Source organism: Leuconostoc carnosum (assembly GCF_007954525.1).
Taxonomy (GTDB): Bacteria; Bacillota; Bacilli; order Lactobacillales; family Lactobacillaceae; genus Leuconostoc; species Leuconostoc carnosum.
This window is the reverse complement of the sequence record NZ_CP042374.1, coordinates 1210593-1441278: the sequence shown is the minus strand read 5'-3', so window position 1 is coordinate 1441278 and position 230686 is coordinate 1210593. Positions and strand designations below refer to the sequence as shown.

The window sequence follows — 230686 nt, the reverse complement described above, 5'->3', positions numbered from 1 at the left end:
AATGTGTCATAATCACCCGAAGCATCAATCCGTTTAATCTGTTTGATAATTGTCGGCGCAGCTTTTTCACCTTGAACGACAGCTGGAAATAACACCACTTGCGCACTAGGAAATCGGCGTTGTGCTGTACGGGCAATATCTTCTATCACCGCACCGGTAGGTGAAGTTACCACAGCAATTTTTTTAGGAAATAATGGTAAGCGTTTTTTTGGTAAATCAAATAATCCTTCAGCTTGTAACTTACGTTTTAATTGTTCATAGGCCAGAAATAATTCACCAATACCATCTGGCGTCATCTGTTCTAAAATAATGGCATACGAGCCATTAGGCTCATAAATTTGTATACGTCCAATTGCATTAATTTTCATCCCCTCTTCAGGCTGAAATTTAATACGATTGGCATACGAAAACATAGTAGCCGAAATAACTGCATTGCCATTTGGATCCTTAATTGAAAAATATAAATGCCGTCCTCGACGACGACCAATGTTAGAAACTTCACCGGTAATGTAAACTTTCTCTAGATAAGGATCAGCATCAAACTTACGCTTTAAATAAGCAGTTAATGCACTAATTGTGAGGTATTTTTGTGATTCAGACATAGTTAAATTATACCATTTTTATGCATATATACAAAAAAGCATAGCGAACTATGCTTAATCAAGAATCGTTGTAGTAAATGTTTTATCATTAACATTACGTATCAAAATTGCCTGCGTTTCGTTAGCTGTTTGAACAACAATACGAATTGGCACATTATTTGGCAAATACTTTAACGCAGCTTGCCCTACATACGTAGTAAAACTATCAATTTCTGTTTGACTATAAAATTGAGTGGTCACAGTAACATTCATACCGGATAGCGTACCATTCTTGAAATTGGCCACAGCTGTTGATCCAGCAATATTAGGGAAGAAATTAGCAATATCATTTTTAAAATTAGAAAAACCACTATTCTCATCACTACCAAGCTTTGAAGTATCAGTTGACTCTTTTGGCAGAACGATTGATTTATTATCAATGTCTGACCATGTTTCTAAGTTACTACCCTCGTTACTAGTAGCTTCTGCATAAAAGCTACCAGGTGCTAATGAATCAGAAGAAGCATTAGCGTACATCGCAATCACAATAGGCGTTTTTTCTGAGACACCAGATTGCTTACGAACTTGCTGAATAATACGAGGCGCGATTTTTTTACCATAGGCTATGCGATCGGCCTCGGAAATATCTTGCGTGTATGTAGCCCCGTACTTTTCTTTTTGATATTCATCCTGCGTATTCATCGCAACACCAATAACCATACCTGCTAATTTTAAACCATTGCCATCTTTGGTCATAAAATCTTGCTCAGTCAGTGTTTGAACATAAATTGGGTTACGTGAATCACCAGTTTTACCATTATTTTCTGGATTTAAGCCATCAGCATTACTTGAGCTTTTCCGATCCAATAAATTCGTTACTTTATCTGAGGATAAATATTGCCCTTCTTGGAAAATATACTGGCTTGTTTTAAAATGTGTTTTTGCTAAACCAAGTAAGTTTGATTCAAAGTGCTTAACATCTAGATTATTTGGCTCAGCTGTAGCAGTAATACCCCTTGCTGCACTCACCAAATAACGGCCATTTTTAATCACTGTTTGGTATTGTCCAGATGCACTCTGGGTGATTTGTACACCACTTGTTTTTTTCGTAGCCGTCGGTGCCACACGATTAATATTAAAAAAATACAATATACCAACAGCGATGATTGCAATAATCACCGCAATTATCATGTATCCTCGAAAACCTATACGTCTCATCTGTTACTATCCTCTTTTGATTGTGTATCAACAAACTCTTGCTCTGTCCATACCATTACACCAAGTTCGTTAGCCTTTGTCAACTTACTACCTGCGGCTTCTCCAGCAATCAATAGGTCTGTTTTGGCAGATACTGAACCTGTCACACTTGCGCCATGATCCTGTAACCATTTAGTTGCGACTGGACGACTATTTTGCTCTAGTTTACCAGTCAAAACAACTCTTTTACCATAAAAGAACGAATTTTCATCAATCGATACATCTGATAAGTAGGTTTGATTCACACCTGCTTCATTTAATTCAGCTATTAATTGTTGAGATTGTGGTGTTTCAAAATATTGCACCAACGAACCCGCAATTGCTGATCCAATACCGTCAATAGCAGAAATATCTTCGACTGTTGCTTCTGAAATAGCTGATAAATGCTGAAATTTTTCTGCTATTAACCGCGCAGCTTTAGCACCAACCATTCGAATACCAAGACCAAACAACAAACGTTCCAAAGAATTTTCTTTAGATTGCTCAATAGCGGCCAATAGATTTGTAGCTGATTTTTCTTTAAATTTTTCTAGTGACAATAATTGGTCTTTATTTAATTGATAAATAGAGGCTACATCCTTAATATAACTGGCTGTTAATAACTGTCCAATAACACGGGGTCCCATACCATCAATATTCATTGCATTTCGTGAAGCAAAATGTGTCAAGCTTTCTTGTATTTGGGCAGCACATGCTGGATTAATACAGCGCAATGCCACTTCACCTTCCAAGTGAACTAATTCTGATCCACAGGCAGGGCATATAGTTGGTATATCATACATTTTACTATCATTGGGCCGTTGATCTAAAATAACTTGTCCAATTTCTGGAATAATATCACCTGCTTTATGCAAAGTAACAGTATCCCCAATACGGATACCTTTTGCATTAAGATAATCAGGATTGTGTAAACTAGCCCGTTGCACTGTTGTGCCAGCTAATTGGACAGGATTCATAACAGCAGTTGGCGTCACTGCACCTGTTCGCCCAACAGTCCATTCGATATCATGCACAACTGTTAATGCCTCTTCTGGAGGGAATTTGTAGGCAATCGCCCAGCGTGGAATTTTAACAGTATTTCCTAAATCCAACTGATTATCTAACTGATTAACTTTAACGACTACACCATCAATACCATAAGATAAATCATCACGTTGGGTTGTATACTGATCAATATAATTTTCTGCATCAAGCATACTTGTAACCACCTGATTATGTGTATCAGTGGGTAATCCTAGTTCTGCAAAACGTTTTAGAGCCCCACTTTGTGTTGTTACACCCAAAACTTCTGGTTCTGCTGTGTAATAAACAAAAGCTGATAGATCACGCTTTTTAGTAATTCTAGCATCAAGTTGACGTAATGATCCGGCCGCAGCATTACGCGGATTAGCAAATGGTTCCAATCCATCAACTTCACGTTGTAAATTTAGTGCCGCAAAACTGGCCTTTGACATATAAATTTCACCACGCACTTCAATCGTTAGCGGCTCCTGGAGTACTTGTGGAATAGTTTGAATGGTTTTAACATTTGTCGTCACATCTTCGCCAATCATACCATTGCCTCTTGTCGATGCTTGAATTAATCGGCCCTTAACATACGTTAAAGCAACTGCTAACCCATCAATCTTTAATTCTAAATTATAAGCAGACTGAAAACCTAAAGACTTAGTTGTTCGTTCATCCCATTCATCTAACTCCGCCAAACTAAATACATCCCCTAAAGATAACATTGGTGCTGGATGTATGACTTTTGGTAAATTTGATTTATTAGCACCACCAACATTTTGTGTTGGTGAATCTGGTGTTACAAATTGTGGAAATTTTGATTCTAAGTCAACTAATCGTGCATAAATAGCGTCATAAATATAATCCTCCACAAGTGGTGCATCTTTTTCGTAATATGCCACGCCATATTGTGTCAATTCATCTTGCCATTTAGCTATTTCTTGTTGTGCCTCTTGTGTTGTTAATTGTCCAATTGGGTTAAATTCTGGTAACATTATTCTCCCTACCCTTGTCACTGCCATTCATCCTAACGATAACCATTTTAATAGCACTTAAAATTCCAGACAAACAGCATCTTGATTAATCCACTCTGCTGATTGGTGCGAAGGCTGCCAACAATTGTTTAACCCCTTCGGAAGGAAATGCAACTTTCAATTCTTGATCATCAGCATCTCCTGTAACCGATACAACAGTACCGATACCCCATTTTTTATGTGAAACTTTATCACCAGATGACCATGTTGTTTTATTGCCATCCGTCGTACCATTAGTAACTTTTGTAACTGGCGTTGCCTTATATACTGTACTTGTTGCCATTTGTGTTTTACGATCAAAAGGTAATACACGTGAACCAGTAGCGCTAGCATATTGTGTGTCCAGTAGTTCTGGCGAAATTTCCTCAATAAATCGTGAGGCCTCATTGGCTTGTGTACGACCGTAAAGCAGCCGCGAGAAAGCATTTGTTAAGAATAGTTTTCTTTTAGCACGCGTGATACCAACATAGGCCAATCGACGCTCTTCTTCCAATAAGTCATCATCCATTAAAGCACGTGACAAAGGAAAAATTCCTTCTTCCAATCCCACTAAAAATACTACTGGAAATTCAAGACCTTTGGCAGCGTGGAGTGTCATTAAAGTCACAGCCCCGTCACCTTCTTCAAAGTTATCCAAATCACTCATTAAGGCCGTTGAACCCAAGAAATCTGTCATAGGGTCAACAGATTCGGGATCATCCGGGTTGTATTTATCATCAAACTCTTTTGTCACTGACAAAAATTCTTCCAAGTTTTCTAAACGCGCTTGACTATCTGGATCGCTTTTCTCAGCTAACATTTGACGGTAACCCGACCGCGTCATTGCCATTTCAGCAAGCTCTGTCACATTTAAAAATTCAGATTGCTGGCATAAATCATGCATCATGTCAGCAAATGCCAAAAATTTAGAAGTAGCTTTTGTTGAAATATCCGGTGCCAATTCGATACTATCAATCGCCGTCATATAAGAGACATTCAGACGTGTAGCTAACTGACGCAAACGTGTTAGCGATGTAGCACCTAACCCACGTTTGGGCTCATTGACAACACGCTCAAAGGCAGCGTTATCATTAGGATTGGTAATTAAGTTCATATAAGACATGATATCTAAAATTTCTTTTCGCTCATAGAACTTGTGCCCACCAACCATCGTATATGGCATGTTAGCTTTTACTAAAGCTTCCTCAATGTTACGAGATTGTGCATTAGTACGGTATAGAACAGCAAAATCACTATACCCCATTTTTTCATTATCACGTAATTTTTGAATATTTGACAAAATGAAGTTAGCCTCATCACGCTCGGTCTGCGCACGGTAATAGGTAATCTTGTCACCTTTACCATTTTGGGTCCACAAATTTTTTGGCACGCGTTCATTATTATTATTAATCACAGCATTAGCTGCGTCTAAAATATTTTGTGTTGATCGATAATTTTGTTCCAACATCACGCTATGTGCTTCAGGATAATCTTTTTCGAAATTTAATATATTATCCATATTAGCGCCACGCCAACCATAAATTGATTGGTCAGCATCTCCAACGACCGCCAAATTTTGTGAGCGCTTTGCCAACATATTAACAATCGTATATTGCGCATCATTAGTATCCTGATACTCATCAACGTGTAAATATTCAAATTGCTTTTGATAGCGTTCCAAAACTTCAGGCGCTGTTTGAAATAAGTCAATCGTTAACATAATTAAATCATCAAAATCAACACTTTGAGAACGCTTCAGTTCATTTTGATAAGCAATGTAAACTTCAGCTACGGTTTCTTGATAACCATTGTCCGCTTGCTTTGCATAATCTCTTGGTCGTAACATGTCATTTTTAGCATTGGAAATCATACCTAGAATTGCACGTGGATCATATTGATTAGTGTCCAAATTCAAATCATTAATAACGCGCTTCATTAATGTTCGTTGGGCACTCGTATCGATAATTGTAAAATTGCGAGATAACCCAATACTTTCTCCATCACGTCGCAAAATGCGTACCGCTAAAGCGTGAAAAGTTGATACCCAAATATCACGAGCAACATCTTCAGATAACAAGTTACCAATACGTTCTCGCATTTCTTTTGCTGCTTTGTTTGTAAATGTAATCGCTAAAATACGCCATGGAAACACATTTAAATCTTGTACTAAATGTGCAATACGATGTGTTAAAACGCGTGTCTTTCCTGATCCTGCCCCTGCCATAATTAACAAAGGCCCTTCGGTTGTTTGTACGGCTTCAGCCTGTTTATCATTCATTCCATTGATAAGTTGTTCTACTGACATAGTTACTCCTAAAGTGTAAATTCGCTTCTCTCATTATACCAGATTTCTATACGGAACATTAGTTCGTATATATCACAATAAAAAAGACATGACACCTAGTTATTTTTGTGGCACGTCAAATCTGGATAGATGCCATTCTTGAATAACATCAATTAGCTTTTTAGCATATGTTGGATCAGTCGCATAACCATCTTGCGTTAAAGCAACAGCAGCAGCTTTATAATCTTTAGCCGCTAAAACATGTTGATATTGTGCTGAATTCCAACTCGTGCCATGATACAGTAATTTCGCATGCGCTTTCATACTATCTTGCCACGAATCATAAGCAGCAAATCGTCCTTGAATAGTTACCCATTGCCCATTTTCAAATTCTTGTGTCGGTAAAACGACACTTTTTTGTCCAGCATCTGCTTTGATACCGTATAAATTATTGTATTTAGATGCTAAAGTTGACGTATTCCAATCAGACTCTAAAATTGCTTGTGCAATACTAATTGAAGCAATTACACCATATTTCTCTTGCAGTTGCCTTGCGTAAGGCGCTAATTGGTTAATCCATGCAATTTTATTTTCGCGTGTCATATCACCCTTTTTGACTGTTTGTTGCCTTTCGTAAATCACAGTTTGTGACACAAAAGTAGCTAAGATTGCTAATATAATAATGCTACTGACTAATATCCAGAAATTTAATTTTTTCAACTTTTTCAACTGCTTTTTTGAACGTTTGCGTCTTTTTTTTGCCATCATTAAAAAGTATCCTTTCTATATATTTTTACATCATGAGTTATATTAGATATTAAATAGTTGTAGTTGATTTTTATTAACTCATTCATATTATCACATAATCAGTTAAATATGTTCTAGTACAATTACTAATAACATATTGATTTTATCAGTTAAAAAAGCCTTATCTCATCGAAGATAAGGCTTTTTATTAAAAACTCATGTTAATAGAGAACGCAATGTGACATATCTTCTTAAACCAATTAGGTACTAATAATCATCCATTGCTAATAATTGTTGGAAGCGTGGTGATGTTTTTTTGAGATTCTCTGGTGTGTCCGCTAATGTAAAGTGTCCAGACTCTAGAAAATACACATGATCAACATGATCAATGCCCGTTAAATGATGTGTCACCCATATAATCGTTCTATCATGTAACACCGTGAAAATTTGTGTTAAAATATCAGATTCCGTTTTAGGATCTAAGCTGACAGTTGGTTCATCTAAAATAACGATTGGTGCATCTTGTAATAAGATACGTGCTAATGCAAAACGCTGCTGTTCTCCACCAGAAAAACGTGCGCCAGCTTCTTGCATTTGTGTTTCATATTGGTCTGGCAAACTCTCAATCAATGCTTGTAAGCCAGCTTGTTTAATCGCTGCCTTAACTTGTTCATCAGTCGCATCAACATTACCCATCCGCACATTATTTAAAATGGTGGTATTAAATAAGTAACCCTGTTGATCTAACACAGCAACAATATGTGATAATTGTTGCTGCAAATTAATAGTTGGTTGGTCATCAATGGTCACCGTCCCATTATTTGGTTCAATATCACCAGAAAGCAACTTCAATAATGTTGTCTTACCTGCACCAGAACGACCTAATAAGGCAATTTTTTCACCTGAATGAATGGTTAAATTCAGTTGATCAATTATCAATTGTTCATCATACTTAAATGTAACATTTTTAAAATTGATGGTAGCATTGTGAATATGGGGAACACTGTCTGACATGACCGTTGGTAATGGTAAATCATTCAAACGCTCAATACTATCTTCATAAAATGATGCTTCACTAACACCTTGATTAACCCCAATAAAACTATCTACAAGTGGAAAAATAGCTAGTGTAAAGGCTGCAATATAGTTAACCATCACGTGGTTGTCAGAAAATTGATTACCAGCCCAAAGTAAGGTAGTAATGACTAATATCAACACCAATGCTTGAATGGTAAAATCTCGCCACCAGCCAAAGCGCATTTCTTTGTTTTTAGTATCTGCCAACTCTGACATCACTTGACCCTGATAGGCTACCAAATCATTCTGCCGACCAGATAAAACCCAGTCTTGTAATCCTAAAACTGCATCCGTTGCATCTGTGTACAATTTATTTTGCAACTTTTTCTGCTGATGTACTCTCGGCCGATTAATTACAAAACTGATAGCAGGTATTACAATTAAAATGATTGCTAATACCAAAAACCACCAAATCATAAACAACCAATTAACAATACCAAAAGCCAAACTCACAAATATATATAACAATATTCCTGCGCCTAACGGAAACAAAGTTCGCAAATACAAATTTTGTAGTCGATCTAAATCGTCAGCCAGTAAACTGAGCACTTCACCTGTTTGCATGCGACCGCGAATACTGCTCGCTTGGCTAGCTATGCTACTATATAGCCGTTTGCGTGCTTGTGAAACCACACGTAATACCCAGTTATGTGATACTAAACGTTGCGTATAACGGAATACCGGCCGTGCAATCCCAAAACCACGCGTCAGAACAATTGGTACATAAATTAACAAGATATTATCTGGTCGTTGCGCTGCTCGAGAAATTAAATATCCAGAAACAAACATCAATGCACCGGCAGCCAAAGTTGTTAGCAGACTCAAAAAAATCGACCAAAACAAACCTGCTTTTTGAAATTTTAAAAATGGCACAATCCAATGATCATCAGATAGTAATTGTTTGAGCTTATTCATTGTCTACCTCCTAACTCATGACGTAATATATTCAGTTGGCTATCTGGCTTATCTAATAAATGCTGTGGCAATCCCTGTTCCACAATTTCTCCATTACGCAATACAATCACATAATCCATTTGATCAAGCCAATGCAACCGATGTGTTGCAAAAAAGACCAAATGTGAATCTAGTATAGGTGCCATTGTTTGTTTTAAATCATATTCTGTTTCAATATCTAGGTGAGCCGTTGGTTCATCAAATAGTAATACTTGACGCTGATCATCAAGCAACATACGTGCAAGTGACACACGCTGTGCTTGCCCACCTGATAGTTGCCGGCCACCTTCACCAATAATTGTATCTAACCCATTCGGTAGCTCAGAAACTAATTGTGTCAGACCTGCCTGTACGACTGCTAATTGTATATCTTTATCCGTTGCATGTTGCGCATAAAATTTAATATTGCCACGTAATGTGTCATGAAAGATATATGGTTGTTGTGGCATGTAGAAAAACTGCTTTTGCCAATCTGATTGCATTAAATGTGGTAAATCTTGCCCGTTAAGTTTAATTTCTCCAGTATTGGGTTGTAAAAAGCCACCTAAAATATTTAATAACGTTGACTTACCAGAACCGCTTTCACCTACGATAGCAATTTTTTGATACCCTTTGATGTGTATATCAATATTTTTGAGGACTAACTTATCCTCATATCCATAATTAACCTGAGCTAATTCGAGCTCACTATCAGCTCGCCATTGGTCTAGCAACAATTTATGCCGATTCTTTACACTTGGTTTACCAAGAATATCCATTACATCAGTCAAAGCATTTTTACCATTCAAAGTCGCGTGGTAATCATCAGAAAAATTACGTAATGGCAAAAAATACTCTGGTGCTAGAATCAAAATTGATAATGCTGGTAATAGTGCCATTTTCCCATCTAATAAATCAAATCCTAAAAAGACAGCCACGACTGCTATGGAAAGTGTTGTAAAGAAATCTAGCGCAAAAGTTGATGTAATTGCAACGCGTAATGTGCGCATGGTTGTTTTACGATAATCTTCAGAAATATTGTAAATCTCGTCACTATAAGAATCTGCCAAGCCTAACTGCTTAAGTGTTGGTAACCCACGGAGTGCATCAACAAATCGATTGTTCAGATTTTTAAAATTAGCAAATTCAGCATCTGCCTTACTTTGTGCTGCTAAACCTAGAATAATAAAAAAGATAATGACAACTGGGAAAATGAGTAATAAGAATAAACCTTGCTCCCACTTCAGGTAAAAAATATAAATTAAAATTAACCAAGGAATAATGCTAAGATCAAATACTTTTATTAATAAAAGTTGAAAGTAGTTTTTAACATTGTCTAAGCCAGCACCAAGCGTGGTTACTGCCGTTCCTGTTCCTGTCTTGGCAATAACACTTGGACCAATCTCAATATATTTTGATAACAATTGGACACGATACGTTTCAACAGCACGATCAGCAAAGTGTGACATATATTGATTTTTTAATACAATTAATAATTGACGCATTAAAAATGCCACAGCAAAAGAAACCATGTCTATTCCGATACCACTTAAGGCTTGTCCTTCCCAAAATCCAACAATGGCACGTGCTAAAAAAATACCTTGTGCTAGAATGGACAACCCTTGTAATCCCGTCATCAATACTAGCCCAATGAGCGTTTTAATGATCCCATTTAATTGAAATAACCTTTTATCGATCACTTATCTTTATTCCTAAACAAATTTATTTTTGATAACTTATTGATCATACTATAAAATCAAAAAACGTTTACATGTTAATTGTAAACGTTCCGCTCAGTATTATTCAACTACTTTATGTGAGATTATTCGCTTGCGAAATACCCAGAAACTCCATATTTGATAAACTAAAGTAATTGGCAAAGCTGTTAATACAACGATTGTCATTAGCTTTAATGTATACGCTGATGAAGCAGTAGATACAATCGTTAGATTGTGTATTGGATTATTTGCCACGATAACACGCGGGAACAACCCAACAAATAATAGCGTAACAACACTAGCTAATGATAAACCGGATAATATAAATGGTATTATCTCATGTTGTTTCTTCAATGCAATGTACCAACCTGAAACAGTAATTAAGACAATAAACGCCAAAATGATGATTGTCCACATCGCTTTTGTTTGATAAAAATCGGTGTAGAAAAACAATAATACTGCAAATATCACTTCACCAGCTAACAAAACTGGATATAGGTATCGTAATTGTGTCAAAGCACGTTGCTGAATTTTCCCTTCGATGCGCAGGCGTGTGTAATTCAAGCCATGCACATAACTCATCAAAGCAACGGCAACCCCACCGACAAGTGTCATTGGTGTCACATAATCAAAGAATCTAGCAGATAGATCACCATGTGCATCAATCGGCATACCTGAAACAGTTGCTGTTAAAATCATACCTAGGAAAAATGGTACCAAAAATGATGTTAAGGCAATTAAGCGTTCCCATAAGTGTGTTGCTTGAATCGTTGGCATGTGCTCACGAAACTCAAATGAAACGCCACGGTAGATCAATGATAACAGCACAATAAACAACATTAAGTAAAATCCTGAAAACAACGAGGCATACCATCCTGGAAAGGCAGCAAAAGTTGCCCCACCAGCAGTTATCAACCAAACTTCATTAGCATCCCAATTAGGTCCTATAGCTTGATATAAAGCTTCACGATCCTTGTCATCACGCGCATTAAAAGCGAACTGCATCCCAATGCCAAAATCAAATCCTTCTAAGAAAAGGAAACCTGCCCACAAGACACCAATCAAAATAAACCATACTAACTCTAATGTAGTCATTAAGCTTCGCTCCCTTCTATCAAATGCTCATAAGGATCTCTTGATTCTACCGCATCATCCTCTTCTTGCTCAGCAGATGGTCCACTATGCAACACACGACGTGATAACCAAATCATAATGCCACCAATTGCCGCAAATGTCAAAAAGTAAATGATATTAGAAATCAATAATGACGCAACCGAGACATTAGGTGAAACCGCATCACTAATAGGCATCAACCCATAGACAACCCAAGGATAACGACCTAATTCAGTGACTAACCAACCAGCTGTATTAATCACAAATGGTATAAACGTAGTAATACCTAAAATCCATAAGAACCAACGCTGAGTGAGAATTAACTTTGATTTTTTACGATTCATCCACAGGGCAACAACGCCTAGCATCATCAAGCCACCACCACCAACAGCCATCACGCGGAAGGCATAAAATAATGTGTTTTCTGGTACATAGTAATTTTTAATATCACTATGCGTCTTACCATATTTCTTTTGGAACTCTTTTTCCAGTTCATTGGTTCCAGTTGTATTCCCACCTGTTAATGAGTGATTACCTAAAATAGATAATACGTATGGAATTTCAATTTTAGCAATGACTTTGTGAGTATCTGGATTAGTAACCGAAATTAACGACCAAGGTTGTGCCTTATCTTTACGTTCAGATGATGTGATGGTTTCATCAACACCTTCCATAGCAGCATATTTCATTGGCTGCATTGACTGCAGATCAAACGCATGCCGATCTCCAGTAATCAAGGCACCAACGACACCAATTAAACCAATTACCAGCGCAATATTGATTGATTTTCTGAAAAATGGTATTTGTAGATCATTTTTCTTTAATTTCAATAATTTGAAAGCTGACATACCCGCAACAAGAAATCCAGCTGTAACAAATGTACCGACAATCACATGCGGAAACTGTACCCACAACTGTTTATTGGTAATTAAAGCGCCAAAACTTGTTAATTCTGCACGCCCTTGATGATTGTCAATCGCATAGCCAATTGGATTTTGCATGAATGAATTAGCTGCCAAAATCCATAATGACGAAAGACCAGATGCAATGGTAACAATCCAAATCAACAAGACGTGAAGACCTGGCTTGAAGCGGTCCCATGTAAACGACCATAAACCAATGAATGTTGATTCCGCAAAAAAGGCAACTAACGCCTCAATAGCTAGTAATGAACCGAATATATCCCCAACATATCGTGAATATCTCGACCAATTCATACCGAATTGAAATTCTTGAATCAATCCTGTGGCAACACCAACAGCAAAACTCAATAAGAAAATTTTTCCCCAGAATTGCGCCATGTCTTTATATATCTTATCTTTTTTGAAAACATACATTGTCTCCATAACAGATACAACGAGACCTAGTCCGATAGACATTGGCACAAAAAAGAAGTGAAAAATTGTTGTCATTGCGAACTGAAAACGTGCCAGCTCAACAATGCCTACTAAAGTAACCATCTTTTCCTCCAGAATATACTGAATGATTGCACTATCTCAGTATATATTTCATATTCAAGAGACTCACATACATGTGAATATCTCCTCTGTATATAGTTTATCACTTGATAAGAAATAAAGTTGTTAAAAAAATGTAACAAAAAAACGCTTCTCGCGTTTTTTCTGTTTATGAAAAGTTAGTATCATCATCCAAGAAAGTATTCAACACTTCTTCAACCATGTCCCATTCCTTGTCATCTTCAATTTGGACAAGGTCTTCTTCTGTCGCATCGCCATTTTCATCAGGATTGAAAATGTAGGCTTGAATATCAACTTCTTCGTCGTCCTCAACACCTTCCGGAACTAGCAAAATATAGTCTTTACTATACTCTTCTGAATGGAAAGTAAACAATATTTCGTATAGTGTTTCATCACCATTTTCATCAACTAAAGTTATTTTTTGTATTTCTTCTGGATTTGCCATTATTTTAAAAGTAATTGTCATTATTGCAAAATAACAATTACATTCCCTTCAAGTTTAATAAGTTCATTATAACGTAAAAACAACGTTTCGTATAGAAACGTTGTCAGCGATTATTTTGTCAACTTACCATTTGCATCTAAATAATTTTGTAAAATAAATTCAGCTGCTATTTTATCAATCACTTGCTTACGCTTTTTACGCGATACATCCGCTTCCTCAATAAGCATACGCTCAGCTTGAACAGTTGTTAATCGTTCATCTTGAAAATCTGTTGGTAAATTGAATTTCTCTGTTACCATTTTTGCGTAATCACGCGCAGCTTTAGCACGTGGGCCTTCGCTGTTATTCATATTTTTAGGTAAGCCTAAAACAACCCCATTAGCTTGTTTTTCTTTGATAATCTCACCTAATCGATCAAGACCGAATTGCTCTTCATCTTCGTTAATTCGAATAATTTCAACGCCTTGAGCTGTCCATCCCATAGGATCACTTACCGCTACGCCAACTGTTCGACTACCTACATCTAATCCAAGTATCCGCATTATTTTTTCAAATAGGCGTGCACAAGTTCCTCAATAATTTCATCACGTTCATGGCGCTTAATTAAATTACGCGCATCATTGAGACGTGGAATATAAGCTGGATCTCCTGACATCAAGTAACCTACAATTTGGTTAATTGGGTTATAGCCTTTCTCTTCTAAGGCATTATAAACAATCTCTAATGTATCATGAATATCTTTTGGCATTTGGTTACCAAAATCAAATATTGTTGTTTCATCGTTTACTGACATAGTACACGCTCCTTTCTATAAGCTATTGGTGCTATTATCTTTTCTTGCCAATCATATCATCTATTTTACAAGAAAATTATGACAATCATATGACAAAAACCGTGGTTCAGCATAAATTACTGTGATGATGTCTATAAATTAGCTAAGAAATCTCCTACTGCTGTAAAGACATCATTAATACCAGCAGCATTTTTACCACCTGCTTGTGCCATATCAGGACGGCCACCGCCACCACCACCGACAAGTGGTGCAATTTGCTTTATTAATTGTCCTGCTTTGATACCCTTTTGGTTGGCATTAGGTGAAGCAGCAACAATCAGACTAACCTTTTCTTCAATTACTGCCGCTAATACCAATACATCAGATGGATAACTTTCTTTCCAATTATCAGCAACTTGACGTAAGCCATCCATACCAGAAACTTGCAATTGAGCCGTGATGTAGGTGTGCCCATTAATTGTCTTCACATCACGGAACAAGTCACCAGCAGCTGCATTTGCCAGTTTAGATTCCAGTGACTCAACCAGTCGTTGTGCTGCTTTCAAATCATTTTGTAAATCTGCAACTTTTTCTGGTGTATCTGTTAACTTTTGTGCTTTAAGCTGCAAAGCAATCGCTTTTAGGGCTTGTTCTTCTGATTTATATATAGCTAATGCTGGCAAACCTGTGACTGCTTCAATACGTCTGACACCAGCACCAATACCAGATTCAGATACTATTTTAAATAAACCAAGTTCTGCTGTTGAGTTGGCGTGTGTCCCACCATCAAATTCCTTATTGAAATCACCAATTGACACAACACGAACCTGTTTACCGTATTTTTCACCAAAAACGGCAACTGCTCCCATCTTCTTAGCTGTTGCAATATCTGTTTCAACCCATGTTATAGGTGAATTTTTAGCAATTTCATCGTTAACAAGTGATTCAATTTGATCTAATGTGCTTGGATTGAGCGGTCCTTCATGCGTGAAATCAAAACGTAGATACTCTGGTTCCACAAGTGAGCCAGCCTGATGTACATCGCCACCAATAACTTGCCGTAATGCTTGATCGAGTAAATGCGTTGCCGTATGGTTTTGAGATACTGCTATGTGACGAGCCAAATCAACACGTAAGTTAACATGATCCCCTGAATTTATATCACTTAAAACATCGACAGTATGAATATGTTGCCCATTTGGTGCGCGTTGTACATTAACGACATGACCGATCACATCATTTTTATCATTTAAAATGTCTCCGAAATCTGCTACTTGACCACCCATTTCTGCATAAAATGGTGTACTATCAAAGACAAATTGTAACTGGTTATTAGCTTGAGCTGAATCTAATAAGGCATCAATCCCTTGCTCATCTTGACCAATAATAGCAACTACTTGTGCATGTTCTACACACGTAGTCGTCCAACCAACATATTTTGAAGCTACTTTCAAATCTGTTAATACCGCATTTTGAACGCCCATTGAACTGCTGTTATTATTTCTAGCAGCCCGAGCACGGATACGTTGTGCTTGTAATGCTTCATTAAATCCATTAACATCAACTGTTAAACCAGCATCCAGCGCTTGCTCTTGCGTTAATTCTAAAGGAAACCCATAGGTATCAGATAGTTTAAATGCATCTACCCCTGAAATCTGTTTTTCTCCAGCTTGCTTAGCCGTATCAATAACATTATTGAGTAATACCAGACCACCTGTCAAGGTTGCATTGAATCGTTTTTCTTCGGCAGCAATTGTCTTTTGGATTTTAGTCATATTATCTGTGATTTCTGGATAATAACTGAACATAATTTGACCGACAATAGGCACAAGACTAGTTAAAAACTCACCTTTTATACCCAATTTACGACCATGTAAAACCGCGCGGCGTAACAGTCGTCGAATCACATAACCACGACCTTCGTTTGTAGGTAAGGCACCATCACCGATTGCAAAAGTTATAGCACGCACATGGTCTGCGATAACTTTAAAACTAGTATTGGTTTCTGAATCTTTAGTCCCATCATAAGCAATTTTGTCAGACAATTTTTCTGTTGCTTGAATAATTGGTAAAAATAAATCAGTATCAAAGTTCGTTCGACCATTTTGGAAAACAGTCACGACACGTTCCAAGCCCATTCCCGTATCAATATTTTTATGCGGCAACTCTGGATACTTTGCATTATCTGTTAATCCAGGTAGATGATTGAATTGTGAAAAGACGATATTCCAAATTTCTAAATAGCGTTCATTTTCACCACCTGGATACATTTCTGGATCATTGTCTGGTAGATCTTGAAATGCAGGGCCACGATCAAAGAAAATTTCTGAATCAGGGCCTGAAGGGCCTTCACCAATATCCCAAAAATTATCTTCTACTTCATAAATATGTCCATCTGGCAAATCAGTTTTTTCTTGCCAAATTCGCTTAGCTTCTTGATCTTTTGGATAAACTGTCACATAGAGTAAGTTCTTATCTAAACCATACCATTCAGGACTGGTTAATAATTCCCAAGCCCAAGGAATCACTTCTTCTTTAAAATAATCGCCAATAGAAAAATTACCCATCATTTCAAAAAGTGTATGGTGACGTGCTGTTTTTCCAACATTTTCAATGTCGTTTGTACGAATAGCTTTTTGAGCATTAGCAATACGTGGATTTTCAGGAATTACACTACCATCAAAATACTTTTTAAGTGTCGCAACACCAGAATTAATCCATAGTAATGTTGGATCATCTTGTGGTATCAAGTTTTTTGACGGCACAATGTCATGCCCTTTTGTCGCAAAGAAATCCAAAAACATTTGCCGAATTTCAGATGACGTGAGTTCTTTCATTATTTTTCTCCTTAAAAATAAAAAAACATTACAAAATGCGGACGAGCTACCGTGGTACCACCGCAATTTGTAATGACCTTTGATCTTTACCTTAATTAGCTCATAACGCTGAGGCGCGATGACTTTTCAGTCATGATTTATCCTGGGAGCACAACCTTTATTGCGTGTATTTTTCATTAACCAACACATTTCTGAGTATCGCTTATAAATGTTGCATATCCAGTTCATAGTTATTGTACCATATTTTAATTTAAGCGTGTATCATTTCAAATCATTCGATTACCAACCAATATGATTATCTGTTTCTGGTAATTTTAACAAGCCATTATCTAACTCATCAAAGGCACATTGCATAATCTCAAAAGCCTGGGACAGCTCCTCTTCTGTTATGACAAGTGGTGGTTGAAAACGCAACGTATTGCCCCGTAAGCTAATCATAATCGCTCCAAGTTCGAAGATACGATAAATTAACTTAGTTGTTGCCTCATCATCTGGTTGTCCTTGTGCATCAACAATGTCAATACCACCATTCAAACCATATAGTCGCACATCACCTATAAATGCGTGCTTTTGCGATTCTTGTTCAAAAAAATATCGTGCGACTTCACCTAGACGATGAGAGCGTACCACTAATTGCTCTGATTCAATGACATCTAAAGTAGCCAAAGCCGCTGCTGATGTTACCGGATTTCCTGCAGTTGTGTAAACGTTAGCCGGAGCTGATAAGCTTGACATGATATCTTTGCGACCAACAACAGCACTCAATGGTAAGCCACTGGCAATTGATTTTCCTATACTCATCAAGTCCGGCGCAATACCAAAGTGATCAATCGACCACATTTTTCCAGTACGACCAAGCCCTTGATTCACTTCATCAACCGCAAAAACAATCCCATGTTGCCGTGTAAATTCATATACTAACTCCATGTAATGCTGCGGTGCTTTAATAATGCCACCATCACCTTGAATTGGTTCAATGATAACTAATGCCACTTCATCTGCAGGCAAATATGTTTCAAAAGGGAGTTTAAATGCTTTAAATAAGCGTTCAGAAAAGGTTATTTCATCTTCTCCTGCTAATCTTTGGCTTCTATCGGGGTATGGTACCTTTACAATGCCTGGCAATAATGGTCCAATATGGCGCGTCATATTCAAACTAACACCAGAAATTGAAAGCGCACCATAGGTCGATCCATGATAGGCACCCGTATAACTCACAACATATTGACGTTTTGTATAAGCACGCGCAAATTTAATAATTGCATCATTAGCATCTGATCCAGAATTCCCGAATACTACTTGTTTATCAAAATCTCCGGGCGCCAATTCTACCAATTTTTTTGCTAATTCAGCCGTTGTTGTGTTGGCAAAATAAGCCGGCGTATATTGAATTAGTTTTTTAGCTTGCGCAGTGATCGCTTCAACCACTTTAGGATGAGAATGGCCGACATTAATTGCACTTGCACTGGCTAGTAAATCAAGATATTCACGACCATCTGCATCTGTAATTTTAGCACCTTGACCATGATCGATTACAATATCAAAATATTTAACTCGTGTGGCATCTGCTACATGCTTTTTCTCTTCATCTAAAATATCTTTGTTTTTCGACATATTTACCAACTCTTTCCTACTTGTTTTTAAATTTATATACAAAAAAAGCCCTGTAGAATCAGGACTTTTTTGTCAATTTACTTTTGAGATAATTTACTATGTTTAGCACCATATACGGCATAAATAATTAGGCCAAGGACAAACCATCCAAAAGCGTATAGTTTTGCTTGATTATCTAATTCATAGAAAATATATCCAGATCCCAACGCTGCCAATGCTGGCATAACTGGGTAAAATGGCATTTTAAATCCTGGTTCTTGAATGTCTTTACCTTCACGGGGGCGCAATGCGTAAATACCAAGTGATACAATCATAAATGCAATTAATGTACCAGCAGAAATCAAACCAGCTAATTCGGTAAAGCTGAATACTGAGCCAATCAAAATTGCAATAACTGACAATACCAATAAAGCATTGTTAGGCAAGCCTTTATCATTGACTTTTCCTAAGAAACTTGGCAATAAACCATCACGACCAAAAGCGTAAAGCAAACGTGATCCGGCAAGCATCATACCAATAATCGCTGTAAACATACCAACCAATGCCACAATTGACAACAAGTTAGATGTAAATTCATGACCCGAGTGCAACAATGCCCACGCAGCGGGCGCAGCGTTATTTGCATAGTCAGAATAATGGAACATACCAACCAAGACAAGTGAAACTGTTACGAACAATATTGTCGCAATGATCAATGACCCAATAATTCCGCGTGGCATTGTCCTTTTTGGATCCTTCGCTTCTGCTGAACTAGCAGCAATTGAATCAAAACCAATATATGCCAAGAAAATTTGAGATGCACCCATTGAAATACCTGTCCATCCACCAAATCCGGTACCAGGCTTATGTTCAGGAATGAATGGTACGTAATTACTTGGATGAATAGCAGTTAATCCAACACCAATGAAAATCAAAATAACTAATACTTTACCAACAACAAGTACATTTTCCACACGAGCCGTTGTATTCGTACCACGCCATAGCAACACTGCCACAATCAAAACGGCAAATAATGCAGCAAGATCAATGACCCCACCATTGCCAGCAGCAAATGATCCTGCCAGTGCAGGTGGTAACGCTAAATCATGTGAGCTAAGAAATAATTTAAAGTTCGCTGACCAACCTGAAGCAACAAAGGCCACGGCAATAAAGTATTCTGCTAGAAGTGCCCATCCAGCAATCCAACCAAACACTTCACCAAAGACAACGTTGGCCCAAGAATAGGCCGACCCTGCAAATGGTAAGGCTGACGCGAATTCAGCATAAGCAAATGCAGCTAACCCTGAAACAATCGCTGCAATCACAAACGAAATGGCGACTGCTGGACCAGCGTGATTAGCCGCAACAATACCTGGTAAGGTAAAGATAGCTGTTGATACGATTGTACCAATACCTAAAGCCAGCATTTCTTTGACACCTAAAGTTTTACGTAAATGTTTATCACTGCTAGCAAAACTAGCAGGCGTTGCTTTATGCAACCATCCTGTTTTTATTTTTGATTCTGACATATGTTTAAATCCCCTTCAACTTTATAAAAGTTACTTGATTATATTAACATTTTCTAATTTTATTGTCAATGTTTCCCATATATTTAAAGGGTCTAACAATGTGTCCTTTGTTTTCGTTGGAATTTGATAATAAAAAGCATTTTCAATTGTAAAATACTTAAGTCAGATGGTCACCTCAAAAATTTGTTTTTTCTCAAGTGTTTATTTGATTTTGGTTACTCAGGACAAGATATTTAATATATTGCAATAAAAAAGCTATTCCCAGAGGAATAGCTTTTTTATTTAGGCAAATATTGTAGTCAAAATCAAAATAACTATCAAACCAGTCACAGAAATAATTGTTTCAAGCACTGTCCAAATTTGGAAAGTTTGTTTGACAGACAAATCAAAGAACTCTTTGAAAATCCAAAATCCAGCATCGTTAACATGTGATGCAATTAATGATCCAGCACCAATCGCCAACGCAACGAAGACTGGTAACAAGGTATTTCCTGGGTTTGCGGCTAAGATACCAGTAACGATACCAGCAGCTGTCATACCAGCAACCGTAGCTGACCCAACTGATACACGTAAAATCGCTGCAACACCCCAAGCAAACAATACAACAGCTATGGGGCTCATAGCACCACCGGCTTGGAACGTGGAAGCAATTTTATCTGACAAACCTGATGTCACTAAGACACCACGTAATGCACCACCACCACCGACAATAAGTAAAATACCAGCAACAGCACTCATACCTGAGTTTAAAGACTTGCCAACTTCAGACATAGACTTGTGTTGCCAAGTACCCATTGAAAAGATTGCAAAAACCAAAGCAACTGTCATCGCAACAGCTGGATTTGCTGCAAATTCAACAATTTGATCAGCCATTGTTGGATTCTTCGGTGTGATCCCACCTGTGTAAATCAACTTATAAATTGTAGCAATAATCATGAATATAAGCGGAAATACAGAAGTTAAGACCGACAAACCAAAATTAGGTGTTGTTTTTAAATCATATTCCTTCACAGGACCAACAGCTTCAATTTCTGTTTTGAACTGAAAAGCATCGGGTGCATATTTTTGTGCTAATTTTGTAAATGCAGGTCCAGCCACAACTGCTGTAATGACAGAAACTATCAAACCAAAAATCAACATCATACCAATGTTAGCACCTAAAGCAGAGGCAACAGCCGTTGGCGCTGGCTGTGGTGGCAAGAAACCTTGTGCTGATGACAAAGCGGCTGTCATAGAAATACCAAGATACAGCAAAGGTACACCCGCCTCAATGGCAACAGCAAACACAATCGGAATCAACAAGACCATACCAACACCAAATATCATTGAAATACCAATAATAAATGACGCAATCAAAACAGCCCATTGCAAACGCTTAACACCAAACCAGTCAATCAATGTCTTTGCAATACGATATGATCCACCGGCATCAGCGACTAATCGACCAATCATCCCACCAAAAATGAAGATGACTGAGTTTGGTCCTAGAATATTTCCTACACCTTCTGCACCTAAGACTGCATCTGGAATCTTCATAGGTTCCATACCCAATAATAGCGCTAAAATAAAGGCAGTAATAATAAGTGCAACGAATGTGTTCAACTTTAATTTTGCAATCAAGAGGAGCAGAATTAAAATTGAAACAATCAACATGACAAATTCCATGTTATTTACATATAACGTATCTCCGTAACAATACGTTTTCTCCTAATTTATTTTTTATTTATGATAAACGGATATATAACAAGTAATGTTCCCTAAAAATTGTTTTTACTTTGCATGTTTACGTTGATAATTAGCAATATTTTCATATTCTGTTTGTAATTGGCGTGATAACCGGATAAATATTGGTGCTAATTCACGATATGCTTCAAAATTTTCTGGCTTAGGTTGGTAAGTATTTGATGACCCTATATATTGTTCGATATCATAGAGATCATCAATCTTACCTAAGGCTTTTTGGGCAACAATGACCGCTGCTAAAGCGCCCGACTCAAAAGCTTCTGGAACAGTTACTGGTTGTTCAAAAATATCAGCAAACATTTGACGCCATAATGGTGAACGCGCAAAACCGCCTGTCGCTTGAATAGATGTCAATCCACCAACAACCTCTTCCAATGCCAAACTTACCATATAAACGTTAAATGTGATACCTTCCAAAACTGAACGTAACATATGTGCGCGTGTATGACTATGGTTCAACCCAAAGAATGAACCACGTGCATTAGCATCCCAGATAGGCGCCCGTTCGCCACCCAAGTACGGATGGAAAATTAACCCTTCCGAACCAGCTGGCACGCGCGAAGCAATTTGTGTCATCAAATCATATGCATCAGTGCCTAACAAAGCAGCTGTCGATTTCTCAGCATCAAACATATTATCACGTGCCCAACGGAATACATCCCCACCATTATTAACTGGACCACCAACGACCCAATGATCTTTATCCAACGCATAGGTGAATGTACGACCCTTTGGATCAATCACTGGTTTATCAGACACAACTCGTATTGCGCCAGACGTACCAATCGTAATGGCAGCAACACCTGGTTTTACAGCATTAACACCTAAATTAGATAATGGGCCATCACCAGCACCATATACAAATGGTGTATCAGCAGGAATACCAATTACTGTGGCATATTCATGCACCATACTCGTTTCATATTCATAAGGTTCAACAGGTTGTGGTAACTGTTCTTTTTGCAAACCTGTAACTGCTAATGCTTGTTCATCCCAATCCAAATCAAAAATATTAAATAAACCTGTACCAGATGCGATAGAAATATCCATTTTATTAACATTAAATAAACGATGGAATAAATATTCTTTAATACCTAAATAATGCGCTGCATTGTTATAAATATCAGGATGCTCTGCTTTCAACCACAGTAACTTAGACAATGGTGCCATCGGATGAATCGGTGTACCTGTTTTGGCGTAAATTTCTTGGCCTAAACCTGATTTTTTTAACTCTTCTGTATATTTGACAGCACGCGTATCTGCCCACGTAATAACACGCGTTAATGGTTGCCAGTCTTTGTCAAATGCTATTAATGAATGCATAGCTGATGAAAATGAAACAGCGTTAATTTTATCATCAGCTTTTAAATTGGCTGAACGAACAACATCTCCCAATGCATCAATAAATGCTTCAAAAATTTCATTTAAATCTTCTTCAGCCATATCAGAACTATCACGATAAAGTTGATACCCTTTATTGACAGTGGCAATGACTTGATTCTTATCATCAAATAACACAGCCTTTGTCGATGTTGTCCCAAGATCAACACCAATCATATAATCCATAATTCACCTCGTTTAATTGATAACCGTTCTTCAAATGCTCTTCAAGACAGAAAAAGCTCCCTTAGCGGGAGCATTGTTCCTGAATAGAACTGTTTTTATATTACTTAGCTGAATCCATTGCATGACCACCGAAGCCGTTACGCAAAGCTGAAACAACCTTACCAGTAAATGTATCATCTTGCAATGAACGGTAACGCATTGCCAATGATAGGTAAATAACTGGTGCTGGTACATCAAGATCTAGTGATTCTTGAACTGTCCACTTACCTTCTCCAGATGAATGCATACGACCAGCAATGGCATCCAAGTGAGGATCCTTGGCAAATTGTTCTTCGGCCAATTCCATCAACCATGAGCGGATAACTGATCCGTGGTTCCACAACTTTGAAACAGCTTCATAGTCGTAGTCGAATTGTGAAGCTTCAAGTACTTCGAAACCTTCAGCAATAGCTTGCATCATACCGTATTCGATACCATTGTGGACCATCTTCAAATAATGACCTGATCCCAAGCGACCTGTATACAAGTAACCATCTTCTTCAGCAATTGCCTTGAACAATGGTTCGATAACTTGCCATGCTTCGGCATCATCGCCACCAATCATGAAGTTACCACCGTTACGAGCACCACTCATACCACCAGAAGTACCGGCATCGAAGAACTTAATACCTGCAGCACTTGTGCGCTTGTTTTGTTCCAAGTTGTCCTTGTAGTTAGAGTTACCACCATCAATAATGATGTCACCCTTGTCCATCTTTTCAATCAAAGTATCAATCGTTGAGTTTGTTGGTACACCAGCTGGTACCATTACCCAAACAGCTTTGGGTGAAGGCAACTTTGACAACATATCGTCGATGTCTGATGCACCATCGATTTTGTCAGAATAATCCGTTGCTTCCTTTACGAAGTCAGCGTTTAAATCAAACGCAACAACTTCATGACCGTTATCAACGGCGTTCTTAACCAAGTTCAAGCCCATCTTACCAAGGCCGATCATCGCAAACTTCATTGTTTACATACCTCTTTATTTTCTGTGTTTTTATTACTACTTAATTATATGAAAATTTTTTACACTTTGCAACCCCAATATTGAAAATTCTTTTCGTATCTTGTATTATTAAACTATTGGAGTAGAACATTATGTCAAATAATATTATTGCCCAATTACGGGCACAACGTAAACAATATAATATAACTGAACAAAAGTTAATCAATTTTATTATCAATCATACTTTGGCAGCTAAAGAAGCCAATATCCAAGAAATGTCTGATGGTTCTGGCGTCTCAACAGCGACCATTTCTCGCTTTGTTAAAAAAATTGGGTTTGACTCTTTTCGCGATTTTTCATTTACACTGGCAAATGCGATGATAGAAGACACGCCAACCGATTTTTTTGGTGAAATTTCTGATAACGATAATACTGTTGCCATTGCCAAAAAAGTATTTCGTGGTGCAGAAAATGCCTTATCTGCTACAATTGATAGTCTCACAGCAGCGCAACTCGACCAGGCAACCCATGAACTTATTACGGCTCACCGTGTTGGCTTTTTTGGTATCGGTGGCTCCTCATTAGTAGCATTTAATGCCTACCATAAATTCCTTCGTACACCAATTGATGTGATTGCTCATCCGGATTACGATGTACAGCTTATGCAAGCAGTTAGATTAGATAAACACGATGTAGCCGTTATTATTTCGCATTCTGGTCGTAACAAAGATACACTTTTGATTGCACAAAAATTGCATGAAAATCATGTTAAAATTATTGCCATAACATCATTTCCAGAATCACCACTTGCTAAAATAGCCGATCTTGTTTTGTTATCTTTGGCAGAAGAAGTCAATTTCCGGAGTGAATCTATGAGTTCATTAATTGCTCAGATTACTATTATTGATACATTGTTTACCCTTGTCGGCTCACAACTATCGCGCGAAACACAAGAAGTTGTTGACACGATGCGCGATGTCATTGAAGAAACTCGCGAACACTAAAAAGCATTGTTGCCATATCTTCAAAAAGATGTGGCAACAATGCTTTTTTAGTCAAACTTTTTCAACATAGCTAAAATTTGATTAGCAATCATATCAATAGCTACCTTATTTTTGCCACCTTCAGGGACAATAATATTAGCGTAACGCTTTGTTGGCTCAACAAATTGATGATACATTGGTTTCACCGTTTGTAAATATTGTTCGATCACACCATGAACTGTACGCCCACGCTCTTCAATATCTCTTTCCAAACGACGCAAGAAACGAATATCATCGTCTGTATCAACATAGACTTTCAAATCTAATAAATCACGTACGCGACTGTCATTAAACAACAATACACCATCAACAATAATCACATCAGATGGTGCTACAGTAATCACTTCGCTCGAACGTGTGTGCTGTTCATAATCATACACTGGTTTATTAATCGACTGATGACGCAATAACCGTTGTAAATCAGCCACGAAAAGATCTGTTTCAAATGAATCAGGATGATCATAGTTGGTTTTAATCCGCTCTGCAAAAGGCTTATCAGATTGATCACGATAATAAGCATCTTGCTGTAGAAAAACTGGAAGGTAATCAGCAATACGCGCCACCAACTCACGACTTACAGTTGTTTTACCGGAACCTGAGCCGCCAGTCACACCAATTACTAATGGTTTTTGTCCCATTATCGTTTACCACCTTCGCTCGCTTCAATACCTTCATGCAAACCAGACATATCTTGATTAATTGATCGGAAGGCTGAATTTTCAACAGGTAGATGTTGAATAAAATCATCAAATATTTGTAACGTACCAATGATTGAAACAGCTGAAAAATCTAATACATGACCTGCAAATGTATGATCATCTGATAGAAAATGCAAATGCCAACCTGGTGCTGAAACACCGCCAAACACAGCTGGTGAATAATAACCCAACAATGTGCCAGCAACATTCTCTCGCTCAAACTCTGGTTGCATCTGTGCCACTTCTAATAGGCTAGGATATGGTCTTGATTGTTTGGGTGCAATACGAACATGCACACGCGAAAATTGGCCATGTACTTTTAATGCAGAAAAAACGTTGGTAATTTGTTGATTACTTAATATATCTGAAAGATTTTCAAATGCTACTTTGTTTAAATTCAATTCTGAACTTGTTGCTAGTTCATCAAAATGGACTGTTGCAAATGGCAGTGTCGTTAACTCATCTGTAATATGGTTAACAGTACCGGTACTATCTGCTTGATATGTCTCACCTGCCAGAAAAATAACCTCACCATCTAATCCGTCCAGAGTGCCAATACCGGTATCACCGTGCTTTTTCAACTCCTGAATCGTGATGGTACCTGCCATTTCTTTGGCCATAAGTTGCGCTAACGTACCATGTTGATATAATGTTGTCATAATCTGCCTCGTTTCTACTCTCTATTTTAAGTTAATAAAAAAAGACTGTAAAGTCTTTTTTTAGAGAAGTATACACGAATAATCATATTTTACTTGTGCTCACGAATATATTTAGTCATCAACAAGCCAATTATTGGTACCAATATAAACCAACCACTTGTCAAAGAAAGTGATTGACCAATAGTCATTGATTGATTAAATGTCGTGACCAAAATTGAAGCAACTACGACACTTCCTGCACCAATAACTTGACGCATCGTTGTCACAATGGCCGTACCATGACTCACTAAATGTTTTGGCAGTGCATTATTAGCCGCTGTTACAGCAGGCATCATAATAAACGCATTACCACCTTCTAACAACATGGCTGCCACTAAACCAAAAACCCAAGATTGAGTGCCAAAAACACCTAGTAAACTGTAACCAATGATCATCATCGTCATGCCCAAATAGACAAGTTTTTTCAAACCAATTTGATTTAATAAACGTCCAGCACGTGGATTCAGTTGACTCAGGAATACAGCTGCGGGCACCATGAGTAGCCCCGACCAAAGCGGTGTCAAATTAAAAACGCGCTGATAAAAAAGTGGCATCAAGACTGTTGCAATGATTAACCCCGAATAAGATAATCCAGTTAGCAACATTGCAGGTATAAATCCTTGATATTTAAAAACCATTAAATCTAAAAACGGTTGCTTTAATTTAAGTTGACGAGTAACAAATAACGCCAATAAAACTAAACTCCCAACCATCACTAGCCACCAAAAGACAGTTAGCCCACTCGTTGGTAAACTAGCAATTGCATATAATACACCACCAAATCCGATAAGTGTTATTGCAGACAACCAATCAAATTTCGACTGTTTAATACGATGTGTATTTTGAATCACGCGCTGTAAACTGATAATTAATATCGCTAGAACAATGAAAAATAGCGCAAATAATGCACGCCATGAGATCCATTGCAAAACAATACCTGAAATAATTGGACCAACTGCTAATGCGGAACCCATAACTAGGCCAACTACCCCCATCGTCACACCACGTTTTTCTTTATCAGTATTTTCCATGATAACACTTTGAAATGTGGGAAATAGCGCACCTACTGCGATACCTTCTAACAGGCGACCTATAATAATCCCTGCAAAACTGGGTGTTACCATAGCAATTCCTGTACCAACTAAAAAAACTGCAACAATAATGTTTAGCAATGTTTTTAATGTGATATTATCCAATAGCCAAGGACTAAGTGGCATCACTAAAGTCATCGCCACCATAAACCCAGTTGTTAACCACTGTACCGTGCTCGCATCCACATGAAAACTCGCCATCAAAATTGGATAAGCTGTTGTCATTGTTGATTGACTGATTGACATGATAAAAGCTATCGACAATAGTCCCAAGGAAAATGGTGTTAATTGCCGTATGTTTTTAAACATAGATCCCCCTAAAATCTTTATTTATAACCATTCTAAATTAAATACATCTATTTTACAAGTTATTTTCTGTCTCAATGGCTCTAAAATAAAAAAACATCCGAAGATGTTTTATTTAATATGATTAACTTCGGCAGTTTTCTCAATCAATAACCGAACATAATTAAAATCCCCAATCTGCCCTTGGTGAACGCCGTCATCAGCTAACCAATTTGTATTTTTCTTGGCTAAGCTATACCAATCAATCACATGTAGATTTTTATAATCTTTTTGCGCCGCTTCTAACATTTGATTATTACTATTTTGCCATGGTTTACTTTGAACAAAATTATTCATCCAATAAACTTGTCTTTTCTTCCCAATACTTTTCATCATCAAATCTAAATCATGACGTTTGATATCGCCATTCGTCCCTAACCCCATTAAAACATTAGCGGCTAACTTATCATTCTGAGCCATATCTGCAACAATATCTGTTGCTTGGTAGGCTTGCCGACCAACTTCTGCATCAACATGAATTTTGGGATTACTATCTTGTAAATAAGGTCCAGCATCTAACATGACCGAATCCCCAATTGCAGTAAATGACATGGCCTTAAAAGCTAGATATTGTGTTGGCTTAACGTGATAATCAGAGACAATCTTTTGGTCTTCTTTTGATAATTTTTGAGAAACACCCATCTTTTTCTCATGCTTAGACGCTTTTTCTTCCTGATCAGCTAATTTATTGCGCTTATCAACTTCAGTGATATTCTTCGTTAATTTTTGTTGTAACTGAGTTGGTGGTTGTGGTAGCCCAGCGCGTTTATCAGTTAAACCAAAAGCAATAAACAAAAGGAACACAGTGATTGGCGTAGTTACTATGAAAAAGCGATTACGTGATCGCAGCAACCAGTCATTCACTTGGTGCCACTGTACGCCGTAACGAAAAACATTTTCAATGTAACGATAACTCAGCTCACTGACCAGAAAAACAAGAACTACTTCTATGACCATATGAAATAGTGTTGGTTGATAGTGTGGTATGAACTTTTCATAAAAAATAAAGATTGGTAATTGATATAAATAAATACTATATGATCGTGTGCCTAAATAATTCAACACCTTTTGATCTAGTAGTTTAGAATACCACGACGCTGGATGAGCTGTAACAGCGACAAGCACCGCCACATCCAAAGTAAATAAATACATCAATCCCTTGTAGGTTGCAGCTGCCTGCCCGTTCAAAAAAATCATCCCAACAACCATCATGATAAATGCACCAGTACCAATAGCATTCAAATAACGACGTATTTCTTTTTTAGGATATTGAGCCAATCGCATTGAAGGCCAAACAAAAGCTAGTGCCGCACCTATTACAATCGCAAATATTCGTGTATCTGTACCATAATACACACGATTAATTGCTGAAGAATGGTATAAAATCCCCATCAAAAGTGCACTAATAATTGAAATAATAAGCAAAGTAAGTGAAATATGGTACTTTTTCAAGTTCTTTTTGAGTAAAAACCACACAATAAAGGGCCAAATAAAATAGAATTGACCTTCAATGGCTAACGACCACAGATGTGTAAACGGTGACTCCCCAGCAAACTGTTGAAAATAAGATTGCCCATTATTAATAGCCCAAAAATTATAAGTATAAGTGACATTAGTCAAAATAATATAACGTAAATTATACATTAACTCTTTATCAAATAATAATATAACCGCTGTTGTAATCAACAGCATAACAATTAAAGCAGGATATAAACGCTTTAATCGCCGTTTATAAAATTGCAAGGGTGCAATTCCACCTGTACGATCATATTCCTGAATTAACAAGTCTGTGATTAAGTATCCCGAAATCACAAAAAAAAGTGGTACACCCAACCAACCACCGAAAATTTTTGTTGGCATTAAATGAAATAAGAGAATACCAATAACTGCTAACGCGCGAAGCCCGTCAAACCCAGTAATGTAACGTTTTGTTTTATTTTTCATGATTTAGTATCCATAAATCCCCAATAGTTAATATTTACTTTACCATCAAAATAAAAAAGTAAACTACACATTATAGTCTACTTTCATTAACAAATTATGTCAATCATTTCAATAACATTTCAATTAGTTTACTGTATGACGTGGTTCGGATTAATTGTGGTACCTCGTCGTTCTAAGGAATGTGGTAATTGTACTTGTGTTTCTTCAATTACCTCATTATTCATGAGTTTCGTTAACATACGCATGGCAACTGCTCCAATATCATACTTAGGTTGCCCAATTGATGTCAATTGTGGACGCGTAATAATCGTAAACTTCGTGTCGTTAGCTGTAATAATTTCGAAATCCTCGGGTATCCGTTTGCCGTGTTCTCGCATGTAATTCATAATACCAAGCGCAATTTCATCATCATATGTCACAGCTGCTGAAGCCTCAGCCAAAAACAGTTTCTCAGCTATTTGTAACCCTGAAGCATAATCTTGATGTGCCGAAAATAATAGGCTCTCATCAAATTCCAGTCCTGCTTCTTCTAAGGCTGCCTTGTACCCCACTAATCGGTGTAAACGGTTAATCGCATGTGTCATGGGTCCAGTAACCAGTGCCACACGAGTATGACCATTTTTGATAATTGCTTCAGTTGCTTCCTTCACAGCGTCAATATAATTAATATTGACACTTGGTAATTTACCTGCTTCATCGACTGAACCAGCCAATACTACAGGCGCATCAACACCAATAATGGTATTAATTATTTCATTATCCAACTCATTACCCATAAAAATAATGCCATCGACTTGTTTACTGGCCAAATTATTCACAGCCATGGTTTCACGTACTGGATCTTCATCCGTATTTGTAAGTAAAACATCATAGTGATACATATTGGCAACATCGTCAATACCACGAGCTAATTCCGAGTAGTACATATCTGTCACATCTGGCATGACGACACCAATTGTCGTCGTTTTCTTTGATGCCAAGCCACGGGCTACAGCGTTAGGATGATAACCTAACTCTTCAATAGCATCTAACACCTTACGTTTCGTTGATTCACGAACATTGCTATTCCCATTAACGACACGTGATACTGTTGCTAACGAAACACCGACACGATTAGCGACATCATAAATTGTTGCTGAGCTTTTTTTTTGCATGATTTGACCTTCTTTTATTGATTTTATCGTTAAAAAACAATTCTAATATTAATATACCTCCATTCATTATAGCAAATAAAACAAGAATTGCAAACGCTTACAACGCTATTTTTACAAGTTTTCATCGTATTTTCTTTTTGTTACAAGAAAAGACACATCCTAGTCAAAGTGATAGAATATGATTAACAAACAGAACGGAGTAATTTTATGAATACAGAAAAAATTGCAGCTCTTACAACTTGGCTCGAAACATCCTCACTTAGTGGCGCTATTTTGACAAATTTCCACGATATTGCCTATTTATCTGGATTTGAATCTGATCCCATCGAGCGTGTGCTGGCTTTGGTCATTGTAACAGATAACGTCCCATTTATATTTGGTCCAGCGTTGGAAGTTAATAGCATAAAAGAAAGTGGTTGGCATTACCCTGCTTTTGGTTATGAAGATCAAGAAAACCCTTGGGAAATACTCACACAACATATTAAAGCGCATACTAATGGCAAACATTTCGCCATTGAGGGCGATAATTTAACGGTTACACGGTTACGCGAGCTAAAAAAGGCTTTTCCTGAAGCAACCTTTGATGCAGATGTGACGGATCAAATCAATCACTTACGTTTGATAAAGACGCCTGCTGAAATCAAACATATGCTGGCAGCCGGTCGGGACGCTGATCGTGCATTTAATTTTGGTTTCGAAGCGTTAGCTGAAAATGTTTCTGAACTCGAAATTGTAGTAGAGTTGGAATATCAATTAAAAAAGACTGGTGTACCAGCCATGAGTTTTGATACTTTACTTCAGTTTGGTGATCACGCGGCTGATCCACATGGTTCAACATCAACACGTCGCCTCAAGTCTGGTGAGCTAGCCTTATTTGATCTAGGGACTATCACCGAAGGTTATGCTTCTGATGCCACTCGAACTGTAGCATTTGGGAATGTTAGCGATAAAGCAAAAGAAATACATGCGGTCACACTAGAAGCACAGCACACAGCACAGGACAAAGCTAAAATTGGTATGACAGCTAGTGATTTAGATGCAGTAGCTCGTGATGTCATTACTAAAGCCGGTTACGGCGAATACTTCTCACATCGTCTAGGACATGGTTTAGGTACTTCAGTTCACGAATTCCCTTCAATTATGGCTGGCAATAATCTTGAATTACAGGAAGGCATGGTCTTTTCCATTGAACCAGGTATTTACATACCCGGCGTTGCTGGTGTTCGCATTGAAGATTCGGGTTATATGAGCAAGAATGGGTTCGTATCTTTCACGGAAACGCCAAAAGATTTATTACAATTTTAGTAAAAAACCAAGCCCTATCAGCTTGGTTTTTTATATCCTTGATAAAGCTAAAAACAATAGCGGTATCATAGATATCAAATTATTTAAAAAATGAATCATTATGTTACTTTGGATATCTCCAGTTTTCTTATAAACATAAGCTAACACCATGCCCATGCTCATATAAATCATAAAAGCTAATAAATCAGCAATATTTGTTGATAGATTCATTGTATGTGGTACGGCAAATAAAAAACCTGACAAAATAATACTTGCCCACCACCATGATTGGCGAAAAAAATAATTAATAACTAATCCACGAAAAATTAGTTCTTCAACAACGGGTGCTAAAAGCACCCCATAAATCATTGTACCAATCATAGCAACATTGATGTGCTTAGTTAATGCCTCAATAGCCGCCTGATTTTCAGTCGTTGATGTACCTGTTATTGCGACACGCAAATTATTAATTACCCCTTGAACAACCATCATCAAAATAAACATGCCAATAATGTACCAAATGTGTCGCCAATTTCGAATATCGATTCTGTGAAAAATAGGTTGATTGGCTGTTTTTTTAAGCAGACGATAGGCGTAATAGCCAACAGCGCTATATGCAATAATCATTACAATAATGCTCAGTACCTGTTGCCAGATCACATTAACAGCAGACGCCACAGCGATAAATATCGGTGCCAGCATTAATAGCAAGACAATAATTATAAAATTTAATATCCGATTTCCTAATTTTTTTGGGGTTGGCTCTCCTATTAAATCAAGCAAATTCATTCATCCTCTTCATTAGTCAAATTCTGTTTACGCTGTTGCCAAAATAACCAAACATAACTTATATTGACAGCTATTAATAAAATAACAACCACGGTAACTGTGATGCCTAAGTGCCAGTTTTGATAATAAGCAAGTAAAAATATACCCACAAAAACTATAAAAATTATCATGCTAACAATGACACGAGCTAAAATATATTTCATCACAAATTGTTTACTTTCCGACATAGTTTTCAATGAAATCAGCAACCGCTGCTTCATTGTTTGTTGTATTCAGTATGACATCAGCTATTGCTTTAATTTCTGGTTTAGCATTTGCCACTGCTACACCGACACCAGCAGCTTTTATTTGTGCCGCATCATTGAGACTATCACCAAGAGCTGCCGTTTCGTCACGAGAAATACCCAAGATACGCGCTAATTCTAAGCCAGTACTCCCTTTATCAACACCCTTCGGATTGAATTCAACATAACGATCAGAACTAAATGTAAGCAACACATCATCACCAACATTATCAGTCACAACTTCCCCAATTCTTTCACGAACAGATGGTTCATGATGTTCAAATATAACTTTCATAATTGGTGCTTCGTCTTTCAAAAACGACAAATCATCACTATCTAATTCAGTATAAGGTACATGGCGATCTTGCATGTATTGTTTATCAGCTGGTGAAATATTGTAAATGAATAGCTTATCCAGCGTATAAATATGTGTATCAACGTCTGACTGGACTTGACCTAGCGTAAATATTTTTTCAGCCAACTCTAAAGTCATACCATGTTGTGCAATGATTTTTTCGCCACCGTCTGGTTCAATGGCTGCAATAGCACCACCATTATAAGAAACAACATATTGTGTTGCCTTATTCAAACCAAGTTCATTCAAAGTACCAAAAACAGATTTATATGAACGCCCAGTATTTGGGACGAAATATCCCCCATTATTAACAAAAGCTTGTACTGCAGTAATATTTTTCTTGTTAATTGAACCATTATCATTTAATAATGTTTCATCGAGGTCGGATAGGATCAATTGAATCATGAGCTTCTCACTTTCATTTTACCTATCATTATACCTGAAGAGACTACACTTGACTAGCTTCCCCCAATAAATGTACCCGTGTTTGACATCGCGCACAACGATAGTTATCAACGTTGAAACGTCGATGACGAATGATTTGATGCCCATTATCACAAGCATATAGCCAGGTATGCTTAGTTTTTGAACCTGATGCAGCTAAGCGCGGTGCAAAACGGATTCCGTTAACTTGCCTGAGTGCTTTTTTAAAATCTGCATCTTTATGCTGATATCCCATATGTCTTAAATGTAAATGATAATGTACCAACTCATGTTTTATAATGCCCTCAAACTCAGGCAAGTCAGTCATTTTAGGATTGAATTCAAGATTGTGGGTTTCAAGCAAATATCGACCACCTGTTGTACGTAAGCGTTTGTTAAAACTTGCTATATGTTGAAAATCTTGCCCAAAATAATCAATAGAGACTCGTGACACTATGCTTTGTAGTTGTTCCTGATTCATTATCAACCACATCCTATATCTAATAAAAAACGAACTGTTTCAGTTCGCTGGATAAAACATCAATTCTGATGTTCAAAAATATAATCAACATTTTGCTGTAATGTTACTAAGTTCTCTGCATCTTCATCAGAGATTTCAACATTAAACATGTCTTCAACTTCTAAAACTAATTCAACAAAGTCAATTGAATCAGCATCAATATCCGACAAAAGATTTAAATCAGGTGTAATCGCTTCACGTTTTACATTAAAACGGGTCGCAATCTCATCAGCCATCATATGATAGATCGCTTCTTTTTCCATAGCCATTGCTAATATCTCCATCTATTTAAAAAATATCTGTGCTTAGTATAACACAAATCAATCATTTGTTTGTTCACTCAATGCATCATTCCCTGCACGTAGCTCTTCGGTGTGCGCATTAATATATTGTTGAATGTCTGGTATTAATTGTGTATCTACCATGATTTTTATTTGTCCCATTGTGTTAGCCACAGCCGTCGCTTTAGCAGAACCATGTGTCTTAACAACAGGCGCTTTAGTGCCCAAAATAACGGCACCACCAGCTTCATTATAATCTAGTTTCTTTTGCACTTCCTTAAAAGCAGGCTTGAGCAAGGCCCCACCTATTTTGCCACGTAAACCAGCTGCCAAAATAGATTGCTTGATTTGCTTGAGCATCATTAATGCCGTACCTTCAGTTGCTTTCAATGCAGCATTACCTGAAAAACCATCAGCGACAACGACATCGGCTGTGCCATCAAGTAAATCACGTGCTTCAATATTACCAAGGAAGTTAAAAGAAGGTGAATTCTTCATCAGTTGGTGAGCTGTTTTATGAACTTCATCCCCTTTGTCTTCTTCTGCACCATTGTTCAATAAACGCACACTTGGTTCATCTATCTTTAAGACATGCGATGCATAAAAACTACCAAGAATACCATATTGATAAAGGTGTACAGGCTTGCTATCTGCATTAGCCCCTAGATCCATGAAAACAAAGTGATCATATTTACCACCAAAACTTGGTAAAGCCGTAGCCAAAGCAGGCCGGTCAACACCTTTAATACGACCAACTAGGAAGATAGCGCTCGATAAGAGTGCACCGGTATTGCCAGCACTAAATAGTGCATCAGCCCGGCCTGCTTTAACTGCCATTGCTGCACGTACCATTGATGAATCTTTTTTCCGGCGCATAGCTTTAACTGGTTCATCACCCATAGCAATGACTTCAGTTGTTGGTATAAGCTCAATACGTTCCCAATTCTGAATTAAAGGTTTGACTTCACCTTCGGTACCATATAGTTGGAATTCAATATCTTTATAACGATCACGGGCAATTTCAACACCTTTAATTATTTCAAATGGCGCAAAATCCCCTCCCATTGCATCTATTGCTATTTTCATGATTTTATCATCCAGATATGCATGTGCGCTTTATACAAACGTTTTACTATGGCTCTGAATACCTTTCTTTTCAAATTATCTTTGTTTATTTTATCATTTCTTTAATGATTCTGCTAAAATATGGTATTTAATTAGTAGATCGGCTTCTATGTGTCATGAAAAAAATAATAGACATCACAACTAAAAATATGAATCCAATAAGTAATGGCACACGTGTATCTGTGTTAATCACCATGTAGACTAACGTAACTAATAGCATGAGTATAGCAAAGTAGTTAGTAAACGGGGCAAATGGCATCTTAAACGGATGCTCAGCCATATGCGCTTTATTTTCGCGTCGAAATTTAATTTGGCTCCACAAGATGACAAACCATGGCACCATACCAGGCAAAGTACTAGCAGAATAGACAAGCACAAAAATATTGGCGCTACCATGCCAAAATAATGGTAACAAGGCATTTAAAATAATTCCTAAGAATATGCCACCTGAAATAGCTAACACTGGTAAGGTAGGCACACGATGCTTTGATAACTTTAGAAACTTGGGTGAAATTTCCTTACTTAAAGCTAACGTATAAAGCATTCGACTCGAACTAAACATCCCTGAATTCAAAGCAGAAATTGCAGCTGTCATCATCACAAAGTTAATAATACCGGCTGCTGCAGTTATCCCCACACGTGAAAATGTTTCCACAAAAGGTGACCCAACTTGATCTAACTGATTCCATGGATAAATCGTGATAATAACAAAGATAGCACCAATATAGAAAATTAATATACGTGCAACAATCGACTTGATTGCTGCGACAATCGCATGCTTGGGGTTTGCTGTTTCTCCGGCTGTTATCCCAATAATTTCAATACCTTGGTACGATGTGATCACAATAGATAAAGCAAACATGAAGCCTTTAAATCCACCAGCAAAGAATGCGCCATGCGTCCACAAATTTGAGAAACCAACAGGCTGCCAACCGTTGCCAAAGCCAAGCAAAATCACCATAAATCCTAAAATGATCATCAACACAATCGTAACCACTTTAATCATTGAGAACCAGGTCTCAAGATTCCCATAGGCCTTAACCGTACTCAAATTGGCTAATGTTAGCGTTGCTAACACCACAATGCCAGTTACCCAACCAGGAATGTTAGGGAACCAGTAATCAAGGTACATGCCCACGGCTATCGTCTCAGAGACCCCAACTGTTAACCACTGAAACACATTCGCCCATACCGTCAGGTAACCGGCTAAAGGATGAATATATTTTGTCGCATAATTGGCAAAAGAGCCAACAGCTGGATCAACATACAACATTTCTCCCAACGCACGCATGACTAAATACAAAATTATACCAGCAAGTGCATAGGCTAAAATGACAGATACGCCAGTCCATCTAATAGTTGAAGAAGCCCCCATAAATAATCCAACACCAATGGTCCCACCTAAGGCGATCATTTGCATTTGATTAGATGACAAATCACGATTTAATTCTCTATTATTGTGTTTCTCCGTCATAGTAGTAAATCCTCCACGTTTATAACCAAAAATAAAAAGCTGTAAAAAAAGCACTCCTAGAAACTATTCTCTAGGGGCGCTTTTGCGCGGTACCAACCCAATTTTAAGTATGACTCAGCATACCGCTTAACAATAATTAGGTTAACGACCAATTACACCGACAATAATTTCAGCTTCCGCCTACTCATATTATGCTTTAACGGTAGTTTTCATAAAAATGTATCATCACTCTCACCAACCATGATGTCTCTTAAATACATAAATTTACTACTTGTCCGCCTCAACGCTAGTACCAATGATACTATGATTTTGTTCTTTTTGCAAATATCGCTTATTAGCCAGCAACCGTTTATGAACAATACTGAAACTATCTTAACGACAATAAAAAAACAGGTATTACCAAGTTGAACTTGATAATACCTGTTTAATGGAATATCCCAAAGGTCTCCTGATTGTTAAATCAGTGCTCCCTCTCGGACTCGAACCGAGGACCTTGGGATTAAAAATCCCCTACTCTAACCAACTGAGTTAAAGGAGCAAACATGCCGTAGCACATTTATATATATTACAGACATTTGTTAAAAAATGCAACCCTTTTTGAAAGTTTTTTTAATTACGTTTTTAATAACACTGACAAATGTTGATATAATAAGCTTTTTTACAAAAAAGAAAACGCTGTATCAGCAGCGTTTTCTAAATCATTACTTTTCAATATCACCGTCACTCAAATCATCAAGATCATTTGTGCCAGACAATTCTGTCAAATTATCATCAATTGATTCATCATCGCCAACTTTAACGTCATTTTCATCTTCATCATCGTCAACTTCAACTTCAGAATCAGTCGTATCATGATCAACTGATTCTTCTTCAACTTCTCCGAAGTCTTCATCTTCAGGATCATCATCATTATAGTCAATAACATCATCATCAGCTGCTGAATCAGCAAAGACATTAACCTTTTTAACAGACTTCTTACGCTTTGGTATCACATCTTCATCATCAATTTCATGAATCGATTCATCGATGGCATCAACTGGATACCATGCACGTAATCCCCATTCATTATTTCCTAAAGAAATAAATGAACCATCTGTGTTCAAATCAGTATAAAATTGTGAGAGGCGTTCTTTAAACGTCTCTGAATCAATGCCTAAAAATTCTTGAATTTCTTGAACTAATGAGCTAAATGGCATAACAGCTTTATTTTCTTCCAAGATTGCAGATGCAATTTCAACCAACGCTAATTCTTCTTTTGGGTGATTGCCAAATTGTGTAAGTGCCATAGTTGCACGTCCTTTCGAGTTTCTAACTAATTAAGTTTACTAGATATTTGATTAAATTGCAACCGAATCCTATATTCTCCAGCAATAATATCATTTGCATAAAGTTCATAATCAATATCAACTGTGCCCGAGTACGCTGTGGGGGCCATATTAACTCGCATGGCTGTTGTATGCGTCTCTAAGTTCATTTGACCAATAGTTGTTTCATAATGTGCCGGTAGGCGTTTCTCATGTGCAAAAGCTAACTTAGTTAAACTATCGCCACTACGATTTAATCGAACATGTTCTTTTTCAATTTTAAATAACACATTGGTAGGATTTTGCCCATCAATTAATTCAGTATAACGCAAGAATATAGTCTGATTTTTAACAATTAATTCTCCGACTGTATCAAATGTGAAAGTTTCTGACTCATTGTCTTGCGTAATCGTTGTTTTTAATTTAATGTCAACATCATTTTTTGTGGTTAACGTCATAGTTTTTCCCTTAAATCACGTATCCTTTAATTGTCAATGAGACAATAGTCATAATATATAGTGAAAAATATCATAATAATTATCTAAAATCGAAGCCAATATTATTGTAATTCTACAAATTAAATGGCTTTTTATTATTATTTCCTTTAATAATATATTATAACTTATTTTTCTTTTTTCAGTGCCTTTATATGCGTTAGAATACTTTTGATACACAATGCGAACCCAGTACAATATATTGCGCTTTATTGTGAATATATTCCTTAAATTCTGAGTCAATTTATCATCTACTTTCATAATGTTCGTCGGTAATATTATATGATGAAATGCTTATTGAAATAGAAGCGTCTGCTAAATTTTTTGGAAAATAAAAAAGCCAAACCAGATAACCTAGTTTGACTTTTGTTTGTATTATCATAAATATGTAACTCTATCAGCATATATTTATAATAAAATAAAAAGCCTAACAGGCTTCTTGATAAAAACTTCTATACATTACAAAACTAAATTTATTGATTAACTAAACTAACTTAATATTTTTGAGGTTGAAGATCTCTCTGTATCATTCAACATATATCAAATATGATATTAAAACCAGTAACTAATAATTTGACAAGTATTCTGCTAGACTGTTGAGTACACTCTCTGTTGTGCTCAATAAATTAATTATAGCACATATCTTAAATAATTGCTTGTTTTTCGCAAAATATTTAATAACCTGTCCAGTTTACCATTTATAGATACTACTTTTCAAAGTGGCTCAATGTCATACTTTGAAGCCACTAATCTTCTGTGTTCATACTTTACCTCCCGCGGTTATTACGTCAGTCCGTTCTGCCATGAGTTAGGTATAAAAAATGAACAGTTTAGCGACATATTCAGGTCGTGTTATGTAAGTCATCCCACATCATTGGTTAGTGAGAATGATTTTTGTGCAAACAAATCAACTATTAAGACGCTATCTATCGTAAACTATTAGCTGACTATCTCTCCATCAACAGTTAGAACATACCAAGTTCCTGATTTATATTTCACAAAATTCCTGCACTCATCTAAGTATGTCGAGTAAGAATTACTTTCACCCCAGACGTCATACCCCATTGAATAAATTTCATCTCAATCATTTGAAACAGCTTTAACTAACTTTTCCATAGTAGAAAACATTGGGTTCTGTCTTTTATTTGTCAAAATTGGATATAATACCCCAAATGAAACATCTGATTTTTTGATAACCAGTAGGCTGTTTTTTTGCTTTTATTCAACTTTTTATTTATTTTTTCTCCCAATAACAAGGCCATTTTACATCCTCCTTTCATTAATCATTTGGGTTATAATATAAGAAAGACAAAAAGGCAGCTTATGTTTACAGAAAAATTAGCAAAAGAAAAAGTTTTACGTGATCCTATTCACAACTTTATTCATGTACAGGATCACATCATACTCGATTTAATTAACACCACCGAGTTTCAACGATTACGTCGCGTTCAGCAACTTGGTATTACTGGCGCCGTTTTTCATGGTGCTGAACACTCACGTTTTGGTCACTCAGTTGGTGCTTACGAAATTGCCAGACGTATTACAGAATATTTTGAACAATATTATCGCTCAAAATCACCAAATGACGGCCTTTGGCAACCTGAAGAACGCCTACTAACGCTAGTCGCTGCTTTATTACACGATATTGGTCATGGGGCATTTTCACATACTTTTGAGCATTTATTTGGTACTGATCATGAGGCCATTACACGCGAGATTATTGTTGGTGATACAGAAATTAATCAAGTGCTTTCCCAAGTATCACTAGATTTTCCAAATAAAGTAGCTAGCGTCATTGCAAAAACTTACGAAAATCCGCAAGTTGTTCAACTGATTTCTAGTCAGTTAGATGTAGATCGTATGGATTACCTCTTGCGAGACGCCTATTTCACAGGAACAAAATACGGAGAATTTGATATTGATCGTATTTTACGTACAATGCGCCCAACAGCTAACGGTATCGCTTTTGACATTGGTGGCATGCATGCCGTTGAAGATTATGTTGTCAGTCGCTACCAGATGTATTTACAAGTCTATTTCCACCCGGTATCACGTGGTATGGAGGTTTTGTTAGAGCATCTATTACACAGAGCACATGAGCTATTTACAGCAAGCGATACACATGAAAAAGATTTTGTGGGACCACTACTAACCCCCTTATTTAACGATCAACCATTAACTGTTCACGATTACTTACAAATTGATGATCACGTGTTCATGACATATATTTCGATGTGGCGAAGCCATCCTGATCCCATACTATCAGACCTTTCTCGAAGATTTTTAGACCGCTGGCCATTGAAATCAATCGTTATTAACGATGAGACAGCACCACTGCTAGAAGATCTTGAACAATTAGTTGATATTGCAGGCTACAATCCAAAGTACTATACAGCGCGTAATGATGCTTTTGATTTACCTTATGACGACTACAAACCAAATGTCGCTAAACCACGTACGCAAATTGACTTCGTATTAGGTGATGGTACCCATCGTGAATTATCAGAATTATCACCACTAGTTGCGGCAATTAAGGGTCAAGTATCTTTTGATAACCGATTCTATTTTCCAAAAGAAATGCTCAATATTGAGCCTGATGAATTATTTGCCGATACATTTAAGACATTCCGTAGTTACATTCATAATAATGCATTAACAACACCTAATCCAGAGAGTTAAAAAAGCTAATGACTAGTCATTAGCTTTTTTAATCATAAATTATATCCCACTCAGTAGTCACAGTGACACCTATTTTATCGGTAACATGAGACTACTATGTGCAAGATCAATCGTATAAGTAATCGCCTGATTTCCTCGGATTGTCATTTCAAAGTCAGTAGCATATATAATAACGCCTAGCTGATGACTGGCACGAAGTCGGTACATCGTAGGCTGTAATGTTAATTTAACTGACACGTATTCATCAGCCAACAAGTCATCATTTTGCCAAGCACTATGCCGATTCTGCAAATTAATATGACCAATACTAATCATCTTGTACTGTCCTTTTTGACTTTCAAATTCTTGCAAAGGTGTCTTAGCAAAATTCATACCACGATCAATAGCTACATTCTGGCGAGTCAAATTAGGTTTCAAGTAATTATCCAGACCATAATCAACTAGCATGACACTAATAAGACCTACATTTTGTGACGATTTCACACGCAAATTAAGTATGGTCTCTCCATCAATAAACTGTGACTGAGATAAAGTCTCACATTTAAAATGAAGCTGTGTATTTGCTAATGCCGGTGCTTGCTTTAAAGTTTGCTCACGCCACTGATTAAAATTCTTTGTATATTGCTTAAAAAGCCCTTCCGGTAAGCCATCGGTAAACGATAAGATACCTTTTGTTGGTTCAGAAACTAGTTGATTGGCTGTGAAATGATAAGTCTTTTCATGGGAGTTGTCCCCCCAATCTGTTAATTTATGCCAAGTTTGGACTTGTGTATTATCTTGCCATGTGACTGTTGGTAGGATATTTGTCGCGCCAACATCAACACCTAAAAGTTTCTCTGTGAACCATAAATTCATTTGATCAGCAAAATCTAATGATGCATTATCATTAATATTAATATGCTGTCCTTGGTGCAAAATCAGTTTGTTATGATGACCATTATCACGTAAAGCTTGCCATAAACGATACACTTGTCGCGGCTTGACATTCCAATCATTTAAACCATGAACTGAAACAATATCGATGTTAATTTGATTCGTGTGATTTAAATAATTGCGCGAATCCCAGTAGGCATTATAATTACCTGTTTGACGATCTTGAAGTTGTGTAGTATTTTCTTGAAATAACTGCCACTGCTTTTTGTTCCGAAGCCAATCAGCAGGGTCTTTCATACGACTAAAAACTAATTCCGCTAAAACATCCATATCTTCTCCAGGAAAACCTCCTGGTGCAATAACTAACCCGTTATCACGATAGTACTGATACCAATCTGAAATAGCAGCTTCAGAAATAATCGTTTGTAATCCTTTAACCCCAGTTGTGGCAACTGCTGTAGCCAAGGTGCCTAAATAAGATCTTCCCGTCATCGCTATTTTATGATTTGACCAATTTGCTTTAATTGCAATTTGGCTCGTTCGATCTGTGAAAGCAACACGATCACCGGCTAGCCATTCTACGACATTTTTCATCGATTCAACCTGCATTGGCGAGCCAGTATCTTGCATACCATCAGAATGACGCGTGCCCACACCAGAAGCATAGGCCACAGCATATCCACGAGATAGGAAATAATTATTTAAGTCCCAGGCTTTTCCAGCTAAATCAACAAAAGTTTTCGTGGCTTTTGTTGATTGCCCGCTGACAACTCGAGGTTTTATGTCGCTCGTCAGTTCTTCATTATTGTTAGCCACATCCCCTGTGACATGGCTAACCGCTTTATGAGTTAACGGTTGATTAACCGAATGTATTTTAGCGTCGTTTTCTTGCACCATCATCCCTTGATAATAAGGCGAAGCAGTAAATAAAACTGGTAATTTTTCCGTTGCGTTCGGTCTTTGGATATCAACTTGGATTAAGTCTAGTCGCCCATCTCCATCTGAATCAACAGTTGTTTCAACCCAAACTGTTTCTTGAATTAAATATTTGGTATCATATGTCACCATGGATTTGCCATTGAATAACAAACGTTGATTATTAGCTTCAAAGTAACCATGACTAGATAAATCATCAATCCACAAAAGGCCATTTTTAGTATGGGTATTTAATAATACATACCAAGCATGATAAATATCAGAAACGGCCACCGTTTCTAAACCAATTTTTTCAAACAATTTTTTTCCGTCATAATTATTGACAGCTAATTCTGCTTCAAAACCAAGTAACTGAGCCGCAATCGTATAAAAAATATGTCTATCCAGTATGCCTTCTTGTTCAAAAAAAGTTAATACATCAGTTTCTGATGTTGCAAGATGTTCACGTAACCACTCGTTTTCAGCGGCCACACCATGATATGTCACCAAAGCCCGTCTTATTAGTTTTTCGAATATATTCTGATCAGACCAATTATCATGATAGAACCCAATTGTTTTTAATTCTGATATTTCTGTTGCTTTATCCACATTTAGTTGAGCGTATTGTTGTATTTTTGTCATTTTTTACACCTTTTTTAATTAATGACATTATACAATAAAAATACATCCCCATAATATATCTCATTTTTTGATAGCAATGATTCTAGAGTTGGCTAAGTTTATAGGCATATAAAAAACCAATTAGTTTATCTGACAAATAGATATACTAATTGGTTTCATGACGTTTAATTAATATTTCAATGTTGGTAGCTACTTGTTCCTAATTTTTTAAAATCAGGAATAGTTAACATGAATAGCAAGCTAACCACATACATTGCTGCCAAACTCATCATAACTGCACCAACACTATAGTTATCCATAATCCAACCAATAACTACTGAAGAAAAAGCACCAATCGCTCTTCCCGAGCCCATAAGGGTATTAGCTGCCGTAGCTCTAATTTCTGAGGGGTATAAACGGCTAATAACTGCTCCAAAACCACCGTACATACCATTAGAGAAGAAACCGACAACTGCACCTAATATAGTTAACGTCCACATATTATAGGCGAAAGTGAAAGCATATATCATTAATGCAGAAGCAACTAAGAAAATTGCAAATGCCTGGCGCGGTCCAATTTTGTCTAAAATTGTTCCAAATGTCAGCATACCAATAGCCATTCCCATGATAATTGGTATCATGCCCAAGTTGACATATCCAGCTGTTACAGTTGAAGTAATCCCCAATTGTTTACGCATAATTGTTGGCAACCAATTCATCAAACCATAATAACCAGATGTTTGGATGGTTAGCATAATAATCAAAACAAGTGACGTATAAGCACGCTTGGGCGTATTAGCAATGAATTTAAAGCTGAATTTCTTCTTCCCAGACTTATAATCTGCCTGCAACTGCTCAAAAGCTGGTGTTTCTTTCAAATGACGACGCACAATGTAAACGACAATCAAAGGTAAGAAGCCAATCATGAATAGTCCACGCCAACCAAAAGATGGCATAATGAGTGTTGCTAAAATGGCTGCCAGAATAGCACCTACTTGTCCACCAATGGCCGTAATAGAGCTCACCCTGCCGACTCGGTTGGCCTTAAAACTCTCAGCAATCAGCGCCATACTAACACCATACTCACCACCAGTTCCCATACCAAGTAAGAAACGTGACCCATAAATCGTGTATGCATTATCTAAAAATGCCAAGATTACAGTGGCAAACGTAACTAACATAATGGTATACGACAAAACGCGTACACGACCAATGCGGTCTGCCAAAATACCAAATAGTACACTCCCTAATAGTGCACCCCAGTTAGACATTGCAGCAATGATACCACCTTGTGCGCCACTGATGTGTAACTCAGCAATCATTGGTGCTAAAGCAAATGATAAGAAAGTCGCATCCATATGATCTAAGGTAAACCCTAGTGTCGTCGAACCCAAAACAACTTTTTGTTCCTGGGTTAACTTTTTGGATACGGCATCCTCTGCTGTATTACTGACCTGACTTATTGCCATTATATTCTCCTTCAAAATGATCGCTCACCGGCAATCTTTATTTTGTCTGTTAAATATTAAACCATACATAATCAAAAAACACAATTAAACGTTTAACATTATAATTAAAAATTGATAATAGGAATCTCGCTTAACTCAATTAAAATATCTAAACACTTCATACGCCTATCATTATTACACTCAAAACATTTTTTCAAATACAATTTTTTATTCTCTTTCATAAAAAGAGCACCCGATCATCATCAGGTGTTCTTTTGGCTCAGTTATTTTCAATGATAGCCGCATTAACTGCTGCCTTTTCAGCTGCAATTAGCGCCACACGAGTACTAATTACGCGTGTATCCATCGTAATTTCACGTGTCAGTCCTGGCTGATTAATCTTAGGTTCAAAGAATGTTTTGAACTCCTCCAATCGTGTTGCTGTCTTCAAAATACCAGCAACCACAGTAATATAAGTTGTGAATTCCATGTCTCCGCCAACCTTAGATTCAAGCCATCCCCACTCCTGACGCAACCAATCCCAAGCGATTTGCTCACCCTGTGCATTTCTCAAGACGCTACCAAACCAACCACGTAGGTCTTGCGGTTTAATCACATCAGCATCTTCAAATTTTGCTACTAACTCTGTCATGAATTTTAAATTCTTGGTGCTGGTAATGGCACCACGTAAATCTTGTTTATAGCTAGCATCTGAACTAGTAATATACTCAGATAAAAGGTGGCTAAGTAGATCATCACGACCAAAATTTTGTACTTCATTACGTAAAACAAAAGGTCTCGTGTCTGCCGGCAAGGTGAGTAAGTTCTGTGCATGCGCTTTAAAAATAGCATGTCCTTGAGCAATTGCAGTAGTATTTTCAGCATATAATGCAGCAGAAATAATATAAGGACGTGTCAGTTGATCATCAGCAGTTTCATTTTCTTTAGCCTGCCAACCCAAACGTTCAAACTGTTGGTCACTCAGTTTGCCATAAAATTGCTTCAGTGCTTGCTCATCCTCACTATCAGGCAATACAAACTGGCGTAGATTTCCCGCGACACGATAAAGTGCGTCATTTACGATTGTGGCCGAACTATGAGCAAATCGCAATAATAACGGTACGATATCCGCATAAGAAATTTGACTACCATCAGCCAACAAACGTAAATCTTGCAAAATCTGTAACTGTGAAATAGCCTCTAATTGATCGACCTCAGTTAAAATGTCACGTAATAAGGTGTCATCATAATGCAAAATAACATGTGAATCGTTACCGACATTGACACGAAATGGTTCCCCTGCAGTTGCACGCAAAACATCATAATCACCCAATGACAAAGTTTTTTCTGTCAAAATAGTAGGTGCGTTATCATAATTACTATTCAATGGTACCTGCCACTGACGGTCAACGTCCTGACCTTCTCCAATAAAGAACTGTTGCTGTGATAGTGTTAATTGACCATCAACAACTGCAACATGAATGACGGGGTAGCCCGGTTGTTCCAACCATGAATGCATAATAGCTGACACATCTTTACCAGATGATTCGCCCAATGCTTGCCACAAATCCGATCCAGTCGCATTATGATATTGATGTGCCACAAAATAGTTTTTTAACCCTTCACGAAGGGCTTCATCCCCGATTAAAGCACGCACCATCACTAACATACGAGCGCCTTTAGCATAGACAATAGCAGAATCAAATAACGAGTCAATTTCAGCCGGATGGTTGACTTCAACATGAACTGATTGTACGCCGTCCGTTGCATCGCGACGCAATGCAGCAGGAACATCATTCGTTTGGAATGTTTCCCAAATATGCCAATCTGGTTGAAGCGCGTCAATCGCAACATATTCCATCATGTTAGCAAAACTTTCATTTAGCCACAAATCATCCCACCATTTCATTGTAACCAAATCTCCGAACCATTGGTGTGCTAACTCATGAGCAATCACAGTGGCAACAACTTGTTTCATTTGTAATGATGTATTATCCGGATCGAGTAACAAGTAAGCTTCACGATACGTTACCAATCCCCAATTTTCCATAGCGCCAGCTGAAAAATCAGGTAATGCTAACTGGTTAGATTGTGACAATGGATACGGCGTTTGGTAGAAATCTTCGAAAAATTCAATCGAACGTTTCGCAATATCTAAAGCAAAATCTAGCGTTTTATCTTCATGGGCTTTGGTTGCATAAACACCAATATTAACACCGCTTGTTGTTTTTGTTTGCTTGCTTTGTAGATCCCCAAACGCAAAAGCAACTAAGTAGGTTGACATACGTAAAGTGGTGTCAAAATAATGGATGCCATTTTCAACATGATTTTCTGGCATATTGGCTAATATGGTTTCGCCAGATTCTTCGTCAAATTTAATTGCTAGATCAAATGTTGCTTTGGCTTCTGGTTCATCAATACTAGGAAAAGCTTGACGGGCAAAGTTTGTTTCAAATTGTGTGCCAATCAGTTGTTTCTTTTCACCATTCACTTCGTAATATGATGGATAAATCCCCATCATTGTATCTGTTAGTGGTGCAGAATAAGTGATTGTTAGTGTAATTTTCCCTGTCTCAGGTAAGTCGATGTTAAGCGCATCGATGTCATTATTTAGTGTAAAAGGCACATCAACATCGTTTACTTTAACCGCACTGACTTTCAAATCTTTTTGATGTATTGCAATCTGATTAGTTTTCGCAGTTCCGGTGATACTTGTTTTCCCACTAAAAATTTTGTTCTGACGATTAATATCCAAATAGATATTGTAATGATCAGGTTGAAATTTTTTATACAATCGTTCAAATTCTGCCATGGTGACTCCTTTTTAATGCTAGAATAATTTCATTATACACTTTTGTCCGATTACACGGTATCAACATACAATGGAAAACGGCGTTTGTTATAATTATCCTATGTTGTTGTTTTAAACGACTGAATCAATCTTAAAACTGCGATTAATCATTTGACGAGGGGAAATAACGTGACTATTTTATATACTTTGGCATTACTATTAATTGGTGTTATTGGTACCAACATCATTCAACCTTTTTTACCTAAAATTCCAGAAACATTTATTCTAATCATTGTTGGTATCTGTTTGTCCTTTACCCCGACATTTAAAAATTTTGAACTAGAGCCTGAATTTTTTATGCTTATGGTTATTGCCCCACTAATGTTTTTGGATGGTCAAAGGCAATCTTTTAAAAAAATAAGAGAACGATTTAAAGTTATTTTTTTACTTTCTGTTGTTTTGGCGATTGGTTCAGCAGCAGCCGTTGGCATCATTGCAAATCGCATCGAAGTTGCATGGACTTTCCCTTTAGCGATTACTTTGGCCGCTATCGTGGTCCCAACTGACGCTGTCGCTGTTAAATCTCTCACGTCTGGTACTTCGATGCCAAAAGGCGTAAACGAAGCATTAGAACTCGAATCTTTATTTAATGATGCCACTGGATTAGTGATGTTAGACCTCGCGCTATCCGTTCTAGAAAAAGGCTCGTTTTCTATTTTTAGTGGCTTACAACATTTTCTATTCGTTGCTATCGGTGGTGTTATTATTGGTATCATCAGTGGTTTTGCGCTTGTTTGGCTTCGAACAACGTTAAATTTCCGAGCCAGCGATCCTGAAACAACAATTCTACCAATCGGCCTATTAACCCCTTTTGCTGTCTATTTACTTGCTGAATTCTTTAACACATCCGGTATTTTGGCTGTAGTGGCAACAGGTATTGTTCATAATTGGGAATCAAGTAAGTTACGATTAACATCTACTCGTGTGCAATTAACACAGTCAGCCGTTTGGCATACTATTTCTAATATATTAAACAGCATCGTGTTCCTCATTCTAGGTATCTCGCTGCGATCCGTCTGGCATGAAGTAACGAATATTGGCATTCGGTTGTCACTACAATTAGTTGTCTTAGCACTTTTAATTTACCTCACAATGTTCATCGTCCGCTTCCTGTGGGCAAAAAACGCAGATGATCGAGATACAACAGCTTTCTTTGGTGATCGAAGTGACAAGCATCATACTTTAAATGCGCGTCTTTTTGCCATTAGTGGTGTGCATGGCACGGTGACGCTAGCAATGGCTTTCTCACTACCAACTCAAATTGGGGGTCAAAATTTCCCTTATCGAGAAGAACTCATTATTGTCGCCACACTTGTTATCTTAATTAGTATGTTAATTAGTGCTGTTTTGCTTCCTATCCTATTACCATCAAAAACCCAGTCATTTACGGATAACGAACTTAATCATACACGCGATCAAATGGTCGATTACGCCATATTACAAATACATCAAAATATTAATGATCATGATGTTCGTGAAAAATTAACAGAACAATTACAATCTCAAAAAGGCTTTATACGAATCAATGACAGACAAGAAATGCTCAAGAATTATCAAGACTTACTCTCCCAAACAAAAACATTTGTTTTAACATATCTTAATAGTGATCAAGTCAATAATCACTACACTCGTCCGGTCATTGATACTTATCAAAAAATAATTAATCGTCTCTATCCTGCCGCTCATCCACATAATCCAAAGGCCATGTTACAATCTGCTAAACAACGGTTCCAAAATCAATATAAACATACGAAGTTGTACCATCAGAACAAAAAACTGATAAAAAGGCAGAAAATGCTATTACAGGAAAATTGGCTATCCCAAAATGAAAACCAGCGACAAGATTGGCTAAATACCAGAGATGAACTGCTGGAACTAAATTATGATGTGATTGAGGCAGTAGATGCTTACTTAGATGATACTTTAAGCCAACGACTTGATGACCAGTATACCGATAATCAGTATATCGATTACGTCCGCCATGAAATAAATCATTATTTTTCTATCATTAAACGTGATTACAAAAAAGATAAACCAGATATTGATAATGGTTTTTATATGCAAGCATTCCAATCAGAATATAATTTCGTCCAACAAGCACTCATGGATAATCGAATTTCTGATACTATGGCTAACATTTTATATAGTGAAATTAATCAAGCACAAACTTTACAACTACAACAAATACGCCAATTACAATCTCTGAATTAACTAAAAAATCAACGCAGCATGCTGCGTTGATTTTTTCTTACAACCACTTTTTAAGCAGATTCGTTAACTCATCTTGTGCTGTTTCCCCTTGCACCCATATCAAACCAGGTATTTGATGACGGAGGTAGGTTAATTGCCGTTTCGCATAGCGTCTTGAATCTTGCTGCAATTGCGTAATGGCTTCTGACAATGACACATGTCCTTGTAAATATGGGAAAAATTCTTTATAGCCAATCGCTTTTCCAGCCTGCAATGATTCACCGCCTGCTGTAAGAATCTTACGCACTTCGTCCAAGATCCCGTCATCAATCATGTCTTGCGCACGTGCATTAATGCGTTGATATAACACTTCGCGCGGCCAGTCAATACCAATCACACAGGCATCATATTGTGGCCGTTGAATGGGCTTATCGTGCTGACCATGACGTGAAATTTCAATCGCACGTATGACCCGTTGTTTGTTGTGCAAATCTACTCGTTGAGACAAATCTTCATCGCGTAACTTTAGCTCATCTACAAGCACCGCTAATGGTTGCTGTTTTAACATGTCAACTTCGTGAGGATCACTCGCAACAAAATCGAGCACCTGCTCGCCTAATAACGCTTTGACATAAAAGCCAGTCCCACCAGCAATAATTGGTAACTTTCCTCGTGACACAATATCTGCAATGATTTGATCGGCTAATTTCACAAATTCAGCGACGGAAAAACTCGCCGTCATATCTAAGATATCAATCAAATGATGTGGCACCATCTGTTGCTCTACCAAACTAATCTTCGCTGTGCCAATATCCAAATGGCGATAAACTTGTAAAGCATCTGCGGAGATAATCTCACCATTAAATTGCTGTGCCATCGCAATAGCTAAATCACTCTTTCCAGAAGCTGTTGGCCCAGCAATCACTAATATTTTAGGTTTGTTTGTCATTGTCATCCCCTTGTATTTCTGCACGAATTTTTGTTGCTAAAGCGACTTGATTAGTAATAATTCCTTGTAACCCCGCTTTAAAAATGCGACGCATATCCGCTTCATCATCTACTGTCCAAGTCCGCATATGATTCTTTGCCCGCCAAAAAATAGTCGGTTTCTGTTTTAAAATACGAATATCAGCATGAATATAGTCAAAAACACCTCGTATTTTTAACCAATATACTTTTGGTGTTGCCCAAAAAACCAGTGCAGCAATATCAGCATTTGGACTTAAAAGGCGAATTTTTTTCAAAGTTGTTAAATTAAAGCTTTGATATATCACACGATACTTTGGTTGAAAGCTAGCAACCATATCCAATACTTCTTGTTCAATACCGGGATAATCAACGTGATCCGTCTTTATTTCCAACAATAATGTTTGCTCAAAACCAATATCACGCAAAAAATTTAAAAATTCAATAAATGTTGGAATTCTTACGCCTTGCATGATTGGTTCTTTATAACTGCCCGCATCTAATGCCTTAATTTCAGCCAAAGTTAAATCTTTAACATACCCAGTGCCATCAGTTGTGCGATCTACTTTTTCATCATGAATAACAACCAAGTGCCCATCTTTTGTACGATGAACATCCATTTCCAACATATCTGGCCGATAAGCAAGGGCCGCCTGGAATGCCGGTATTGTATTTTCTGGTGCCACTATGCGGTAACCACGATGAGCGACAATATTTGTTTTCATTTTCATAACTTAATTATACTAAATTCATTTACAAATATACTAAAATAGTTGATAATAGACTTTAGAGAAACTTAAGAAAAGGAAAACAATATTATGAACTCATTTAAAACAGGTGTATTTGTTGGCGTTCTTAGTTCAGTAGCAGTAGCAGCCGCGGCAGCACTTAGCTACCACCAAACAGTTATCAAGCCAGCTGAAGAAGCGGAAGAACATCATGAAGAAGTGTCAAAGCAGGCTATCCGTCGTAGCGTTTCAGCGCACCAATCACGTTACTAAAATTTTAATAATAACAGTTAAAAGCCTGTCAATCACTAACTTGTGTTAGCGATTGACAGGCTTTTACTTTTGACAATTTTTTTAAATTAAATATGATATTTCAATCAAACCGGCCAACTGTACCAAGTTTATCAAGTGCTTTCATCATTGTTTTTGTTATCTGTTCAGGTTTTTCTGGGGTTTCTGACATTAACCATATTTCCAATATCTGCCAAAGTCCGCCAATAGAATAGGCTAGTACGTAATTAATTTCTGTTGGTGTACCAGTAATATGCCAAGGTGCGTGAAACTTTTGATATATCTGAGACGCGTGATTATTCCATTTATGAAAGATAATATAAAATAAATCTTGCTGAATTAATACCCTTGCATAATTATGGTGCTGTGCCCAAAACTCAAAAAATAATTGCACAATGTCATCGAATTTCATCATCTGACCGCTCACTTGATCTAATGCTTCAATATATTCGTGAATGAGTTCATCAGCATAAACCTCCAACAATTCTTGTTTATCTTTGAAAGTACGATAAAATGTTCTGCGCGATAACCCAGCTGCTTCAGCTATTTCGGTCACAGATATATCCTGAAAATATTTGTCTTGCATTAACTCAAACAAAGCTTTCAGCAACCATTCTTTTGACTGTAAAACTAACTTTTGATGTCCATCCATATTCTACTTATCCCTCCGCCTCACTTTTTCATTTTTGTGCCACTTCCGCTATTATTCTGGTATTTATCAACTCTAAACTTTATACTCAATGATGGAAGTGTCGCACGTGAGACACTTTTAGTCTAACAAAAGTAAGGAAAATTGCAAATGAAAAAATTTAAATTTATTTTACCCATTCTATTGATTGCCAATATACTTTGTATGATGGACGTATCAATCATGACCATTGTCATTCCAGAGATACAAAGCGCTTTTAACGAGAGCCTTTCAGATCTTTCTTGGACAGTTAACGTTTACACAATTGTCTTTGCTGCACTCATTATTCCTTTTGGTCGACTCGCTGAACAGCTTGGACGAAATCGGCTCGTTTTTATTGGTCTAATGACATTCGGTTTAGGTTCTCTCATAACTGGTCTGTCACCCAATTTAACTGTCATGCTAATTGCGCGTGGTATACAAAGTATTGGTGCTGCAATTATTATACCTACCAGTATGGTTATTGGTCTTGAACAAGGTGGCGACCAAAATCGAAACAAAGTGATTGCTGCGTTGGCTGGTGCACAAGGTCTCGCTGTAGCTGTTGGTCCAACTGTTGGTGGCTTTATTTCCCAGTATGGCAATTGGCGATGGGTGTTTTATATCAATATCCCATTCATTTTGATATTGTTACTCGTCTACCCATTTGTTTTGAATATCAAACACGAATCTCGACGTATTGTGAAAATCGACTGGATTGGTACTGTTCTTAGCTGTGTTTCTTTGACAACTTTATCATTGGGATTGATTAAGGGTAATGACTGGGGTTGGTCTTCTATTACTACCCTAGCAGCCCTCACTATTGCTATAACAGCATTTGTACTATTCTTATTACAAGAAAACCACACTGCATTTCCAATGATTAATTTGAAATTATTTAAGCGTAATGACTTTAAGGCAGCCAGTTTAGCATTACTATTAAGCAATTACTTTATGGGTGGCATGGTTATTCTAATACCAACAATGTTAACAAAAGTTCAGGGTGAATCTGAACTGCATGCTGCATTATTAATTACACCCTATTCGATTGCCGTCATGATAACCGTTATTCTCACGTCAATGATCGTTAAAAAAATAAGTAATCAATTATTAATTGGTAGTGGTTTTATCATCATTGCTGTTAGTTACTATCTCATGTCGCATTTAAACTTACAAAATAATTATAATACACTCATCACGGCTGCTATTTTACTAGGCATCGGCTATGGATTAGTTGCCGCAACGGCAAATATTCTAGTTGCTGCCGATTTCCATGGTAGTCAGCTAACTGATGCTAATAGTGTGGCTAATATTTTACGACAAGTTGGCTTAATTATAGCTATTGCGCTATTTACATCTGTTCTCACCAACAATATGAAAACGGCAAAACAATCAACGTTAACATACGCACACGAAGAAATCAATAAAACTCATTTAGCTACCCCACTAAAGCACAAGTTTACTAAAAAAATTAATGATAAATTAGATACCAACAGTTCAAGTACAACCGATACTAATCAAACCATCAACCTGAACACTAATCCCTCAAAAATAGAAAGTGTCGCATTGCAGTCTGTTTACCAAAAGCAATTACGCCACGTTGCCAACCAATCACACCTCACTGTTGCGCAACTCCCTACACCTCTAAAAGAAAATATTAAAAATAATGTCACCAAAGTTGCGCTTCCTAAAATCAGACAACAAGAACAAATTAATGAAAAAACGGTTCAACAAACCATTACTAGCATTAAAGGGCACTTAAAAACACAGTCTAGGCAAGCTTTTATGTCTGTCTACCAAACAATGAGTATCATTCCAGTATTCTCATTACTACTATTACTTCTCCTTAAGAAACATAAAAAAATTTCAGATTGATTAAATAAAGGCACCATTAAAGTTTATTCACTTTAATGGTGCCTTTATTTAAACTTCAAATCGCATTATTAATCAACTCAACTAAATTTCGTGGGTTTTCCGTACCCAATACTAAACGACTATATTTATCATCCTTCAATTGTATCACAATAGGCGTACTGGATTGCTTAACATTAAAAAATGTTATTTCACTATCTTTATGAAATGATCCCGCCCAATATCCTGGCATAGCTGTCCCCGGCATTTTCAGTCCCTTCCTGTCGTTTAAAATACCAGTATCTATTGATGCCCCAACTACATGGTCAAGTGGCACAATTATTTCATCTTTTACTGCTGCTAATTTTGTAACCCCTTGCGGCACAACAATTAATTGACCATCTTGAATTTCAACTTTATTTTCCATGATTATCTTCTCCTTCAAAAATACCACTATGTGCTAACAATTGATGCCCTAACTCTGATGCTATATCTTCATGGGAATTTGTCTCATACCAATCTTTTACAATCTTTCTGACTGCCTCACTTCTTGAGGTTAATTCCAACATGGCAACCAATAAGAGCTGCCAAACGATGTCGTCATCAGCATGTTGTTGTAAACTATTCTCTAATGACGAAATAAACATGCCTTGTTTACTACCAAATGCACTGTACAAACTACCACGTAACAAGCCGGTTGCTTGAACTAAATCATCTAATGATGTCCCTTCATAGCCATGCATAATGAATACTTGTACCATCTTATCGATAATGTCATTTTGATTAAAATTTCTTTTTCTTCCCATAAATAAATTATATCATTTATTGACTAATCAGTCAAAAATATATTTGATGACGCAAAAAAATAATTATCTCTTGATTTTTCATTTCAAAACGCTGTATACTATAGATAGTTTAGAATCATTATAAACTAAGAAAGAGGAAAGTTATGACAACTAATTTTATTGATACAGAGGTAACAGATTTTAAAGTGAATGCTTATCACGCAGGTGAACTCACAGAAGTGACCAAGCAAGATACATTAGGTAAGTGGGGTGTCTATTTCTTCTACCCTGCTGATTTTTCATTCGTATGTCCAACAGAACTCGGTGATTTAGCAGATCACTACGCTGCCTTCACTAATATTAACGCTGAAATTTACTCTGTATCAGAAGACAGTGAATTTGTACACAAAGCTTGGGCTGAAGCAACAGATACAATTGCTAAAGTTAAGTACCCTATGCTAGCCGATCCTGCTGGTAAACTAGCACGCTTCTTCAATGTTTTAGATGAAGATGCTGGATTGGCTTACCGTGCAGTATTTATTGTTGATCCCGAAGGTAAAATTCAGTCATACACAATCAATAATATGGGTATTGGTCGTAATGCTGAAGAAATTCTACGTACCTTAGAAGCTGCACAGTTCGTGGCCGAACATGGCGATCGCGTTTGCCCTGCTAACTGGCATCCAGGTGAAGACACAATTGCACCAAGCCTTGACTTAGTTGGTAAATTATAATTAAGGAGCCATGATGACAGAACCCCACATTTATGACACAATCATCATTGGTGGTGGTCCAGCTGGATTATCAGCAGGCATTTACGCTGGTCGTGCAACAATGGATACACTGATCATTGAAGGCGACCAAATTGGCGGCCAAGTAACAACAACCTCAACCGTCGCTAACTACCCCGCTGTCGAAACGATAGACGGTACAACGCTTGTTAATAAGATGAAACAACAGGCCACAGATTTTGGCGTCAAATTCACTTTTGATACCGTCGTTGATTATAATTTTGATACCAAAGATATTAAAACGGTAACTGGTAAAACAACGACGTACCATGCACGTAGCATCATTATTGCTACCGGTGCCAAACCACATGAAATCGGATTCAAAGGTGAACAGGATTTTCGTGGTCGTGGTGTTGCCTACTGTTCAACGTGTGATGGTGAACTTTTCAGTGGTTTAGAAGTCTTTGTCATTGGTGGCGGCTATGCTGCTGCTGAAGAAGCTGATTATCTCACACGTTTTGCACGTCATGTTACAGTAGTCATGCGTTCTGATGACTTCACCTGCCCACCATTAACCGCTGACCGCGCACGTTTAAATCCAAATATTACTATCTGGCCAAATAGCGAAGTAAAATCAGTTACTGGACAAAATTATCTGACCGATGCTACTTTTATTAATAATAAAACACATGAAGAAACAAGCTATCATGTGACTAAAGATGATAATACGTTTGGTATGTTTATCTATGTTGGTACTGATCCACAAACTGAATTATTCAAAAACACCATCATACTAGATGATGACCAATATATTATCACAGACCAGCAAGGGCAAACCAATATTCCAGGTGTGTTCGCAGCTGGAGATGTGATCTCTAAACCATTACGTCAAATTGTAACTGCCGCTGCCGATGGTGCTAGTGCTGCAACAAGCGCTGAAATTTACGTTTCTGCGCAAAAGCATCGCCTACATGTACCTATTACCCGGTCAACAGCTACTAAAAAAACCGAATCAAAACCAACATCTGGTCCTTCAAGCACAATATCTGACCATGATACCCAGCTACCAATGCATAAAGGTCAATGGTTTACCAATGAATTGGTACAACAACTACAACCAATTTTTGGCAAACTGAATCATGATATTATTTTGCATCAATTGACTGACGCTTCGGAAAAAAGTCATGAATTGTCTTCATTTTTAACAGAATTTAGCCAATTGAGTCCGCACATGACACTGCAAATAGAAGCTGCTACAGATGAAATGTTAGACAAATGGCATGTGACACACCTCCCTAATTTCAGCTTAGTGTCGGCTGACGGCCAACCAACTGGTATTAAATTTAGTGGTATTCCCACAGGTCATGAATTGAATTCATTGGTACTAGCTGTTTATAATATGGCTGGTCCAGGACAGACAATTGATACACAACTTATTGAACGTATTAAGCATTTGCCAAAAACACAAATTGAAATTGGTATATCATTGACTTGCCATTTCTGTCCAGACGTTGTGGCTGCTTGCCAGCACATTGCTGCAATTAACCCCAACGTGTCAGCAGAAATGATTGATTTACAACTGTTCCCAGAGTTACGTGAAGCCCATCATATTATGAGTGTACCAGCTATGCTAATTAATCAAAATGAAAATGTTATTTTTGGTAGTCAATCTTTGGAAGAAATTGTTACTGCTATTGAAACTGCCGGTTGATTAATCCGTAATCGTGTGATTATGAGATATTTCCAAAAGGCGGATGTTGATTAACTTATTGTTAGTCAACATCCGCCTTTCAGTTTTTTATTTTATACTTGGTCAATAAATTTTAAGACGATCTGATTAAATTCATTGGCCCCTTCAATATGTGGCATATGTCCAACGTCTGCAATCACATAACTTTCCCCGTACTGTGTTAACTCTGCTGATAACTGCGCATGTTCAGCGGACCATAATGGTGACTTATCACCCGCAACAAAAAGATGCGGTACATACTCTCGTCTGACAACATCACGCCAATCTTGGACTATGCTATCTATGAGTAATGGTTCATTGTAAACAAAATCAAACGGTCGGTAGTTTTTACCAATTTGACGTTTAATATCAATAGGAATATCAACCTGAATTAATTTCGTTTGTGGTAATTGCTTTGCTACTGTGACAAGCGTACTGATATCAGCATCGAGCAATCCAAATGGCCAATTGCTATCACGTAACATTTTTGGCACCTGATCTTCGGTAATCACCGCACGTAGATTGTCATCCCCATACAACGAAATATAAGCCCAAATTGTACTAGCTCCCATAGAATGCCCCAACAAAATTGGTTGATTTAAATGCAAAAAACTTATTAATTCGGCTAAATCTTGCCCGTGCCGTGAAATACGCATACCATACGCAACCGAGGCACTCTCACCATGATTTCGCCGATCGTAAGTAATGACTTGCATACCAGCTGAAACAAGTGCCTTAATTTGTGATGACCAAGTTGCCTGATTACCTGAGTAACCTGCAATCAACACTATTGGTTGCCCTTCACCATAAATATGATAATCCAATGCAACACCGTCATTTGTTTTAAATTTTGCCATTTTAACCCACTACTATCTTAAACAAGCCAGCACAATCGTGCTGGCTTGTTTATTTTATATTATTATTACATATGAATTGGCAAGCCATCGACTAATTCTGCCGTATCCATAATTGCTTCTCCTAAAGTAGGATGTGGATGAATTGTTAGTGAAATATCAGTTGTCGTTAACCCATTTTCAATTGCCAACGACAATTCGGAAATCAAATCAGAAGCACTTGGTCCGACAATTTGAGCACCTAACAAAGCACGCGTACTTTTGTCACTAATTAGTCGAATAAAACCAACCGTATCATTCATTGAAATGGCACGACCATTAGCCGCAAACGGGAACTTTGCTATGTTCACATCTAAATTAGCGGATTTTGCCGTTTCAGGTGTTTCACCTGTCGTTGCTAGTTCAAAATGCGTATAGGCAACAGCCGGTAGTGAATAATGCAAATCACGGGCTTGTTTATCACCAGAAATCGCTGCTGCTGCAATTTTCCCTTGAAAACTAGCCTTATGAGCTAATTGCGGTCCAGCAGTAATATCACCTACAGCGTAGATATGTGGCACACTAGTTTGCATATTATTGGCAATCTCAATTAACCCATGATCTGTTAATTTTACATCAGTATTATTCAAACCAAGATTATCCGTATTAGCATGTCGACCAACAGCAACTAAGAGATAATCACCAGTAACTGTTTGTGATTCACCAGCCACTTCGTAAGTTAACGTCACACTATCATCTGTTTGCACTGCGGATTTAGCGGTAGCAGAAGTAATTATCTCACCACCCTGTTTCTTAAAATCATCCAAAACAGGTTTTGTCATTTCTTTATCAAAGCCATTAAGTGTGTGATCCAATCCTTCAACAATGGTAACTTGAGTACCAAGATTGGCATATACCCCACCTAATTCAGAACCAATAACACCGCCACCAACAATAATTAATTTTTTAGGGATTTCTTGCAGTGACAGGGCACCAGTTGAGTCAATAATGCGACCATTAAATACGAAACCAGGAATTTCTATCGGCCGAGATCCTGTGGCAATAATCGCATTATTGAATTGGAATAATTCATGCCCATCTTCTTGGACAACATTAATTGTTTCATTATCATTAAAAGTTGCTTCCCCTTTGATAATTTCAACTTGATGCTTCTTAAGCAACATTTCAACACCTGAAGTTAACGCATGGACAACCGTATTCTGTTTCCAGTCTTGTGTCTTAGACCAATCCAATGATGTCTCTGTCGTCTTTAATCCAAATGGCGTATCAGAAATTGCTTCACGATAATGATGACCGACATTAATTAATGCTTTTGATGGTATGCACCCAATATTTAAGCAAACACCACCAATATTATCACGTTCAACCAAGGTCACTTTTTGGCCTAATTCTGCTGCACGAATAGCAGCTACATAGCCACCAGGTCCAGATCCAATGATTACTGTATCAATATCTCGTGCTTGTGCACCAACAACCATAATTAAACCTCCATCAACATATATGCTGGGTCAGCCAGCAACTGCTTTAAGTAATTCAGTGCTGTTTGTCCTAACATGCCATCAATCAAACGATGATCATAGCTTAGCGATAACTTCATATTTTGACCTACCGCAATTTCACCATTGTCATCGACGATAGGTTCTTTTACAATAGAACCTAGTCCTAAAATAGCCGCTTCATTCGTATTAATAATTGGTGTAAACCAAATACCACGTGCCGAACCTAAGTTAGAAATTGTAATGGTACCACCTTGCATCTGTTTTGGAGAAATCGAACCATCTCGTACTGCCTCAGCTAATGTCACAACCTCTTTGGCAATTGTTATAATAGATTTTTGATCAGCATACTTAATTACTGGTACATACAAACCTGCTGGCGAATCCACAGCGATACCCATGTTCACATCTTCATGATAAACAATTTCGTGGCTTTCCATGTCAACACTGGCATTTAACTCTGGGAATTTCTTAGCAGTTGCTGCTAATGCTTTAATGGCATAAGCTAGATAAGTCAATCGAATACCATCTTCTTTGGCCTGTGCCTTAAAGGTATTGCGATGTGCTACTAATTTGCTAACTTCAACTGTATCAAAGTTTGTAACTGCAGGAACAGTCGTATTTTGTGTTCCCATTGCTTTAGCAATAGCGCGACGAGTTGGGGTCATTGGTTGACGACCTTCACGTACTGTTTCCGGTATTTCCACAGCAATTTTAGTTTCTTCAGACGCGACTTCTGGTGCAATACTTACTGGTGCTACAGACTCCGCATGATTAAACGTTTCAACATCGGAAAGCGTGACGTGACCATGGCGCCCTGTTGCTGGTACCTGAGTTAAGTCAATTCCTTTCTCAAAGGCTAAGTGACGTACCGAAGGCATCGCTAGCACGTGCCCATTAGCAGTTTTGACACTTTCAGTTGCCACTGGTTGTGTTTTTTCACTTGTTTGTGATGTCTGGGTATCTTCTACTGGCACAGTTTCAGGTGATACAGACACTGTATCAGAGCTGACATTTTCAGCAGTTTCCGCCGCATCACTACCATCCCCATCAAATTCAATCAATGGATCGCCTACCGTGACCGTCGTACCAGGTTCAACAAATAACTTGGTTACTGTTCCCGCATAAGGTGATAAGATCTCTTGAATCAATTTATCATTTTGAACTTCAGCGACAGAATCATCCATTGCAACTTGATCACCAACTTTGACTAACCATGACGTGATATCGCCTTCAGCCATACCTTCGCCTATATCAGGCATTTTAAAAATTTCAGTCATAATTAACAACCTCCAATGCTTTGGCCACAATGTCATCAGCTTTAATCATCCAATCATTTTCTGCTTGTCCAAAAGGATATACAGAATCTGGTGCTGCAACACGACCAATTGGTGCTTTCAAACTTAGTATAAAGCGTTCTGAGATTTCAGCCATCACATTTGCCCCAATACCTGCCATTCGTTGTGCCTCTTGGACAACAACAACACGACCAGTCTTTTGAATGGTTTGACCAATAGCTTCAATATCCAATGGTGATACTGTCCGTAAATCAAGAACCTCAGCTTCAATATCTTGTTTGGCTAGTTCATCAGCGGCTTTGACAGCTACCGGCACACCGCCACCGTAAGAAATGATTGATAAATCTTTACCTTCCCGTACAATTACGGCTGTATCTAGAGGCGTTGTATAATATCCTTCAGGAACTTCTCCCTTAACTGAACGATACAAATGCAAATTCTCCAAGAATACCACAGGATCATTGGATTCAATTGAGCTGAGTAATAGTCCTTTCGCATCAGCTGGATTAGCGGGCATCACAACACGAATCCCTGGTACTTGGGCTACAATGCCTTCAAGATTGTCAGCATGCATTTCAGGCGTCTTAGTACCACCACCATAAGGAGAACGTACCACGATTGGGAAGTTACGTGTGTTGTTAAAACGAAAACGATTACGTGCCATTTGCCCAGCAATTGAATCCATCACTTCAAATAGGAAACCAAAAAACTGAATTTCCATAATTGGACGATAGTTTTGTGTTGTCAAACCAATAGCTAACCCACCAATACCTGATTCAGCTAAAGGTGTATTGAACACCCTATCTTCACCATGTTTTGCTTGTAACCCATCAGTTGCACGGAATACACCACCGTTCTCACCGACATCTTCACCAAAAATAAGAACATCTTTGTCTTTTTCTAATGCCAAGTCCATCGCTTCACGGATGGCATCAATATAGCTCTTCACAGCCATGTTATTTTCCCTCGCTTTCAAACTTAGCAATTTGTTCTTTCATTGCATACCCAGGTACTTCAAGCGTATTCTTAATGAAATTAGAAATTTTCTGTTTATCAACTTTATCGGCAATTTTGATTTGCTCATCAATTAACGTATTGACTTCAGAAATGTAGGTATTTTCTTTATCTTCATCCCAAATACTTTTTTCTGTCATAAACTGACGCATACGAATGAGTGGTTCTTTCTTCCACCATGCATCAATATCCTCTTGCTTACGATAACGCAATGGGTCATCACCAGCTGTTGAATGTGCTTCTAAACGGTTAGTTAAGGTTTCAATCAGCACCGGTCCGTTCCCACTAATTGCCCAAGCACGTGCTTCTTTAGCGACAAGATAAACCGCAAGAGGATCATTACCATCTACCACAACGCTAGGTACCCCAGCTGCCCAACCTTTTGCAGCTAAATGTGGCGCTGCCGTTTGTAACGCTCTCGGTGTTGAGATAGCATAGCCATTATTTTGTACAAAAAATACAGCATTAGCTTTATAGGCACCAGCAAAATTGATTGCCTCGTAAAAGTCACCTTGCGAACTACCACCCTCACCAGTATAAGCATAAGCAACAGCATCCTTTTGCCGTTTCTTTAGTCCCAAAGCAATACCGGTAGCTTCAACATATTGTGCACCAATAATAATTTGTGGCATCCAAGAATTAACAGGTTCACCTTCTTCGGTTGTAAATTCATTTCCTAAGGCGTGACCTCTTGACCATAAGATAGCTTTCCAAATCGGCCACCCTTTGGCAACGATCTGAGGAATATCACGGTACCCAGGCATTAACCAATCATCATGATTGAAAGCATAAGATGATGCCATTTGTGATGCTTCTTGCCCTGCTGTTGGTGCAAAGAATCCAAATCGCCCTTGTTTGGCTAGTTTTGTGGATCGAATATTTAATTGACGACTTAATAGCATACGTTTCATAATATTGATCAAATCATCATCTGACAAATTGGCTCTCTTCAATGCCTCCTCATCAACAATATCTCCATTATTGTTTAAAATACTTAGAACCGGAAACATATCATTTTGTGCTTTTAATTGCTTGGTAAAATCGAGAATTGTTTCATTATTTACAGTTATATCAGCCATTAGTTTTTACCTCATCCTTCTGGAAAAATGTTTCTAATAATTCGCTCGTCGTAATGCTACCAAAATATTGACCATCTTTATTATCTTCTAGAACTCTAGTAATCACCTCACGTTTAAACGGTATACCAATTAGATCGGATTTCATTTCACGCCAATCACGCACACCAAGAAAATCACCTGTGAAATTAATATCCGTGATGAACCCATTATCCACATCAATTTGAACATTAATGCTACCGCCATTATACTTAGCGTGATTGTTGTACATGAAATTGGGACTTTTACCATAATTCCAAGCCCACTGTGAGAACTTTTCATCGCGTAGTTTTAAAATGTCTGCTTTTTGCTCATGCGTTAATTCAAATTCGCCATCTCGCCCTTCATCAGTTAAGTAATACATTAATTTGTTAATAAATTCATCAATCGTTAAATTTTCCGGTGCGTAGTCCTTAATATTACCAACACGAGCACGCACTGACTTAGCCGCTTTTGAAATAAATTTCTCATCAGCAACATTTAAAGAACGGACCATCGCATCAACATCAATATCCCAAAGCAAGGTGCCATGATGCATGAGATAACCACCTGCATAACGTTGGGCATTTCCAGACACTTTTTTTCCGTCAATTTCTAAATCATTTCGGCCAGAGATTTCAACATTTATTCCAACAGACTTCAAAGCATCGGCCATTGGTTGAACGAATTGATGAAAGTCAACAGTTGCGCTGCTAGCCACTGGAACAAAGAATGTAAAGCAAATATTACCTAAATCGTGGTAAACAGCTCCCCCACCTGACACACGACGAACAACTTGAACATCATGTGAATCTATATAATCCGAATTCACCTCTGCAAATGTATTTTGATTTTCACCAATAATGACAGCACGTTTGTTTTGCCACAACGAAAAGACAGGTTTTTCTGGTTTTAAATTTTTTAACAACCAGGCATCCATAGCGATATTCGTATAGGCATCCTGGTTAAAATACTTAATATATTGCATACTGTTCTCCTTCTGCAAGCGCTTACATTACACTATTAATTATACGCTTGTTTTCTGAAAATAACAGCCTCTCATATATACTTCAAATGTAATTAATAACAGTATAAATTGATTTTAGTTTATTGTAATAAAAAACTGAAGTCGAAATATTCAACTTCAGTTTAAAATACTTATTTTGTTGTTTTTCCTTGGTATTGATTGTAGCCACCACGTAAAATAAAAATTTTATTTTTATCATATCCCTGTTTTTTGAGGGACTTGCTAGCACGAGTGACCTCTTTTAAACGGTCATCATACAAAAAAATGTCACGATCTTTACGCAAACCAGATTTTCCTTGAGTGAAATTAACTGATGGAATACTTCTAGCACCCATAATGTGTGACCGCTTGTATGCTGATAATTCACGGACATCAACAATTTGGCCGTTTTCTTCAGTTATGCGTTTCGCAAACTCATCTGCTTTAACCAAATTACCTGTTTTTTTGGCAGTTAAAAAAATCCACAACCAACTACCAGCAGCAAACAAAATCCACAATACAATAACTAATATCACACTAACCAATAAATTCATACAATACCTCTTCTAATAAATTGAACTCTTATATTATAACAAAAAAAACGCTTGATTTGCGCTTTTAAAATATATCTTTAATTTGTTGTAAAGCATCAGTACTCATGACCTTCTCAGCATGCTCATATAATACATCACTTTGAATCGTGCTTTCTTTAGCAAACTCTATTGCTAAAGCTTTCTGTATTGCTACTACATCTGAAGTAACTCCAGCTGGAAATTTCAACGTAAGATAGAAAACATTGTCATAGCGATATAAATTTGATAAAATTTCACTGTCTGAAATGACATGCGCTATAGAAATAGCTGACTCAAATTCTGGTAGTTCCAAAGTGATAATAGTAGCCGCAACAGATGAATTTGCCGCTTGAACATTCTCTGCTACTTTTTTATTCTCATCCGAATTTTTTAATTCTGTACGTCGTTCTTCAGATAATTCATCAACTTTATCAGACTTATTTTTGGCATAAGCCATCAAATTATTGATGACATCGCCGACTTCATTATCATCGTCCAGTTTAGAAATAAAGAGTTCTAAGCCATTCCGATTGGGCAAAATTTGAAAAGTGATTTGATCATCTTCTTCGAAGTCATGCTCAGTATCAACTTCCGAAAGAATATTGTAGAAAAAAGATTCGATTCTATCGTGATTTTCTAACAATTCCATTACCGAAACACCACGCTCTTTAAGATCAGCATTTTCAATCATAACACGAATTGTATTGTCATTAATGCGTTCCATTTCCATAATATAACCCCACCTTTCTTTCACATTACAAAATAAGTATATGTAAGTGATATAGAAAACTTGAATTCTTTTAATTTTCCTCGATCACCAAATTTTTTGTTTGTTCCTGAAAATCTGATCTCATAGTAGCTAAAACTAATTCACGTTGGCGAACCTCTCGAGGCAAAAATTGTCGAATATCATCGTCATTATAACCAACTTGAATTCGACTATCATCCATCATAATTGGTCGCTTTAATAAAGATGGATGTTGTACTACTAAATCAATAAATTCATTAGTAGAAACAGTATTAAAATCTAAATTCAACTGTGAAAAAGCTTTTGATCTTTTTGATATTATTTCTTCTGTACCATCTTCCGTAAGACGCAGTATTGCCTTTACTTCATCAGCACTTAATTTATCTTTTTTTACATTACGTTCTACATATGCAATGTTGTGACTTTCTAACCACTGTCGAGCTTTGCGACAAGAAGTGCAACTTGGTGATAAAAACAATGTAACAACCATACTCGCGCTACCCTCCTTAAACTAGAAACTGAATACTCCAATTATAACAAATTTCTAGGGAAAAGTATATAAAGCTCATAGTACAGCAAAAAAGAATGTTATTCAAAACATTCTAAATTAAACCTATGTACGGCACCGCATCTTCCTATCCTCGCAGCCAGCGATCCGGCAACTACTTTCGGCGTGATAGAGCTTAACTTCTGTGTTCGGGATGGGAACAGGTGTGTCCTCTATGCTATCAATACGACACCTTTGAGTTATTCACTCAAAACTAAATAGTATCAAATTCTTCCTTTAATTAAACCACTCATAATTGCTTTGTGTCTACATTCCTGTAAACTAGACTTTGGTTAAGTCCTCGACCGATTAGTACTAGTCCGCTTCATACATCACTGTACGTCCACTTCTAGCCTATCTACCTCATCATCTCTAAGGGGTCTTACTCTATAAATAGATGGGAAATCTCATCTCGAGGCGAGTTTCACACTTAGATGCTTTCAGCGTTTATCTCATCCAAACATAGCTACCCAGCAATGCTCCTGGCGGAACAACTGGTACACCAGCGGTTTGTTCACCCCGGTCCTCTCGTACTAAGGGCAACTCCTCTCAAATTTCCTGCGCCCGCGACGGATAGGGACCGAACTGTCTCACGACGTTCTGAACCCAGCTCGCGTACCGCTTTAATGGGCGAACAGCCCAACCCTTGGGACCGACTACAGCCCCAGGATGCGATGAGCCGACATCGAGGTGCCAAACCTCCCCGTCGATGTGGACTCTTGGGGGAGATGAGCCTGTTATCCCCAGGGTAGCTTTTATCCGTTGAGCGATGGCCCTTCCATGCGGAACCACCGGATCACTAAGTCCTACTTTCGTACCTGCTCGAGTTGTAGCTCTCACAGTCAAGCTTGCTTATGCCTTTACACGCTACGAATGATTTCCAACCATTCTGAGCAAACCTTTGAGCGCCTCCGTTACCTTTTAGGAGGCGACCGCCCCAGTCAAACTGCCCGCCAGACACTGTCCACGATCACGTTAAGTGACCAGTGTTAGAATGTTCATACAACGAGGGTAGTATCCCACCGTTCGACTCCAACTAGACTGGCGTCCAATTTTCTACGTCTCCTACCTATTCTGTACAAGCAGCACAAACATTCAATATCAAGCTACAGTAAAGCTCCATGGGGTCTTTCCGTCCTGTCGTGGGTAACCCGCATCTTCACGGGTATTTAAATTTCACCGAGTCCCTCGTTGAGACAGTGCCCAGATCGTTACGCCTTTCGTGCGGGTCGGAACTTACCCGACAAGGAATTTCGCTACCTTAGGACCGTTATAGTTACGGCCGCCGTTTACTGGGGCTTCAATTCGTACCTTCGCCGAAGCTAAGCACTCCTTTTAACCTTCCAGCACCGGGCAGGCGTCAGCCCCTATACTTCATCTTACGATTTTGCAGAAACCTGTGTTTTTGATAAACAGTCGCCTGGGCCTATTCACTGCGGCTCATGTTTTACCATGAGCACCCCTTCTCCCGAAGTTACGGGGTCATTTTGCCGAGTTCCTTAACGAGGGTTCTCTCGCTCACCTTAGTGTTCTCCACTCGACTACCTGTGTCGGTTTGCGGTACGGGCAGTGTAATACTTCCTAGAAGCTTTTCTCGGCAGTGTGACATCTCAGACTTCTCTACTTTATTTCGATCCGCATCACAGCTTGTTCTTGTAGATAAAAGCATTTCACTCTTATCAAAACTTACTGCTTGCACGTACATATCCATCAGTACGCTTCTGATAGCCTCCTGCGTCCCTCCATCGGTCAAACGCATTACTACTGGTACAGGAATCTCAACCTGTTATCCATCGACTACGCTTCTCAGCCTCGCCTTAGGTCCCGACTAACCCTGGGAGGACGAGCCTTCCCCAGGAAACCTTAGTCATTCGGTGGACAGGATTCTCACCTGTCTTTCGCTACTCATACCGGCATTCTCACTTGTAAGCGCTCCAGTAGTCCTTACAGTCTACCTTCATTGCCCTTACAACGCTCTCCTATCGCGTGCTTACGCACACCCGCAGTTTCGGTAATATGTTTAGCCCCGGTACATTTTCCGCGCAATGGCACTCGACTAGTGAGCTATTACGCACTCTTTAAATGTTGGCTGCTTCTAAGCCAACATCCTAGTTGTCTATGCACTATCACATCGTTTTCCACTTAACATATATTTAGGGACCTTAACTGGCGATCTGGGCTGTTCCCCTTTCGACGGTGGATCTTATCACTCATCGTCTGACTCCCATTCATACATATCTGGCATTCGGAGTTTATCAAACTTTGGTAACCCGAGATGGGCCCTAGGCTTAACAGTGCTCTACCTCCAGTATGCTTATAATGAGGCTAGCCCTAAAGCTATTTCGGAGAGAACCAGCTATCTCCAAGTTCGTTTGGAATTTCACCGCTACCCACAGTTCATCCGAGCATTTTTTAACATGCACCGGTTCGGACCTCCAGTAAGTTTTACCTCACCTTCATCCTGACCATGGGTAGGTCACCTGGTTTCGGGTCTACAACATCGTACTATTCGCGCTATTCACACTCGCTTTCGCTACGGCTCCGGTCTTTTCTCCTTAACCTTGCACGATATCGTAACTCGCCGGTTCATTCTACAAAAGGCACGCCATCACCCATTAACGGGCTCTGACTTCTTGTAGGCGTCGTGGTTTCAGGAACTATTTCACTCCCCTTCCGGGGTGCTTTTCACCTTTCCCTCACGGTACTGGTTCACTATCGGTCACTAGGGAGTATTTAGCCTTACGGGATGGTCCCCGCAGATTCCGACCGGATTTCACGTGTCCGGCCGTACTCAGGATCCTGAAAAGAGTGTGCTTTATTTCGCTTACGGGGCTATCACCCTCTATAGCCAAGCTTCCCAACTTGTTCTGCTATAAAACACTTTTGTAACTCTTATATATCAGTCCTACAACCCCAGAATGCAAGCACTCTGGTTTGGGCTCTTCCCCGTTCGCTCGCCGCTACTTAGGGAATCGATTTTTCTTTCTGCTCCTGCTGCTAATGAGATGTTTCAGTTCACAGCGTATTCCGTCTCATATCCTATATATTCAGATATGGACAACTCTTTGCGAGTTGGGTTTCCCCATTCGGAAATCTCTGGGTCATAGCGTACTTACCGCTCACCAAAGCTTATCGTAGTTAGTTACGTCCTTCATCGGCTCCTAGTGCCAAGGCATCCACCACGCGCCCTTATTAACTTAACCTATACAACCGAAGTTGTGGTTCAAGTTTATGAGTTGGTCGTTTTTCAGACCTGCGATTAAACCGTTCTTTTTAAAGAACTTTTTTGTGTTGTTTCTCGGTTCAATTTATAATTAAAAATTATTAAAAGAATTTGTTACTATTCAGTTTTCAATGTACAACCACGACAACTGCTGCCAGTTGCCTATGGAGAATAGCGGGATCGAACCGCTGACCCCCTGCTTGCAAAGCAGGTGCTCTCCCAGCTGAGCTAATTCCCCATAGGTTCATCTTTGACCATGATACCTATAACAGTACCACACTCAAAACTAAACAAAACTTTGAACGTTACGAACTTGACACTGAAGTCACTGTCGTTTTCCGATTATCCTTAGAAAGGAGGTGATCCAGCCGCAGGTTCTCCTACGGCTACCTTGTTACGACTTCACCCCAGTCATCTGTCCTGCCTTAGACGGTTCCCTCCTTACGGTTAGGCCACCGGCTTTGGGCATTACAAACTTCCATGGTGTGACGGGCGGTGTGTACAAGACCCGGGAACGTATTCACCGCGGCGTGCTGATCCGCGATTACTAGCGATTCCGACTTCGTGCAGTCGAGTTGCAGACTGCAGTCCGAACTGAGACGTACTTTAAGAGATTAGCTCACCTTCGCAGGTTGGCAACTCGTTGTATACGCCATTGTAGCACGTGTGTAGCCCAGGTCATAAGGGGCATGATGATCTGACGTCGTCCCCGCCTTCCTCCGGTTTGTCACCGGCAGTCTCGCTAGAGTGCCCATCTGAATGCTGGCAACTAACAATAAGGGTTGCGCTCGTTGCGGGACTTAACCCAACATCTCACGACACGAGCTGACGACGACCATGCACCACCTGTCACTTTGTCTCCGAAGAGAACACTTCTATTTCTAAAAGCTTCAAAGGATGTCAAGACCTGGTAAGGTTCTTCGCGTTGCTTCGAATTAAACCACATGCTCCACCGCTTGTGCGGGTCCCCGTCAATTCCTTTGAGTTTCAACCTTGCGGTCGTACTCCCCAGGCGGAACACTTAATGCGTTAGCTTCGGCACTAAGAGGCGGAAACCTCCTAACACCTAGTGTTCATCGTTTACGGTGTGGACTACCAGGGTATCTAATCCTGTTTGCTACCCACACTTTCGAGCCTCAACGTCAGTTACAGTCCAGTAAGCCGCCTTCGCCGCTGGTGTTCTTCCATATATCTACGCATTCCACCGCTACACATGGAGTTCCACTTACCTCTACTGCACTCAAGTTAACCAGTTTCCAATGCCTTTCCGGAGTTGAGCTCCGGGCTTTCACATCAGACTTAACCAACCGTCTGCGCTCGCTTTACGCCCAATAAATCCGGATAACGCTCGGGACATACGTATTACCGCGGCTGCTGGCACGTATTTAGCCGTCCCTTTCTGGTATGGTACCGTCAGGCTAAGGTCATTCCCTACCTTAACTTTTCTTCCCATACAACAGTGCTTTACGACCCGAAAGCCTTCATCACACACGCGGCGTTGCTCCATCAGGCTTTCGCCCATTGTGGAAGATTCCCTACTGCAGCCTCCCGTAGGAGTTTGGGCCGTGTCTCAGTCCCAATGTGGCCGATCAGTCTCTCAACTCGGCTATGCATCATTGTCTTGGTAGGCCTTTACCCCACCAACTAACTAATGCACCGCGGATCCATCTCTAGGTGACGCCGTAGCGCCTTTTAACCTGGTATCATGCGATACTAAGTTTTATTCGGTATTAGCATCTGTTTCCAAATGTTATCCCCAGCCTTGAGGCAGGTTGTCCACGTGTTACTCACCCGTTCGCCACTCACTTGAAAGGTGCAAGCACCTTTCGCTGTGCGTTCGACTTGCATGTATTAGGCACGCCGCCAGCGTTCATCCTGAGCCAGGATCAAACTCTCAATTTAGAAAATTTGAAGATTGCTCTTCGATTAAACTGACTATATTTCGCTATATCTCTATAACGTAATCCGTTTATTGTTTGTTACGAATTGACTTCGCAAATTTGTTTCGTTATTACTTCTAATAACAACAACAGATTCGTTTGTTCAAAGTTTTGTTCAGTTTTCAATGTGCTACTTGTTGTCGCTGTGACAACTATATTATCATACCACGCTCGGTTTCGTTTGTCAACACCTTTGTTTTGAGAAGTTTCCTCCTCGCTACGCTCGCTCTGACGCCCTGCACCGCTTTCGCTATTTGACAACTATACTATCTTACTGCGTCTTGTTTCACTTGTCAACACTTTTGTTAATTTATTCTTCAAAACTGACAAAAGACGTTGTTTGTACTGTTTCTAGTAGCTGGTGCAACTGATTTGCAGGTACAAATTTCAGATTAGAATCTAGCGATTTTTCAATTTTTAACATATTATCAACTTCAAAAGCATAAAGAGACATTAATACGCCACCGTTGTTCACACTAGTTAATTCCCCTAAACGCCATTGATTAAGATCAACGGGCCCAAGTGTTTTCAGACCTCTTAATACGGTACCCAATGATGTATCATGATTATGTCGATGCATTTTAGCTGTAAAAAAGTGATACCCGTGTTCATCTTCTTCAACTAAAAAGTAAGGCAAATTTTCTTTCAAAGCAATGGCTGTTGCAGCAATAAGTGACATGTTCTCTCCTTTATTTGCTAATACGTTCTAATGCTTCTTCTACCCATTTGGATTGGTTATCCTTAATAGGTGTAAAGCCGTAGTGTAAGTGACTATTAGTCCAAAAACGCTTATGTAAATTAACACTCTTCATTCTTGTCTGATTAGTGACCATATTTTCTTGACGCAGTGATAAACTAATTTTTTGCGTGTACTGTTCAATATCTAACACAACTACTTCCACTTTTTTACCAATACGTAACTCGTCTTTTAAATCACGGACAATGCCAGATTTACATTCTGAAATATGTATTAACCCTTGTGTGTGATCATCTAAGGCAACAAAAGCCCCATACAATTGAATACCTGTAACATATCCCGTTACTTTTTGACCTATATGATACGTCATAATTAATTCCTCAATATTATTATAACAAAAAAGCAGACCATTAGTCTGCAATTTCAATCGTATTAACTTTAACATCTTCGCGTGGCTTATCATTCATATCTACACTTACTTGTGCAATTTTATCAACGATATCCATTCCTTCAATAACTTGACCAAACACAGCATGCTTACCATTTAACCAAGGCGTCTCTTCTGCTTGAACGATGAAAAATTGCGAACCATTAGTATTTGGACCGGCATTTGCCATTGACAAGGCACCTTTAATATTTAGTAGTTTATCTGAAAACTCATCTTTGAAGCTGCCACCCCAAATACTTTCACCACCCATACCGTTACCGTTGGGATCACCACCTTGAATCATAAAATCACGAATCACACGATGAAAAATACCGTTGTCATAATAACCATTTTTAGCATGAGTTGTAAAGTTTTCGACTGTTTTAGGTACTATATCTGCAAATAGTTTAATTTTAATGTCACCTTGACTTGTTTTAAACGTGGCCACTGGACCATTGTAATTTGCTGCATCTTTTTGTGGGTAATCCATTATTATTGTTAGTCTCCTGAAATTTATAAAGACACGACATAAGTTGTTTAATACCTGACCGTGTCTGCTAATACTATTTGATTTTATGGATAATTATACTTGATCTTCGAAATCTGGATCAATAATAACATCACCATTTTCTATTTCTTCTAAAGCTCGGCCGACTGACTTATTTGATTCAAATGTTTCTTGCGTTGCAGGCATACCCGCATCTAATTCTCGAGCACGTTTGGCTCCTAGAGCAATTAATTTGTAACGTGAATCAACTTTTTCTAATAACTTATCAACTGATGGATAAAGTAACATGGCTATTCTCCTAAAATGTTTTTTCAAAAACGCGCGTAACACGCAAACGTTCTGATTTGATAATTGATTTAATACGATCAACTGCGTTAGTAACTTGGTCATTTTCAACAGCATAATCATAATTAATCATTTGTTTCAGTTCATCACGTGCAGCTGCAACACGTTTTTCGATAACTTCTTGTGAGTCAGTACCACGACCTACTAGACGTTCTCGTAAATTTGTTAAATCTGGTGGTGTCAAAAATATGTAAATACCTTCTGGCATTTTTGACTTTACTTGCAAAGCTCCTTGTACATCAATTTCAAGAAAGACATCTCTGCCACTTGAAAGTGTATCATCTATAAAACTTTTAGGTGTCCCATAGTAATTGTTGACATACTGTGCATATTCTAACATATCACCATTCGCTATTTTACTTTCAAATTCATCATGAGAAACAAAAAAATAGTCTTCGCCATCAACTTCACCAGTTCTTGGTTGGCGGGTTGTTGCCGAGATAGAATATTGAAAATCAATGCCATCTTCTTCAAAAATAGCCTTGCGCACTGTCCCTTTTCCAACTCCGGAAGGGCCAGATAATACAATTAGTAAACCACGCTGCGTCATCATTTATCCTCTTTATGTACTAATGATAGTATTATACACATTTTTGCCATGATATACAATGCTATCTCAATTTTATCTTTTGATTGAATATTTGTTCGTACACATAAATATAAGTCACATCAATGAATATCCCTAATATATTAGGATTTTAAATATAAAAAATACTCAAGAAAAGGTTAAGCCATTATAAAAAATTTGATTTTTTGAACATTTGTTCGTATGATAATAATTAACGAATGATACGAGGAGTCATATGCTCATGATGCAAAACTATCTTATACAGCAACCACTTGAATCACCAATTCATCGTGCTATAAACAGTTTAAAAGACTTTTTGAAACCTAAAAAGCACGTCCCATTAAAGCCACAACTTATGGCTAATGAACTAATTACCCGCCTAGAATTTGCACTAAATTCTGAAAACCCAGCCACCATCCAGATTAATAATTCATTGCTAAGTGAAGATGTTACAAACTATTTTGGCTATGTTTACCAAAATATCCAAGGACAAATACTGATTCAGTCACCACTAACACATCAAATGGTAACAATTTTACCTGGAACAATTCGCCATATCTCATTCAATTAATAATACCGACCTCATTTTGAAATGAAGTCGGTATTATTTAAGCTAACTCTTCAATAAATTTAACGTTTTTTTGTTGCAGTAAATGATTTAATGAGATGACATCAATATAGCGATCAATATCAGTTATTCCTGATAACAACTCACCTAAACCATAAATTGCCTGCTTTTTACTCAAGAAAGTCAAATATGATTTAACCTCGCCACCAATACCATCTAAATTATCCCACTCAGGTATCCAGTAATCTAATAAGTGTTCAGATGCAAACGCATTCAAAGTTTTTGCATCCCACAAATCATGAGTAGCGTTGTATTCCTTAGCCATACCTTCATGGAAAGCATAAAGCATACTGACAACATTATCACTAACAACATCCTTAACAGAAGCCTCCTGAAACTGTAAAAGTTTTTTGTCGGCGTACTCTAACTCCGCTTGTATTTCTAGTTCATTTAAATCAGGTTCTAATTTAACAACTGTTTCTATAGCCTGTAACGGCTTAATTTTTGGCGTCAATTCTCTGAAAGTTTCGGCTATAATTACTAAATTAAAATCATCATCCTGCTCATTTTCAGATAAAAATTTAAATTGTAAATCATCAACAGCATTTGATTTTTGCATTAATTCTGCAACATCTTTACCTTGCCACTTAAAAAAATTAACAGCCATAACTGTTCGCATAATCATACGCCAAAAATTAATATCAAAATTGGGTGCCTGTGCTACAAAACGTGCATTGACACTCCCCTCTTTAACAAAAAATTGTTGCATATCATACAAAACAGGTACCAACAAGACAAAATAGCGCCAATCCTTGTCATCACTGTTAACCAATGCTGCCTGCATCACTTCATTTAACTTAACGATAGCACGCTCATTGCTCGTAAACTGAGTAAAATTCTGATTGACCATCATTGCAATCACATCATCTAAGAAAAATGAAGCAACTTCAAAGACTTCCTTATTGTATTTCTGATGATGTGTCAAATAATAACGCGCCCTCAAAAAACCCGAAAATTGATTATAATTAAATTCTGGCAGTTTATCCTTTGAGACAAGTTTTTGCTTTTTTTGTGTATGGCGTATTTTTTTAATTTGCGCCGATTTTCCTTGTTTCATAATTTACTTGTGCGAGTAAGTAAACTTGCACTCAGCACATTTCCTCTCCAAAAATTAAACACTCAGATCTAAACTATACTTACCGTTACCAAATTCTCTTAGACGAAACTGAAAAATCTGTTCATCACGTTCCAAATGAGGTGTTTTGATAACAGCTTGTCGACTACCTTCTAATTCGGCAATTTCAATAGCGCTATTAATTGCTGACATAACACCCGCAAACGCCTTTGTATCAACTGAGACATAGAACATATCCGCATTACCGTATACAGCCGATTTGCGTGCCAAGTTAACAGACACCCTATAACGATTCGCCTCAAACACAATATGATTATAATTAAAATCATGCACATAATGGAATAACGATGAGAGAAACGCAGCTGAATCAATCTTTTCTTTTGACATTTTTTTAAAGTATTAGTCATGCGTGAAATAATATACCTCACTAAACAAGTATATTTAACACAGCAAAACCCACACATTTCCTTTAGATTAAATTTGTTTTATCTTTGTCGCTTTGTTAAAAAGATAGCGATTTTATTGTTACATACCAAAAAAACTGATATATATTCAATATTATTGCTAAAGAATTACAAAACATTTTACCATAAATAAAAAAACTATTCAAAAACAACACAAACTTTAGAGTTGCATGGGCTTGTGTTGCTTTTCAATATTATTTATTTTTTTCACTAATATCTTCAGTAACTTGATCAACCGTTTCATTAACTGATTTTTTAACTTCTTCAGTTTTATCTGCAACTTCTTCTTGTACATCATCAGACAAATCAAGTAATGCATCTTCTAAAGCAATATCTTCCTGTGTCAACTCAATATCATCACTAGTTAACTTGCCTCGAAAATCAGAAAGTGAATTTTGCGCCTTCTCAACGTATTCACCAGCAATATCCTTGGCTTTGTCGACGTATGGCGTGGCCTGCTCTGAAAACTGTTTCATGTGATCAGCGGCTACATCAATCTTATCACCATATTTATCTTGCCCTTGGCGCTTTAGATTAGTTACTGTAACCTTGGCTTTGTCTGTCACATCATTAATCATATCAGCAGTGAGATAGGCTGTATCATATCCCATATCTCGTATTACTACACCTGCCTTAGTTGTTTTTTCTTTCAGCTCTTGTTGCTTTGATTTTGGTAACGATTTAAATGTCATAATCGCTGCAGCACTTACTAAAATCCCAGCTAAAAATCCTTTTGATTTTGACATGTTATTTACTCTCCTTTTTCATTGATTTATTTGTTTTGTACTTATTTACGGCAGCCGATGTTGCTTTTTTGGCAAACGCTGCAGCTACACCGCTAGCGCTAGCTGTCTTTGCTACTTTAGAACTTGAAAATTTATTGGTAACATTCTGAACGGAAGCATTCAGTTGTGAGACTGTTTCTGATAGATCAGCAACAGCTTGCACGGCTGGATCCAAATTTTTTACCTTGCCATTGACATCATTCAATAATGTATTAGCATTGCCTAAAATCTCATTACTTGAACGAGCAAGCGTATCCACATCAAGTGTAATGACGTCTAGGGAACGTGCTATCTTGAACAAAAACATACCAATAAACAATACTAATAGCAAAAACGCGACCGCAAAAATAATGAGTGCTAATTGTCCTGGTTCCATAAATCCCTCCACATTTGTATATTTAGGTATAATTTTTTTAAAATTCATATGAAATATTACACCATTTTCAATACATACACTAAGTATAACAAAAAAAACTACTCAATGAGTAGTTTTTACCTTGCTTAATGCGCGTAATCTATTGCACGTGTTTCACGAATAACTGTAATTTTTACATGTCCTGGATATTCAAGTTTTTCCTCAACTTCTGACTTAATGTCATGTGCCAAGACAGTTGCTTGTATATCTGTAAGCTTCGTTGGTTCAACAATGACACGAACCTCACGCCCAGCCTGTATAGCGTAAGCTGATGCTACACCATCGTAAGTATTAGCAATTGTTTCAAGATCTTTCAATCGTTGTACGTAGTTTTCTAGTGACTCACTACGTGCACCCGGTCTAGCTGCACTAATTGCATCAGCAGCAGCAACCAATTCAGAAATCGGTGAAGTAGACTCAACATCACCATGATGCGAGGCAATTGCATTGATAACAATTGGCTTTTCATTAAACTTTTCAGCTAAGCGAACGCCTAATTCCACATGGGAACCCTCTACTTCAGCGTCAACTGCCTTTCCAATATCATGTATTAATCCAGCGCGCTTCGCAAGCGCGACATCCATTTTAAGCTCTGCTGCCATCATTCCCGCAAGTTTTGCGACCTCGATCGAATGTTGCAACACATTTTGTCCATACGACGTACGATAATTCATACGTCCAATCATTTTAATTAAATCTGGGTGAAGACCACGCAATCCTAATTCAAAAACTGCTGCCTCACCCTTCTCGCGAATTGTTTCATCAATTTGGCGACGTGCTTTCTCCACCATTTCTTCAATTCGTGATGGATTAATACGACCATCTGCGACCAACGTGTCCAATGCCATTTTAGCAATTTCACGTCGAATAGGGTCAAACCCACTTAAGACAACAGATTCCGGTGTATCATCGATAATTAAGTCAATCCCTGTCAGCGATTCTATCGTTCGAATATTACGACCTTCACGACCAATAATACGTCCCTTCATATCCTCGCTCGGTAAATGAACAACAGAAACTGTTATATCAGAAACAGCGTCTGCGGCTGATCTTTGAATAGCTTGTACCACAATATTTCGGGCACGTTTTTCAGCTTCACTAGTTGCATCTTCGGCTGATTCTTTAATCAAAACAGCGCGTTGGCGTACTAAACTCTTTTTCGTTTCACTTAAAATCTGTTCTTTCGCATCATTAGGCGTTAATTGGGCAATTTCTTCCAATTTTTCTTGCTGAGATGTGACCAAGTTATCTGCTAATTTTTGTTTATTATTGGCATCATCCAAACGGAATTGTACTTGGTTTTCTTTTTGAATCAATTGCGCATCGCGCTGATTCAAGGCCGCATCCTTCTTGTCGAGGTTCAAAATACGGTCATCAAGCCGTTGTTCTTGCTGTTGCAGCTGCTTTTGACGATCCTTAAAATCATTGTCCACTTGATTACGATAATCTTGGGCCATTTCTTTGGCGTCAGTTTTGGCTGCACGTGTTAAACTTTTAGCTTCTTTATGTGCTTGTTCAAGAATGTTATTTGCAATTTGTTTTGTTGAGGTAATTTGTCTTTTATCATGTAATAGACGTAAATAATAACCAACAACAAGGCCAATCACAATTGCGAAGAGCGCCGAAAAGATTGTTACCATCATGCTTATATTTCCTTTCAGCTTGTGAACTTTTAATATTTCACATACATTAAGTATATCTATAAATGCAGTCAACGTCAAACAAAAAAGAGTCTTTCGACTCTCAGTGTTTTAAACGTCGACCTAACTCACGTTCTTGATCTCGACGTTTAATATCTTGACGTTTATCATATTTTTTCTTACCTCGACCAATACCAATCAAAATTTTCGCAAATCCATGTTTTAAATAAACTTTTAGCGGTACAATTGTTACCCCAGATTCACTTGCTGCTTTGTATAAAGTAGTAATTTCTCGTTTATGAAGTAGTAATTGACGGGCTCTTAGTGGATCTACATTAAATTGATTACCTTGCACATATGGTGCTATGTGAACATTGGCCAATATGGCGTTTCCATCATGGATGGTAATAAAACCATCACCAATAGTAATCTGACCTGCACGTACTGATTTAATCTCTGTACCTGTTAACGAAATACCAGCCTCAAATGTTTCTTCAATAGCATAATTAAAACGTGCCTTACGATTTTGTGCAAGATATTGTTCGTTATTTTTTTGCTTTTTTTGGGACATATACATTGCCTCCATTACCATTATAAAACATGTAATTACTAGAAATTACGTTTTGAATCACGCTTTTGTCCTTGCTTAGCATCTAATGGCCCACGTTTTTGTTTTGGACCTTCAGATTTACCACGTCGTTCATTTTGACGTCTCTCATCACGATTACGACCTTTGCCAAACTTACCATTATCCTTGGTAGCAACTCGAATCGTTGTTGTTGGTGCACTTTCTGGATCAATTAAAATAAAGTCCACAGTACGCTCTTCTTTATTGACACGTAGTACTTTCACTCGAACTTTCTGCCCAATTTGATAAATATGATGTTTTGTACGGCCAATTAAAGCCGCATGAGACTCGTCGTACTCATAGTGATCGTCAGTCAAATTCGAAATATGCACTAACCCTTCAACTGTATTTTCTAAACTAATGAAGAGTCCAAACTTTAAGGCCGAATTAACAACACCATCAAACTCTAGGCCGACTTTATCCAACATATATTCAGCTTTTTTCAATGCATCTACATCTCGCTCAGCATCAATAGCACGACGTTCACGCGTACTTGTATCCTCACCAATTTTCATTAATGAATCAGCATACTTAGCTTGTGATTCAATGCCATAGCCATGTTTTTCATACCATTTAATTAAACGATGTACTGTCAAATCAGGATAACGCCTAATAGGCGAAGTAAAGTGAGTATAATATTCTGCACCTAATCCAAAATGACCAACTGGCTCTGGCGAATACTTTGCTTGCTTCATAGCACGCAGCATCATTGTTGAAATCATTTGCTCGGCTGGATCACCTGCTATGTCATTCATCAATTTTTGTAACATCACGGGCGTCACTTTACTAGGATCACCATACACTGGATGCCCCAATGCCTTTGAAAACTCGAAGAACGACTTGGCCCGTTCGCCATCCGGTACTTCATGTATACGATACAAAAATGGTACTTCTAATTTATCAAAATGTTCCGCTACCGTTTCATTAGCTGCTAACATAAATGACTCAATCATGCGTTCAGCTGTACCGCGTTCACGTAATTGAATATCAACAGCTTTTCCCTCATCATCAACAATGATTTGTGCTTCTGGTGCATCAAATTCAATTGCACCACGCTTTTTACGCATCTTATACAAAATTTCATGCAGCTCTCCCATGACCTTGAACATAGGTGTCAGCTGCGCATACTCTTCTTGTACAAAAACGTCGCCTTCTAAAATTTTATTCACTGCGTCATAGGTCATACGGGCATGCGATTTCATGACTGATGTATGTAAACGGTGATTAACTACTCGACCTTCTGGATTAATTTCCATTTCTGCCGACATAGCCAACCGTTCTACATTGGGATTCAAGGACGCGATACCATTTGAAATATTACGAGGTAGCATTGGAATCACACGGTCCGTCAAATAAACTGATGTCCCACGATTATATGCTTCTTTATCAATTGATGATCCTTCAGTAACATAATGTGACACATCAGCAATATGTACACCTAAATGATAATTACCGTTACTCAATCGCCATGCGACTACCGCATCATCGATATCTTTTGTGTCTGCCCCATCGATCGTAACTAATGTTTGCTCAGTAATATCTTCACGACCTTGCCAATCAGATGCCAACACATCAGATGGAATCTTTTTTGCATCAGCTAGCACGTCTTCTGGAAAATCACTGGGTATCTTTTTTGCATAAACAATCTGCAAAATATCCATGCCTGGTTCGTCTTTGAATCCCAAAGTCTCTACCACATGAGCCACTAACTCACGGGGATGGGTTTTGTCAGGAAAAGTCACTACTTCAGCCACAACAACCTGGCCATCACTAGGCTTCAAACCGTCACCATTCACCAAAACTTTAAAGTTCATAGCTTTCTTATCGCTAATTCGTAATTCACCAATCATATTTTTGGCTTCTGAACCAAGTGAAAACGCGCCCACTATTCGTTCATAGGCATGTGATAAAATCTCTTCTACTTTACCTTCTGGTCCCCGATCTGGAGAAGCAGATGGTTTTAAAGTCGACACACGAACTTGATCACCTTGCATTGCCTGCAATGTATTTTCAGGATTAATAAAGAAGTCAGGCAACTCATCGTCATATTTGACAAACCCAAAGCCTTTATCATTTGCGCGATATTCACCTATGACATAGCCAGCATTGACATTATACTGATAGCGGCCTTCCTGATCAACCGCTTCTCCTTCTCTGACCAAAGCATTCATAGCGTTAACTACTTGCTTATAATCAGCAGCAGATGTCATATGTAATCCGTCTGCCATATTTTGAGCTGTAAATTTTTGCTCACGGTTTTCTTTTAAAAAACCATTTATTTGTGATTTTAATTGTTCTAATAACATTTATATCTTCTTTCTGAATTTTTTTCAAAATAAAAAGTCAGTCTACAAAAAGAGCAAACTGACCTTTATTCTTTTTAATGTGCTGATAAATACATTAACGCAAAACCTATAATAAACCACAAACCACCTAAAATAGCAGTTGTTCGGCGCATTACGGCTTCGAATCCACGTGATTTACGTTCTGAAAACAAGTCACCAGCACCACCAGACAAAGCTGATAACGCATCTTGTTGCTTACTTGGTTGCATCATGACTGTCATAATGAGTAAAAAACCCACGACAATCAAAATTACAGTGAGTATTTGTTCCACAGTCATACCTCTACTTATAATCGTTAACTCTTATTGTACCAAAAAAATCAATATACTGCATAATAATTATTATTTTTTTAAAAAATGATACCAGTGTTTTAATTGCCGCTTACCAAACTAAACATTAAAATACCACCGGCAATGGCAACATTCAAACTTTCGGCTTGACCTTGGAGAGGAATGTAAAGATTAGCTGTCGTTTTTTCAGCAAGTACATCTGACATGCCTTGTCCTTCATTACCTACGATCAAACCAAATTGTGTGCTAGCCTCAACATCACGATATGATTTAGCTGACTCATTTAATTGTGAACCATAAACAGGTAAATTATTAGCTGTCAAAGCATCTACCCATTCATTTAAATCACCATTTAATACTTCCAAATGGAATTGAGAACCTTGCATTGCTCGCACAACCTTAGGCGCAAAAACATCTGCTGTTCCTGCTCCTAAAACAACCCCTTTAAACCCAGCTGCATCGGCTGTACGAATCAAAGTACCTACATTCCCTGGGTCTTGAATGTTATCAAGTAATAACCAAGCACCATCATGAACATAACTCGGATTAAAAGTCTTGTCAGGTAGTGAAATTTCAGCAAATATACCTTGAGGCGTATTTGTCCCAGCAATATGTTTAGCGACTTCAGCACTAATTTCAAAAGCTGGTACACCATGAGGGACATCTGGCAAGTGCTCAGCCATTTGTTCTTCAGTTGCCATAACAGCATGGAACTTAGCACCCGCTTTAACAGCTTCTTCGACTAAGTGCCAACCATCTAATAGATAAGTCCTGTTTTCTTGGCGACCCTTTTTTGTTGCAAGTTTCGACCATGCTTTAACGTGACTATTTTGATTTGATAAAATGCGATCCATAATTCTATTTCTTTCTGTTCTTCTGAGAACTGACAAAAGTACGTCAAACTTTTTTGACGTACTTACCCATCAACGTTGCTGCTTACCAGCGTTACGTTTTTCCTTATTTAACTGTTTATTTGATACTATGTCACTGTTCTTTTGGTTAACGTTTTGCGAATCTTTGGCAGTTGGCACCTTGATACCTTCAGCCATTAAATCATCAGCTGTTTTTTTGATTTTAAACTCTAATGCAACTCGCTTTTCTAAACCAGGTCGTTGATAATGTTGAATCAGAGATTGAATAAGCGCAAACACACCACCAACCACGAAATAAAGTCCAATAGCTCCACTAGCAATCATCGCAAACACCATAATCATGATGGGACTAATAAACAACATCATTGCTGATGTCTTCTTTTGTTCTGCTGGCATATATTGCATCATTAACCATGCTTGTATCAAATATATAACACCCGCGATAACTGCAAAAACAATTTGCGGTTGACTCAGGTCAAAACCTAAGAATGATGCCTCTTTCAAAGCTGGCGCATGCAAAATAGCAGAATACAAGCCAGAGAACACCGGTAATTGCATAGCCATCGTCAAGAATGAAATACCACCAATGACATTAACTTCATTTTCACGATACAAAGACATCATTGCCATACTAGCTTGCTGTTGTTCTTGAGTGGTCCCTGCTTTACGAGAAAGAGACTGCAACTTGTCAATTTCTGGCTTCAACTTTTGCATCTTGATTTGGTTAATTGTAGTGTTGACTTGTTGATTCAAAAAGAAAGGCAGCAAAACCAAACGCAAAATAGCGGTAATAATAATAATTGCCCAACCAATGCCATTAACGCCACCAATCATGTGCGCAATACTTGTCATTATATCGGCTAAGGGATGCCCAATCCAACGATACATCTTACTATGTTCATCATAGCCGCCAGTAATTAAGATAATGTCCAAGATAACAAAGGCTGCTGTAAGGACACGTTTTAGCTGTTTCATAAGTTTATTTTTCTCCTGATTGTTACAAAAGTATATTATACCAATATTTACTACCTAATAGCAAAACTATTCGCATCAAATGGTATAATTACTTCTTTAATAATCTTATCTACACGGCTAAACCCAGTCCCCTGTTGAATCGTTGCGATAAAATCTATAATATCTGTTTCTTTTCCTTGTATATGCATAAGTACTGAACCATTTGACTCATTTTTAACCCAGCCAACAATATGATATGTCCGAGCTGTTTGTTGCGCAAACCAGCGAAATCCTACACCTTGTACAATACCAAAAACATTAACTTGATAACTCTTCATCATCAATTACCTCTTTATAAAGTGGTAGACGTATGGTAAAAACGGAGCCTGAACCCAAAGCTGTTTCTAAATTGATTTCACCACCATAACCTTCAACCAACCGCTGAGCAATACTTAATCCTAACCCATTACCACCTTTGGCTCGAGAACGGGCTTTATCGACACGATAAAAACGATCAAAAACATGTTCGGCATCATCCGTAGATAAACCCTCACCAAAATCTTGAATGCCAATTTCAACTTGATTAGCGGTCTGTGATAAAGCAAAATGAATTTCTTTACGATCTAAAGAATACTTAACAGCATTATCCGCCAATATAATCAAAATCTGCTCAACATGATCTTGACGTGCTCTCACTCGTGCTTCTCGTGTTAAATCATCATCCAAGGTGAAAACAAAATCAGGATAAATCATTTTGAAGTTATCGAATACACGATGAACCAAGCCCCCTACTTCGCTAATTTCCTTAACATTCTCAATCGGTATCTGTTCCGCACGCGTTAAATTCAACATCTCATTGATTAAGGTTTCCATCCGTTGCATTTCCGCAAGGGAAGATTTAATCGAATCATCTAAGACCTCTGGTTCATCTTTTCCCCAACGGTTAAGTAAATCCATGTGTCCTTTAACAATCGTAACAGGTGTGCGTAACTCGTGAGATACATCAGAAACAAACTGCTGTTGCGCACTAATTAAGCTCTGCAATCGGTCAATCATACGATTCAAAACACGAACAAGATCAGACAATTCATCATTAGCGCCAATTTCACTCGCACGAATATCTGTCATAGGGTCATCTTCAAGGGCTTTGATTGTGGTTTGAATTGATTTTACTGGGCGTAAAATGTATCGTGCTAGAACAATGGCAAATACAAAAATAGTCACACTACCTGCAATCACAATTAATTCTAACCAATGATAGAGTTCGTCTGGCAATCTGCCATAATATTTTTGTAGCCGTTCAGTCACAAGTAATGCAAATATAATGAATATAGCAAAAAAGCCTAACGCCATACCCAATGCTAACTGCCAACGCAGCGAAAAACGACGTGAAGCTTTTTCAGTTTTGATATTTTTGTTAGTCATCATTTAAATTAACTACGCATGACATATCCAGTACCGCGAACAGTCTGAATGTATGACGCCTTGCTTTCTGGATCATCAATTTTATTACGTAAGTATCGAATATAAACGTCAACAACGTTAGTCTCTACTTCTGAATCAAATCCCCAGACCTCTTTCAGCAGTTGCTCACGTGATTGGACAACATTGATATTTTCCACCAATGTTAATAATAAATCATATTCACGCTTAGTCAAATTAATAATTTGATCACCGCGTCGTGCAATACGATTTTCTTTTTCAATACGTAAATCTTTAAAATTAATAATAGCACGGTGCTTGTCATTAGATTCTGTTTCAATGGCAATACGGCGCAATAATGAGCGAATACGTGCTAGTAGCTCTTCAATGGCAAAAGGCTTCACCAAGTAGTCATCTGCACCATAATCCAGCCCGGAGACACGATCAATAACAGAATCGCGCGCAGTCATCATAATAATTGGCGTCTTTTTTACTTCACGTAAGCGACGCGCAACTTCTAAACCATTTAATTCTGGTAACATTAAATCAAGCAAAATAACATCATAATCATTCTCTAAAGCTAAATCTAACCCTGAACGACCATCCAAAACCGTCTCTACTTCATATCCTTCATGTTTTAACTCCAACCCGACAAACTTTGCCAAGTTTTCTTCATCTTCAACAATCAATACTTTACTCATTATTTGCCCTCAATGTTTAGCTCGGTTAAACCGAATTTATTTCTATTACTTCCTTTTATTCTAGAGTAATTTCTAAAGTTTTGCAAGTATTTTCTCATTCTTTGAAAAAATCATCTAATTTAGCTAGTCTGGGGTCCAATGGTGGCTTAGTTGCTTGTTTTTTCTCATTTTCGAAGGTCTCTTCACTGATAACATGCCAATCTTGACCTGATGGTAATACATCATTTTCTAGCTCATTAGCCGTTAAAATTTGCAACGGTAAATTGGCTACAATGTTGTCAAGTATAGCTTCATCGACATTAAGTGTATCATTTTCTAATACAAAAACTGCTTCTGTCTCTTCAAAGTCTTCAAGGTGTTTCTCATTATCAATATATAGTTCATCAATAGTTAGATCAACATCCAATAGTACGGGCTCGAGCGATCGAGAAGATGGCACAGTAATTTGTCCAGTTACAGTGACATGTAAAAGTAAATCATCAGCTTCATCGTAACGGATTGTACCATCAACAGTTAATGATGATAATGCTAAAACAGTTTCTGGAAATCGTTGTTTAGCAATTGCTTCTAAATCCAGTGTTTCATTAAATTGTAGTGGTGCTTGATGATATTTTTGGAGTTGATTTTTATTATACTTCATAATTTTTCCTTCGATACCTATTTCTTTGTCACATAAATGGGTTTACGTGTCACATCTTGCTGTTGATCTTGCTCACTGGCCAGCATTTGCCACAATTTTCCTGCTTTAAAGTCAAGACGCAAATTAGCTTTAGCTAACTGTTGATCAACCTTACTAATGATTGGTAAAGTAACAGTTTTCTTAATTTCATTGAGGTAATGTTGTCCTGCATCAGTGAAACCAAGTACGCGCAAATAGGGGTCCTGCATGGCTGCTTGCATTTGATCAACCTTAACATTAAGCAGTGTGTAAAACAACATACGTTGAATCCGTGCGAAAGTGTAACGTTTAGATTTCACGGATTTAATAAAACTTTGATAACTTTGTGGCCCTGGTTCGGCTAATGCGACAGCTGCCATACGGTGTTCCAACCCTTCAGCCATTTGGTATACTTGCCCAAGTTGGCCAATTGTATCTGTTGTTAAACGGTATTTAAGCAGTGGCCAAAATTTCTCTTCAAAGCCAACCGTGTTTATTTCTGAATTAATTGCAGCCAAAGTATTGTTCGGCACGACATTTTGTATTTTTTCTAATTTACCTTTATGTAGTGCTAAACGAATAGAAGAAGCTGAAGCAATGCTTTGAGAGTCCATCAGTGTTTGATCATGATATCCAGCCACAACGCGTTGAATTGGGTGCAGTGCCATATTAACATCCAATTTCAACACTGCCTTCGCGTAACCAAATGCTAAAATATCATTTGGATCTTCTAATACAAATCCTGTCTCATTCTCTAATTGTTGGGCATAAGATTTCGCAAAAGTCTGATTTTTATTTTGAAATTTTTGTCCTTGATCAATGGCAGGTGCTTCCTTAGCTAACGCTAAAAAATCAACATCTGCATGTTCACAGCCAAACACCATGTCCTCAATTCCCAATGCTGATAGTAATTTAACTGCGCCTTCCGCAAATAAATGACTCGGCTGTACCGCATAAAAAGTGGGCAGTTCAATAACCAAATCAACACCATTTTCTAGTGCTGCTTTTGCTCTTGTCCATTTATCAAATAGTGCTGGTTCACCACGCTGAACAAAATTACCTGACATAACAGCAACCACAACGTCAGCCTGAGTGACTCTTTTAGCTTCTTGTATGTGGTGAATGTGTCCATTATGAAATGGATTATATTCAGTTACCAATCCTACAACTTTCATTTTTTCACCGCCTTAAAGAACCATCGTTCAGTTTTATCATCTATTGCACGTTTCCCAAAGTCAGCTGTTACTTCAATATCAGTAAATCCTACTGTTGACAAAACTTGTTGGTAAATATCTAAATCATATGTCTGCTCATGGTGGATTTCTCTTAAAATATTAAAACCATCAATTTTTGGATCATAAACAAAAAATTTCAAATCATGATCCACACTATTGACTGCCTCACCTAGATAACTAGTCCACATAAAAATATTGTCTTCATCATCATCGTTATTATAATAATAATTATCGTACAATACGTTAGTTTGATAAGGTGTGATTACATCGAATAAAAACACACCCCCAGGCTCTAAATGTGAATAAACCTGTTCAATCGTAGCTGTTAAGTCTGTCAATTGCGGTAAATAATTCAAAGCATCAGCAAAACTAACAATTACCGGATATGTCTTTTGCCAGTCAGTCCATTCTCGCATGTCTGCTTGTAACAAATTTAAATCAACAGCTGCCTCAGTAGCATGCCGTTGCGCCAATGATAACATATCCTCTGATAAGTCTAAAATATCAACTTCATATTGTTGCTTTGCCAATAATACAGCCAATCTACCTGCGCCACCACCCAAGTCAAGTACTGAGCCTTTTGTGACATTTTGTGTCACATAATTTGCCCATGCTTGATACATGTCATCATCAAATAACTGATCATATTTCTCGGCAAAAGTTGTATAATTTTGTTGTAAATTTTTGTTAGTCATAAACTTATTTTAACAGAAAAAAAGACGAGCTGCCGCCCATCTCTATTCTTCATTCCGCTACAAGTAATTTAGTTAAATCAACATATGGCGCATCATGCCACAAACGTTCTAAATTATAGAAATCACGTTGTTCTGTTGAAAAGACATGTACAATGACATCCCCCAAATCAATCAAAACCCAGTCTGCTGTTTGAAAACCTTCAATCAACTTAATGTCACCACCAGCTTCTTGAATTTTATCTTTTACTTCGGTTACAATGGCTTGTACTTGGCGATTAGACGTTGCGTCAGCAATCACAAAATAATCCGCCATCAAACTCACTTTATGCATATCCATAGCGACAATGTTATTTGCTTTTTTACTATCAATTGCTTTTACTGCTATTTCCAACTTTTTTTGTATATCTAATGGTGTTGTCAAAATTTTCTTCCTATACTCTTTCTTTTCAATCTAGATCAACCAGTTTATTTTTGATTTATCCAATAATTATATGTTGTGATACTCTTAGGATAAATTGCGGTTTCTTTCTTTACAAGATGTAAAACAGTGTGAACAATTTGGTACCTAATACCTGCGGTTAATGATTCATCGGTGATACGACGCGCTGCGTCTACACCAGAAAAATTACGGCCAAGTTCTAAATAATCTGCCATGAATATTACTTGCGACAATTTCGTCATGCCTTCGGCTGCGCCAGTTGTATGTTCACGAACAGCGTTTAAAATGTCATTATCTTGAATATTTAACTCATCGTGAATGATTTCAGCACCAACCACACCATGCCAAATATAATTACCCCAGTTAGCCAAATCAGGATCTAAATTTTTGACACGAATTAACGTCAAAAATTCTGAATTTGAACGTTCTTTAGCGTAATCATGTACTAATGCCGCTACTTCTGCTTGCTCAACGTCAACACCATTAGCCATGGCTAGCTTTCGAGCATAGTCCCGCACACGCAAAACATGTTGAAAACGATAATCAGAAAGTTTAGCAGCAACTTTTGCTTCTAAGTCCATCATTGTACCATCAAAATATTTAGTCATATAAGCCTCTATATAAATTATACTCCTGAATAAAATATGCTTCACGTTCAGGGACGAGATAATTAATACTTTGCTTCAACCGCAATCGTGTTCGAATATCCGACGACGAAATACGTATATCTGGTACATCAAACCACAAGGCAGGGAAATTTAATTGTTTTTTCTGCCCGTCACGAACACCAACCGCAAACTTAACTAGTTGAGTTAATTCATCGATGTAGTCCCATGACTGAATTTTTTTAACTTTTTCAGCGCCCACAATAAAATAATATTCATTCTCGGGATGTGACTCAACAAGCTCACGCATAGTTTGATAGGTATATGATTGTCCACCGTTACGGATTTCAATCAGTTCAATATCAAAAAAAGGATTCCCCATAATTGCACTTTTAACCAATTGTGCACGATAAGAAGGTTCAATGGCACTTGCATGCGTACCATCCACTGGCTGTGAATTAGGCATCCAATATACTTTTTCTACACCTAATTGTTTACCTACGCATTCTGCCAGGACCAATTGCCCAATGTGTGGTGGATTGAAGGTCCCACCAAAAATACCAATACGCTTTTTTTGAAGCAATGGTTTGGATTCTACTTGTGTTTGAGTTGAAAAGATATACGTCCCGTTCATTGATATTACCGCCTTAAATTAAATCTTAGCTAATTCAACCGAAATTCTCTTGTATTTATCTTCTTGTGCTGGCAAAAACAAAACTAACGTTCGCCCAATAGTCTGTACCACGGTAATATCTGAATGTGTTTGAATGAAATCAGCAACCTCTGTTGATGATTCATCTGCACTCTGTTGCAAACTAATTTTAACTAACTCACGTTTTGATAATGCTAGTACAACTTCATCAACCCATGCTTGAGCTAGACCATTTTTTCCTACTGAAAAAATTGGTGTTAATGTGTTAGCTTTTGAACGTAGAAAACGTTTTTGTTTACCTGTTATTTTTAACATTAAATCATTGCCTTTCTAATAAGGACTGAAACGCCCTTTGGTGCCCAACCAGAAACTTTAATATCAGCAGGTACAGTCATCCAACCGAGCCCTGAAAATACAATATCACTTTTTTCTGTTACATTAAATTCATGCTTGATAAGTTCATGTGTGCTGATACCACTTGGTGCAGGTTGTAATAGCTCACCAACATGTTTGTCGTAGAGTTCATCAGCACCAGCTAGCTTTGTGCGATGTAACTTTAAATTATTTTCAAAGTAAGCCGTTATCGCTGTACGTTCCCCACTTTCAAAATCAAAACGTGCTAAACCACCAATAAAGAGTGTCTGTTCAGGGTTTAATTGATAAGTTCGTGGCTTAATTTCATTTTTTGGTAAAGCATATTTTAAATCTTTATTCGACAAAACATATGCCATTTGATCACGCTTAATAATTCCCGGTGTATCAATAAGATCTTTACCATCAGACAAAGGAATGACAATACGATCCAATGTTGTACCAGGGAATCGAGAAGTTGTAATTAAGTCCTGTATACCAGTACGCGATTTGATAATCTGATTAATTAAAGTTGACTTACCAACATTCGTCACACCTACAACATAAACATCACGATCTTGACGTAAGTCGTCGATTGTTTCCAATAAATCATCCAAATTCTTGGGATGCGTAGCAGATGTCAAAAAAATATCGGCTGGTTGTATGCCTTGCGACTTTAATTCTGCTTGTAGCCAGTTCTTTAGTCGTCTTTTGTTTAATAGCTTAGGTAATAGGTCAATTTTATTAGCTACCACAAGAATTGGGTTATCCTGGCCAACAAAACGTGGCAGCCCAGAAATTTCTGATCCAGTTACATCAAATACATCCATCACATAGACAATTAATGACTTTGTATCTGAGATTTGATGTAATAGGTCAGCAAAATCATCGTCTGTTAATTCAACCGGCTGAATTTCATTGTAATGACGTAAACGGAAGCACCGTTGACAAAATAATTCTTCACTATCAATGGCCTTTTTTAACGCACTTAAAGGCAAATAACCGGCATTTTGCGGTTCTGTTATTTGCATCAATGCGCCACAACCGACACATCGTAAACCTTCATTTAATTGTTCTTGGACATATGCGTCCGTTACTTCATCTGTCACGAAGTGATTTCTCCCATTTTAAGTGAGGATGCGCTTTAAAAACGATCTTTTTCACTTGTTTTTCAATACTACGATTCAGCCAAGTTTGCCACATATCTGACTCAATCAATCTTTTGACCAACACACTTCGCACACCTGCACCATGCGCTGCCCACACATCAGTCAACATCTGATCACCTACCATAATAACTTCTTCGCGTTTGAGATGCTGTGTACGTAAGATGTGCAATATGCCACGTGGCATTGGCTTTAATGACCACGATACAAAATTAACATTCAGTGGCTTAACCGCTTTAGCAACACGTTTAGTTGTGTTATTAGACACAACTATCAACTCGATACCACCTTCACGTAAATCTTGTAACCATTGGCGTAATTCTGGTGTCCCTTCCGGATTGTTCCAAGCTAGTAATGTATTATCTAAATCGGCTAAAACCGTTGTAATCCCATGTGATTTTAAATCTTCAACTGTTAAATCATATATTCTTTCAACCATGTAGGTCGGCGTAAAGCGTTCTAAGCGCATAAAAGCCCTCGTCCAATTTATTTATCTATCTTATTATACACTACAATCACTGTAAATTTAAAACCACTGTACTAAAATCAAAAAAGCACACATCATTGTATGCTTTTAAAAACCGTATGATAAATTTGTGTTACGTGCTCTACGAGATTTTAATACCAATTGTTTGCTTGCCAGTGTGTAATGGCATTACCTACCGTACCATAACGTTCTGCAATATACTTTTGCATGGCTAATAATTGTACGCCATAATTACCACGATAGTCTTGACCGGGTACATATTTTTCATAATAATTTTCAGATAACTGTCCAATACCATAATATGATCCGTTTTGAGCATGCGGATCACCATGACTTTCGCGTGTAATCAGCCATTGCATATCAGCTGCTGGTTCAGATGCCGATGCTGTTGATTGGTTCGCCTTTTCTTCGCTTGTAGCTACTGGTACTGCTTTATTCGCTTCTGCTCGCACTGGAGATGGTGTACTAGTCGCTATCTCAGCTACTTCAGCTTGTTCTGCCTTAGGTTCTGCTGGTACTGTTGCATTATTCACTAACTCATCGTCTTTAACTGTCAGATCATCATTTGATCCTGTTACTGCCTGGTTAGTATTTTGTACCTGTGCTGTTTCAGATACATTTTTTGTAACTACTTGATTCTTTTGTCGTTGTGGCATTAGTTGCACTGTTTTCATATCAGCTAATGAATCAACAGCTCGTACCTCAATTTTCGTATCAAGCAGTGAAGCTTCGGTTGGTTGGCGGTCTGTTGTAAAGTGTGTTCCCAATACACCTAACGTCAAACCCGTCACAGTTGCACTCATAATCACTATTCTCTTTAACATCATGTTTTCTATTTTGCACGAACTATGTTACAAAACAATGACAATATATGTCAAAAATCAGTACAAAAAGGTATTATTAAACAATGTACATATAATTTGTTTATTTTTCTGTTTAACCTCTTTTTGGTGGATAAAACATCACAAAAAAGTAAATATTACCTTCAGAAATAAACTGACATCAATCATTATTTTGCAACTTTGTATTTACATTACTGTCTGATAAACAATTTCGGAATCAATTATATGACTATAATAATATAATTAATCATTTCAGAGTTATTAAGTACTTTAAATAATAAAAAAACCACCGAAGTGATTTTTTTATGTTTCAATATCATGTCATATTATAAATCTTGTTGAAAATCCATTGGAGAATATAATTTCAATAACTTGCTAAATATAAACTGAGCGATAAATCCAGCAATTATTGGAACAATCAACCAAGCAATTAACGCCACAATAGGGTTAATGAAGTGGTTCATTACGCTCGCTGGTACACTTGGATCTTTTACCATAGATTGAATTGGTGAAACTAACCCAATATAACCAAATCCAGCCGTTACCGGTGTTCCTTGAATATTAAACAAAGCAACAGGAATACCAGAAATAGCTGCTGTCAATAAGAATGGTAACATTGTAACTGGCTTAGCAAATACTGAAGGCATCATGCCTTTCATAGCACCTAAAGCAATGGCAATAGTCACACCAGGCTTATTAACACGCCAAGAATTAATCAATAATACAATCGTTGTTGCCACAACACCCATGGCTGCAGCACCCGAACCAATACCAGACAATGAAATAGCCAAAGCAATTCCAACTGTTGATACTGGTGTAATAATAATAATGGCAAATGCCATGGCAATCAGAATAGACATTGGAATTGGCGCGAGTTTAGTAAATGTTGCTACCAAATCACCAATTTCTGTTGTTACTAATCCGACGTAAGGTGCAATATACTTACCTATTAAGCCGACACCGCCACCAACGATAATGGGACTTAAAATAATAGCAACTGAACCAAATCCTTTAAGATATCGTGATACCAACCATGTTACTAGTACAGCAATAGCAGCAACAATCATCGCATTGATAACATCACCGGCACCACTAGCAATATAAACATTAGCTGGTGCTATCGACTTCAACCCTGTAACTGGATTGGTAAAGCCCGCTGGTGCAGTTGCCCACTTGATGGATCCAGAGGCAACTGCTGTTGCAACGGCAACAACACCGACATCCAAACTCTTCATTTTAAACTGTAATGCAACCGCCATACCAATTAAGAATGGTATCAATGATGTAAACAAAGTTAAAATCGCACTTAAGTTAGCACCAAAATCTGTTGCACCCAAACCAGAGTATTGAATGATATACTTCATAACAGCTGAAGGTAGCACACCAATCAAAATACCTTGCGCTGATCCAGACAGTACTTTAAAGAAAAAATCCTTCAATTTTAATTCTGTAGCACCACTAAACTCAACCGTTGCAATTTCAGTGGCTTTACGTGCATACTCTTCATTACGTACTTCTTGAGATTCTTTTGTGGCCCATTTGTGACCATCTGCTTTAATACTCATTTTCTTTCCCTTAACAGTCTCTCACGACTATCTCAATTATCCTACAAACACATGTGGCTGATGAATCTCCCCCATGTTTTCATCATAAACACGTGCTTTATTTGTTATGATTATTTTAGTATTTAACTGCAATAGATGGTGTTTCACCGTTTGCAAAGGCCACGGCTGCATCCATTGATTGATGAACCATTTCAAGGACTGCTTTCGTAGTATAGAAAGCAGTATGTGGTGTTACCAAAACATTTTCACGTGAAATCAAGTCAGCAATTTTAGAATCTGGGAATTCTTTGTTTGACCAATCTTCATTGAACAAACCAACTTCTTCTTCATAAACATCCATACCGAAGTCTGAAATTTTACCTGAATTCAATCCATCAATAATATCATCAATGGCCATCAAATTACCACGAGACGCGTTCATAATGATTACGCCATCCTTCATTTTAGCAATAGCAGAAGCATCAATCATATGATGGTTTTCAGGTACACCTGGCACAAACAATGCCACGGCGTCAGCTTGCGCATATAATTCGTCTAGCGAATCAACATACAATCCTTGTGCTGCAATTTCAGCATTTGGGAACTTATCATATGCAACAACTTTTGCGCCAAATCCTTGCAAAATTTTGATAGCGACACGACCAATGTTTCCTGTACCTATTACACCAACTGTTTGCATGCGAACTTCGCGACCAATTGTTGGTGCCCAACGCAAATCGTGTTTTGCAATTTTAGCATCCAAGGCCTTTGTGCGACGCAATAAACGTGACAATTGAATCATTGAGTGCTCAGCAATTGCATTTGGTGAATATACTGGGACATTTGAGATGTTAAAGTTCAATTCTTTAGCAGCTTCAAAATCAATGTTGTCCGTACCAACATTACGCAATGACAAGTTTGTTACACCTACCTCTGACAAAGCAGTCAAAGTTTCACGTGTGTAATCCAATTGTTGATATACAACTGCTGAATCAGACCCACTAGCCAATTTGGCAGTTTCAGGTGTCAATAATTCTTGTGTATAATCAACTTCAACTTCTGGGTGAGTTGACTTCCAATCTTCAAGTGATGGCTTTTCATCATCACGGATACCATAAGCAAAAATCTTCATAAGATCCTCCTAATTTTTATTACAATACCATTGTACCTTATTTTGTGCATTTTCGCACGTATATTATTAATGTTTTAAACCTACCGATAACCGCTATTTATAAACATTGAAACCGCTTAACAAACCTACATAATTATTGCCTCATATTTATAAAGAACTCCCAATTATTGATCATGCCACGATGCTAGAGAATACCCATATTTAAGACAACAAAAAAGCAGATTGACGATAATCATTATCAATCTGCTTTTTTGTTGTCTTAATATATTTGTAATTACTTAATAACTGGTTTCTCGCCGGCTTTTGTTAAAATGCCATCAATCAAACCATATTCCAACGTTTCTTCAGCACTCATCCAATAATCACGCTCTGTGTCATGCGCGATTGTTTCTAAGTCTTTCCCTGACGCATTTGCTAGAATCTTATTTAGTTTTTCACGTGTCTTAGTCAACTGCTTAGCAATAATTGCCATATCAGTCTGTTGCGTACCGCCACCAGCACCACCCATTGGTTGGTGAATCAGGTATTCGGCATTGGGCAACATAAACCGATGCCCCTTCTCACCTGAACTAGCAATGATAGTTCCCATTGAAGCAGCTAATCCCATAACAATTGTTGTTACCGGTGCTTTAATGAAATTCATTGTATCAGTAATTGATAGTCCAGCTGTAACTGAGCCCCCTGGTGAATTAATATACATTGAAATTTCTTTTGTTGGATCTTGCGCTTCCAAAAATAGTAATTGCGCAGCAATTGATGTCGCCATACTATCTTCAATTTCGCCTTGAACCAAAACAATACGATCCTTTAGCAAACGTGAAGGTAAATCATAGCTTTCACGTCCATTAGCAGTTTGTTCAATAACTCCTGGCCACATAATTTTCAGCTCCTTATTTTAGAGTACTTAGCACTATTTCAAGATATTGTGAGTTGATCTATTCGTTAAAATAGATACCAACACACCACCTATGGACAACACTAGTACGTTTTCATGCAATCATGCATTTAACTTAATACTATTTTAGCACAAACACACCAAGAGTGCTAAAAATTGTTTTATAACTTATTTAAATCATATGGTTCCTCATTAGTAATCATCTGAGCTAATTCTTTTAACTTACGTATGCGATGATTAGCACCTGATTTACTAATTTCTAACAACTCCCCAATTTCTGCTAAGGAATCATCTGGATGTTCGAGACGGACTTTAGCGATATCACGTAGTTTTTTGGGTAACAAATCTAGATCACCTATTTCATCAGCAATTAACAAAATTTGTTGCACTTGTTTATTCGCCGCATCTGCAGTCTTTTGAATGTTAGCCATTTCGGCGTTAGTCATACGATTAACTGAATTACGCATATCACGCATCATTCGAATATCCTCAAATCGCAGCATCGTTTGTGTCGCACCAATAGTCGATAAAAAATCAACAATTTTTTCAGCACGTTTCAAATAGACAATGAAACCTCCAGAACGATCAATAATTTTTGCTGGTAAATTGAACTCCAACATCATATCACGGAGCTGTTCTGCTAACTCTTCATGTGTCGTGAATAATTCCAAATGGTAGTTGGCTTTTTCAGGTGAATTGACAGAGCCCGCTGCCAAAAAAGCCCCTCTGAGAAAAGATCGTCTTTTATCAACCTGATTTAAAATACGCGCTGGAATTTCTGGATGTAGACCAAAAGGATCAACACCTAAATCTGCCATTACCTCATCAACCTGATTTTTAAGTAGTACGCCATAAGATTTATGTTGAGAAATATGATTAGGTTCAGAAACCGTTACTTCAACAATCACATGATCATAATTTTGTGTTAATAAGGTATATATTCGTCTGGCAATTGCTGCGTTTTCAGTTTTAACAGCAACTGTCTGATTCACGCCCAGTGTACTTACGCCATTCATTCGCATTAAAGCGGATAATTCTGCCTTAGCATTACCGTCATGTACCAATAATCCGGTTAATTCTTTTTTGACATCTGATGCATATGACATTAATTTTGCTCCAAAATTTTAATTAATTGATTCATAATTTTTTCACCATCATGGAAAGCACCAGCATCGCGCAAGCTCAAAAAATCACCAGCAATTTGATGCGCACCTTGTACTTCAACTGCTGCCTTATCTAGCTTTACCTGATTTGAAATTTCGTCCCACTTTTGAAAATCCACAAAATCATTAGGTACAACAGCATTATTTGAAATCACGTAATCAATCGTTTGTTGTCCGATATGCGCGTTAAGTGCCAAGAGATGCTGGGCATCTGTGTAAGCGTCCGTTTCACCTTTTTGGGTCATAATATTGGCAATGTAGACTTGCGCTGCCGTAGTGATTCGTAGTGCCTCACTAACTTCTGGCACGACAACATTAGGTAAAATCGATGTAAACAGGCTACCTGGTCCATAAACAATCATATCTGCATTTAGAATGGCTTCCACGACTTCCGGTGCAGCCTTTGGTTCTTCTCCTGGCTCATCTCCAGTAACCCAGACATGGTCAATTGTTTTATGCGCGTGAGTAATTTCAGCCTCACCAGCAAGTACGGTCCTATCTTTGAACTCAGCGTGTAGAATTAACGGCTCATTAGACACTGGATAAATTTGTCCATGAACATGCATGAAACGTGCCAAATGTTGAACCGCATCAAAAATATTACCATGCATTTCTGTCATCGCAGCAATAATTAAGTTACCAACAGCGTGTTTAGCAAAAAAATCGTCTTTGGCATTAAAACGATACTGCATAACTTCTGTAATTGATGGATCAACATGGGACATAGCCACTAAGATATTACGGATATCACCTGGTGGCACAATGTTAATATAATTTCGCAATAAGCCACTAGAACCACCATCATCTGCGACTGTCACAATGGCTGTTAAATCAATATTTTTTTTAATGAGTGGTTTAATAATAACTGGTAATCCAGAGCCACCACCAATAATTACAATTTTTGGTTTATTTATCATTTTATCAGCGTGTCAACTATTTATGTACAAAGCAAACTTATATTGCATCCAACATGCTCCACCACAAATAATCAACATTTTTCACTTTCTAAAGTTTTCTTCTCTCTATTCTACCATGACATTTGTAATTCTTTGCTATTCTGGTATACTTATGAATTGTAAGTGAGATTGCTAGCAACATGTCACTATCGGCTGTTGCCGTCCCTATTTGCGAAAATAACAAATTGGAGATCTACATTATGACAGAAAAATTAGACATCGCTTCAGCAACACGTAAGTTAAAGAGTCCCAATATTAAGACACGTAAGCGTGCCTTAAAAGCGCTCAACGACTTATCAAAGCTCAAAAGCTTTTCAAAGTAATCGCAAAATGCCCGCAGAATATTATTCTGTGGGCATTTTGTTTTACATATGTTTATTTTGCGCGTGCTAAGTCACGTTCAATAACCTGCTTTAAATACTTACCCGTGTATGAATTTTTTGTATTCATTACTTTTTCAGGTATTCCAGAAACTAAAACATTACCCCCACCAACACCACCTTCGGGTCCCATATCAATCAACCAATCAGCTGATTTAATGACATCTAGGTTATGTTCTATCACAACAACTGTATTACCAGCATCAACCAAACGTTGCAATACTGTCAGCAATCGAGAAATATCATCAACATGCAGCCCCGTCGTTGGTTCGTCTAAAATATAAATTGTTTTGCCGTTTGTACGGCGATGCAATTCAGATGCTAATTTCATTCGCTGTGCCTCACCACCAGACAAGGTTGTGGCTGACTGTCCTAATTTGACATATCCTAAACCAACATCATTAATTGTTTGTAATTTACGCGCAATTTTTGGAATAGGAGCAAAAAATTCTAAAGCTTCGGAAGCTGACATATCTAATATTTGTGAAATATTCAACCCTTTATAGGTCACTTCTAGTGTTTCTGAATTGTACCGCGTCCCATGACAAACTTCACAAGAAACATAGACATCTGGTAAAAAGTTCATTTCGATTTTAATCACACCATCACCATGACAATTTTCACAACGCCCACCTTTTGTATTAAACGAAAAACGCCCCTTATTATAGCCACGCATTTTTGCCTCATTTGTTTGTGCAAACAGGTCACGGATATTATCAAAAACGCCCGTATAAGTCGCTGGGTTTGATCTAGGTGTACGTCCAATAGGCGATTGATCAATGTCAACGACCTGTTCAATTTTTTCTACACCTTCAATGGCTCGATAGCGACCTGGTTTTTCAGAATTATTATTAATTTTTTGTTTTAGTGCGCGTTTTAAAATCTGATTAACCAGTGTTGATTTGCCAGATCCGGACACACCTGTAACGGCTATGAATTTACCTAATGGGAATTTCACTGTAATATTATTGAGATTATTTTCTTTAGCACCTTTAATTGTGACAAAATTACCATTTCCTTTACGCCGCTGAGTTGGTACAGGAATAAATTTTTTCCCTGATAAATACTGTCCAGTTAATGATGACTTGTTATTAGCTACTTCATCTGGTGTACCTGTGGCAACAATTTCACCACCCAAAGTGCCTGCACCAGGACCGACATCAATTAAATAATCTGCAGCGCGCATAGTATCCTCATCATGTTCAACCACAACAAGTGTATTACCCAAATCACGCATATGCTGCATCGCTGAGAGCAACATATCGTTATCGCGTTGGTGCAGCCCAATCGAGGGTTCATCTAATACATACAAAACGCCTGATAAATTAGAACCAATTTGTGTGGCTAAACGAATACGCTGTGATTCTCCACCTGATAGTGTACGCGCAGAACGGGCAAGCGTCAGATATTTCAAACCAACACTTTCTAAAAAGCCAAGGCGATCCTTTATTTCTTTAATAATTGGTGCGGCAATTATTGTGTCCTGTTCGCCTAATGTAATCGCATTAAAAAATGCTAATTCTTTATCAACTGACATTTCTGAAACTTCACCAATGTGCTGCCCATTGATTTTCACAGAGAGTACTGCCGGATTTAAACGATATCCTTGGCATGCCTGACAGGTCAATTCCGTCATATAATGCGCCATTTGATCCCGTGTAAAGTCAGAATTTGTTTCATTAAATCGACGCGCTATATTCTTAATGACCCCTTCAAAAGGTATGTCAACATCACGTACACCACCAAAATCATTTTGATAATGAAAGTGAAATGATTTTGATCCGGAACCTTCTAGAATTAAATCCTGATCTTTTTTAGGTAATGATTCAAATGCAATATCTAGATTAATATCAAACTGTTCCGCAAATTGATGTAACATTTCAGGATAATAATTTGATGAAATAGGGTTCCATGGGGCAATTGCCCCTTCTCGTAATGTTTTTTTGCTATCAGGAATGACTAATTCAATATCGACTTCCCGCGTTACACCAAGTCCTTGACAAAATTCACACGCACCTAAAGGTGCATTGAAACTAAACAATCTTGGCTCTAATCGGCCCACTCTAAAGTCTCTCAAATCACCTAAATAATGATCAGAGAATTTCAATGGTTCAATGGCTGCTTCATCCCCACGTGTCACAATATCTAGTTGCACTAACCCATTAGTTAAACGTATGGCTGCCTCCATGGAATCAAAAAGACGTGATCGTGAATCATCGCGCAAGACAATACGATCAATCATCACGTCAATGTCATGTGGCTTGTTTTTTTCTAACGATATTTTTTCTTGATCATCTAATTCAATAATAGTACCATCCACTCGAGCACGAATATACCCTTGCTTACGCATATTATCAAATGCTGATTCATGTGATCCGCGCTTACCCATAATAATTGGTGCAAAAACTTGTAACCGGGTACCAGTTGGTAACTGATTCAAGGTATACTCAACCATTTGATCAATGGTTATCATAATTTTTGTCCCATCTTTAGGGTCATCTGGTCGTCCAACTCGAGCATACAGCAGGCGGAAATAATCGTTAATTTCTGTCACCGTTCCTACTGTCGAACGCGGATTATTAGATGTTGTTTTCTGATCAATTGAGATAGCTGGTGATAAGCCATCAATTGAATCAACATCTGGCTTATCCATTTGACCAAGAAACTGACGCGCATATGATGATAAACTTTCAACATATCGTCGTTGTCCTTCCGCATACAGTGTATCGAAAGCTAGAGATGATTTACCTGAACCAGAAAGTCCAGTTACCACAGTTAATTTATCTTTTGGAATATCAACATCAATATTTTTTAAATTTTGGACGCGAGCACCACGTATTTCAATATTTGTTTTTGCCATATGTTTAACGCATCGACGACTAATTTCATCGCTATCAGCGCACTTCCTTATCTTAAATTTTATTATCTGTTCTATTACAAATTATTATTTATTTTGACTGCTAACTCAGTAACTCTGATAATTTTACAAAACGGCTTTTAATTCCATCACATTATCGCGCAGCTGTGCCGCCTCTTCAAAGTCTAGTGACTTGGCGGCAGCCTTCATCTGCTTTTCAAGATTACCAATAATACTCATTTGTTCATCTTTTGGCAAATCTTTGAAAGCAACTTGCGTCAAATCAATCACTTCTTGATTATCGGTTGAATCTGTACGTACGGAAATCAAATCGCGAATATCTTTTTTAATTGTTGTTGGTGTAATACCATGTTCAACATTATATTGTGTTTGAATTTCACGTCGTCTGGCTGTTTCATCCATAGCTTCTTTCATTGACCTAGTCGTTTTATCAGCATACATAATCACATGGCCATCCGAGTTTCTGGCTGCACGACCTATCGTCTGAATCAAAGAACGTGGATTACGTAAAAAGCCTTCCTTATCGGCATCTAAAATAGCAACTAAGGACACTTCAGGTACATCAATACCTTCACGTAATAAATTAATACCAATCAGCACATCATATTTACCTAAACGTAAATCACGGATAATTTCAGTTCGTTCAAGTGTCTTAATATCAGCATGTAAATAGGCTACCTTGATTCCCATGTCCTTTAAATAATCAGTTAAATCTTCTGCCATTCGCTTAGTTAGGGTTGTAATAAATACACGTTCATCCTTTTGTGCACGTTTATTAATTTCACCTACCAAGTCATCAATTTGTCCCATAACAGGCCGTACTTCAACCTCTGGATCCAATAACCCAGTGGGTCGAATGATTTGCTGTATAATGTGATCACTCGTCACTCGTTCTAATTCATAGTCACCTGGTGTCGCTGACATATAAATAATTTGGTTCACATGCTGTTCAAACTCAGGCAGTTTCAGTGGTCGATTATCAAGTGCCGATGGCAAACGAAAACCATAATTTACTAACGTTTCTTTACGTGCCCGATCTCCATTGAACATACCACGAATTTGCGGCATGGTCACATGACTCTCATCGACAACTACGAGAAAATCATCTGGGAAGAAATCTAGCAAAGTAAATGGCGGTTCGTCAACTTGGCGACCATCCATCCAACGCGAATAGTTTTCAATACCACCGACAAATCCCATTTCTTCTAACATTGCTAAGTCGTACTCTGTTCGCTGTTTGATACGTTGAGCCTCTATTAACTTGCCCTCTTTTTCAAATAAGGCCACTTGTTGATTCATTTCTTCAGTAATACCTGCCAAAGCAGTCGACATTTGATCATCATCCGTCATGAAATGTTTAGCTGGATAAATTGCAACATAGTCACGCTCAGATGATGTTTCCCCCGTTAATGAATTAATTTCACGAATACGATCAATTTCATCTCCAAAAAATTCAACGCGTAATGCCATTTCATCTTCAGATGCTGGGAAAATTTCCACAACATCTCCACGCACACGAAAAGTACCACGGTGAAAATCAATATCATTTCGCGTAAACTGAACGTTAATCAAATCCATCATTAACTGATTACGACCATATTCATTTCCTACACGTAAATTAATCACATGTTCTTGGTACTGATGCGGATCACCTAATCCAAAAATAGAACTAACTGATGCCACAACAATGACATCATTTCTTGATAGCAACGAACTAGTTGCTGAGTTACGTAATTGATCGATTTCATCATTGACAGCTGAATCTTTTTCAATAAATGTATCAGAACTAGGGACATAAGCTTCTGGTTGATAATAATCATAATAGGACACAAAATATTCAACCGCATTATTTGGAAAAAACTCTTTCAACTCACCATAAAGTTGACCAGCTAAGGTCTTATTATGACTCAATACCAGTGTTGGCTTCTTAATATCTTTAATGACATTAGAAATTGTGAAAGTCTTCCCTGTTCCCGTAGCACCAAGTAAAACTTGCTCTTTCACGCCAGCATTAATACCCCTCACGAGTTGATCAATAGCTCGTGGCTGATCGCCTGTTGGCTGATATTTTGAAACCACTTCAAAGCCGTGGTCAGCAACATGTTCACGCATAGTTCTCTTCTTTCATCTACTTTCCTACATTATACAGTAAAACGAACAAATTTTCGCGTTTGTGCCTTCAATCTCATTTAAAATTGTTATCAACTTCCTTCACTCACAAAATATAAAACTATCATATGATAAATAACGCATGATATCATGATACTTGCCCTGTATATAGTTGTTTTTCTAATATATTAAAAAACGAACAAACGTTTTAGTTGTTTGTTCGTTTTATTTTGATGAAGAACTAGCATCGCTATTCTCATCAGAAGATGAAGGCGCTAACTCTGGCGCATCCGTTTTATAGAGATCAAGTGTGGATTTTGATTTATTTTTGGCTAATGCACTAGAAGGGTTAGTCTTTTGTGCTCTTTGCAAAGCAGATAAACCATCAGATTTTTTGTAACTATAATCTTTTTTATCTATTGCGTGGAAATCAGATCGCGACTTATCAAAACGCAATAAGTCACCTGTAATCACAGAATCAGAGTAATCAAGCACTTTATCAACATGCGATTGCACTTTTTCAGCTGTCTTCTTGAGATCATCATCTGACTGCAACGTCAATTGTTGACCATTTTCTGTATTAAAATACTGATTATTGTACTTAATATACTTTGGCGTAATCCAATCACCATCACGAAATGGCACAATCCCATCATTTTTTGGCGATAACATATCTTTTCCAAACATTGTCATGTTGTCATCTGGCACACCAAGCAAATCGAGCAATGTTGGTAGCATATCAATTTCACCACCATATGTATGATTAACGCCACCCTTTAACCCATTGGCATGAATCATAAATGGTACTTTTTGAAATTGCGCTAAATCGTAATTAGATACTTTATCTTTACCTAATAATTGTGCAATGGCTGGCTGATGGTTTTCAGAAATACCATAATGATCACCATACAGGACAAACATTGAATTGTCATATAAACCAGCCTTTTTCAGATAATTCATCAATTCACCAAAAGCTTGATCTAAATAATGCGCTGTCTGAACATAACCATCAACAGTTTTATCTCCTGTCTTGGTAGCCGGAAAATCAATATTCTCTTTATCTAAGTCATAAGGATAATGGTTTGTGACAGTGATTAACTTGGCATAAAACGGCTGTGGCAGTTGCTCAACATATTCCATGCTGTCTCGTAAGAAAATTTTATCTTTCATACCATACCCAACATTAAAGTTTGGCTTGCTAGCATTAGGATAGTAGGCTTTAGAAAAGAAATAATTATAACCAAATGATTTATAAGTATTATCACGATTCCAAAAAGTTGCCACGTCACCATGAAAAGCAGCTGTTGTATAGCCACGTTGGCTCAAAATAGCCGGCATAGATTCAAATGTATTGTTTGTCCCGTATTTAACCATCGCAGAGCCAGTTGACAAACCATACAATGAGTTTTCTTGCATCATTTCAGCATCCGAAGTCTTACCCTGACCCACCTGATGATAAAAATTATCAAAACTTAGTGTTTTTTGATCATGATAGAATTTATTGAGGTTCGGTGTTACTTCGCGTCCTTCGACTTTGTAATCAATTAAAAATTGCTGAAATGATTCCAAATGAATAACAAAAACATTTTTTCCTTTTTGTGTCCCATAATACTGTACATCATCTGGTAGTTTTTGCTTTGAAACAAATTGCTTAATTTTCTCTAAGTCAGCTGGTTTTGCATGTTTACGACTCTCAGTCTGGTTATAGGTCTGTATACCATTAAAAACGGCGTACTCATTTAATCCTAGATACTTTACGATGTAATTATTATCGAAAGAACGTGTCAGTAAACCCGAACGATTCGTAGACGCAATACCATAACCAACAAACATTAGTACAATACCTAGTGCTGTGGTTAACATGGCAAAACGTTTTTGAACACCCTTTTTATCAATAGTTAATTGCTTAAATATCACCAACAAAGCCAATATAATAATGTCAATGAAGATCATATAATCTGACCAATGGATGATAGCTGCAATTGATTTACTAAGGTTATTCCCCGTGGAACTACCAGAACCTAAAATACCCATTGATAAGAAATCTGAAAATTCACGATAATATAAAATATTGGCAAATAACCAAAGAGATTGTATAAAATTAAATAAAATAGCAATCCAATAACTAACAGAGCCTCGAAAATAAAGTGCAATACTTAACAGAATAATTGCTGTTGGAATAGGATTGAAAAATAGTAAAAACTGTTGGGTTGACCCTTCGGCACCCAAATTGAAATTCATGTGATAATTCACAAATGTTTTAACCCAAATTAAGACAACATTCAAGATAAAAAACCATACTAATGGCGCTGAAATATCCATCGTTCGTTTAATTTTTTGCCACCAAGTACTTGGTTTGGGAATTCTTTTGAGGAGGTTTAGCATGTTGATTTCCTTCGCATAGATACATTAAATCACTAAAAAATGAGATTATTAATAGTTGAACGTCTTCACTAAAATATCAGTTTAAAATCGTGTAAAACATCATATATTTCGATTGCAACTAAATCAATGTCATCAAATTGAAATTGACGCACTTCACGGTGCTCGTGCACGGTCCAAATTTTAGTCAATTGATCATATTCAACCTGCACTGCCTCAATACCAAAAGCATCAAACCGTCGAATTTGATGTTGATTATCAGTTGAATCAATCATAGCACGTAACCGATTGAGAATTTGTTTTAAATCACTTGTATGACGTTCATTTTTATCAGTCATTGTTAATCCTCATACGATGTCTTGCGGGAATTATATATGCAATAATACCAGCAAACAGGCCAAAATAATAAGTTATCAAGCGCCACAATAATATCACAAGTATTAATGTCGCACCATTTTTAACAAATGGTGAAAATAGAAGTTGAAAACTTAACTCTGCCCCACCAACACCACCTGGAATTGGAAAAAGGGAAATCACCATAACAATCATAATATTCATCGTCACAATTAGCCAAGGATTGACATTAGAATAGCCGAAAGCTCGAATAACAAAATAAGGAATCATATAAAAAACAAGTAATTGTAATATGGTCAATATTGTTGCACCAACCAAAGACTCCCAACTACTAATAACACGTCTTGATTCTTGGTGAAAATTATCAATTTTTCTTTTGATAGTGATAATCATTCTTGCATGTCGCTCACGTGACATAAACTTTCTAATAAGTGGTGACACAGCATCCACCAAACGTAAAGTTAAGGCTGGCCAAAACATTACTAATGCAATACCAATAATGACAACAGCATGAATCGCAATTGCTAAGGGAATAAATGTTGCAAAAGTCGGATCAACTTGGGCATAGATAAAATGTTCAGCCGTAAAATAGCCAATTATAAAAAATAAAACGACAACCACTTGATAAACTAAAAATTTCATCAGAATAACTGACATTGCTCTACCAGAATCAATACCAGATCGCGCTAAACCATATACTTGTGCTGGCTGACCACCTGTTGCAAAAGGTGTTAAACCAGTCCCTAATAAATTCAATAATGGTACACGTAGCACAGATAAAAGAGAAGTCCTGCGGCGGTCACTTTTTTTCAGCAATGCATAAGTGGCTGCTGCTTCTAGGAAAATTGATAAGATCATTACTAACAATCCAGCAACCAACCAATGCCAATTTAAATGTTTTAACGCAATCTCTAACTGATGCCCTCTGCCACGCAATTCATTTGTTAAAAAATAGACGACCATAGCTGTTAATAAAACAACAATTGCCGCTGATATCTTATCAGTTCTAGACATATTTTCACTCCTGACAGTCCGCTATTCTTGCAAAACTGCCTCATAAACACGTTGCAATTGTTTCCCAATTTCTGGTAAATCACGTGCTACTGCTAATTCATACCCCGATTGACTGACATCTGGTAAATCATCGTTTAAAATCTGCATCATTTTAGACTCAAATTCATCTATATCAGCTGCTTTATAGCTATTCACACCATCTTGTAACCAATTCTTGTAAACTGGAATATCACGTATTAATACTTTTTGTTTTGATGCCAAAGCCTCTAGTACAACTATGCCTTCAGTCTCTTCAAATGATGGATAAAGGAATAAATCTGCACCTTGGTATGCACCTTGAATAACATCGCCAGTAATATATCCTGGAAAAATCAGATTTCTGGGATGATCACCTTTAATCAAACGACTCACCTTTTTTGGTACCAGTCGCAAATCAGTATAACCAAACCAAATAAAAACTAGTTCTGGATGTCTTTTAGCCAGCTCAATAAAATCTAAGATACCTTTACGTTCAAAAAACAAGCCAACACTCATAATAACTTTTTGATCATCAGATAGGTCAAAATACTCACGAAACCGTTTAACTTTCTGGGTATTTTGGCGATATTTATCTAGTGGAATACCATTTGATATCGGTGTAATTGGTTGATCCAGCTGATAACCACGTAACAGCTGTTTTGAATAGGGTGTCGGCGTGATAATAGCATCTGCTTTTTTATATAAAGAAACTAAATAGCGTTTAAAAAAAGGTGCAATCACATTCGATCCAGTAAATGAATTACGAAAATCTTCGTAAGTCGAATGACCATGGTAAACAACTTTTTTTCCCATTTTATGTGCATGGTCAACCATGTAATGACTTTTTACACCATAAGTATTAATATGTAAAACATCATAATCCTTACATTTGGGATCAATAGTAACCTCAACCTGAGTATCGGACAAGGCTTCTTGTTGTAATTTAAGCGCACGACCAATACCAGATTTAGCAATTAGTTTTTGGTTTTCAAAATAAAGTAAGACTTTCAATTAATTTCTCCTGAAAGGGTTGCGCAAAATACGCTTCATGTAGCCAGCCTCATCATCAGTTGGATATTCATCTTCAACATCATCTGTCTGATGATAATCAGATAATACATCTTCATAAAAGCTCAATACACGTTTAGCAAACGTTTTTGCATCAACATCCTTCATTTTTTGTTGGCGAATCATACTATCAGAAGTTGACAATGGTTGTGTCAAATACTTTTCAATGCCAACCATTAACTCATCATAATCTGAAACAAGTGTACCAATGGCATCATTATCGACTAAATTATCTAAATATGGCGAATGTATTGCCACAAAAGGACGATCTGCTGCCATAGCCTCGATAAAAGTTAGACCCTGCGTTTCCGTATCTGAAGAACTCACAAAAACATTACTCATTTGATAATAATCAACAATTTCAGAATGTTCTACCATGCCAACAAATGTAATTTGAGCATTTAAAGATAGTTCATTAACTTGCTCCTCAAGCGCATGACGAGCAGGTCCATCACCGGCAATAATAAGGCGTGCATCAGGATATGTCTGTAAAAGTTCTGAAAAAGCTGAAATTGTTAAAGCAACATTTTTTTCAAATGCCAAGCGACCAAGTGACAAAATAACAGGTTGTTCTGGTGTGAAGCCAAATTTCTGTCGTAAATCTTGGTTACCTGCTGTTGAACTTGGTAAAGACACGCCAGTTGGAATAATTCGAATGGGTGTCTTAACCCCGTACCTTATTAAGGCTTCTTGCACGAGTTGAGATGGCGCAATAACGCCATCAAGACTGAGCATGTAAGCTTTCATTAAGGTACCAACTCCTTTAGGACCAATAAGTAATCCCTTAGCAACATAATGTGTGTAATCCTCATACATTGTATGATATGTGTGAATAGCTGGAATTTTTAACTGACGGGCAACAAATTTCCCTAATAAACCAAGCGAAAATTCTGTTTGCGTATGCACTATATCTAGTTGCACTGACTTAGCAATTTCTACAGCTTGAATTAAGCCACGAATTGCCAAGCGTCTATCTCGAAACCCAATATAAGGGACACTTGAAAACCGATAAATGTGCGGTTCAAACTTGTTTTTTGATACTTTAGGATCAGTTGACGTAAAAATATAAACTTGATGCCCTTGCGCCTCAAGCGCGTCTTTCAATGTTTTAATGGATGTTGCAACCCCACTAACTTGTGGGAAATACGTATCCGTAAAAAGACCAATATTCATTGTGTCCTCCAAAGTTTATATGAACATTAAACTGCTCATAAATAGCAATACTACAATTATAACATAAATTAAGTAAGGCTCCTTATAAGCCAAAAATGCCTGTTACCAACTTAAAAGCATCCTATTGTTCGGTGTGTGTAAAACTAGCACCACAAAATACATGAAACAATTTAAAATAAAAAGACTACCATATCGTAGCCTTTCAATTTATTCAAATACCATTTGATTATGATACAATTCAGAATAAAAACCATTTTCAGCAACTAGTTCTTCATGCGATCCTTGTTCAATCACTTGACCGTCTTTCAGAACCACAATTTTATTAGCGCCTAAAATCGTCTTCAACCGATGTGCGATAACAAAACTCGTACGACCTGCAATAACATTATCCATTGCTGCCTGAATTTTTGCCTCTGTTACTGTATCAACGTTGGATGTCGCTTCATCTAAAATTAAAAACGATGGATTAGTCAGAATTGTCCGCGCAATCGATAGCAGTTGCTTTTGACCTGTTGAGAAAATCGAATTTTCATCATCAACCTTTGTGGCGTAGCCAGATGGTAAGCTATCAATAAAGGTATGAATATTAGCCTGCTTAGCTGCATCAATCATCTCTTCATCTGTTGCATCTGGTTTTCCAAATTTTATATTATCTGCAATTGTGCCACTAAACAACACTGAATCTTGCAACACAATCCCGACATGATCACGTAACGATTTTAAATCAAATTTTCTCACATCGATATTATCAAATTTCACGGCACCAGAATTCACATCATAAAATCGATTCAATAAGTTCATTACCGTTGTTTTACCAGAACCCGTTGGACCAACAAGTGCTACCATCTCACCCTTTTTGACATGAATAGATACACCATGTAAAATTTCTTTTTCATCAGTATATCCAAAATGTACATCATCTAGCACCACATCAGACTGTAAATCATCTAAATATTGCCCATTTACGGGATTCTTTTCTTCTGTTTGTCCGTGAATGTCTGACAAACGACGGGCACCTGTAACAGCTAACTGTAGCATATTATAAATCGAGGTAATTTGCGTAATTGGTTGATAATACTGTTGGGAATAGTTCACAAATACAACAATCATTCCTAACCCAGCTGCCTTACCCATGCCATCATTGACAACTAACCACGAACCAAAAAATATAACAATCGCTAGATTAAGCAAGGATAGTCCTTGCATTAAAGGAAACAACATACCTGAGTAGACTTGACCCTTGAAAGTTGCTTGCTTTACTTTTTCATTATGTGGTAAAAAGCCTGCAATAGATTGGCTCTGTAAGCCTTGCGTAATAATGACTTTTTCACCATTAATCTGTTCGTTAATGTAACCATTCATGTTACCAGTAGCATCCTGTTGTTGATCAATAAACCGTCGTGCCTGCGAAATAATAAACCACGCGACAATAATCGCTACCGGTGTTGATGCCATTGTCACCCATGCCATTTTAACGTTTTGGTTAAACATCATCCAAATAATACCGACAAATAAAGCAAATTGAGATAACAATTGGAAAATAGCTTGATTCATTGCGTTGAAAATATTATCTAAGTCCGATGTGAACAAAGATAATATTTCACCATCTTGATGTGTATCAAAGTACTTAATCGTCATACGTTGCAACTTACCAAACAAACCAATACGCATACGACCTGATGCTTGAGCAGAAATTCGTGAAGACAAAAAACTAGAAATAAACATCGTAACAGCTGTCAAAACAAAGAAAATCATCATAGCTTCAAGTGCGTGATAAAATGGTGTTTTACTAGCAATAGCACGCGTTGCGGGATTCATATATTGTGCCAAATAATTAGCCAATTCAGTAATTGCTTTTCCCATGTAAGTTGGTGCAGTCACCTGAAAATAGGTAGATAGAATCGTGATGACAACAACAAAACTTAGACTCAACCAATACCGCTTTAAATATTTAGCAAAGTATTGAATCGCATGTTTAATATCTACCATAATTAATCATCCCCTTTCGCTTTTTGTGTTTGATAAATTTCGCGATAAATCGGTGAATTTTTCAACAATGTGGCATGATTACCCATACTTACCAACTCACCCTCATCTAGAACAAGAATGCGGTCTGCATGCAACACCGAACTAATCTTTTCTGCAATAATAAATACCGTTGTACCAGACAATTCCTTATCTAATGCTTGTTGCACAAGTTTTTCAGAACGTGCGTCAAGCGCTGATGTTGCATCATCTAAAATCAAAATTTTAGGTGTCCCTACCACACCACGGGCAATTGATAATCTTTGTTTCTGACCACCAGATAAATTTGACGAGCGTTCTTCTACTAAATGATCGAACCCATCCTCATATCGATTAATAAACTCGGCAGCTTGCGATATTTCGGCAGCTCTTTTCATATCCTCACTACTAGCATTTTTCTTGCCTTGTCTTAAATTATCAGCAATTTTACCACTGAATAAAATTGCACGTTGTAAAACAAATGATACGGCGGCACGTAAAGATTTTTCATTTACATTTTTTAAATCAGTACCACCAACTGCTACTTCACCTATCGTGGGATCATAAAGTCGAGGAATTAATTGTGCCAATGTTGTTTTACCAGAGCCAGTGGCACCAACAATTCCAATCATTTCCCCAGACTTGACCTCAAACGAGACATTTTTGAGTGCAGGTTCATCATCTCCTGGATAGGTAAATGATACGTTTTTGAATGATACATCTCCTGATAAATCAGTTTCAGGTGCATCAGCTCGATAAGTTAAGGCTGGCTTTGTATCCAAAACCTCTTTAATTCGAGCGAGTGAAACAAAACCACGGGAAGCAAATGTCGACATCATGCCGCCAATCATAATAGCGAAAAATATTTGCATGAGATATGAAATGAAAGATGTGACAGCAGCTAAATCATTCGGGTGTTTCACAACATCACGACCGACAAACAAAACAGTAGCCCCTATTGCCAAATAAGAAATCAGCATGAACATCGGTATCATTAAAGAGAATAAATAACCAATGATTGTATTCACTTGTGTCAATTCATCAGAATTTTCAGTAAAATGCTTGGTTTCATTTTCTTCTTGGTTAAATGACTTCACAACTCGCACACCTTGAAGATTCTCTTTTGCTAATGTGTTAGTGTGGTCAATTAATTGTTGAATTTTAAAAAAGAGTTTACCCATTTGTTTAAAAATAAACTGCGAAGATAGTACGATTAAAACAACCATCAAAACCACAATCCACCATAAACGTGGTAATGTGATTAATGCCAAAATAAACGCACCTACAAACAATATGGGAATGCGCGTTAATGATTGCAATATCATCATGACTAATTGCTGGACTTGGTTAACGTCATTAGTCATTCGCACAACTAAATTACCAGTCGAGAATTTTTCAATATTAGCGAACGAAAAAGATTGAATTTGTTGGTATTCCTTTTGACGAACATCAGCTGCAATACTTTGTGAGACTTTAGCAGCAAAAATTGTATTAATCACACCAGCGATTAACCCAATAATTGCCAAAATAATCAATTGTATGCCATAAGTGACTACTTTATCTTGATCATCAGCAATAATGGCTTGCATCACACTTTGTAATAATCTGGGTTGCCATAACGAGGACCCTGCCATAATTACCACAGCAATAATAGAAAATAGAATATCACGCCAATATAGTTTAGCATGTTCTTTTAAAATATACATGATTGTCTCCTTGACTCAATCAGAGAAACAAATGTTCTCATATCTGATAAGTTTAACATAAAATAAATATTTAGTAACAAAAAAAACGTAGAATAAACTACATTTTTTAAACACTTAATTAATCAGCTGCTAGAGCATCAATTGTATTAAGTTTTGCGGCTCGTCGTGATGGTACAAAACTGGCAATCAGTGCGATTACTAAGGAAATAACCACCGCAAAGATGACATGCCCAACTGAGACTTGCACAATATTAAAGTGTACCAAACTCTTTAACGCACTATTCATAGCAAATTGTACGACATATGCCATAATAATACCTATAATAGCCGAAATGATGCCCATTAACAGCGCTTCATTTGTAAATAATCCACGGATATCTTTTGAACGTGCCCCTAAGGCTCGTAGTACACCGATTTCGCGTATACGTTCTGATACAGACATATAAGTTGTTACAATAATCATAATTGCTGACACTAGTAATGAAATACCTGCAATAGCTGCCAAAACATAAGATGCCAAACTTGTAATCGTATTAATTGTGTTTAACACGTCACCAATTGAAACACCGACAAAGGTTTGTTCTCCATTATCATCTTTGACTTGGTTAATGCGTGTCATAGTAGCTTTAACGGCTTTAGTGTCTTTAATTTCAACCGCTGCATAATTCGCATCTGTTGCGGCACCATTTTTTTGCAAGTCATTTTGAATTGTTTTCCAATTTTGAGAGAAGATAACACCACTTTGACCACCATCAGTCATACCAGAAATTTTAGCTGAGGTTTGAATCATGACTGGCTTATTATTGGTATCAAAAGCCATATAACTAAATGATATCGTCTTACCAACAAGCGCTTTATAGTCTTTTTGAATCTTTTTAGCGTAATTGATGTCTATGATCACTTCACCATCTTTAGGTTTATGACCTGCTTTAACGACATCATCTGAATATTGCGGTGTCCAAGACTGAAATGCTACAGCGCCTGACTTGACACGGTTATAAGTAAACACTGCATTACTAAACTGCCCACCTTCATAGACTTTATCAACACCCTTAACATCACTTAAGCGTTGTAACATGTCCTTGTCCATTGTTGTAGCAGTATAATTGGTTGCTTGCATTTGTATCGTTGCTTGCATCCGTTCATTAGCACTAGCTTTCTTATCTGTCGTCGTATTCCGCATCACCACTTGATAATTTGGATTAACTAATGAATTGACTTGATCAGTAATGTACGCCTTAATACCATTACCCAATCCCAGAAAAAGGATTACGGAGAATACACCAATGGCAGAACCAAGAATAATTAGGAAGTTTTGTAATTTTTTATACTTTAAATGGTCAAAAGCCATATCCCAGATAGATGATTTGCGCAAAGGACGAGAATTTAAACGTGCAGTTTTTTCTGGCACTTCAAATTTATCTTTGAGCTGTATCTCTTCATCAATTTTACCATCTGCCATATGTAAAATACGTGTTCCGTACTCGGCAACAGCTTGTGAGTGAGTCACAACAATGACTAACTTACCTTCTTGAGCGATTTGTTTTAATAATTCAAGCACTTCGGTAGTGTTGACTGAATCTAACGCACCAGTTGGTTCATCAGCAATCATGACGTCAGGATCAGATGCCAACGCACGTGCAATAGCAACACGTTGCTTTTGCCCACCAGACAATTGTGAAGGCAACTTGTGGATATGTTCGCCTAACCCAACCTTTTTCAACAGCTCAGTTGCACGTTCCTTTCGCTCAGCAGCTGATAAACTCGTCATATTCAAACTTGTTTCCACATTTTCCAAGTTTGTTTGATAATTAATCAAATTAAAGCTTTGAAAAATATAACCAATTGTTTCACGACGATAAACATCTAACTTTTTCTCTTGTTTATGATCAAGTGCTTCCCCATTAATTGCCACTGATCCTTCAAAATTGCGGTCTAATCCGCCAATGATGTTCATCAATGTTGATTTTCCACCACCGGATTCACCAAGTATTGAAACAAATTCCCCCTTTTCAAACGACAAATCTATACCGTTTAAAACAGGAAACTCCTCTTTACCTAGATAATATGATTTTTTAATGTTTTTTAGTTCTAAAAAAGCCATCTTTGCCCACTTTCTATTATTGTACTGATACGTTGTATTGTGTTATTAGTTTAACAAAGTTGACAGGTCAATTCAACTCAACTTACAATTATATTTCTAAAACAATTATATATCTCTTTTTTTACCGGTAAAATCTGGTAACAAACTTTTAGCCAAATCATATAACAATTCTTTACTTGTAAATTCTTCTGCAAAGATATCTGGCAGAATATCTGTGGCAATATATTTCACACTTGCCATATCTTTAAATGCTGCCAACGCCTCTAACCCACTCTGAAAAATATTAACATAGACCGGTTCTGGATTAAATTTCTCCAATTCCCCATAAGCTTCATACATCAGATCAACTTTATCGGCGATAGACAAAATTTTACCCTCAATCGTCTCATCTTTACCTTCACCTAAACGTCGTGTGTAGGCTGTTTGAAATTGTTGTGGAATTTCAGTTTTGATGAAATTTTCTGTCATTGAATCTTCCACATCTGCTAACATAGATCGTAAAGTTGCTGTCGCGTATTTGACGGGTGTTTTGATATCACCAATAAAGCGCTCAGTATAGTCATGATTGAGTGCCTTTTCATAAACTGACTGCCAATTGATAACCGCACCATTCTGCTCTTCAACATCAGCTAAAAATTGAGCAATTTGTGCGACTTTCCAAGAGTGGGCTGCCACATTATGTGGTTGGTATTTAAAAAATCCAGGTGCGCGATTGATTAGTTCAAGTTGGTTCATTCCCATAAAAAATTCATGCATTGGCATAATTTATCACAGTATCAAGCCTATTTCTTTAAATTGAATTTGCTTGACACATTACTCCTTTTACTTAAAAAATTGTTATTTTCATCATACATGATTTTACGTTTTAGTGCATGCTTCTCTTTATTATCAATTTTCAACAAACTAAAAGACAAACTAATTCATAGCCAATTTTGACGCCACGCTATCAGCCATTATTTTTAAATTTGTTACCATATGTAGTTGCTTTTCCATTCAAAAAAAGAGAGCTTACGCTCTCTTGTCTATAACGCTTACTTTTCTGAAGGTTTGTCACTATCACTAATAATCTTATCGCTGTTATCATCGGCGGGCTTCAAGTCTTCAACAGCAGTTGTGTTTGCTGGTGTTTGTGGCTTTATCGTACGAATTGCTGACAATTCATAAGTTAAAATAACACCTTCAGCATCTAAATCAACTGTCTTTGCAACCTGATCAACGCTATCAACAACGGCATGTAAACCACCAATTGTAATAACTTCAGAACCTTTTGTTAAACTATTTTGGCGTTCTGTCTGTGCTGCACGTTGCTTCTTTTGTTGGCGGCTCATAAACCAAAACATAGCTACGATGATAACTAATGGGAGAATCAAATTCAAATTCATGGATCTTTCCTACTTTCTGACGTGTATCTAGACAACCAAATACCTTATTACTATTATATCAAAGATTTAAGACTTATTAAAATAATCGTGCGTTGGGTTTGTTATAACCATATTCTTCCATGACAGTTTCACGGAATTGTAGTAACTCATCATTTTCAATAGCCGTACGCATGTCCTCCATAAACTGTAACAAATAACGTAAGTTATGTTGAGAAGCCAGTTGCGCGCCCAAAATTTCGTTTGCATTAAAAAGATGGTGCAAGTATGATCGTGTTAAATTCTGGAACGGATTATAATCAGGGTTATCAAATTGTGCTTGATTACCAAACTGTTCTGTACGAATAGGGTTCGATGAATAGTAACTCAAATCAGGATCAAGAGGTGTGAAATCATTTTTATATTTCGAATTTTTAATCACTACCCGTCCAAAACGTGTCATTAGCGTTCCCTTACGTGCAATACGCGTCGGTAATACCGAATCAAACATATCAATACCACGTATAACAGAATCAATTAATGAGTCCGGTGCAGCTACACCCATTAAGTAACGTGGTTTATCTTCTGGTAACAATGGCATCGTAAAGTCTAACACACGATTCATTTCTTTTTTAGATTCACCAACTGATAAGCCACCAATAGCATAACCAGGCAAATCCATACCAACTAAACCATTTGCTGATTCTGAACGCAAAGCTTTAAATCCAGCGCCTTGAACAATTCCAAATAAAGCTTGTGAATCCGCTTTTTTATGCGCAATTTGGGCGCGATCGGCCCAACGTAATGATCGTTGCATGGATTCTTTAATATAATCATAACTTTCAAAATATGGAATGGCTTCGTCAAGCTGCATCATGACATCTGAACCTAAATTATTTTGAATACGCATTGCCACTTCGGGTGACAAAAACATCTTGTCGCCGTTCACATGATTTTGAAATGTTACGCCTTCTTCTTTTAATTTGCGCGCATCAGATAATGAGAAGACTTGAAAACCACCTGAATCAGTTAAAATAGCCTGATCCCAACCCATATATTTGTGTAGACCACCAGCTTCAGCAATTAATTCATCACCAGGACGCACCCACAAGTGATAGGTATTACTCAGAATGAACTGTGAACCAATATCTTTTAATTCTCTTGTACCAACACCTTTTACCGCACCTTGTGTCCCGACTGGCATAAACATTGGCGTTTCAAAGGTACCATGTGGTGTATGAATTCTGCCACGACGTGCACCGGTATATTTTTCAGTATGAAGATGTTCGTACCATACTGCTGGTTTTTTATCTGTCATCTTATCCTCATTGTATAAATTAATTTTAATCTATTCTATTTTACCAGTTTTAACTGGACAAAAAAAGCGCTAGATTAGCGTATTTATGAAACTGTTTTACTTGAAATCAACACTTTTAATTGTTCTTTCGCCTGGACTAAACGCTGTTTTCTATTTTCTAAAATATAGATTTCTTTTTCAATGATATGACAACTATTAAAAATCATACCCATTAAGTTGTAGTAACTCAATGGGTATGATTACGGATTACCGTTTAATTTTTCTCTAGATTAATTGATTCTCTGCCATTACTTTTTCGACACTATTTAAAGCTTCCTCAGCTTGACTGCCAGTTGCTTCTATTGTAATTTCATCATACTGTCCAATAGATAAGGACATCACCCCTAAAATTGATTTCAAATCTACCGCTTGTCCTTTTTTTGACAAACTCATGGTTACTTCTGAATATTTCGATGCTGCCGCCACAATAAGCGATACTGGACGTGCATGAAGCCCACTCGCATTTTCAATTGTATAATCGCGCTTTACCATTTTGACCTCCAAAATAAATAACAGATTTTCTATGTTCAGTGTATCACAATACAACAATCGCTTCAATCATACGAATTAAATTGTCAAATTAACAAGTCCATATAATCTTAATCTCATTGTTTGCTTCATATCATACATATCACTTAATACTTTTTAGCTGATTATTTTCTGACAAACTCCAGTAGCTGTCTCGTGTCACAATAAAAGAATCAAATAATGGTATTTCCATTTGTTCCCCGAGTAATTTCAGACGTTGGCTAAAGCGTATATCAGAATCCGATGGCATAAGGTTACCACTGGGATGGTTGTGAATAATCATAAACCCTAATGCATTAGCGCGGAGTACACTTTGGAAAATTTCACGTGGTGAAGCCTGAACATTTGTTAAACTGCCAACGAATAATGTTTCCCAACCAATAACATTTAATTGCGCATCCAACAGTGCTAAACACAATTGCTCTTGTGGTAGATAGCCTAACTGTCGTTGCGCATAATAACCAATTTCTTCCGAAAATTTGGCACTCAATAATTTAGGACGTACTGCAGTTGCTACACTTTTACCGATGTTCACACCAATTAGCAGCGCATGGTTGAGCGATGGATTATGAGAAATAAAATCTGATGCCATATCGTGTGTCAATTCATTTAGGTCATAATCATTTGGAAAGTAGTGACGAAAGGTCTGCAATGCTTCATCATCGTTTTGACCAAGCGCTGTATAAAAACTTTTAATTTGTTCATGTAATGTCATATGTCACCTCTAAAAGATGATACGTTATTTATTCTTTCGACTCACAGACATGAGCGCATGTAATGATAGTGCTGATGCCAAACAAATTAATATCACATCTAGTCTAGATACCCACTGAGAACCAATATAGGTTGTGTTTATCATTTCTGCTGTAGAGTGTGCGTTTTTCTGGAAAATTGAAATGATACCTGCCGACATTGCAATACCAACAGCAGCAGCATAATTACTTGTTGCCGAAAAAATAGAGTTCCCAACGCTTTGATATTCTACTGGCACGTGACTCACAGCATGAGCCATATTATTACCAAACCAGAAGCCAGCGCCTAATTGTATAACCATAAAATTCAACGTCATCCCATATAAGCTGACTGGCATACTTGCCATTAAAATTGTTCCAATAACCATCAATACCAAACCAATGGTTACGGGAAAACGTGCACCAAAACGATCATACAAACGTCCCGAAACAATTGCCATTATAGCATAACCCAAAGCACCTGGTAATAATGCCAATCCAGCAACTTGTGAATTTTTAAAAAGTACAATTTGCAAGACCATTGGCACAGCATAATTAAAAGTTAAATTAACAATCTGTGTAATAAATGCTGCAATAATACTTAAAGAAAATACTCTAAATCGGAAAATAGCAGGATTGAGTAACGGTTGTCGTACGCGGCTTGCATAGACTAAATAGCCTATAAGACCTAAAACCATAATTATTAATAAACTGATACTAAAGTAATTAGCTACACCATGTGTACTGATACGCTCAATAACAAATATACCGGCAATAAAAGATGTACTTAACAACAACCAACCAATTAAATCCAGTTTTTCTTTGGTCAATGGTGACACCTGTTTGATTGTAAACCAGCCTAGTATAAGTGATGCCACTTGAATGGGTAAGACAACCCAAAAGACCATATGCCAATCATAATTCTGAGTTAAAAATCCTCCGAAAGCAGGCCCAATTGCAGGAGCAAACGAAATAATTAATGAGCCAAGACCTACCATTGTGCCACGTTTCTGTTCAGGTACCTGTTCGAATATAACATTATACATAAGTGGTAAACCAACACCACCACCAATACCCTGCAATAAGCGACCAAATAATATCCAACCAAAATGGCCACTCATGGCGTTAATTAAGACACCACATATCGAGATTACAGTTGCTACTAAAAATTGGCTCCTGTTGGTAAATCGTTTTTTTAACCATGGCGATAAAATAACAACCATACTGGTTAGCAAGATAACACCCGAAGTCAGCCATTGTACTGTACTTGAGGTAATATTAAATTCAACCATTAAAATTGGGAAACTAACGTTTAATGCTGTTTCCAACATAATGTCTGTAAATCCCAACAAACCAATTGCTAAAACACTTAAAATTAAGCGCACGGATAACCGTTCATTGACTTGCATTTATAATAATTCCCCTCTAATTTCACTGACAAAGTATAATGAACCCGTAAATACTGTTAAATCAGCATTACTTTCTTGATAAGCTTCACGCCAACTTTCAGCTGTGCTTACTCGATAATTTGCAGCCGTCTTTAATATATCTAAACTGTGCCGCCCATTAGGCCCAGCAAAAGGGACTAGTACAATATTAAATCGTTGATCGGATAAAATATGCTTAAATTCATCAGTCACGTTCTTATCCATTAAACTACCAATAATTAAAGTAACCGTCTGCTTTTGGTATGGTGGCACATTTAAAGTTTCAAATAATTTTTTAAGCCCTTGTGCATTATGTGCACCGTCAATTAAGACACCCGGTTTTAGCATTTCAAAACGAGCAGGCAACTTAGTATTATCCAATCCTTGTTGAATTTGTTCATCTGTGATATTAGCATCAAATGCGCGAACCCCAGCTACAGCAGTTGCAGTATTTTGAATTTGATAATTTCCCGGTAACCCTTGTTTGAATGTATTCAATTCACCTTGAATCAATGATGAATTGGTTTGCTCAGCAATGACTTGGCGCGCTTGTTTAGGAAGATCCCCAATGACAACTGCCATATTATCATGAATAATGCCTGCTTTTTGTTTAGCAATAGAAACGATTGTATTTCCCAACAAATTTTGATGATCTAGTCCGATGCTAGTAATAATAGCAACTCTTGAATTGGGCATAACATTCGTTGAATCAAGTAACCCACCAATTCCAACTTCAATAACTATTGCATCCAACTGTTGATGAGAAAAGTAGGTAAACATAATAGCAGTTAAAACCTCAAACTCTGTAGGTATATCTGGTGCTAATTGTTGATCAACTACTTCTAAAGCATTTGCAGCTTGACGTGTAATGGCCAATAAATCTTCAGCTGAAATTAATTGATTATCTATTTGTATACGTTCACGAAAATCAACAATAAAGGGCGAAATAAATAAACCTGTCCTATAGCCGGCTGCTTTTAATATAAAGCTCGCCATTGTAGATACCGAACCTTTACCATTAGTCCCAGTTACATGAATGGCTGGTGGCAATTGATTTTGTGGATTTCCCAACGCTGATAACAAGGCATACATACGAGCAAATGATTCTTTTTGTCCACCCTTTGGTCGACTATGTATAAAATTAATAGCATCTTCAACTGATTTCATTGGTTCTCTCCGTTATTTCATAACATAGTGATGAAAAACCGTCCAACATTTGTTTGGACGGTTTCATCGTGATATTTTAAAATTATGACAACGTTAACTTGTATAAACTAAGATAACACGCTACTAAACTAATCTATTAGTTTTTTTCACGAACTGTAAATTCACGGTGTTGGCGTTGTGCGCCACCACTGTGACGTTCTGTTGAGCGTCCATCACGGCGTTTGTAATCACCAAAACGACGTTCGCCATTTGCTGCGCCACCTTCACGGCGTTCGCGACGTTGACCACCTTCACGAGAATCACCATTACCGCGACGATCACGATTACCACGGTAACCACTACGATTACGTGATGATCCTGATCCACCACGACGATCGCCACCGCTACTACGTCCACCACCATTACCACGACGACGTGGTAATGGTCGTTCGCGTGTAATTTCAACTGGCGTATTTTGTTTCTCCAAATCAGCAACTGAAGATAAGAGAGCAGCTGCTAATTGTTCTACAGAGTATTGTGCAGTCAACTTATCAACTTCAGATTTAATACTGTTAACATCAATAGATCCAACAATATCTTTTACTTCTCCAGCAGCATTTTTGATTTTACCAACACGTGCTTCTTGCAATGAAGCTGGTTCCAATGGTGTCATGCGCTTCTTTGTCAAATCTTCGACAGCACGTAGATAGTCCATTTCATTTGGTGAAACAAATGTAACAGAAACACCCTTTGCTCCAGCACGGCCTGTACGGCCAATACGGTGCACGTAAGATTCAGGATCTTGTGGAATATCGAAGTTATAAACGTGCGAAACATCCTTAACGTCCAAACCACGAGCTGCAACATCAGTCGCAACCAAAATATTGATTTCATGTGACTTGAATTGTGACAATACGCGTGAACGCATCTGTTGGGTCAAGTCACCATGCAAGCCAGCTGCATGATAACCGCGAGCTTCCAAACCACGAGCTAATTCTTCAACACGACGCTTTGTACGACCGAACACAATCGCCAATTTAGGTGCCTGAACATCAAAGATACGCGTCATTGTATCAAACTTTTCATTCTCACGCATGCGTACAAAGTATTGGTCAACCAAGTCGGTTGTTAATTCTTTAGCTTCAATCTGAATATGCTCTGGATTGGTCATGAACTTTACACCAATACGCTTGATTGCTGGTGGCATTGTAGCTGAGAACAACAATGTCTGACGATCAGCAGGTGTATTTTTGATAATTGATTCAATGTCTTCTAAGAAGCCCATGTTCAACATTTCATCAGCTTCATCCAAAACTAATGTCTTTACGTTGTCAATTTTTACGGTCTTACGGTTAATATGGTCAAGTAAACGACCTGGTGTTCCTACTAATATTTGTGGATGTGATTTCAAATTCTGAATTTGACGGCGAATATCTGAACCACCAAAAACAACTTGTACATCGACGCGCTTATCACGTCCTAATTTCTTTAATTCTTCAGCGGTTTGAATTGCTAATTCACGTGTTGGTGACACGATCAATGCTTGAATATTTTTGTTATTCAAGTCAATATGTTCTAATATTGGCAAACCGAAGGCAGCTGTTTTACCAGTTCCAGTCTGCGCTTGACCAATAACATCTCTACCAGACAATGTCAATGGAATTGTCTTTTCTTGAATTGGTGTTGCTTCTACGTAGCCATGTGTCGTAATTGCATCCAAAATATCTTGTGATAAACCTAATTCACTAAACTTCAAAATTTTCTCCTCTGCGCTCTATGGCGCGCTATCAATTCAATTTATTTTGTTACTTGAATTGCTGATGTTTGTGTAAATAATTGATTCGCTAATTTTTGCCAGCTTTGATGCTTTTCATGTTGATTACTCAACAAAATGACAGCTTCTTTGCCATCTTTTGATAGAAGCACCGTTGGTTCAAATCCTCTAATAATGCCATGCCCCCGCATATATGTTGGATAATGGTACAATCCACTAGCATATTTTGTACCTTTAGCTGGTTGCCACATTGCCTCAGCATTTGATTGGTTCATTATTATCTTGTGATCTATCAACAAACGATAGTAACGGTACAGCGAACCAGCTGTTATTGCCATGTTACCAGTACCAGTTTCAAGCGAATAAGCAGTCACATCATTTGACCAATATTTACTATAATTCTGTGCCCTATAACCAATTGTACGTCTAGAGTTAGTAATAAAATGTGCATAATCCAACACATTTAAACCTAACTTTTGATTAAATGTTTCATTAAACAACTGACCATATGTTTTATGCGTGATTTGCATTAAAATACCGGCTAACAAACGATAATTAATTGGTTGATAAGACCAAGCCTGCGTGCCTAAGAATGCCGTATGACTAGCATCAAATGAAATGTTATCAGCCTCATCAGCAAACATTTTTGTGACTGTTATTTGCTTCAACCCACTAGTCATCGTTAACAACTGACGAATTGTAATCCGATTGGCATTCGGTATGTTAGGATAATATTGACTCAACAATGTATCTAATGCCAATTTGCCTGCTTCGACCTGCTGCATAATCATAGTTGCAGTAAAGCTCTTTTGTAGTGAAGCCATTTGATACATTGACTTCGCATCATTCAAACGGTTATGCGTACTATCAGCATAACCATACCCTTTTTGTAAAATAATACGATCATGATGAACAATTAAAGCTGTACCAATATAATTAGCAGACTTCAATTGCTGATCTATTTTAACTGCCAAGACATCTTTTTTCGAAAAAATGTCTTGGTTTACTTGATTCAAAGCATGTTGATCATTTATATGTTTAGATGTTTTTGTCACTTCATGTGTTGGCATTTTAAACTTCGTAAATAGTCCACCAGCAACAACTACCATGATCATGATAATAAACAAAAATACTATACACATATTCCTCACACGCCTTATTCGAAGGTGTTGTGCCCGTCTCATTTCACATTAACCCCCAATGAAGACAGCTTATTTTACTAATGCGTTAACAACGTTTTCAAGATGAATACCGTGACTTGCTTTTAGCAAAATCACATCCCCTTTTTCACCTAACGTTTTTAAATCCTCGATTAATTCGGCTAACTGATCTGTTTCATATTGGTGCAAATGCGCTGAGTCAAAGCGTGCTTGCAAAATTGGTGCCATGTTTTGATTCAACAATGGCCCAACTAAGTACACACCGTCAACATTTGCATCAAGTACCGTTTGTCCCAAACCAGCGTGCAAGTCGTCTGCTTGTTCGCCTAATTCTAACATATCACCTAGCACAAGATACTTGTGTGGCGCTGGTATTGCTTTCAATGCTGATAAAACTGCTGCTACTGCCGTTGGATTTGAGTTATAGACATCACTAATTAGAGTTATACCACGTGCAGTGGCGAGCCTCTCAGTACGGTTTTTTGTCAAATCAAAGTTTTGTAGTGCCGTTACGGCGTTTTTTAAATCAATATGTAATAAGATACCCGCTGAAATCGCTGCGAGCGCATTCATAATATTATACCCACCAATCACAGAAATTGCAAATAATGTCTGTTGATAAACAAATGTTGTCCCATGAGCTGTTGTATGAACCGCACTAACGCCTTGTCCGAAAGTTATCGTTTTTTGTGTCACAGCAGCTTGTGTCAACAATGGTTCATCAAAAGGTATTAACAAAGTGCCCTCTGGTTTCAACCCTTGCGTAATTTCTAATTTAGCCTTGGCAATGTTAGCACGCGTTTTGAAAAACTCAATATGCGCTTCACCTATCATTGTAATAATTGCTATATCAGGTGACACTAAATGAGATAACTCAGTCAATTGTCCTGGCCGATCCATGCCTAATTCAACAACTAATACTTCGGTATCTTCCGGCATTTCAAGTAAAGTCATTGGTACACCAATTTCGTTATTAAAATTTTCTGGTGTTTTAAAAGTTTTAAAGTTCGTTGCTGCAACAGCCGCAGTCATATCTTTAGTCGTAGTTTTCCCGTTTGATCCAGTTATAGCTATTACTTTCGGATTAATTTCTTGCCGCCGATACTGGCCTAATTGTTGTAAAGCTTTTAATGTGTCCTTGACTATAATTGCTGGTATATCAGAACTAATATCGTGTTGATCATCTACTAAAACAGCAACTGCACCACTATTCAAAGCACTTTGAATGTACTGATGACCATCATTATCACTCACTAACGCCACGAACAAGTCGCCCGGTTTTACCAAGCGCGAATCAAAAGCAACACCCGTCACTCGACCATTACCTTGTATTGATGCATGTAAAACATCACCAATTGTTGTCATTGAATAATTCATTTTTTCTCCAAAATCACTTATAAACCAATTTATCAATCATGGCATCAATTAATACATTGAACTACTCTAATTGAAGCCACTGTATTAATGTTTTCTCTTAAAAACTGTAATACTTTCAACATGTGATGTTTGTGGGAACTGATCAACCGGTAAGACAGCCCCATCAATATCATACCCTTGCTGTATAATTTCAGCCGCATCTCTTGCTAATGTTACGGGATTACAACTGATATAAACAATACGGTCTGGTGCCATATTGACAGTCGCTGAAATTAATTCACTAGTTAGTCCACGTCTTGGTGGGTCAACAAATACAACATCTGGTTTAAGTTGCGCATCCTGCCATTTCTTAAATTGTTCAGGCGCATCAGCTAAAATATATTCAGCATTTTCAACATGATTCGCACGCATATTAAGTTGTGCGTCCGCAACAGCGCCAGGTACAACTTCTACACCTAACACTTTTTTCACACGATTAGCAACTGTAATCCCTATTGTGCCAATACCAGAATAGGCATCAATCACAATGTCAGTTGCTTTAAGTTTAGCTTTTTTAGCAGCTAAATCATACAAAATTTCTGTCATTTTTGGATTAACTTGATAAAAAGAATTTGGTCCAATAATAAAATTGTAACCCAGTAATGTGTCATGAATAGTCTTTTCACCCCAAAGTGTACGATTATTGGGACTAAGTAACACATAATCTTTTTTCGGACTAAAGTTAAAAATGAGACTCTTTAATTCTGGCAATTGCACACAAATATCAGCTACAATGGCATCTTCATGTGCTATAATTTCATCATTTGAGACTAACACGACCATTAGTTCTTTTGAATAGTACCCACGTCGTATCATAATGTAACGAATGGCACCTTGTTGTGAATCAGGATCAAATGCAGTAATCTGATATTTTTCTAAAATATCTCGTACTTTAACAATGGCTTGATCAATTGCCTGATCATTTACAAAATAGTCCGTCATAGGCACTAATTCATGGCTGCCTCGACGATAAAAACCACTAGTTAAGTGACCATCTTGCCATTTTACCGGTACAATAGTTTTATTACGATAATAAGTTGGGTTTTCCATGCCAATTGTTGTGTCTACTGCAACGTTAAGTTTTTGTGCTTGAAATAAACGATTAATCTGGGCTCTTTTTAGCTCCAACTGTGCTTCATACTTTAAATTAACCAGTGGTGCAGTCCCAGCATCAATAAGATATTGTCGCTGACTATTTTGACGTTTATCCGAAGTTTCTAGGTATTCAATGACTTTGGCATACCCGGAAAATTTATCAACCTGTGTCACTTCTAAAATAATTTTTTCACCGGGAATAGCATCTGCTATATATACTGGATATGTTGGTGTGATATTCACAATTCCCATACCATCAATACGTATATCATCAACTGTTACAGTCATTTGTTCATGCAATTTAACTGGCAGGATAGTTCTTGTCATAATATCATAAGCGTTAACGATATAAACCGTCAAACATAGTCCTTTCTCTTTACTTTCTCAACAAAATAAAAGCGCTCACCAAAGTGAACGCTTTTACAAGAACAATTACTTGTCTTCGTTGTTCTTGAAACCAAATCCAGCAAACTTCTTGTTGAACTTGTCGACCGCACCATCGGCTTGCGTAAACTTCTGCTTACCTGTGTAGAATGGGTGTGAGTCAGATGTGATATCCATACGGATAACTGGGTATTCTGTACCTTCAAAATCAATTGTATCGCTTGAAGTTACAGTAGAAGCTGACAAAAACTTCTTACCTGTTGTTGAATCAAGAAAGACGACTGGATGGTATTCTGGATGGATTTCTGCTTGCATAATAATTTCTCCTTAGCGCCCTGAAACTTCTGTAACAGAGTCAGATTATAACTAGTATATTTTAGCATACAATATATTGCATGACAAGTTTTTAATCAAAAGTTTGATTACCGAGTTCAATAACAATCTATGGCATCAGGTTAATAAGATCAATACCTTCTATACTAATGTCGGCACCCAAACCTGTTAGCTTTTTTTGAATACGGTCATAGCCCCGTAAAATGTGATCAGCATCATTAATAACAGTTACACCTTCAGCCATAATAGCGGCAATTACTAATGCGGCCCCTGCTCTTATTTCAGCAGCCTCAACATCTGTACCAATTAAACGTGGTGAGTGGCTAATTTTAATTTTACCTGGCTTGTCAGAAGCAATATCGCCACCCATACGTCGTAATTCTGCAATATGCTTCACACGTTTTGGATATATAGTATCAGTAATTAAACTTTCACCATTCGCCATTAACAACAATGGTGTGATAGGCTGCTGTAAATCAGTAGCAAAACCAGGATAGGGCATTGTTTTAATATTAACTGAATTTAGAGTGTCTGATCGATAAACATAAATCACATCTTCACCAATGTCTAAATTCACACCCATTTCAATCAACTTTGACGTGTATGATTCTAAATGTTCTGGAATCACATTCTTAATCGCGACACCATTACCAAAGGCCGCTGCCATGCTCATATAGGTTCCTGCTTCAATACGATCAGGAATTACTGTATGTGTATTACTAGCTTTCAAACTAGGCACACCAGAAATACGAATAGTATCTGTTCCAGCACCACGAATATTAGCACCCATGTTGTTTAAAAATGTCACAATATCAATAATTTCTGGTTCACGCGCGGCATTTTCAATAATTGTCTGCCCTTTAGCCCGAACGGCAGCTAAAATAATATTAATCGTTGCACCAACCGAAACTGTATCTAGCGCAATGCGTGCGCCAATTAACCCATGTTCGGTAGCATCAATATGAATAATATCATCGCTTTCAGTAACTTTAGCTCCTAATGCTTCAAAGCCTTTAATATGCTGATCAATCGGGCGCTTACCTAAATTATCACCACCAGGGAAGGTTACCGTAGCTCGACTGAACCGACCTAGTAACGCCCCCATGAAATAGTAAGAAGCACGCAATGATTTAATTGCGCCACTGGGTAAATCACTTTCAGTGATGTGTGTAGGATCAATGTCCAAATTACCATTTTCAAAAGATGAATCAACATTCATTGCTTTCAAAATTAGCTGTAAATTCTTAACATCAAGAATTTGTGGCACTGTATCGAATTTAACCGGTGTATCAGCTAAAATAGCTGCCGGAATTAATGCAACGGTTGAATTTTTAGCGCCACCAATTGTGACTTCACCATGAAGGCGCTTGCCACCGCGTACAATTATTTTAGCCATGATATTTCCTTATAATCGTTATAGTCCAATAGTAATTATACCGTGAAAGCAGACTTAACTCAAATTAAATTAGATAATGAGTTAACGGATTTCAACATTCAACCGTGATACTAGTGCCTCTGTTACTCGCTTGAAATCATCATTAACAGCTGATTCCACTAGGGTTTCATCATTATCTTGGTAAACTAGTGTATAAGCCAATGACTTCTTACCTTCAGGTAATTTATTACCCTCATAAACGTCAAACAATGTGATATTAACTAATTTATCCCCAGCGCTCTGGCGAATAACTGCTTCAATTTCTGCGTGTGTTATTGTTTCATCAACTAACAATGCAGCGTCTCTGCTCATTTGCGGGAAACGAGAAATTTTACTGTACTGAGTATGATCGGTAATATTTGCCATAATAGCAAATAAGTTTAACTCAAAAGCAAAAATAGGTGCTAATTTCTGAGGTTTAGTAATTTTTGGATGAATCTGACCAACAAAACCAAGATAATGATCACCTGTATAAATATCAGCTGTTTGTCCAGGATGCATATTATCATGTCGTTCTGTTGCCACATAACGTATATTTTCTACACCAATCTGTGACAAATATGATTCAGTAACACCTTTAATATCATAGAAATCAACAGCGCGCGCCGTTTTATGCTCTTGCCAATCTGAAGTCGCGTGATTGCCCGTTAATACGCCAGCAATATGCTCAGTTTCCGTAGGTAGTTCGTTATCACCATTTGCTACAAAAATACGACCTTGTTCATAAAGCGCAATGTCATGAACAAAATGATTAACATTATAAACAACATCTTCAAGCAACCCAGCTAACAAATTTTGACGCAATGTCGTACGATCAGAACTCATGGGGTAATCCAATGTCACAACTTTTTCGTCAGTATTCTCAACAAATTGTTGTGCTTTTTCAGGCGTGGTTAACGCATATGAAATGGCTTGATTCAAACCCAAGGTCTCCATAATGTGACGACTAGCTCGAATTTGACGTTGGCGTACGGTTAATTTACCCGGCGTGGTTGGTCCGTAGGGTAAAGTGACCGGTAAATTATCATAACCAAACAGGCGCGCAACTTCCTCAATTAAATCTGCTTCAATTGTGATATCCGGGCGACGTGCCGGCACTGTGATGATTAACTTATCATCTGCCACTTGATAGTTAAATGCCAAACGATCAAAAATAGCAATCAAATCTTGCAATCCCAAAGACGTACCTAGAATCTCATTAACACGAATGACTGTTAATGATAAAACAATATCTTGACGTGCTTCATCTGCTGCCTTGATTTGACCATAAGCGATCTGCCCATCAGTCAATTGGTCGATCAAGCTCGCCGCATGATCCAATGTTTCAAAAGTAGCATCCCAATTAACACCACGCTCAAAACGCGCTGAAGCCTCAGAATGAATATTATGACGACGTGCAGTAGCTCGAACTAAACTCGGATTAAATACCGCTGCTTCAATTGCGATATTTGTTGTCTGTTCGTCAATTTCAAAGCTTTGTCCGCCCATGACACCGGCCAACATCAATACCTCATCTCCCGAGGCAATGACAATATCTTCTCCTGAACGCAAATCACGTGTCTGCTTATCTAATGTTGTCAGTTGTTCACCATCACGCGCGAGCCGAACATTAATTTTAGAATCGTTTATTTTATCTAAATCAAAAGCATGTAAGGGTTGTCCGTATGTTAACATCATATAATTAGTCACATCAACAACATTATTAATTGGTCGAATACCAGCATTCCAAAGATGCTTTTGCAACCAAAGTGGTGAATCTGTAACCGTCACATTATTCACAACACGTAGCGCGTACTTTGGTGCCAATTTAGCATCATCAATTTTAATGCTGATTTGCTTGTCGGCTGGTGTATCATATTCTACTAATTCAAATGATGGCGTTGTGACTGATTGATTTAATATTGCACCAAACTCATAGGCATTACCAGCCATTGATAACATATCAGCACGATTTGGTGTTAAATCCGTATCCAAAACAGGTTCATTCATTCCCAAAACTTCAAGTGCATCATCTCCTGGGTGAACACCATCATTTTTGTTAAAAATATGAATACCTACTTCAAACGCTTTTGGTGCAATTTTGCTGTCAAAACCAATTTCTTGTAATGCAACAACCATTCCTTGCGATGTCTCACCACGTAAGTTTGCCGCTTGTATCACCATTAGCTCGCCAGATTCATGGTTAATAATATGTGCGCCAACCTTAGCCAAAATAACGAGTTGCCCAACTTCAATATTTGGTGCACCAGTAACTACTTGTGTGAGGTCATTTTCACCAATATTCAACTTAGCAATGACCATATGATCTGAATCAGGATGTGATGTAACTTGAACAACCTCAGCGACCACTAGACCATCTTGTTTCCCAGCCAATGTTGCAGATGAATCAATTTCAACACTCGTTCTTTCAATACGTTCGGCTAAATCAGCAACCGCCTGCTCATCTAAATTAATCGCATTATTTAAGTATTCATTTAACCACGTTAAACTCGTCTTCATGCTTAATTACCCTTTCGTTCAAATTGTGACAGGAATCGTACATCATTGAGATAGAATTGGCGAATATCATCAACCCCATACTTCAACATTGCAAACCGATCTGGACCCAACCCGAAGGCAAATGCCGAGTATTTGTCAGGATCAATCCCATCCATACGTAAAACATTCGGATGTGTCATGCCCGCACCCAGAACTTCAATCCATTCAATATCTTCGGGACTCATATCTGGTGTCACTTCATTCCAAGAAACATCTACTTCAACTGATGGTTCAGTAAATGGAAAATATGATGGTCGCATACGTATTTGATGCTTTTCGCCAAACAATTCTTGCATGATAGATAACAACGTACCTTTCAAGTCAGCCATGGTAATATTTTCACCAACAACCATACCCTCAACTTGATGGAATTGATGAGAATGTGTAGCATCATCTGTATCACGACGATAAACTTTTCCTGGCGCAATCATCTTCAAAGGGCCTTTTGAAAAATCATGTTTCTCCAAAGCACGTGATTGTACTGGTGATGTTTGCGTTCGTAGCAATATTTCGGGTGTAATATAGAAAGTATCTTGCATATCACGTGCCGGGTGATCTTTTGGTAAATTTTCACGTTCAAAATTATATTCATCAGTTTCTACTTCCGGTGAATCCACTGTATCATCAATGATTTTAAAACCAAGTCCTAGAAAATGCTGCTCAATCTCGTCGATGATTTGTTGCAACACGTGTGGTTGACCAATGGTTGGTGTACTACCGGGTAAAGTGACATCAATTGTTTCAGCAGCCAGCTGCTCATTTAATTTTTCAGCATCTTGTGCTGCTTTTTTAGCTGCTAATAATGATGTAATTGTTTGCCTAACATCATTACCAATAGCCCCAACAGCTTTACGCTCCTCAGGGGCAACATCCTTCATGCCTTTTAATAATGCAGTTAACTCACCTTTTTTCCCCAATAATTTTACACGAAGTGCCTCAACATCATCAGCAGCAGAATTAATGCGCGCAACTGCTGAAGTTTTTAACTCTGTCAGCTCTTGACTTAAACTCATAACTTTATCCTTTCGATTCTCTCTTACAAACCACTAATTAGTACAAATAAAAATCCCATGTTATCCAAAAAGAATAACATGGGACGTTCAATACCGTGGTACCACCCAAATTCCTGATATTTATCAGCTTTGGCGACTATAACGCAGTCTACTGCGTTGGCGATTAAGCCAAATACTCCTGACTGAAATTCATTGTCCTTTAATTATGATACTTTCACCAGATATATCACTCTCTTCAATTAATCAGACAATTACTTGGTCACTCATTGTACATCATTAAGCTTTGTAATTTTATTACTAGCTAAGTATATCATGTTCATGACTGGCTGTCGCCATGATTTTTAGATGCTGTATTGTTAAACTTATCTGACCATTCATGAACTGCTGCCATCATAGGCCGCATTGCTTCACCAGCTGGGGTTAATTTATATTCAATCAAACTTGAATCGTCATATGTGACGCGATTCACTAAGTTGACTGATTCTAAAGACTTTAATCTTTCCACTAAGACACGATCTGAACACCCAGACAACGCCCGTGAAATTTCTAAAAAACGCTTTGGTCCATTTATTAGGAGCGTTTCAATAATTAACCCGTTCCATTTACGACCTAGGATTTCAAATGTTTTTGTGAAATTTTGACAGAGCAAATCTTCTGTGTGTGCCGCTAATTTTGCCATAAAGTTGTCCTCGCGTTATTATCAATATGTTAATACTAACACAAAGCACAATAATTGACAAAAAGTAGGACTTATTTAACAAGCGTCTTAGCTAGGTAGAAGCAACCAAGGATACCAGCATTGTCACCGTTGGCAACAGGGACAATATACTCATCTAAATCTGGTACATTTAAGTAATCACTCATTTGTTCAGCAAAACTTTCGCGCATTAATGGGAACAAGATTTCACGATGGGGTACTCCACCACCAAAAACAATTTTATCTGGGCGTAGAATCATTGTATAATCCAATGCAGCTTGTGCCAAATAGAAAGCTTCTATCTTCCAGGCAATATCATCATCAGCTATTCCTTTGGCGCTTGTACCCCAACGTTCTTCAATTGCTGGTCCGGCTGCCAATCCTTCCAAACAGTTGTCGCCATGGAATGGGCAATGACCAGCATAATTATCTTCAGGGTGCTTTTGTAAGAAAATATGTCCAGCTTCAGGATGTCCATACCCACTGACCAAATGACCACTTGACACAATACCAGCACCAACACCAGTACCGACCGTTAAGTAGACCATGTTGTCAACATCTTTGGCTGCACCTGTTTTAAATTCAGCCCAACCCGCTCCGTTCACATCTGTTGTCCAGTAATACGGAATATCACGCCATGCCTTCATGCGGCCCAAGAAGTTGTATCCTGACCAACCAGTTTTTGGTGTATCTAACACGTGACCATATGTTCTCGACCCAGTAACAATATCTATTGGTCCAAAAGCTGCAATCCCAATGGCATCGATGTCTTCAAATTGATCGAAAAAAGCAATCACTTGGTCTAATGTCTTTTCACCATTCAATGTTGGAAACGCTGCCCGTTCAACAATATTGTAATCTTGATCAGCAACAGCAACGACAAACTTCGTTCCACCTGCTTCAATTGCACCTAATAATCCCATGATTTTTTCTCTCTTCTTATATTTTTTTAAATAACTTCACCATTAACTATGGTACTTCTATTGATTGTTAACAGAATAGCTCAGTGCTTGGCTCTATTACTTTTCTTGTATCAAAATAATAACAATTAATATGACAATATGATTGAAAAATCTATTCAAGTATCCTTTAAACTCTCATATTTTTTCCTTATTGTTTAAACATGTTAAGCGCTATCATTGTTAGTTTAATAGATTTCATGAGGCATTGTCAAGCTTATAATCGTAATTTTATAAAGTAATTTTTTGCATTTTTTCAGAAAACATTGTGAAAACATTGCTACACTTAACAATTACAAATGATTAGAAATGTCAATTTCAAGTATTTAATTTTATAATGTTGAGTATGAATTAAAAAGCGACCACTTAATAAATGGTCGCTTTTTACTATTTGTTATTTATTTAACAATTTCGCAGAATTCGACAATAACTGCGTCAGGTCCTTCAATATTAAAGAACTTAATACCCTTTTCCCAAAATGCTAAATGTTGTACTTCAGAATCAATTAACTTAAATCCTTCAGCCTTAGCTGCTTTGAAAGCGGCATCAGCATCAGTTGTATCCATTGAGATATGATTAATAGCACCTGGCTTACCAGCAACTTCATCTGATTGCCATGTTTCAATCACAAGATTCTCGCGTTGCATGAAAATCACGTTACCAACTGGAAAATCACCTGTCTTCTTAAAGCCAAGTTTTGTCCAAAAAGTTTCAGCGGTTGCCAAACTTGTTGTTGGAATACCAATATGCTGAACACCTGAATAATAATCTGAAAATGACATGTTAATCTCCTATCAATTAAATGAATGAAGGCGTAAAACGTAGCAATATGCGCTTTGTGTCTTTAATTAGTTATTAAATACCTTGATGCTTCAATCCTGGGAAGATATATTTGTCTCCCAAACCTGTTATACCACCTTGGAACAAAAATGCAAAGACCGTACCTAACCCATAGTTTGAGAAGTCAGGGAAGATAATAACGGCTATGATAGCCAAGATTGTGGGTGGAATATACGAAGCCCACATTGCTTTGGCTGCTGATCCTTTAAAGTACTTGAAACGCAAGATCTGCATTAAATCATCTGCTGGATGTAAAACTAGATTAGTACGTTGATAAATCGAAATGGCAACGGCAATCAATCCTACGCCTAAGAAATTTAAGATAACGTAGAAAATCGTCATACCAACACTATGTGAGTCTGGAATAATTGCTGAAAATATGTTTGCAAAGTAACTAATCAATAGTGAAAAAGGTACCATGAAAGCAATATTTCCAACAAATTTACGCCAATCAAAGTGTCCTTGTAGCACGACATTTAACACCGCCACGACAACACCAACACCAAAAAATACCCAGCCCAGCATACTATTACTACCACCAAAAACTGATTTATTAAAACCAGCAGACGCAGCAGTCCAGTATGCGGACCCCAAAAACGGCGGATGAATTTTTTGACTAGTAACCACAGTTAGGACATTACCAGCTGCATTAATGACCAAAGAGAAAACAAAGTAAGACAATGCAGCACCAATCGAAATTGTACGACCACGAGTCATTTTACCTGCTACGTCTTTTGCATCCATATGCTTATGCCTCTTCTCCACCGACTTTAACAACAGCCTTTGAAACAACACCTAACTTACCATTAACGAAGTCATCAACTGTGTTGTAGTCTAATTCATGTGACATCAATGATTCAACATCCAACTTACCTGATGATAGCAATGCCAATGAATCTTCAAAAGCGTTAGGGTTAATAAATGAACCTTGGATAGTTAATTGCTTTTGGAATATTTCATAAGTGTTCATTTCGAACTTTGCATCAGGGCCACCAACACCAAACATCAATACTTGAGCACCACGAGCTGAAGCTTCAACAGCAGCTTCTTGTGTTTGTGGCAAACCAACGGCTTCGATAATAACATCGTATTCGCCTTCAGGAATCTTGTCACCCTTCATTGTATTGAATGTGTTCTTAACACCAAACTTTTCCTTGTTCATTGCCAACTTTTCGTCAACAATACCAGCCAAATCAACTTGGTGAATACCATAGGCTTGCAAGATTTGTACAAACAATTCACCCATGAATCCATCACCAATAACCAAAGCTTTTTGGTATGGTGTAACTTTCAACAACTTGATACCGTGAACGGCACATGAGATTGGTTCAACAACGGCTGCTGACTTCAATGAGACGTTATCAGGAATTGGGTAAACAACTGAAGCAGGTGCTGTGAAATATTCTTCAAATCCACCATCACGTGTTACACCAACAGCTGACAAGTTTTCGCACAATTCTGGACGTCCTGTACGGCAGTACTTGCACTGTCCACAATAAATGTTAGGGTCAACAGATACACGATCTCCAACTTTAACATTTGTAACTGCTGAACCAACTTCAGCAACAACACCTGAGTTTTCGTGTCCCAATACAATTGGTGGGACAGCAGGAGCTGATCCTGGCAATCCAGCGTAAAGCGCGTGATCGGTTCCACAAATTCCAGCAAATGCAGTGTGAATCTTAACCTCGTTTGGCTTAACTTCTGGTTGTGCAATATCTTGCAATTCCAATGACTTGATGCCAGTTAGTACTAATGCGTCCATGATAAATGCTCCTTCTTATTTGTGATATTTTCAACTTACAAATTCATGATAACCCTTTCATGTTTTACTGTCAAGTTATATTATACTTTTTTCATGAATATTTTTCTTATAATATTATGGTAAAATGAATATACAAGGGACAAATTATAATAAACATTTTTATATCCCTTTTGGAGGACATTATGGTTTCAAAATTATCTGACGTAGCTGAATTAGCTGGCGTCTCAGTTACCACTGTTTCACGTGTGATTAACAGTTACGGATCTTTAAGTCAAAAAACAATCGATAAAGTTCATGCTGCTATGCGTGAATTACACTACCAACCTAATGCCATGGCACGTTCTTTGCAAGGTAAGTCATCTCAGTTTATCGGTTTAATTTTCCCAGACATACAAAATCCATTCTTTACATCACTTGCAAATGAAATTGAGCAAATCCTGTTTGATAAAGGTTATAAATCTATTATCGCGACAAGTGCAAATAATGTTGAAAAAGAGAAACAATATTTAGAAATGCTTGCTGCTAATCAAGTGGAAGGCATTATTACATCTTCACATAATTTAGATATTGATGCCTATAGCAATACGTATTTACCTATCGTTTCATATGATCGCTTTATTTCAGATACTGTGCCTATCGTACGCGAAGACAATTATCGAGGTGGTCAACTGATTGGTGAATATCTACTCAAAAATGGTGCTAAAAATATTTTAATGCTTAGTGGCGATTCCTCTTCCCAGTCACCAACTACCAAACGTTACGAAGGATTTACTGCAGCCCTTGGCGACAAAGTATCTCTCAGCATCCAAGAATTTAATTCTAATAGTTGGCCAACAACGTCTGAAATTGATGTAATTGTTAATGACGTCATTCAACAAAATATTGATGGTATATACGCTTATAATGATATTATGGCAATTCAATTACAAAATGCGTTACGTAAAGCTGGTAAACGCATACCTGAAGATATCCGTATTGTTGGTTACGATGGTTCCCCTATCGTACAATTACTGCACCCTGACTTGCCAACTGTAGTACAGCCTATTCGTCAGGCTGCACAGCGTCTTATTGACGTACTCTTTGCTGAAATAAATAACCAAGATCCTGTGGTCAATGATGTACTACCTATTACTTTCTATAATCCCAAATAAAATCATTACAAAATAAACCCGTGAGGTAACACGAAAGTGTGTTGCTTCACGGGTTTATTTTGTAATGATTAATTCACTTGGAATTTTGCTTCTTGTCCATTCAACACACGTACAACTTCCTGTGCCGTCACTAAACCAACACTATCAAAAGCTTCTCGTGATGATGCTGCTACATGCGGTGTCACAAAGACATTTGGTAAGCTGAGTAACTCATTATCAGGTGTAACTGGCTCGTTTGTAACAACATCTAGGCCGGCACCAGCAATCTTTCCCGATTTTAACGCACTGATTAGTGCCTGTTCATCGACAACAGCACCGCGAGCAATATTAACAAGCACAGCACTGTCCTTCATTTTGTCAAATACTTTAGCGTCTATTAAGTTCATTGTTTCAGGTGTTGCTGGTAAGGCCAAAACAATAAAATCCGACTGTTCATATATTTCATCTAATGTTGCCATTCGACCATTTTTTACTTCTTTTTCATGACGAGCATAGGCTAACACATCCACATCAAATCCAGTAAGTAACGCATCGACACGTTGACCAATCGCTCCAAAGCCAATAATACCAACTGTTTTGTGGCTAACTTCTTGTCCCATTGGTATAGTCATTGCATTATCATTAATACTTTGATTTTGCTGATAAAAATATCGCCCAGCCATAAGCATGTGCATAATAGCAGTTTCAGCTACTGCTGTGGCATTGGCCCCTGGCGCATTCGTCACAATAACATGATGTGCTGAAGCATCAGCTAAATTCACATTATCATAACCCACGCCGTAACGTGCAATAATTTTTAACTGTGGCAAACGACTAAATACATGATTATCGATTGGATACATCATCAAAATCATCGCTTCAATATCAGTATTTTCGGTGATATCTTGTACCGTACTTTGTTTATTAGTAACCACTTCAAAATGATTCTTTTCAAGATAGTCAATCGCTTTTTGTGAAATACCATCAAAAACTAAAACTTTTTTCATATTTAACTCCTATTTTCCAATCAAACTCGTGGCACAAAAGTCATTTGGGAGGTCATTGCAACGTGTGAAACGACCCAGGCATCAGTGTCATAATATCTGTTTTAATCATTTTACCTGTATCGTTAATCAACCAGATTGGCATATGTGGCTCAAAAAATTCTACCATCACTTGCCTACAAGCACCACAAGGTGCGATAGGTTCATTTGTACGCCCGGAAATCACCAATCCTTCGAACTCACGATGACCGGCCGCAACAGCGCTAAAAATTGCAGTTCGCTCAGCACAGTTTGTCAGACCAAATGATACATTCTCTATATTAATACCTTTGTATATATCACCAGAGGCTGTTAGTAAAGCTGCCCCAACTGGAAAATGCGAGTATGGTGTGTAAGTTTGATCCAGTGCTTCAATTGCTACATCTACTAATTTTTTTGGAGCTGTATTCTGTATCATTTTATAATACCATCCACTTCTATCCTACTATATTTCAATATAAATTTAACTATATTTTTAATAAAATAAAGTGCTTACTTCTTTAATAACATTTCTAACTGGTTTAAGCGTTCTTCAAATACATCAAAAGCTTGATTTAAGTAATCAGCTTGGCTCATATCAACACCGGCTTTCGCAATCACATTCAAAGGATAATCTGATGAACCGGCTTTCAAATAGTTTTTGTAAGCTTCTGCACCATTTTGATTTAGAATACGTTCAGCTAAAGTCGTTGCTGCAGCCTCACCAGTGGCATATTGATAAACATAGAAATTGTAATAAAAATGCGGGATGCGCGACCATTCAAACGCGATTTCTTCATCAGGGAATAAATCATTGCCGTAATACTTCTGATTAAGATTGCCATAATAAGTACTCATTTTATCAGCAGTTAAAGCTTCACCCTGAGCACTTTGTTCGTGAATCCAATTCTCAAACTCCGCAAACTGTGTTTGACGAAATACCGTTCCCTTAAAGCCGTCCAAATATTGATTGAGGATATATGCTTGAAACTTTGGATCATCATTATTTTTCAATAAGTAGTCTGTGAGTAATGACTCATTGGTTGTTGACGCAATTTCAGCTAAGAAAATTGGATAGTCGCCATAGTAATAAGGTTGATTATGTCGCGTTAAATAAGAATGAATAGAATGGCCCATTTCATGAGCTAATGTGTAAACATTATTCAGATTATTTTGCCAGTTCAATAAAATAAAGGGATTCGTATCATATGTGCCACTCGAATAGGCTCCCGTCCGTTTACCTTTGTTTTCAACAACATCAATCCATCGTTCATCAAAAGCTTTTTGAACAATGGCTAGATAATCTTCACCCAATGGCGCTAACGCTGCCAGAACAATATCTTTTGCTTTTTCGTATGTCACTTCAAAATCTATTTCATCTACTAATGGTACATATAAATCATAAGAATGTACATCTTCAACATTTAAAATCTTTTTACGTAAAGATACAAAACGATGTAATAACGGTAAATGTTCATCCACTGTCTTAATTAATGTTTGAAAAACAGTTGTTGGCACCTGATGTGGTAAAATAGCTGCTTCACGCGCTGATTGGTAATGGCGCGTTCGAGCTAAAAAGTTATGTCCCTTAACGTGTGATGAAAGCGTTGAAGCGAATGTGTTTTGTAAGGCTATATAGCTATCATACAATGTTTCAAAAGCCTCTTGTCGCAGAGCTCGATTCTTTGATTCCAATAATAAACTGTACAAACCATTAGTTAGTGGTACAATTTCCCCTGATTCAGTGTGAACATCGCCAAATATTATATCAGAATTATCCAATGCACCAAACGTATTTTCAGAAGCATTAAAAATGTCACTCGCACCTGCTAGAAGTGCTTCTTGATCTGCCAGTAATGTGTATGGCTTTTGTGCTTTTAGTGTCTCAAATAAATGTGCATACTTTTTTAAGCCGTCGGTCGTTAAATATGTTGCCAAATCCGCATCAGGAATATTCAACACTTCTGGTTGAAAATACGCTGTTGCTTCACTGACCGTCGCCCATAATCCTTGTACACGGGCATAAAAAGCCGCATACTTTTGATTAGTCGTATCTTGGTCATAAATTTGATTGGCATAAACATGTACGCTCTCGAGTTGACGTTCTAATGCTAGATTCGCTTCTAAAGCTGCTTGTACTGTTTCTGCTGAATCACCAACATGTCCAGCAAATTGGCGAACTTTCTGAGTATCATTTTGTATTTTTTCAAAAGCTGCTTGCCAAGCTTCGTCGGTCGAAAAAATCGTTGTGAGATCCCATGTCAGAGATTTCGGTACTTCATTACGTAATGGTTGTGCCATGATTTATTACAGTGAACAACAACGTAGCCATCCACGGTGTCTCCTTTTTATCATCTAATATCTTATTTTATCACTTATCTCTCATTTTACATAATTTTTGTGACAATGATGTGTGCCAATTAGGTAGACGACGAACTAACAAGTGTTGTCCCTGCTGTAAAATGTAATGGTTCTTTTCTAAATCATTAAAAATTAAAGCTATCTGATAATGTTTGAAATCATCATCCCCCATTAAATATTTTGTTAGTTTATTGCTTATATCATCTTTTTTCACCATATTTTCTTGGCCAACTCTTTCTAAGAGTAACATAATCAATAACCGAAAATGCCAATTAGGAATAGTTAATCCAAACGTGTGACCTTTATGCATCCAAAGTGGTGCATGAAGTAGCAACCGCTCTTTGTTATATAAATAACGGACAATTCTCTCATCAACACGTTTTTGAATTAATAGATTTTGCAATTTGTATATTTGTTTCTCAATTTTAAAATTAATTCCCTGCGTTTTTGTTGTCCCTTCAAATAAAGAATGACTCATCCATTCTAAATAATGAATACGTTCAAAATCGCATTTCCAAAAATCTTTTCGATAAACAAATCGTTCTTTTTCTGGTAAATAAAATGTCAACTTTTTTTGTGCCCAAAACTTTACAATGCTTTTTTGTGTCATACTTTTTTCAAAATAGTTTTGTCCAAGAATCCAAATCACTTGAATGTTTTGACTACTATATCCTGCGTTACGCTCATCCAATCTTTTTTGAGAAATTGGGCTGCATTGGTATTCTACGGCAACTTTCCGCTCTTTCAATGTGATTAAAATATCTGGTCGTTGATTAATCTCTGGCAGTACGGCCTCGATTTGAACATGCCCGTACTTTTTAAATTTTTCTGCCAATTGTAATTTACCAGATAAATGCTGTGCCGTCTCATTTTCTGTAAATGTTGCACATACAGTACCAGAATAGTGAGCAAAATGCGGTTGATTCACATCGCCTACTTTGAGTATCACTTGTTCTTGGCAGCCAGGACAGCAATACTTTTGTGATTTAATCGCACGATTAGCACAAATATATTGTTTCTTATCATCAAATGCAATGATCATAAAAAGCACCTCCAACGCATAATACGCGCTAGAGGTGCCTTTCACTTGTTACTTTAATCTTCTTTCAACCCAATTACTTAACCAGGTCAATAAAGTAATCAAAATAAGGTACATCATAGCAATGATAGCCCATACTCTAAATCCTTGCGAATTACGCGCAACAATTAGCGTACCTGTTTGTGTCAATTCCAATAAACCAATAGCTGACAAAATCGAAGTATCTTTTAAAGTAATAATAAATTGGTTGATAAAACTAGGCACCATAATGCGAATACCTTGCGGCATGATAACGCGTCGCATAGCTTTACCATAAGTCAACCCAAGAGAACGTGCCGCTTCCATCTGACCATGTTCAACAGCCTCAAAACCACCACGCACAAATGCCCCAGTATAAGCACCTTCATTTAAAATCAATGTAATAATACCAGCGGTAAATGCAGGTATTTTAATACCAATAACACCTGGCAAGCCAATATAGATAAAAAATGCCAAAACCATTAATGGTAGACCACGGAAAATATAGATAATAGTCGTTGAAATCCCGCGAATCAGTTTAAACTCACTAACCCCCATAATTCCAAGTAGAATACCGAAAATTGAAGCCAAAAGAATCGCGATCACTGTCAATTCAATAGTTTGCCACAATCCTTTTAAGAAAGCTGACTTATTGGAATTTAAAATCCCAAAAATTGAGCTATTATCTTTTTTAGAACCAGAAAAAGTAGATTGGGTGGCCCCTAAATATTTTTTTACGATTTTATCATACGTACCATCTCTCTTAATGGCAGCAAATCCTTTGTTAAATGAGGCCAATAATGCTTTATTTTTACCCTTTTCAACAGCAAATGCATACACACCAGCATTTCCAAGGGATTTTGGATTCATAATCTTTAATTGGATGCCATTTTTAATACTGTATTGAATAACTGGCATATCTTCAAATGTTGCAGCTGAATTACCATTAACCACATCATTATACATTGTGTCAGTATCATTAAAATATTTAATTTTAAAGCCATATTTTGTTTGCAATGACTTCCCATATTCTGAAGCTGACGTGCCTGTTTTAAGTGCAACCGTCTGACCTTTTAAATCCTTTAAAGACTTAATATTACTATCTTTTTTAACAATCCATGCTACACCAGTCTTATAGTAGGGTGTTGAAAAATCATAAACTTCTTTTCGTTCCTCAGTCACGCCCACACCAGCAATAATACCATCAGCCTGACCGTTAGAAACTAATTGTGCAGCTGAATTGAAGCTCATGGGCTTCATCGTGTAGGTAAATCCTTCACGATCAGCAACAGCTTTCATTGTTTCCTGTTCAATACCCACATATTTATTATTCTTATCTTGGAAAGTAAACGGTGCATAAGTCGCGTCTGTGGTAATCGTATAATGTGGTCTGTCAGCTTGTATTGTTAAATTAAACGAAAACAGCGTAACCAATGACGCCAAGCCAAATAACCATTTCTTTAACATATTCTGATATTCTCCCATCTTCTTACAAAAAAAATCGACCAAAATGGTCGGCTCTTTTCAAACAGGTTGACGCCATCACTATTTAGATGTTATCAACTTATAGTTGCGTTACGCGTGCATAACCTTACTTAAAAATTCCTGCAAACGTTCGTTTTTCGGTGCATCAAACACTTGTTTTGGTGCGCCAGATTCTTGAATTTTCCCAGATTCAAAGAATACGACACGATCAGCAACTTGCTTAGCAAATCCCATTTCGTGAGTCACAATAATCATTGTCATACCAGATTCTGCCAAATTCTTCATAACTTCCAACACATCACCAACCATCTCAGGATCCAATGCGGAAGTTGGTTCATCAAACAGCATAATATCTGGTTCCATAGCCAACGCACGTGCAATCGCGATACGCTGCTTTTGCCCACCTGATAATGAATTAACTGATACATCTGCCTTTTCTGACAAGCCAACCGTATCAAGTAACTGACGGGCTTTAGTTTCAGCAGCAGCCTTGTTCATTTTACCAGTCTCAACAGGAGCAAGCATAATATTTTCTAATACAGAGTAATTATTAAATAAATTAAAGCTTTGGAAAACCATACCAATATTTTCGCGTACTTTATTAATATCTGTTGACTTATCTGAAATGTTAAAACCATCTACTACAATAGTTCCATCATCAGGCATTTCTAATTGATTTAACATCCGTAAAAAAGTTGATTTTCCAGACCCAGAAGGACCAATCATTACAACTACTTCATTTTCTGCAATATCTAAGGAAATATCACGCAATACGTGATTATCACCATAAGACTTATTCACTTTTTCAACATGTACTTTTACTTTAGCCTGTGCGTTACTCATGCACGTGTCCTCTTTTCTACCCAGTTACTCAACCATGTTAGCAATGTGATAACAATCAAGTATATTGCTGCAACAATAGCCCACACACGGAATCCTTGTGAATTACGTGAAACAATCAAAGTTCCTGTTTGTGTTAATTCTAAAATACCAATTGCCGATAAAATAGAAGTATCTTTTAATGTAATAATAAATTGATTAACAAAACTAGGAATCATAATCTTCAAACCTTGTGGCATGATAACCTTACGCATCGACTTACCGTATGGCAAGCCAAGCGAACGTGCCGCTTCCATCTGACCATGTTCAACAGCTTCAAAACCACCACGCACAAATGCCCCAGTATAAGCACCTTCATTTAAAATCAGTGTTACTAATCCTGCGATGAACGCTGGAATTTTCATACCAATCACACTAGGCAAGCCAATGTAGATGAAAAATGCCAGTACCATCAATGGCAAGCCACGGAAAATATAAATAATAGTTGTTGATAATGCACGAATACCGGCAACTTGACTAATACCCATAATACCAAGAAATACACCCCAAATTGAAGCTAAGACAATGGCCAAAACTGTCAAAAGAACTGTTTGCCATAACCCTTTTAAGAAGGCTTGATCATTTGACTTCAAAATGCCCAAAACTGAACTATTATCTTTCTTATTTCCTGTAAATGTTGCAGCACTAGAACCCAAGTATTTTGCTACAATTTTATCATAAGTGCCATCTGCTTTGATGTCTGCAAAACCTTTATTAAAGGCTGTCAATAATTTAGCGTTGTTTCCCTTTTTAACACCAAATCCGTACCACCCAGCTTCAATAGGTGATTTTGCATTCATCACTTTTAATTGTGTCCCATTCTTAACAGCGTATTGAATAACTGGTAAATCACCAAACGTTGCTTGCGTGTTACCATTAATCACATCATTATATAATGTGTCGGAATCGTTAAAATATGTTACCTTGAATCCATATTTCTTTTGTACAGATAAAGCATAGTCAGCACCAGATGTCCCGGTCTTGAGTGCAACTGTTTTTCCTTTTAAATCTTTTAAGGATTTAACATCAGAACCTTTTTTTACGGCCCAACCAATACCAGAACGGTAATATGGTGTACCGAAGTCAAAGACCTCTTTACGTTCATCAGTAATCGACATACCGGCAATGACACCATCTGCTTGGCCAGACGAAACTGACTGAGTTGCTGAGTTAAAACTCATTGGCTTCAACGTATACGTAAAACCTTGGCGCTTTGCAATTGTCTTCAAAATTTCTTGATCAATACCTGTGTATTGATTATTTTTATCTTGAAAATCAAATGGTGGATATGTTGCATCTGTTGTGATGACATAGTGAGGTTTAGCTGCACTGACATTTGGTATATTAACCAGCGTTACCAAAACTGCGAAAAAAGCAATACAAAAAATTAATATTTTCTTCATAATATATAATTATACCAAAAAAGGTATTAAAGGTCGCGTACTATGTTATATTTATTAACATTTTAAATAATTTATCCTTTTCGGTACTCTAATTCCATTAATTATGCTGACATTTTCTAATAATTAGACTCACATTTATTATTTAGTATATAGGAAATTATGAGAAAATAAAAAATCGCAATCATGCGATTTTTTATTTAGTCTATGGATGTACTGGTACATCAACATCCCCAGCAATAATTTTCTTTTGAGCTGATTGTACAGCTGACCACACTTCTGATGAAGCAGAATCATTTGTTAACCCAACACCTTTTTCTTTCAAACCATAGGTGATTGTTTTACCACCCGGAAATTTATCATTACGTGCTTGATTTGAAAGTGATTCAACAGCGTTATCAACACGCTTCACTGCTGAAACTAATGTGAAGTTTGATTTTTTATTACCTTTAGCAGTATATGCACCATCTTGCTTCTGATCCATGTCAACACCGATAACCCAAACTTTTTCATCTGAGTTTGGTACTAACTTTTGGTTATTCGCTTTTGCTTCAGAAAATACACCTGATCCAGTGCCACCAGCTGCTTGGAAAATTACATCCGCACCACCAGCCACCATTGAAGCAGCAATTGTCTTACCCTTAGCAGCATCTGTAAAGGAATCAGCATATTGTGTGACTACTTTGATGTCTGGGTTTGTAGCCTTCACACCTGCTTTAAATCCTGCCTCAAACGTGTCAATAATATCACCATGAATCCCACCAATAAAGCCGACAGTTTTAGATTTAGTTTGTGTTGCTGCGGCTACACCAGCTAAGTAGGATGACTGCTCTGACTTAAACATTAATGAAGCAACGTTATTTTCTTTAACAACAGCATCAATAATCGCAAAATTTGTCTTTTGGTTAGCTTTAGAAACGTTAGTTAAAGCCGGTGCTGCTGCGAAACCAACACCATAAACAAGTTTGTATCCTCCTTTAACTGCTGTTTGTAAATTAGTTTTAATATCTGAAGCATCAGAACTTTGGAAATAGTTGTATCCCGTAGCACCTTGTTTCAAGTTATGTTCTTTCCCGTAAGCTTTCACACCAGCCCAAGCCGATTGGTTAAATGATCGATCATCCACACCACCACCGTCTGTAACCAAGGCTACTGTATGATTATCCTTGTCTGATGATTCTGAGCCTCCTCTAGTAGCGGCATAAATACCACCACCTATGACTGCTACTGCGACAATTCCAATTCCAATTTGTGCTGAACGCTGCATAATTCCCATCATATGCAAATACATCAAATGCTACTTGCATAATTCCTCTCAAAATTTTATACTTTTATTATCCGTTATATATGAATAAAAACAAGTAAATTTGAATTCATTTCACAGAATAAATACGAATATTAGCTTTTTTATTAAAATATAGTTCGTTATTTAAGAATATTTCAACTTATTTGTTCGGTTTTTGATAAAATAGATTCATGACACAATTTATAACACATACAATTGAGCCTTGGATGCCTCAAGGTGCATTAAAAGCTAAAGCAGACTACGCCACTATCGCAGTACAAGCCAATTGGCAAATTTTATCACTCTATCGATATAATGATAGCCGTTTTGATCAGAGTACTAGAGTAAATCATATTAATGATTGGCTTAGTCCAGTAAAATCTGACGACATTGTACTGCACCAATTTCCAACCTATATGAGTGCTGAATTTGAAAGTGACTTTGCAATCGCACTCCGTCACCGCGGTGTTCAAAGTGCTATTTTAATACATGACATTGAACCACTACGTTTAATAAAAAAAGCACCATGGGAATTTGATGTGCTAAATCAATACGACATGGTTATTGTTCATTCACAAGCTATGCAAGATGCACTCATTACATTGGGTGTCCATACGCAATTTATCATCCAAAATTTCTTTGATTACCTCAGTGACTATAGTTTACCAGCACAATTCAGTCATAAAGTTAATTTTGCTGGTACTTTTCAAAAATCACCTTGGCTACAAAACTATCATGGACCAGAAATAACAGTATTTGGCTCTAAACCAAAGAAATGGCGTGATGTGACTTTTCCACCAGCTATCAATTACCAAGGTAACTTTAATCCAGAAGATATTGTCCATCAGTTTCAGGATGGTTTTGGTTTAATTTGGGATAGTGATTTTGATGACAAAACTTATCAAAGTTACACAAAGTACAATACACCTCATAAAGCTAGTCTTTACTTACGAGCAGGACTACCACTAATTGCTTGGTCTAACAGCGCGCTTGGAAAACAAATTATTGCCCTTAATTTGGGTTTTGTTTTAGATCACCTCGATGATCTAGCAGATCAATTAAACAAAGTTGATGAAGCCCAGTATCACATATGGCAAACTAACGCCTTAAAGATGACTGACAAATTAGGCAGCGGCTACTATACTAAAGAAACACTGGCAAACATAACAATGTAAAAAGAGACACACTGTTTAATCACAGTATGTCTCTTTTTTTAAGGTAATAACCGGAGTCGAACCGGCGATGACGGTTTTGCAGACCGTTGCCTTACCACTTGGCTATATTACCATAATTAGTCGCAAGCAAAGGGTCAATAGTCATATTACAATTTTACAATCACAGCAACGCCTTTAATTATATGTGAAAACCACAAAAATTTCAATCATTTTGTCACTAATTACTAATTTCAATCACTTCACCATCAATTACTTTGAAGTTTGGGACTATCGAAGCATCTGATAGCCAAACTGGTGTACGGGTTGTTGGGTCCAACCATCCCTTGATCTCCGAGCGATCATCCAAGACTAAATCAGTACCATAAGGCATGTCTAGAATGAAGGATAAACTGCTTTCAATGGCCAATGCAGCGTCTATAACCAATGGCATAAAATTTTTAGGATCATCATTCCATGCTTTATTATCATTATCGGCGAACAAAAACCACCCAGTGTCTTGCTGCTCTGTGGGCGCTAATTCTCTATATACCCAACGCAAGCTACCACTACCGTCTGTTAGATGTTTTGAAGCAAGCACAACGGCTTCTGGCTGATGAAATACTGAACGCATTTTTTAGTATACTTTAAGCACAAATATTAATTACCTAAAGTACGCTCCTTCCTATGGATAGATTTATTATACCTTACAAATAATAATAGTTAAACCTCACGAAATTAACCTAAGTTATTTTCTAATAATATTTTGTGCATAGCATCTTCCATTTCAGATGTACGCACCCATTCTTCCCAACCCTGATATTCTAAAGGTAATAATTCATAATTTGTATTAATATATTTTTCCAACATTTCTACATAAGCTGAGCGCGCAATGTTCAATTTTAAAATTCGAACTTGCTTAATATAACCATGCTCTGCTGCATATTCAGCACGGCCATTGTGCGTAATATTTCCCAATTCAAAGTAAATCGAATCATCTAAACGCGTAATCTCTTCAATTAAATTAAATGTCTCTTTCATTGTTGATTCCTACTTTCTGCTGTCGCACATAACGACGTACAACAAACCAACTCGCAAGCCAAATGCTTAACAAAATACCTAACATACCTAACACCATTGTGACGACTTCGACCATTAATAATTTGGCATTCACAAACATAGCCAGTGAGTATTTTAACCGTACAAACCAGATAAGCAAGGGTAAGTTAGCACCCAACACACCAAAAAACAATGTATTAATCGCTGTCCCTAAAATTTGCCCACCAATAATTCTCGTATGCGCGTATAAACTCTGACTTGTCATATCGGTTGTACGTTGCACAACTTCATTTAAATCAGCAACAATTGCCATTGCAGCTTCTGACACAGCCCCTAGAATAGAAATAACCATGACAATCATCGCAATATGAGAAAAGGACAAACCAACAGTTAAAGACAACCCTTCTAATTCTTCCGAATTTTCATTTGCAAATCCTTGAAATTGGCCAAAATATTGTATGACTACCGATAATAACATTAAGATTGCGACAACAATCACGCTTGTTTTAAACGCAGTATCCGCAACATCAGCATTATCTGCGCCGAGGTATATTGCCACGGCTAAAATAATAGTTCCCATAATTGCTGTGACAACATATGGATTGAATTGCCAATTAATCAATATAATTAAAATAAATATCACGAAAAAATTAATAATTAGACCCAGAAACGCTTTAATGCCTTGACCACCACCAACAAAAACCATTAATATAAACAAAATAATCACTAACAAACCGATTGCATTCATGGTGTCATCACCTTTCGTGACATGATCCAACCAACCAAAGCACTAGTTACTGGAACTGCTAATACAATGCCAATACCAGAAATAATTGTCTGTAAAATACCCAAATTCATAGTTTGATCTAAAATGTATGCCCAATTATTCCCATTACGCAACATTAAAAAAACCATTGGTAATGTTTCAGCAATAAAAATCATGAATAATACATTAATTAACGTACCCATAATATCGCGACCAACCGTCATCCCGGAATGCCAATAATCAATAAAACGAACGGACACCCTTTCACGTCGCACACCAAACAGCATAGCAACAATATCTGCTGCTTCATCCATTACTGCGCCTAACACACCAATAACTGTTTGTGCCATAAATAACGTTGCTGGTACCTGTGTCACATAAGACATCGTTTCAAAATGAACACCTAAATTACCGGTCAAACGCAAACTGATGAGCAAAATAGCAATTGTCATGGCAGTGGTTAACAGTGTTGTCAATAATGTCACCGCCATCTGTAAAGTTTTACCTAAAACTAACACTAAACTAGCAGCAGCAAATAAGGCAGCTAGCACACTAAATATCAGTAACACATTGGCATTTTTTACATGAACGTTAAGTATCAAAGCTCCCGCAAACAAACCGATATTAATTAACATACTTAATAATAGCCAACTGGTGGCGCGCCACTTATTATAAAGTAATAATAATGCAACCAACAATGCGATTAATGTACCAACTACCATATCGCGTTTAAGTGATAAAATATGCATGTGCTGGCCTATTTTTTCTAACAATAATTGATCACCAATACGATATTGATGTGACATAGCCTGAGAAGCGACGTATTGATTGACCACCGTCACATTACCATGACGATTCAATAGCTTAATAGTTAATGTTTGGTTAATGACAATATCTGAGTTATTATGTTCATCGGTTATATGATGTAAAGTGTGTTGCTTTACACGTGTAATTTCACCAACTGGATTTTGGTACAAAAACGCATCATGTCGCAAAAAAAGCCACACTGCAGCCAGTGCAATCATGACTAACCAATATTTTTTTGTTCGCTTAATAAACGTCAATTCTCTAGCCGTCTATTTTTTCCTGATACGACCATAAATTTCGTCAAAAACTTAACACGTTGCATTAATCGTGCTGCTTTTCCTGGATCGCGATCATCACGTGTTTCTGACAGGTATTTCTCCATCTCATTCATATCAAAATTTGAGGTAATAAATGTCGTTAATTCATTCTGCATACGATACTCTAAAATGACACCCAAAATATCATCACGAATCCACATACTCAAGTTTTCCGCACCTAGATCGTCTAAAATCAGTACAGATGTATTCTTAGCTTGATTAATAAGTGTTTCGCGCATACTATTATTTTTACCGATTGTTTGTTTCAAATCTACTGCAAATGATGGAAAGTGTAATAACATGACGCTAATATTATTGGCTGCTAATGCATTAGCTAGCGCTCCCATGAGGTAAGTTTTACCAACCCCAAATTCGCCAGACAGATATAACCCCTGTATGTATGATCCGTCATTTGATAGCAATTTCGTTAAAATATTTACAATTTCGGTCACAGCCATACTTCGACCATTGTCCAATGCAATAGTTTGTAAATCGGCATCGCGAATGGCTTTTGGCATCTTATAAACTGTTAAATTATCTGCTTGCTGCAAGGCTTTTTTTGTTTTTTCATTGGCAACATATCGCACATGGGGATAACCCTTTTCAATTTCTAGCTGTGGATAATATCCAGGATATAATGACTTATCCCCACTTGCAATACGTTTTTTTTGTTGAACAAACTCGTGCAAATCCATCATTTTCAGTTGAAAAGCATCCGGACGCAACTCTTTTTCATGTGTTGCCCAAAAAGACCGGACATCATCATCATCGGCAATTTGCTTTATGACATTAACTAGATCCGTCTCTTCTATTTTGGAATATTTTTGTTTTAGTGTCTTTAACACGTCAGATAAATTTTGCATATTAGTTTTTTGTCTTTATATTTTTTAGTTTAGCCAAAGCGGCTGCAACTGTACCATCTTGTAATGATTCTTCATTTTTTGTATCAATACCGGCATCTTTTTGCTTAACAAATTTTGGTGTGACTTTTTCTTGTTTATTGCCGCGAGTAAAGCGCTTTTCTTGACGCTCTTGATTAGCTTTTTGATGTTGCTGAATTTGAATCAGTGCTTTTTCAGGCGAATCAACACGGTTTTGTGTCCATGAATCAGCAATGGTCGTCACTAATGCAGGTTGTAAACTCTCATTTTGTAAGCCAATTAACACATAATGTACTAAAACATTCACAACTGGCATAGACAACGTACTCTGCGCAATCAAATAATCGACGACATCACGCTCTTTTTTTAATACTAACCCATTTTTCAATGTATTTTTAACATAAATCAGAAAATCTTGTGCTGCGGTTGTATTCGCAATTTCAATTAACGCTCGTGCCTCAGCATTTTTGATTTCAGGTACATCTGTTTTAGGTTCCTGCATTGGACTTGCTGTGACAGCCTTTTTTTGTGGGGTTTGTTGGCGCAATAATCTTTGAACATCTGACTCATTAATTTCATGAGAATCAAGTGTTACACTTTGATTGACCACGCCGGCCAATGTCGTTTCATTGACACCGTATGTCAAATGCATCGCTACTAGGAAGTTACGATGCTTTTTGACTTCTTCAATCTTTGCACCTCGCACCATTTCTGAGAAATCATCAAACTGAAAATCACTAGTATCAACCTGTGGTGATGCTTCTTGATAGGTCAACGGTGTATGAGGCAGATTGCTATTGTTTTGATGTTGAAAGACTTGTAAGAAACGTGCTGAAATATCGGCGCCAGATAATTCATCTTGACCTTGTACATCATAACGCCTCTCCAACTGCAAATAACGCGCTTCTCCAACGAACTTATATAACAAACCAGCTAATAATTTTTCTTTAAAAAACTTGTCTGCCGACAGAGGTGTCAATAAACGATAACCATACACCTCACCAATTGCATCTTTTTCATAAAAAGTTTTGATTAAACCAGCAGCTTCCAAGCGACGACGACATTTCACAAAGTTTGGCAAACTGATATTCAGACTATCAATAATAAAATTATGATCTTGCCGTTGCATTTGATTCGTGGTAAATGGTAACTCATTGACCAATAAATGATATACTGCATAACTAGTTGCGCCAACAAAAGGCGTATATAAATTAAAAACCCGCTCTAAATCATCATGTGTAATTAAATGATCGCTCTTTAAAAACACACCAGCACTCGGATGAAATTCAATTGTCTCATCATTTTTTGTCATATTGTACGGCAAATTTCCTTAATTCATTCATTAATTCTTTAACTTGCATTTTTAACTGTGTTTTATCCCCATCATTATTAATAACAAAGTCAGCTTGTGCTACTTTTTCAGCAAGCGGCATTTGCGAATTAATGCGATTCTTTGCTTGCATATCAGTCAAATTATCGCGTGCTTTCAACCGTGCTAGTTGTGTTTCAGGGTTGGCACTGATGACGACTATTTTGTCGACGTGGTTATGCTCATGATAACCACGCTCAAATAATAATGGCACATCTAGCACTAAAATTGGTACACGTTGCGTTCGCCAAAAAGCAACTTTATCGGCCATCGCTGAACTAATTGCTGGCTGAATCACAGTATTTAAACGTTCAAGATCAGCTGGATTACTAAACACCTGTTGCCCTAAACGTTGACGATTCAAAATACCGTTTTCAATAATATGCGGACCAAAGACTAACTTTAATTTTTCAAGGGTGTGTGTGCCAGGCTCAACAACTTCGCGCGCGACAATATCAGCATCAATTATTGGCCAACCCGCATCACGTAAAATTGTACTCACACTAGATTTGCCTGTTGCTATACCACCCGTCAACCCAACAATTAACATTATGCCGCCTGCTTTTCTGATACTGCTAAGGTAAAGAGATGTCTTGAGTAAGCAACACGACTAGCATTTAAGTAAGGAATAACATAAATATACGCCAAACCTGCAGTCAAAAGAGCTAAAATATGCCAACCAATAAAGCTTAATTCTAGCAAAAATAATTCCCACTTACGGCCATCCATTATGTGACGGCTAATCTTAATATAATCTGTTAACTGGCGTTGTCTTGTACCATTTTCAACATCTATTTTATAAGCAAAATAGGTTTGAGAGTATGAAAATACTTTAATGACACCAGGGAGAATAAAGAGTAATGTCCACAAAAATGTCAAAACACTTTGTACAATGGCCAGTAAAGCAGTATGCCAAAAATTGCCGCGGTAGAACACTTGATAAGTCACTTTAAAATTTGGTACTTCAAGCGGTTTCTCAAACCAGTCAATAATGGCCCAACTTGCTGTCCACAACAAAATTAATTGCACGGCACTAATTAAAACACTGTAGATAGCTGAAAGAATATTTTCCATTGGTTCTATGCTGCTTGAACTAGTAGCGGCTACTGTCCCCATCTGTGACATATCTCTAATTTCTGTAACAGTAACATAGAGCATGGTCACAGTGGAAATGACCCCGATAATAGACATTATAATTGGTATGAGATTGATTTTTACAGCCGCACCATAGCGCCCACGATACAATGCACGCGCTTCACGTTTTACCTCTTGAATACTAATGATTGTTTCTGATGATTTCATTGATTCTCCTAAAAATATTACTAAAATAGTATAAGTTTCTTTTGCTTAACCACGTTTTATTTGACATACTGGGCAAAACGTTGTGCCCCGCTGACCTACTTTAATTTTTACCATCGTCGCGCCACAACGCAAGCAAGGTTGATTCACACGACCATAAGCTTCCAATTCATTTTGGAACTGGCCAACTTCACCAAAAATATTACTAAAACTATGAACCGTAGTGCCATGATGGGCGATTGCACGTGCCATTTCCAAAATAATATTTTTTCGTAAAATAGCTAACTCGACCTCTGATAATTGATTTGCCGGTGTTTCAGGATGGATTTTACTCTGCCATAAAACTTCATCGGCATAGATATTACCAATTCCGGCAATCTGATTTTGATCTAATAAAAATGATTTGACTGGTTTCTTTGAGCGTGAAAAAACCGCAACCATATAAGCCAATGTCAAACTTTCCTCTGTAGGTTCTTTTCCCAGCTTTGCTAAAGATGGTGCCTCAATTGATTCGTGTCCTGTGGTCGTTAAGACCATACGACCAAAACGCCGCGTATCATTATAAAATAACACACGCTGCCCATCAAGTTCAAAAATAATTTCTGTATGTTTACGTGGCGCAGCATCAATAGGTTCAACTGAATACTGCCCTTCCATACGTAAATGTGAGACAATCGTATGCTGATTAGATAATCTTAATAGTAAATATTTACCACGTCGATCAATGGCTGTAAATTGTGCATTCAAAACACCTGTTGTGAATGCCTGAGAATCACCCGTAATAACCTTTGGATAGGGTATCGTAACCTTAGTAATTCTAGCACCAATAATTAGTTTTTCTAAACCACGACGTACCGTTTCAACTTCAGGTAATTCTGGCATGCTGCCCTCCAATAAACTTATCAATATATTGAATGCATTCGGCTATCAATTGCCCTAACTTCAATAATATTAATTTTACCACAATAACACTTTTATCATTTAGTGATAACACTAAAAATAAAGACCATTTTTTAATTGCGACGAACAAAAAAATCAGATATGCTGAACACACACCTGATTTTATCACTTAATTGATTTGCAAAATAATCATAAAAAATACAAAAATAATGCCTAAAGCATACATAATCGGATGAACTTGTTTACCACGTCCTGAAACAAGCATTAGAAATGGATAAACAATGAACCCTAACGCAATACCATCTGAAATGCTATAGGATAACGGCATACCAAGAATTGTTAAGAATGCGGCAGCTGCAATTGGAAAATCACTCCAATCAATGCTTCCTAAACTACTAGCCATTAAAACACCAACCACAACTAACGCTGGTGCCGTGACTTGTGACGTCACTACAGCTAATAATGGTGAAAAAGCCAATGAAAGTAAAAATAATATACCAGTAAATACTGATGTTAACCCAGTACGTCCACCAACCATAATACCAGTTGATGATTCAATATAGGCGGTTGTCGGTGATGTGCCGAGCAACGCACCACCCAGCATACCAACAGAATCGGCCATCAATGCCTTACCCGCATTTGGTAATTCATTATTTTTTAAAAAACCTGCTGTACGTGCTAATCCAACTAATGAACCTGCTGTGTCAAAAAAAGCGACCAGTAAGAAAGTCAGAATGGCTACTACCATTTGTAACGAACCTAGATCCTTGATACCCCAAATGGCTTGACCAAATGTTGGTGCTAAACTCGGAACAGCACTGATAACGCTGTTTGGCCCATGAATCAACCCTGTGACCAACCCAGCCACAGCTGTCAGAACTAAACCAATAAAAATTGCACCCGGTACTTTCCTGGCAAATAAAGCAAAAGTTAATAGAATACCAAATAATGTTAACATTGTTGTCGGTTGTGTCCAGTCACCAAAACCGATAATTGTTGATTTATTGGCTGCTACAACGCCTCCATCCGACAAACCCAGAAAAGCAATAAATAGTCCGATACCACCAGCAATGGCTGATTTTAAATCGGCTGGAATTGCATTAATAATGATCTCTCTAATTTTGAAGACCGTTAATAACCAAAAAATAATACCAGAAACAAAAACCGCTGCTAGAGCAGTTTGCCATCTAACACCCATACCAAGTACTACCGTGTAGGCAAAGAATGCATTAATCCCAAGGCCTGGTGCAATTGCAAAGGGGTACTTAGCCACTACGCCCATAAAAATCGTTGCAATAGCAGCAATTAAACCAGTTGCTGTGAAAACAGCCCCTTTATCCATCCCCGCTGCAGCCAATACACTGGGATTAACAAACAGAATGTACGCCATTGACACAAAAGTTGTTAATCCAGCAAAAAATTCTGTTCTCACTGAAGTATGGTTACCACTTAAATCAAAATATTTTTCAATCATTATATTTTTACTAAAATCAATATTTAGTATTCTCCTTTACTAATCCGAACTCATTAATTTTCCCACTTTTAATATCAAATTTCAACACAATAAATTCTTTTAAAAACATATGACTGTCGTCATAATCACAAAAAAACAATATGATCTAATAATCATATTGTTTTTTATTAAAATTTATATCAAGCTAATTCTGCTATTGTCGCACCATCCCCACCGGCATTGGCACTGGCAAAATGAAAGCTCTTTACACGACGATCCGACCGTAAAAATTCTGTTACACCTTTACGTAAAGCACCTGTACCTTTACCGTGAATAATTTCGACCGCACCAAGATTTGCTAACACCGCAGTATCCAAATACCGATCTAATTCTGATAACGCAGCTTCATATCGTACACCACGAAGATCTAACTTAGCACTAGCTGTCTGTCGTACTGTATTTCCAGCTGTTTTTGTTTTCACAACTTTTCTTTGTTTCTGTTTTGCTTTAGATTTTTGGGCATTGGCAGTTGCTTCAGTTTTAACCACATCGTCTTCATCGACAAGCATTTTCAAAATACCCATCTCGACTTCCCATTGACCATTACTATGTTTTTTAACTAAAGTACCTTGCTGACTATAAGATTTAACCAAAATTTCATCACCAGCAGCAAGCGCTTTGGCACGCTTAGCACGTTGTAAGACTTTATTTTTTTCTAAACTATTATTCTGACGTAATTTTTCTAATTGACCTTTTTTAGCTTGTAGGTCTTGCTCACTAAACTGACCTGTCTGTTGACCTGCGTTTAGACGTTCCTTACGTATCTCAGAAATCAATTGCTCAGCTTGTTTTTTTGTTGACGCTACAATATGATTGGCTTCATTTTTAGCATCTAAGACAATCTGTGCGCGATCTTTTTCTAGTTGGCGCTGCTTTTCTTCAAACGCCGTGGCTTGCTCATCAGTCGTCTTCAATTGTAACTCAAGAATCTCTCGTTCTTTATTAACTTGATCCCGCTTTGTTACCAGATCGGCAATCATGTTATTTAAATCTTGATCTGATTCATTTGTTAATGCTGTGGCTGCACCAATCACATCCTCCCCCAACCCAAGTCGTTTAGCGATAGCTAAGGCATTGGACTGACCAGGCACCCCCATCATAAATTGATAAGTTGGTCGCAACGTTTCAACATCAAATACCATCGAAGCATTGATTGTTTCTGGACGATTATAACCATATAATTTCAATTCTGGATAGTGGGTGGTGGCAATAACATACGCTCCCAAACTAGCAACTTTATCCAAAATAGCAATCGCTAAAGCCGCCCCTTCGGCGGGGTCAGTACCTGCACCCAATTCATCAAAAATAACCAGTGTTTGATCATCAATATTATCAAGCATTGAAACAATATTGGCCATATGTGAACTGAAGGTGGATAAACTTTGCTCAATAGATTGTTCATCACCAATATCAGCAAAGACTTCATTAAAAATGCCAACTGTGGATGGCCGTTTTGTTGTGATAAATAAACCTGATTGCGCCATTAATTGCAGCAAACCTAATGTTTTGATGGTAATTGTTTTTCCACCAGTGTTAGGTCCTGTAATAATAATTGCTTTATAGTCTTCACCTAAAACAATATCATTAGCTACTGCAATTTTTTTATCTAGCAAAGGGTGCCAAGCTTGTTGCAAATTCACGTGATTATTTGGATTAACCGTAGGCTGCATGGCATCTAAGCGGGCAGCTAATCTGGATTTAGCATTAATAAAATCAAAATGACCAATAATTTTCACATTATTAGCTATTTCTACAGTATGTGGTGCTAAAGCAGCAGATAACTCTTGCAGCACATGTTGCTCTTCAACCGCTTCTTTAACACGTAATTCGCTTAACTTATTATTTAACTCTACAACTGCTTGTGGCTCAATATAAAGCGTTTGTCCCGTTTGACTTTGGTCATGAACAACACCGCCAAACTGATTACGGTACTCAGCTTTAACCGGTAACACATAGCGATCAGCACGAATAGTCACAATTGGGTCGCTCAAATACTGTGCTGTTTTACCACGCGTATAATCTTGCATCTGATGTTTAACTGCATTTTCATGACCAATAATCTTGCCACGAATGGCTTTCAATTCAAAAGAGGCTTCATCATTAATTCGCCCCGATATATCAATAGCTATTTGAATTTGTCGCGTGACATCTTGTAATATTTCAAGATTTTGTGCTTGTTCAGGTAATACTTGTAATGATTCGCCAATCACTTCATCTTGTAGCTGCTCAAAAAAATTAGCAATTGTGCTTGTGTTACGTAGTACCGTACTTACTTCTGATAACTCAGTGGCACTCAGGCTAGCATTAATATTTAATCGTTTTAAATGTGGTGTAATATCCGCCAGTTTAGAAATTGGCAACCCACCTTTTAAACGATCAATTAAAACACCATCAGCCGTTTCAAGTAGCCAATAATTAATCCTGTCGATGTCTGTTTCGGGTGCCAGCGCGTCTGCTTCTTGCCGCCCAACTGGTGTCAGCAAAAAAGCATGCAATTGCAATTTTATTTTGTCATATTCTAAAGTTTGTAATACTTTTTTATTCATCCATCTACGCGCAAAATACGCTATCCTTTTTTTCTATTCAAAAGTTCACCACTCATAACCACCATTGATAGATTTGCTGAGCAAAAAATGGTGCGTTATCTAATATTTCATTTAGTAAAGGTGTATTCAAAAATTGATCCTGAAGCCATACATTCGGTATGACGGATAACAACTGTAGCGCAAAAAAGGTAATTGTTGCACTAATTAAGCCATATAGTATCGCACCTAGAACACCATCAACCCATCCTAATAATGGAATTCGTCGAATAATGCTGAGTGACCTCAGAATATAATGACTAACTGCTCCTCCTATGATTAACAGTATTGTAAACGTGAGACCTGAAGCTAAAAATTTTGAGCCTTGATTGGCAACATCTTGTGGGACATCTGTTCGTACAAATTGTCCGCTCACAAAATTTGAAAATACTGCTCCTAATGGCTCGGCAAATTTAATCGCAATGTACCACACGACGACTAACAATGCCAAGCGTAAGAGCCCGTTTACAAAACCATGTCGGTATCCTGAAAGCAGTGAAGCTAGTACAAAAATAACTGCAATTATCAATAATATCATGTGTTTTTATCCTGTTTAAATAGTTTGTTAGTTGACCTTACTTGACTATCATGTTTAGCATCATCAATAATCGATGTAATTGCACTCTTAGGCTCTCGTTTTGATGTTGATTTTTGAGATTGCCGTAGCTCATCCAATTCTGCTTGTAATGACGTGATTTGCTTCTGCAATTCGTCTAGCTCAGCCTGCTTGTAAAGTTGATCAGATAAGGTATTGAAAGTTAATAAAACAGCTTGTTCAAGTGGCTTTAGCTGAGGCGCAACTGTTTGAATTTGTGTCCATTGTTTATTAAATAATGTTTCTGTTGCTTTAAAATGTGGCAAGCTAGCATGACCTGAAATCGTGTAACTTTTGCCAGCAATATTTGCCTTGTATCGTCGTTTATCGTTTTTTCCTGCCATAGTCTTTTCCTTAATAGTGTCTAATCAATTATACACCATATTCTTACCAGCTAAAACTTGATATAATTGATCGTATGCAAACAGTTATCCAAGTTTCTCAAACACAATTAAAAAAAATGGCATCTTATTATGCTAAACAGCTGACATCAAAATTACCAAACGGCGCAATTTTTGCAGCGAAAACACCGCGCGCAACCATTACCGGTTATCAATCAGGTAAAGTAATGTTCCAAGGTGCTGGCTTCGCACAGGAAGCCGCGCGCTGGCATACTGAACCTCAGAAGGAGTCACATGCCATTGTGAGACAAAATACAACACCAGGCATTAGTATACCACGAGATTTCGCTGATTGGTCAGTTCTTGGCTCCGATGAAGTTGGTGCGGGTGCTTATTTTGGTCCCTTAACCACAGCTGCCGTTTATGTCTCTAAAGATAATCTTGATTGGGTACGCCAACTTGGCATTGCTGATTCTAAAACATTAACTGATCAGAAAATGAAACAAATTGCCCCAGAAATTATTCATCATTTACCTCATCATGTTGTTAACATTATGCCTGAAAAATATAATGTGCTACAAACAAAAAATAATGTCAATCAAATGAAGGCAATTTCTCACAATTTTGCCCTGGGTAAGGTATTAGAAAAAATTGCCCCAAATGTGCCAGATGGCATTTTGATTGATCAATTTGCTCAAGAAAGTACTTATTACAAATATTTACGCAATGCGCAACAATCACATATTGTTAATCAAAATGTTTATTTTACAACAAAGGGTGAACAATACCATCTAAGCGTGGCTGCCGCTTCAATTTTGGCACGTGTTGTTGAACTTGATGCCATTGCTAGATTGAGTGAAGAAGCTGGTATGTTGCTCCCTATCGGTGCTGGACATCAAGTTGATATCATTGCCGCTAAACTAATGAAAAAAGGCTTGGATCTCAATCACTTTGCTAAATTACATTTTGCTAATACGCAAAAAGCAAAAAAAATATTGTAACCCCATTTTTAGTACATCATTAAATGTCTTAAAAAAGCGCTCTTCTATAAAGAAGGCGCTTTTTTAATCTGTTTTCAAATAAAAGTTAAGCATTCGCAATAAGTCATCAACGACAGTAAGGACACCATGCCAACTGTTGTTGCTAATTGTCCAGAACCGTTTTCATGAGGACACGTATCCCTTGCCTATCAGCAAATTGAAGCCAAACAATTTAGCCGATTAACTTATCTGCAAACAAGACAAATTGTTGTGTTGCACTAGCCAAAAATGCTTGTGTATCAGTATTTGTAATATGTCCCTCTTCATCTGCTAGATTTTGAACATTCCCAATATATAATTCAGGTTGTTGCATTGTCGTCATATCCAAAAAAACCAAAGATTGGCGTAACACATGGTTAGCTAAGATACCGGCAATCCCAGAAATTGACTGCGACGCTACCAAAGCTGGCTTTCCAGCCCAACTGTTTTGACCCCATGGACGTGAACCAACGTCGAGTGCATTCTTCAGCGCTGCTGAAATACTACGATTATGCTCAGGTGTCACAAAAATGAAGGCATCTTGCGCTGCTATTACTGAACGAAATGCTGTATATTCTTCAGGTGAATCTGCATCATAATCTTGATTGTATAAAGGTAGATGATGAATATCAATATAAGTCACTTCTGAATCTTCAGGTAACCCCGCTACCAAAGCATCAGCTACGCCCTTTGAATATGAATTCTTTCGAATTGAACCTACTACCACACCATATTTAGTCATTTTTTAATCCTTCTTTCTTACTAATAGTAAGTATACATCTTGTCGTCAAATAATACAACACGCTTTGAGAAAATGACTTTCCACAATAAGTATTTTGTATTTCTCGGGATAACTTTAAAACTCATGTACTGCTTGTTCTAAACGTATTAAAAAAGCTAATTCGATTAAGAATATAGCTTTTTTAATATTATTTAGTCTACTTTCTACATCATTTTACATATCATACTATTTATGACACAATTTCTCTTAGCGTTCCGGGTTAATTGACTAAAAACTGAATGCTATCATTGGCGTTACCCAAATACTTTATCTATAGTATCTTTTTTACCTGACCTAATACATGAGCTACTTTTGTTTGAACATCAGGTGCTTGCATGATGTCACTCACCATACAGACGCCAGCAATACCAGTATTTTTCAAGCTACTAATATTGTCTTCTTTAATCCCACCAATTGCATTGACCGGTATGTTCATTTGCTCTGTTATATTTTTCAACGTTTCAATTGATGTATGTTTGGTAATTACTTTTGTTTTTGTTGGGTAAATGGCACCAACACCAAAATAATCTGCCCCTTGTTCTTTGGCTTCAATCGCACGAGCCATATCTTTAACTGAAACACCTAGTATTTTATTTGGTCCAATCATTTGGCGTACCTTATAAACTGGCAAATCGTTATCACCAACATGAACACCGGCTGCGTCAACTGCCAGACAAATATCTACTCTGTCATCAATAATCAACGGAATATCAAAACGATCTGTTACCTGTTTCACAGATTTTGCTAACTCAAAATATCTTTTTGATGTGACATCTTTTTCTCTTAGTTCTAGCAAAGTCACACCGCTCTCACAAGCTTGAGTAATAATTTGTAAAAATGCTTTATCAGAATAATCATATCTGTCGGTCACTAAGTAAAGCGAGTAATCTACATTTTTATTAGTCATTATCATTGATTAACCTCTCAATTGTTAAAATCACTTGCCAAAATACAAAAAAACTGTTTCCTACGTTAAAAGCACGCAAAAACAGTTCAATAAATAATATTATTAATCACATCTTCCTACGCAGATTCTAATCTGATCAGGTTATATGGGTATATTCTCAGCCAAACAAATAATAGGCACCCCAGATATTTTTCTATTCAATTATATTATGAAGCTTACCATCACTTTATTATCTTGTCAATATCTGTAGTTTTATAGTATCTATTTATCACTAACACACAATTCAGAACTCACTTGTTTCAAAATATGTCGGCGTAACCTGCGATCTGCAATACACAAATAAAGCCCATATCGACCGCGTTTTAGAAGTACTTCTAATGCATGGAGCATTAATTCTTCTTTTGCCTGACGATTAAATGATTGCCCTTTTAACTGCCTAAAAGCTGCTTTGTCTTCATAAAGATGGGGATCAATCACCAATTGCTGTAGTTGTTCGTCAAACTGAATGCTAGGGCCAATAATAACACCCGCGTAGTTCAAATCAAACCCTTGGATGGTATAAACAGATCCCACTTCATTAATTGTGTCTGGCCGCATTGCCCACGGTGTTGTGCCAGTATCTAATTGATCCCATGGTAATTGAAAATTACCCAATGTGACGTACCATGTCCCGCGATTAACAGTATATTTATAATCAGTCGTTGCCAATATACGTGACATTCCCAATTGTTGGTTTCTTTCCTGAATCGCCTGATACATTGCTGTGGCATCATCGTATACTCGAAAATCAAAATCTTTCACCGCTGTTAATTGTGCCACTTGTCGATCTTGCGTCAGCTGATCAATCCATTTCACCACAGCTTCACTTTGCCCAGTCATCCGATATTGTTTGGTTAAATGTTCAACCACAGGATGATATGGCGCAATTATGCGCATTAATAATTGATTGTTCCACATACTTTTAAATTTCAGAACCTGCTTTGGATCAAAAACCATAACAATAACGCGCGCATGCTTGATGATTTCAACTAACTGATTATCTTGTTTAAATTTATTATAACGGTCTGGCGAAGTTAACAATAAGTGTGCTTCATCAATTAAAACAACATCTGCTACGGCTTTCCTCTTATCCATTTGATTAATAAAAGACGTGGGTTTCAAGAATTGATTCTTCTTAAAAAGAGGCTGGCTACCAGCGTAATCACGATAAATCTTTAACATTTCCGCATGATTGACGAGTAAATAGTGACTTGATTGTTGATTTTGTTGCATGTTTTTTTCTTGTATTTGTTTAAAAATATCAAGCAATACCACACTTTTCCCGGCACCTGCACCACCTTCGATAACAAAAATACGTTTTTGGTCTTGTTGTAAACTGGTTTCAACAAAATGAACTGCTTGCGTGACAATCTCTGTCTGCTCATCCGATAACACTTCATCTGCTGCTAACATAAAACTATTTTTCATCATGAACATATTTTACAACAATCAATCAATTCATGCCTATCCTCTATTTAGCATCAAATGATCTATACCTTGCTAAACAACGGTTTCATCAGTATCGGTGCAACAATCGTAGAAATAATGACAGTTATGATAACTTCACCAGATGTCGCTTCACTGATAATTTTAGATGATATACCTATTTGCGTAATCACAAGTGCCATTTCTCCTCTGGAAATCATTCCAGCCCCAATAGCACTAGCAATATTTTGACTTAATCCGGCTATTTTTGCACCAATAAATGAGCCTGCAAACTTCGTGATGACTGCTAACACACTAAATATAATAATTGGCAAAATTTTATCATTTAAATTTTGTACAGATAAGCCTAAACCAATGGCACCAAAGAATACGGGGTAAAACACCCATTGCCCAATCATATTAAAACCACTAGACAGTTGTTGCGAAAAAGATACTTTTCGTAATAAAATACCTATTGCAAAAGCAACTAGTGGTAATAAGCTATTAATACCTAATCCACCACCACCGACAAATATTGAAAATAGAATAACCGCAATTAATGCAATAATATCGTCTAAAACCGCAGCCGAAAGGATAATAGCACCCATAGTCGTTGCTAATTTTTTTTGCTCAGCTAATACTGCTAAAGTAATAGAAATTGACGTAGCTGAGAAAATAACGCCTGAAAAAATCGCAATTTGTATACTGTAACCTAATAAAATGAATGCTATAGGAAATACAATTGCCGGAACAAGAACACCCATTACAGCAATGAGAACGGATGCTTTAATATACTTTTTCATTTCTTTGATGTCAGATGACATACCGGAATTTAACATTAGTAATAAGATACCAATTTCAGATATCACATGAATTAAATTAGTTGGTTGTACGATATTAAATACACTACCTCCCAATACAATACCAGCTAACAGTTGTCCGACAACTTCTGAAAATCCTAACTTAACACCTATCTTTCCAAATATTATTGTGACAATAATTAACAGTATAATTGATACATAGACCATGACATTCTCCTTAATTCAAAAAACTCCAAGAAATAATTGGTTCCCCGACCAATTCATTTCTTGAAGCTTTCGCCCAACCGTGATTTATTTAACTACTTCTATCCTACCATTTTTAATAATATAACGCCAAATTAAAAAATATTGTTACAAAATTAACATGATATCTGCTAATCTTTATAATACAACCATAATCTGCTACACTAATAATATAAAATAATTTGCTACATATCCCTCTACTGGTCACAAAACTGTTAAGAACGGGTACTAACTCAATGAAATCATATGCTAATAAAAACGAATTAATACACGCGATTGAACTCAGTTATTCAAAATATATCAATGAATTTACTGCTATTCCAAACGCACTAAAAGATCACCATGTCGATGGTGTCGATCGTACGCCTAGTGAAAACTTATCCTATCAACTAGGTTGGCTGACCGCCTTGTTAGGTTGGGAAACTGATGAACGTCATGGTAAAGAAGTCGTCGTCCCTGCTAAAGGCTACAAATGGAATAATTTAGGTGGTTTATACCAGTCATTTTATGATACCTACGCTGATTATGACATCTCCGAACAAATTACCTTGCTCAACCAAAAAGTAGACGCACTATGTGAACTCGTAAGTAATCTCCCAGATGAGGTTTTATTTGAACCAAATCAACGTCAATGGGCAACTACTACTGCACAATGGCCAGTTTGGAAATGGGTTCATATCAACTCTGTTGCACCCTTTGGCACGTTCAGAACAAAAATACGCAAGTGGAAAAAAGCTGCACTCTGATTTGACAATACAACATGATATAAATCATGACCCTACGTGCCTCGTAATCACGTTAAACTGCCAAGGAGATTATTATGAAAAAAAGTTCAGTATATGTCGTTATTTTAGCTTTAATTTTGATGTTTGTTTCGTTAGTTAGCTGGATTATGAACGAATCTACCTTTGCTATTTTAGCTTCTAACTTAGGTTTACTTATTCTGGCGATTTCTTACATTTGGGATAATCGTAATGGGTTAATGAAATAACACACTTTTTAACAGATCCACGCGCCACACAAGTATATAAATAATTAGGGGGGAAGTATGGCTTCACAAGAAGAAATAGTTGAAACAATCTTAGACCAGATGAGCGTTGCGTTTTCTGATCCACAAGTGAAAGCACAGCCTGATTTACGCGACATGATTCTTAATTATGCAAAAGAATTAGATAAGACACAAAACTATCATTTGGTCGCTTCAAAAATGATTAAAAGTCTTGTTTTGTATTACTGGGAAACAAAAAATCAACTGCCTGAAGCAGCAATTATATTACATAACCAAATCAAAAAATATGCCACAAAATATGATGCCATTGCAGCATCAGCCATCATGTTACCTTTGTGGTTCTAATTTATTTCAAAAACACATGCTCTAATATTAAGTTAGAACATGTGTTTTTTTAAACGCGTGATGTTTTTATAATAACTACATTTAGTTTATCCTAGATGACAAACAACAAACCCCACCGACCAACTCGTAAATGGTATGATTTAATTAGAGTATGATATTTTATGCAACAAATGCAATCTCTTTTGATTAACAATGAGGATGGCATATAATGCACATCGCTCAATCACTACACTGACACATGTTAAAAAGATTAGGAGAAAATATTATGGACGAGAATAGCATAACCGTACCAAATGAGATTAGAGGATGGAACTGGGGCGCCTTCATGTACAATGTATTCTGGGGTATAGGTAACAAAACTTATCTACCTTTGCTCTGCTTGATTCCAGTGTTTAACTTATTTTGGATGTTTGTTTGTGGCTTTAAAGGTAATGAGTGGGCATGGCAAAAGGGCGATTATAAAGATATTGACACATTTAAGGCTGTGCAAGCGACATGGAACCGTGCAGGTTTAGTCCAATTTATTATTTTTATTGTTTTAATGGCGCTATATCTCTTGTTTATAGTAATATTTTTATCAACTATGATGAACAGAAATTATTGAAATACCAATGTAAAGTGTTCAATATTATGTCAAAAATTATTATCATATCAACATAAAATACCCTGATATTTGGAAAACGAAATTGTCACTTGTCATCATCCCCTTGCTGCTACTTTTTATGTTCACAATTACTGGGCAGATATCACATGTTTTATTAGTGAGGTAACTACATTTGCCCTATCCTTAATTTCCAAGCCTACCACAATACAATTTGAAAGGGTTTTAAAATATGGATGTTATGAAAAAACAAAAAATTGTCATTGCCGGTGGCACTGGATTTGTTGGACAAGGTATTATTCAACAACTTTCACCAGAATTTTTTGAAGTACACAGTTTATCCAGGCACCCATTTTCATCACATGCTAAGGATCAAACTTTTTATCATGCAGTAGACCTCAGTAATCCTACGGAATGGCAACACATTGTCGCAGATGCCGACTGGATTATTGATGCAATAGGTATCTTGTTACCGAACCCAATTAAAAAACAAAATTATCAAAACAGTAGCTATGAGCCAGCGAAAAGTATTATTGACGTTCTGGTTGCGGAACCTACACCAAAGTTCTTATTTATTTCAGCAAATACAGGTCCTTTCTTTATGAAACCTTATCTTAACGCCAAACGTGCTGTCGAAAACGAAGCCAAAAAACGATTAGCAAGTCGTGCATATTTTGTTTATCCTGGTATTATCTTTGATAAAGCAAGATATAGTTCATATCTACCAGGTCTATTTTTAACCTATCTTAGTTGGATTAAATATTTTAACAATTTACGTCCTATCTCACGGAGGGACTTTGCGACCAACATTGAAAATATCCTGCTGGGTAAAAAGAGTACACTACAGCAAAGAAGCTAACCTTTCAAAAGCCATAGTGTGCTTACGTCAAAATCATTATACTGTTGCAGAAAATTCATGTCATTAAAAAGCACGGAAACTTTAATAGTAAAGTTTCCGTGCTTTTTGTATTCTCATTTTCAAGTGATGTCACATTTTAATGAATTGATTGACTAGTTTTATTGATAAGTACTCAATTTAATAAAAGAACAGCAATTGATAAGTAGCTAGCAAACAGTAACCAAACTAAATATGGTATCAAAATATATCTAATACGTCGATGATCCGCGAGAAGTAAACCAAAAACTAAAATATCCATCACCACAATCATTACGCTAGCCCAGAATAAATTAGCAAAAGAGAAAAATACAACAGTCCAAAAGATATTTAATATTAATTGAATATACATGAAACTATATATCATCGTTCTACTCTTTTTGACTGAATTTAAGTTAGCACAATAAATACCTAACAAAATATACAAAAATCCCCACGCCGGTCCAAACAGCCATCTCGGTGGTGCAAAAGGTGGTAATCTAAATGTGCCATATACCTCACCGATTGACACACCTCTAATCCATTCAACACTAAAAGAGGATAACGCTCCTAATAAGAAAATAACTAGAGTAAACAATATAGCTCTAATTGGCATAGATATTTTTTTCATGAGCAATTCTCCTAGTGATTTAAATTAAAAATATATTTTTAGATTGATATATATTTTAGCATTTGTTTAGCAAAAAATCATCGTTTCATTTAGTATGATCAATGTCAATTTAAGCTACATCGGTGGGTATTTGCCTTTAAATACGTGATATTCTTTGGTATTATAATTGTTAAAAGTAATAAAAAGAAATGTACTCATTTAATGTTATCAATTATCTTCCAATGGCACATACTATCAATTGTTTGTACATCCTGATTATACAAATCAAAAGTACTCACAGAGTGATTACATAATACGTGCATTGAACCACGTTAAAAGCATTACAGGGGATGACAAATGAGGACACAACTTGTACTTGGTTTTTGGACAGCCAAAGGATTTACTGACAAACTAAATGAGGCTTTAGCTGATTTAGAGGCTCATGGCCACGAAATTATTGAGGTACAGTATAGAACGCCTGTGTTTGCATATACTGCCTTAATAGTTTATAAATAATAATCATGCACTCATAGAGTGCGTACATATGAAAGCATATTTTTCGCCATTATATGAGGTATTGAACTTGTTATATTATTGATTATCAAGTATGTCAACCTGGATTTCAATTTGATATGATTTGAGAAATCATTTTCTGCAGGTCTGGGACAACTTCTTGCTCAAACCAAGGATTTTTTTTGAGCCAAATATTATTTCTAGGAGAAGGATGAACAATTGGGAAGTAATTAGGAAGATATTTTTGATAATCTTTTATGACTGTCGTTATTTTATCCTGACTATTTAGCTTTAGATAGTATTTTTGTGCATAGGAACCTACTAAGATAGTCATCTGTGCATTGGGCATCTGTTTTAACAAACGTGGGTGCCATTTGTCTGCGATACCTTTACGTGGTGGTAAATCACCCGACTTAGCTTTTCCAGGATAATAAAAGTCCATGGGTATGACACCAATCTTACCAGAGTTGTAAAAAACATCTTTACTGATACCCATCCAGTCTCTCAACCTATCTCCTGAAGCATCGTTCCACATTATACCTGAGTTTTGGACACGTAATCCCGGAGCCTGTCCGATAATAACTATTTTTGCGCTCGTTGGCGCATGATAGATTGGTTTCAGTCCTTTGCTAGTAAACTCAGAATTTACCTTGTCATCTACTATTTCATCAAAAATAGTCATTACTTAATATCCCCCTTAATTCTACCTATGTTCATTATAAACCCTTGTTTACAACTGACCTAGCCAGATGACTTTTAAACAAAAAGTAATATCAGTAATATATTTCTTGTAAGTTGGCTCAAGCTCTACCATAAGGTTTAATCGGCCAGAGCAGCAATCACAAACTAATCTATCTGTTTTGTTTGTCATTCTTTATCTCGCTTATGCTATTAAAATATGTACCACATTTTAGTTTATGTGTTATTTGTTGCCCTTTTCTGCAAATAAAAAACGGCTTAAATGCCGTCCTGTCGCTCAATCATCATTATTTTTTGTGTTATTTTTGTGTTATTTCGCTTGAAATACCGTGCAATGTAATGAAATACTTTTTATAAGAAAAAGCGCTACATTAGGTTTTTGAAACCCTATGCAACGCCATGAAATGCTGAATGGAGCCGAGGGGAGTCGAACCCCTGTCCAGACCGCCCGGTACAGAAACATCTACGCTTATAGCTTTGTCATTTAAATTTCATGATTAATCACGCCACAAAACAAGGCTAATATTAATCACTAACCTGATTAATTTAATATAATTGCTCCAGATTTAAACAAGTATACGATCTGACCTTTTATGACCTAATCCTAGATGTCAGCAACCAAGACTAAGTTACGCGTTACTGTTTTTTAAGCAGCAACTGCGAAAGTGTTTTCGTTTTTTGCAGTTAAAATGTCTGCCCGCTTTACGCCCGGATGGCGAAACGCAGTCCCTGCCCTAAACAACCCGTCGAATTCCAAAAACGGCCCCAAAAAACCAATAGTTTTTCTCAATAAAGAAAAATAATAGATTATCAACAACAGCTGATAATCTATTATACCACAAATTAAAATGCTCTAAACCTTGCGCGTCTTTGTTTCATTAACTCTTCAGGTGTTAATGAATTTAACTGCTTAAATTCATTGTCCAAACGTTTTCTAATTAAACTAAATACACGGGGATGGTTACGAGATTCAGGAATAATATAGTCAATTACTTGTTTTTCTAATAGGTCTTTAGGTGTCAAACCCATCAATGCCGCAGCTTCATCAGAACGTTTACTATCTTTCCATAAGATAGAAGCAAATCCTTCTGGCGATAAAATGGAGTACGTAGAGTTTTGGAACATCCAGACTTGATCACTAGTTGCTAGCGCTAGGGCTCCCCCAGAGCCAGCTTCACCGTAAATGATAGCGATCATAGGTACTGTTAGCTTCATCGATAACAAAATAGATTGTGCTATCGCCTCGCCTTGTCCTTGTGCCTCAGCTGTTTTACCTGGAAAAGCTCCTGGTGTATTAATAAAAGTCACAATAGGTCGGTGAAATTTATTTGCTTGTTGCATTAAGCGTTGTGCTTTACGGTAACCCCATGGCTCAGGCGAACCGTTGCGCTTACTTAGCTTATCATGAATATCAACGCCTTTATCAATGGCAATAACCGTAACTGGTTGGTCATTAAGTCGTGCAATACCACCGATAACCGATGTATCATCCCCACTCAATCGATCACCATGCAATTCCACAAAGTCTGTAAAAATCCCATTAATGATTTCACGAGCAAGAAAGCGATCTTCTCGTGATTTCTTTACAATATCCTTTGGTGTCAGCTCGCGTTTAAATAATTTCAAACCAATATTAACAGCCATATCACTCCTCCGTCACTTGATGAAATTTCACTAAGGTTGCAATTTTTTCAGCGAGTTCCGGTCTTGGTACAATATCATCAACAAAGCCGTTCTTCAAGAGTGTTTCCACACGCTGAAAGTCTTTTGGTAGTTTTTCATGAATCGTTGATTCAATCACCCGCGCTCCAGCAAAACCAACCAAAGCATGTGGTTCTCCCAGGGTAATATCTGCCTGCATAGCAAAACTAGCCGTCACGCCGCCAGTTGTTGGATCAGTCAATACAACCAAATACAATAGTCCAGCTTCTTGATGTTCCGCCACCGCTGCTGAAACCTTTGCCATTTGCATTAAGGAATTCATACCTTCTTGCATTCGTGCACCACCAGATGCCGTAAATAATACGACTGGTAGCCTGTTTGATGTTGCGTGCTCAAATAAACGCGTGATCTTCTCACCTGTCATTGATCCAAGTGATCCCATCATAAAGTACGAATCCATAATACCTAGCGCAACCCTTTGTTCCTTAATCATTGCGACACCAGTCAAAACAGACTCGCCAAGATTTGTTTGATCCTTGGCTCGTTGTAACTTATCAGCATAACCGGGGAAATCAGGATGTGTCATTGTAACATCTGCATCCAATTCATCAAACGACTCAGTTAAAAGTTCAATGCGTTCCCTTGCTTGTAAACGAAAACCATATCCACAATTAGCGCATACACGATAAGCACCTAATTGTTTGTTGTACATTTGTGTACCACAATATGGACACGCTAGAAATAAGCCGTCGGGAATACGTTCATTCACTGATTCAGCACGTTTAATTTTTGATGTTGATTTGTCGTTATTATATAAATCCATTTTCAAAAGTATGTTCCGTGCCCTCACAGGTAACTGAACATATGCCTTTCTTTACAATTCTTTACCGTCTACGACTTTATAACTAATCTTTAATTGACAAACTCTCAGTCCAACGTGGTAAAAATTCATTTTCCAAATAGCGTGTATCGAATTCACCACGTTGTACCTGTGGGTCGTCTAATAATGCTTTTTGGAAATTACGATTTGTTTGCACACCGTGAATAACTGTTTCATTAACAATACGGCGTAACTTTGCCATTGCCTCTGGTCGATTTGCACCGTGGACAATTAACTTACCAATCATCGAATCATAAAATGGTTGAATTTTATCACCTGCAAACAAAGCAGAGTCAATACGAATACCCAAACCACCCATTGGTAAAAAGACAAAATCAACTGTACCTGCACTAGGCGAAAAGTTCTTTTCAGGTTGTTCAGCTGTTAATCGCACTTCAATAGAGTGACCTTGAACCTTAACATCATCTTGTGTAACTGGTAAATCCTCACCAGCAGCAATCATAATTTGTAAGCGAATCAAATCAATTCCAGTTACCATTTCTGACACTGGATGTTCAACTTGAATACGTGTGTTCATTTCCATGAAATAAAACTTGCCTTCACGGTCTTGCAAAAATTCGATTGTACCTGTATTTTCATAACGCAATGCTTGCGCTGCACGAGTTACAATATCACCTAATTCAGCACGCATTTCAGGTGTGACACCAGTTGCTGGTGATTCTTCTAACACTTTTTGATTATTACGTTGCAATGAGCAATTACGTTCTGGTAAATAAACCACATGGCCGTTTTCATCTCGTACAAGCTGCATTTCAATGTGACGAACACGAGTCATGACTTTTTCAATATACATATGATCATCACCAAATGATGATCTTGCTTCATTTTGAGCATCATCAAATTTATCTGATAACTCATCTTCTGCATACACAAAACGCATACCTTTACCACCACCACCAGCTGCAGCTTTTAGTAACAAAGGATATCCAATACGTTCTGCAACTGCTTTTGCTTCATGGAAATCACGAATAAAGCCTTCAGAACCTGGAATCACTGGCACACCTGCACGACGCATTTCTTCACGTGCATTGGCTTTATTACCCATTAATGAAATTGTTTCTGGTCTTGGACCGATCCACTTAATGCCTACTTCACCAACCATATCGGCAAATAGTGCATTTTCTGACAAGAAACCGTATCCTGGATGAATTGCTTCAGCACCAGTTAATAAGGCAGCACTTAAAATGTTTTTCATATTTAAGTAAGAGTCTTTTGGTTTTGGACCACCAACTGAAATTGCTTCATCTGCAATTTGTACGTGTAAACTGTCTTTATCAGCTGTTGAATAAATTGCTACAGAAGCGATGCCCATTTCTTTTAATGTTCGGATAATGCGTACCGCAATCTCACCACGGTTTGCAACCAATACTTTTTTAAACACAGTTAATCTCCAATGATAAATGTTAATTCAGCAGTTGTTGCCTTCTTATCGCCAATCCAAGCAGTACCCTTACCTGTTCCAATTGGGCCACGCAAACGATCAAGCGTTACTTCTAAACGTAATTGATCACCTGGACGTACCATTTGGCGATAACGTGCTTTTTTAATCCCACCAAAATAGGCAGTTTTTCCTTTAAATTCAGGGAGAGATAATAAGGCAACAGCACCGGTTTGTGCCAATGCTTCAACCGTCAAAGCACCAGGAAAAGTTGGGTTACCTGGGAAATGGCCTTGAAAAATTTCTTCGTTAACAGAAATATTCTTCAACGCAACGGCTTTCTCACCAGGTATTAATTCTTCAACTGTGTCCAACATCAACATTGGATAACGATGTGGAATGATTGCCATAATTTCTGTTGTACTTAAAACGCTCATTTGTGTTTCCTCCAAAATATGTACGCGGAAAAACCGCATGCATTAGTCCGTTGTTACAACATACAAAGGCTTATTGTAATCAACAACTTCTTCATTTTCTACCAAAATTTCAGCAATCGTACCAGCTACTTCACTATGGATTTCAGTCATAAGTTTCATAGCTTCAATGACAGCAACTGTTTCACCAACTGACACTTTGTCCCCTACTCGTTTGAACATTGGCGCATCAGGCTTTGGTTGCAAATATACTGTTCCAACCATGGGAGCCACAATCTCAGTACCTGTTTGAGCGGGCTGAGCCAAAGGATGCTCAGGTTCAGCATCTACTTTAGCAGCTGGTTTTGATATAGGTGTTTCTGGTGTATTAATAACTGTTGCATTATCATTTTTTGACAAATGTAATTTAAAATCACCATCTGCAATTTCAAATTCACGCAACGAACTATTTTCTAAATCTGCAATCAGTTCACGGATTTCATCAATTTTTAAACTCATGAATTAAGCCTCTTCATGCCAATTTTTGAATACAACAACAGCATTATGACCACCAAAGCCATAATTTGCACTCATAACGTACTCTGGTGCTTGATTCTTTGTAGCTGCCGATACTAAATTAACAACTTTAGTATCTTCATCTGGCTCATCGATACCCACGTTAACAGGTAACTCACCACGAACTAACGAACCAACAGAAACTAATGCTTCAATAGCCCCTGCCGCACCAAGCAAATGACCTGTCATACCCTTTGTAGATGATACAGCTACAGTATTTTCACCAAACACTGTAGCGATAGCGTGGGCTTCACCAGAATCATTAGCACCCGTAGCAGTACCATGTGCATTAATATATGAAATTTGTTGTGGTTGTAAATCAGCATCTTGTAGTGCGTCTTTAATAGCGCGAGCAGCTCCTTCACCATCGGGTGATGGTGACGTCATATGGTAAGCATCAGAAGATGAACCATAGCCTACTAATTCAGCCAAGATATGTGCACCACGGGCTTGAGCATGTTCTAGACTCTCGATAACCAAGATACCTGATCCTTCACCCAAGACAAAACCATGACGATTCTTATCAAATGGCTTTGAAGCTTTTTTGGGATCTGTTTCAGTGGACAATGCTGTTAGAGCAGCGAAACCAGCAATACCTATTTCGTTAACTGTCGCTTCAGAACCACCGGTCAACATCACGTCAGCTTTACCCGATTGTACACGCCAAAATGCTTCACCAATTGCATTGGTAGCTGAGGCGCACGCTGTAACGATGGTGTAGTTCACACCTTTAGCACCAAAACGCAATGATACGTTACCAGCAACCATATTTGGAATTGATTCTGGTACGAACAATGGGCTCACACGTTGTGGTCCTTTGTCATGCATTTTAATAACTTGTTCTTGGATTGTTGTTAATCCACCAATACCATTACCTAAAATAACACCAAATCGGTTTGGATCCTTAACAGTTGTTGGATTTTCTGATCCTTCTGGTGCTTTCAAGCCAGCATTTTCCAATGCTTGATCTGCAGCATCAATAGCATACTGTGAAAACAAATCCAGCTTACGAGCATTACGCTTACCCACACGCTGAGCTGGGTCAAAACCATCGACCTGTCCAGCTACTGTAATACCTGTTTCAGATGCATCAAACTTTGTGATAGGCTTAATACCGATTTCTTCATTAAAAATACCATTTAAAAATGTTTCTGTATCATTTCCAAGTGGTGTAACAGCACCAAGCCCAGTGATTACTACTCGTGACATTAAGATCTCCTTTGATTAAATATATAATCCACCATCAACAGTAAGTGTTTGTCCTGTTATGTATGAATTTTCAGCTAAGAATAACACCGCGTCAGCCACTTCTTCTGCACTTCCAAAGCGTGACAACGGGATATTCTTTAAAATTTCTGTTTGTGTTGCTTCTGGCAAAACACTAGTCATGTCAGATACAATCATACCTGGCGCAACAGCATTGACACGTATATTACGACGCGCACCCTCTTTAGCCAATGATTTAGTTAAACCAATGATGCCAGCCTTTGACGCAGCATAGTTACTTTGCCCCATATTACCCATTTGCCCGACAACTGAACTCAAATTAATAATTGCACCATGCTTTTGACGAATCATTTTTTTAAATACGGGTTGTGTTACGTTGAATGTCCCATTTAAGTTAACGTTAACAACTGCAGCAAAATCGGCTGGTGCCAATGCCATTGCTAACTGGTCTTTTGTGATACCTGCATTATTAACTAATACATCAATACCATCAAAATCATCTTGTTTGTATAACGCTTTCAAGCTAGCTTCTGCAGCTTCTGCATCAGCAATATCAAATTGCAAAACCTGTGGTTCTTGCTTGAACAATGCGATGATTTCAGGCTTGATTTCTGATCGTGCGTGCAAAATTAACTTGGCTCCAGCAGCATCAAATGCTTGCGCAATGGCTAAGCCAATACCACGTGATGATCCAGTAACTAACACTGTTTGATTTGTAAAATCCATCATTTAGTTTCCTCTCCTTCTGCTATTAGCATATCCCGAACAGTATTAAAACTTTCTAAATCTGTAATAGCATAACGTTTTACACTTTTAGGTGCAATCTTTTTAACAAACTTTACCAACGTTTCAGATGGTCCAACTTCTAGGAATGTATCTACTCCCAAATCTAACATATTTTGCACAGCTTGCGCAAAATATGTTGGTGAAATAATCTGTTGCGTTAAAGTATCATAAAGTGTGTCTTGCGTAAATATATCTCCAGTTGTATTGGAGTATACAGGATATTTGAAACTGTTAAATTTCTCGCCAGTCAAACGTGTCGCCAACTGTGTCGCCGCGTCCTTTAATAATGGCGTATGAAAAGCACCTGAAACAGGTAACTCTACCATGCGTTGAATACCAGCTTCTGTCAATTTTTCAACAGCCAGATCAACATCAGCCGCCACACCACCGATAACTAATTGAGCAAATGTATTGTAGTTAGCCGGGTAAACTTTTTTTCCTTCTGATTGCAATGTTGCCAAAACATTTTCGACTAATTTTTGGTCATCACCCATCACAGCAACCATTTTACCAGGATTCGCATCCCCGACTGTTTGCATGTAAGCACCACGATCTTTTATGATAGCAACTGCTTGATCAAACGTTAACGCACCACTTGCTGTCAAGGCAGAATATTCTCCAAGACTTAAACCTAACCCAGCTACAGGTACTGGTAATGCATCACCTAAAGCACTGATAATCGCATGACTCATTGTTAAAATAGCTGGTTGTGCATATGCTGTTTGAGAAATTTTAGTTTCATCACTGGCTACTTCTTGGATATTATATCCAACAATCTCAGAAGCCTTGTCAACAGTCTCTTTATATGCAGGCAGAGATTGGTATAAATCAGATCCCATACCTGCTTTCTGTGCCCCTTGACCACTAAATAAAATACCTAATTTCATATTAAACCCCATATACTATTTCTTTACAAGAAGCAGCTACGAAAGTAGCTTGCCTCCTATAATGTCGTATTTTCAATGCCCATGACATCTGTTGCTTGTTGCCAAATATCAGCCAAAATTTCATTAACAGGCTTTTCATCGTGGATCAAACCAGAAATTTGACCAGCCATGAATGCGCCGCCTTCTTTATCACCTTGTTGTACCGCACTACGCAAGGTACCAGATTCTAATTTTTCGATAGCTGCAGCATCTGGCTTTTCTTTTTGTAATTCAAGTACTTCGTTTTTGACAAACGACTTAGCCATTTTATTTTTCAAAACACGTGCACGATTACCAAGCAAATTACCTGTAACAATTGTGTCGATATCTTTAGCTTTCAAAACCTTTTGCTTAAAGTTTGGATGAACTTCAGATTCCGCTGCTGTTAAGAAACGTGTGCCCATTTGAGCTCCCGCTGCGCCTAACATAAAGACAGCAGCCACCCCACGTCCATCACCAATACCACCAGCTGCAATAACTGGAATATTAACAGCATCCACAACTTGTGGTACTAAGGCCATTGTTGTCAGCATCCCAATATGGCCACCAGACTCCATGCCTTCAGCAACGACAGCATCCACACCCTTTTTTTCCATCATCTTAGCTAATGACACAGAAGGTACAACTGGGATAACGATAATGCCTGCTTCATGAAGTTCATCTAAGAACGGTGAGGGATCTCCCGCACCAGTAGCAACAACTTTGACACCTTCTTCAATAATGACATCAAACACTTCACGAATGTGACGGCTCAATAACATCACGTTGACACCAAAAGGCTTATCTGTCAGTGATTTTGCACGACGAATTTCGTTACGCACATCTTCCCCATGCCAATAACCTGTACCAATAAAACCAAGGCCTCCAGCTTCAGAAACAGCAGCAGCTAACTTACCTGTTCCTGCCCATGTCATTCCGCCTTCAACAATAGGATACTTCATGCCTAACTTTTTAAAAATTGGGCTCATTTCTTTTACAACCATTTCATTTTCCTTTAAATAAAGTTATGTACGTGATCATTGCCGACCACTTGTAACATTTAGGCTGCTAATTGCGCCTTTACCTTGTCTACCAAGTCTTGTACTGTTTTGATATCTTCAGCAACAGCCAACTTAATATCAAAATCATCTTCAACACGGTTCAAAACTTCAAACAAATCCAATGAATCGGCATCGATATCATTAGTTAAATCAGTTGTTAAAGACACTTCGTCGTCTTCCAAATCAAATTGGTCAACCAAAATTTCTTTTACCTTGTTAAAAACTTCTGCATCTGTCATATTTCTTTTCTCCTGTAGGATTCTTTTATATTTATCGGTTAGATTTTTATGGTGCAGCCGTCCCACACCAAACGTTTGTTTAAAATAATACCCTGATTATAACTTCCAAATTTGTGCGCCAATCGTTAATCCGCCACCAAATCCTACCAGTGCGATTGTTTGCCCTTCATGGACAACATTATCAGCACGTAGTTCATCCAACAAAATTGGCACAGTCGCTGCACTTGTATTCCCATATTTATTCATATTCATAGGAAACTTTTCAATGTTTTGTCCAAGCCGCTTAGCAATTGACATAATAATACGTGCATTGGCTTGATGCAACAGATATACATCGACGTCATCTGCGGTTAACTCTGCCTTAGCTAAGACACGTGTTAAGGTGTTTGGTACTTCACGTGTAGCAAAATTATACACTTCTCGACCATTTTGGTGAAAAAAAGGATCCAATGTAGTAATTTCACCACTGAAAGCATTTGCATTTGCAAATCTTCCTGCCACTAAGTAACCATTCACGTCACCAAATGATCGTAAATCTTCAGCTAATAGTCCCACAGCATCATCTGTTTTTTCGATCAATACGCCAGCTGCACCATCACCAAACAGTACAGCTGTCGTGCGATCAGTCCAGTCAACTAATTTAGATAAGACTTCTGCACCTATCACAATACCGCGTCGGTAACGCGAACTAAGCAATGATGTTGCCACACTCATGCCGTAAACAAAACCTGAACAAGCAGCGCTTAAATCCATTGCAAATGCTTGGCTAGCACCTAACCCTGCTTGTACAAGTGCTGCTGTATTGGGCGATGTCGCATCAGGAGACATTGTACTTACCAAAATAAAATCAATGTCATTAGCATCATAGTTACTTTGTTCTAATAACTTTTGTGCTACCTTTAAGGCTAAATCACTTGTATTTTCTGTTGTCACAACATGGCGCTCATGAATACCCGTACGTGAATAAATCCATTGATCATCGGTATCCATCATGGCGCTCAATTCATCGTTTGTCACAGTACGTTGCGGTATTTGCCGCGCACTGGCCACAATTTTAATTTGTTCCATAATCCCCTTATTTCTGAAGTAACCGTGTCAAATAACTCATCAAATTGTGAATAGCTTTTTGCACAACCGTGACGTCCTCAGATGACATGCCCTCCAAAAAGTTACGTGCCATATCACGATGGAAACCTTGATGAGCACGATAAACAATACGTCCTTTGTGTGTCAACCCTAGCTTAACGACTCGTCGGTCTTGAATCGAACGACGCCGCTCCACATAACCTTTTTCAACTAGCTTATCAATTGCGCTAGTCATAGAACTGGGTGTGATATGGATTATCCTTGCAACTTCAGAAGCACTCTTTTCTTCATACATCGAGATTGCCTCAATTGTATGCATATCTTTAATAGAAAGATCTTTAAAAAGGCTCTGCTTTAATGCAGCTTCTTCAATCCACATTACATTATTAAAAACACCTACTAATTCACTATTTATTTGTTCAAAATTAGTTATTAGTGTTTCACCCATAATTATTTCTCTTCGTCTGGTGAGACAACAAACATCAATTCAGCAGATGTTGCTGTTTGTCCATTAACTTTTGCTTCAACAAGTACGCTACCCATATTGGCACGTAACTTACCAAAACTAACATGTAACTTTAAGACATCACCTGGCACAACCATTTTCTTAAACTTAGCATTATCAATACCAGTCATGTAAGCTGTCTTACCCTTAAATTGTGGTGATGATAAAATCAAAATAGAAGCTGCCTGTGCAAGTGATTCAATAATTAAAACCCCTGGCATTACTGGGTTCCCTGGAAAATGTCCTTGGAAAAACTGCTCATTAATCGTTACATTTTTTACTGCGACAATTGATTCATCTGGCGTCATTTCTTCAACGAAATCCATATAAAGAATGGGATAACGATTGGGAATCAATGCCATAATTTCTGTTGTTGTAAGTACTGCCATAATTTTAATTGTTTTAATACGTTTTAAGTATTAAATTAGTCCTTTCGAAAAAATAGTTTGACTATCGAAATAATATGATAAAGAAATTATCGCATTATTTACTTCGATAGTCAAACTATTTTTATATAACAAACCATTGTTTACAATATCTTAAAAATCCAATACCACCAAACGTCTTTGCCATTCAGTCATGAAATCATCACTATCCCATTCATTTACTCGAACAGTGTGATATCCTACAGCAGCATTATAATAGGTATTATTCCCTACCTTTAACGGCGCCGGATGTAAATGTAAATGCCCGGTAACCGTAGCTACCGTATAAGAATTATCTAGTATTTTCCCTAATTTTGAACTGCCTAGAAGGGCGTTTGCCATGTCTAAGCGTTGATTACTAGCTGGAAAACGCTTAATATAGTCACTTCGTGGCACAAAGTGAGATACTACTACTGTCTGCCGGCGATCAGCAGCATCCAATTGTGCCTGAATTTGCGCCATATTTCTATTAAAGCGTTCCTTGTCTGTCACAGGTTGTTGGATACGACGATCATACCAAAAAGTTTGTTTGAATTGTTGAATCTGTGCATCTGTGTAGGTATCACCTACAAAATCGTAATCATACCAACCGTTGTTGCCAATTAGGCGAACAGTTGGTGTCAGATCAATAAACTTATTGTGTAAGTACAATGGGTCAATATCGCTTTCTAACTCTTCATAAGTGACACCTTTAGCCATATCATGGTTCCCAGCAATAAAACGAATCTGTACTTTATCTGCTAATAATGTTTGCATATCGCGAACATAAGTTAAGGTTTTTTCAAAATCATTGAATAAATCCCCAGCAATGACATATAGATTTATACTCGCATTCAGCAAATAAAGCGCTTGGACATTCATAATACGCTCAACATTAATTTTATTCAAATCTAAGTGATTATCTGATGAAAATGCAACTTTCACAAGTGAAACCTCTTTCAAAGCACTGAATAGATTATAGCACATATTAGTCACAATATTCTAGCACAAATAGAAAAAGAACCCCACCAAAATGGGATTCTTACGCTTGACAATATGTATGACGATGTCAAGATTATCTAGTTTTAATATTACATTGTGGCGAAATGCAACAAAGTACGGATCATGTTTGAAGTGAAACCGTATTCGTTATCATACCATGCAGCAACCTTAACTAATTGTTGTCCGTCACCAGAAACAACTTCAGTTTGTGTTGGATCGAAGACAGTACCATGTGTATCATTGATAATATCAGTAGATACCAAACCATCACCATTGTAACCAAATGAATCTGATTCGTACTTCTTCATAGCTGCGTTAACGTCTTCAACTGTAACATCCTTCTTCAAGACAGCAGTCAATTCAGTGATTGAACCATCAGGAACAGGAACACGGATAGCTGAACCAGTCAACTTACCATCCAATGAAGGAACAACCATTCCGATAGCCTTAGCAGCACCAGATGAATGTGGCAATGAGTTTGAAGCTGCGTCACGGTTAGCTTGACGCTTTGCAAACTTAGCTGACTTAGGACCATCTTGCAAGCTTTGTGAAGCTGTGTAAGCGTGTACTGTCAACATCAAACCAGTTTTAACACCGAATTCTGTTTCCAATACGTTAGCAATTGGAGCCAATGATTGCGTTGTGCATGAACCAGCAGAAACAATCTTGTCATCTGCTGTCAAGATGTCTTGGTTAACGCCATAGACAACTGTAGGAACTGCACCGGCTGGAGCAGAAACCAATACCTTCTTAGCACCTGCATCTAAGTGAGCTTGTGACTTCTCGGCTGATGTATAGAAACCAGTAGCTTCCAATACATAGTCAACACCATCATTAGCAACCCACTTCAAGTCAGCAGCGTTACGTTCTGAGTAAACAGCATAGTGCTTACCATTAACAACAATACCTGTATCATCTGATGAAACTTCAGCGTTTAAAGTACCGTGAATTGAGTCATACTTCAACAAGTATGCCAACATATCAGGGCTTGTCAAATCGTTAATAGCAACAACTTCGATATCTGAAGCCTTGTCTGACAACTCAAGAATACGACGGAAAGCCAAACGGCCAATACGTCCAAATCCGTTAATACCAATCTTAACAGTCATGTGTTTAGATCCTCCAAAATTTTTTGACTTATGTCAACAACACTATTATAGCACAAAGTTATCAGGTGAGCGAATGTAAACATACCGCTATTTTCTGAATAAATCTCAGTATTTATAGTATTTCCAAGCACAATTCATGACAGATAAACTACCTATCTATATCAGCAAAAAAACGGTCTATCATTAGGTATGACTGGTTTTAAGATAAATATACTTTATAGTCATCCCTTTAAAATTGAAATTGTACTGATCACAATCTCACATACTTTAAGATTCAGCGGTGTGTTACTTTTTAAACTTATTTGTGAAATATCAAACAATATTCATCTGATCATAAAAAACGCCAAAGCGTCTTCTTAAATCATGCTAATACACAGTATATTTATTCTATTCCTGAACCAGGTTCAATACTATCTGGTACTGTTGTAACAGTGACTATCCCGTTCTTTTCTGCTGATAAAATCATGCCTTCTGATACTTCACCAGCCATTTTACGAGGCTTCATATTGGCAACAATGACAACTGTCTTACCAACTAATACAGTTGGATTTTCATACCATTGACGAATCCCTGACAGAATTTGGCGTGGTTTACCTGAACCATCATCAAGTGTAAATTTCAACAGCTTATCAGATTTAGCAACAATTTCACCGGCGGTAATTTTGGCCGCTATTAATTCAATTTTATCAAAATCATCATAAGCAATTAATGACTTACCAGAATCAGCTGCAACAGCTGCTTGTTTAGCAGCTTCTTTAACAGCGCGGCCCTTGCCTTTAGTATCTTTTGATACCAATCCAGAAATAAACTCAACTTCTTCAGCAACATCTTGCCGAGGAAAAATTGGCTGTCCTTTTTTAACGACTTTACCACCTGTTGGTAATTTACCAAATGACAAACCAGCAATTGGCGCACCATTTTTAGGATAATCAAATCCTAGTTGTTCGTATATTTTGCGTGGCGCTTTGGTCAGAACAGGTTGCAACAACACAGCTACAACGCGTAATGAAGCAGCTAAATGTGCCATCACGCTAGACAAAATCGCTTTTTTGGTTTCATCTTTAGCTAATACCCAAGGCTGCGTTTCATCAATATATTTATTTGCACGACGAATAATTGTCCATACACTCTCAAGTGCATCAGCTGTCCGCATATTCTGAAAGTTCTTATGGTAGTCAGCAATGCCTTCTGACACAGTACGCACCAAATCATCATCAAATTCAGTTTTACCAGTATTTAGTTCTGGTACAATACCATTTTCATACTTGTTAATCATAGCTACGGTACGATTTAGTAAATTACCAAGATCATTTGCTAAGTCGAAGTTAACCCGTGAAACAAAATCTTCTGGTGTAAAGACACCATCATTACCAAATGGCATAGCACGCAATAAATAGTAACGGACAGCATCTAAGCCATACCGCTCTTCCAAAACTTCAGGATAAATGACATTACCCTTAGATTTTGACATTTTACCGTCTTTCATCACTAACCAACCGTGACCAAGAACTGTCTTTGGTAGCTCTAGACCTAGGGCATGCAAAATAATTGGCCAATAAATTGTATGGAAACGAACGATTTCTTTGCCCACCAATTGGACATTGGCTGGCCAATAACGTTTAAACAATTCATCATGATCAGTATCATACCCAAGCGCTGTAATATAGTTGACCAACGCATCAACCCAAACATATATAACATGCTTTTGATCCCCAGGAACGGACACACCCCAGTCAAAACTTGTACGGGTCACTGCTAAATCTTCTAAGCCTGGTGCAATGAAATTATTGATCATTTCATTCATACGAGCTTCTGGTTGGATAAATTCTGGATGTGTTTTATAATATTCCAACAACCAATCAGCATATTTGCTCATCTTAAAGAAATAAGATTCTTCTTTGACCAATTCCACTTCATGACCTGATGGTGCCTTACCACCGATAACTTTACCTTCATCATCATGATAAACCTCAGCAAGTTGTGATTCTGTAAAATACTCTTCATCTGAAACGGAATACCAACCTTGATACTCACCTTTGTAAATATCACCATTATCAACTAAGTGCTTAAAAATTTTACGAACAATCGATTCGTGACGCTCCTCAGTTGTTCGAATAAAATCATTGTAAGAAATATCCATTAACTGCCACAAATCTTTAATTTGTTTAGCCATGCCATCTAAATATTCAATTTCAGATTTGCCAATTTCTTTAGCTTTTTGCTGTACTTTCAAACCATGCTCATCTGTTCCTGTTAGGAAATAAACATCTTCCCCTAGTAAACGATGATACCGCGCAGCAGCATCTGCCAACACCGTCGTATAAGTATTACCTAATTGTAATTTCCCAGATGGATAATAAATAGGCGTTGTAATATAGAAAGTTTTATCTTTCTTAGTTGCAAATTGTTGTTCTGCTTTTGAAAACTTATCATAAATAACTGCTGAATCCGTAAGATTAGCTGTATTAAACAAGACATTGTTTGGTTCTGACATATGAGTCTTCTCTCTTTCTAATGTGTCGATGAGTCAATTAACGTTTATCATATTCATTCGCACATTTAGCCGCATGAGGCCGACTTTACTAAGATAATTATAACTAATTTTAAGGACTTTTCATAGTTTTTAAAAATTTTTTCTGGTATAGTAATTTTAGATTGATACAAAATTAAAATAAAGCTAGCTGAATACGCTTTTATGCTTTTGGAAGGACAATTATGACCCAACTCGATGATATTACAGATTATATGCAAAAATCGCTAAGTGCCGATAAAACTGGTCATAGCGTTGATCATATTGATCGAGTACTTGCTTTATCAAATAAAATTCTTCAAGACTATCCTCAAGCCGATACTTTTATTGTACGCGCTGCATCATTATTGCATGACGTCTATGATGATAAACTCTTTCATTCACTAGCCCAAGCACAGGCCGCCAAAGAAAACATGATCTTGTTTTTACAGTCTATTAACGTGACTAAACATCAAATCAACGCAATCATCACAATAATTGACAATATGTCATGGTCTAAATCAATTGCTGGTAACGTCAAACCACTTGACCTTAATGGTCAAATCGTGCAAGATGCTGATCGTTTAGAAGCGATTGGTGCGATAGCTATTACACGTGCCATCACTTATGGTGCTGTAAAAGATCGGATTTTATACGACCCAAATATACCACCACGCATTGCTCAAACTAAAGCACAATATCGCCAAGATGACAGTACAACAATCAATCATTTTTATGAAAAGCTACTCCTGATCAAAGACAGACTTAACACAAAAACAGCACAGAAAATTGCTGTTAGTCGCCATCAATTTATGTTAGATTTCCTAGATCAGTTTAAATCTGAGTGGCACTTAACGAAATAATTTTCTACTTATATCCAGTAATCATCTTTTATAAACAAATAAAAACAGACAATATGTCTGTTTTTATTTGTTTATAAAAGATGGTATGATTAACTGTATTTATTGGAGACTAACATGGCTAAAAAACGTACTTATCGCCGTAAAAAGCAACCCCAGAACAAAATATTATCACTTTTTATTGTCCTCATTGTTGCCGGTTTTTACTTTTGGCAAAATGAACAAAATAGCAAACCCACTTCACCTGATACCTCAAAATCTAAAACTGTCACTGCCCAATCAGATCAAGCATTACTTAATTTAAAATGGGATGGCACTTTAGATGGTGATATTGTGCGTATCAATAACAATCAGGCCACATTTACTGATGATCAACTTGGTGAAACCTTCCCATCTCAAGGTTCAAAATTACGACCTGCTGATGGTTTAAGTCTATCGCCACTTGATTCACAAGGACGTTCTCAACAGGCCAATTTTGTCGCTAGCAAAAAAGCTATTCGAAAGGTCACTGCACGTCCTGACCGTATTCCTTATGATGTACGGCCATCAGGTTGGTTTATAAATGATCATTATAATGGTACAAAATGGGTTGGTGGTTACCATGATAATCCAAACGTCAAGCTAGGTAATGGTAAGCAGGCATTATGGAATAAATCACATATTGTTGGCTATCAATTTTTTGGCTTACCAACTATGGTAACTGAAAATATGACTACTGGTACACGTGTACAAAATGCCTATCCTGGCCAGTTAGCTCCTGAAGATGATATTCGAGATGCCATTAATAAACATCCAACTATCACAATTCGCGCCCAAGTAACCCCATTATACATTGCTAACAATCGTTTAGCCCGTGGTGTTCATTACATGGCAAAATCTGTTCAAGATAACGGTAAAACGCTTAATTTAAATTACTGGATTTTCAATGTTCAACCAGGCATTGAAATTGACTACCAGACAGCAAAATTCAAAGTACTGGACTCAGCTAAATAAAAAAGATGACTAAAATATATTAGTCATCTTTTTTATTGCTTCAAGAAACCCACTGTTTATTGACCAACTTGGCTTTGAATTAGTTTTTGATATTGTTCTGATATTTCTGTATGATTTGATTTAAAAATACTAGTCTGTGGTGCAAGTAAATGCGTCATATTATGATTAACTTCGATGGGATTTAGTTTTTTTAATTGTTCTGAAGTCCAAATACCTGTGTTAGATGTATTCCCACGATTAATCATACTTCGAGTTATTGGCTTTTGACCAAACGGCGTTGGCATTTGATGAAATGTAGCACTATAAACCTTGCCATTTAGTCCAAGTACTAGCATTGTGATTGGTTTAGTCATATCAACATTTGAATATCTCGTCGCCTCACTTTCGTCTGTATCATTTTCATCCGAAATACCTGTATCACCGTTTGTATTAGTATACAACCACAACATATCACTTACATGACCACTGAATTGATCATTTTCATCTTTTTGTGCATAAACAGATTGTAGTTGATAGTCAACAGCATCTACTTGGTTCCATACCGACATATCACCATCACTTGTACTAATATAATATGATGTTGGCCCACCTTGACGCATACCTAATGCTTCAGTATCAACAGCTGTTAGAGCCTGATTATGCTGACTAGCATATGTGCCAGCCCAATTATAAAACTTTTTCACAACCTGAATACGCTTTTCCGTGGATGCCGACTGTAAATCAACAGTCTTTTTTGTCATAAAACGTTTGACAGATTTCCCTGCGTTTGATGCAGTTTGTTGATTATTCTCCTTTTCTCGCTGTGCGATAGGATCATTAGTATGAGTACACATCCGAACAGCAATCACCAATAACATGATGATAACAACGACACCAACTCCTAATTTATAATAACGTTTCATCATAACGCCCTTTCTTATAATCAATTAAAAAGATGTGCTAAAAGCACATCTTAGCAATATTTTAGATTATACTAGCTACACCAGCAATCGCTGTCCCTTTAGAATTTCGGAATAAATCACCAATAGACAGTACTAATCCGACAATCAATCCTATACCATTTTCTTTATCTTTCGATTAGCTAACATTATTATCTTCAGAAATTTTCTTTTGATTAGGATCAATTGAATCAACCTGCCACGTTTCATTACGTTTGTCATAAACCATATGTGCGGTTAATTCAAATGTCTGCGTTAAATCCCCATATGAATCATTATCATCATCAGAGCTGTAATAAAAATCAGTTTTTACTTGATACACTGCATCTGCTGTCGTCAGACTAGTTTGCTTGACCGATTTAACGTCTGGCGAGTTAAATGAAACAGACTCTGCATTTCGTTTGGCATCATGAAGATTGTGACGTATCATTTTTTTATAGTCTTGATAGGCTTTGTTATTAGCACCATTTTTAAACATATCCAAGTTATCTGGATCCTCTTCTTGCGAAGCATATGACCCCAAAGCATCATACATTGACGAAACTGTGCTATTGGCATCATCTTCTGTCATTAAACCATCTGCATTTAAATTGATACTTTCCCCATCATATATGTCTTGCAAACTTGTTTTAGTTGTTCGAATGGTTTGATCTCCAAACTTAGCTTGTACATAGGCCTTTGCACCCTTACTGACTGGCATATTTTTTACTGATAATAAGCCATCTGTTAAAGTACCAACTTTTGTGTCACCAATGTATAAATCACCTGAACTAAGATTTGAATTAACATCAAAGCTAATCATGTCAATCGCCAAGTTAACATTGGTATTATTATCAATTTCTTTTTCATCACTCGTTGCGACATCTTGACCACTTATCTTGCCTGTCGCATTAAATTTATATAAACCACTAACTTGGTGTTTATATGATTTAGAATAACTGTCCGAATCTGAAGTACCAATCGTTTTACCATTCATTTTTAAGGTTATATCTTTATTGTTCGTTGAAACATTAAAATCGACGGGTTTCACAGTTAATTGATACTTCGGAAATACTAAGAAAGCATGCCCTGTCCGTTTAAAAGTAAAACCGTTGCCAGCTTGTCCAGATAACAATTGATTATAAATGTCGTTCTCACGTTGATTAGACCACTTACTACTAGCCATATTATTAACAAATGGTGCCAATTCATCTTGGTCAATTTTTTTCTTTGTATCTGACCAGACAAAATTCTTCGCGTATTGCGAAGCACTCTCTGACTTCAAAATTTTTAAAGTACGTTGTGCTGTTGCTGATTTAGCATAATGTTTATTGCCCCAAGTCACCAAGGCAACGCCAACCGCAATAATCACTACTCCAGTTGTTAGTGCAATTTTTTTGCCTTTAGACATTTGTTGTCTCGGTGCTCTAGGCACTGGATTTGGTTCACTCTCAGTTTGGGCTGTTGTTAGTGGTGCTACACTTTTAAAACCAGTAGCTTTAGCTTGCTTCACCTCTTCAAGGTTAGGTAAGCGACCATTAGCTAATTTAAACTTTTCACGCCAAGACGTTGCCGGTGTTACTGATGGCGTTGCTGTTGATGAGTCTTCTTCACTCTGTGCAGGCATTTGATCATCAATTAAAACAAAACCAAGTTTATCAGCTTCAGTAACTTCGTCGATTGTTGGATTACGATGATTTTTAGCTTTGAAATCAGCTAACCATTTTTTCTTCTGATCCATGTTATGCTCCTTACCAAGTTCCTATTGATTGGGTTAGATTTTGAAGTAATGGTATTACAATAATACGTACTTCAATGGCAATCACAACTATACTAATGATCCACTGGAGTAAAGTAACCCAGGCAGCATCAAATTTACCTTGATGTAAATGTACTTCTGAAATTAAAAATTGTTGGGCTGCAATTAACAACGCTGCTCCGAGTGTCAAAATAAAAGTAATCACCGCAAAGGAAGCAAAAAAGGTATTAACGATTGACGACACATCTTCCAATGTTGAAATTGAAATAGATGCAATTGGTACAAAAAATGATAATATGGCACCAATAATATTAATCAAAGATAACGGTACGAACCACTTTAAATACTTGGAGACTGTTTGTTTCACAGTAAGATACCGACGATTCAGTAGTAGTAACCCAGGCAATGCTGCCAGATAAAATATGGCAAAAATAATGACAACATAAAAAAATAATTGCCAATTTAGTGCACTTAACTGACTACGAATCTTGGTTAAATCTGTGCCAAAAGATGAATAACTATTCAATGCAACATTCAAACCACGTCGAATAACGTTTGAGAATGAAAATGCTCCCGTTAATGATGCGATAACAAACGACACCCACAAAAACAGTGTATTGTCTGATGCATCACTAGAGCGACCTGGATTAACAATGATTGGTTTAACCCATGTCCAATAATTCCCAGCATGTTGCTTTGCATTCGTATAAACGCGATTAGCGTCCTCTGTAATCTCTGCCTTAGGTATAGTTTGTTCTTGATTCCCCAGTGTAATCTCCCCTTTTTCAATTGCTGCCAATATCTCATCTGCTGATGGTTGGCGGTCATTGATTAGTGCAAAATATTCTTGCCATTCTTGCTTTGTAGCCATACGATATCTCCCTACTTCGATTTTCTCAATAAAAACCCATTATCCAGAAATTATAATATAAAAATAGTGTATTTACCTAAACCTCCCTATATCGGGGTGCTTTTTGTAACATAGTATACTAAAATGAATATTAACTAAATCATGACAAAATTAGGGGGCTAATCAGTGAGTAATACAATGGGGTACCATTTAAATGAAGTACGTAAGAAAAAATGCATCAAATTATCAAGTCTTTTAGATTACATACATGTTTCAAATTCGGCTTGGTATCGTTATGTTAAAGGTGAAACAGATATTACAACATTGCAATTCCTCCACACAGTACGGTATTTACGAACAACATTTTCTGAAGTTGCCCACATGAAAAGTATGGCAGATAATTATCTTAAACTTTACGATATACCAGCCTATCTACCTACCACGATTAATTACCAAATTCCTCTTCGTGAATTTTATACCACACATAATATTGAGCGTTTAAAAATGGCTGTTAAACTTTATCGCCTATCCTCTACTTCATCATTTAATCGTGATTTACCCTTAGATTTAAGAGAAGTACTCAAAAGTATCCTACTTAAGGGTGAATTTGGATTAGAAGAAGTTAATTTACTCGTGCTGTTGAAGCTAGAATTCAATAACGAACTATTTCACGAAGCTGAATTTATCAATATTTTGCACAATCTCATCGCAACTATCAAGCGTAACATTGATATGACATTTTCACTTGGTGACCTATCTATGTCACAACAAAACATTATTTTCTTTAATCAATCACTTGGCTTGCGCTTTGTTTTTAGTGCCTTATCAAGCATCACTTCTGAACATAAAGCGTCCCAATATGCGCCCCTATTATTTCAAGTGATTCGACTCAATGATCAAGTTGAATACCCATCGTGGTCCTTATATAATTTTGCTTCAAAAAAGCTCCTTGAAATTAGTGAACTCTACCTACTTGATCAACCAACATATTCATCCAAGTTTCATGCTTTTCGTCAAGCACTCATGATACTCTATCCTACCCAAACATACGATGACCTAGAAAACTCAAATTATGATTTATTGAAAAGTAATATTTTTGAAACCACTGTTTCCACACAAATGAAAAAAGCTTATCAACAATATGTTGATAAGCTAGACAAATAGTTTCAATTCAAACTCACTCGAGATGACCATTTTTGATTATCATGGCGCTAGAATGACCTGGTCCGCCACGATGAGGATCAAATGCGTTAATTGCCGCATTGACAGCATTTGGCGCTTCTCCCAAACCTACTGCAATTAAGTCTGCCTTCCCAATATAGTGACTAGCATCCCCAATAGCAAACACACCATCAATACTCGTTTGTAATTGCTGATTAACACCAAAAACTTGGCCATCATGTGTGGGTTGAATATCCCAAGATTGTACCGTTTGATTTTTTGATAAGAAACCATAATTAATAATTAAATCATCAACAGAAAGCACAGTTATATCATCAGGTTCCTTGACATGCGCCAAAGTGATAGCTAATTTACCATCAACTTGTTTATTGACTGACACAATTTTTTTCGGTGTTTCCTTAATAACCGTGCTGTTATTTAACACGTTAACACTCTGCTCCATGGCTCGAAATGTGTCACGTCGATGAATAATTCGAGTTGATGCAGTCACCTCATTCAACATCGTGGCCATATCTACAGCAGAATCTCCGCCACCAGCAATGACAACATCATGATCAACAAAATCTTGCTTGTTGGTTACAAAATAATGAACACCTTGCCCAATAAGTGATTCAACACCATCTACTTGTATTTTGCGTGGCTCAAAAGAACCTTTTCCAGTCGTCACAATAACTGTTTTAGCTTGAAACGATTGATTATTGTCCGTGGTTATTGTGAATAACTCATGTTGTTTTTGCACATTAGTCACAGTTGTTTTGGTTTTAATCTCAACTGGAAATAACTTCAATTGTTGATTTAATGATTCAATGAATGCTGAACCCTTAACACCTGCAAATCCAGCAACATCCAGAATTATCTTTTCAGGGTATAAGGCAGTCACTTGACCACCCAGTGTGGGCAAACTCTCGACTAACACAGTTTTTGTATCACGTAGTCCAGCATAAAAAGCAGCGAACATGCCTACTGGCCCACCACCAATAATGGCTATATCATATAATTCCATAATCTCAGTGTATCAATGCCCAATTTAAATCATATGGACACCTATACTTTTCCTTTCAGCTATAATTTTTTTACTTTAATTATTATACCTTTTTGACCCAAAGTGTGCTGCTAATCGGTATAATGGACTTATCATACAAATGGAGGAAACGTGTTGTTTGGCGCTAAAATATACGATGTTCTTGTGCGTCACACACTGATTTAAATAATATGGCTCAAAAAAAAATGATTCTCGATCTTGATACAGGTATTGATGATGCACTGGCTATCGCCTATGCTGTTGCTGATACAAACGTCGAACTAATCGGCATTATCTCAAGCTATGGTAACACATATGTTGAAACATCCGCCCAAAACTCACTCAACCTCTTGCACTTACTAGGTGTTGATGACGTTCCTGTCTTTATTGGCGAACAACATTCTTCCACTACCGACCACTTTGATGTCATGCCCATTTCACAATTAATTCATGGCAAAAATGGTATTGGTGAAGTCGAATTATCACAATCGCCTCGACTCGTTGAAAAGCAATCTGGTATTGATTTTCTAATTGAAGCAGCTCATAAATATACTGATGATCTTATTTTCATCCCGACTGGTCCTCTAACAAATTTAGCAGCTGCTATTGAGAAGGATCCTACAGTTGCTACTCTAATTGGTCATACCACACTCATGGGTGGCGCCTTGACCGTGCCTGGTAATGTCACCCCATTTACTGAAGCCAACATTCACCAAGACCCTGAAGCAGCCGATATTGTCTTCCAAAAGCAAACCAACCTGACAATGGTTGGTTTGGATGTCACATTACGGACATTATTAACAAAACAAGAAACGGCCCAATGGCGTGCATTAGGAACCACTGCAGGTGAAAAGTTTGCTGAATTGATGGACTTTTATATTGATGCTTATTTCAACCTCAATATTGATAAGAAAGGTGCTGCCTTGCATGATCCTTTAGCAGTTGCAGTTGGCATTGATGCCTCGTACGTGACCACAATACCATTAACTATGCACGTGACTTATGATCAAGAAACAGGTGATTATGGTCGTACAATTGGTGATAAAGAGAAACTTCTCCAACCAACAACTTCTCAAGCTGCCGTTTTAGTTGACACTGATCGCTTTGTGTCAGATTTCCAACAATTGATGCTTAATGTATTAGCTTAAAAAACAAGTTGACAATTCACTCAACTTGTTTTTTGTTATTCTCGTATTTGTCCTTGGCCAAACACTTCGTACTTAATTGTTGTCAGTGCCGACAGTCCCATTGGTCCTCTAGCATGTAACTTTTGTGTTGAAATACCAATTTCTGCACCAAAACCAAATTCAAATCCGTCGGTAAAACGACTAGATGCGTTTTGATAAACAACAGCCGCATCAACATCATTCATAAATGTTGCAACATTTTCTGTATTTGTGCTGATAATTGTTTCAGAATGATGCGTCGTATGCGTATTAATCCAGGTTACTGCTTCCTCGATGCCTGACACAATATGCACTGCAATGATTAAATCATTATATTCCGTGTCCCAATCTTTATCTCCGGCTACTACAATTCGCTCATCAATCGTGCGACTCAATTCATCACCACGCACCTCGACACCTGCGGCAACAAGCACATCAACAATTTTTGGCAAAAAATCATTTGCAATATTTTCATGAATCAAGAGTTTTTCTGCTGCATTACAAACAGAAGGTTTTTGCGTTTTAGCATTATGTATAATTCTTATAGCCTCTTCTTGGTCAGCTGATTCATCAACAAAGATATGCGTGTTACCAGCACCTGTTTCGATGACAGGTACTGTAGCATTGGCTACCACAAAATTAATAAACTGCGCCGAACCACGTGGAATCAAAACATCCACATAATCTCTCATATGAAGCAATGTATGGACTGTTTCATGTGATGTATCAGTAAGTAATTGAATGATATCAGGATTTAATTGATTGCGTTGCAAGACTTGTCGCATAATACCTGCAAGCACCATATTTGTCCGTTTAGCCTCTTTACCACCACGTAAAATAACGGCGTTGCCAGATTTCAACGTTAATGCTGCTGCATCAACTGTCACATTCGGACGTGCTTCATATACCATTGCTACGACACCTAATGGCACAATTCTTTTAACTATTTTCAAATCAACATGTGTGCGCCACTCATCAAAAGGGCCTGCAATTGGATCCGGCAACTTGGCTACCGCTGCCATCGACTGACTAATATCACGTATCAGTTTTTCATCCAGAGTCAGACGATGTTGCATGGGTTCACTTAATTGCGTTGCAAATTCAGCGAGATCTTCTTGATTTGCGACAATAATTGCATGTTGTTGTTCCAATAAAGCAGCCGCCATTTCTAACAACAAATTATTACGCACTGCAATTGATAAATGAGCAACATCATTGGTTGCTCTTTTTGCACGTTGACCAATTTCTTGTACAGTAAGTGCCATATTATTCTCCCTTAAATAGCGTACCAACCTGTTTACCTTGAACGACATCTAAAATAGTTGCTGGATTAGCACCATTGATTAATACCATTTGACGCTGCTGCTGCATTAAATATTCGGCTGCTTTTAGTTTAGTCAACATGCCACCAGTGCCTAAAGTAGATGAACCAGTAGCGCTGTCTAATAGTTCCTGCGTAATACTTGAAACCAACGAAATTGGTTGGGCTGTCGGATCGACAAATGGGTTAGCAGTGTACAATGCGTCAATGTCGCTTAAAACAATCATACTATCAGCCTGCGTTTCATGTGTCACAATGGCAGCCAACCGATCATTATCACCGAATGAATGTTGATGATCTAACTCATCAACCGCAATCACATCATTTTCATTAATAATTGGTATCACACGTTGCGCCAGCATCACATCGACGGCATCTATTGTGTGCTGTAGCATTAACTTATTATCAAAAACATCATAAGTTAATAATACTTGCCCCACATGTTGCTGATAAAATGCAAAACTTTGATTATATATCGCCATTAAATAGCTTTGCCCAATGGCTGCTAGTGCTTGTTGTTCAGGAATATCAGCTGGTCGCTGAGATATTTTCATTTGTTGCAAGGCAACCCCAATAGCCCCAGAAGTTACTAGAATCACTTCGTAGCCTGATTTCTGTAATTGAGTCAACGTTTGCGACAACCGATTGATCACAGGATACTTAATTTCACCCTTAGCGTCGACAATTGTACTTGTACCAACTTTGATCACTAGACGCCGCCAATTATTGTCGTTACGGTGTTCTTTTGAAACTACTGACATGATAGAACCCTCATTTAAATTAACTATATATCCGTCAGAATTATGTGAGTAGCTGACATGATATTTTATTCATTTACTAATTATTATATCATAATCATTAAAGCTAACTCAATTTTGAGCTATTGATCATATTTTTCTAAAAACGTTTTGACTTTTTCACGGTATGCTATCGGATGGTCATTAAAACTTTGAATATGCTTAGAATTTTTTCCTATCCAAAGTTCTTTTGGCGCATGAAGTGCATCGTACAATGTGTAAACCATATGTGCTGGCACAAATGTATCACCGCCACCTTGTATAAACAATGTTGGTTGTTGGCTTTTAGCAACTTGCTTTACTGGGCTAGCTTCAGAATAAGTGTACCCTGCTCTTATCTTGGAAATCCCTGACACAACATTGACCAACGGAAACCATGGCAAACCGTACATATCTCCTGCCTCGTGTTTCATCTCTTCCCACACACTTGTATATGAAGAATCAGCAATCACCGCTTTTACTTGCTTTAGTAAATCTTTTTCACCAGAAGTTGATAACACTGTTGCTGCACCCATACTCATACCGTACATCACAATATCAGACTGTTGCCCATTTTTCTTGATGATTTGATGCAACCATTGCATGTAATCACGGCGATCCAGCCAACCGTAACCAATCATTTTCCCTTGTGACTCACCATGCGCACGGTTATCTGGAATTAACACATTATAGCCCAGCTCATGAAACAACTCACCATAAATAGCCATGGTTGTCTTATTATTATGCCACCCATGAGCTAAAATAGCGGTCTTACTTGTTTTTTTATCCGCGGGTACATACCATGCATCTAGCTTAAGTCCATCATTTGATGTTTCATACCATGTTTGCTTCTCACGTGCCAAAAACTGATGTTCATATTGATAAAGCGCATTAGTTTCTGTCCGTAAGGTATCAGGTTGATTTGATTTTGGGTCACGAACTTGTGCGACCTGAAAAAAATACATGCCCGCAATTAATAATAAAATACCTAATATTATAACCAATCCAAGCAACCACCTAACTAATTTTGTCATATTCTACCCCTTAAAATAATAGCTTTCTTATTGTACGATAGAACAAAATCTAACGCAAACTAGTGACTTACTGACTAAATATTAAATTCATAGTTAAACGATAATAACATATCATCACATTTTTCAAACTGATATAATAAAAAGAAAAGCATGAGGTATATATTATGACTTACTCACAGACTTGGGACTTGGAAAGTATTTACCCAGGTGGTATTAATTCACCAAAACTGATGGCAAAATATGATTTAGTTGCTGAACAAATCCATTCATTTGCTGAAGCAGTTGATCAAGCAGAAGCCTCAGCTGAAACTATCGCTAATCTTTCTGACCTCGCACAATCGATTGGTTCTGGACTTGGCACAATCAATATTTTTATCAATGGTTGGGCATCAGTTGACTATGGTAATAGTATTTATAGCCCTCATTTTGACAAATTAGGCAAACTCTTTGTTGATTTTTCAGCACCACTAAATAAATTTCAAAAACTGCTATTAACGCTAGATGATGCATCATTTGAAAGAGTCATTCACTCTGAACGCTTAACTGATATTGCGTTCTATCTTTCTGAATTACGTACTAATGCCAAGCGCTTATTGGATGATGATACCGAGTCACTCATTAATCAACTGGATTTAGATGGTCAACAAGCTTGGTCTAAACATTATGATACCATATCGGCGTCCTTATCCATGAATTACACAGATAATGAAGATGGTAAAACACGACACATTTCTGCTGGTCAGGCATTGAATATGTTAGATGGTGAAGCTAACAACGACACTCGCGCCAACATCATGGCTAACTACGAAAAGATGTGGAGCAATGCCGAAAATCTTACCGCAGATACTTTAAATCATCTCGCTGGCTTCCGATTAACGAACCAAAAAGCGCATAACCGCAAGAATCATCTCGAACAGCCACTAGAGATGAACCGTATGTCTCAAGCAACACTTGATGCAATGTGGCGTGTTGTAGACGACAATAAATCAATATTTAAACCTTATTTTGACCGAAAAAAACAATTACTCGGTTTAAAAGATATTGGCTGGCAAGATCAAGTCGCCCCATTGACAAATATCGGCGACTACCAACCTGAAGAAGTATCCTACGATGATGCAGCCGCTTTCATTATTGAGCAATTTGGAAAATTTTCACCTAAAATGGCTTCATTTGCTAAAATGGCATTTGAAAAACGTTGGATTGAGTCAGAAAATCGTCCCGGAAAACAACCAGGCGGCTACATGGAGTCTGTTCCTGATTTACAGGAATCCCGTATTTTCTTAACTTACACAGGATCCGTTAATGATGCAGCAACCATCGCTCACGAATTAGGTCACGCCTTCCATTCTGCACAATTGACAGATTTACCATTATGGCGTGATGCTTATGCAATGAATGTGGCCGAAACTGCTTCAACTTTTGCAGAACTGATTGTTAATGATGCCAATGTCCGTGGCGCAAAATCAGATGCCGAAAAGTTAGTTTTACTTGATGCTAAAATGACCAATCCAATTGCGATGTTCTTAAACATTCATGCGCGTTTCTTATTTGAAGATGCTTTCTATCAAGAACGTAAAAACGGTGTGGTTACGCCACAGCGATTGAATGAATTAATGGACGACGCACAAAAAAATGCCTTTGACGGTATTTTAGATGTACGCCACCCACACTTCTGGTCATCAAAACTGCATTTTTTCATTGATTCCGTCCCATTCTATAACTTTCCTTATACTTTTGGTTATTTGTTTTCAGCGGGTATTTACGCGCAAGCACAAAAAGACGGTGCTGATTTCGAAGATAAATATATCGCCTTATTGCGTGACACAGCTAATATGACTTCTGAAGAACTAGCAAAAAAGCATCTTGGCGTGGACCTCACGCAACCAGATTTTTGGCAAGCTGGTGCTAATTTAATCCAAAAAGACATTGATGAATTTTTAACTTTATCAGAACAATTTATTTAATATACTAACTAAAAAGCATGAGTGAACTTATGCTGTCTATAAAACGTTGGGAATATTTAACAACATATTCCCAACGTTTTTAATATATTCTATTAATTAGCGAAATAAAAACAAGATATTTAGTAATATCTTGTTTTCAACCTATTAATGATTAATGTGATTAATTACAGCTTGCTTCTTTTCTTCAGAAAAAACACCACTATTAAGTAAATCCAAAATTGATAATACGCCTGCGCCAGTACCAAAACTCCCCTCATCTATGACTTGAAAAGTTGATTTCCAACTGTTCAATGGCTCAGGCAACCCACTAACTTCTGCTAAAGCTTTTGCAATATTTTCAATAACTGCTTGACGAACAGGCACTGTCCAATCACCATCCATCACCAAAACATGTACATTAATATTGTCAGGCATTGGATCTAAATCCGACAATAGTTTGCCAGAAACAACCATATTTTCTGATTTGAATTCGGTAAATGTCACCTGAAAACCAACACGAGCTGCAGCAACAAACTGACCAATTTCAGGAATCATAACAGCATCAGTCAACTTTTCTGCCAACATTCTTTTTTCATCAATCGTAAAACGGCCTTCTAACGTATTAACATTAATAATTGTCATTATGCAATTCTCTTTTCTTTTAGTATACTAAGTATTGTATTCTCAATAAGTAATTAATATAAGTACTGAAAAAAAGTTTAGTATGTTTTAAAATTTAAGGACAATCTCTCATGACCAATAACTCCAATCCAATTCAAAATGCACTAACAATTATTTCGGGTAAATGGCGTACGCAAATCATTTGGCAATTGGCTTTGGCTAAAACAATCAGATTTAATAAATTGAAATCACTGTTACCTGGTATTTCTGATACAATGCTCTCTCAAACACTGAGTAGTTTTGAGCAGGAAGATATTATTCATCGGCATGATTATCAAGAAATGCCACCTAAAGTTGAATATTCATTGACCAAAAAAGGTAAAGAATTACTACCCATCCTACATGCGCTAATTAAATTTTCGGAAGACAACGACCAAAAATCCGACGAATTTTATCAAATATTAGTAAATGAACTAGCGCTTTCAAAGTTGTCTCCAAATGACTTTGAATCATTAATATCAGACCCTGATTTAAAAGAACGTATAGCCAATTTACTTAAAAAATAATCTTTACTTTCGCTTACTTAAAATAAGTAGTATAATCAATGTGAATACCAAGGAAGATCAACACATTGTTGATCATATATAAAGGAGTTTCACAAATGACAAAAACGGCGTTAGTAACTGGTGCCAATAAAGGTATTGGCTATGAAATTGCAAAAAACCTATTAATAAAAGGCTACACTGTACTTGTAGGTTCTCGAGATGAAAGTCGCGGTCAAAAAGCCGTTGATGAATTAAAAACATTCGGTGACGCCAAGTTACAGATCATTGATATGAGTAAAGTCAATGAATTAGCTAAAATTGCTGAAGATATCACAACTCAGCATCCTGATTTTTCTCTCTTAGTTAACAATGCCGGCATTGCTGGTGATATGGGTAAAACTGCTTGGGAATTTACCACTGATGAATTGGTAGAAACATACACTGTTGATTTTCTTGGTCCTTATGAATTAAGTCGTTCACTTCTTCCGATTCTAGATAAGAATAATGGTCAGATATTAAGCATGACCGTCCCAATTGAGCCCAATAATTTCTTCCATCCCTTTGGCTATCTTGCAGCTAAAGCCCCACTTAACGTCATGACTAAGAATTGGCATGTTGAATTTAAAGCACAAAATAAAGCTATAGAAATTTTCGCATTCATCCCCGGTGGTGTGACAACAGATCTCAACAATCATATGGCAGGTCCTGGATTCAAAACAGCGGCCGAAGCTGGAAAGTTAACCGTTGATCTAATAACTGATAACACTGATCGTTCTGGTCAGGTAATTAATTTTGATGGTAACCCAATAAGTTATGATTAATTTTGTTCCCCTCCCGTACACTTGATTTATCTAGTATACGCTAGCATTAACTAATTATAAAAAAGCCAACCTGTTAAATAACAGGTTGGCTTTTTTTGATTAGTTTACTTATATTGTTGTTCCAAATGACTCATCCAATAACCAATCCAGCCACCAATTAAAAATAATACGATACTCATACAAACACTGAGTAATGTAAAGCCAGTGTAATCAGCTACAGGTGGAATAACAATGAGTAGTGTGGACACCACGACAATACCTAAAATAAAATGATAGACTTTTGCATGGAAGTTTTGCAGAAGATAGTGCATGAGTTTGGAAAAAATAACTAGTGTCAAAGCCCCACCAATAGCCATGGGTATAAAGACTGTCAGATCGGCATTTTTGAAACCTTTAATCATTGGATCAAATAACCCTAGATAAAGCAGTAAATTAGATGGACTTAATCCTGGTACAATAATTCCCAAAGCAATCAGCCCACCTGCTAATAACCATGAGAAAAAGTTAATTGGTAAATCACCAAAAATAGTCGTCATATTATACAAAAATATGCCACCAATGATTACCGTTCCAATAAATAAGAACCAATCTGACCGTCGACGGCCAGTCTTCGCACTTTCTTTAAACAATGATGGCAATGTTCCCACAATAGCACCTGCAAAACCCCACAATACAACAGCTTTGTAAGTGGTCAACAAATATTCTAATGGGTTACTTAATAAAATAATACCCGCAATACCACCTAGCCCAACTGGCACAAAAAACCAAAAATCTTGTTTAAAATTCTGACGAATATGCGCCATAAAACTAAGCATACGCTCATATAATCCAAGAATTGCAGCTAAAACACCACCTGAAACACCAGGCAGAATAAACCCTAGTGCAATGAATACACCTTTTATGAAACGTATGAACCAATCTTTAATTAATTTATTTTTCATTATCATCCTATATTCAAATTAATTGTGTTAACCACTCAAAACCATACAACAGTAGCAAGCTATAGCATGCGATCCCAATAGGTTTACTCAAAAGTAATATCCAAATAAACGTCTTGAATCGCATCTTCGTCACACTCGTCAGTAAAACCAATGCATCGTCAGGTGCAATGGGAAAAGCCATAAGAACAGTAAATGTTTTTACCCAACCTTTACTATTAAGTTTATCAATATATTTGTGATGTATTTTTCGTGACACAAAAGTTTCAACAATTGGTGTACCAAAGTAACGCCCAATACAAAACAGTATAATTGATCCAACAACAATACCAATGTAATTATACAAAAACCCAAACCACGGGCCAAATAGTAGCGGGCCAACTGCCAACGTAATACCACCAGGAATAATGGGAACAATAACTTGGATCATCTGAACGCCAATAAAAGCTAACGGCCCCCAAAACCCAAAATTTTTAATTGTTTGTCGTAGCAGTGATGGGTTAGTGAGTAAACCTTTGTACCATAAATAAAATCCAAGGCATATTGTGCCAATTAAACCAATACTCGTTGCTACCTGTAATAATCGTCGTATGATTTGACGTTGTTTGATACTTAGTGTCATTGTTTTCATTTATAAATAGCCATACCTGCCATTTTATTTCTTATGTTCAATCAGTTGATGATATGGTTGCCCAAAGCAATTTATCACTGTATTCGTTCAAAAAATTTGAACTATTCAATTTCAATATCGCCGTTTTGATTTTGAATAACCAGCGCAGCTGTACCCTGCTGCTGAGCAAATGGTGGTGTGATTTCAACATTACCATTTGTTGCTTGAGCTGAAAATGTTGGTAATTGTGATGTTTCAAAAGAAATATCTCCACCTTGATTCGTAATGCGTCCACCCTTTGTGATCGTACTATGTTCAATATCAACATCTGCATTTTGCATTGATACATTAATATCCTTAATTGTACTACCATTCACAGTTAAATCATCGTTATAATTTTTGGTCGTTAACTGATCAGATGTCACACTGTTCAAATCAACTTCACTATTTTTAGCATCAATAATTATATTTTTAGCGATAACGCGAGCAAAATCAACATCATCATTTTGCGTTTTGATATTGATGTTATCAATCGCTAAGTCTGAAGCTGACACGTGTCCGTTATTTTGAGTAATGTCTATATTTTTGATGTTCGTTTGCTTAGGTATTGTAATTGTTACACTCGGTCCAGTTTTAATGCCATCATCGTCATCACCGATACTAAACCCCACAATATGCCGATTAGATTGTGAAGTTGATTTTGTATCAACTTTCAGTTCACCATTACTATAGTTTATCCGAGCTTTTTTCTCATTACCATTTTTATTTTGCGTGACTGAAAATTGTGTGCCCTGTTGCACATATACATTGGTATCATTTGATATTACTGTGAGCTTTTGAATATTTTCTGTTTCTTTCGGCACTTGATTTGTTAAATCAACGTTTGTTAAGGCACGTCTTTTTTGATAAGCTATGCCACCTTGATTCCAAACAATTGTCCCAGGGGTATCAATTAATGCTGATGTTGTTGCTGCCACTACACCAACGACTAACAGTGACAAACCGATAATTGTTCTACGCTTCATAATTTGCTCCTTTTTGGATATATCGACGACCAATAAGTTTAATAATTTTCGCAAAACTATTGATTAATATTTTAGTCAAATTAATCAGTAATGGTACGACAAGAATTATTAATCCAATCATTGCTGAACCAACACCAATTGCAAATATTCCCCCTGTGAGCGAGCTAAAGAGAATAATAATACCCGCTATTATGCTGAATACTGCCAATATTGCAGAGATGACTAATGATATCATGACACTCACAATCACCGACAATACGACACCAATGACAACAAGTAATAAAAAGGCAGCGACAATTGTAGCTGATAAAGCAATTGGTGAGGCCAAAATACCCAATAAAACAACCCAAATCATACGTAACTGATGTTTCGGCTTATTTTCGACGGCATCATCCTCATTCATATAAAAATCAGCAATCAGACGACGCGAAAATTGTTTTGATGAGCCGAATTTTTGGTGTGCTAATGTATCATCAATATGTGCATCCGTAAAATATTCCTCATAGTATGACATCATGTCATCACGCTCATTGCGTGGTAAAGCGTGTAAATAACCTTCTAATTCATCTAAATAGCTCATCATTCTTCTCCTAAAATCTCGTTAATCCCCGTGGCGAAATTCTTCCAATCAGTTTTGATGCGAATTAAATGCTCGCGACCTTCTTGTGTTAACTGATAATACTTCCGCATGCGCCCTTCAAATGGTTCACTGTACGTGGTTAATTCCGCACACCTTTCCAAACGCCGCAATACTGGATACATCGTTGATTCTGACACAGTAACATGTTGCTTAACTTCTTTTGTGAGCGCATAACCATATAAATCTTGCTTCTCTAAAATAGCTAACACTGTACCATCGAGCAATTCTGTCGGTGTTTGTATGCTCATGCTATTTCTCCTTATATACTGTTTCTTATATAATATAATATATCTTATATATGGTTTAATTGCAAAAAAAAACAACTGTTAAAGTTGTTTCCATATATTTATAGTTTCTGAAATGTTTTTACTCTGAGTAATCATACTAACCACTGCTGCACCATCAACATTTGTAGCTAAAACATCTGGTAAATTCTTTTGGGTAATGCCACCAATTGCGACGCTAGGCCATTGACTTTGATTAACAATTTTGTTGAGACCTGCAATACCAATTGTTGGACTAGCATCTGATTTAGTAGTTGTCTCATATACCGGACCAATACCAATATTATCAATACCACGCAAACCAGCAATCCGATCGTACTCGGCTTGATTTGAAACCGAAACACCTACGAATAAAGGCGCACTTGCCTTAATATTTTCAGAAATATTACCATCACCTTGCCCAAAATGAACGCCATCCGCGTTGACAACATGTGCCAATGCGATATCATCATCAATGACCAATGGCACACGATATTTCGTTGTTAATTGGCGTACTTGCTGAGCAACACGCAATTTATCATTCCCAGTTAATGCATGTTGTCCTTTCTCACGATACTGAAATAAAGTAATGCCACTTACCAAAGCTTGTTCCAAAATATTAAAAAATTCTGCTTCATTAGCAACATTTTGCGTACCTAAAACAAAGTAACGCGCTAACATGCTTTTATCAAATGTCATCCAACACCTCCGGAGAATTTAATGGCTTAACCATCGCCAAATGATTCAGAGGTCCATGACCATGCCCTACTGAAATACCTTCGCGAATTGTGGCATCAACATAAGATTTAGCCAAAATAATCGCTGTTTTTAATGCCTTGCCTAAGGCTAATTGTGCTGTAATGGCTGCTGAAATTGTATCGCCTGTACCGTGGGTTCTCACAGTATTCACGCGCATACTTTTCAACCAAAAATGTGTTCCATCTTCCAACAACACATAGTCGTAAACTGCTTGCCCTTCTGCATGTCCACCCTTTAATAAAATATTTTTTGCCCCAAGCTTTTGAATAGTTTGCGCCACCTTTTGCACATCTTCATGGGTACTAATCGTACGGCCAGATAATACTTCCGCTTCTGGAATGTTTGGTGTGACTAATGTGGCTAATGGCAGTAATTCTTTTTTAACAGCATCAATAGCTTCCTCAGCCAACAAGCGCGCACCACCTTTTGCAATCATCACAGGGTCCAAAATAAAATCACCGAACTGTTGCTTTTTAATGGCATCAGCCACAGTTTGAACCGTCACGGCATCACCCAGCATACCAGTTTTGAAAGCGCGTATTTTCAAATCAGTTCCGACAGATTCTATTTGGTTTGTTACCATATTTGCTGGAATCATTTGAACTTGCTGTACACCAATTGTGTTCTGTGCTGTCACTGATACGATCACATTAGCACCATAAACACCCTGAGCTGCAAAAGTCTTCAAATCAGCTGAAATGCCTGCCCCGCCACTCGAGTCAGTACCAGCAATGGTTAGTACTTGTGGTGTTTCATTAATCATGCGTCACCTCTTGCTTAATGAAATCTTCTAATTCTTCTTCTGGCAACAGATATAACTCATCTAACAATTGATTTGAAAAATAACCAGGTGTTGCTACTTTTTTAGTCGCCTTAAGCCCAGCTAATTTCATCGTTGCCATAGCACGTACCGTATTATCCAATGAGATACTATCACCATTAAATGCGCCAATCAAAGCAGATAAAGCATCACCCGTACCAACATTAGTTGCCAAAAGTGGCACATCAGTTGCAATGCTTATTGTACTTTCGCCATCACTTATCACATCCTTTTTGCCACTCAATGCAATAATAGCACCAGTTTTTTGTGCAGCTAATTTGGCAATATATGCAACATCCCCATCACCAGTTGCATCAATACCATGACTAGCAAAATCAACATCAGCAAACCAAGCAATTTCTGCGGCATTTCCACGAATGATATTTACCTGAGATTCTGAAATTAGTGATTTGACGGGTACACTTCTTGAGGGTATAGCTACAGCAACAGGATCTAAGACGACAACTGTCTCAGTTTGGTTGGCTAACTGTATCAGTTTAATTGTTGCAGGTAATTCCTCACGTTGCCATGTACCTGTATTAACAACTATGGCATCACTTAGTGAGACTAAATCTTTAAATTCTTCAATTTCACGCGCCATAATTGGTGAACCACCAATAACATTCACAACATTGGCAACGAGTTGTGGTGTGACATAATTAGCGTAATTAAAGACAAGTGGTGTTTGCTGTCTGAGTTCTGATAGTTTCATCATTAAATCCTCTATTCATTTTAAATTATTTTCTAACTTAGTTAATATTTAAAATACTATCTGACAGATCAAAAAAAGCCGTTACCTGATCTTCACGTTAGGAGAACAGGTAACGACTACACAATATAAGCAGTTTAAGTAGTTATCGTAGATGTTATCTCCCTTCGCATGCATTATCATGATCAGGTTCAATGGGTATTTCTCAGCCAAAAAGGCACCCCAGATAGATTATTAACTCATGGCATTATTGTAACGTAGAACAATTATTTATGCAAGATTAAAATGTTAACCCCACCACGTTTTATCGTCAAAATCACGCATTTGATGTGTCAAAGACAGTTGGTCTGCTGATGAAATATGAAAATAACTCACTGTATAAGCATTTTTCATCAAATTTTTCATTTGTTTGAAAGTATCACTATTGACAAAATTAGCCAACGCTTGGTGATCTGGCCAAAAGGTCCACAACATAAAGTCTGCTTTGCCATTCGCATTTTGTGCCATAATCGCGTTGCCTGTGACCAGTTGTTCAATCAATTCATCGTTACGGCCCTTGGTCTGAAAAGATATTTGATGAATGACTTCACCAGCTAAATTACCACTCACAACACGACTATCAAAACTAAGAGGTCGCTTGAACTGGGCAACCAATTCTGGTTCATCGACAATCAGCACATTTGCGCCAGAAAGTTGTGTTTCTTTGCCTAAATAGAAAAAATGTGCGGAGTTAGCAGCTTGGAATGCCAATAGTTGTGCTGGTAACTGTTCAGGTGCTAAAACTAAGTTAATTTTCATAAGAAAGGCTCCTTTAATGTTCTAATCACATCTTCTGACAAGCGGGATTGATTCGTCATAATAAATTTTTTGATGCCCGAAAAAGTTCGTAAATCTACAACTGTTGATATGACTTCTGCATCAATTAAATGTCGTGCCAAGCTAATATCTTCACGTGTTATTGTTGTCATACCAAAATGTGCATCTAATAATAGTGATTCCCAACGATTTTGCAATAATGCCTCTGCCCGTTTAAATCGATCATCTTTATTAATGAGGCTCTTCAAATCTCGTGGGCTCAATTCTTTTGTCATACTACCTGTGCCAGCTTTCCATTGATCTACAAATTCATAATTTTACCAAATGGTTCTAAAATACTTAGTTTATGGTCGGATAGCAACAACCAATAAACTTGACGAAACTTGGTAGATAATACTGTTTCTTCACCATCTCCATCTGTTAAAATGACGACAACTGTGTGTTTCGGATTGAATTTTCTTACTTTTAAAGTATCAAATATACTTTGAAATTGTGTCCCACCACCAGCTTGACGTTGCCATTGTTTGATATTTTTAATCTCATGAACCGTTGTATCAAATGAAAAAAAAGTCACTTCAACATCAAATTGTTGTATAATTTGCCTCGCATTTGCTAGCATAACCCCTGCCTGATGGTCAGAAATAGAAGCTGAATTATCAATAAAAACGGTCACCTGAGCTTCATACTCACTCACTGATCCTGGTAAATCTAGTCGATAAGCTTGCCGACGATTAAATCTTGAGTGTGATGCTTTTTTTTTCGTGGGTAATTGGCTGATTCCAGTCCGTAAAATAGCTTGCCAGTGACGTTTAGGTGCGGTAACCGAAGCAATTTTTTTCAGCACAGCAGTACCTATGTCCCCTCTCCCTGACCGATTGGTATCTTCAGTTGCTTTCTCAATCACAAAATTAAGTGCTGATGTTGCTTCGTCAATACCTTGACCAGCACTTGCCCAATCACCATGCCCATCAACCGGCTTTGGTCCTCGTGCTGGCTGATTTTCTGTTAATTCAGACAACAAAGCAATATATTCAGCAGAATCTTGTTCAATTGGCAACATTTTACCATATAATCCTAAAATTGTTTGTAATGTCACGGCACCTGGTAACATACCTAATGCAATCGGTAAATATTGATTAACGGCTAAATCTGTTCCCCAATCAATCAGATTAGGACTTTTAATCCGCTCATCAGCATAACGTATTGGATGTTGCCAGATAACATGCAAGGCCTCGTGCGCAAAAGCAAGTGCAATCTGTGTGTGATTTATAAAATAAGTTGTCAATAATATTGGGTTAATAACCAAATGCCATTGATTAGCCTGCCATTTTAAAGATAAAGCATTGCTAGCTGTATCGTTATTTTCACGAGCTAAGTTCATAATGACATTACCATATAACGGTGCCACATCAAGTAATGTCTTGATCCCGTCTACAATTAATTTGTCTCTATCTTCTGCATTCATCGTGTAGCAATATCCATAATTTGTTGATACAAAACATTAGCATAATGTGAATCGGCACGATATAAATCATCTAAAATTGGTGAATTAGTCATCTGCTTAATCAATGCATATTGCCCATCTGGTGCTAATAGATGTAATAATTCTCCGAAGCGTCCGGCATGATTGTTTGATGTTAAATTCGATGTCAGCAAAACTGTTTTCATAACAGTTAATTTTTGAATCTCAGACATACGAACAAACTGTTGACGAATGTCTTGCGGTAATTTGGGGCCTTTTGGTTCCGAATCAAAAATATTCTTAGCAGTTAATCCACTAACTTTTTCATGCACGAAACTAACAAATTGTGTTGCAACAGCTTTTCCTAAATCTCCAGCAACGATATCAAATAACAAAGTATCTTGCTGCTGAGAAGGTAGTTTGCTGAGTTCATAGAAATTATCTGACACACGTTGCCAAGCACGTGGTGTTGGATTCAAATCAATGCCTCGTGTTTGAGGATATAATAGCTCAGCATTTTCGGCTATAAATTGTCTGACCAATTGATGTATATGTGGTCGCTGGTTGCCTGGTTTTTCTGCCCATGACAACCAATCGGTCACAGATACTGTCATGACTAAACGTGTCGTACGATCGTTAATTGCTGCATCTGAAGTTTGTACCGCATATTCAGCATTTTCAAATCCTGCCATTGAATCATCTGGATTTTCGGCCAGAATAAGATACACATTATCTGGCAAAATAAGATCATTAATCTGCCGTTGTAATACCAGATTCATTAATTCACTTTGGACAGCTTGTGATCCACGGTTAAATTCATCTAAAAACCAAATAATTGTTTGCTTTGGAAAACTTTCAGCTTGTTGAATAATTTGAATCAGAGTATGTGTGTACCCAAATTTTACATCTGCTAACTGACCATAATTTTTAGTTGTTAAAAAAGCATCCTTTGTGAGTGGCGGAATGGGTATTGCCAAGTCCCCTTTCTCTGACAACGAAACAACAGTAGTAAATAGTCGAGCTTCCATATGATGTGCAATTTCTGAAACCAAGGCTGACTTACCAATACCAGCTTCGCCAACAATATTTGGCACATTGCCACCACGTAACACAAGCGGTACGGCAGTGAGTAGTTGTTGAAACGATAATGACATATGACGTCCTCTTCTTTCTTATTTCAATTCTACCGCAAGTAAACTTTTCGTGCTAAAATAAAGTCATGACAAAACTATTAATTCTTGGTGCTAACGGCCAAATCGCAAAACTTGTAGTTCCAATGTTAGCCAACACGCTAACAGAGATTAAATTGACCTCTCTACACGGTCGACCAGACAAAAACATTAAATCACTTGATGCCACAAATGAAAATACCTTAGCTCAAGCACTTAAGGATATTGACATTGTCTATGCTAATATCGGTGCTGAAGGGCGCCAAAAAGTAGTGGCCAATAGTGTCGTTAATGCCATGCACACTGCCGGCGTTAAGCGTTTGATTTGGATAGCAACAATTGGTGTTTATGATGAATTACCTGATAAAACACGCGATATTTGGTCAAATGTGTTAGGTACAGTCAATAATGAAAATACCTACATTGGTGATCAGGCTGCGGCTGTAGCTCGTATTGAAGCTTCTCAGTTGGATTATACAATTATTCGGCCTAATGAGTTGCTAGACGATAACGTCATGCAACAACTCAATATTCAAACAGAACGTCATGAAAAAATTGTTGGTAACCCAGTTACACGTACTAGTGTTGCTGAATTTATTACTAAACTGATTTTAAACCCAACCGATTATATCAAACAATCGGTTGCCCTTTCTGAAAAATAAGACATAAAAAGCTCGGGCAAATTGCCCGAGCTTTTTATGTCTTATTTTGAATCAGGCTTTGCTTGAACATATTTCCAGTAAGCATCAATAATTTTAGCTGATATTTTACCGTTCGTACCATCCAAGTAGTTATTCATTCCAGGAATGGCCATCGCTACAGCAAACGGTTGTCCTGGTACATACGCCACCATAGACTCTGTGTATGTATCATTGCCATTAGTCTTCGTTTCTGCCGTACCAGTTTTAGCATGAACACGTGGTCTCAATTTGTGCATGTCTTCTCCACCTGTGTTCCATGAATCAGAGCCGTTAGCCACACGATTCATACCATCTTTAAGAATATCCCACTCATCAGCACCCAACTTTACTTGACCTTGAATATTTGGTGATGCCGACCAAATTGTTTTAGTTTGGTCATTGTTTTTTTGCTTTTGCAAAATAGACCCAACCACACGTGGTTGTACGAGGTAACCGCCATTAGCGATTGTGGAAACAAAACGTGCCAATTGCAGTGTCGTATAAGTATCATACTGTCCAAAGGTTTCATACAAATATTTTCCTTGATTTTCAGCATCTGTTGGTCCACGATAACCACCAGTTTCACCAGAAATATCAATACCTGTCTTTGTTCCTAAACCAAATTGACCTAATCCATTACGAAGTGTCTGAAATGCATCTGAACGTAACCCTAATGGCGCTCCTGGACTATAATTTTGTCCACCAATCTTCATACCTAATTGTACGAAATAGGTGTTAGATGAACGCTCTAAAGCTGTTTTAGCATCTATTGGTGTTGGGTTCCCTGCTTGGTTCCAATACGATGTGATTGCTTGTGTGCCTTGAATTTTAATGGCCTGATCAGTCAAGACATTATTGTCAGCTGATATAACCCCTTTTTGAAATGCCGTGGCCAATACAGCTGGCTTAATGACAGATCCCATAACAATGGCATGATTAATATTTCCAAGTGGATTAGCCGTTTTTTGACCGGTCGCATGGTCACGATCAACACCACCCATGGCGTAAATACCACCAGTATATGGATTAATAACTGTTGCATAAGCGCCTTCAACATCGCCACCTGGTAGATTATCTTCTAATATTTTCTGAACTTCATTTTGGAAACGGGCGTTGATAGTTAACTTCAAACTGTCCCCAGCCTGGCCATTATACTTGATTTGCGAAGATTGTACTTGATCTTTTCCACTTGTTGTAACAAGAGTTTGTGAAGCAGAACCTTTCAAAATAGACTCATACCCTTTTTCCAAACTTGAATTACCTACTGGTTCATTTTGAGAATAGCCTTGTGCTAACAAAGTATGTAAACGGTCTTCCGGTAACCCTGTTGCCTCATTGGTAACATTACCAACTAATGATTTAAATTCTTCACCTTCAGGATATTGACGCGACCAGCTCGTTCCCAATTTAACTCCAGGAAAACTACTGAGATTCTCACCAATTTTGGCTAATTCTGTGTTCGTAACGCCTGATTCCTTAATAAAAGTCGTAGATAATGAATAGGCGCCACTCATGCGTTGAAATATCATAGCAGCATTTTTATCTACATCTTCAGCTAATTTGTGTTTTTGAACATAATCAACTTCATAATCATTAATTTGTGCTGCTGTTAAAGCAATTTTATCATTTTTATGTTGCTTGGTAATAATTGCCGATATTCTTTTATTATTTTTTTCATTCGATAAATAAAAATCGTTTTTCGCGCGTTCATTTAATCGTTCTGTGTCAACAGTCAAAATTTTTGATAGTTTAACGGTCGTTTCATACATTTTTTTAGCATTGACGTTAGTACCTCGTGTAAAGGTGATTGCGGCTTGTGCTTTATTTCCCACAAGGACACGGCCACTGTTATCATAGATCATCCCTCGAGGAACATTGCCTTTTTCGACCGTTTGTTCACTTGTATTAACTTCTCCTTGGTAAAAAGCACCTTGTTGAATCGTCAAAAAAGCTAATTGCACAACAAGTGCAATCATGAGCGTCAGGGCGATACCTAATAATATATTTAATCGTACTGGCAAATTAGCACTAGCACTATTTTTTTTGTCACGATCTTCTAAGTACGGATTGCGTTGCATGATTGACCCCAATTGTTGATAAATTACTCTATTTAGATTACCACAAATCTTGCTTTCGCGCTAAAATTATGATTAAAATTTGGTATATTAGTATCATGAACAAAAAAAAGATTTTTAATTCACCACTAGCATTAAGTTTTTGGATTCCAGCAATTATCATGTTGAGCTACTTTGCCTATCGCGGTATGGCACCGTTTGGGAGTAGCTCTATTCTAACTGTTGATCTAGGACAGCAATACATTGACCAGTTTGCTGCTTTTAAACATACTTTATTATCACATCCTAGTAGTTTCTTTTACTCATTTAGTAATGCCTTAGGTGGCGATATGTTGGGTGAATGGGCCTATTATTTGATGAGCCCATTTAATTTAATTTACTTGTTTGTGTCAATTAATCATCTACCAGCTGCAATTCTATTGGTAACTGTACTAAAATTTGGCGCTGCTGGCTTATCAATGGCGTACTTATTACAAAAACTTCAGATTCAAAAAGGTCACTATATTACCCTTTTTGCCATTAACTATGCGCTTTCTGGCTGGTTTGTAGCTAATGATCTGAATTTACTGTGGTTAGACTCGGCAATCTTGTTACCACTTATTATTTATCAAATCGAACAACTCTTTAAGCATGGTTCATGGTGGCGTTATTCTCTTTTATTAGCATTAGCGATTATAAGCAATTACTATATTGGTTATATGATTGCTATCTTCATTGTTCTTTATGCTGTTTGGCGCATTTCTTGGCCAAATCAAATTCACTCACGTTGGCAAACCATTAAAGCTTTTACTATCGGTAGTTTAGTTGGTGGTGGCTTAAGTGCTTGGCTTATATTACCAACATACTATCAGCTAAAACTCGGTAAGGCACAATACAATTCAGATTGGTCACTCAAATTTGATAATCATCCAATTAAATTACTCCTTAAATTAATCCCTGGTAGTTTTGATTTTAATCAAATGCAATCCGGGCAAGCTAATTTTTATGTAGCTTCCTTTATTTTAATTACTTGCGTTGCTTTTTTCACAACACGTCTATTACATTGGTCTGTTAAAATAGGTGCCTTATTAATATTGCTATTTTTGTTTGCTGCAACAACGTGGGCGCCACTCACCTTATTTTTCCATGGCTTTCAATATCCTGTCTGGTATCCTTATCGTTTTAGTTTTATTATCAGTTTCTTCATTATTTACCTAGCAGCATTAGCCTGGCAACCGAGATGGCAACCTCGTGTTCCAACGCTAATTGGTCTTTTCATCGCTTTTAGCGGTATTGTTGTTTATGCGATACTTGCAAATCACAAAACTAGCTTTATCGACACAACAAGTATTGCAATTTTTGGTAGTCTTGCGCTACTCACATTGGCGCAATTTACTTTTAACACGACCGATCGTCTGCGTTTACCAATTTTACTATTACTCACCACATTATCTCTTGCTGCCAATGTGATCCTATCTCTTAATCATTTTTCTTACCTAACAAATACTGAATATCAAAATACAGTCAAAGCACTTAAAACAGCAAATAAGACAATTAAAAAAGACACCTCATGGTATCGAGTTGCTCAAACTTTCCAACGAACCCGTGGCGATGCTATGATGCTTGATTATTATAGTGGTTCACACTTTAGTTCAGCATTGCCAAAAAAGACACCAAACTTTTTTGGCAACTTCGGACAGCCAGATGGCGATAATTATGTTGTCTATAGTAATGGTAGCGTACTGTCTGATGCCCTACTCAATATGAAGTATTTAGTGACACCGAATGGCACTGATAATGGCAAAGCTGGCCAACCTAGTACGCATCTCATTGGCTTTCGTCCCGACACTTCAAGGTACTTACTTAAATCAAAAGCCGGCACAACCAATGTTTGGCAAAACCCACAAGCTTTACCAATTGCTTTTGCGGCTCACGATGCCGCTCTCAAAACAACAATGTTACACAATAACCCCTTGATAAATCAAAGCAATCTGTGGCAAGCTTTAACCGGTAATGCTCGCTCAACTGTTACTTCCGAAAACTTTCAACAGGCAATTGGTCATAATGTTAATACGCCGACAACAATCACTGGTGCTGCTCTTACACGTGTGAATAACACAAAACCAGCTAGTTTAGATTTGAAATTTACACCACAAACCGATGATAGTTACTACCTAACCATTGGTAATGGCTTACCTATTAAAGATTTTGATTTATTAATTAATAATAAAGTCATCACACAATTTAGTAGCTATCGCCATACTGTCTTGATTAATTTAGCAACACATGCTAAAAATCAAACGCAAACTATTACTATTCGATTTAAAAATACGACAATGCTTGTATTAAACAATGTAACGCTTTATCGTGTCAATAATAACGAATTTCAACGTGATGCCCTTAATCTCAAAGCAAACCCCTTACGTATAATTAGCCGTGATGAACGCATGATTAAAGGGAGAATCACCACAACTGCTGATAAACCACTGATTATGACAACTATCCCTGACGCGCCTGGTTGGCGTATCAAAATTGATGGCCGACCAATTAAAGCACAGCAAGTTGCCGACTATTTTTTGGCCATCAAAACAACACCAGGACAACACATCGTCCAATTCACTTACACACCACCCTATTTTTTGATAGGGCTATATATTTCATTACTAGCAAGTGCCACGCTACTAGTCCCTTTCATTTATAATAAAATACTTGCAAGATAGCGTTCACCATGATATGCTCGTTCTGCTTACTATTTATAGAATAAGTCATAATGAAAGGAATTTAAAAAGATGTCAGAAGAAAAAACATTTCCAATGACAGCTGAAGGCCGTACTAAGCTTGAAGCTGAGTTGGAAGATCTTATTGCTAATCAACGCCCAGAAATTACAAAACGTATCCAAATTGCCCGTTCATACGGTGATTTATCAGAAAATTCAGAATATCAGTCTGCCAAAGATGAACAAGCCTTTGTTGAAGGCCGCATCCAAACATTGAGAAAAATGATTGAAAGTGCTGAAATTATAGATCCAAATGCAACAGCAGCAGATGAAGTCTCTCTTGGCAAAATGGTAACTTTTAAAGAGTTACCTGATGAAGAACCAGAAACATATTCAATTGTTGGATCAACAGAATCTGACCCAATTGCCGGAAAAATTTCTAACGAATCAGCTATGGCTGTTGCCTTACTTGGTAAAAAAGTTGGTGACACAGTAACTGTACCATTACCAAGTGGCGAAAGTATCCGTGTTGAAATACTAAAAGTTGAAAAGTAACACTATTCAAAAACTTGCTTCGGCAGGTTTTTTGTATATAAAAAAACTGGGAACTAAATGTTCCAGCTTTTTTTAATCAAGTAAATGAGTTAATATTGCCAATAATAATAGCACCTACTACAACTAAAATCGTACCAATAACGATCAGTCGCATTTGATAGCTAGATTTCTTTTCACCTAATAAGTAAATACCACCAAATGTTGCCACAATAATTCCCAGTTGTGAGAACGTTGTCGCAATTGTCTGACCAATTGCTGGGTTGGCTGCTGATATAAACATGAAAATGTTTCCTATAGCCCAAACTAACCCTGTAACAATATTTTTCCAAGTTGGTTTTGCAAACATTTTATCTGCTTCTTTTAAGACAAAGATAACAATCAAGAAAGCACCAATTACTTGACCAAACGCTTGAGGTCCAACAATGGCAGTCATGTAGTCAACACCATTGTGTTCTGACTTAATCGTATCAGAAATGTATCCAATTTTATTCAAAAAATTGGGTAGAACAAAGTAAAACATAAATCCAGCTGTTGAAATGGCTAAGTAGACTAGGCCTTTTGTCATATTATTTGCTTGCACTTGATCGTTAATTCCTGAGTTTAATGCACGATCACGTGCTGAAATTAGTGTTGCCCCAATAACAACAGCAATAATCGAAATGACGCCAATTGCCCACATTCTTCCTGTTTTCCAGTCTCCTAAGACAATTGCTGCCATTAAAGCATTGGTAACAATTTGACCAGCAGTCGACAATGGAATAGCAAGCGATACACCGAGATCTTTAATCGCTAAGAATTGTCCCGCAGTACCTACCGCCCATACTAAACCTGATACCAAACCAACTACCCAAATTTCTGAACCCATATAAGCATGATTAGGCATAACATAAAAAAACATTGTCCCAAGTCCAAAAATTAGCGCACCAAAAGTCATTCCTAACGTCTGCTGTCCAGCTGAACCACCCATTTTGGTATTAACAAGACCCACTGATCCCCAAGCTAATGCTGGTACGAGGGCTAATAAAATTGCTGCATTCATAATATACTACTGCTCCTTCATATTATCATGTTCTGAAAACATGATTTAATCACAAAAACTATTTTACACGAATGAAAACGTTTACACAACCCTTTTAGTAAAATTTCTGTAAACGGTTTCAAATTTTAACATCAACTTATTTATTTAAAAAAATCCCATAGATTTTCTCATCTACGAGATTTTTTATGTTACTTATCATACTGCTGCATATTCCAAGTTTCTATGACATTTGTCAATAACTTCGTATAATTAACATCAGTTGCATAATGATTGTCATATAGTGCTTTAGCAGCTTGCTTATAGTTTTTAGCTGCTAATACGTCTTTAAATTGTGTGGGATTCCATGTGTTACCGTTAACAATGGTCTCAGCATGTTCCTTCATACTATCTTGCCAACTATCATAAATAGCAAATCGCGCTTTCTGAGTTTCTGCTTTACCATCGACATATTCAGTAGTTGTTAATACTACAGACTTGCCAGGTGTCTCATCCTGTGTTTTCACACCATAGAAATTATTATATTTAGACGATAGTTTTGAATTATCCCAGTTTGATTCATGCGCAGCTTGTGCAATAGAAATAGATGCTAAAATATCATATTTTTTGGCTAACTTTTGAGCATATGGCGCAATTTTCTTCACAAAAGCCAAACGTCTTTCAAATTCACCTTTTCCTGATGTTGCCAATAACGCCATAATATTAGGCGTCTGGATGTTATTTTCTTTTAGCGTTTTGTAATACGGTGTCATTGTTGTATTTGATACTGTCAAAAGTTTTTCAACCACATCATCAGCTGTTTTAACTTGACTTAAATCAAACGCTTGAGGATACACGTAGTCAAGTAATTTGGCTTCATTGGTTTTAGACGTTTCGACACCCCTCAGTAAGTCAGGATATTTTTTATCCATCTTAGCAATAAGTGCCTTGTCGTCAAAAGCTTTCATCATACTTTGAGGTGACACACCTTTCACCTCGTTTGCAATATTTTGCGCAACTTGACCAGAAGTTTGACCAACCGATATCAACACATAACCCTTTGGTAACTTTGGTGAGGCACCTGGTCCAGCTGCCATCTGTGAAAAAATCAACTCTACTGTTTGTGAAGGTGAAAGCTGGTAGGTACCAGCCTGCAATTTTTCAGCACCTTGCGACATCGCATACTTATAAAAGCTGTGACCACTTTTTATAATTTTTTTATCTTCTAAGATTTGACCCATCTGGGCTGGTGTCGATCCTGTTTCAATTTTAATTGTTTTAAACGTTGTATTTTCAGGATCTAATGCTGCATTTTTGTTATCAAGTAAATTTTTACCCAAAAATACACCACCAATAACTATAACCAGGATCACTAATAATCCTATCAATCGTCTTTTTGGCCCCCGCTTCTTTTTTCGCGGTCCTCCACCATCGTGATTGTCTGTTTGTGACTGTGTTTTATATTTTGATTTATGTTGGCTAGCATTTATTGCTTCTGCAGCCTTGATTTCATGTTGATGCCGTGCTTTTCTGGATTCCATGATTCACCCTTTAAAAATATCATTATAATAGCAAAGCGACTAGCATACTAAATACTAGTCGACTTTGTATATTTTATCATACTCTTGAGCGTTGTAGATTAAAAACAGATTACTTAAGGGCTTCGACATCGCGAGCAATCATTAATTCTTCATTAGTTGGAATTAATAGTGCCTTGACACGTGAGTCTTTAGTTGAAATTTCAACCTCATCTCCACGAACATTATTGGCTTCTTCGTCAAGCGTGATACCAAAATATCCTAACTTATCAACAATCATTTTACGTACAGGAATTGAATTTTCTCCAATACCCGCTGTAAATACAATCGCATCAACACCACCCATTTCAGCAACATATTGACCAACATATTTCACAACACGGTTAACAAAGATATTTACAGCTAATTTTGCATGGTCATGTGTATCTTGAACATCTAGCAGATCACGCATATCTGAAGAAATAGTTGAAATACCAAGCAAGCCTGATTTTTTGTTTAAAATATTAGTCATTTCTTCATTCGACAAACCTTCACGTTCTTGAATGTAATAAACAAGTGATGTATCAACATCCCCTGAACGTGTTGCCATAGTCAAACCAGCTAATGGTGAGAATCCCATGGATGTATCAATTGATTTGCCACCTTGGACTGCGGTAATTGAGGCCCCTGCACCTAAGTGTAGTGTAATTAATTTCAGGTCTTTTAAATCTTTTCCTAATAATTGGGCAGCACGTGCAGATACATAGCGATGTGATGTACCATGTGCGCCATATTTACGTGCACCATAACGCGTATAGTATTCATATGGTAACGAATACAAGTAGTTCTCTTCAGGCATTGTCTGATGAAATGATGTATCGAAAACAGCTACTGATAAGGCATGAGGTAATAACTTTTGAAAGGCACGAATACCCATCGCATTAGCTGGATTATGTAATGGTGCATAATCTGCCAAACGATCAATTTTAGTTAACACATCATCAGTTACAACAACTGAATGGTTAAACCACTCGCCACCCGCAACAACACGATGTCCAACACCTGTGATTTCATTAAAGTCAGCAATTATTCCTAAGTCTGTCAATTTTTGTAACATAAAATTAATTGCTTGTTGGTGATCTTTAATAGCTAAGACATTCTCATACTTCTTGCCTTTACCATCTTTTGATAAGGTGATATGCTCATCATCTTCTAAATGATCAACGGCATTTTCTGATGCAATAGATACACCATACTTAATTGTTACGATAGCATCGTCCATACCAATACGCTCAATAACACCCTGTGCGATTACTCGCTCCGCGGGCATGTCTAGCAATTGAAATTTCAGTGATGAACTACCTGCATTAACAGCCATTGTTTTAGCCATGATTTAATTCTACCTGTCTTTCTTAAAAACACGTTACAAGCTGCTGAGTATAAAAATATAAGGCGCTTATTTTTAATTAAATTACCTAATAACACCTTATATTTTCATGCTGTTTTTAACAGCAATTCACGCCCTGTCTTGTTCTTTATCCAGTTTAACCCATGTTTTAATATCTTGCAAAAATTTTTGCAAAGCTTTAATATCTTTGAGTGTTGGATACTGCCCCATTAATACCTCGCTATTACCAATAGTATCACGCTTTCGAAGAACTAAAATAGCTTTTGCGGCGCGTTGATCTTGGAAAAAATCGTTAGGTAATTGTAAAAAAGCTTTAAGGCGCGTTTCATTAGTCACAAATTGCAGTAATTTTTTGGAATCTTTATCTGATAATATATTAGCGGGTACGATTAAATATATCCAACCATCATCAGTTACAAAATCTACGCTTTTTTCAATCATGAGTTGATGAACAAATGATCTACCATCATCTGCCTGTGTGATATATGCGCCTTCAGGTTGAATCGGATAATAACCAACAGGCAAATCGGCAATCACAACCTTGGCTTTAGGTATATCAGCATCCAACGATACCACGTCTTCCTGATAGAAAGTGGTTTGATCGTGATTAATTAGTTCATCTGCCGCTGCAGCTAATGCTAACTGGATATCATCATTATCAATACCTATACGTTTTACCGCGATATCATTCATCTCGACAATGCCGTTGACAGTGTTGAGCAAGTTACTCGTACCTACAGCAAAATCTAGCAAAGTATCACCATCTTTCAATTCGGCTGTCTGTAATATCAAATCTGCCAATAGATAGCCAATACCATCTGGTGTTATTTGATGATTCGCCTGCGTCTGATCATCACGATTAACCTTTAAAATCGCTAACTGCACAGCTTTCCTTAAATCAGTCGATGTCGCATTTTGCCAATCTATCTTAGCAATAGTATTTTGTATTTGTTCTGTGACTGCTGGTGTTGGTTTCCCCTGTTCATGATGAACATCACCAGTATTAATGTCTGCTATTACTTCAATCAGTCCATCAATCATGCTGAGGTCGGCATCGTGTGATAACGCCTGCGCACCTTGAGTTAGAGCGTCGAAATACCGTGCTATATTTTCTTGTGTCATAGCCTTATTTTATCGGTTTTAAGTATGTTTTTCAAGTTGGTTTCACAAGTAATTGACGTGTATGGCGCGTGCCATTGTAATTAATAAGAAGTTTATTACCTGTAACAATGACGTTTGCCTCACCAACTGTTTGATTATGAGCTTTTTGTTGACTATACTTCAGACTCGCTTGTAATTGTATATTATCAATGACCGTTAACTCTATTAATTCAGATCTCGCACGTAATTGCGCGTTAAAAGCCACATTTTGTAGCAAGAAGACACCACTTAATACACCCATAATTATTATTGTAGAAACTAAAATGGTAGCTGATTGACGTTTTATCATTTATTTTTCCTTTGGCAAATATAACAATGCGTCAACTGTCTGATCATCATGTGTTAATAATTTAAGGATAAAATATCCTCGACAATTTTTGACAGTTAATGATTTCGCTTTTTGTTGTAAAATAATTTGTCCTGCACCCACGGCTGATAATTGTAACTTATTATTTTTGACCTCAAGCAGCATGCGCTTACCTTCAGCGCTTTTTAAAGCAACTTGGTGTTCATTCGCGTTCACAAATTGATAACGTTGTATTTCAATTTGATGTATCACACCTTTAAAAGCAATATCGGGTGGTGTATTTGAATTAGTGTGCAATAATGGTAAACAAAATTCAATAGTTAGTAAAACACATGCTGTTATGGCTAATGTTACTAAGGATTCTAGTAATGTAAACGCCGATTTATTTCTTGTCAACATAATCATTCCAAACGTTAATTGTCGCAATACGCTCCAATTGAACACGCTTTTCTTTCAACTGTAATCGTTGCTTTTGGCGATTGAAATTTTTCACCTGATCATATTCAACCGCTAATGCCAAGCTGATTAAACTCAAAGCAATTAATGATTCAGACAAGACAAATGCGGGTTTATTGAATTTCAGTACGATAATCACCACCTCCTAAACTAAAAACAATTTTAATTACCTTCTGCCCATTATCTAGTATTATGGTAGTTGGCGCGACATATCCTGTTGCTAAAATATTCAAGGTCTTTGTATTTGAATTGAGATAGCCTTTTGGATATTTAATTTTTTTGTCATCAAATGATACACCATTTGCTTCAAACTTGACGACTTGTACTTTTTGTTCCTTTTGCGCCATTAAACGCGCTTGTTGCCAACGACCATCAAACGCATGAAACCACTGATCAGGACTTTGCTGATGAGATATTTTTTGCCCACCAATGAGTAACATACTAGCAACAATCGTCAGTACAATAAGAGATTCTAATAAGGTAAAAGCGCTATTTGTGTGCTTCATTATTGGTAATTGTAATATTTAAATCTTTAACTTTTTGTACCTGCTTATTGGTTAAATAACCATCGTGTACTAAATTATCCATCGTTACATTATGATTTTGTGGATGTTCGTTCTCATATAGATCGATTTGTGTCTGAACTGTTGATACCATCGCAGTTGCATGTGTATCAACAGCTTTTTTACGTTGATTGTTAAGATTGGGTAAAATCAGTAGCATTAGTAAACTAATGATAAATAGTACAATAGCTGCTTCAATTAATGTAAAAGCTGATTTACGACGTTTTAATAATATCATTGATATAATCCTCCAATTGATTGATACATGGGCAGTAACATAGACATATATAGGCCAACAATGGCTAATCCAATGATGCCAAAAAATAATGGTTGTAACGTACCGATTAACCGGTCCGTTTGTTGCATGAGTAACTGAAACTGTGTTTTCGCATAGTAAGCTAAATAATCAGCCAACACACGTGGTTCATGTCCGCGTGCAAAATACCCGGCTAACGAACGATTCAAATAAGGTTGTTTTAGCACATAGGCCTCTATTGTCTCTCCTTTTTCTAAAGATTGACGTGCATGTTTCACTAGAGCAACTGCCATATCCTTTTTGTGCGAATGACTAATGTCGTCTAAAATTTCAGGTACAGTTACACCACTGGCTAATGAAATGGCTAATTGTTGTGCGACTTGATATGTTGTGATTGTCTCGACAATTTTTCCTATAATTGGTATATGAACCAGTAATATCAAACGTTGCCGTGGTGTATGACTACGCCAGATCATACAAACACCAAATAATAGCAAGACCACTGTCCCAATAAATAGATAGGCATATGTGTGATTTAATGCATCAACAGTTGTTGTTTCATTTTGCCATTGATTTAAAATTGGAAATAAAAAATATTTCAATCCTACCAACATAAGGCCTAAAATACCTAATAAAATTAAAGGATAACGCATGACTTGTGCTACTTTATTTTCTTGTTGTTGTAATTTGGCTAGGCTTTGTCCAATCGCAACCAATGTTTGAGACAAATTACCATGTTGATCAGCTAGTTTGATTTGTAAAATAATTTGATGATTAGCATGTGGTTCAAGTGCAATATGTAATTTAATACCATGATTTAAGTCGTCTATAATTTGATTCAGCCTATCTTGCCATTTCAAATGCGCACTGGCTAAAATATCTAAACTTTGCGCAAGACTATAACCTGATTGCAACAACTCTCCTAACTCTTGGAAAAATAGTACGCGGTCATGTGAACTAAAGCTTTTGATAGGTTTCACATGTTTCTTGCGAAATAATTTGCTGATCCATTGCATGTTGTAACACCTCCTGCCATTTTTTTGAAAATTTAGGAATCTCATCACCACGCATAACACGTTCAAGTAGATGATCATTGAGCATATCCATGATGGCTGCTTGTTGATGGTTGTTAGTTGGCAATAAACGTTGATAAACAACACCAGCCAATGCCGCCATTAGTTTCATATGATCGACGCCTAGATCCTGTAACCGTACAATAACATCACGTGCTGACATAGCATGCACAGTACTTAATACCAAATGCCCACTTAGTGCGGCTTGAACGGCTGCCTGCGCCGTTTTCTTATCACGAATTTCACCTACTAATAAGATTTCTGGTCGATGTCGTAGTGCTACTTTGATTAACTCATCATAATAAATACCAGCATCTTCATTAACTTGTAATTGCACAAATTTTGGTTGTTGAATTTCAACTGGATCTTCAATTGTCAATACGAGTTTATCATCTGCTAATTGGTCTAATAGACGATAAAGAGTTGTTGTTTTCCCGGACCCTGTTGGCCCAGAAATTAAAAATAGACCTGCACTCGGCAATGCTGTCTGTATTGCTTCAAACTGTTGAGAAACGAGCCAATTTTGTGTCTGCCTTTGCGGATAAATAAGTCGCAAAACAACTGTTTCTCGGTTCAAAAAATCACCAACAGTAGATACACGTAGCCAAATCTCATCATTTTGAAAACGACCTAATTGTGGTCGCCTGCGTTCTGAAATATTCATTTTGGCACGATATTTAAGCGCTGAAATCATTGTTTGCGCATTTATTTCAGATATTTGTTTAAATGTCACTGCTTGACCATCAAGATGAAACTTAATCACATATTGTTGATCCTCGGTGGGTAAAAGATAAATATCATTTACTTTTTGTTCAATAGCTGCCTCTAAAATATCATTCATGTTCGCTCCTTCTATACATCATCATACGGAGCACCACAATTTTTGTCACAAAAAAACACCCAGAAAAATCTGGATGTTTTAAAAATATCTTATCTTATTAGTTGTCTAAACGTGCACGGAACTTTTTAGTTGCTTCCTCATAGCCAGGCTTACCTAATAAAGCAAACATTGCTGTCTTATAAGCTTCAACGCCGGGTTGGTTAAATGGGTTAATTCCAAATGTATAACCCGAAGCACCAACAGCCATTTCAAAGAAATAAATCAAGTAACCAAGTGAATAAGCATCTTGAGCAGGGATATGAACTGCCAAGTTTGGCACACCACCGTCAACATGGGCTAAAGTAACACCTTGAGAAGCCTTTGTATTGACCTCATCGATTGTAATGCCTTCCAAATACTGCAAACCGTCATTATTGCCTTCTTCATGTGGCAAATCCAAGTTAGATACAGGGTTATCTAACTTAACTACCGTTTCAAATAAGTCACGACGACCTTCTTGAATGTATTGACCTAATGAATGCAAGTCAGTTGAGAAATTAGCTGATGAAGGGTAGATGCCTTTTTGGTTTTTACCTTCAGATTCACCCATCAATTGTTTCCACCATTCTGACAAATATTGCATTGAAGGTTCCCAATTAATTAAGAGTTCAGTCGTATAGCCCTTATCATATAAGATACGACGTACGGCTGCGTATTTATAAGCTTCATTTTTCGTTACGTCGGCTTCAGAGTACTGGTCTTGCGCATCTTTTGCACCAGACATTAGTGCTTCAATGTCTACACCTGAGGCTGCAATTGGTAACAACCCAACTGCTGTTAGTACTGAAAAACGACCACCAACGCCATCAGGAATAGTGAAGGTTTCATAACCTTCAGCTGCGGCTTCATCATGCAAAGCACCACGATTTGCATCTGTTGTTGCATAGATACGCTTTTTAGATTCAGCAACACCATATTTCTTTTCCAATAACTGTTTAAAGACACGGAAAGCAATTGATGGTTCGGTCGTTGTTCCTGATTTTGAAATCACATTAACAGAAAAATCTTGATCACCAATTACACGTACCAAATCATTGAGATATGAAGCTGATGTTGAGTTACCTGCAAAATACACCTTAACGCCTGAGCGTTGTTCATCTGATAATTCATTATTAAAAACAGGATTTAAGAAATCAACTGCCATCTTGGCACCAAGATATGATCCACCAATACCAATAACAACCAGAACCTTTGATTTTGACTGAATTTGCTTAGCAGCTACTTGAATACGATTAAATTCTTCTTTATCGTAATCTGTTGGCAATGTAATCCAATCAGAATATTCAGCCCCTACTCCTGAACGGTTACGTAATTGTTGATCAGCCATTGTAATTAATGGTTGCA

217 protein-coding genes, 3 tRNA genes, 3 rRNA genes, 1 other RNA gene, 2 riboswitches and 2 other annotated features (2 of these 228 only partly in view) are annotated in these 230686 nt (G+C 37.4%); of the genes, 29 read left to right on the top strand and 195 right to left on the bottom strand.

Annotated features, from left to right (window positions below; translation table 11 throughout):
• The 18 genes from xseA to gnd all read right to left on the bottom strand — a co-directional run.
• Positions 1-602, bottom strand: partial view of an exodeoxyribonuclease VII large subunit gene (xseA, locus tag FGL89_RS07185; RefSeq protein WP_014974648.1) — the beginning only. Its footprint begins 685 nt before the window's first position; the window shows 602 of its 1287 coding nt (coding positions 1-602); it begins with the start codon at positions 600-602; its stop codon lies beyond the left edge, outside the window.
• 54 nt (positions 603-656) lie between these two features.
• Positions 657-1799, bottom strand: coding sequence for a CamS family sex pheromone protein (locus tag FGL89_RS07180; RefSeq protein WP_014974649.1), 1143 nt, complete (start codon positions 1797-1799; stop codon positions 657-659).
• A complete protein-coding gene (gene ligA / locus FGL89_RS07175; protein WP_014974650.1) occupies positions 1796-3838 on the bottom strand; it encodes an NAD-dependent DNA ligase LigA in 2043 nt (680 codons plus the stop codon). The genes FGL89_RS07180 and ligA overlap by 4 nt, the downstream gene beginning before the upstream one ends.
• Before the next feature lie 85 nt (positions 3839-3923).
• Positions 3924-6161: a DNA helicase PcrA gene (pcrA, locus tag FGL89_RS07170; RefSeq protein ID WP_147000477.1), complete on the bottom strand. Its 2238-nt coding sequence runs from the start codon at positions 6159-6161 to the stop codon at positions 3924-3926.
• Between the two features lie 99 nt (positions 6162-6260).
• On the bottom strand, positions 6261-6905 hold the full coding sequence (locus tag FGL89_RS07165) for a glycoside hydrolase family 73 protein (protein WP_041773224.1): 645 nt from the start codon (positions 6903-6905) through the stop codon (positions 6261-6263).
• Positions 6906-7154: 249 nt separating this feature from the next.
• Entirely contained in the window at positions 7155-8879 is a 1725-nt protein-coding gene (gene cydC / locus FGL89_RS07160; RefSeq protein ID WP_014974653.1) for a thiol reductant ABC exporter subunit CydC, read from the bottom strand.
• A complete protein-coding gene (cydD, locus tag FGL89_RS07155; protein WP_014974654.1) occupies positions 8876-10597 on the bottom strand; it encodes a thiol reductant ABC exporter subunit CydD in 1722 nt (573 codons plus the stop codon). The genes cydC and cydD overlap by 4 nt, the downstream gene beginning before the upstream one ends.
• Positions 10598-10696: 99 nt before the next feature.
• Positions 10697-11710 carry a cytochrome d ubiquinol oxidase subunit II gene (gene cydB, locus FGL89_RS07150; RefSeq protein WP_014974655.1) on the bottom strand — a complete coding sequence of 338 codons (1014 nt, stop codon included), beginning with the start codon at positions 11708-11710 and terminating at the stop codon, positions 10697-10699.
• Positions 11710-13188: a cytochrome ubiquinol oxidase subunit I gene (locus tag FGL89_RS07145; RefSeq protein ID WP_014974656.1), complete on the bottom strand. Its 1479-nt coding sequence runs from the start codon at positions 13186-13188 to the stop codon at positions 11710-11712. The genes cydB and FGL89_RS07145 overlap by 1 nt, the downstream gene beginning before the upstream one ends.
• A 166-nt stretch (positions 13189-13354) precedes the next feature.
• Positions 13355-13651, bottom strand: coding sequence for a DUF1292 domain-containing protein (locus FGL89_RS07140; protein ID WP_014974657.1), 297 nt, complete (start codon positions 13649-13651; stop codon positions 13355-13357).
• A gap of 110 nt (positions 13652-13761) precedes the next feature.
• On the bottom strand, positions 13762-14193 hold the full coding sequence (gene ruvX, locus FGL89_RS07135; RefSeq protein WP_014974658.1) for a Holliday junction resolvase RuvX: 432 nt from the start codon (positions 14191-14193) through the stop codon (positions 13762-13764).
• Positions 14193-14444 (bottom strand): IreB family regulatory phosphoprotein, encoded by a 252-nt coding sequence (locus tag FGL89_RS07130; protein ID WP_014974659.1) that lies wholly within the window; start codon positions 14442-14444, stop codon positions 14193-14195. The genes ruvX and FGL89_RS07130 overlap by 1 nt, the downstream gene beginning before the upstream one ends.
• A gap of 131 nt (positions 14445-14575) precedes the next feature.
• Positions 14576-17260: an alanine--tRNA ligase gene (gene alaS, locus FGL89_RS07125; protein WP_014974660.1), complete on the bottom strand. Its 2685-nt coding sequence runs from the start codon at positions 17258-17260 to the stop codon at positions 14576-14578.
• 279 nt (positions 17261-17539) lie between these two features.
• Positions 17540-18874: an aspartate aminotransferase family protein gene (locus tag FGL89_RS07120; protein WP_014974661.1), complete on the bottom strand. Its 1335-nt coding sequence runs from the start codon at positions 18872-18874 to the stop codon at positions 17540-17542.
• A 77-nt stretch (positions 18875-18951) separates the two neighbouring features.
• Positions 18952-20382, bottom strand: coding sequence for an APC family permease (locus FGL89_RS07115; protein ID WP_014974662.1), 1431 nt, complete (start codon positions 20380-20382; stop codon positions 18952-18954).
• Positions 20383-20664: 282 nt separating this feature from the next.
• Positions 20665-22047, bottom strand: coding sequence for a gluconate:H+ symporter (locus FGL89_RS07110; protein ID WP_014974663.1), 1383 nt, complete (start codon positions 22045-22047; stop codon positions 20665-20667).
• 105 nt (positions 22048-22152) lie between these two features.
• Positions 22153-23691: a gluconokinase gene (gntK, locus tag FGL89_RS07105; RefSeq protein ID WP_014974664.1), complete on the bottom strand. Its 1539-nt coding sequence runs from the start codon at positions 23689-23691 to the stop codon at positions 22153-22155.
• Positions 23692-23791: 100 nt separating this feature from the next.
• On the bottom strand, positions 23792-24700 hold the full coding sequence (gnd, locus tag FGL89_RS07100) for a phosphogluconate dehydrogenase (NAD(+)-dependent, decarboxylating) (RefSeq protein ID WP_014974665.1): 909 nt from the start codon (positions 24698-24700) through the stop codon (positions 23792-23794).
• A gap of 131 nt (positions 24701-24831) precedes the next feature.
• Between gnd and FGL89_RS07095 the strand changes: the two genes are divergently transcribed.
• On the top strand, positions 24832-25683 hold the full coding sequence (locus tag FGL89_RS07095; RefSeq protein ID WP_014974666.1) for a MurR/RpiR family transcriptional regulator: 852 nt from the start codon (positions 24832-24834) through the stop codon (positions 25681-25683).
• 47 nt (positions 25684-25730) lie between these two features.
• Here FGL89_RS07095 and udk read toward each other — a convergent pair whose 3' ends face one another.
• From udk to ccpA, 5 genes are all read right to left on the bottom strand, one after another.
• On the bottom strand, positions 25731-26360 hold the full coding sequence (udk, locus tag FGL89_RS07090; protein ID WP_014974667.1) for a uridine kinase: 630 nt from the start codon (positions 26358-26360) through the stop codon (positions 25731-25733).
• Positions 26360-27079, bottom strand: a complete 720-nt coding sequence (gene budA / locus FGL89_RS07085; protein WP_014974668.1) for an acetolactate decarboxylase — start codon at positions 27077-27079, stop codon at positions 26360-26362. Before budA ends, udk begins: the two co-directional genes overlap by 1 nt.
• Before the next feature lie 89 nt (positions 27080-27168).
• Entirely contained in the window at positions 27169-28518 is a 1350-nt protein-coding gene (locus FGL89_RS07080) for an MFS transporter (RefSeq protein ID WP_014974669.1), read from the bottom strand.
• A gap of 108 nt (positions 28519-28626) precedes the next feature.
• Positions 28627-30498, bottom strand: a complete 1872-nt coding sequence (locus tag FGL89_RS07075; protein ID WP_014974670.1) for an acyltransferase family protein — start codon at positions 30496-30498, stop codon at positions 28627-28629.
• Positions 30499-30626: 128 nt separating this feature from the next.
• On the bottom strand, positions 30627-31652 hold the full coding sequence (ccpA, locus tag FGL89_RS07070) for a catabolite control protein A (RefSeq protein ID WP_014974671.1): 1026 nt from the start codon (positions 31650-31652) through the stop codon (positions 30627-30629).
• Between the two features lie 207 nt (positions 31653-31859).
• On the opposite strand from ccpA, the gene FGL89_RS07065 reads away from it, so the two are divergent.
• Positions 31860-32957, top strand: coding sequence for a M24 family metallopeptidase (locus tag FGL89_RS07065; RefSeq protein ID WP_014974672.1), 1098 nt, complete (start codon positions 31860-31862; stop codon positions 32955-32957).
• 30 nt (positions 32958-32987) lie between these two features.
• Here the strand turns inward: FGL89_RS07065 and FGL89_RS07060 are convergent, their stop codons facing one another.
• From FGL89_RS07060 to FGL89_RS07015, 10 genes are all read right to left on the bottom strand, one after another.
• A complete protein-coding gene (locus tag FGL89_RS07060; protein WP_041773225.1) occupies positions 32988-33719 on the bottom strand; it encodes a CPBP family intramembrane glutamic endopeptidase in 732 nt (243 codons plus the stop codon).
• A 2-nt stretch (positions 33720-33721) separates the two neighbouring features.
• Positions 33722-33952: a hypothetical protein gene (locus tag FGL89_RS07055; protein WP_014974674.1), complete on the bottom strand. Its 231-nt coding sequence runs from the start codon at positions 33950-33952 to the stop codon at positions 33722-33724.
• A complete protein-coding gene (locus tag FGL89_RS07050; protein WP_014974675.1) occupies positions 33939-34769 on the bottom strand; it encodes a Cof-type HAD-IIB family hydrolase in 831 nt (276 codons plus the stop codon). Before FGL89_RS07050 ends, FGL89_RS07055 begins: the two co-directional genes overlap by 14 nt.
• A gap of 43 nt (positions 34770-34812) precedes the next feature.
• Complete coding sequence (locus tag FGL89_RS07045) at positions 34813-35268, bottom strand: SprT family protein (RefSeq protein ID WP_014974676.1); 456 nt, start codon at positions 35266-35268, stop codon at positions 34813-34815.
• 59 nt (positions 35269-35327) lie between these two features.
• Entirely contained in the window at positions 35328-35576 is a 249-nt protein-coding gene (locus FGL89_RS07040; protein ID WP_014974677.1) for an acyl carrier protein, read from the bottom strand.
• Between the two features lie 51 nt (positions 35577-35627).
• On the bottom strand, positions 35628-36674 hold the full coding sequence (gene plsX / locus FGL89_RS07035) for a phosphate acyltransferase PlsX (RefSeq protein ID WP_014974678.1): 1047 nt from the start codon (positions 36672-36674) through the stop codon (positions 35628-35630).
• 127 nt (positions 36675-36801) lie between these two features.
• Positions 36802-38187: an amino acid permease gene (locus tag FGL89_RS07030; RefSeq protein WP_014974679.1), complete on the bottom strand. Its 1386-nt coding sequence runs from the start codon at positions 38185-38187 to the stop codon at positions 36802-36804.
• Positions 38188-38256: 69 nt separating this feature from the next.
• Positions 38257-38480: a binding site (T-box leader), on the bottom strand.
• 171 nt (positions 38481-38651) lie between these two features.
• A tRNA-Lys gene (locus FGL89_RS07025) sits at positions 38652-38725 on the bottom strand.
• A 163-nt stretch (positions 38726-38888) separates the two neighbouring features.
• Complete coding sequence (gene rpoE, locus FGL89_RS07020) at positions 38889-39473, bottom strand: DNA-directed RNA polymerase subunit delta (protein ID WP_014974680.1); 585 nt, start codon at positions 39471-39473, stop codon at positions 38889-38891.
• Positions 39474-39499: 26 nt separating this feature from the next.
• The gene (locus FGL89_RS07015; protein WP_014974681.1) at positions 39500-39949 is read right to left on the bottom strand and encodes a YwiB family protein; all 450 of its coding nucleotides are present in this window, start codon (positions 39947-39949) and stop codon (positions 39500-39502) included.
• Positions 39950-41308: 1359 nt separating this feature from the next.
• Here FGL89_RS07015 and FGL89_RS07005 point away from each other — a divergent pair.
• Complete coding sequence (locus tag FGL89_RS07005) at positions 41309-42664, top strand: HD domain-containing protein (RefSeq protein ID WP_014974682.1); 1356 nt, start codon at positions 41309-41311, stop codon at positions 42662-42664.
• Positions 42665-42733: 69 nt separating this feature from the next.
• On the opposite strand, the gene FGL89_RS07000 is transcribed toward FGL89_RS07005, so the two are convergent.
• The 3 genes from FGL89_RS07000 to FGL89_RS06990 form a co-directional block, all read right to left on the bottom strand.
• Positions 42734-45094: a Xaa-Pro dipeptidyl-peptidase gene (locus tag FGL89_RS07000; protein ID WP_014974683.1), complete on the bottom strand. Its 2361-nt coding sequence runs from the start codon at positions 45092-45094 to the stop codon at positions 42734-42736.
• A 176-nt stretch (positions 45095-45270) separates the two neighbouring features.
• Positions 45271-46542 (bottom strand): MFS transporter, encoded by a 1272-nt coding sequence (locus FGL89_RS06995; protein WP_014974684.1) that lies wholly within the window; start codon positions 46540-46542, stop codon positions 45271-45273.
• 259 nt (positions 46543-46801) lie between these two features.
• A complete protein-coding gene (locus FGL89_RS06990) occupies positions 46802-49333 on the bottom strand; it encodes a M1 family metallopeptidase (RefSeq protein WP_014974685.1) in 2532 nt (843 codons plus the stop codon).
• 168 nt (positions 49334-49501) lie between these two features.
• On the opposite strand from FGL89_RS06990, the gene FGL89_RS06985 reads away from it, so the two are divergent.
• Positions 49502-51583, top strand: coding sequence for a cation:proton antiporter (locus FGL89_RS06985; protein ID WP_147000476.1), 2082 nt, complete (start codon positions 49502-49504; stop codon positions 51581-51583).
• Between the two features lie 37 nt (positions 51584-51620).
• Here FGL89_RS06985 and miaA read toward each other — a convergent pair whose 3' ends face one another.
• Both miaA and FGL89_RS06975 read right to left on the bottom strand, forming a co-directional pair.
• Positions 51621-52511, bottom strand: a complete 891-nt coding sequence (miaA, locus tag FGL89_RS06980) for a tRNA (adenosine(37)-N6)-dimethylallyltransferase MiaA (protein ID WP_014974687.1) — start codon at positions 52509-52511, stop codon at positions 51621-51623.
• Complete coding sequence (locus tag FGL89_RS06975) at positions 52495-53259, bottom strand: glycerophosphodiester phosphodiesterase family protein (protein ID WP_014974688.1); 765 nt, start codon at positions 53257-53259, stop codon at positions 52495-52497. The genes miaA and FGL89_RS06975 overlap by 17 nt, the downstream gene beginning before the upstream one ends.
• A gap of 87 nt (positions 53260-53346) precedes the next feature.
• Here FGL89_RS06975 and FGL89_RS06970 point away from each other — a divergent pair, with 87 nt between their 5' ends.
• Positions 53347-53529, top strand: coding sequence for a DUF3042 family protein (locus FGL89_RS06970; protein ID WP_014974689.1), 183 nt, complete (start codon positions 53347-53349; stop codon positions 53527-53529).
• 100 nt (positions 53530-53629) lie between these two features.
• Here the strand turns inward: FGL89_RS06970 and FGL89_RS06965 are convergent, their stop codons facing one another.
• Entirely contained in the window at positions 53630-54199 is a 570-nt protein-coding gene (locus FGL89_RS06965; RefSeq protein ID WP_014974690.1) for a TetR/AcrR family transcriptional regulator, read from the bottom strand.
• A gap of 147 nt (positions 54200-54346) precedes the next feature.
• On the opposite strand from FGL89_RS06965, the gene FGL89_RS06960 reads away from it, so the two are divergent.
• Entirely contained in the window at positions 54347-56089 is a 1743-nt protein-coding gene (locus FGL89_RS06960) for an MFS transporter (protein ID WP_014974691.1), read from the top strand.
• Positions 56090-56144: 55 nt separating this feature from the next.
• Here FGL89_RS06960 and FGL89_RS06955 read toward each other — a convergent pair whose 3' ends face one another.
• The gene (locus tag FGL89_RS06955) at positions 56145-56492 is read right to left on the bottom strand and encodes a hypothetical protein (protein WP_014974692.1); all 348 of its coding nucleotides are present in this window, start codon (positions 56490-56492) and stop codon (positions 56145-56147) included.
• Positions 56482-56871: a TetR/AcrR family transcriptional regulator gene (locus tag FGL89_RS06950; protein WP_014974693.1), complete on the bottom strand. Its 390-nt coding sequence runs from the start codon at positions 56869-56871 to the stop codon at positions 56482-56484. The genes FGL89_RS06955 and FGL89_RS06950 overlap by 11 nt, the downstream gene beginning before the upstream one ends.
• Positions 56872-57014: 143 nt before the next feature.
• Between FGL89_RS06950 and FGL89_RS06945 the strand changes: the two genes are divergently transcribed.
• On the top strand, positions 57015-57584 hold the full coding sequence (locus FGL89_RS06945) for a redoxin domain-containing protein (RefSeq protein WP_014974694.1): 570 nt from the start codon (positions 57015-57017) through the stop codon (positions 57582-57584).
• Positions 57585-57597: 13 nt separating this feature from the next.
• Positions 57598-59292 carry an FAD-dependent oxidoreductase gene (locus FGL89_RS06940; RefSeq protein WP_014974695.1) on the top strand — a complete coding sequence of 565 codons (1695 nt, stop codon included), beginning with the start codon at positions 57598-57600 and terminating at the stop codon, positions 59290-59292.
• Positions 59293-59384: 92 nt separating this feature from the next.
• Here FGL89_RS06940 and FGL89_RS06935 read toward each other — a convergent pair whose 3' ends face one another.
• The 18 genes from FGL89_RS06935 to gmk form a co-directional block, all read right to left on the bottom strand.
• The gene (locus tag FGL89_RS06935) at positions 59385-60167 is read right to left on the bottom strand and encodes an alpha/beta fold hydrolase (RefSeq protein WP_014974696.1); all 783 of its coding nucleotides are present in this window, start codon (positions 60165-60167) and stop codon (positions 59385-59387) included.
• Positions 60168-60232: 65 nt separating this feature from the next.
• The gene (lpdA, locus tag FGL89_RS06930) at positions 60233-61642 is read right to left on the bottom strand and encodes a dihydrolipoyl dehydrogenase (RefSeq protein WP_014974697.1); all 1410 of its coding nucleotides are present in this window, start codon (positions 61640-61642) and stop codon (positions 60233-60235) included.
• A gap of 2 nt (positions 61643-61644) precedes the next feature.
• Positions 61645-62940, bottom strand: a complete 1296-nt coding sequence (locus tag FGL89_RS06925; protein ID WP_014974698.1) for a dihydrolipoamide acetyltransferase family protein — start codon at positions 62938-62940, stop codon at positions 61645-61647.
• Positions 62933-63913, bottom strand: a complete 981-nt coding sequence (locus tag FGL89_RS06920; RefSeq protein WP_014974699.1) for an alpha-ketoacid dehydrogenase subunit beta — start codon at positions 63911-63913, stop codon at positions 62933-62935. The genes FGL89_RS06925 and FGL89_RS06920 overlap by 8 nt, the downstream gene beginning before the upstream one ends.
• A gap of 1 nt (position 63914) precedes the next feature.
• A complete protein-coding gene (locus tag FGL89_RS06915) occupies positions 63915-65051 on the bottom strand; it encodes a thiamine pyrophosphate-dependent dehydrogenase E1 component subunit alpha (RefSeq protein WP_014974700.1) in 1137 nt (378 codons plus the stop codon).
• Entirely contained in the window at positions 65044-66054 is a 1011-nt protein-coding gene (locus FGL89_RS06910; RefSeq protein ID WP_014974701.1) for a lipoate--protein ligase, read from the bottom strand. Before FGL89_RS06910 ends, FGL89_RS06915 begins: the two co-directional genes overlap by 8 nt.
• 170 nt (positions 66055-66224) lie before the next feature.
• Complete coding sequence (locus FGL89_RS06905; RefSeq protein ID WP_014974702.1) at positions 66225-66626, bottom strand: rhodanese-like domain-containing protein; 402 nt, start codon at positions 66624-66626, stop codon at positions 66225-66227.
• Between the two features lie 64 nt (positions 66627-66690).
• Positions 66691-67374 carry an adaptor protein MecA gene (locus FGL89_RS06900; RefSeq protein ID WP_014974703.1) on the bottom strand — a complete coding sequence of 228 codons (684 nt, stop codon included), beginning with the start codon at positions 67372-67374 and terminating at the stop codon, positions 66691-66693.
• Positions 67375-67444: 70 nt separating this feature from the next.
• The gene (gene spx / locus FGL89_RS06895; protein WP_014974704.1) at positions 67445-67882 is read right to left on the bottom strand and encodes a transcriptional regulator Spx; all 438 of its coding nucleotides are present in this window, start codon (positions 67880-67882) and stop codon (positions 67445-67447) included.
• A 132-nt stretch (positions 67883-68014) separates the two neighbouring features.
• Positions 68015-68131 (bottom strand): 5S ribosomal RNA (rrf, locus tag FGL89_RS06890).
• A 97-nt stretch (positions 68132-68228) separates the two neighbouring features.
• Positions 68229-71142 (bottom strand): 23S ribosomal RNA (locus tag FGL89_RS06885).
• A gap of 185 nt (positions 71143-71327) precedes the next feature.
• Positions 71328-71400, bottom strand: a tRNA-Ala gene (locus FGL89_RS06880).
• 114 nt (positions 71401-71514) lie between these two features.
• A 16S ribosomal RNA gene (locus FGL89_RS06875) occupies positions 71515-73064 on the bottom strand.
• The 16S, 23S and 5S rRNA genes sit together here with 1 tRNA gene alongside, the layout of an rRNA operon.
• A gap of 348 nt (positions 73065-73412) precedes the next feature.
• A complete protein-coding gene (locus FGL89_RS06870; protein ID WP_014974705.1) occupies positions 73413-73781 on the bottom strand; it encodes a hypothetical protein in 369 nt (122 codons plus the stop codon).
• A gap of 10 nt (positions 73782-73791) precedes the next feature.
• Entirely contained in the window at positions 73792-74169 is a 378-nt protein-coding gene (locus FGL89_RS06865; protein WP_014974706.1) for a CvfD/Ygs/GSP13 family RNA-binding post-transcriptional regulator, read from the bottom strand.
• 40 nt (positions 74170-74209) lie between these two features.
• Positions 74210-74719 (bottom strand): peptidylprolyl isomerase, encoded by a 510-nt coding sequence (locus FGL89_RS06860; protein WP_041773161.1) that lies wholly within the window; start codon positions 74717-74719, stop codon positions 74210-74212.
• Positions 74720-74809: 90 nt separating this feature from the next.
• Positions 74810-75022, bottom strand: a complete 213-nt coding sequence (rpoZ, locus tag FGL89_RS06855; protein WP_014974708.1) for a DNA-directed RNA polymerase subunit omega — start codon at positions 75020-75022, stop codon at positions 74810-74812.
• Between the two features lie 10 nt (positions 75023-75032).
• Positions 75033-75629, bottom strand: a complete 597-nt coding sequence (gene gmk / locus FGL89_RS06850) for a guanylate kinase (RefSeq protein ID WP_014974709.1) — start codon at positions 75627-75629, stop codon at positions 75033-75035.
• Between the two features lie 262 nt (positions 75630-75891).
• On the opposite strand from gmk, the gene FGL89_RS06845 reads away from it, so the two are divergent.
• Positions 75892-76218 (top strand): hypothetical protein, encoded by a 327-nt coding sequence (locus FGL89_RS06845; protein ID WP_041773227.1) that lies wholly within the window; start codon positions 75892-75894, stop codon positions 76216-76218.
• 37 nt (positions 76219-76255) lie between these two features.
• Here the strand turns inward: FGL89_RS06845 and FGL89_RS06840 are convergent, their stop codons facing one another.
• The 28 genes from FGL89_RS06840 to FGL89_RS06705 form a co-directional block, all read right to left on the bottom strand.
• Entirely contained in the window at positions 76256-77332 is a 1077-nt protein-coding gene (locus FGL89_RS06840; RefSeq protein WP_014974711.1) for a hypothetical protein, read from the bottom strand.
• A 54-nt stretch (positions 77333-77386) separates the two neighbouring features.
• Positions 77387-77737: a hypothetical protein gene (locus FGL89_RS06835; RefSeq protein WP_014974712.1), complete on the bottom strand. Its 351-nt coding sequence runs from the start codon at positions 77735-77737 to the stop codon at positions 77387-77389.
• A gap of 271 nt (positions 77738-78008) precedes the next feature.
• Positions 78009-78560 carry a hypothetical protein gene (locus FGL89_RS06830; RefSeq protein WP_014974713.1) on the bottom strand — a complete coding sequence of 184 codons (552 nt, stop codon included), beginning with the start codon at positions 78558-78560 and terminating at the stop codon, positions 78009-78011.
• A gap of 1 nt (position 78561) precedes the next feature.
• Entirely contained in the window at positions 78562-78975 is a 414-nt protein-coding gene (locus FGL89_RS06825) for a DUF948 domain-containing protein (RefSeq protein WP_014974714.1), read from the bottom strand.
• 125 nt (positions 78976-79100) lie between these two features.
• On the bottom strand, positions 79101-80657 hold the full coding sequence (gene rny / locus FGL89_RS06820; RefSeq protein ID WP_014974715.1) for a ribonuclease Y: 1557 nt from the start codon (positions 80655-80657) through the stop codon (positions 79101-79103).
• Positions 80658-80757: 100 nt separating this feature from the next.
• Positions 80758-81225 (bottom strand): SsrA-binding protein SmpB, encoded by a 468-nt coding sequence (gene smpB, locus FGL89_RS06815; protein ID WP_014974716.1) that lies wholly within the window; start codon positions 81223-81225, stop codon positions 80758-80760.
• A gap of 38 nt (positions 81226-81263) precedes the next feature.
• Positions 81264-83588 (bottom strand): ribonuclease R, encoded by a 2325-nt coding sequence (rnr, locus tag FGL89_RS06810; RefSeq protein ID WP_014974717.1) that lies wholly within the window; start codon positions 83586-83588, stop codon positions 81264-81266.
• A 74-nt stretch (positions 83589-83662) separates the two neighbouring features.
• Positions 83663-83899: a preprotein translocase subunit SecG gene (secG, locus tag FGL89_RS06805; RefSeq protein WP_277950080.1), complete on the bottom strand. Its 237-nt coding sequence runs from the start codon at positions 83897-83899 to the stop codon at positions 83663-83665.
• 98 nt (positions 83900-83997) lie between these two features.
• Positions 83998-84771, bottom strand: a complete 774-nt coding sequence (locus tag FGL89_RS06800; protein ID WP_014974719.1) for a TrmH family RNA methyltransferase — start codon at positions 84769-84771, stop codon at positions 83998-84000.
• Between the two features lie 69 nt (positions 84772-84840).
• A complete protein-coding gene (gene yidC, locus FGL89_RS06795; RefSeq protein WP_014974720.1) occupies positions 84841-85764 on the bottom strand; it encodes a membrane protein insertase YidC in 924 nt (307 codons plus the stop codon).
• A 50-nt stretch (positions 85765-85814) separates the two neighbouring features.
• Complete coding sequence (locus tag FGL89_RS06790) at positions 85815-86081, bottom strand: acylphosphatase (protein WP_014974721.1); 267 nt, start codon at positions 86079-86081, stop codon at positions 85815-85817.
• Positions 86062-87171, bottom strand: a complete 1110-nt coding sequence (locus FGL89_RS06785) for a sensor histidine kinase (protein WP_014974722.1) — start codon at positions 87169-87171, stop codon at positions 86062-86064. The genes FGL89_RS06790 and FGL89_RS06785 overlap by 20 nt, the downstream gene beginning before the upstream one ends.
• Positions 87172-87176: 5 nt before the next feature.
• Positions 87177-87866 carry a response regulator transcription factor gene (locus FGL89_RS06780; RefSeq protein ID WP_014974723.1) on the bottom strand — a complete coding sequence of 230 codons (690 nt, stop codon included), beginning with the start codon at positions 87864-87866 and terminating at the stop codon, positions 87177-87179.
• Positions 87867-87960: 94 nt separating this feature from the next.
• Positions 87961-88506: a YceD family protein gene (locus FGL89_RS06775; RefSeq protein ID WP_014974724.1), complete on the bottom strand. Its 546-nt coding sequence runs from the start codon at positions 88504-88506 to the stop codon at positions 87961-87963.
• Between the two features lie 17 nt (positions 88507-88523).
• Positions 88524-89699 carry a nucleotidyltransferase gene (locus FGL89_RS06770; protein ID WP_014974725.1) on the bottom strand — a complete coding sequence of 392 codons (1176 nt, stop codon included), beginning with the start codon at positions 89697-89699 and terminating at the stop codon, positions 88524-88526.
• Positions 89696-90454, bottom strand: coding sequence for a class I SAM-dependent DNA methyltransferase (locus FGL89_RS06765; protein ID WP_014974726.1), 759 nt, complete (start codon positions 90452-90454; stop codon positions 89696-89698). Before FGL89_RS06765 ends, FGL89_RS06770 begins: the two co-directional genes overlap by 4 nt.
• Positions 90455-90503: 49 nt before the next feature.
• A complete protein-coding gene (gene rsfS / locus FGL89_RS06760) occupies positions 90504-90875 on the bottom strand; it encodes a ribosome silencing factor (protein WP_014974727.1) in 372 nt (123 codons plus the stop codon).
• Positions 90876-90919: 44 nt separating this feature from the next.
• Positions 90920-91501 carry a bis(5'-nucleosyl)-tetraphosphatase (symmetrical) YqeK gene (yqeK, locus tag FGL89_RS06755; protein WP_014974728.1) on the bottom strand — a complete coding sequence of 194 codons (582 nt, stop codon included), beginning with the start codon at positions 91499-91501 and terminating at the stop codon, positions 90920-90922.
• Positions 91494-92132: a nicotinate-nucleotide adenylyltransferase gene (nadD, locus tag FGL89_RS06750; protein WP_014974729.1), complete on the bottom strand. Its 639-nt coding sequence runs from the start codon at positions 92130-92132 to the stop codon at positions 91494-91496. Before nadD ends, yqeK begins: the two co-directional genes overlap by 8 nt.
• An 18-nt stretch (positions 92133-92150) precedes the next feature.
• Positions 92151-92465: a ribosome assembly RNA-binding protein YhbY gene (gene yhbY / locus FGL89_RS06745; protein WP_147000475.1), complete on the bottom strand. Its 315-nt coding sequence runs from the start codon at positions 92463-92465 to the stop codon at positions 92151-92153.
• Positions 92465-93610: a ribosome biogenesis GTPase YqeH gene (yqeH, locus tag FGL89_RS06740; RefSeq protein WP_014974731.1), complete on the bottom strand. Its 1146-nt coding sequence runs from the start codon at positions 93608-93610 to the stop codon at positions 92465-92467. Before yqeH ends, yhbY begins: the two co-directional genes overlap by 1 nt.
• A complete protein-coding gene (locus FGL89_RS06735) occupies positions 93600-94136 on the bottom strand; it encodes a YqeG family HAD IIIA-type phosphatase (RefSeq protein ID WP_014974732.1) in 537 nt (178 codons plus the stop codon). Before FGL89_RS06735 ends, yqeH begins: the two co-directional genes overlap by 11 nt.
• Before the next feature lie 149 nt (positions 94137-94285).
• On the bottom strand, positions 94286-94978 hold the full coding sequence (locus FGL89_RS06730; RefSeq protein ID WP_050995377.1) for an aggregation-promoting factor C-terminal-like domain-containing protein: 693 nt from the start codon (positions 94976-94978) through the stop codon (positions 94286-94288).
• 344 nt (positions 94979-95322) lie between these two features.
• Positions 95323-96561, bottom strand: a complete 1239-nt coding sequence (locus tag FGL89_RS06725; RefSeq protein WP_014974734.1) for a PTS sugar transporter subunit IIC — start codon at positions 96559-96561, stop codon at positions 95323-95325.
• A gap of 115 nt (positions 96562-96676) precedes the next feature.
• The gene (locus FGL89_RS06720; RefSeq protein ID WP_014974735.1) at positions 96677-97672 is read right to left on the bottom strand and encodes a D-2-hydroxyacid dehydrogenase; all 996 of its coding nucleotides are present in this window, start codon (positions 97670-97672) and stop codon (positions 96677-96679) included.
• A gap of 274 nt (positions 97673-97946) precedes the next feature.
• Entirely contained in the window at positions 97947-98549 is a 603-nt protein-coding gene (locus tag FGL89_RS06715) for an ATP-dependent Clp protease proteolytic subunit (RefSeq protein WP_014974736.1), read from the bottom strand.
• A 179-nt stretch (positions 98550-98728) separates the two neighbouring features.
• Positions 98729-99673, bottom strand: coding sequence for a DNA-binding protein WhiA (whiA, locus tag FGL89_RS06710; protein ID WP_014974737.1), 945 nt, complete (start codon positions 99671-99673; stop codon positions 98729-98731).
• Positions 99673-100647 carry a gluconeogenesis factor YvcK family protein gene (locus tag FGL89_RS06705; protein ID WP_014974738.1) on the bottom strand — a complete coding sequence of 325 codons (975 nt, stop codon included), beginning with the start codon at positions 100645-100647 and terminating at the stop codon, positions 99673-99675. Before FGL89_RS06705 ends, whiA begins: the two co-directional genes overlap by 1 nt.
• A gap of 239 nt (positions 100648-100886) precedes the next feature.
• Here FGL89_RS06705 and FGL89_RS08660 point away from each other — a divergent pair, with 239 nt between their 5' ends.
• Positions 100887-101009, top strand: coding sequence for a putative metal homeostasis protein (locus tag FGL89_RS08660; RefSeq protein ID WP_014974739.1), 123 nt, complete (start codon positions 100887-100889; stop codon positions 101007-101009).
• 52 nt (positions 101010-101061) lie between these two features.
• Here the strand turns inward: FGL89_RS08660 and uvrA are convergent, their stop codons facing one another.
• The 30 genes from uvrA to FGL89_RS06555 form a co-directional block, all read right to left on the bottom strand.
• Positions 101062-103926 (bottom strand): excinuclease ABC subunit UvrA, encoded by a 2865-nt coding sequence (gene uvrA / locus FGL89_RS06700; protein ID WP_014974740.1) that lies wholly within the window; start codon positions 103924-103926, stop codon positions 101062-101064.
• A 123-nt stretch (positions 103927-104049) separates the two neighbouring features.
• Positions 104050-106056 carry an excinuclease ABC subunit UvrB gene (gene uvrB / locus FGL89_RS06695; RefSeq protein WP_014974741.1) on the bottom strand — a complete coding sequence of 669 codons (2007 nt, stop codon included), beginning with the start codon at positions 106054-106056 and terminating at the stop codon, positions 104050-104052.
• Between the two features lie 222 nt (positions 106057-106278).
• A complete protein-coding gene (locus tag FGL89_RS06690; protein ID WP_014974742.1) occupies positions 106279-108438 on the bottom strand; it encodes an LTA synthase family protein in 2160 nt (719 codons plus the stop codon).
• 68 nt (positions 108439-108506) lie between these two features.
• Positions 108507-108773, bottom strand: coding sequence for a YkuJ family protein (locus tag FGL89_RS06685; RefSeq protein WP_014974743.1), 267 nt, complete (start codon positions 108771-108773; stop codon positions 108507-108509).
• Entirely contained in the window at positions 108766-109803 is a 1038-nt protein-coding gene (locus FGL89_RS06680) for a lysylphosphatidylglycerol synthase transmembrane domain-containing protein (protein WP_014974744.1), read from the bottom strand. Before FGL89_RS06680 ends, FGL89_RS06685 begins: the two co-directional genes overlap by 8 nt.
• 21 nt (positions 109804-109824) lie before the next feature.
• Positions 109825-110832 (bottom strand): LTA glycolipid anchor biosynthesis glycosyltransferase, IagA/BgsA family, encoded by a 1008-nt coding sequence (locus FGL89_RS06675; protein ID WP_014974745.1) that lies wholly within the window; start codon positions 110830-110832, stop codon positions 109825-109827.
• Complete coding sequence (locus tag FGL89_RS06670) at positions 110833-112062, bottom strand: glycosyltransferase family 4 protein (RefSeq protein ID WP_014974746.1); 1230 nt, start codon at positions 112060-112062, stop codon at positions 110833-110835. It abuts the gene before it with no gap.
• A 207-nt stretch (positions 112063-112269) separates the two neighbouring features.
• Entirely contained in the window at positions 112270-114051 is a 1782-nt protein-coding gene (locus FGL89_RS06665; RefSeq protein ID WP_014974747.1) for an ABC transporter ATP-binding protein, read from the bottom strand.
• A 2-nt stretch (positions 114052-114053) separates the two neighbouring features.
• Positions 114054-115772, bottom strand: a complete 1719-nt coding sequence (locus tag FGL89_RS06660) for an ABC transporter ATP-binding protein (protein ID WP_014974748.1) — start codon at positions 115770-115772, stop codon at positions 114054-114056.
• Between the two features lie 118 nt (positions 115773-115890).
• Complete coding sequence (locus tag FGL89_RS06655) at positions 115891-117876, bottom strand: ABC transporter ATP-binding protein/permease (protein WP_147000474.1); 1986 nt, start codon at positions 117874-117876, stop codon at positions 115891-115893.
• A 105-nt stretch (positions 117877-117981) separates the two neighbouring features.
• On the bottom strand, positions 117982-118638 hold the full coding sequence (locus FGL89_RS06650; protein WP_014974750.1) for a YfbR-like 5'-deoxynucleotidase: 657 nt from the start codon (positions 118636-118638) through the stop codon (positions 117982-117984).
• Between the two features lie 269 nt (positions 118639-118907).
• A complete protein-coding gene (gene yajC, locus FGL89_RS06645; RefSeq protein ID WP_014974751.1) occupies positions 118908-119258 on the bottom strand; it encodes a preprotein translocase subunit YajC in 351 nt (116 codons plus the stop codon).
• A 76-nt stretch (positions 119259-119334) separates the two neighbouring features.
• The gene (gene tgt, locus FGL89_RS06640; protein WP_014974752.1) at positions 119335-120552 is read right to left on the bottom strand and encodes a tRNA guanosine(34) transglycosylase Tgt; all 1218 of its coding nucleotides are present in this window, start codon (positions 120550-120552) and stop codon (positions 119335-119337) included.
• Positions 120553-120816: 264 nt separating this feature from the next.
• Positions 120817-121083: an HPr family phosphocarrier protein gene (locus tag FGL89_RS06635; RefSeq protein ID WP_014974753.1), complete on the bottom strand. Its 267-nt coding sequence runs from the start codon at positions 121081-121083 to the stop codon at positions 120817-120819.
• A gap of 139 nt (positions 121084-121222) precedes the next feature.
• The gene (locus FGL89_RS06630) at positions 121223-121834 is read right to left on the bottom strand and encodes a JAB domain-containing protein (RefSeq protein WP_014974754.1); all 612 of its coding nucleotides are present in this window, start codon (positions 121832-121834) and stop codon (positions 121223-121225) included.
• A gap of 24 nt (positions 121835-121858) precedes the next feature.
• Positions 121859-123259: an MFS transporter gene (locus FGL89_RS06625; protein ID WP_014974755.1), complete on the bottom strand. Its 1401-nt coding sequence runs from the start codon at positions 123257-123259 to the stop codon at positions 121859-121861.
• Positions 123260-124444: a bifunctional folylpolyglutamate synthase/dihydrofolate synthase gene (locus tag FGL89_RS06620; protein ID WP_014974756.1), complete on the bottom strand. Its 1185-nt coding sequence runs from the start codon at positions 124442-124444 to the stop codon at positions 123260-123262.
• Between the two features lie 136 nt (positions 124445-124580).
• Positions 124581-126179 carry a degradosome RNA helicase CshA gene (gene cshA / locus FGL89_RS06615; RefSeq protein WP_014974757.1) on the bottom strand — a complete coding sequence of 533 codons (1599 nt, stop codon included), beginning with the start codon at positions 126177-126179 and terminating at the stop codon, positions 124581-124583.
• Between the two features lie 41 nt (positions 126180-126220).
• Positions 126221-127339 carry a serine hydrolase domain-containing protein gene (locus tag FGL89_RS06610; protein WP_014974758.1) on the bottom strand — a complete coding sequence of 373 codons (1119 nt, stop codon included), beginning with the start codon at positions 127337-127339 and terminating at the stop codon, positions 126221-126223.
• A gap of 69 nt (positions 127340-127408) precedes the next feature.
• Positions 127409-128734: a UDP-N-acetylmuramoyl-tripeptide--D-alanyl-D-alanine ligase gene (locus FGL89_RS06605; RefSeq protein WP_014974759.1), complete on the bottom strand. Its 1326-nt coding sequence runs from the start codon at positions 128732-128734 to the stop codon at positions 127409-127411.
• An 84-nt stretch (positions 128735-128818) separates the two neighbouring features.
• Entirely contained in the window at positions 128819-130195 is a 1377-nt protein-coding gene (gene rlmD, locus FGL89_RS06600; RefSeq protein ID WP_041773229.1) for a 23S rRNA (uracil(1939)-C(5))-methyltransferase RlmD, read from the bottom strand.
• A 105-nt stretch (positions 130196-130300) separates the two neighbouring features.
• Entirely contained in the window at positions 130301-130567 is a 267-nt protein-coding gene (locus FGL89_RS06595) for a type B 50S ribosomal protein L31 (RefSeq protein ID WP_014974761.1), read from the bottom strand.
• A gap of 127 nt (positions 130568-130694) precedes the next feature.
• The gene (locus tag FGL89_RS06590) at positions 130695-131981 is read right to left on the bottom strand and encodes a UDP-N-acetylglucosamine 1-carboxyvinyltransferase (protein ID WP_014974762.1); all 1287 of its coding nucleotides are present in this window, start codon (positions 131979-131981) and stop codon (positions 130695-130697) included.
• Positions 131982-132062: 81 nt separating this feature from the next.
• The gene (gene pheT / locus FGL89_RS06585; RefSeq protein ID WP_014974763.1) at positions 132063-134519 is read right to left on the bottom strand and encodes a phenylalanine--tRNA ligase subunit beta; all 2457 of its coding nucleotides are present in this window, start codon (positions 134517-134519) and stop codon (positions 132063-132065) included.
• Positions 134520-134521: 2 nt separating this feature from the next.
• Positions 134522-135571 carry a phenylalanine--tRNA ligase subunit alpha gene (gene pheS / locus FGL89_RS06580; protein ID WP_014974764.1) on the bottom strand — a complete coding sequence of 350 codons (1050 nt, stop codon included), beginning with the start codon at positions 135569-135571 and terminating at the stop codon, positions 134522-134524.
• A gap of 76 nt (positions 135572-135647) precedes the next feature.
• Positions 135648-135847 (bottom strand) — a binding site (T-box leader).
• 40 nt (positions 135848-135887) lie between these two features.
• On the bottom strand, positions 135888-136250 hold the full coding sequence (locus tag FGL89_RS06575) for a winged helix-turn-helix transcriptional regulator (RefSeq protein ID WP_014974765.1): 363 nt from the start codon (positions 136248-136250) through the stop codon (positions 135888-135890).
• Between the two features lie 71 nt (positions 136251-136321).
• The gene (locus FGL89_RS06570; RefSeq protein WP_014974766.1) at positions 136322-137191 is read right to left on the bottom strand and encodes an ROK family protein; all 870 of its coding nucleotides are present in this window, start codon (positions 137189-137191) and stop codon (positions 136322-136324) included.
• Positions 137192-137625: 434 nt separating this feature from the next.
• Positions 137626-138009 (bottom strand): VOC family protein, encoded by a 384-nt coding sequence (locus FGL89_RS06565; RefSeq protein ID WP_014974767.1) that lies wholly within the window; start codon positions 138007-138009, stop codon positions 137626-137628.
• Between the two features lie 73 nt (positions 138010-138082).
• Entirely contained in the window at positions 138083-138811 is a 729-nt protein-coding gene (locus FGL89_RS06560) for a DUF6198 family protein (protein WP_014974768.1), read from the bottom strand.
• Positions 138812-138815: 4 nt separating this feature from the next.
• Positions 138816-139832 carry a zinc-dependent alcohol dehydrogenase family protein gene (locus tag FGL89_RS06555; protein ID WP_014974769.1) on the bottom strand — a complete coding sequence of 339 codons (1017 nt, stop codon included), beginning with the start codon at positions 139830-139832 and terminating at the stop codon, positions 138816-138818.
• A 182-nt stretch (positions 139833-140014) separates the two neighbouring features.
• Between FGL89_RS06555 and FGL89_RS06550 the strand changes: the two genes are divergently transcribed.
• Positions 140015-140983, top strand: a complete 969-nt coding sequence (locus FGL89_RS06550) for a LacI family DNA-binding transcriptional regulator (RefSeq protein WP_014974770.1) — start codon at positions 140015-140017, stop codon at positions 140981-140983.
• Between the two features lie 68 nt (positions 140984-141051).
• On the opposite strand, the gene FGL89_RS06545 is transcribed toward FGL89_RS06550, so the two are convergent.
• The 8 genes from FGL89_RS06545 to FGL89_RS06510 form a co-directional block, all read right to left on the bottom strand.
• Positions 141052-141969 carry a phosphoglycerate dehydrogenase gene (locus tag FGL89_RS06545; protein WP_014974771.1) on the bottom strand — a complete coding sequence of 306 codons (918 nt, stop codon included), beginning with the start codon at positions 141967-141969 and terminating at the stop codon, positions 141052-141054.
• Between the two features lie 52 nt (positions 141970-142021).
• Positions 142022-142423: a cytidine deaminase gene (locus FGL89_RS06540; RefSeq protein ID WP_014974772.1), complete on the bottom strand. Its 402-nt coding sequence runs from the start codon at positions 142421-142423 to the stop codon at positions 142022-142024.
• 74 nt (positions 142424-142497) lie between these two features.
• Positions 142498-144285 carry an oligoendopeptidase F gene (pepF, locus tag FGL89_RS06535; protein WP_014974773.1) on the bottom strand — a complete coding sequence of 596 codons (1788 nt, stop codon included), beginning with the start codon at positions 144283-144285 and terminating at the stop codon, positions 142498-142500.
• 70 nt (positions 144286-144355) lie between these two features.
• Entirely contained in the window at positions 144356-145387 is a 1032-nt protein-coding gene (locus FGL89_RS06530) for a competence protein CoiA (RefSeq protein ID WP_014974774.1), read from the bottom strand.
• Positions 145388-145435: 48 nt separating this feature from the next.
• Positions 145436-146869: an ABC transporter substrate-binding protein/permease gene (locus FGL89_RS06525; RefSeq protein WP_014974775.1), complete on the bottom strand. Its 1434-nt coding sequence runs from the start codon at positions 146867-146869 to the stop codon at positions 145436-145438.
• A gap of 108 nt (positions 146870-146977) precedes the next feature.
• Positions 146978-147730: an amino acid ABC transporter ATP-binding protein gene (locus FGL89_RS06520; protein WP_014974776.1), complete on the bottom strand. Its 753-nt coding sequence runs from the start codon at positions 147728-147730 to the stop codon at positions 146978-146980.
• Complete coding sequence (locus FGL89_RS06515; protein WP_014974777.1) at positions 147727-149169, bottom strand: ABC transporter substrate-binding protein/permease; 1443 nt, start codon at positions 149167-149169, stop codon at positions 147727-147729. Before FGL89_RS06515 ends, FGL89_RS06520 begins: the two co-directional genes overlap by 4 nt.
• Before the next feature lie 202 nt (positions 149170-149371).
• A complete protein-coding gene (locus FGL89_RS06510) occupies positions 149372-150433 on the bottom strand; it encodes a BMP family lipoprotein (protein WP_041773230.1) in 1062 nt (353 codons plus the stop codon).
• A 209-nt stretch (positions 150434-150642) separates the two neighbouring features.
• Here FGL89_RS06510 and FGL89_RS06505 point away from each other — a divergent pair, with 209 nt between their 5' ends.
• On the top strand, positions 150643-151626 hold the full coding sequence (locus FGL89_RS06505; RefSeq protein WP_014974779.1) for a sugar transferase: 984 nt from the start codon (positions 150643-150645) through the stop codon (positions 151624-151626).
• A gap of 41 nt (positions 151627-151667) precedes the next feature.
• On the opposite strand, the gene FGL89_RS06500 is transcribed toward FGL89_RS06505, so the two are convergent.
• The 14 genes from FGL89_RS06500 to zapA form a co-directional block, all read right to left on the bottom strand.
• A tRNA-Cys gene (locus tag FGL89_RS06500) sits at positions 151668-151738 on the bottom strand.
• Positions 151739-151843: 105 nt separating this feature from the next.
• Complete coding sequence (locus FGL89_RS06495) at positions 151844-152236, bottom strand: immunity protein Imm33 domain-containing protein (protein WP_014974780.1); 393 nt, start codon at positions 152234-152236, stop codon at positions 151844-151846.
• A gap of 104 nt (positions 152237-152340) precedes the next feature.
• Positions 152341-152643: a hypothetical protein gene (locus FGL89_RS06490; RefSeq protein ID WP_014974781.1), complete on the bottom strand. Its 303-nt coding sequence runs from the start codon at positions 152641-152643 to the stop codon at positions 152341-152343.
• The gene (locus FGL89_RS06485; RefSeq protein WP_014974782.1) at positions 152627-153409 is read right to left on the bottom strand and encodes a YibE/F family protein; all 783 of its coding nucleotides are present in this window, start codon (positions 153407-153409) and stop codon (positions 152627-152629) included. Before FGL89_RS06485 ends, FGL89_RS06490 begins: the two co-directional genes overlap by 17 nt.
• Positions 153406-154491, bottom strand: coding sequence for a YibE/F family protein (locus FGL89_RS06480; RefSeq protein WP_014974783.1), 1086 nt, complete (start codon positions 154489-154491; stop codon positions 153406-153408). Before FGL89_RS06480 ends, FGL89_RS06485 begins: the two co-directional genes overlap by 4 nt.
• Positions 154488-155414 carry a primosomal protein DnaI gene (gene dnaI / locus FGL89_RS06475; protein WP_014974784.1) on the bottom strand — a complete coding sequence of 309 codons (927 nt, stop codon included), beginning with the start codon at positions 155412-155414 and terminating at the stop codon, positions 154488-154490. The genes FGL89_RS06480 and dnaI overlap by 4 nt, the downstream gene beginning before the upstream one ends.
• Position 155415: 1 nt before the next feature.
• A complete protein-coding gene (locus FGL89_RS06470) occupies positions 155416-156744 on the bottom strand; it encodes a replication initiation and membrane attachment family protein (RefSeq protein WP_014974785.1) in 1329 nt (442 codons plus the stop codon).
• Positions 156731-157351, bottom strand: coding sequence for a dephospho-CoA kinase (coaE, locus tag FGL89_RS06465; RefSeq protein WP_014974786.1), 621 nt, complete (start codon positions 157349-157351; stop codon positions 156731-156733). The genes FGL89_RS06470 and coaE overlap by 14 nt, the downstream gene beginning before the upstream one ends.
• The gene (locus FGL89_RS06460) at positions 157351-158103 is read right to left on the bottom strand and encodes a DUF975 family protein (protein WP_014974787.1); all 753 of its coding nucleotides are present in this window, start codon (positions 158101-158103) and stop codon (positions 157351-157353) included. Before FGL89_RS06460 ends, coaE begins: the two co-directional genes overlap by 1 nt.
• Positions 158104-158148: 45 nt before the next feature.
• Positions 158149-158982 (bottom strand): bifunctional DNA-formamidopyrimidine glycosylase/DNA-(apurinic or apyrimidinic site) lyase, encoded by an 834-nt coding sequence (mutM, locus tag FGL89_RS06455; protein ID WP_014974788.1) that lies wholly within the window; start codon positions 158980-158982, stop codon positions 158149-158151.
• Between the two features lie 187 nt (positions 158983-159169).
• On the bottom strand, positions 159170-160474 hold the full coding sequence (locus tag FGL89_RS06450) for an NCS2 family permease (RefSeq protein WP_014974789.1): 1305 nt from the start codon (positions 160472-160474) through the stop codon (positions 159170-159172).
• 179 nt (positions 160475-160653) lie between these two features.
• Positions 160654-163059: an endonuclease MutS2 gene (locus tag FGL89_RS06445; protein WP_014974790.1), complete on the bottom strand. Its 2406-nt coding sequence runs from the start codon at positions 163057-163059 to the stop codon at positions 160654-160656.
• Positions 163060-163111: 52 nt separating this feature from the next.
• Complete coding sequence (locus FGL89_RS06440) at positions 163112-163633, bottom strand: CvpA family protein (protein ID WP_014974791.1); 522 nt, start codon at positions 163631-163633, stop codon at positions 163112-163114.
• Positions 163630-164034 carry a cell division protein ZapA gene (gene zapA / locus FGL89_RS06435; protein WP_014974792.1) on the bottom strand — a complete coding sequence of 135 codons (405 nt, stop codon included), beginning with the start codon at positions 164032-164034 and terminating at the stop codon, positions 163630-163632. Before zapA ends, FGL89_RS06440 begins: the two co-directional genes overlap by 4 nt.
• Positions 164035-164108: 74 nt before the next feature.
• Between zapA and rnhC the strand changes: the two genes are divergently transcribed.
• The gene (gene rnhC / locus FGL89_RS06430) at positions 164109-165032 is read left to right on the top strand and encodes a ribonuclease HIII (RefSeq protein WP_014974793.1); all 924 of its coding nucleotides are present in this window, start codon (positions 164109-164111) and stop codon (positions 165030-165032) included.
• A 211-nt stretch (positions 165033-165243) separates the two neighbouring features.
• Here the strand turns inward: rnhC and FGL89_RS06425 are convergent, their stop codons facing one another.
• The 4 genes from FGL89_RS06425 to FGL89_RS06410 form a co-directional block, all read right to left on the bottom strand.
• Positions 165244-165792, bottom strand: coding sequence for an NADPH-dependent FMN reductase (locus FGL89_RS06425; protein WP_014974794.1), 549 nt, complete (start codon positions 165790-165792; stop codon positions 165244-165246).
• A 310-nt stretch (positions 165793-166102) separates the two neighbouring features.
• Positions 166103-166738 carry a thiamine phosphate synthase gene (thiE, locus tag FGL89_RS06420; protein ID WP_041773231.1) on the bottom strand — a complete coding sequence of 212 codons (636 nt, stop codon included), beginning with the start codon at positions 166736-166738 and terminating at the stop codon, positions 166103-166105.
• A gap of 96 nt (positions 166739-166834) precedes the next feature.
• Positions 166835-166932, bottom strand: a riboswitch (TPP riboswitch).
• Between the two features lie 67 nt (positions 166933-166999).
• Positions 167000-168214 carry a DUF2075 domain-containing protein gene (locus tag FGL89_RS06415; protein ID WP_041773165.1) on the bottom strand — a complete coding sequence of 405 codons (1215 nt, stop codon included), beginning with the start codon at positions 168212-168214 and terminating at the stop codon, positions 167000-167002.
• Positions 168215-168267: 53 nt separating this feature from the next.
• Positions 168268-169230 carry a cation:proton antiporter gene (locus FGL89_RS06410; RefSeq protein WP_014974797.1) on the bottom strand — a complete coding sequence of 321 codons (963 nt, stop codon included), beginning with the start codon at positions 169228-169230 and terminating at the stop codon, positions 168268-168270.
• 272 nt (positions 169231-169502) lie between these two features.
• On the opposite strand from FGL89_RS06410, the gene FGL89_RS06405 reads away from it, so the two are divergent.
• From FGL89_RS06405 to FGL89_RS06390, 5 genes are all read left to right on the top strand, one after another.
• Positions 169503-170012, top strand: a complete 510-nt coding sequence (locus FGL89_RS06405; RefSeq protein WP_014974798.1) for a ClbS/DfsB family four-helix bundle protein — start codon at positions 169503-169505, stop codon at positions 170010-170012.
• A gap of 74 nt (positions 170013-170086) precedes the next feature.
• Positions 170087-170257, top strand: coding sequence for a hypothetical protein (locus FGL89_RS08655; protein WP_014974799.1), 171 nt, complete (start codon positions 170087-170089; stop codon positions 170255-170257).
• A gap of 57 nt (positions 170258-170314) precedes the next feature.
• Positions 170315-170620 carry a bacteriocin immunity protein gene (locus FGL89_RS06400; RefSeq protein WP_014974800.1) on the top strand — a complete coding sequence of 102 codons (306 nt, stop codon included), beginning with the start codon at positions 170315-170317 and terminating at the stop codon, positions 170618-170620.
• A 265-nt stretch (positions 170621-170885) separates the two neighbouring features.
• A complete protein-coding gene (locus FGL89_RS06395; protein ID WP_014974801.1) occupies positions 170886-171224 on the top strand; it encodes a hypothetical protein in 339 nt (112 codons plus the stop codon).
• Between the two features lie 229 nt (positions 171225-171453).
• Positions 171454-172080: an NAD-dependent epimerase/dehydratase family protein gene (locus tag FGL89_RS06390; RefSeq protein ID WP_014974802.1), complete on the top strand. Its 627-nt coding sequence runs from the start codon at positions 171454-171456 to the stop codon at positions 172078-172080.
• A 172-nt stretch (positions 172081-172252) separates the two neighbouring features.
• Here FGL89_RS06390 and FGL89_RS06385 read toward each other — a convergent pair whose 3' ends face one another.
• Complete coding sequence (locus FGL89_RS06385) at positions 172253-172726, bottom strand: TspO/MBR family protein (protein ID WP_014974803.1); 474 nt, start codon at positions 172724-172726, stop codon at positions 172253-172255.
• Positions 172727-173062: 336 nt separating this feature from the next.
• Between FGL89_RS06385 and FGL89_RS08650 the strand changes: the two genes are divergently transcribed.
• Positions 173063-173221 (top strand): hypothetical protein, encoded by a 159-nt coding sequence (locus tag FGL89_RS08650; protein ID WP_014974804.1) that lies wholly within the window; start codon positions 173063-173065, stop codon positions 173219-173221.
• 106 nt (positions 173222-173327) lie between these two features.
• On the opposite strand, the gene FGL89_RS06380 is transcribed toward FGL89_RS08650, so the two are convergent.
• The 18 genes from FGL89_RS06380 to metG all read right to left on the bottom strand — a co-directional run bounded on the left by FGL89_RS06380 (position 173328) and on the right by metG (position 189665).
• On the bottom strand, positions 173328-173900 hold the full coding sequence (locus FGL89_RS06380; RefSeq protein WP_014974805.1) for a uracil-DNA glycosylase family protein: 573 nt from the start codon (positions 173898-173900) through the stop codon (positions 173328-173330).
• Positions 173901-174326: 426 nt separating this feature from the next.
• Positions 174327-174684, bottom strand: a transfer-messenger RNA (tmRNA) gene (gene ssrA / locus FGL89_RS06375).
• Between the two features lie 76 nt (positions 174685-174760).
• Positions 174761-175561 (bottom strand): carboxyltransferase subunit alpha, encoded by an 801-nt coding sequence (gene accA, locus FGL89_RS06370; RefSeq protein ID WP_014974806.1) that lies wholly within the window; start codon positions 175559-175561, stop codon positions 174761-174763.
• Position 175562: 1 nt separating this feature from the next.
• On the bottom strand, positions 175563-176402 hold the full coding sequence (locus FGL89_RS06365) for an acetyl-CoA carboxylase carboxyltransferase subunit beta (protein WP_014974807.1): 840 nt from the start codon (positions 176400-176402) through the stop codon (positions 175563-175565).
• Between the two features lie 82 nt (positions 176403-176484).
• Positions 176485-177861 carry an acetyl-CoA carboxylase biotin carboxylase subunit gene (gene accC, locus FGL89_RS06360; RefSeq protein WP_014974808.1) on the bottom strand — a complete coding sequence of 459 codons (1377 nt, stop codon included), beginning with the start codon at positions 177859-177861 and terminating at the stop codon, positions 176485-176487.
• 2 nt (positions 177862-177863) lie between these two features.
• Positions 177864-178295: a 3-hydroxyacyl-ACP dehydratase FabZ gene (gene fabZ, locus FGL89_RS06355; RefSeq protein ID WP_014974809.1), complete on the bottom strand. Its 432-nt coding sequence runs from the start codon at positions 178293-178295 to the stop codon at positions 177864-177866.
• Positions 178296-178337: 42 nt separating this feature from the next.
• A complete protein-coding gene (accB, locus tag FGL89_RS06350) occupies positions 178338-178790 on the bottom strand; it encodes an acetyl-CoA carboxylase biotin carboxyl carrier protein (RefSeq protein ID WP_014974810.1) in 453 nt (150 codons plus the stop codon).
• Positions 178791-178793: 3 nt separating this feature from the next.
• Positions 178794-180056 (bottom strand): beta-ketoacyl-ACP synthase II, encoded by a 1263-nt coding sequence (gene fabF / locus FGL89_RS06345; protein WP_014974811.1) that lies wholly within the window; start codon positions 180054-180056, stop codon positions 178794-178796.
• A 15-nt stretch (positions 180057-180071) separates the two neighbouring features.
• Positions 180072-180803, bottom strand: coding sequence for a 3-oxoacyl-ACP reductase FabG (fabG, locus tag FGL89_RS06340; protein ID WP_014974812.1), 732 nt, complete (start codon positions 180801-180803; stop codon positions 180072-180074).
• Entirely contained in the window at positions 180800-181747 is a 948-nt protein-coding gene (locus FGL89_RS06335; protein WP_014974813.1) for an ACP S-malonyltransferase, read from the bottom strand. The genes fabG and FGL89_RS06335 overlap by 4 nt, the downstream gene beginning before the upstream one ends.
• Positions 181748-181803: 56 nt before the next feature.
• Positions 181804-182769, bottom strand: a complete 966-nt coding sequence (locus tag FGL89_RS06330) for a nitronate monooxygenase (protein ID WP_014974814.1) — start codon at positions 182767-182769, stop codon at positions 181804-181806.
• Positions 182770-182825: 56 nt separating this feature from the next.
• Complete coding sequence (locus FGL89_RS06325) at positions 182826-183065, bottom strand: acyl carrier protein (RefSeq protein ID WP_014974815.1); 240 nt, start codon at positions 183063-183065, stop codon at positions 182826-182828.
• A 96-nt stretch (positions 183066-183161) separates the two neighbouring features.
• A complete protein-coding gene (locus FGL89_RS06320) occupies positions 183162-184133 on the bottom strand; it encodes a beta-ketoacyl-ACP synthase III (protein WP_014974816.1) in 972 nt (323 codons plus the stop codon).
• Between the two features lie 7 nt (positions 184134-184140).
• The gene (locus FGL89_RS06315) at positions 184141-184599 is read right to left on the bottom strand and encodes a MarR family winged helix-turn-helix transcriptional regulator (protein WP_014974817.1); all 459 of its coding nucleotides are present in this window, start codon (positions 184597-184599) and stop codon (positions 184141-184143) included.
• 2 nt (positions 184600-184601) lie between these two features.
• Complete coding sequence (gene fabZ, locus FGL89_RS06310) at positions 184602-185045, bottom strand: 3-hydroxyacyl-ACP dehydratase FabZ (RefSeq protein ID WP_014974818.1); 444 nt, start codon at positions 185043-185045, stop codon at positions 184602-184604.
• A gap of 150 nt (positions 185046-185195) precedes the next feature.
• On the bottom strand, positions 185196-186005 hold the full coding sequence (locus FGL89_RS06305; protein WP_014974819.1) for a metallophosphoesterase: 810 nt from the start codon (positions 186003-186005) through the stop codon (positions 185196-185198).
• Between the two features lie 146 nt (positions 186006-186151).
• Positions 186152-187171 (bottom strand): type I glyceraldehyde-3-phosphate dehydrogenase, encoded by a 1020-nt coding sequence (gap, locus tag FGL89_RS06300; protein WP_014974820.1) that lies wholly within the window; start codon positions 187169-187171, stop codon positions 186152-186154.
• 382 nt (positions 187172-187553) lie between these two features.
• Positions 187554-189665 (bottom strand): methionine--tRNA ligase, encoded by a 2112-nt coding sequence (gene metG, locus FGL89_RS06295; protein ID WP_014974821.1) that lies wholly within the window; start codon positions 189663-189665, stop codon positions 187554-187556.
• A gap of 221 nt (positions 189666-189886) precedes the next feature.
• On the opposite strand from metG, the gene FGL89_RS06290 reads away from it, so the two are divergent.
• Together FGL89_RS06290 and FGL89_RS06285 are read left to right on the top strand one after the other, a co-directional pair.
• Positions 189887-190543 carry an HD domain-containing protein gene (locus FGL89_RS06290; RefSeq protein ID WP_014974822.1) on the top strand — a complete coding sequence of 219 codons (657 nt, stop codon included), beginning with the start codon at positions 189887-189889 and terminating at the stop codon, positions 190541-190543.
• A gap of 114 nt (positions 190544-190657) precedes the next feature.
• Positions 190658-191533, top strand: coding sequence for a DNA/RNA non-specific endonuclease (locus FGL89_RS06285; RefSeq protein ID WP_014974823.1), 876 nt, complete (start codon positions 190658-190660; stop codon positions 191531-191533).
• 56 nt (positions 191534-191589) lie between these two features.
• Here FGL89_RS06285 and FGL89_RS06280 read toward each other — a convergent pair whose 3' ends face one another.
• From FGL89_RS06280 to FGL89_RS06270, 3 genes are all read right to left on the bottom strand, one after another.
• The gene (locus FGL89_RS06280) at positions 191590-192438 is read right to left on the bottom strand and encodes a hypothetical protein (protein ID WP_041773166.1); all 849 of its coding nucleotides are present in this window, start codon (positions 192436-192438) and stop codon (positions 191590-191592) included.
• A 172-nt stretch (positions 192439-192610) separates the two neighbouring features.
• A complete protein-coding gene (locus FGL89_RS06275) occupies positions 192611-194191 on the bottom strand; it encodes a zinc ribbon domain-containing protein (protein ID WP_014974825.1) in 1581 nt (526 codons plus the stop codon).
• Positions 194192-194201: 10 nt separating this feature from the next.
• On the bottom strand, positions 194202-195080 hold the full coding sequence (locus FGL89_RS06270; RefSeq protein WP_147000473.1) for a hypothetical protein: 879 nt from the start codon (positions 195078-195080) through the stop codon (positions 194202-194204).
• Positions 195081-195245: 165 nt separating this feature from the next.
• Between FGL89_RS06270 and FGL89_RS06265 the strand changes: the two genes are divergently transcribed.
• The gene (locus FGL89_RS06265; RefSeq protein ID WP_223824457.1) at positions 195246-196223 is read left to right on the top strand and encodes a hypothetical protein; all 978 of its coding nucleotides are present in this window, start codon (positions 195246-195248) and stop codon (positions 196221-196223) included.
• Between the two features lie 13 nt (positions 196224-196236).
• Here the strand turns inward: FGL89_RS06265 and FGL89_RS06260 are convergent, their stop codons facing one another.
• Positions 196237-197247, bottom strand: coding sequence for an NAD(P)/FAD-dependent oxidoreductase (locus FGL89_RS06260; RefSeq protein ID WP_186727203.1), 1011 nt, complete (start codon positions 197245-197247; stop codon positions 196237-196239).
• 206 nt (positions 197248-197453) lie between these two features.
• Between FGL89_RS06260 and FGL89_RS06255 the strand changes: the two genes are divergently transcribed.
• Complete coding sequence (locus tag FGL89_RS06255; protein ID WP_014974829.1) at positions 197454-198410, top strand: nucleoside hydrolase; 957 nt, start codon at positions 197454-197456, stop codon at positions 198408-198410.
• 35 nt (positions 198411-198445) lie between these two features.
• Here FGL89_RS06255 and FGL89_RS06250 read toward each other — a convergent pair whose 3' ends face one another.
• The 3 genes from FGL89_RS06250 to FGL89_RS06240 all read right to left on the bottom strand — a co-directional run bounded on the left by FGL89_RS06250 (position 198446) and on the right by FGL89_RS06240 (position 201559).
• On the bottom strand, positions 198446-199693 hold the full coding sequence (locus FGL89_RS06250; protein ID WP_014974830.1) for a glutamate-5-semialdehyde dehydrogenase: 1248 nt from the start codon (positions 199691-199693) through the stop codon (positions 198446-198448).
• A 1-nt stretch (position 199694) separates the two neighbouring features.
• The gene (gene proB, locus FGL89_RS06245) at positions 199695-200510 is read right to left on the bottom strand and encodes a glutamate 5-kinase (protein ID WP_014974831.1); all 816 of its coding nucleotides are present in this window, start codon (positions 200508-200510) and stop codon (positions 199695-199697) included.
• 119 nt (positions 200511-200629) lie between these two features.
• The gene (locus FGL89_RS06240) at positions 200630-201559 is read right to left on the bottom strand and encodes an alpha/beta hydrolase (RefSeq protein ID WP_147000472.1); all 930 of its coding nucleotides are present in this window, start codon (positions 201557-201559) and stop codon (positions 200630-200632) included.
• 164 nt (positions 201560-201723) lie between these two features.
• On the opposite strand from FGL89_RS06240, the gene FGL89_RS06235 reads away from it, so the two are divergent.
• A complete protein-coding gene (locus FGL89_RS06235) occupies positions 201724-203523 on the top strand; it encodes a M3 family oligoendopeptidase (protein ID WP_014974833.1) in 1800 nt (599 codons plus the stop codon).
• A 144-nt stretch (positions 203524-203667) separates the two neighbouring features.
• Here the strand turns inward: FGL89_RS06235 and FGL89_RS06230 are convergent, their stop codons facing one another.
• Positions 203668-204144, bottom strand: coding sequence for a tautomerase family protein (locus FGL89_RS06230; RefSeq protein ID WP_014974834.1), 477 nt, complete (start codon positions 204142-204144; stop codon positions 203668-203670).
• Between the two features lie 110 nt (positions 204145-204254).
• Between FGL89_RS06230 and FGL89_RS06225 the strand changes: the two genes are divergently transcribed.
• On the top strand, positions 204255-204689 hold the full coding sequence (locus FGL89_RS06225; protein ID WP_014974835.1) for a winged helix-turn-helix transcriptional regulator: 435 nt from the start codon (positions 204255-204257) through the stop codon (positions 204687-204689).
• Between the two features lie 95 nt (positions 204690-204784).
• Positions 204785-205489, top strand: a complete 705-nt coding sequence (locus FGL89_RS06220) for an SDR family NAD(P)-dependent oxidoreductase (RefSeq protein WP_014974836.1) — start codon at positions 204785-204787, stop codon at positions 205487-205489.
• Between the two features lie 104 nt (positions 205490-205593).
• Here the strand turns inward: FGL89_RS06220 and FGL89_RS06215 are convergent, their stop codons facing one another.
• The 12 genes from FGL89_RS06215 to FGL89_RS06160 form a co-directional block, all read right to left on the bottom strand.
• Entirely contained in the window at positions 205594-206430 is an 837-nt protein-coding gene (locus FGL89_RS06215) for a DUF368 domain-containing protein (RefSeq protein ID WP_014974837.1), read from the bottom strand.
• Between the two features lie 13 nt (positions 206431-206443).
• A complete protein-coding gene (locus FGL89_RS06210) occupies positions 206444-207058 on the bottom strand; it encodes a TVP38/TMEM64 family protein (protein WP_014974838.1) in 615 nt (204 codons plus the stop codon).
• 101 nt (positions 207059-207159) lie between these two features.
• Positions 207160-208062: a DUF4097 family beta strand repeat-containing protein gene (locus FGL89_RS06205; protein ID WP_014974839.1), complete on the bottom strand. Its 903-nt coding sequence runs from the start codon at positions 208060-208062 to the stop codon at positions 207160-207162.
• Positions 208052-208642, bottom strand: coding sequence for a DUF1700 domain-containing protein (locus tag FGL89_RS06200; RefSeq protein ID WP_014974840.1), 591 nt, complete (start codon positions 208640-208642; stop codon positions 208052-208054). Before FGL89_RS06200 ends, FGL89_RS06205 begins: the two co-directional genes overlap by 11 nt.
• Positions 208642-208950: a PadR family transcriptional regulator gene (locus FGL89_RS06195; RefSeq protein WP_014974841.1), complete on the bottom strand. Its 309-nt coding sequence runs from the start codon at positions 208948-208950 to the stop codon at positions 208642-208644. The genes FGL89_RS06200 and FGL89_RS06195 overlap by 1 nt, the downstream gene beginning before the upstream one ends.
• Positions 208951-209028: 78 nt before the next feature.
• Positions 209029-209664 carry a thiamine phosphate synthase gene (thiE, locus tag FGL89_RS06190; protein WP_014974842.1) on the bottom strand — a complete coding sequence of 212 codons (636 nt, stop codon included), beginning with the start codon at positions 209662-209664 and terminating at the stop codon, positions 209029-209031.
• Complete coding sequence (gene thiD / locus FGL89_RS06185; RefSeq protein WP_014974843.1) at positions 209654-210487, bottom strand: bifunctional hydroxymethylpyrimidine kinase/phosphomethylpyrimidine kinase; 834 nt, start codon at positions 210485-210487, stop codon at positions 209654-209656. Before thiD ends, thiE (FGL89_RS06190) begins: the two co-directional genes overlap by 11 nt.
• Positions 210480-211256, bottom strand: coding sequence for a hydroxyethylthiazole kinase (gene thiM / locus FGL89_RS06180; RefSeq protein ID WP_014974844.1), 777 nt, complete (start codon positions 211254-211256; stop codon positions 210480-210482). Before thiM ends, thiD begins: the two co-directional genes overlap by 8 nt.
• Positions 211257-211398: 142 nt before the next feature.
• A riboswitch (TPP riboswitch) is annotated at positions 211399-211488 on the bottom strand.
• A 53-nt stretch (positions 211489-211541) separates the two neighbouring features.
• The gene (locus FGL89_RS06175) at positions 211542-212051 is read right to left on the bottom strand and encodes a hypothetical protein (RefSeq protein WP_014974845.1); all 510 of its coding nucleotides are present in this window, start codon (positions 212049-212051) and stop codon (positions 211542-211544) included.
• Positions 212048-212344, bottom strand: coding sequence for a hypothetical protein (locus tag FGL89_RS06170; protein WP_014974846.1), 297 nt, complete (start codon positions 212342-212344; stop codon positions 212048-212050). The genes FGL89_RS06175 and FGL89_RS06170 overlap by 4 nt, the downstream gene beginning before the upstream one ends.
• 26 nt (positions 212345-212370) lie before the next feature.
• Positions 212371-213534 (bottom strand): vWA domain-containing protein, encoded by a 1164-nt coding sequence (locus FGL89_RS06165; protein ID WP_014974847.1) that lies wholly within the window; start codon positions 213532-213534, stop codon positions 212371-212373.
• Positions 213531-214685, bottom strand: a complete 1155-nt coding sequence (locus FGL89_RS06160) for an ATP-binding protein (RefSeq protein WP_014974848.1) — start codon at positions 214683-214685, stop codon at positions 213531-213533. Before FGL89_RS06160 ends, FGL89_RS06165 begins: the two co-directional genes overlap by 4 nt.
• 65 nt (positions 214686-214750) lie before the next feature.
• Between FGL89_RS06160 and FGL89_RS06155 the strand changes: the two genes are divergently transcribed.
• A complete protein-coding gene (locus FGL89_RS06155; protein WP_014974849.1) occupies positions 214751-215362 on the top strand; it encodes an NAD(P)H-binding protein in 612 nt (203 codons plus the stop codon).
• A 41-nt stretch (positions 215363-215403) separates the two neighbouring features.
• Here the strand turns inward: FGL89_RS06155 and FGL89_RS06150 are convergent, their stop codons facing one another.
• Positions 215404-217458, bottom strand: coding sequence for a peptidoglycan D,D-transpeptidase FtsI family protein (locus FGL89_RS06150; RefSeq protein ID WP_147000471.1), 2055 nt, complete (start codon positions 217456-217458; stop codon positions 215404-215406).
• A 95-nt stretch (positions 217459-217553) separates the two neighbouring features.
• Here FGL89_RS06150 and FGL89_RS06145 point away from each other — a divergent pair, with 95 nt between their 5' ends.
• Positions 217554-220154: a YfhO family protein gene (locus FGL89_RS06145; RefSeq protein WP_041773167.1), complete on the top strand. Its 2601-nt coding sequence runs from the start codon at positions 217554-217556 to the stop codon at positions 220152-220154.
• Between the two features lie 69 nt (positions 220155-220223).
• Positions 220224-220706, top strand: coding sequence for a transcription elongation factor GreA (gene greA, locus FGL89_RS06140; RefSeq protein ID WP_014974852.1), 483 nt, complete (start codon positions 220224-220226; stop codon positions 220704-220706).
• Positions 220707-220782: 76 nt separating this feature from the next.
• Here the strand turns inward: greA and FGL89_RS06135 are convergent, their stop codons facing one another.
• The 12 genes from FGL89_RS06135 to FGL89_RS06080 form a co-directional block, all read right to left on the bottom strand.
• Positions 220783-221745, bottom strand: coding sequence for a GRP family sugar transporter (locus FGL89_RS06135; RefSeq protein WP_014974853.1), 963 nt, complete (start codon positions 221743-221745; stop codon positions 220783-220785).
• Positions 221746-221933: 188 nt separating this feature from the next.
• On the bottom strand, positions 221934-223262 hold the full coding sequence (locus tag FGL89_RS06130) for an endolytic transglycosylase MltG (RefSeq protein ID WP_014974854.1): 1329 nt from the start codon (positions 223260-223262) through the stop codon (positions 221934-221936).
• A 109-nt stretch (positions 223263-223371) separates the two neighbouring features.
• Positions 223372-224628 (bottom strand): acetate/propionate family kinase, encoded by a 1257-nt coding sequence (locus FGL89_RS06125; protein ID WP_014974855.1) that lies wholly within the window; start codon positions 224626-224628, stop codon positions 223372-223374.
• Between the two features lie 126 nt (positions 224629-224754).
• Positions 224755-225768: a class I SAM-dependent methyltransferase gene (locus tag FGL89_RS06120; protein WP_014974856.1), complete on the bottom strand. Its 1014-nt coding sequence runs from the start codon at positions 225766-225768 to the stop codon at positions 224755-224757.
• Between the two features lie 31 nt (positions 225769-225799).
• Positions 225800-226096, bottom strand: coding sequence for a hypothetical protein (locus tag FGL89_RS06115; protein ID WP_014974857.1), 297 nt, complete (start codon positions 226094-226096; stop codon positions 225800-225802).
• Complete coding sequence (locus FGL89_RS06110; protein WP_186727195.1) at positions 226097-226513, bottom strand: prepilin-type N-terminal cleavage/methylation domain-containing protein; 417 nt, start codon at positions 226511-226513, stop codon at positions 226097-226099.
• Positions 226497-226670: a hypothetical protein gene (locus FGL89_RS06105; RefSeq protein ID WP_186727194.1), complete on the bottom strand. Its 174-nt coding sequence runs from the start codon at positions 226668-226670 to the stop codon at positions 226497-226499. Before FGL89_RS06105 ends, FGL89_RS06110 begins: the two co-directional genes overlap by 17 nt.
• A 13-nt stretch (positions 226671-226683) precedes the next feature.
• Entirely contained in the window at positions 226684-227076 is a 393-nt protein-coding gene (locus FGL89_RS06100; protein WP_014974860.1) for a prepilin-type N-terminal cleavage/methylation domain-containing protein, read from the bottom strand.
• Positions 227060-227371 (bottom strand): competence type IV pilus major pilin ComGC, encoded by a 312-nt coding sequence (gene comGC / locus FGL89_RS06095; protein ID WP_014974861.1) that lies wholly within the window; start codon positions 227369-227371, stop codon positions 227060-227062. Before comGC ends, FGL89_RS06100 begins: the two co-directional genes overlap by 17 nt.
• On the bottom strand, positions 227368-228405 hold the full coding sequence (locus FGL89_RS06090; protein WP_014974862.1) for a type II secretion system F family protein: 1038 nt from the start codon (positions 228403-228405) through the stop codon (positions 227368-227370). The genes comGC and FGL89_RS06090 overlap by 4 nt, the downstream gene beginning before the upstream one ends.
• Positions 228347-229303 (bottom strand): competence type IV pilus ATPase ComGA, encoded by a 957-nt coding sequence (gene comGA / locus FGL89_RS06085; protein ID WP_014974863.1) that lies wholly within the window; start codon positions 229301-229303, stop codon positions 228347-228349. Before comGA ends, FGL89_RS06090 begins: the two co-directional genes overlap by 59 nt.
• A 97-nt stretch (positions 229304-229400) precedes the next feature.
• Positions 229401-230686: the 3' portion of a glucose-6-phosphate isomerase gene (locus FGL89_RS06080; protein WP_014974864.1), read on the bottom strand. It continues 67 nt past the right edge of the window; only the last 1286 of its 1353 coding nucleotides appear in the window; its start codon lies off the right edge, out of view; the stop codon is at positions 229401-229403.

Bases quoted from the DNA above. Each gene is read 5' to 3' on its own strand.
- FGL89_RS06945 (WP_014974694.1), top strand. From the start codon at position 57,015: ATGACAACTAATTTTATTGATACAGAGGTAACAGATTTTAAAGTGAAT.
- FGL89_RS06915 (WP_014974700.1), bottom strand. From the start codon at position 65,051: ATGGCTGATATAACTGTAAATAATGAAACAATTCTCGATTTTACCAAG.
- FGL89_RS06685 (WP_014974743.1), bottom strand. From the start codon at position 108,773: ATGACTGATAAAAATGAACGTCATACAAGTGATTTAAAACAAATTCTC.
- FGL89_RS07165 (WP_041773224.1), bottom strand. From the start codon at position 6,905: ATGGCAAAAAAAAGACGCAAACGTTCAAAAAAGCAGTTGAAAAAGTTG.
- FGL89_RS06630 (WP_014974754.1), bottom strand. From the start codon at position 121,834: ATGACATTACATGAACAAATTAAAAGTTTTTATACAGCGCTTGGTCAA.
- FGL89_RS06705 (WP_014974738.1), bottom strand. From the start codon at position 100,647: ATGATAAATAAACCAAAAATTGTAATTATTGGTGGTGGCTCTGGATTA.
- FGL89_RS08655 (WP_014974799.1), top strand. From the start codon at position 170,087: ATGAAAAAAAGTTCAGTATATGTCGTTATTTTAGCTTTAATTTTGATG.
- FGL89_RS06205 (WP_014974839.1), bottom strand. From the start codon at position 208,062: ATGAAGCGTAGAACAATTATCGGTTTGTCACTGTTAGTCGTTGGTGTA.
- FGL89_RS06925 (WP_014974698.1), bottom strand. From the start codon at position 62,940: ATGACTGAAATTTTTAAAATGCCTGATATAGGCGAAGGTATGGCTGAA.
- FGL89_RS06275 (WP_014974825.1), bottom strand. From the start codon at position 194,191: ATGGATCAGAAGAAAAAATGGTTAGCTGATTTCAAAGCTAAAAATCAT.
- FGL89_RS07145 (WP_014974656.1), bottom strand. From the start codon at position 13,188: ATGGTTACTTTAGTAGGCATTGTTGAGCTGGCACGTTTTCAGTTCGCA.
- FGL89_RS06715 (WP_014974736.1), bottom strand. From the start codon at position 98,549: ATGTGGCCAGGAGTTATTGAACAAACTGCTAATGGACGTGAAAGCTAT.
- FGL89_RS06200 (WP_014974840.1), bottom strand. From the start codon at position 208,642: ATGAGCTATTTAGATGAATTAGAAGGTTATTTACACGCTTTACCACGC.
- FGL89_RS06910 (WP_014974701.1), bottom strand. From the start codon at position 66,054: ATGCAATATATTAAGTATTTTAACCAGGATGCCTATACGAATATCGCT.
- FGL89_RS06515 (WP_014974777.1), bottom strand. From the start codon at position 149,169: ATGAAGAAAATATTAATTTTTTGTATTGCTTTTTTCGCAGTTTTGGTA.
- FGL89_RS06215 (WP_014974837.1), bottom strand. From the start codon at position 206,430: ATGAAAAATAAATTAATTAAAGATTGGTTCATACGTTTCATAAAAGGT.
- FGL89_RS06975 (WP_014974688.1), bottom strand. From the start codon at position 53,259: ATGAAAATGAAAACAAATATTGTCGCTCATCGTGGTTACCGCATAGTG.
- FGL89_RS06780 (WP_014974723.1), bottom strand. From the start codon at position 87,866: ATGAGTAAAGTATTGATTGTTGAAGATGAAGAAAACTTGGCAAAGTTT.
- FGL89_RS07075 (WP_014974670.1), bottom strand. From the start codon at position 30,498: ATGAAAAATAAAACAAAACGTTACATTACTGGGTTTGACGGGCTTCGC.
- FGL89_RS06940 (WP_014974695.1), top strand. From the start codon at position 57,598: ATGACAGAACCCCACATTTATGACACAATCATCATTGGTGGTGGTCCA.
- yidC (WP_014974720.1), bottom strand. From the start codon at position 85,764: ATGAAACAGCTAAAACGTGTCCTTACAGCAGCCTTTGTTATCTTGGAC.
- accB (WP_014974810.1), bottom strand. From the start codon at position 178,790: ATGAGTTTAAAAATTGATGAAATCCGTGAACTGATTGCAGATTTAGAA.
- FGL89_RS06995 (WP_014974684.1), bottom strand. From the start codon at position 46,542: ATGGCAATAAGTCAGGTCAGTAATACAGCAGAGGATGCCGTATCCAAA.
- comGC (WP_014974861.1), bottom strand. From the start codon at position 227,371: ATGATATTATTAAAACGTCGTAAATCAGCTTTTACATTAATTGAAGCA.
- FGL89_RS06560 (WP_014974768.1), bottom strand. From the start codon at position 138,811: ATGGATGCAAAAGACGTAGCAGGTAAAATGACTCGTGGTCGTACAATT.
- FGL89_RS06605 (WP_014974759.1), bottom strand. From the start codon at position 128,734: ATGAATTATTCAATGACAACAATTGGTGATGTTTTACATGCATCAATA.
- pcrA (WP_147000477.1), bottom strand. From the start codon at position 6,161: ATGTCAGTAGAACAACTTATCAATGGAATGAATGATAAACAGGCTGAA.
- FGL89_RS06565 (WP_014974767.1), bottom strand. From the start codon at position 138,009: ATGTCATTTTCAGATTATTATTCAGGTGTTCAGCATATTGGTATTCCA.
- FGL89_RS06400 (WP_014974800.1), top strand. From the start codon at position 170,315: ATGGCTTCACAAGAAGAAATAGTTGAAACAATCTTAGACCAGATGAGC.
- FGL89_RS06635 (WP_014974753.1), bottom strand. From the start codon at position 121,083: ATGGTAAAGCGCGATTATACAATTGAAAATGCGAGTGGGCTTCATGCA.
- FGL89_RS06990 (WP_014974685.1), bottom strand. From the start codon at position 49,333: ATGGCAGAATTTGAACGATTGTATAAAAAATTTCAACCTGATCATTAC.
- FGL89_RS06770 (WP_014974725.1), bottom strand. From the start codon at position 89,699: ATGAAAGTTGTAGGATTGGTAACTGAATATAATCCATTTCATAATGGA.
- pheS (WP_014974764.1), bottom strand. From the start codon at position 135,571: ATGAGTTTAAGTCAAGAGCTGACAGAGTTAAAAACTTCAGCAGTTGCG.
- FGL89_RS06390 (WP_014974802.1), top strand. From the start codon at position 171,454: ATGGATGTTATGAAAAAACAAAAAATTGTCATTGCCGGTGGCACTGGA.
- FGL89_RS06660 (WP_014974748.1), bottom strand. From the start codon at position 115,772: ATGTATATTTTAAAAGAACATGCTAAACTATATTGGCGTGATATTCTA.
- pheT (WP_014974763.1), bottom strand. From the start codon at position 134,519: ATGAAGACGAGTTTAACGTGGTTAAATGAATACTTAAATAATGCGATT.
- FGL89_RS06545 (WP_014974771.1), bottom strand. From the start codon at position 141,969: ATGAAAAAAGTTTTAGTTTTTGATGGTATTTCACAAAAAGCGATTGAC.
- FGL89_RS07180 (WP_014974649.1), bottom strand. From the start codon at position 1,799: ATGAGACGTATAGGTTTTCGAGGATACATGATAATTGCGGTGATTATT.
- rlmD (WP_041773229.1), bottom strand. From the start codon at position 130,195: ATGACAAGAACTATCCTGCCAGTTAAATTGCATGAACAAATGACTGTA.
- ccpA (WP_014974671.1), bottom strand. From the start codon at position 31,652: ATGCAAAAAAAAAGCTCAGCAACAATTTATGATGTCGCTAATCGTGTC.
- FGL89_RS06415 (WP_041773165.1), bottom strand. From the start codon at position 168,214: ATGTTCATGATGAAAAATAGTTTTATGTTAGCAGCAGATGAAGTGTTA.
- FGL89_RS06440 (WP_014974791.1), bottom strand. From the start codon at position 163,633: ATGATATTATTGATAATTGCAGTTATTTTTGTACTAGCTTCACTGCTT.
- FGL89_RS07055 (WP_014974674.1), bottom strand. From the start codon at position 33,952: ATGTCGGAAAGTAAACAATTTGTGATGAAATATATTTTAGCTCGTGTC.
- FGL89_RS06950 (WP_014974693.1), bottom strand. From the start codon at position 56,871: ATGGGAAGAAAAAGAAATTTTAATCAAAATGACATTATCGATAAGATG.
- mutM (WP_014974788.1), bottom strand. From the start codon at position 158,982: ATGCCAGAATTACCTGAAGTTGAAACGGTACGTCGTGGTTTAGAAAAA.
- FGL89_RS06445 (WP_014974790.1), bottom strand. From the start codon at position 163,059: ATGAATAAAAAAGTATTACAAACTTTAGAATATGACAAAATAAAATTG.
- rnr (WP_014974717.1), bottom strand. From the start codon at position 83,588: ATGTTATTAGAACAATTAAAATCACAAATAAATGGTTTTTTAAAAGAA.
- pepF (WP_014974773.1), bottom strand. From the start codon at position 144,285: ATGGCACAACCATTACGTAATGAAGTACCGAAATCTCTGACATGGGAT.
- FGL89_RS06255 (WP_014974829.1), top strand. From the start codon at position 197,454: ATGGCTCAAAAAAAAATGATTCTCGATCTTGATACAGGTATTGATGAT.
- rny (WP_014974715.1), bottom strand. From the start codon at position 80,657: ATGATGGTAACAATCTTTTCGGCGCTCTTCGCAATTGTGATTGGCCTT.
- whiA (WP_014974737.1), bottom strand. From the start codon at position 99,673: ATGTCATATGCATCAGATGTCAAAAAAGAATTAACCGGATTATTGGTA.
- FGL89_RS06325 (WP_014974815.1), bottom strand. From the start codon at position 183,065: ATGACAGATGCAGAAGTTTTTAACAAGGTAAAAGAAATTTTGGTTGAC.
- FGL89_RS06870 (WP_014974705.1), bottom strand. From the start codon at position 73,781: ATGTCACTTATTGCTGCAACAGCCATTGCTTTGAAAGAAAATTTGCCT.
- FGL89_RS06505 (WP_014974779.1), top strand. From the start codon at position 150,643: ATGACACAATTTATAACACATACAATTGAGCCTTGGATGCCTCAAGGT.
- FGL89_RS06195 (WP_014974841.1), bottom strand. From the start codon at position 208,950: ATGAGCATACAAACACCGACAGAATTGCTCGATGGTACAGTGTTAGCT.
- FGL89_RS06330 (WP_014974814.1), bottom strand. From the start codon at position 182,769: ATGGTTGTAAAAGAAATGAGCCCAATTTTTAAAAAGTTAGGCATGAAG.
- FGL89_RS06090 (WP_014974862.1), bottom strand. From the start codon at position 228,405: ATGCAATGGATCAGCAAATTATTTCGCAAGAAACATGTGAAACCTATC.
- FGL89_RS06165 (WP_014974847.1), bottom strand. From the start codon at position 213,534: ATGAATGCAGAAGATAGAGACAAATTAATTGTAGACGGGATCAAGACA.
- FGL89_RS06230 (WP_014974834.1), bottom strand. From the start codon at position 204,144: ATGACAATTATTAATGTTAATACGTTAGAAGGCCGTTTTACGATTGAT.
- FGL89_RS07120 (WP_014974661.1), bottom strand. From the start codon at position 18,874: ATGTCGAAAAACAAAGATATTTTAGATGAAGAGAAAAAGCATGTAGCA.
- FGL89_RS06170 (WP_014974846.1), bottom strand. From the start codon at position 212,344: ATGACAAAAGAATTGAGCCCACGAGATTTGAAGAGCCTCATTAATAAA.
- FGL89_RS07040 (WP_014974677.1), bottom strand. From the start codon at position 35,576: ATGGCTATGGAAAAAGAAGCGATCTATCATATGATGGCTGATGAGATT.
- gnd (WP_014974665.1), bottom strand. From the start codon at position 24,700: ATGAAGTTTGCGATGATCGGCCTTGGTAAGATGGGCTTGAACTTGGTT.
- FGL89_RS06100 (WP_014974860.1), bottom strand. From the start codon at position 227,076: ATGAAGCACACAAATAGCGCTTTTACCTTATTAGAATCTCTTATTGTA.
- FGL89_RS06385 (WP_014974803.1), bottom strand. From the start codon at position 172,726: ATGAAAAAAATATCTATGCCAATTAGAGCTATATTGTTTACTCTAGTT.
- FGL89_RS06970 (WP_014974689.1), top strand. From the start codon at position 53,347: ATGAACTCATTTAAAACAGGTGTATTTGTTGGCGTTCTTAGTTCAGTA.
- FGL89_RS07115 (WP_014974662.1), bottom strand. From the start codon at position 20,382: ATGTCAGAATCAAAAATAAAAACAGGATGGTTGCATAAAGCAACGCCT.
- FGL89_RS06625 (WP_014974755.1), bottom strand. From the start codon at position 123,259: ATGCAAGTCAATGAACGGTTATCCGTGCGCTTAATTTTAAGTGTTTTA.
- FGL89_RS06525 (WP_014974775.1), bottom strand. From the start codon at position 146,869: ATGTTAAAGAAATGGTTATTTGGCTTGGCGTCATTGGTTACGCTGTTT.
- rpoZ (WP_014974708.1), bottom strand. From the start codon at position 75,022: ATGTTACTTTATCCATCAGTTGATAAGTTATTAGAAAAAGTTGATTCA.
- fabZ (WP_014974809.1), bottom strand. From the start codon at position 178,295: ATGAGCGTTTTAAGTACAACAGAAATTATGGCAATCATTCCACATCGT.
- FGL89_RS06210 (WP_014974838.1), bottom strand. From the start codon at position 207,058: ATGAAAACAATGACACTAAGTATCAAACAACGTCAAATCATACGACGA.
- FGL89_RS06735 (WP_014974732.1), bottom strand. From the start codon at position 94,136: ATGCGCTTAGAACGCTTTACGCCGACCTACATGGTTGAAAGAATATAT.
- FGL89_RS06730 (WP_050995377.1), bottom strand. From the start codon at position 94,978: ATGTTAAAGAGAATAGTGATTATGAGTGCAACTGTGACGGGTTTGACG.
- FGL89_RS06965 (WP_014974690.1), bottom strand. From the start codon at position 54,199: ATGGATGGACATCAAAAGTTAGTTTTACAGTCAAAAGAATGGTTGCTG.
- FGL89_RS06495 (WP_014974780.1), bottom strand. From the start codon at position 152,236: ATGCGTTCAGTATTTCATCAGCCAGAAGCCGTTGTGCTTGCTTCAAAA.
- thiE (WP_014974842.1), bottom strand. From the start codon at position 209,664: ATGACATTTGATAAAAGCATGTTAGCGCGTTACTTTGTTTTAGGTACG.
- FGL89_RS08660 (WP_014974739.1), top strand. From the start codon at position 100,887: ATGACAGAAAAATTAGACATCGCTTCAGCAACACGTAAGTTAAAGAGT.
- FGL89_RS06285 (WP_014974823.1), top strand. From the start codon at position 190,658: ATGGCTAAAAAACGTACTTATCGCCGTAAAAAGCAACCCCAGAACAAA.
- FGL89_RS06520 (WP_014974776.1), bottom strand. From the start codon at position 147,730: ATGAGTAACGCACAGGCTAAAGTAAAAGTACATGTTGAAAAAGTGAAT.
- FGL89_RS06720 (WP_014974735.1), bottom strand. From the start codon at position 97,672: ATGAAGATTTTTGCTTATGGTATCCGTGATGATGAAAAGCCATCACTT.
- FGL89_RS06680 (WP_014974744.1), bottom strand. From the start codon at position 109,803: ATGTCTAGAACTGATAAGATATCAGCGGCAATTGTTGTTTTATTAACA.
- FGL89_RS06835 (WP_014974712.1), bottom strand. From the start codon at position 77,737: ATGTCAAAAGAAAAGATTGATTCAGCTGCGTTTCTCTCATCGTTATTC.
- FGL89_RS06920 (WP_014974699.1), bottom strand. From the start codon at position 63,913: ATGGCTGTGAAGAGCTATATTGATGCCATCCGTGAAGCGATGGACTTG.
- dnaI (WP_014974784.1), bottom strand. From the start codon at position 155,414: ATGCAAAATTTATCTGACGTGTTAAAGACACTAAAACAAAAATATTCC.
- FGL89_RS06280 (WP_041773166.1), bottom strand. From the start codon at position 192,438: ATGATGAAACGTTATTATAAATTAGGAGTTGGTGTCGTTGTTATCATC.
- FGL89_RS06655 (WP_147000474.1), bottom strand. From the start codon at position 117,876: ATGGCTTTTTTAGAACTAAAAAACATTAAAAAATCATATTATCTAGGT.
- FGL89_RS06425 (WP_014974794.1), bottom strand. From the start codon at position 165,792: ATGACTAAATATGGTGTGGTAGTAGGTTCAATTCGAAAGAATTCATAT.
- FGL89_RS06485 (WP_014974782.1), bottom strand. From the start codon at position 153,409: ATGAATGCAATCGGTTTGTTAGTGATTATTTTGTTTATATTAATGGTT.
- FGL89_RS06450 (WP_014974789.1), bottom strand. From the start codon at position 160,474: ATGATTGAAAAATATTTTGATTTAAGTGGTAACCATACTTCAGTGAGA.
- FGL89_RS07095 (WP_014974666.1), top strand. From the start codon at position 24,832: ATGTCAAATAATATTATTGCCCAATTACGGGCACAACGTAAACAATAT.
- ruvX (WP_014974658.1), bottom strand. From the start codon at position 14,193: ATGCGGATACTTGGATTAGATGTAGGTAGTCGAACAGTTGGCGTAGCG.
- FGL89_RS07050 (WP_014974675.1), bottom strand. From the start codon at position 34,769: ATGATTCAATTGATCCTATCCGACCTCGATGAAACATTATTAAATGAT.
- FGL89_RS07065 (WP_014974672.1), top strand. From the start codon at position 31,860: ATGAATACAGAAAAAATTGCAGCTCTTACAACTTGGCTCGAAACATCC.
- FGL89_RS06110 (WP_186727195.1), bottom strand. From the start codon at position 226,513: ATGTTGACAAGAAATAAATCGGCGTTTACATTACTAGAATCCTTAGTA.
- zapA (WP_014974792.1), bottom strand. From the start codon at position 164,034: ATGGCAGGAAAAAACGATAAACGACGATACAAGGCAAATATTGCTGGC.
- FGL89_RS07030 (WP_014974679.1), bottom strand. From the start codon at position 38,187: ATGACGGAGAAACACAATAATAGAGAATTAAATCGTGATTTGTCATCT.
- FGL89_RS06665 (WP_014974747.1), bottom strand. From the start codon at position 114,051: ATGGTAGATATTAAACATGCGATTCAATACTTTGCTAAATATTTAAAG.
- FGL89_RS06470 (WP_014974785.1), bottom strand. From the start codon at position 156,744: ATGACAAAAAATGATGAGACAATTGAATTTCATCCGAGTGCTGGTGTG.
- greA (WP_014974852.1), top strand. From the start codon at position 220,224: ATGTCAGAAGAAAAAACATTTCCAATGACAGCTGAAGGCCGTACTAAG.
- metG (WP_014974821.1), bottom strand. From the start codon at position 189,665: ATGTCAGAACCAAACAATGTCTTGTTTAATACAGCTAATCTTACGGAT.
- FGL89_RS08650 (WP_014974804.1), top strand. From the start codon at position 173,063: ATGAGGACACAACTTGTACTTGGTTTTTGGACAGCCAAAGGATTTACT.
- FGL89_RS06650 (WP_014974750.1), bottom strand. From the start codon at position 118,638: ATGCCAATGCATGAATTTTTTATGGGAATGAACCAACTTGAACTAATC.
- FGL89_RS07110 (WP_014974663.1), bottom strand. From the start codon at position 22,047: ATGGAATTTGTCATGTTGATTGTTTCAATTTTAATTCTGCTCCTCTTG.
- nadD (WP_014974729.1), bottom strand. From the start codon at position 92,132: ATGAACGGGACGTATATCTTTTCAACTCAAACACAAGTAGAATCCAAA.
- FGL89_RS07080 (WP_014974669.1), bottom strand. From the start codon at position 28,518: ATGTTTAAAAACATACGGCAATTAACACCATTTTCCTTGGGACTATTG.
- FGL89_RS06270 (WP_147000473.1), bottom strand. From the start codon at position 195,080: ATGGCTACAAAGCAAGAATGGCAAGAATATTTTGCACTAATCAATGAC.
- cydB (WP_014974655.1), bottom strand. From the start codon at position 11,710: ATGACTACATTAGAGTTAGTATGGTTTATTTTGATTGGTGTCTTGTGG.
- FGL89_RS06845 (WP_041773227.1), top strand. From the start codon at position 75,892: ATGCAAAACTATCTTATACAGCAACCACTTGAATCACCAATTCATCGT.
- FGL89_RS06315 (WP_014974817.1), bottom strand. From the start codon at position 184,599: ATGGGTGAAACACTAATAACTAATTTTGAACAAATAAATAGTGAATTA.
- FGL89_RS06800 (WP_014974719.1), bottom strand. From the start codon at position 84,771: ATGGATCGCATTTTATCAAATCAAAATAGTCACGTTAAAGCATGGTCG.
- smpB (WP_014974716.1), bottom strand. From the start codon at position 81,225: ATGTCCCAAAAAAAGCAAAAAAATAACGAACAATATCTTGCACAAAAT.
- uvrA (WP_014974740.1), bottom strand. From the start codon at position 103,926: ATGGCAAAAACAAATATTGAAATACGTGGTGCTCGCGTCCAAAATTTA.
- FGL89_RS06135 (WP_014974853.1), bottom strand. From the start codon at position 221,745: ATGAATGCAGCAATTTTATTAGCCCTCGTACCAGCATTAGCTTGGGGA.
- FGL89_RS06460 (WP_014974787.1), bottom strand. From the start codon at position 158,103: ATGAAATCATCAGAAACAATCATTAGTATTCAAGAGGTAAAACGTGAA.
- FGL89_RS07005 (WP_014974682.1), top strand. From the start codon at position 41,309: ATGTTTACAGAAAAATTAGCAAAAGAAAAAGTTTTACGTGATCCTATT.
- fabG (WP_014974812.1), bottom strand. From the start codon at position 180,803: ATGATGGATTTTACAAATCAAACAGTGTTAGTTACTGGATCATCACGT.
- rnhC (WP_014974793.1), top strand. From the start codon at position 164,109: ATGCAAACAGTTATCCAAGTTTCTCAAACACAATTAAAAAAAATGGCA.
- FGL89_RS07130 (WP_014974659.1), bottom strand. From the start codon at position 14,444: ATGTCAGTAAACGATGAAACAACAATATTTGATTTTGGTAACCAAATG.
- fabZ (WP_014974818.1), bottom strand. From the start codon at position 185,045: ATGGCAGTACTTACAACAACAGAAATTATGGCATTGATTCCCAATCGT.
- coaE (WP_014974786.1), bottom strand. From the start codon at position 157,351: ATGTTAATTGTTGGGTTGACGGGTGGTATAGCAACAGGCAAATCTAGT.
- FGL89_RS06160 (WP_014974848.1), bottom strand. From the start codon at position 214,685: ATGTCATTATCGTTTCAACAACTACTCACTGCCGTACCGCTTGTGTTA.
- FGL89_RS06575 (WP_014974765.1), bottom strand. From the start codon at position 136,250: ATGGCAAAATTAGCGGCACACACAGAAGATTTGCTCTGTCAAAATTTC.
- FGL89_RS06765 (WP_014974726.1), bottom strand. From the start codon at position 90,454: ATGACTAACAAAAATTTACAACAAAATTATACAACTTTTGCCGAGAAA.
- rpoE (WP_014974680.1), bottom strand. From the start codon at position 39,473: ATGGCACTTACACAATTTGGCAATCACCCAAAAGAAGAATTAGCGTTG.
- FGL89_RS07015 (WP_014974681.1), bottom strand. From the start codon at position 39,949: ATGACGTTAACCACAAAAAATGATGTTGACATTAAATTAAAAACAACG.
- FGL89_RS06775 (WP_014974724.1), bottom strand. From the start codon at position 88,506: ATGAAGTATAATAAAAATCAACTCCAAAAATATCATCAAGCACCACTA.
- fabF (WP_014974811.1), bottom strand. From the start codon at position 180,056: ATGTCACGAGTAGTAATCACTGGGCTTGGTGCTGTTACACCACTTGGA.
- FGL89_RS06115 (WP_014974857.1), bottom strand. From the start codon at position 226,096: ATGATAAAACGTCAATCAGCTACCATTTTAGTTTCTACAATAATAATT.
- miaA (WP_014974687.1), bottom strand. From the start codon at position 52,511: ATGACAAACAAACCTAAAATATTAGTGATTGCTGGGCCAACAGCTTCT.
- FGL89_RS06935 (WP_014974696.1), bottom strand. From the start codon at position 60,167: ATGGCAAAATTTAAAACAAATGACGGTGTTGCATTGGATTATCATATT.
- FGL89_RS06570 (WP_014974766.1), bottom strand. From the start codon at position 137,191: ATGGGATTATTAGGTGCAATTGAAGCAGGTGGAACGAAGTTTGTCGTT.
- FGL89_RS06840 (WP_014974711.1), bottom strand. From the start codon at position 77,332: ATGAAACAAGGAAAATCGGCGCAAATTAAAAAAATACGCCATACACAA.
- FGL89_RS06960 (WP_014974691.1), top strand. From the start codon at position 54,347: ATGAAAAAATTTAAATTTATTTTACCCATTCTATTGATTGCCAATATA.
- plsX (WP_014974678.1), bottom strand. From the start codon at position 36,674: ATGAAAATAGCAATAGATGCAATGGGAGGGGATTTTGCGCCATTTGAA.
- proB (WP_014974831.1), bottom strand. From the start codon at position 200,510: ATGTCAGTAGTTTCAAAAGAACACCGTAACGACAATAATTGGCGGCGT.
- udk (WP_014974667.1), bottom strand. From the start codon at position 26,360: ATGGGACAAAAACCATTAGTAATTGGTGTGACTGGCGGCTCAGGTTCC.
- FGL89_RS06620 (WP_014974756.1), bottom strand. From the start codon at position 124,444: ATGAAATCAGTTGAAGATGCTATTAATTTTATACATAGTCGACCAAAG.
- thiE (WP_041773231.1), bottom strand. From the start codon at position 166,738: ATGACTAATAAAAATGTAGATTACTCGCTTTACTTAGTGACCGACAGA.
- cydC (WP_014974653.1), bottom strand. From the start codon at position 8,879: ATGAATAAGCTCAAACAATTACTATCTGATGATCATTGGATTGTGCCA.
- FGL89_RS06610 (WP_014974758.1), bottom strand. From the start codon at position 127,339: ATGTGTATAGTATTTTTGTTTATTATCATGATCATGGTAGTTGTTGCT.
- FGL89_RS06905 (WP_014974702.1), bottom strand. From the start codon at position 66,626: ATGAATTTATTGGTTAGTGTGATATTAGTTATTGTATTGTGGATTTTG.
- gntK (WP_014974664.1), bottom strand. From the start codon at position 23,691: ATGGATTATATGATTGGTGTTGATCTTGGGACAACATCGACAAAGGCT.
- FGL89_RS06130 (WP_014974854.1), bottom strand. From the start codon at position 223,262: ATGGAATCCAGAAAAGCACGGCATCAACATGAAATCAAGGCTGCAGAA.
- FGL89_RS06220 (WP_014974836.1), top strand. From the start codon at position 204,785: ATGACAAAAACGGCGTTAGTAACTGGTGCCAATAAAGGTATTGGCTAT.
- FGL89_RS06150 (WP_147000471.1), bottom strand. From the start codon at position 217,458: ATGCAACGCAATCCGTACTTAGAAGATCGTGACAAAAAAAATAGTGCT.
- FGL89_RS06590 (WP_014974762.1), bottom strand. From the start codon at position 131,981: ATGGCTAAAATAATTGTACGCGGTGGCAAGCGCCTTCATGGTGAAGTC.
- FGL89_RS06125 (WP_014974855.1), bottom strand. From the start codon at position 224,628: ATGGCTAAAACAATGGCTGTTAATGCAGGTAGTTCATCACTGAAATTT.
- yhbY (WP_147000475.1), bottom strand. From the start codon at position 92,465: ATGTTAAAAATAACAGGTAAACAAAAACGTTTTCTACGTTCAAAAGCT.
- FGL89_RS06225 (WP_014974835.1), top strand. From the start codon at position 204,255: ATGACCAATAACTCCAATCCAATTCAAAATGCACTAACAATTATTTCG.
- FGL89_RS06785 (WP_014974722.1), bottom strand. From the start codon at position 87,171: ATGATGACTAACAAAAATATCAAAACTGAAAAAGCTTCACGTCGTTTT.
- FGL89_RS06595 (WP_014974761.1), bottom strand. From the start codon at position 130,567: ATGCAAGCAGAAATCCATCCAGAATACCATCCAGTCGTCTTTCTTGAT.
- FGL89_RS06155 (WP_014974849.1), top strand. From the start codon at position 214,751: ATGACAAAACTATTAATTCTTGGTGCTAACGGCCAAATCGCAAAACTT.
- FGL89_RS07140 (WP_014974657.1), bottom strand. From the start codon at position 13,651: ATGGCAAATCCAGAAGAAATACAAAAAATAACTTTAGTTGATGAAAAT.
- FGL89_RS06550 (WP_014974770.1), top strand. From the start codon at position 140,015: ATGGTTTCAAAATTATCTGACGTAGCTGAATTAGCTGGCGTCTCAGTT.
- gap (WP_014974820.1), bottom strand. From the start codon at position 187,171: ATGACTGTTAAGATTGGTATTAACGGATTTGGACGTATTGGCCGTTTG.
- lpdA (WP_014974697.1), bottom strand. From the start codon at position 61,642: ATGGTTGTTGGTGCACAAGCACGAGATATTGATACAGTAATCATTGGA.
- uvrB (WP_014974741.1), bottom strand. From the start codon at position 106,056: ATGCGTGAACATGTTGCTGACCACGGCTTTGAAGTGGTTTCAAAATAT.
- FGL89_RS06510 (WP_041773230.1), bottom strand. From the start codon at position 150,433: ATGCAGCGTTCAGCACAAATTGGAATTGGAATTGTCGCAGTAGCAGTC.
- FGL89_RS06530 (WP_014974774.1), bottom strand. From the start codon at position 145,387: ATGATCATTGCATTTGATGATAAGAAACAATATATTTGTGCTAATCGT.
- spx (WP_014974704.1), bottom strand. From the start codon at position 67,882: ATGGTTGTTACATTGTTTTTATCACCAAGTTGCACTTCTTGTCGCAAA.
- ligA (WP_014974650.1), bottom strand. From the start codon at position 3,838: ATGTTACCAGAATTTAACCCAATTGGACAATTAACAACACAAGAGGCA.
- FGL89_RS06690 (WP_014974742.1), bottom strand. From the start codon at position 108,438: ATGCTAAACCTCCTCAAAAGAATTCCCAAACCAAGTACTTGGTGGCAA.
- FGL89_RS06830 (WP_014974713.1), bottom strand. From the start codon at position 78,560: ATGTCAAAATCAAAAGGATTTTTAGCTGGGATTTTAGTAAGTGCTGCA.
- FGL89_RS06900 (WP_014974703.1), bottom strand. From the start codon at position 67,374: ATGGAAATGGAACGCATTAATGACAATACAATTCGTGTTATGATTGAA.
- FGL89_RS06335 (WP_014974813.1), bottom strand. From the start codon at position 181,747: ATGAAATTAGGTATTTTATTTAGTGGTCAAGGGGCACAGAAAGCAGGT.
- budA (WP_014974668.1), bottom strand. From the start codon at position 27,079: ATGACAACATTATATCAACATGGTACGTTAGCGCAACTTATGGCCAAA.
- yqeK (WP_014974728.1), bottom strand. From the start codon at position 91,501: ATGACTAAATATTTTGATGGTACAATGATGGACTTAGAAGCAAAAGTT.
- thiM (WP_014974844.1), bottom strand. From the start codon at position 211,256: ATGAAACTATCAGAACTCAGACAGCAAACACCACTTGTCTTTAATTAC.
- FGL89_RS06555 (WP_014974769.1), bottom strand. From the start codon at position 139,832: ATGGACGCATTAGTACTAACTGGCATCAAGTCATTGGAATTGCAAGAT.
- FGL89_RS06955 (WP_014974692.1), bottom strand. From the start codon at position 56,492: ATGGAAAATAAAGTTGAAATTCAAGATGGTCAATTAATTGTTGTGCCG.
- FGL89_RS06320 (WP_014974816.1), bottom strand. From the start codon at position 184,133: ATGGAACAAATTAAAATTGTGGCCAGTGCGCGGCAAATACCGCAACGT.
- FGL89_RS06865 (WP_014974706.1), bottom strand. From the start codon at position 74,169: ATGACGTATCATATAGGTCAAAAAGTAACGGGATATGTTACAGGTATT.
- FGL89_RS06490 (WP_014974781.1), bottom strand. From the start codon at position 152,643: ATGAAAGAGACATTTAATTTAATTGAAGAGATTACGCGTTTAGATGAT.
- FGL89_RS06395 (WP_014974801.1), top strand. From the start codon at position 170,886: ATGGACGAGAATAGCATAACCGTACCAAATGAGATTAGAGGATGGAAC.
- FGL89_RS06290 (WP_014974822.1), top strand. From the start codon at position 189,887: ATGACCCAACTCGATGATATTACAGATTATATGCAAAAATCGCTAAGT.
- alaS (WP_014974660.1), bottom strand. From the start codon at position 17,260: ATGAAAGAACTCACGTCATCTGAAATTCGGCAAATGTTTTTGGATTTC.
- accA (WP_014974806.1), bottom strand. From the start codon at position 175,561: ATGGCTGTTAATATTGGTTTGAAATTATTTAAACGCGAGCTGACACCA.
- FGL89_RS06670 (WP_014974746.1), bottom strand. From the start codon at position 112,062: ATGAATATTGGTCTTTTTACGGATACGTATTTCCCACAAGTTAGTGGG.
- FGL89_RS06725 (WP_014974734.1), bottom strand. From the start codon at position 96,561: ATGAGTATTAAAGCAGATGGTCACAAATGGGCCACAAAAGAATCTCAA.
- FGL89_RS06825 (WP_014974714.1), bottom strand. From the start codon at position 78,975: ATGGAACCAGGACAATTAGCACTCATTATTTTTGCGGTCGCGTTTTTG.
- FGL89_RS07000 (WP_014974683.1), bottom strand. From the start codon at position 45,094: ATGACAAAAATACAACAATACGCTCAACTAAATGTGGATAAAGCAACA.
- FGL89_RS06235 (WP_014974833.1), top strand. From the start codon at position 201,724: ATGACTTACTCACAGACTTGGGACTTGGAAAGTATTTACCCAGGTGGT.
- FGL89_RS06365 (WP_014974807.1), bottom strand. From the start codon at position 176,402: ATGGATTTATATAATAACGACAAATCAACATCAAAAATTAAACGTGCT.
- FGL89_RS06240 (WP_147000472.1), bottom strand. From the start codon at position 201,559: ATGACAAAATTAGTTAGGTGGTTGCTTGGATTGGTTATAATATTAGGT.
- FGL89_RS06120 (WP_014974856.1), bottom strand. From the start codon at position 225,768: ATGACACAAGAAAATATAGCACGGTATTTCGACGCTCTAACTCAAGGT.
- FGL89_RS06410 (WP_014974797.1), bottom strand. From the start codon at position 169,230: ATGGTCTATGTATCAATTATACTGTTAATTATTGTCACAATAATATTT.
- FGL89_RS07045 (WP_014974676.1), bottom strand. From the start codon at position 35,268: ATGAATCAGGAACAACTACAAAGCATAGTGTCACGAGTCTCTATTGAT.
- FGL89_RS06250 (WP_014974830.1), bottom strand. From the start codon at position 199,693: ATGGCACTTACTGTACAAGAAATTGGTCAACGTGCAAAAAGAGCAACC.
- FGL89_RS06175 (WP_014974845.1), bottom strand. From the start codon at position 212,051: ATGAAAATTAACTTAGTTTTAGCACCTGAACAGTTACCAGCACAACTA.
- FGL89_RS06145 (WP_041773167.1), top strand. From the start codon at position 217,554: ATGAACAAAAAAAAGATTTTTAATTCACCACTAGCATTAAGTTTTTGG.
- FGL89_RS06790 (WP_014974721.1), bottom strand. From the start codon at position 86,081: ATGAAGAGTTATCAAGTTAATGTTTTTGGTATTGTACAAGGTGTAGGA.
- FGL89_RS06540 (WP_014974772.1), bottom strand. From the start codon at position 142,423: ATGATACAGAATACAGCTCCAAAAAAATTAGTAGATGTAGCAATTGAA.
- tgt (WP_014974752.1), bottom strand. From the start codon at position 120,552: ATGACAGATAAAAAACCAGCAGTATGGTACGAACATCTTCATACTGAA.
- yajC (WP_014974751.1), bottom strand. From the start codon at position 119,258: ATGAATTTGAATTTGATTCTCCCATTAGTTATCATCGTAGCTATGTTT.
- FGL89_RS06380 (WP_014974805.1), bottom strand. From the start codon at position 173,900: ATGACTATTTTTGATGAAATAGTAGATGACAAGGTAAATTCTGAGTTT.
- thiD (WP_014974843.1), bottom strand. From the start codon at position 210,487: ATGATTAATGAAACACCACAAGTACTAACCATTGCTGGTACTGACTCG.
- gmk (WP_014974709.1), bottom strand. From the start codon at position 75,629: ATGACGCAGCGTGGTTTACTAATTGTATTATCTGGCCCTTCCGGAGTT.
- comGA (WP_014974863.1), bottom strand. From the start codon at position 229,303: ATGAATGATATTTTAGAGGCAGCTATTGAACAAAAAGTAAATGATATT.
- FGL89_RS06405 (WP_014974798.1), top strand. From the start codon at position 169,503: ATGAAATCATATGCTAATAAAAACGAATTAATACACGCGATTGAACTC.